Origin of the sequence: Archangium sp. Cb G35 (genome assembly GCF_001896145.1) — a bacterium.
Lineage (GTDB): Bacteria > Myxococcota > Myxococcia > Myxococcales > Myxococcaceae > Archangium > Archangium violaceum.
Genome location: NZ_MPOI01000001.1, coordinates 288,358 through 519,043, shown reverse-complemented (window position 1 = coordinate 519,043; position 230,686 = coordinate 288,358). Strand labels below are relative to the sequence as shown.

187 protein-coding genes (2 of these 187 running past the window's edge) are annotated in these 230,686 nt (G+C 69.5%); 90 read left to right on the top strand and 97 right to left on the bottom strand.

Translation table 11 applies throughout. The annotated features are described in order from the left end of the window. The 3 genes from BO221_RS02125 to BO221_RS02115 all read right to left on the bottom strand — a co-directional run. Nucleotides 1-181: the beginning of a TIGR02265 family protein gene (locus BO221_RS02125; RefSeq protein ID WP_158079774.1), read on the bottom strand. The gene continues 371 nt to the left of window position 1, outside the view; only the first 181 of its 552 coding nucleotides appear in the window; its start codon is at nucleotides 179-181; its stop codon lies beyond the left edge, outside the window. Nucleotides 182-569: 388 nt separating this feature from the next. Next, entirely contained in the window at nucleotides 570-1,196 is a 627-nt protein-coding gene (locus tag BO221_RS02120) for a TIGR02265 family protein (RefSeq protein WP_158079773.1), read from the bottom strand. 163 nt (nucleotides 1,197-1,359) lie between these two features. After that, complete coding sequence (locus BO221_RS02115) at nucleotides 1,360-3,414, bottom strand: response regulator (RefSeq protein ID WP_083680650.1); 2,055 nt, start codon at nucleotides 3,412-3,414, stop codon at nucleotides 1,360-1,362. An 81-nt stretch (nucleotides 3,415-3,495) separates the two neighbouring features. On the opposite strand from BO221_RS02115, the gene BO221_RS02110 reads away from it, so the two are divergent. Together BO221_RS02110 and BO221_RS02105 are read left to right on the top strand one after the other, a co-directional pair. Beyond that, the gene (locus BO221_RS02110; RefSeq protein ID WP_073559412.1) at nucleotides 3,496-4,305 is read left to right on the top strand and encodes a DUF2270 domain-containing protein; all 810 of its coding nucleotides are present in this window, start codon (nucleotides 3,496-3,498) and stop codon (nucleotides 4,303-4,305) included. A 65-nt stretch (nucleotides 4,306-4,370) separates the two neighbouring features. Then, on the top strand, nucleotides 4,371-5,375 hold the full coding sequence (locus tag BO221_RS02105; RefSeq protein WP_073558643.1) for an isocitrate dehydrogenase (NAD(+)): 1,005 nt from the start codon (nucleotides 4,371-4,373) through the stop codon (nucleotides 5,373-5,375). 108 nt (nucleotides 5,376-5,483) lie between these two features. On the opposite strand, the gene BO221_RS02100 is transcribed toward BO221_RS02105, so the two are convergent. The 3 genes from BO221_RS02100 to BO221_RS02090 are packed head-to-tail and all read right to left on the bottom strand — an operon-like array spanning nucleotide 5,484 to nucleotide 7,550. After that, nucleotides 5,484-5,870 carry a translation initiation factor gene (locus BO221_RS02100; protein ID WP_043406928.1) on the bottom strand — a complete coding sequence of 129 codons (387 nt, stop codon included), beginning with the start codon at nucleotides 5,868-5,870 and terminating at the stop codon, nucleotides 5,484-5,486. A 13-nt stretch (nucleotides 5,871-5,883) separates the two neighbouring features. Then, nucleotides 5,884-7,227 carry a thioredoxin domain-containing protein gene (locus tag BO221_RS02095; protein ID WP_073558642.1) on the bottom strand — a complete coding sequence of 448 codons (1,344 nt, stop codon included), beginning with the start codon at nucleotides 7,225-7,227 and terminating at the stop codon, nucleotides 5,884-5,886. Further along, nucleotides 7,224-7,550 (bottom strand): cupin domain-containing protein, encoded by a 327-nt coding sequence (locus BO221_RS02090; protein WP_073559411.1) that lies wholly within the window; start codon nucleotides 7,548-7,550, stop codon nucleotides 7,224-7,226. The genes BO221_RS02095 and BO221_RS02090 overlap by 4 nt, the downstream gene beginning before the upstream one ends. A gap of 38 nt (nucleotides 7,551-7,588) precedes the next feature. Here BO221_RS02090 and BO221_RS02085 point away from each other — a divergent pair, with 38 nt between their 5' ends. The 3 genes from BO221_RS02085 (at nucleotide 7,589) to BO221_RS02075 (ending at nucleotide 12,304) form a co-directional block, all read left to right on the top strand. Then, nucleotides 7,589-8,653, top strand: coding sequence for a folate-binding protein YgfZ (locus BO221_RS02085; RefSeq protein ID WP_073558641.1), 1,065 nt, complete (start codon nucleotides 7,589-7,591; stop codon nucleotides 8,651-8,653). A 187-nt stretch (nucleotides 8,654-8,840) separates the two neighbouring features. Next, the gene (locus tag BO221_RS02080; RefSeq protein ID WP_233165580.1) at nucleotides 8,841-10,106 is read left to right on the top strand and encodes a phospholipase D-like domain-containing protein; all 1,266 of its coding nucleotides are present in this window, start codon (nucleotides 8,841-8,843) and stop codon (nucleotides 10,104-10,106) included. 134 nt (nucleotides 10,107-10,240) lie between these two features. Next, a complete protein-coding gene (locus BO221_RS02075; RefSeq protein WP_073558640.1) occupies nucleotides 10,241-12,304 on the top strand; it encodes a sulfatase-like hydrolase/transferase in 2,064 nt (687 codons plus the stop codon). A 13-nt stretch (nucleotides 12,305-12,317) separates the two neighbouring features. Here BO221_RS02075 and hppD read toward each other — a convergent pair whose 3' ends face one another. Together hppD and maiA are read right to left on the bottom strand one after the other, a co-directional pair. Further along, a complete protein-coding gene (gene hppD, locus BO221_RS02070; protein ID WP_073558639.1) occupies nucleotides 12,318-13,481 on the bottom strand; it encodes a 4-hydroxyphenylpyruvate dioxygenase in 1,164 nt (387 codons plus the stop codon). 17 nt (nucleotides 13,482-13,498) lie between these two features. After that, entirely contained in the window at nucleotides 13,499-14,146 is a 648-nt protein-coding gene (gene maiA / locus BO221_RS02065; protein WP_073558638.1) for a maleylacetoacetate isomerase, read from the bottom strand. A gap of 149 nt (nucleotides 14,147-14,295) precedes the next feature. On the opposite strand from maiA, the gene BO221_RS02060 reads away from it, so the two are divergent. Then, on the top strand, nucleotides 14,296-14,877 hold the full coding sequence (locus BO221_RS02060) for a TIGR02265 family protein (protein WP_073558637.1): 582 nt from the start codon (nucleotides 14,296-14,298) through the stop codon (nucleotides 14,875-14,877). A gap of 3 nt (nucleotides 14,878-14,880) precedes the next feature. On the opposite strand, the gene BO221_RS02055 is transcribed toward BO221_RS02060, so the two are convergent. Together BO221_RS02055 and BO221_RS02050 are read right to left on the bottom strand one after the other, a co-directional pair. Next, nucleotides 14,881-15,933, bottom strand: a complete 1,053-nt coding sequence (locus BO221_RS02055) for a hypothetical protein (RefSeq protein WP_073558636.1) — start codon at nucleotides 15,931-15,933, stop codon at nucleotides 14,881-14,883. A gap of 175 nt (nucleotides 15,934-16,108) precedes the next feature. Continuing rightward, nucleotides 16,109-18,481, bottom strand: coding sequence for an FG-GAP-like repeat-containing protein (locus BO221_RS02050; protein WP_073558635.1), 2,373 nt, complete (start codon nucleotides 18,479-18,481; stop codon nucleotides 16,109-16,111). 224 nt (nucleotides 18,482-18,705) lie between these two features. Between BO221_RS02050 and BO221_RS02045 the strand changes: the two genes are divergently transcribed. From BO221_RS02045 to BO221_RS02020, 6 genes are read left to right on the top strand one after another with little or no spacing between them, the layout of a single operon-like run. Further along, a complete protein-coding gene (locus tag BO221_RS02045) occupies nucleotides 18,706-20,316 on the top strand; it encodes a CotH kinase family protein (RefSeq protein ID WP_073558634.1) in 1,611 nt (536 codons plus the stop codon). Nucleotides 20,317-20,345: 29 nt separating this feature from the next. Continuing rightward, entirely contained in the window at nucleotides 20,346-21,077 is a 732-nt protein-coding gene (locus tag BO221_RS02040) for a VTC domain-containing protein (RefSeq protein WP_233165579.1), read from the top strand. A gap of 20 nt (nucleotides 21,078-21,097) precedes the next feature. Further along, nucleotides 21,098-22,234 carry a porin gene (locus tag BO221_RS02035; protein WP_143195220.1) on the top strand — a complete coding sequence of 379 codons (1,137 nt, stop codon included), beginning with the start codon at nucleotides 21,098-21,100 and terminating at the stop codon, nucleotides 22,232-22,234. Next, nucleotides 22,234-23,919: a dTMP kinase gene (gene tmk, locus BO221_RS02030; RefSeq protein WP_073558631.1), complete on the top strand. Its 1,686-nt coding sequence runs from the start codon at nucleotides 22,234-22,236 to the stop codon at nucleotides 23,917-23,919. The genes BO221_RS02035 and tmk overlap by 1 nt, the downstream gene beginning before the upstream one ends. Beyond that, nucleotides 23,906-24,574, top strand: coding sequence for a DUF4956 domain-containing protein (locus BO221_RS02025; protein ID WP_073558630.1), 669 nt, complete (start codon nucleotides 23,906-23,908; stop codon nucleotides 24,572-24,574). Before tmk ends, BO221_RS02025 begins: the two co-directional genes overlap by 14 nt. A 36-nt stretch (nucleotides 24,575-24,610) precedes the next feature. Continuing rightward, on the top strand, nucleotides 24,611-25,237 hold the full coding sequence (locus BO221_RS02020; RefSeq protein WP_073558629.1) for a DUF47 domain-containing protein: 627 nt from the start codon (nucleotides 24,611-24,613) through the stop codon (nucleotides 25,235-25,237). 3 nt (nucleotides 25,238-25,240) lie between these two features. On the opposite strand, the gene BO221_RS02015 is transcribed toward BO221_RS02020, so the two are convergent. Next, entirely contained in the window at nucleotides 25,241-26,233 is a 993-nt protein-coding gene (locus BO221_RS02015; RefSeq protein ID WP_073559409.1) for a DUF3616 domain-containing protein, read from the bottom strand. Nucleotides 26,234-26,461: 228 nt separating this feature from the next. Between BO221_RS02015 and BO221_RS02010 the strand changes: the two genes are divergently transcribed. The 9 genes from BO221_RS02010 (at nucleotide 26,462) to BO221_RS01970 (ending at nucleotide 35,506) form a co-directional block, all read left to right on the top strand. Then, the gene (locus BO221_RS02010; RefSeq protein WP_073558628.1) at nucleotides 26,462-27,190 is read left to right on the top strand and encodes a response regulator transcription factor; all 729 of its coding nucleotides are present in this window, start codon (nucleotides 26,462-26,464) and stop codon (nucleotides 27,188-27,190) included. Then, nucleotides 27,187-28,578, top strand: coding sequence for a cell wall metabolism sensor histidine kinase WalK (locus tag BO221_RS02005; protein ID WP_073558627.1), 1,392 nt, complete (start codon nucleotides 27,187-27,189; stop codon nucleotides 28,576-28,578). Before BO221_RS02010 ends, BO221_RS02005 begins: the two co-directional genes overlap by 4 nt. An 82-nt stretch (nucleotides 28,579-28,660) precedes the next feature. Further along, a complete protein-coding gene (locus tag BO221_RS02000; RefSeq protein ID WP_143195219.1) occupies nucleotides 28,661-29,086 on the top strand; it encodes a hypothetical protein in 426 nt (141 codons plus the stop codon). 6 nt (nucleotides 29,087-29,092) lie between these two features. Continuing rightward, nucleotides 29,093-29,674: a hypothetical protein gene (locus BO221_RS01995; protein WP_073558625.1), complete on the top strand. Its 582-nt coding sequence runs from the start codon at nucleotides 29,093-29,095 to the stop codon at nucleotides 29,672-29,674. A 123-nt stretch (nucleotides 29,675-29,797) separates the two neighbouring features. After that, nucleotides 29,798-31,216: an efflux RND transporter periplasmic adaptor subunit gene (locus BO221_RS01990; RefSeq protein ID WP_073558624.1), complete on the top strand. Its 1,419-nt coding sequence runs from the start codon at nucleotides 29,798-29,800 to the stop codon at nucleotides 31,214-31,216. Between the two features lie 18 nt (nucleotides 31,217-31,234). Next, entirely contained in the window at nucleotides 31,235-31,981 is a 747-nt protein-coding gene (locus BO221_RS01985; protein WP_073558623.1) for an ABC transporter ATP-binding protein, read from the top strand. Then, nucleotides 31,978-33,210 (top strand): ABC transporter permease, encoded by a 1,233-nt coding sequence (locus tag BO221_RS01980; RefSeq protein WP_073558622.1) that lies wholly within the window; start codon nucleotides 31,978-31,980, stop codon nucleotides 33,208-33,210. Before BO221_RS01985 ends, BO221_RS01980 begins: the two co-directional genes overlap by 4 nt. Then, nucleotides 33,210-34,505: a TolC family protein gene (locus BO221_RS01975; protein WP_073558621.1), complete on the top strand. Its 1,296-nt coding sequence runs from the start codon at nucleotides 33,210-33,212 to the stop codon at nucleotides 34,503-34,505. Before BO221_RS01980 ends, BO221_RS01975 begins: the two co-directional genes overlap by 1 nt. 116 nt (nucleotides 34,506-34,621) lie before the next feature. Next, nucleotides 34,622-35,506: a hypothetical protein gene (locus BO221_RS01970; RefSeq protein ID WP_073558620.1), complete on the top strand. Its 885-nt coding sequence runs from the start codon at nucleotides 34,622-34,624 to the stop codon at nucleotides 35,504-35,506. Between the two features lie 13 nt (nucleotides 35,507-35,519). On the opposite strand, the gene BO221_RS01965 is transcribed toward BO221_RS01970, so the two are convergent. From BO221_RS01965 to BO221_RS01950, 4 genes are all read right to left on the bottom strand, one after another. After that, nucleotides 35,520-36,911 carry an MFS transporter gene (locus BO221_RS01965; protein WP_233165578.1) on the bottom strand — a complete coding sequence of 464 codons (1,392 nt, stop codon included), beginning with the start codon at nucleotides 36,909-36,911 and terminating at the stop codon, nucleotides 35,520-35,522. A 14-nt stretch (nucleotides 36,912-36,925) separates the two neighbouring features. Continuing rightward, nucleotides 36,926-37,696, bottom strand: coding sequence for a 3-hydroxybutyrate dehydrogenase (locus BO221_RS01960; protein ID WP_073559407.1), 771 nt, complete (start codon nucleotides 37,694-37,696; stop codon nucleotides 36,926-36,928). Nucleotides 37,697-37,707: 11 nt separating this feature from the next. Then, complete coding sequence (locus BO221_RS01955; RefSeq protein ID WP_073558619.1) at nucleotides 37,708-39,132, bottom strand: hypothetical protein; 1,425 nt, start codon at nucleotides 39,130-39,132, stop codon at nucleotides 37,708-37,710. 99 nt (nucleotides 39,133-39,231) lie between these two features. Next, nucleotides 39,232-40,674 (bottom strand): triacylglycerol lipase, encoded by a 1,443-nt coding sequence (locus BO221_RS01950; RefSeq protein ID WP_073558618.1) that lies wholly within the window; start codon nucleotides 40,672-40,674, stop codon nucleotides 39,232-39,234. 320 nt (nucleotides 40,675-40,994) lie between these two features. Between BO221_RS01950 and BO221_RS01945 the strand changes: the two genes are divergently transcribed. After that, nucleotides 40,995-43,907, top strand: coding sequence for a PHB depolymerase family esterase (locus BO221_RS01945; protein ID WP_233165577.1), 2,913 nt, complete (start codon nucleotides 40,995-40,997; stop codon nucleotides 43,905-43,907). A 12-nt stretch (nucleotides 43,908-43,919) separates the two neighbouring features. On the opposite strand, the gene BO221_RS01940 is transcribed toward BO221_RS01945, so the two are convergent. Further along, nucleotides 43,920-44,771 (bottom strand): hypothetical protein, encoded by an 852-nt coding sequence (locus BO221_RS01940; protein WP_073558617.1) that lies wholly within the window; start codon nucleotides 44,769-44,771, stop codon nucleotides 43,920-43,922. 122 nt (nucleotides 44,772-44,893) lie between these two features. Between BO221_RS01940 and BO221_RS01935 the strand changes: the two genes are divergently transcribed. Next, complete coding sequence (locus BO221_RS01935) at nucleotides 44,894-45,613, top strand: sterol desaturase family protein (protein WP_073558616.1); 720 nt, start codon at nucleotides 44,894-44,896, stop codon at nucleotides 45,611-45,613. 218 nt (nucleotides 45,614-45,831) lie between these two features. Then, nucleotides 45,832-50,805: an ATP-binding protein gene (locus BO221_RS01930; RefSeq protein WP_073558615.1), complete on the top strand. Its 4,974-nt coding sequence runs from the start codon at nucleotides 45,832-45,834 to the stop codon at nucleotides 50,803-50,805. 3 nt (nucleotides 50,806-50,808) lie between these two features. Here BO221_RS01930 and BO221_RS01925 read toward each other — a convergent pair whose 3' ends face one another. Next, complete coding sequence (locus tag BO221_RS01925; RefSeq protein ID WP_233165576.1) at nucleotides 50,809-51,654, bottom strand: class I SAM-dependent methyltransferase; 846 nt, start codon at nucleotides 51,652-51,654, stop codon at nucleotides 50,809-50,811. A 356-nt stretch (nucleotides 51,655-52,010) separates the two neighbouring features. Here BO221_RS01925 and BO221_RS01915 point away from each other — a divergent pair, with 356 nt between their 5' ends. Further along, entirely contained in the window at nucleotides 52,011-53,321 is a 1,311-nt protein-coding gene (locus BO221_RS01915) for a LysM peptidoglycan-binding domain-containing protein (protein WP_143195215.1), read from the top strand. 50 nt (nucleotides 53,322-53,371) lie between these two features. Here the strand turns inward: BO221_RS01915 and BO221_RS01910 are convergent, their stop codons facing one another. Continuing rightward, nucleotides 53,372-53,905: a pilus assembly protein PilB gene (locus BO221_RS01910; RefSeq protein ID WP_143195214.1), complete on the bottom strand. Its 534-nt coding sequence runs from the start codon at nucleotides 53,903-53,905 to the stop codon at nucleotides 53,372-53,374. A gap of 316 nt (nucleotides 53,906-54,221) precedes the next feature. Between BO221_RS01910 and BO221_RS01905 the strand changes: the two genes are divergently transcribed. Further along, a complete protein-coding gene (locus tag BO221_RS01905) occupies nucleotides 54,222-56,156 on the top strand; it encodes a S9 family peptidase (protein WP_073558613.1) in 1,935 nt (644 codons plus the stop codon). 22 nt (nucleotides 56,157-56,178) lie between these two features. Here the strand turns inward: BO221_RS01905 and BO221_RS01900 are convergent, their stop codons facing one another. The 3 genes from BO221_RS01900 to BO221_RS01890 all read right to left on the bottom strand — a co-directional run bounded on the left by BO221_RS01900 (nucleotide 56,179) and on the right by BO221_RS01890 (nucleotide 57,769). After that, nucleotides 56,179-56,787, bottom strand: coding sequence for a hypothetical protein (locus BO221_RS01900; protein WP_143195213.1), 609 nt, complete (start codon nucleotides 56,785-56,787; stop codon nucleotides 56,179-56,181). Nucleotides 56,788-56,840: 53 nt separating this feature from the next. Beyond that, the gene (locus BO221_RS01895; protein ID WP_073558611.1) at nucleotides 56,841-57,245 is read right to left on the bottom strand and encodes a hypothetical protein; all 405 of its coding nucleotides are present in this window, start codon (nucleotides 57,243-57,245) and stop codon (nucleotides 56,841-56,843) included. A 197-nt stretch (nucleotides 57,246-57,442) separates the two neighbouring features. Next, nucleotides 57,443-57,769 carry a hypothetical protein gene (locus tag BO221_RS01890; protein ID WP_073558610.1) on the bottom strand — a complete coding sequence of 109 codons (327 nt, stop codon included), beginning with the start codon at nucleotides 57,767-57,769 and terminating at the stop codon, nucleotides 57,443-57,445. A 109-nt stretch (nucleotides 57,770-57,878) separates the two neighbouring features. Between BO221_RS01890 and BO221_RS01885 the strand changes: the two genes are divergently transcribed. The 3 genes from BO221_RS01885 (at nucleotide 57,879) to serA (ending at nucleotide 61,435) form a co-directional block, all read left to right on the top strand. Next, entirely contained in the window at nucleotides 57,879-58,256 is a 378-nt protein-coding gene (locus BO221_RS01885; protein ID WP_073558609.1) for an STAS/SEC14 domain-containing protein, read from the top strand. A 144-nt stretch (nucleotides 58,257-58,400) separates the two neighbouring features. After that, nucleotides 58,401-60,077 carry a serine protease gene (locus tag BO221_RS01880; protein ID WP_073558608.1) on the top strand — a complete coding sequence of 559 codons (1,677 nt, stop codon included), beginning with the start codon at nucleotides 58,401-58,403 and terminating at the stop codon, nucleotides 60,075-60,077. Nucleotides 60,078-60,184: 107 nt separating this feature from the next. Next, the gene (gene serA, locus BO221_RS01875) at nucleotides 60,185-61,435 is read left to right on the top strand and encodes a phosphoglycerate dehydrogenase (protein ID WP_073558607.1); all 1,251 of its coding nucleotides are present in this window, start codon (nucleotides 60,185-60,187) and stop codon (nucleotides 61,433-61,435) included. A 300-nt stretch (nucleotides 61,436-61,735) separates the two neighbouring features. On the opposite strand, the gene BO221_RS01870 is transcribed toward serA, so the two are convergent. Next, nucleotides 61,736-62,119, bottom strand: coding sequence for a hypothetical protein (locus BO221_RS01870; protein ID WP_073558606.1), 384 nt, complete (start codon nucleotides 62,117-62,119; stop codon nucleotides 61,736-61,738). Between the two features lie 606 nt (nucleotides 62,120-62,725). Here BO221_RS01870 and BO221_RS01865 point away from each other — a divergent pair. The 3 genes from BO221_RS01865 (at nucleotide 62,726) to BO221_RS01855 (ending at nucleotide 65,896) form a co-directional block, all read left to right on the top strand. Further along, entirely contained in the window at nucleotides 62,726-63,691 is a 966-nt protein-coding gene (locus BO221_RS01865; protein ID WP_083680649.1) for a DUF2381 family protein, read from the top strand. 12 nt (nucleotides 63,692-63,703) lie between these two features. Next, nucleotides 63,704-65,515, top strand: coding sequence for a serine/threonine-protein kinase (locus BO221_RS01860; protein ID WP_073558605.1), 1,812 nt, complete (start codon nucleotides 63,704-63,706; stop codon nucleotides 65,513-65,515). 171 nt (nucleotides 65,516-65,686) lie between these two features. Continuing rightward, nucleotides 65,687-65,896 (top strand): hypothetical protein, encoded by a 210-nt coding sequence (locus BO221_RS01855; protein ID WP_073558604.1) that lies wholly within the window; start codon nucleotides 65,687-65,689, stop codon nucleotides 65,894-65,896. A gap of 870 nt (nucleotides 65,897-66,766) precedes the next feature. Here the strand turns inward: BO221_RS01855 and BO221_RS52205 are convergent. After that, nucleotides 66,767-67,297 carry a hypothetical protein gene (locus tag BO221_RS52205; RefSeq protein WP_083680647.1) on the bottom strand — a complete coding sequence of 177 codons (531 nt, stop codon included), beginning with the start codon at nucleotides 67,295-67,297 and terminating at the stop codon, nucleotides 66,767-66,769. 98 nt (nucleotides 67,298-67,395) lie between these two features. Between BO221_RS52205 and BO221_RS01845 the strand changes: the two genes are divergently transcribed. Beyond that, complete coding sequence (locus BO221_RS01845; RefSeq protein ID WP_073558602.1) at nucleotides 67,396-67,668, top strand: helix-turn-helix domain-containing protein; 273 nt, start codon at nucleotides 67,396-67,398, stop codon at nucleotides 67,666-67,668. A 3-nt stretch (nucleotides 67,669-67,671) separates the two neighbouring features. Here the strand turns inward: BO221_RS01845 and BO221_RS01840 are convergent, their stop codons facing one another. After that, nucleotides 67,672-68,916 (bottom strand): transposase, encoded by a 1,245-nt coding sequence (locus BO221_RS01840; RefSeq protein ID WP_073558601.1) that lies wholly within the window; start codon nucleotides 68,914-68,916, stop codon nucleotides 67,672-67,674. 769 nt (nucleotides 68,917-69,685) lie between these two features. On the opposite strand from BO221_RS01840, the gene BO221_RS01835 reads away from it, so the two are divergent. Then, nucleotides 69,686-70,477 (top strand): hypothetical protein, encoded by a 792-nt coding sequence (locus BO221_RS01835; RefSeq protein ID WP_073558600.1) that lies wholly within the window; start codon nucleotides 69,686-69,688, stop codon nucleotides 70,475-70,477. Between the two features lie 344 nt (nucleotides 70,478-70,821). Here BO221_RS01835 and BO221_RS01830 read toward each other — a convergent pair whose 3' ends face one another. Both BO221_RS01830 and BO221_RS01825 read right to left on the bottom strand, forming a co-directional pair. After that, on the bottom strand, nucleotides 70,822-71,427 hold the full coding sequence (locus BO221_RS01830) for a Uma2 family endonuclease (protein ID WP_073558599.1): 606 nt from the start codon (nucleotides 71,425-71,427) through the stop codon (nucleotides 70,822-70,824). A gap of 264 nt (nucleotides 71,428-71,691) precedes the next feature. Next, nucleotides 71,692-73,092: an FAD-binding oxidoreductase gene (locus BO221_RS01825; protein ID WP_073558598.1), complete on the bottom strand. Its 1,401-nt coding sequence runs from the start codon at nucleotides 73,090-73,092 to the stop codon at nucleotides 71,692-71,694. A gap of 184 nt (nucleotides 73,093-73,276) precedes the next feature. Here BO221_RS01825 and BO221_RS01820 point away from each other — a divergent pair, with 184 nt between their 5' ends. Further along, nucleotides 73,277-74,050 (top strand): hypothetical protein, encoded by a 774-nt coding sequence (locus BO221_RS01820; protein ID WP_073558597.1) that lies wholly within the window; start codon nucleotides 73,277-73,279, stop codon nucleotides 74,048-74,050. Between the two features lie 3 nt (nucleotides 74,051-74,053). On the opposite strand, the gene BO221_RS01815 is transcribed toward BO221_RS01820, so the two are convergent. The 13 genes from BO221_RS01815 to BO221_RS54735 all read right to left on the bottom strand — a co-directional run bounded on the left by BO221_RS01815 (nucleotide 74,054) and on the right by BO221_RS54735 (nucleotide 87,683). Next, on the bottom strand, nucleotides 74,054-74,539 hold the full coding sequence (locus BO221_RS01815; RefSeq protein ID WP_073558596.1) for a hypothetical protein: 486 nt from the start codon (nucleotides 74,537-74,539) through the stop codon (nucleotides 74,054-74,056). An 11-nt stretch (nucleotides 74,540-74,550) separates the two neighbouring features. After that, on the bottom strand, nucleotides 74,551-75,612 hold the full coding sequence (locus BO221_RS01810; RefSeq protein WP_073558595.1) for a hypothetical protein: 1,062 nt from the start codon (nucleotides 75,610-75,612) through the stop codon (nucleotides 74,551-74,553). Next, complete coding sequence (locus tag BO221_RS01805; RefSeq protein ID WP_073558594.1) at nucleotides 75,612-76,127, bottom strand: phage tail protein; 516 nt, start codon at nucleotides 76,125-76,127, stop codon at nucleotides 75,612-75,614. Before BO221_RS01805 ends, BO221_RS01810 begins: the two co-directional genes overlap by 1 nt. Continuing rightward, nucleotides 76,114-78,705 (bottom strand): putative baseplate assembly protein, encoded by a 2,592-nt coding sequence (locus tag BO221_RS01800; protein WP_073558593.1) that lies wholly within the window; start codon nucleotides 78,703-78,705, stop codon nucleotides 76,114-76,116. Before BO221_RS01800 ends, BO221_RS01805 begins: the two co-directional genes overlap by 14 nt. Next, a complete protein-coding gene (locus BO221_RS01795; RefSeq protein ID WP_073558592.1) occupies nucleotides 78,705-79,139 on the bottom strand; it encodes a GPW/gp25 family protein in 435 nt (144 codons plus the stop codon). The genes BO221_RS01800 and BO221_RS01795 overlap by 1 nt, the downstream gene beginning before the upstream one ends. Next, nucleotides 79,136-79,474 (bottom strand): hypothetical protein, encoded by a 339-nt coding sequence (locus tag BO221_RS01790; RefSeq protein ID WP_043406799.1) that lies wholly within the window; start codon nucleotides 79,472-79,474, stop codon nucleotides 79,136-79,138. Before BO221_RS01790 ends, BO221_RS01795 begins: the two co-directional genes overlap by 4 nt. Continuing rightward, nucleotides 79,475-80,995: a phage baseplate assembly protein V gene (locus BO221_RS01785; protein WP_073558591.1), complete on the bottom strand. Its 1,521-nt coding sequence runs from the start codon at nucleotides 80,993-80,995 to the stop codon at nucleotides 79,475-79,477. It abuts the gene before it with no gap. Further along, nucleotides 80,992-81,753, bottom strand: a complete 762-nt coding sequence (locus BO221_RS01780; protein ID WP_073558590.1) for a hypothetical protein — start codon at nucleotides 81,751-81,753, stop codon at nucleotides 80,992-80,994. The genes BO221_RS01785 and BO221_RS01780 overlap by 4 nt, the downstream gene beginning before the upstream one ends. A 1,143-nt stretch (nucleotides 81,754-82,896) precedes the next feature. Next, nucleotides 82,897-83,385 carry a phage tail protein gene (locus BO221_RS01775; RefSeq protein WP_073558589.1) on the bottom strand — a complete coding sequence of 163 codons (489 nt, stop codon included), beginning with the start codon at nucleotides 83,383-83,385 and terminating at the stop codon, nucleotides 82,897-82,899. After that, nucleotides 83,378-84,595: a phage tail sheath C-terminal domain-containing protein gene (locus BO221_RS01770; RefSeq protein WP_073558588.1), complete on the bottom strand. Its 1,218-nt coding sequence runs from the start codon at nucleotides 84,593-84,595 to the stop codon at nucleotides 83,378-83,380. The genes BO221_RS01775 and BO221_RS01770 overlap by 8 nt, the downstream gene beginning before the upstream one ends. Before the next feature lies 1 nt (nucleotide 84,596). Then, the gene (locus BO221_RS01765; RefSeq protein WP_143195212.1) at nucleotides 84,597-85,280 is read right to left on the bottom strand and encodes a carboxypeptidase-like regulatory domain-containing protein; all 684 of its coding nucleotides are present in this window, start codon (nucleotides 85,278-85,280) and stop codon (nucleotides 84,597-84,599) included. A gap of 135 nt (nucleotides 85,281-85,415) precedes the next feature. Continuing rightward, the gene (locus BO221_RS01760) at nucleotides 85,416-86,723 is read right to left on the bottom strand and encodes a hypothetical protein (protein ID WP_143195211.1); all 1,308 of its coding nucleotides are present in this window, start codon (nucleotides 86,721-86,723) and stop codon (nucleotides 85,416-85,418) included. A gap of 60 nt (nucleotides 86,724-86,783) precedes the next feature. Beyond that, nucleotides 86,784-87,683 (bottom strand): SRPBCC family protein, encoded by a 900-nt coding sequence (locus BO221_RS54735; protein ID WP_073558585.1) that lies wholly within the window; start codon nucleotides 87,681-87,683, stop codon nucleotides 86,784-86,786. A gap of 223 nt (nucleotides 87,684-87,906) precedes the next feature. Between BO221_RS54735 and BO221_RS54730 the strand changes: the two genes are divergently transcribed. The 4 genes from BO221_RS54730 (at nucleotide 87,907) to BO221_RS01735 (ending at nucleotide 91,242) form a co-directional block, all read left to right on the top strand. After that, complete coding sequence (locus BO221_RS54730; protein ID WP_158079772.1) at nucleotides 87,907-88,626, top strand: hypothetical protein; 720 nt, start codon at nucleotides 87,907-87,909, stop codon at nucleotides 88,624-88,626. An 11-nt stretch (nucleotides 88,627-88,637) separates the two neighbouring features. Next, the gene (locus BO221_RS01745) at nucleotides 88,638-89,204 is read left to right on the top strand and encodes a hypothetical protein (RefSeq protein ID WP_073558583.1); all 567 of its coding nucleotides are present in this window, start codon (nucleotides 88,638-88,640) and stop codon (nucleotides 89,202-89,204) included. 71 nt (nucleotides 89,205-89,275) lie between these two features. Continuing rightward, a complete protein-coding gene (locus tag BO221_RS01740; RefSeq protein ID WP_073558582.1) occupies nucleotides 89,276-90,640 on the top strand; it encodes an AHH domain-containing protein in 1,365 nt (454 codons plus the stop codon). Next, nucleotides 90,637-91,242 (top strand): imm11 family protein, encoded by a 606-nt coding sequence (locus tag BO221_RS01735; RefSeq protein WP_233165575.1) that lies wholly within the window; start codon nucleotides 90,637-90,639, stop codon nucleotides 91,240-91,242. Before BO221_RS01740 ends, BO221_RS01735 begins: the two co-directional genes overlap by 4 nt. On the opposite strand, the gene BO221_RS01730 is transcribed toward BO221_RS01735, so the two are convergent. Continuing rightward, nucleotides 91,239-91,892, bottom strand: coding sequence for a hypothetical protein (locus BO221_RS01730; RefSeq protein WP_073558581.1), 654 nt, complete (start codon nucleotides 91,890-91,892; stop codon nucleotides 91,239-91,241). The genes BO221_RS01735 and BO221_RS01730 overlap by 4 nt on opposite strands. A gap of 246 nt (nucleotides 91,893-92,138) precedes the next feature. Between BO221_RS01730 and BO221_RS01725 the strand changes: the two genes are divergently transcribed. Further along, nucleotides 92,139-92,672: a CBS domain-containing protein gene (locus BO221_RS01725; RefSeq protein WP_073558580.1), complete on the top strand. Its 534-nt coding sequence runs from the start codon at nucleotides 92,139-92,141 to the stop codon at nucleotides 92,670-92,672. Nucleotides 92,673-92,704: 32 nt separating this feature from the next. Here BO221_RS01725 and BO221_RS01720 read toward each other — a convergent pair whose 3' ends face one another. Beyond that, nucleotides 92,705-93,778, bottom strand: a complete 1,074-nt coding sequence (locus BO221_RS01720) for a 3-deoxy-7-phosphoheptulonate synthase (RefSeq protein WP_073558579.1) — start codon at nucleotides 93,776-93,778, stop codon at nucleotides 92,705-92,707. A gap of 193 nt (nucleotides 93,779-93,971) precedes the next feature. On the opposite strand from BO221_RS01720, the gene BO221_RS01715 reads away from it, so the two are divergent. The 4 genes from BO221_RS01715 to BO221_RS01700 all read left to right on the top strand — a co-directional run bounded on the left by BO221_RS01715 (nucleotide 93,972) and on the right by BO221_RS01700 (nucleotide 98,019). Further along, nucleotides 93,972-95,045, top strand: a complete 1,074-nt coding sequence (locus tag BO221_RS01715) for a ketopantoate reductase family protein (RefSeq protein WP_073558578.1) — start codon at nucleotides 93,972-93,974, stop codon at nucleotides 95,043-95,045. 11 nt (nucleotides 95,046-95,056) lie between these two features. After that, the gene (locus BO221_RS01710; RefSeq protein WP_073558577.1) at nucleotides 95,057-96,193 is read left to right on the top strand and encodes a hypothetical protein; all 1,137 of its coding nucleotides are present in this window, start codon (nucleotides 95,057-95,059) and stop codon (nucleotides 96,191-96,193) included. A gap of 103 nt (nucleotides 96,194-96,296) precedes the next feature. Beyond that, nucleotides 96,297-97,256, top strand: coding sequence for a CPBP family intramembrane glutamic endopeptidase (locus tag BO221_RS01705; protein ID WP_073558576.1), 960 nt, complete (start codon nucleotides 96,297-96,299; stop codon nucleotides 97,254-97,256). Nucleotides 97,257-97,356: 100 nt separating this feature from the next. Then, nucleotides 97,357-98,019, top strand: coding sequence for a VOC family protein (locus BO221_RS01700; protein ID WP_073558575.1), 663 nt, complete (start codon nucleotides 97,357-97,359; stop codon nucleotides 98,017-98,019). Between the two features lie 54 nt (nucleotides 98,020-98,073). On the opposite strand, the gene BO221_RS01695 is transcribed toward BO221_RS01700, so the two are convergent. Continuing rightward, nucleotides 98,074-98,571 carry a sterol desaturase family protein gene (locus BO221_RS01695; protein WP_073558574.1) on the bottom strand — a complete coding sequence of 166 codons (498 nt, stop codon included), beginning with the start codon at nucleotides 98,569-98,571 and terminating at the stop codon, nucleotides 98,074-98,076. A 237-nt stretch (nucleotides 98,572-98,808) separates the two neighbouring features. Here BO221_RS01695 and BO221_RS01690 point away from each other — a divergent pair, with 237 nt between their 5' ends. Both BO221_RS01690 and BO221_RS01685 read left to right on the top strand, forming a co-directional pair. Next, nucleotides 98,809-99,456 (top strand): lytic transglycosylase domain-containing protein, encoded by a 648-nt coding sequence (locus tag BO221_RS01690; protein WP_073558573.1) that lies wholly within the window; start codon nucleotides 98,809-98,811, stop codon nucleotides 99,454-99,456. 58 nt (nucleotides 99,457-99,514) lie between these two features. Beyond that, nucleotides 99,515-101,191, top strand: coding sequence for a von Willebrand factor type A domain-containing protein (locus tag BO221_RS01685; protein ID WP_073558572.1), 1,677 nt, complete (start codon nucleotides 99,515-99,517; stop codon nucleotides 101,189-101,191). Here the strand turns inward: BO221_RS01685 and nagB are convergent. After that, the gene (gene nagB / locus BO221_RS01680) at nucleotides 101,188-101,928 is read right to left on the bottom strand and encodes a glucosamine-6-phosphate deaminase (protein ID WP_073559402.1); all 741 of its coding nucleotides are present in this window, start codon (nucleotides 101,926-101,928) and stop codon (nucleotides 101,188-101,190) included. The genes BO221_RS01685 and nagB overlap by 4 nt on opposite strands. 236 nt (nucleotides 101,929-102,164) lie before the next feature. Here nagB and BO221_RS01675 point away from each other — a divergent pair, with 236 nt between their 5' ends. The 4 genes from BO221_RS01675 (at nucleotide 102,165) to BO221_RS01660 (ending at nucleotide 106,592) form a co-directional block, all read left to right on the top strand. Beyond that, entirely contained in the window at nucleotides 102,165-103,202 is a 1,038-nt protein-coding gene (locus BO221_RS01675) for a 6-phosphofructokinase (RefSeq protein WP_073558571.1), read from the top strand. A gap of 29 nt (nucleotides 103,203-103,231) precedes the next feature. Further along, nucleotides 103,232-103,996 (top strand): xanthine dehydrogenase accessory protein XdhC, encoded by a 765-nt coding sequence (xdhC, locus tag BO221_RS01670; protein ID WP_073558570.1) that lies wholly within the window; start codon nucleotides 103,232-103,234, stop codon nucleotides 103,994-103,996. A 114-nt stretch (nucleotides 103,997-104,110) separates the two neighbouring features. Beyond that, nucleotides 104,111-105,718 carry a S8 family peptidase gene (locus tag BO221_RS01665; RefSeq protein ID WP_073558569.1) on the top strand — a complete coding sequence of 536 codons (1,608 nt, stop codon included), beginning with the start codon at nucleotides 104,111-104,113 and terminating at the stop codon, nucleotides 105,716-105,718. Nucleotides 105,719-105,797: 79 nt separating this feature from the next. After that, nucleotides 105,798-106,592 carry an endonuclease/exonuclease/phosphatase family protein gene (locus tag BO221_RS01660; protein WP_073558568.1) on the top strand — a complete coding sequence of 265 codons (795 nt, stop codon included), beginning with the start codon at nucleotides 105,798-105,800 and terminating at the stop codon, nucleotides 106,590-106,592. A gap of 33 nt (nucleotides 106,593-106,625) precedes the next feature. Here BO221_RS01660 and BO221_RS01655 read toward each other — a convergent pair whose 3' ends face one another. Both BO221_RS01655 and BO221_RS01650 read right to left on the bottom strand, forming a co-directional pair. Further along, nucleotides 106,626-107,363 carry a hypothetical protein gene (locus BO221_RS01655; protein WP_143195210.1) on the bottom strand — a complete coding sequence of 246 codons (738 nt, stop codon included), beginning with the start codon at nucleotides 107,361-107,363 and terminating at the stop codon, nucleotides 106,626-106,628. Between the two features lie 176 nt (nucleotides 107,364-107,539). Beyond that, the gene (locus BO221_RS01650; RefSeq protein ID WP_143195209.1) at nucleotides 107,540-108,268 is read right to left on the bottom strand and encodes a hypothetical protein; all 729 of its coding nucleotides are present in this window, start codon (nucleotides 108,266-108,268) and stop codon (nucleotides 107,540-107,542) included. Between the two features lie 257 nt (nucleotides 108,269-108,525). Between BO221_RS01650 and BO221_RS01645 the strand changes: the two genes are divergently transcribed. Together BO221_RS01645 and BO221_RS01640 are read left to right on the top strand one after the other, a co-directional pair. Beyond that, on the top strand, nucleotides 108,526-109,362 hold the full coding sequence (locus tag BO221_RS01645; protein WP_073558565.1) for an aldose epimerase: 837 nt from the start codon (nucleotides 108,526-108,528) through the stop codon (nucleotides 109,360-109,362). A 9-nt stretch (nucleotides 109,363-109,371) separates the two neighbouring features. Continuing rightward, nucleotides 109,372-110,577, top strand: coding sequence for a threonine synthase (locus BO221_RS01640; RefSeq protein WP_073558564.1), 1,206 nt, complete (start codon nucleotides 109,372-109,374; stop codon nucleotides 110,575-110,577). Between the two features lie 97 nt (nucleotides 110,578-110,674). Here BO221_RS01640 and ddpX read toward each other — a convergent pair whose 3' ends face one another. The 4 genes from ddpX to BO221_RS01620 are packed head-to-tail and all read right to left on the bottom strand — an operon-like array spanning nucleotide 110,675 to nucleotide 122,207. Then, nucleotides 110,675-111,328 carry a D-alanyl-D-alanine dipeptidase gene (gene ddpX, locus BO221_RS01635; protein WP_073558563.1) on the bottom strand — a complete coding sequence of 218 codons (654 nt, stop codon included), beginning with the start codon at nucleotides 111,326-111,328 and terminating at the stop codon, nucleotides 110,675-110,677. A gap of 1 nt (nucleotide 111,329) precedes the next feature. Then, the gene (gene queC, locus BO221_RS01630) at nucleotides 111,330-112,034 is read right to left on the bottom strand and encodes a 7-cyano-7-deazaguanine synthase QueC (protein ID WP_073558562.1); all 705 of its coding nucleotides are present in this window, start codon (nucleotides 112,032-112,034) and stop codon (nucleotides 111,330-111,332) included. Next, nucleotides 112,021-112,641: a hypothetical protein gene (locus tag BO221_RS01625; RefSeq protein ID WP_073558561.1), complete on the bottom strand. Its 621-nt coding sequence runs from the start codon at nucleotides 112,639-112,641 to the stop codon at nucleotides 112,021-112,023. Before BO221_RS01625 ends, queC begins: the two co-directional genes overlap by 14 nt. Before the next feature lie 14 nt (nucleotides 112,642-112,655). Beyond that, nucleotides 112,656-122,207 (bottom strand): hypothetical protein, encoded by a 9,552-nt coding sequence (locus tag BO221_RS01620; RefSeq protein WP_073558560.1) that lies wholly within the window; start codon nucleotides 122,205-122,207, stop codon nucleotides 112,656-112,658. A 150-nt stretch (nucleotides 122,208-122,357) separates the two neighbouring features. Here BO221_RS01620 and BO221_RS01615 point away from each other — a divergent pair, with 150 nt between their 5' ends. Both BO221_RS01615 and BO221_RS01610 read left to right on the top strand, forming a co-directional pair. Next, nucleotides 122,358-123,182, top strand: a complete 825-nt coding sequence (locus BO221_RS01615) for a hypothetical protein (protein WP_083680641.1) — start codon at nucleotides 122,358-122,360, stop codon at nucleotides 123,180-123,182. Nucleotides 123,183-123,223: 41 nt separating this feature from the next. Continuing rightward, complete coding sequence (locus BO221_RS01610) at nucleotides 123,224-123,628, top strand: VOC family protein (protein WP_073558559.1); 405 nt, start codon at nucleotides 123,224-123,226, stop codon at nucleotides 123,626-123,628. A 78-nt stretch (nucleotides 123,629-123,706) separates the two neighbouring features. Here the strand turns inward: BO221_RS01610 and BO221_RS01605 are convergent, their stop codons facing one another. From BO221_RS01605 to BO221_RS01595, 3 genes are all read right to left on the bottom strand, one after another. Further along, nucleotides 123,707-124,339 carry a pentapeptide repeat-containing protein gene (locus BO221_RS01605; protein ID WP_073558558.1) on the bottom strand — a complete coding sequence of 211 codons (633 nt, stop codon included), beginning with the start codon at nucleotides 124,337-124,339 and terminating at the stop codon, nucleotides 123,707-123,709. A gap of 10 nt (nucleotides 124,340-124,349) precedes the next feature. Beyond that, the gene (locus tag BO221_RS55805) at nucleotides 124,350-126,008 is read right to left on the bottom strand and encodes a hypothetical protein (protein WP_073558557.1); all 1,659 of its coding nucleotides are present in this window, start codon (nucleotides 126,006-126,008) and stop codon (nucleotides 124,350-124,352) included. A gap of 207 nt (nucleotides 126,009-126,215) precedes the next feature. Next, the gene (locus BO221_RS01595; protein WP_073558556.1) at nucleotides 126,216-126,830 is read right to left on the bottom strand and encodes a PilZ domain-containing protein; all 615 of its coding nucleotides are present in this window, start codon (nucleotides 126,828-126,830) and stop codon (nucleotides 126,216-126,218) included. Nucleotides 126,831-127,141: 311 nt separating this feature from the next. On the opposite strand from BO221_RS01595, the gene BO221_RS01590 reads away from it, so the two are divergent. After that, nucleotides 127,142-129,793, top strand: coding sequence for a protein kinase (locus tag BO221_RS01590; RefSeq protein WP_233165574.1), 2,652 nt, complete (start codon nucleotides 127,142-127,144; stop codon nucleotides 129,791-129,793). Nucleotides 129,794-129,811: 18 nt separating this feature from the next. Here the strand turns inward: BO221_RS01590 and BO221_RS01585 are convergent, their stop codons facing one another. The 7 genes from BO221_RS01585 to BO221_RS01555 all read right to left on the bottom strand — a co-directional run bounded on the left by BO221_RS01585 (nucleotide 129,812) and on the right by BO221_RS01555 (nucleotide 141,428). Further along, nucleotides 129,812-130,612, bottom strand: a complete 801-nt coding sequence (locus BO221_RS01585) for an NlpC/P60 family protein (RefSeq protein WP_073558555.1) — start codon at nucleotides 130,610-130,612, stop codon at nucleotides 129,812-129,814. Between the two features lie 97 nt (nucleotides 130,613-130,709). After that, nucleotides 130,710-132,308 (bottom strand): PAS domain-containing protein, encoded by a 1,599-nt coding sequence (locus BO221_RS01580; protein WP_158079771.1) that lies wholly within the window; start codon nucleotides 132,306-132,308, stop codon nucleotides 130,710-130,712. 160 nt (nucleotides 132,309-132,468) lie between these two features. Next, nucleotides 132,469-133,728 carry an SGNH/GDSL hydrolase family protein gene (locus BO221_RS01575; RefSeq protein WP_073558553.1) on the bottom strand — a complete coding sequence of 420 codons (1,260 nt, stop codon included), beginning with the start codon at nucleotides 133,726-133,728 and terminating at the stop codon, nucleotides 132,469-132,471. Nucleotides 133,729-133,792: 64 nt separating this feature from the next. Continuing rightward, entirely contained in the window at nucleotides 133,793-136,453 is a 2,661-nt protein-coding gene (locus BO221_RS01570) for a N,N-dimethylformamidase beta subunit family domain-containing protein (protein WP_158079770.1), read from the bottom strand. Between the two features lie 389 nt (nucleotides 136,454-136,842). After that, the gene (locus BO221_RS01565) at nucleotides 136,843-138,456 is read right to left on the bottom strand and encodes a right-handed parallel beta-helix repeat-containing protein (protein WP_073559399.1); all 1,614 of its coding nucleotides are present in this window, start codon (nucleotides 138,454-138,456) and stop codon (nucleotides 136,843-136,845) included. 107 nt (nucleotides 138,457-138,563) lie between these two features. Continuing rightward, nucleotides 138,564-139,760 (bottom strand): glycosyltransferase family 4 protein, encoded by a 1,197-nt coding sequence (locus BO221_RS01560; protein ID WP_073558551.1) that lies wholly within the window; start codon nucleotides 139,758-139,760, stop codon nucleotides 138,564-138,566. 135 nt (nucleotides 139,761-139,895) lie between these two features. Beyond that, entirely contained in the window at nucleotides 139,896-141,428 is a 1,533-nt protein-coding gene (locus tag BO221_RS01555) for a nitrous oxide reductase family maturation protein NosD (RefSeq protein WP_073558550.1), read from the bottom strand. 259 nt (nucleotides 141,429-141,687) lie between these two features. On the opposite strand from BO221_RS01555, the gene BO221_RS01550 reads away from it, so the two are divergent. Together BO221_RS01550 and BO221_RS01545 are read left to right on the top strand one after the other, a co-directional pair. Then, complete coding sequence (locus BO221_RS01550) at nucleotides 141,688-143,010, top strand: O-antigen ligase (RefSeq protein WP_073558549.1); 1,323 nt, start codon at nucleotides 141,688-141,690, stop codon at nucleotides 143,008-143,010. Between the two features lie 45 nt (nucleotides 143,011-143,055). Continuing rightward, a complete protein-coding gene (locus BO221_RS01545; RefSeq protein ID WP_073558548.1) occupies nucleotides 143,056-144,471 on the top strand; it encodes a cytochrome P450 in 1,416 nt (471 codons plus the stop codon). Nucleotides 144,472-144,481: 10 nt separating this feature from the next. Here BO221_RS01545 and BO221_RS01540 read toward each other — a convergent pair whose 3' ends face one another. Then, nucleotides 144,482-149,419 carry a hypothetical protein gene (locus tag BO221_RS01540; protein ID WP_233165573.1) on the bottom strand — a complete coding sequence of 1,646 codons (4,938 nt, stop codon included), beginning with the start codon at nucleotides 149,417-149,419 and terminating at the stop codon, nucleotides 144,482-144,484. A 710-nt stretch (nucleotides 149,420-150,129) separates the two neighbouring features. Beyond that, complete coding sequence (locus BO221_RS01535; RefSeq protein WP_233165572.1) at nucleotides 150,130-150,882, bottom strand: methionyl-tRNA formyltransferase; 753 nt, start codon at nucleotides 150,880-150,882, stop codon at nucleotides 150,130-150,132. A gap of 368 nt (nucleotides 150,883-151,250) precedes the next feature. On the opposite strand from BO221_RS01535, the gene BO221_RS01530 reads away from it, so the two are divergent. The 4 genes from BO221_RS01530 (at nucleotide 151,251) to BO221_RS01515 (ending at nucleotide 155,746) form a co-directional block, all read left to right on the top strand. Then, nucleotides 151,251-151,853, top strand: coding sequence for a hypothetical protein (locus tag BO221_RS01530; RefSeq protein WP_083680634.1), 603 nt, complete (start codon nucleotides 151,251-151,253; stop codon nucleotides 151,851-151,853). 323 nt (nucleotides 151,854-152,176) lie between these two features. Further along, nucleotides 152,177-153,049: a DUF2381 family protein gene (locus tag BO221_RS01525; RefSeq protein WP_073558546.1), complete on the top strand. Its 873-nt coding sequence runs from the start codon at nucleotides 152,177-152,179 to the stop codon at nucleotides 153,047-153,049. Then, nucleotides 153,046-154,914 (top strand): serine/threonine-protein kinase, encoded by a 1,869-nt coding sequence (locus BO221_RS01520; RefSeq protein ID WP_073558545.1) that lies wholly within the window; start codon nucleotides 153,046-153,048, stop codon nucleotides 154,912-154,914. Before BO221_RS01525 ends, BO221_RS01520 begins: the two co-directional genes overlap by 4 nt. 223 nt (nucleotides 154,915-155,137) lie before the next feature. Next, complete coding sequence (locus BO221_RS01515) at nucleotides 155,138-155,746, top strand: EcsC family protein (RefSeq protein WP_073558544.1); 609 nt, start codon at nucleotides 155,138-155,140, stop codon at nucleotides 155,744-155,746. Nucleotides 155,747-155,947: 201 nt separating this feature from the next. On the opposite strand, the gene argB is transcribed toward BO221_RS01515, so the two are convergent. Beyond that, a complete protein-coding gene (gene argB, locus BO221_RS01510) occupies nucleotides 155,948-156,796 on the bottom strand; it encodes an acetylglutamate kinase (protein ID WP_073559398.1) in 849 nt (282 codons plus the stop codon). Next, nucleotides 156,793-157,857 (bottom strand): N-acetyl-gamma-glutamyl-phosphate reductase, encoded by a 1,065-nt coding sequence (gene argC / locus BO221_RS01505; protein ID WP_073558543.1) that lies wholly within the window; start codon nucleotides 157,855-157,857, stop codon nucleotides 156,793-156,795. The genes argB and argC overlap by 4 nt, the downstream gene beginning before the upstream one ends. Nucleotides 157,858-158,070: 213 nt before the next feature. Between argC and BO221_RS01500 the strand changes: the two genes are divergently transcribed. Next, nucleotides 158,071-158,565 (top strand): GNAT family N-acetyltransferase, encoded by a 495-nt coding sequence (locus BO221_RS01500; protein ID WP_073558542.1) that lies wholly within the window; start codon nucleotides 158,071-158,073, stop codon nucleotides 158,563-158,565. A gap of 6 nt (nucleotides 158,566-158,571) precedes the next feature. Here the strand turns inward: BO221_RS01500 and BO221_RS01495 are convergent, their stop codons facing one another. Then, complete coding sequence (locus tag BO221_RS01495) at nucleotides 158,572-159,135, bottom strand: hypothetical protein (RefSeq protein WP_073558541.1); 564 nt, start codon at nucleotides 159,133-159,135, stop codon at nucleotides 158,572-158,574. 107 nt (nucleotides 159,136-159,242) lie between these two features. Further along, a complete protein-coding gene (locus BO221_RS01490) occupies nucleotides 159,243-160,211 on the bottom strand; it encodes an aldo/keto reductase (RefSeq protein WP_073558540.1) in 969 nt (322 codons plus the stop codon). 173 nt (nucleotides 160,212-160,384) lie between these two features. Here BO221_RS01490 and BO221_RS01485 point away from each other — a divergent pair, with 173 nt between their 5' ends. From BO221_RS01485 to nth, 3 genes are all read left to right on the top strand, one after another. Further along, the gene (locus BO221_RS01485; RefSeq protein ID WP_073559397.1) at nucleotides 160,385-161,698 is read left to right on the top strand and encodes a porin; all 1,314 of its coding nucleotides are present in this window, start codon (nucleotides 160,385-160,387) and stop codon (nucleotides 161,696-161,698) included. 98 nt (nucleotides 161,699-161,796) lie between these two features. Next, entirely contained in the window at nucleotides 161,797-162,027 is a 231-nt protein-coding gene (locus tag BO221_RS01480) for a hypothetical protein (RefSeq protein ID WP_073558539.1), read from the top strand. Nucleotides 162,028-162,118: 91 nt separating this feature from the next. Next, complete coding sequence (gene nth / locus BO221_RS01475) at nucleotides 162,119-162,757, top strand: endonuclease III (protein ID WP_233165571.1); 639 nt, start codon at nucleotides 162,119-162,121, stop codon at nucleotides 162,755-162,757. Between the two features lie 18 nt (nucleotides 162,758-162,775). On the opposite strand, the gene BO221_RS01470 is transcribed toward nth, so the two are convergent. Together BO221_RS01470 and BO221_RS01465 are read right to left on the bottom strand one after the other, a co-directional pair. Next, nucleotides 162,776-163,957: a phosphatidylserine/phosphatidylglycerophosphate/cardiolipin synthase family protein gene (locus BO221_RS01470; protein WP_233165570.1), complete on the bottom strand. Its 1,182-nt coding sequence runs from the start codon at nucleotides 163,955-163,957 to the stop codon at nucleotides 162,776-162,778. 163 nt (nucleotides 163,958-164,120) lie between these two features. Further along, on the bottom strand, nucleotides 164,121-164,750 hold the full coding sequence (locus BO221_RS01465; protein ID WP_073558538.1) for a hypothetical protein: 630 nt from the start codon (nucleotides 164,748-164,750) through the stop codon (nucleotides 164,121-164,123). 317 nt (nucleotides 164,751-165,067) lie between these two features. Here BO221_RS01465 and BO221_RS01460 point away from each other — a divergent pair, with 317 nt between their 5' ends. Beyond that, nucleotides 165,068-165,655 (top strand): GAF domain-containing protein, encoded by a 588-nt coding sequence (locus BO221_RS01460; RefSeq protein WP_073558537.1) that lies wholly within the window; start codon nucleotides 165,068-165,070, stop codon nucleotides 165,653-165,655. Nucleotides 165,656-165,752: 97 nt separating this feature from the next. Here BO221_RS01460 and BO221_RS01455 read toward each other — a convergent pair whose 3' ends face one another. From BO221_RS01455 to BO221_RS01430, 6 genes are all read right to left on the bottom strand, one after another. After that, nucleotides 165,753-166,910, bottom strand: a complete 1,158-nt coding sequence (locus BO221_RS01455; RefSeq protein ID WP_083680629.1) for an ADP-ribosylglycohydrolase family protein — start codon at nucleotides 166,908-166,910, stop codon at nucleotides 165,753-165,755. Between the two features lie 61 nt (nucleotides 166,911-166,971). Continuing rightward, nucleotides 166,972-167,235 carry a hypothetical protein gene (locus BO221_RS01450; RefSeq protein WP_233165569.1) on the bottom strand — a complete coding sequence of 88 codons (264 nt, stop codon included), beginning with the start codon at nucleotides 167,233-167,235 and terminating at the stop codon, nucleotides 166,972-166,974. A 27-nt stretch (nucleotides 167,236-167,262) separates the two neighbouring features. Then, nucleotides 167,263-168,864: a reverse transcriptase family protein gene (locus BO221_RS01445; RefSeq protein WP_073558535.1), complete on the bottom strand. Its 1,602-nt coding sequence runs from the start codon at nucleotides 168,862-168,864 to the stop codon at nucleotides 167,263-167,265. Between the two features lie 279 nt (nucleotides 168,865-169,143). Beyond that, entirely contained in the window at nucleotides 169,144-170,787 is a 1,644-nt protein-coding gene (locus BO221_RS01440; protein WP_073558534.1) for an SWIM zinc finger family protein, read from the bottom strand. Then, nucleotides 170,777-173,854 carry a hypothetical protein gene (locus BO221_RS01435; RefSeq protein WP_073558533.1) on the bottom strand — a complete coding sequence of 1,026 codons (3,078 nt, stop codon included), beginning with the start codon at nucleotides 173,852-173,854 and terminating at the stop codon, nucleotides 170,777-170,779. The genes BO221_RS01440 and BO221_RS01435 overlap by 11 nt, the downstream gene beginning before the upstream one ends. A gap of 1 nt (nucleotide 173,855) precedes the next feature. Further along, nucleotides 173,856-175,280 carry a WGR domain-containing protein gene (locus BO221_RS01430; protein ID WP_073558532.1) on the bottom strand — a complete coding sequence of 475 codons (1,425 nt, stop codon included), beginning with the start codon at nucleotides 175,278-175,280 and terminating at the stop codon, nucleotides 173,856-173,858. Nucleotides 175,281-175,405: 125 nt separating this feature from the next. Here BO221_RS01430 and BO221_RS01425 point away from each other — a divergent pair, with 125 nt between their 5' ends. The 5 genes from BO221_RS01425 (at nucleotide 175,406) to BO221_RS01405 (ending at nucleotide 181,878) form a co-directional block, all read left to right on the top strand. Further along, on the top strand, nucleotides 175,406-177,868 hold the full coding sequence (locus BO221_RS01425; RefSeq protein WP_073558531.1) for an Hsp70 family protein: 2,463 nt from the start codon (nucleotides 175,406-175,408) through the stop codon (nucleotides 177,866-177,868). Beyond that, nucleotides 177,865-178,224 (top strand): hypothetical protein, encoded by a 360-nt coding sequence (locus BO221_RS01420; protein WP_073558530.1) that lies wholly within the window; start codon nucleotides 177,865-177,867, stop codon nucleotides 178,222-178,224. Before BO221_RS01425 ends, BO221_RS01420 begins: the two co-directional genes overlap by 4 nt. Next, nucleotides 178,221-179,705, top strand: coding sequence for a hypothetical protein (locus BO221_RS01415; RefSeq protein WP_073558529.1), 1,485 nt, complete (start codon nucleotides 178,221-178,223; stop codon nucleotides 179,703-179,705). Before BO221_RS01420 ends, BO221_RS01415 begins: the two co-directional genes overlap by 4 nt. A gap of 34 nt (nucleotides 179,706-179,739) precedes the next feature. Then, on the top strand, nucleotides 179,740-181,509 hold the full coding sequence (locus BO221_RS01410; protein ID WP_073558528.1) for a long-chain fatty acid--CoA ligase: 1,770 nt from the start codon (nucleotides 179,740-179,742) through the stop codon (nucleotides 181,507-181,509). Nucleotides 181,510-181,656: 147 nt separating this feature from the next. Next, nucleotides 181,657-181,878 carry a hypothetical protein gene (locus tag BO221_RS01405; protein ID WP_073558527.1) on the top strand — a complete coding sequence of 74 codons (222 nt, stop codon included), beginning with the start codon at nucleotides 181,657-181,659 and terminating at the stop codon, nucleotides 181,876-181,878. Between the two features lie 54 nt (nucleotides 181,879-181,932). Here BO221_RS01405 and lepB read toward each other — a convergent pair whose 3' ends face one another. After that, nucleotides 181,933-182,496: a signal peptidase I gene (gene lepB / locus BO221_RS01400; RefSeq protein ID WP_073558526.1), complete on the bottom strand. Its 564-nt coding sequence runs from the start codon at nucleotides 182,494-182,496 to the stop codon at nucleotides 181,933-181,935. A gap of 39 nt (nucleotides 182,497-182,535) precedes the next feature. Next, on the bottom strand, nucleotides 182,536-182,838 hold the full coding sequence (locus BO221_RS01395) for a hypothetical protein (RefSeq protein ID WP_073558525.1): 303 nt from the start codon (nucleotides 182,836-182,838) through the stop codon (nucleotides 182,536-182,538). A 166-nt stretch (nucleotides 182,839-183,004) separates the two neighbouring features. On the opposite strand from BO221_RS01395, the gene BO221_RS01390 reads away from it, so the two are divergent. The 3 genes from BO221_RS01390 to BO221_RS01380 all read left to right on the top strand — a co-directional run bounded on the left by BO221_RS01390 (nucleotide 183,005) and on the right by BO221_RS01380 (nucleotide 186,988). Next, on the top strand, nucleotides 183,005-184,192 hold the full coding sequence (locus tag BO221_RS01390) for an SRPBCC family protein (protein WP_233165568.1): 1,188 nt from the start codon (nucleotides 183,005-183,007) through the stop codon (nucleotides 184,190-184,192). A 41-nt stretch (nucleotides 184,193-184,233) separates the two neighbouring features. Further along, nucleotides 184,234-185,916, top strand: coding sequence for a bifunctional UDP-sugar hydrolase/5'-nucleotidase (locus BO221_RS01385; RefSeq protein ID WP_073558523.1), 1,683 nt, complete (start codon nucleotides 184,234-184,236; stop codon nucleotides 185,914-185,916). An 88-nt stretch (nucleotides 185,917-186,004) separates the two neighbouring features. Further along, nucleotides 186,005-186,988 (top strand): alpha/beta fold hydrolase, encoded by a 984-nt coding sequence (locus tag BO221_RS01380; protein WP_083680628.1) that lies wholly within the window; start codon nucleotides 186,005-186,007, stop codon nucleotides 186,986-186,988. Here BO221_RS01380 and BO221_RS01375 read toward each other — a convergent pair whose 3' ends face one another. Both BO221_RS01375 and clpP read right to left on the bottom strand, forming a co-directional pair. Then, complete coding sequence (locus tag BO221_RS01375; RefSeq protein ID WP_083680626.1) at nucleotides 186,989-187,261, bottom strand: hypothetical protein; 273 nt, start codon at nucleotides 187,259-187,261, stop codon at nucleotides 186,989-186,991. A gap of 227 nt (nucleotides 187,262-187,488) precedes the next feature. After that, complete coding sequence (clpP, locus tag BO221_RS01370; RefSeq protein WP_073558520.1) at nucleotides 187,489-188,106, bottom strand: ATP-dependent Clp endopeptidase proteolytic subunit ClpP; 618 nt, start codon at nucleotides 188,104-188,106, stop codon at nucleotides 187,489-187,491. Nucleotides 188,107-188,203: 97 nt separating this feature from the next. Here clpP and BO221_RS01365 point away from each other — a divergent pair, with 97 nt between their 5' ends. Further along, entirely contained in the window at nucleotides 188,204-188,890 is a 687-nt protein-coding gene (locus BO221_RS01365; protein WP_073558519.1) for a phospholipase D-like domain-containing protein, read from the top strand. Nucleotides 188,891-188,968: 78 nt separating this feature from the next. Then, nucleotides 188,969-189,754 carry a TVP38/TMEM64 family protein gene (locus tag BO221_RS01360; RefSeq protein WP_073558518.1) on the top strand — a complete coding sequence of 262 codons (786 nt, stop codon included), beginning with the start codon at nucleotides 188,969-188,971 and terminating at the stop codon, nucleotides 189,752-189,754. Here the strand turns inward: BO221_RS01360 and rnk (BO221_RS01355) are convergent. Further along, nucleotides 189,705-190,121, bottom strand: a complete 417-nt coding sequence (gene rnk / locus BO221_RS01355; protein WP_073558517.1) for a nucleoside diphosphate kinase regulator — start codon at nucleotides 190,119-190,121, stop codon at nucleotides 189,705-189,707. The two genes, BO221_RS01360 and rnk (BO221_RS01355), sit on opposite strands and share 50 nt — an antisense overlap. Before the next feature lie 137 nt (nucleotides 190,122-190,258). Further along, nucleotides 190,259-190,384, bottom strand: coding sequence for a hypothetical protein (locus BO221_RS57010; RefSeq protein ID WP_255408420.1), 126 nt, complete (start codon nucleotides 190,382-190,384; stop codon nucleotides 190,259-190,261). A gap of 469 nt (nucleotides 190,385-190,853) precedes the next feature. Between BO221_RS57010 and BO221_RS01350 the strand changes: the two genes are divergently transcribed. Beyond that, a complete protein-coding gene (locus BO221_RS01350; RefSeq protein WP_073558516.1) occupies nucleotides 190,854-191,285 on the top strand; it encodes a CBS domain-containing protein in 432 nt (143 codons plus the stop codon). Nucleotides 191,286-191,449: 164 nt separating this feature from the next. Here BO221_RS01350 and mnhG read toward each other — a convergent pair whose 3' ends face one another. From mnhG to mbhE, 7 genes are read right to left on the bottom strand one after another with little or no spacing between them, the layout of a single operon-like run. After that, the gene (gene mnhG / locus BO221_RS01345) at nucleotides 191,450-191,800 is read right to left on the bottom strand and encodes a monovalent cation/H(+) antiporter subunit G (protein WP_073558515.1); all 351 of its coding nucleotides are present in this window, start codon (nucleotides 191,798-191,800) and stop codon (nucleotides 191,450-191,452) included. Beyond that, a complete protein-coding gene (locus tag BO221_RS01340) occupies nucleotides 191,797-192,096 on the bottom strand; it encodes a monovalent cation/H+ antiporter complex subunit F (RefSeq protein WP_073558514.1) in 300 nt (99 codons plus the stop codon). The genes mnhG and BO221_RS01340 overlap by 4 nt, the downstream gene beginning before the upstream one ends. Beyond that, complete coding sequence (locus BO221_RS01335) at nucleotides 192,093-192,566, bottom strand: Na+/H+ antiporter subunit E (protein WP_073558513.1); 474 nt, start codon at nucleotides 192,564-192,566, stop codon at nucleotides 192,093-192,095. Before BO221_RS01335 ends, BO221_RS01340 begins: the two co-directional genes overlap by 4 nt. Beyond that, nucleotides 192,563-194,047, bottom strand: a complete 1,485-nt coding sequence (locus BO221_RS01330; protein WP_073558512.1) for a proton-conducting transporter membrane subunit — start codon at nucleotides 194,045-194,047, stop codon at nucleotides 192,563-192,565. Before BO221_RS01330 ends, BO221_RS01335 begins: the two co-directional genes overlap by 4 nt. Further along, on the bottom strand, nucleotides 194,044-194,412 hold the full coding sequence (locus BO221_RS01325; RefSeq protein ID WP_073558511.1) for an NADH-quinone oxidoreductase subunit K: 369 nt from the start codon (nucleotides 194,410-194,412) through the stop codon (nucleotides 194,044-194,046). The genes BO221_RS01330 and BO221_RS01325 overlap by 4 nt, the downstream gene beginning before the upstream one ends. Before the next feature lies 1 nt (nucleotide 194,413). Next, on the bottom strand, nucleotides 194,414-194,863 hold the full coding sequence (locus BO221_RS01320; protein ID WP_073558510.1) for an MnhB domain-containing protein: 450 nt from the start codon (nucleotides 194,861-194,863) through the stop codon (nucleotides 194,414-194,416). Next, nucleotides 194,860-197,151 (bottom strand): hydrogen gas-evolving membrane-bound hydrogenase subunit E, encoded by a 2,292-nt coding sequence (gene mbhE / locus BO221_RS01315; RefSeq protein WP_073558509.1) that lies wholly within the window; start codon nucleotides 197,149-197,151, stop codon nucleotides 194,860-194,862. The genes BO221_RS01320 and mbhE overlap by 4 nt, the downstream gene beginning before the upstream one ends. A gap of 169 nt (nucleotides 197,152-197,320) precedes the next feature. On the opposite strand from mbhE, the gene BO221_RS01310 reads away from it, so the two are divergent. From BO221_RS01310 to BO221_RS01295, 4 genes are all read left to right on the top strand, one after another. Then, nucleotides 197,321-199,087 (top strand): serine/threonine-protein kinase, encoded by a 1,767-nt coding sequence (locus tag BO221_RS01310; protein WP_143195205.1) that lies wholly within the window; start codon nucleotides 197,321-197,323, stop codon nucleotides 199,085-199,087. A gap of 90 nt (nucleotides 199,088-199,177) precedes the next feature. After that, nucleotides 199,178-200,119, top strand: a complete 942-nt coding sequence (locus BO221_RS01305; RefSeq protein WP_073558507.1) for a DUF2381 family protein — start codon at nucleotides 199,178-199,180, stop codon at nucleotides 200,117-200,119. A gap of 271 nt (nucleotides 200,120-200,390) precedes the next feature. Continuing rightward, complete coding sequence (locus BO221_RS01300; protein WP_143195204.1) at nucleotides 200,391-201,170, top strand: hypothetical protein; 780 nt, start codon at nucleotides 200,391-200,393, stop codon at nucleotides 201,168-201,170. Nucleotides 201,171-201,266: 96 nt separating this feature from the next. Then, nucleotides 201,267-202,010, top strand: coding sequence for a hypothetical protein (locus BO221_RS01295; RefSeq protein ID WP_073559393.1), 744 nt, complete (start codon nucleotides 201,267-201,269; stop codon nucleotides 202,008-202,010). 8 nt (nucleotides 202,011-202,018) lie between these two features. On the opposite strand, the gene BO221_RS01290 is transcribed toward BO221_RS01295, so the two are convergent. Continuing rightward, entirely contained in the window at nucleotides 202,019-202,411 is a 393-nt protein-coding gene (locus BO221_RS01290; RefSeq protein ID WP_073558505.1) for a hypothetical protein, read from the bottom strand. A 69-nt stretch (nucleotides 202,412-202,480) separates the two neighbouring features. Beyond that, nucleotides 202,481-203,596, bottom strand: a complete 1,116-nt coding sequence (locus BO221_RS01285) for a D-TA family PLP-dependent enzyme (protein WP_073558504.1) — start codon at nucleotides 203,594-203,596, stop codon at nucleotides 202,481-202,483. Nucleotides 203,597-203,759: 163 nt separating this feature from the next. Here BO221_RS01285 and eutB point away from each other — a divergent pair, with 163 nt between their 5' ends. Then, nucleotides 203,760-206,159, top strand: a complete 2,400-nt coding sequence (eutB, locus tag BO221_RS01280) for an ethanolamine ammonia-lyase subunit EutB (protein ID WP_233165567.1) — start codon at nucleotides 203,760-203,762, stop codon at nucleotides 206,157-206,159. A gap of 78 nt (nucleotides 206,160-206,237) precedes the next feature. Here eutB and rnk (BO221_RS01275) read toward each other — a convergent pair whose 3' ends face one another. The 3 genes from rnk (BO221_RS01275) to BO221_RS01265 all read right to left on the bottom strand — a co-directional run bounded on the left by rnk (BO221_RS01275) (nucleotide 206,238) and on the right by BO221_RS01265 (nucleotide 209,317). Continuing rightward, nucleotides 206,238-206,645, bottom strand: coding sequence for a nucleoside diphosphate kinase regulator (rnk, locus tag BO221_RS01275; protein WP_073558503.1), 408 nt, complete (start codon nucleotides 206,643-206,645; stop codon nucleotides 206,238-206,240). 52 nt (nucleotides 206,646-206,697) lie between these two features. Further along, a complete protein-coding gene (locus BO221_RS01270) occupies nucleotides 206,698-207,168 on the bottom strand; it encodes a CBS domain-containing protein (RefSeq protein WP_073558502.1) in 471 nt (156 codons plus the stop codon). Between the two features lie 343 nt (nucleotides 207,169-207,511). Beyond that, nucleotides 207,512-209,317 carry an SLC13 family permease gene (locus BO221_RS01265; protein ID WP_073558501.1) on the bottom strand — a complete coding sequence of 602 codons (1,806 nt, stop codon included), beginning with the start codon at nucleotides 209,315-209,317 and terminating at the stop codon, nucleotides 207,512-207,514. 475 nt (nucleotides 209,318-209,792) lie between these two features. Between BO221_RS01265 and BO221_RS01260 the strand changes: the two genes are divergently transcribed. From BO221_RS01260 to BO221_RS01250, 3 genes are all read left to right on the top strand, one after another. Then, a complete protein-coding gene (locus BO221_RS01260) occupies nucleotides 209,793-212,168 on the top strand; it encodes a glycoside hydrolase family 88 protein (RefSeq protein WP_073558500.1) in 2,376 nt (791 codons plus the stop codon). A 99-nt stretch (nucleotides 212,169-212,267) separates the two neighbouring features. After that, nucleotides 212,268-214,034 carry a family 43 glycosylhydrolase gene (locus BO221_RS01255; RefSeq protein ID WP_083680625.1) on the top strand — a complete coding sequence of 589 codons (1,767 nt, stop codon included), beginning with the start codon at nucleotides 212,268-212,270 and terminating at the stop codon, nucleotides 214,032-214,034. A 306-nt stretch (nucleotides 214,035-214,340) separates the two neighbouring features. Continuing rightward, nucleotides 214,341-214,970 (top strand): hemolysin III family protein, encoded by a 630-nt coding sequence (locus tag BO221_RS01250; protein WP_369864110.1) that lies wholly within the window; start codon nucleotides 214,341-214,343, stop codon nucleotides 214,968-214,970. A gap of 51 nt (nucleotides 214,971-215,021) precedes the next feature. Here BO221_RS01250 and fumC read toward each other — a convergent pair whose 3' ends face one another. Continuing rightward, nucleotides 215,022-216,419 (bottom strand): class II fumarate hydratase, encoded by a 1,398-nt coding sequence (gene fumC, locus BO221_RS01245; protein ID WP_073558499.1) that lies wholly within the window; start codon nucleotides 216,417-216,419, stop codon nucleotides 215,022-215,024. A gap of 396 nt (nucleotides 216,420-216,815) precedes the next feature. Here fumC and BO221_RS54725 point away from each other — a divergent pair, with 396 nt between their 5' ends. Both BO221_RS54725 and BO221_RS01235 read left to right on the top strand, forming a co-directional pair. Beyond that, on the top strand, nucleotides 216,816-217,523 hold the full coding sequence (locus tag BO221_RS54725; RefSeq protein WP_158079769.1) for a hypothetical protein: 708 nt from the start codon (nucleotides 216,816-216,818) through the stop codon (nucleotides 217,521-217,523). A gap of 74 nt (nucleotides 217,524-217,597) precedes the next feature. After that, a complete protein-coding gene (locus BO221_RS01235; RefSeq protein ID WP_073559390.1) occupies nucleotides 217,598-218,080 on the top strand; it encodes an MOSC domain-containing protein in 483 nt (160 codons plus the stop codon). On the opposite strand, the gene BO221_RS01230 is transcribed toward BO221_RS01235, so the two are convergent. From BO221_RS01230 to BO221_RS01220, 3 genes are all read right to left on the bottom strand, one after another. Beyond that, nucleotides 218,081-218,647, bottom strand: a complete 567-nt coding sequence (locus BO221_RS01230) for a Uma2 family endonuclease (RefSeq protein WP_073559389.1) — start codon at nucleotides 218,645-218,647, stop codon at nucleotides 218,081-218,083. Nucleotides 218,648-218,738: 91 nt separating this feature from the next. Then, the gene (locus BO221_RS01225; protein ID WP_073559388.1) at nucleotides 218,739-219,302 is read right to left on the bottom strand and encodes a Uma2 family endonuclease; all 564 of its coding nucleotides are present in this window, start codon (nucleotides 219,300-219,302) and stop codon (nucleotides 218,739-218,741) included. Nucleotides 219,303-219,483: 181 nt separating this feature from the next. Next, the gene (locus BO221_RS01220) at nucleotides 219,484-219,849 is read right to left on the bottom strand and encodes a PspC domain-containing protein (protein ID WP_073558497.1); all 366 of its coding nucleotides are present in this window, start codon (nucleotides 219,847-219,849) and stop codon (nucleotides 219,484-219,486) included. Between the two features lie 259 nt (nucleotides 219,850-220,108). On the opposite strand from BO221_RS01220, the gene aceB reads away from it, so the two are divergent. Beyond that, nucleotides 220,109-221,755 (top strand): malate synthase A, encoded by a 1,647-nt coding sequence (aceB, locus tag BO221_RS01215; protein WP_073558496.1) that lies wholly within the window; start codon nucleotides 220,109-220,111, stop codon nucleotides 221,753-221,755. A gap of 77 nt (nucleotides 221,756-221,832) precedes the next feature. Continuing rightward, nucleotides 221,833-223,119 (top strand): isocitrate lyase, encoded by a 1,287-nt coding sequence (gene aceA / locus BO221_RS01210; protein ID WP_073558495.1) that lies wholly within the window; start codon nucleotides 221,833-221,835, stop codon nucleotides 223,117-223,119. Between the two features lie 41 nt (nucleotides 223,120-223,160). Here the strand turns inward: aceA and BO221_RS01205 are convergent, their stop codons facing one another. Both BO221_RS01205 and BO221_RS01200 read right to left on the bottom strand, forming a co-directional pair. Continuing rightward, the gene (locus tag BO221_RS01205; RefSeq protein ID WP_143195203.1) at nucleotides 223,161-226,379 is read right to left on the bottom strand and encodes an AAA family ATPase; all 3,219 of its coding nucleotides are present in this window, start codon (nucleotides 226,377-226,379) and stop codon (nucleotides 223,161-223,163) included. Further along, nucleotides 226,376-227,632, bottom strand: coding sequence for a DNA repair exonuclease (locus tag BO221_RS01200; RefSeq protein ID WP_073558493.1), 1,257 nt, complete (start codon nucleotides 227,630-227,632; stop codon nucleotides 226,376-226,378). The genes BO221_RS01205 and BO221_RS01200 overlap by 4 nt, the downstream gene beginning before the upstream one ends. 212 nt (nucleotides 227,633-227,844) lie before the next feature. Here BO221_RS01200 and BO221_RS01195 point away from each other — a divergent pair, with 212 nt between their 5' ends. After that, a protein-coding gene (locus BO221_RS01195) for a chitobiase/beta-hexosaminidase C-terminal domain-containing protein (protein WP_073558492.1) crosses the window boundary here: on the top strand, nucleotides 227,845-230,686 show its 5' portion. The gene runs 935 nt beyond the window's last position; only the first 2,842 of its 3,777 coding nucleotides appear in the window; it begins with the start codon at nucleotides 227,845-227,847; its stop codon lies beyond the right edge, outside the window.

Below are 230,686 nucleotides of genomic sequence, written 5' to 3'. Positions count from 1 at the left end.
CCGTGCTCACCATCTGGCAGTGCATCCGCACGGGATAACTGAAGAAGTCCAGGAAGCTGGACTCCCCACACGCCTCCACACACCGCCGGGCCAGCGAGCCGTCACCCACCGTGCGCAGCACCTCCAACGTCCCGTTGAAGAGCATGCCGCGGATGGTGTCCTCCGAGGTCGCCAGACACATCCGCCGCTCCAATTCCTGCTCCCACGTGTCTGCCTTTTCCCACCTGGTGCGTGCGCTGCCGGTCACGGCCATGTGTGTCCCCCTTGGCAGGAATCAGCCCGGCTGAGGAATGTCTATCCTAATTGTTTCAGGACTTGCTGTCAGTAGGGGGTGTCACGAATGAGCCCGTCCTCCGAGGGAAAAACGGCCCGGACTCCTCGTTTCGTCCACTCTCGTTGTGGGATTGTACTCGCAGCGCACGCGCCCTCCCTGTCTATGAAAGCTTTCAGCGCTGCAATGCTATTCACGATTACGATGGGATGGGATTCAAACAGTCCCGCCGGAGAAAAGCCTCTGGCGCGGTCTGAAGTCCGTGGTGACCCGGTGGGTGGGGTCCCCCCGACTCAGCTCATGCCACCCAGGAGACGTCGTAGTCGCTCTCCAACGTGGAGAGCTGATGGCCGATCACCCGCGCGCCCCGCGCCTTGGCCTTCTGGAGCACACCGAGCAGCAGTCCTTCCTGGAAGGAGGCGGGCATGAACTCGCGCCGCATGGTGAGCCGGCAGCTCGTGGGCCCCATCCACACCACCGAGCGCACCCCGAAGCTCACCGAGGCCCGGTACATGGAAGGCATGTTGCCCACCATCCGGTTCGCGTCTCCCCCGGCCAGCAACTGGAGCGCCAGGCCGGCGGTGGAGGACAGGAAACACTCCGCGGCCCCACGGCCCAGTTGCCTCAGCGCCTCGGAGATGCCGCCGGAGCGGGCCTCCAGCAGCCGCGCCGCGGTGAAGACCATCCGCAGGTTCGCGCTGACGGGATAGGTGAAGAACTCCACCAGCTTCTCCTCCCCGCTCGCCCGCTGGCACCTGCGCACAGCCTCTTCGTCTCCCAGGGTGCGCACCGCGTCCAGCGTGGCCCGGAGGAACATGCCCCGCGCCGTGTCCGCGGGCGAGGCCATTGCCAGCCGCTGCTGCAGATCCTCGTCCGAGCCCGGGGGAGCAGGCACCCACCAGCCCCGCTCATCGACCATCTGCATGCATCCCCCCCCGCTCATCGAGGAATCGAGCATGTCCACACTGTAACCCTTCCGCCTCCCTTCGTCAGGCTTACCGCTTGTCTGTCATTGAGCTTGAAGAAATACATTCACGGTGTGGCCCACAACCCGGAAATGGCCCTTCTCCGTTCCTCCAGCGGCCTGCTCACCCGGGAGGTGGGGCCACTCCGGAGCCACCACCGCCCGCCGCGGGCGACTCGGACTGGCCGAGGAAGTCGTCCAGCGCGCCCACGTCGATGGGCTTGCGGAACACGGCGTCCACCAGCGCGAGGTTGGCGCGGTTCTGCCCACGCACGTCCATGCCCGTCACGATGGCCAGCAGGGCCTGGGGTGAGCGTTTGCGCAGCTCGCGCGCCACCTCCCAGCCCGACATGTCTGGCATCACCGCGTCCAGCAGGGCGGCGTCGTAACGGCGCTCGTCCCACATCTTCAGCGCCACGTCCCCGCTGTTGGCCACCTTGACGTCGTAGCCCTCCTCGCCGAGCACCTCCGCCATCATCCGCGCGTTGTCCGGATCGTCGTCCACCACCAGCACCCGGCGTGTCTGCTGGAAGCGCCGCGGGCCCGCCGCCGCCTCCCGGCCCTCCCGCGCCCGCTCCACATCCTCCTCGGACCGGGCCAGGGGCAGCCGCACCACGAAGGCGGCGCCACCCTCGGGCAGGTTCTCCACCGTCAGCTCACCGCCCCAGCGCTGCACCTGGTTGCGCGCCACCGCCAGCAGCAGCGAGAGCTGCGGCGCGCCCGCATCGCGGTTGAGCGGATCGAACATGCGCGTCATGTCCTCCGCCTCGTACTGCGTGCTGGAGTCCGCCACCCGCAGCGTCACCCAGCCGTCCGCCTGCCGGCGCGTCTCCACCAGCACCCGCCCGCCCTCGTTGCTCAGACGCTCGCGCTCGGCCAGCAGCAGGTTCACCACCAGCTCGCGGAAGAAGCCCGGGTCCGCCCTCACCGCCCCCGGCTCGCCCAGCCGCTGCTCCACCGTCACCGGCGGCTCGCGCCCCTCCAGCTCCGCCCGCGCCAGCTCCAGCGCCTCGCGCACCGTCGCGTCCACCTGCACGTCCGACAACTGCTCCTCGGTGCGCTGGACGTTGAACTCCTGCAGCCGCGCCACCAGCTCGCCCACCTGCCCCACCGTCTTGTCCAGCGCGTCCAGGTGCTCGGGCTTGAACTCACGCCGCAACAGGGTGATGCGCAGGCGCAGCACGTTGAGGAAGTTGTTGAGCGCGTGCGCCGCGCCACTGGCCAGCTGCCCCAGGGCCTGGGTGCGCGTGCGCTGCAACAGCCGGCCCTGCAGCCGCCGCACCGCGTCGTTGGCGTTCATCAGCGCCTTCGTCTTGGTGGCGGCCTCGGTGCGGTCGGTGAAGGTCTGGATGACACCGGCCAGCTCGCCCTCCTCCTCCCAGATGGGCGTGGCGCTCATCTCCAGGGTGGCCTCGCCCCCGCCGGGCCGCTCCACCACCATCATCACGCCGCGCACCGGCCCCCGCTCCTTCAGCGCCCGCATGAAGGGCATGTCCGCCAACTTGAAGGACTCGCCATTGGGCTGGCGCGCACTCACCTGCGAGAGCACCACCGCCAGCGGCGACTGCGAGCGCGAGCCCACCACGGCCCGCATGGGCACGCCGATGAGCCGGCTCACCGGCGGCGTGGCGAAGGACACCGTGCCGTCCACCTCGGCCAGCAGGATGCCCACCTCCACGTGGTGCAGCACCGACTCCATCACCGCCGCCTCGCGGAAGCGCACCTCCTCCGTCCTCAACACCCGCGCGAAGGAGGCCTGCGCCGAGGCGTGCGCCTCACCCACCAGCTCCACCATGAAGGTGGCCACCTCCGGCTCCAGCACCCCGTTGCGCCGGGCGTAGACGTAGAGGAGCACCTCCTCCAGCGACTTGAACTCGCGCGCCAGGTCCTCCACCTCGAAGCGCTGGTTGTACCGGCGTGCCCCGTGCGAGCGCACCACCTCCGGCCAGAGGAACAGGGCGTCCCTGCCCCGGTCCCTGAGCAGGCGGACGAGCTCGTCGATCAACCGGCGCAGGGGCGCCCGCAGGTTGCGCCCGGAGATGTCCAGTTCATACGTCTCGGCGCGGATCCGCTTGGACCACAGACGCACCACGCGCTCCGACTCATCTTCCAGGAGCTGGAGCACGGCGGCCACCGCATCCACGGGTGGCGGGGTGTCATGGAGGAAAGGGATGGCCATGGTTCCTCCGGGAGAGAGTGGGCACGGCGGCCCGCCACGGCCACCCGTGTGCCCGGGCCGCCCACCAGGGGAGAGCAGACGATGGCGAGTGACGGTAACGAGCGCGACAAGAACGAATACGAGGCCTTGCCGCTCTCGGACGCGTCCATGGCGCAGCTGTTCCGGGGCGAGCTCAGCCGCTCGGACACCTGGCGGTCGCGCCTGGACAACACCACCAACTGGTCCATGACGACCACCGCCGCCGTCGTCTCCTTCGGCTTCTCCGGCGGCGCCGAACCCGTCGTCTTCCTGGTGGGTATCGGCATGGTGCTCTCGTTCCTCTTCATCGAGGCGCGCCGCTACCGCTACTACGACCTGTGGATCCGCCGCGTGCGCCTGCTGGAGGACGGCTACTGGGTGCCCATGCTGCGCCGCGAGCCGGTGGACCCGGACGCCCTGCGCGAGCTGGCCGGCATCATGGAGCGGCCACAAATCCAGCTTTCGCTCTTCTCCGCCATCTCCACCCGCCTCAACCGCGCGTACGGCCCCATCCTGCTGGTGCTGACGCTCTCCTGGTTCGTCAAGGTGTACAGCCACCCGTGGCCGGCGAGGAACTTCGCCGAGTTCGTGGAGCGCGCGCACATCGGGCCCATCCACGGCGGCTTCGTGATGGGCTTCTTCTTCCTGATGGTGCTCGTCTTCGCCTACCTCTTCGTGGCCTCGTTCTTCACCAAGGCCCCACTGGGCGAGCTGCGCACCCGGCCGCGCGGACGGCGCGCCGCGTTGTGGGAGTCCTTCTACCGGCCCTACGCCACGCTCGCCCCGCGCCGCCGGGGCCGCCGGAGGAATCAGCCCCGGCCCCCGGAGCATCCCTCCGAACCGCCACCCATCCAGACTCCACCGACGCATTAGCCAGGCTGCGCCCGGCGCGTTTTCCCGCTTTCGGGGCCCTGCCTTTTGTGCTTGAAGCGCGAGACATGGCGAATACGCGTACGGTTACGGTCATCAATGGCGACGGAATCGGCCCCGAAGTGATGGCGGCCACCATCCGCGTCCTCGAGGCGCTCAAGGCTCCGCTCGAGTTCGAGTTCAAGGACGCGGGGGCGGAGGTCATCGCCAAGTACGGCACCAACCTGCCCCACGAGACGGTGGAGGCGGTGCTGCGCAGCGGCGTGGCGCTCAAGGGTCCCACGGGCACGGTGGTGGGCGGCGGCATGGCGTCGGCCAACGTGGGCCTGCGCAAGCGCCTGGACCTGTACTCCTCGCTGCGGCCCGTCAAGAGCGTGCCCGGCGTGAAGACGCGCTACGACAACGTGGACCTGGTGGTGGTGCGCGAGAACACCGAGTCGCTCTACGCCGGCCTCGAGCACATCATCGTCCCGGGCGTGGTGGAGTCGCTGAAGATCATCACCGAGAAGGCCTCCACGCGCATCGCCCGCTTCGCCTTCGAGTACGCCAAGAAGCACGGGCGCAAGAAGGTCACGAGCGTCCACAAGGCCAACATCATGAAGCTGTCGGATGGCCTCTTCCTCGACTGCACCCGCAAGGTGGGCCGGGAGTTCCCGGAGATCCACTACGAGGAGGTCATCGTCGACAACATGTGCATGCAGCTGGTGAAGGACCCGACGCGCTACGACGTGCTGGTGATGGAGAACCTGTACGGGGACATCATCAGCGACCTGTGCGCGGGCCTGGTGGGCGGCCTGGGCCTGGTGCCGGGCGCCAACATCGGTGAGCGCACGGCGATGTTCGAGGCGGTGCACGGCACGGCGCCGGACATCGCGGGCAAGGGCCTGGCCAACCCCACCGCGCTGATGATGTCGGCGGTGATGATGCTGGACTGGATGGACCTGCGGGACGAGGCGCGCAAGTTCGAGAACGCGCTGGCCAAGGTGCACGGCGAGGGCAAGGCGCGCACGGGCGACCTGGCCGGCAGCGCCACCACGCGCGAGTTCACCGACGCCGTCATCTCGGCGCTGTAGTCATTACCCCTCTCCAGCCGGGAGAGGAGCCCCCCCGTCGTTCAAAGGGGGGCAAGCCCCCCGGGGTGAGGGTGTCGAGCCTCCCGGGCTCCACCCTCCGCCCCCGCGTCACCCCACCGTGACGCGGCGCACGCCGCGGGCTTCCAGGAGCGCGGGGAGGCGCTCGCGCTGGTCGCCCTGCAGCACCAGGGTGTCCTCCTCCACGGTGCCGCCGCAGCCCAGGCCGCCCTTGAGGGCCTTGAGCCACTTCTCCAGCTCGGCGGCGGACAGCCCCAGCTGCTCCACCACCGTCACTTCCTTGCCACCCCGCCCCTTGCGCTCCATGCGCACCACGGCGCGCGCCGGGCCCTTGGGCCCTTCGGACACCTCGGCCTTCACGGGCGCGGGAGCCGGCCCCGCGGGCAGCTCCTCGCGCTTGAGGCTCAGCGCGGCGAAGGGGTTGTGGAAGGGCGCCGCCGGAGCGGGCGCCTCGGGCTTCTTGTCGCGCTTGCCCATGGCGTCCGTCCGCTCAGTGGGGGTGATCGTGCGCCTGCAGCGCCCGCTGCTGCGGCGCGGGCAGCACCTTGAAGGCCGCCGCGTCCGGGTTCCCGTCCGACATGATGAGGGCGTAGAGGAAGGACGGGATGGGCAGCGCCTCGCGGCCGTTGATGACCACCAGCGGCGTGCCGTGCAGGTCGTGCTGCTGGGCGTACGCGATGTCCTCCGCCAGCTTCTTCTGCGTCTCCGCGCTGGCGATGCACGCCTCGAGCTGCGAGCGCGTCACCGTGCCGGAGGACATGATGCTCAGCACGTTCTGCGGATTGAGCGAGGCCTGGGCGGCGAAGAGCTTCTCGCGCAGCTCCCAGTAGTCCGGAGCGTCCTCGGTGCAGATCTGCGCCTTGGCCGCCATGCAGCGGGTGCCGGAGCCATCGGTGGCCTGCGGCGGCATGGCGGTGTTGCACTGCGCGTCGAGCGGGTACTGGCGCGCCTCCAGCGACAACTTGCCCTCGGGGAGGCGCTTCTTCATGAGGGCGAGCACCTCCACCAGGCTCTTGCAGTGCGGGCAGCGGCTGTCCGTCCACTCCACCATCTTCACCGGCGCGTTCTCGGGGCCATAGCGGCGGCGCGTGGCGGACAGGGCCGGCAGCGGCGTGTCCATCTTGTAGCGGGCGAGCGCGTTGGAGACGGCCTGCTTCTCCTGCGGGGGCAGGCTGAGCAGGTACGCCTCCAGCGAGCCGGGAGCGGCGGTGGAGCTCATGGTGGCCACCTTGTCCACGGCGGCGCTGGACTTGGGCGTCTGCATGCCGGGAATCAGCAGCGCCACGTAGGCGGCGACGGCGAAGCCACCCGTCCACTGAAGGGCGCGGCCCCACTCACCCGTCTGCGGCACCACCGGGCCGGGCAGGCCCTTCCAGGCCACGGCGGCGAAGGCGAGCGTGAGGGCATAGGTGCCCAGACACGTGGGGCACAGCGCCCCGGCGCTCGCGCTCGCGATTCCGAAGACGAGGCTGGCCGCCACACCGGCCGCGGCCGTCAGACGCAGGCCGTTGGTGGCGGGACGCACGGTGTGCCCGCTGCTGCGCCACGCCAGGAAGAGCGCCGCGAGCGCCATGGCGACGATGCCCCACACCAGGCCGAGCACGGCCACGGGCATGCCCAGCCGCTCGTGCACGGCGCTGGCGAAGGCCGAGTTCCACACCGTCTCGCAGTTGACCTTCTCGGAGATGCCGCAGCTGGTGGTACCGCCGCCGCGCAGGGTGAGGAGTTCCTTCCACTGGTAGATGGAGAGCGCCGCCTCGGCGAGAGCCAGGCCCAGTAGCGCCGCGGCACCACGGACGGGGACAGGAGGGGGCGGATTGGCCTTCTTGCTCATGCGTGCTCCGGAGGGGGGGTCATCAGGACGAGGAGGCGGGCGTTGTCGGGGCCGTCATTGGTGACGCCGTGTTCGACGCCCGCGGGTGCGAAGAGGGAGGCGCCGGGGCCATGCGAGGCCTCGTCGGTGCCAATGCGGAAGCGGCACCGCCCCTCGAGGACGAGGTACACCTTGTCCGAGGTGGCGTGCCGGTGGGGCTTCTGGCTCTGGCCGGGCGTCAGGCAGTACACGTCCAGGAAGAAGCGCTCGGACTTGAAGAGGTTGTGCTTCTGGAGCTTCTCGGCCGAGAAGCCCAGGAAGTCGGACAGGTGTTTCACATCCATCGTGGCATTCACTCCCGGCCCTCTATATAGCGACGGTCATGGAACCGCTGTCTCTGCATTTTCTTCATGAGCAGGCAGGAGCCCATTTCCTGGAGATCAACGGCCGGGAGGCCGTGGCCGACTACGGGGATGTGGAAGCCGAGTACCGGGCGGCCCGGCAGGCGGTGGCCCTCCATGATGCCACCTACCGGGAAGCGCTGCGGATAACCGGCGAGGACCGCGTGTCCTTCCTGCACGGGATGGTGACGCAGGACGTGAAGGGGCTGGCGGCCGGGGCGGCCACCTACGCGGCGATGATCACCGTGAAGGGCGCCATGGTGGGAGACGCGCGCATCCTCCGGCGCGAGGCGGACCTGCTGCTGGACGTGGAGCCCGGGATGGGCGCCAAGGTCCAGGAATTCCTGGGGAAATTCCTCATCTCCGAGGACGCCGAGCTGCTCGAGGCCACGGGCGAGCTGGGGGTGCTGCGGCTGCTCGGCCCCCGGACGGCCGAGCTGCTGGGCGCGGTGGCGGGCGGGCCCTTCGCTCCCCTGCCCTCGGACGCGACCCGGACCCTGTCCCTGGCGGGCCAGGAGGTGCTGGCGGTGGGCCGCCCCGGACAGGAGCCGGGGGTGGACCTGCTGATGCCCCGGGGAGGGCTGGAGGCGGTGTGGAAGGCGCTGGTGGCGGCGGGAGGAGCCTTCGGGCTGAAGCCGCTGGGCTGGCGGGCGCACGAGATGCTGCGGGTGGAGGCGGGGGTGCCGCGCTACGGCCAGGACATGGTGGACACCACCATTCCGCTGGAGGCGAACCTCACGAACGCCATCTCGTACAACAAGGGGTGCTACATCGGGCAGGAGGTCATCGCCCGAGCCACCTTCCGGGGGCACATGAACCGGAAGCTGTCGGGTCTGCTGCTGGGGAGCACCGAGGCGGCGCCGGGCACCGAGCTGAAGAAGGACGGCAAGAAGGTGGGTTGGGTGACGAGCGTGGTGCGCTCGCCCCTGAAGGGCCAGACGGTGGCGCTGGGCTACGTGCACCGGGACCACCTGGAGCCGGGGACGGTGCTGGCGGTGGGCGACGGCCCCGCCGAGGCCACCGTGGCGGCCCTGCCCTTCACCTGAGCCGAGACATCACCGGTTCACAGTCCCCTGACCGTGCCCCTCTCCCCTCGCCCCCCGGGAGAGGGACGGGGTGAGGGTATTGGACTCACCCGGGTTGGCTCCCGGAGTGGACCTCATTTGACTTTCAGGTTTCGCCTCTCTATACGGCAAATCTAGTTTTCTCGATTTTCCAGAATCAGGAGAGGATATGCCGCGTTCGATGCCGGGTGTTCGCTTTCTGAGGGCGCTGACCGTGGGTCTCTGCACGTGGGTGGCCACGGGGTGCGAGGCCTTCGCGGAGCAGGACAGCGGTGAGGTGGACGTAGGCGCCATCCGGTCGGGGGTGAGCGTCGCGTCCGGGACGGTGGGCGGCAAGGCGGTCTGGGCGCACTTCAGCAACCCGCCCGCGTTCGCAGGCCGGGACTACACCATCATCACGGAGTTGAGGCGGCTCATCGACTCGACGCCCGCGGGCGCCACCATCCGGGGCACCATCCACTCCATCAGCATCGACGGGGTGGCGGATTCGCTCCTCGCGGCGCAGAACCGCGGCGTCTCGGTATCCGTCGTGCTCGACGGGAAGAACGCGACCTCCACGGACCCGGCGGTGGCCACCATCAAGAAGCTCACCAACCACCGGTTCTGTACCAACTCGAGTGGGGGTGGCGGCTGCATCGGCACGAGCGCGGCCGGCAACATGCACACGAAGATGTTCACGTTCAGCCAGACCAGGGACCCCAATGGGGTGGCCCGTCCGTACGTGGTGTGGTTCGGCTCGTCGAACCTGACCTACGCGAGCGGCCCGGACGCGTTCAACAACACCGTCACCATCTACGACGCCGTGACGCTGTATGACGGCTTCAACGCCAACTTCTCGGACATGTGGAACCGCCGGCACTTCTCCGGCAATGACTACTACGACTCCGCCAGCGGCCGCGGCTACTACCTGGCCAACCCCGCGGATGGCTACGCCTCGCCCGAGGGGCTGAACCAGACGGACACCATCGTCACCCGCCTCAACGACGTCACGCCCGACGCCAACTGCCGGCTGCGCATCGGCATGTCGTTCGTCACCACCGGGCGTCCGGAGATCCTCGCGCAGGTGAAGCGCTACCGGGCCGGCGGCTGCGCCGTGTGGATGGTGGTGGGCGGGGACTCCACGGATGGCATCAGCATGCCGCAGTCCGTCTACAACGAGCTGCTCGACGCGGGCGTCAACATCCGCCGCAAGGACAAGGTCCACGACAAGTTCTTCCTCGTCTACGGCAAGTACGGCACCAGCTACGGCTACCGGGTCTACTCCGGCTCGCAGAACTGGTCCCAGGACGCGCTCAACGAGAACGAGGAGATGTTCGTGAAGATGGCGCCCGAAACCGGCACCGTGCATCCGCTCTACAACGGGTTCTACAACCACTTCAACGACGCCTATAACAACGGCGTCACATGCTCCAAGGCCAACTACCCCTGCCGGTAGCCGCCCGTCCGTGCCGACAAGACCCGGGTGGATTCACGCGCCATTCATTGGCGCGGTCCACTCCTGTGGGGGCACACTGGCCCGTGCCGGGGCCGCTCCAGGCCTCGCGATGAGAAGCCTCTGGAGAAGGAACCATGCCCACACGCCCCAATATCTTGTTGATCACCTGCGATCAGTACCGCTTCCCGCGCTTCTCCTACGGCCCCGATGGCGGCTTCCCCGAGCCGCTCAAGCAGATCCTCGGCTTCCATGGTGAGGTGGACGAGAACAATCCCTACGCGAAGTTCTTCCCCGGCCTGCTGCGGCTGCGAAAGAACGCGGTCGTCCTGCGCAATCACACCATCGCCGCCAGCGCGTGCACGCCGAGCCGCGCCGTCATCTACACGGGCCAGTACGGCACACGCACGGGCGTCACGCAGACGGATGGCCTGTTCAAGAACGGTGATTCCTCGAACTTCCCCTGGCTGGACGCCGATGGCATTCCGACGCTCGGCACCTGGATGCGGGAGGCCGGCTACAGCACGCACTATTTCGGCAAGTGGCACGTGAGCAATCCGCCGGAGCACTCGCTCCAGCGCTACGGCTTCGATGACTGGGAGATGTCCTACCCCGAGCCCCACGGCTCGCAGCCCAACAACCTCGGCATCTACCGCGACGAGGGCTTCACGGACTCGGCCTGCGCCTTCATCCGGCGCAAGGGCCTGGCGCTCAACTACAACCGCGCCTATGCCTCGGACCAGGCCAGGGATCCCAACTCGACCGGTCCCGATACCCAGGACATCAAGCCCTGGTTCGCGGTCGCCTCCTTCACCAACCCGCATGACATCGCGACCTATCCCGGAGTGATTGCCCAGGCCCTGCCAGCCGACAAGCCGGCGGAGCCCATCACCCTGCCCAATGGGAAGACGCTTCCCGTCCCCACCACGCAGTCCCTGTTCGGACCGCTCACCGTGCCGGCCCAGGGAGACGTCACGCCGCCCCCCATCGCGGGCACCATGCGGATCCCCCTCAACCCCCTGGGCTTCCCCAAGGACCGTGCCCGGGCCTCTCCCACGCAGAACGAGTCGCTGGCCGACAAGCCGGCCTGCCAGCACGACTACGCCTACAAGATGGGCCTGGCGCTGTCCGCGAAGGCCGGCTTCAACGTCGCCAGCGCCGTGCCCACGGCCAATCCCGAGCAGGCCCTGGAGCTCGCCGTCTCCCTGGCCCTGCGCAACTGCATCCCCTTCCAGCTCACGGACAAGCCCGACGAGGGCTGCCTGCTCTTCCTCCAGCTCTATGCCTGGCTGCACTCGGTCGTGGATGCGCACATCGACGCGGTGCTCACCGCCCTGGAGGAGTCCGGCCAGGCCGACAACACCCTCGTCATCTTCCTCACCGACCACGGCGAGTACGGCGCCGCCCACGGCATGATGCTCGAGAAGTGGCACACCGCCTATCAGGAGGCGCTGCATGTCCCCGTGGTGGTGAACTACCGGCCCTGGGTGAGGAATCAGCTGGAGCAGCACGGCAAGGAGCCGGCCAACCCCGGCACGCCGCCTCCCGGGCAGGTGCTGCGCCAGGTGGACGCCCTCACCAGCCACATCGACATCCTGCCGACCATCCTCGGCCTGGCCGGCGTTGGCCCCGAGCAACGTGAGAAGATCAGCCGCACGCTCGCCGAGCGCCGGCCCGTGCCCCCGCTGCCGGGAATCGATCTGTCACCGCTCATCCGGGGCGAGTGGGCGCCACACGTCGTGAAGCATCCGGACGGCAGCCCGCGCGAGGGCGTCCTCTTCATCACCGACGATGAGATCACCGCGCCCCTGCCCCCCTCGCGCACGTTGCAGGAGGCCCACTCGTACAAGGAGTTCGAGGTCTACAAGGCCACCGTGGAGGCCGTGCGCACGGGCAAGCACGGCAAACAGCCGGTGGAGCTCGCTCCGGGCTCCGTCCGGCAACCCAATCACGTGCGGTGCGTCCGCACGATGGACTACAAGCTCGCGCGCTACTTCGATCCTTCTGGCAAGGCCGCACAGGAGTGGGAGCTGTACGACCTCTCGAAGGATCCCAACGAGACGACCAATCTGGTCCAGGTCGCCGTCACGCCCCCCACGGCCCGGACGGATCTGCCCTCCTGGACGAATCAGAACACCGTCCAGGCCACGGCCGATCAGTTGGCGAGCCTCCTGGCGAAGCTCGAGAAGCGGGACCTCTAGGAGGCGGGAAGGCTCAGGCGCGCCCTTCTGACTTCTGCTGACGCTCGATGCTCTCGAACAGGGCTCGGAAGTTGCCACCACCGAAGCCCTGGTCTCCCTTGCGCTGGATGATCTCGTAGAAGAACGGACCCGCGCCCGGATCCTTGTAGAGCGACGCCGCGTCCTTCATGAAGATCTGCAGCAGGTAGCTGTGCTCCCCCGCGCCGTCCACGAGCACCTCCAGGTCGCGCAGCACCTGGATGTCCTCGTCGATCTTCTTGATGCCCAGGTCCTGGATGCGCTGGGGCAGCGCGTCGTAGTACGTGCCCGGGGTGGGCATGAAGGAGATGCCCGCCTTCTCGCGCATCTGCTTCACCGAGGTGAGGATGTCCTTCACCACCAGCGCCAGGTGCTGCACGCCGTCACCCCGGTGGTCCTCGTTGAAGATGTTGATCTGCGAGGCCTTGAAGAAGGGCCGCAACGGCTCGTTGTTGGCGAACTTCACCCGGCTCACGGGATCCCACACCACCTCGGAGCGCAACCCCGAGCCGTGCGCGCGCTTCTGCTGCGCGGCCACGTCGTCGGTGTGGAACTGAATCTCCCAGAACTTCTCGAAGCCCATCACGTGCTCCATCCACAGGAGCATGGGCTTCATCGTCTGGAAGTTGGACGTGATGTGGTCGATGTGCGTGAAGCCGTAGCGGTTGTTGCCGCCGCGCGGCTTGTCGTGCTGCACGAAGCCCGGGTAGAGCGCCTTGTACCCATCCCGCTGGATGAAGCGGAACGTGGTGTCACCGAACGGCGTGGTGATGGAGAACTGCGCCAGCTTGCCGCCCTTGTCGTCCGTGTGGCGCTGGATGTCCGTGATGAAGGTGGCCCCGCGCTGCTCCAGCAGGCGGTACGTCTTGTCGATGTCCTCCACCTGGTAGTTGAGCGTGCCCACCCCATCCGGGTGCTTGCGCAGGAAGCGCCACGCACGGCCGCCCTCGCCCACCGGCTGGCTCACCACCAGCACCACGTTGCCCGCCTGGAAGACGGCCGACTTCTGCCGCCCCTCCTTCTCCAGCTGTGGCGAGGAAACGCCCTGCTCGGCGAAGTCCAGCCCGTCCACGTAGAAGCGTCGGCTGCGCTCCAGGTCGTGCACGTACCAGTGGACGCTCTCCAATCCCTTGATGCCCAGCGACTCGAGCTTCGCCATTCGTCGACTCCTTCAATTCAAGCCGGCACCGCGTCGGGCTGCCGGTCCGCATGTGCCGCCTGGAAGGCGGGAAGGCTGGCGCACGCCGCTTCGATACGGGTGAGCAGCGGGTACGGCTGCAGGTCTACTCCGAAACGCCGGGCTCCGTAGAGTTGGGGCACCAGCAAGACGTCCGCGAACGACACTGTGTCACCCAGGCAGTACGTCCCCGCCGTCTCCTGCGCGACCTCCTGGAAGGCCGCCAGGCCCCGGTCTATCCAATACGCGCACCACGCCTTGTCGTCCCCCTTCAGCTCACCCTTGATGCGCTGCAGCACGGACAGGTTCTGCAGCGGTTGGATTCCCGAGTTCACCATCTCCGACAACATCCGGCAGCGGGCCCGGAGAAAGGGCTCGGCCGGCAGCAGGGCGGGCGTGGGGTGGCGCTCCTCCAGGTACTCGAGGATGGCCATGGACTGGGCCAGGCGGTGCACCCTGCCGCCCTCGGTCACCTCCAGCGTGGGCACGGTGCGCATGGGGTTGATGGCACGGTAGGCGTCGGAGTTCTGCTGGCCTCCGTCCTTCACCAGGTGCACGGGCACGTACTCGTACGGCAGGCCCTTGAGGTTGAGCGCGATGCGCACGCGCCAGGAACAAGAGGAGCGCCAGTAGCTGTAGAGCTTCATGGTTTCACCACCTTCTGGAGGAAGTGCCTGGAAGACATGCGCGTCATGCCAAAGGCCCCTACTCCGAGTAAAGGTTGGCCAATTGTCCACTACCCGGAGTCGCGATTTCTCGACCCGGCGTGGACTCCCGGTAAGCTGTCACCCCAGCCATGCCCTCGAACAAGACCGAGCTCGCTGCCCGCATCGCCCTGACCAAGCCCCCGGACTCCGTGCGGGGCATCTTCTTCCGGGTGGTCTTCGAGCTCATCGAACGCAAGGGAGGCCCCCAGGCGCTGCGCCAGGTGCGCACCGGCGCCCTGGCCAAGGACATCGCGGACCTGCGGACCTATCCCGCCTCGGACTACCTCACCATGCTCTACAGCGCGGCGGACGCGCTCGAGTGGAAGCTGGGCAACGAGAACCAGGTCTTCAACGCCTGCGGCCGCGCCTGCGTGCAGAACTTCTCCACCGGCCCGGGCCAGGTCGTCTTCGGCATCCTCGGCAAGGGGGACCCGCAGCGGCTCTTCGCCCAGACGCGCGTGGCCTTCAGCACCGTGGTGACGTACGGCAAGCGCGAGCACCGCCCCGCCGGCTCCAAGGGCTGCATCCTCTCCTACTGCGGCGACATGCAGCCCGCCGCCTACCACGTGGGCATCTTCGAGGGCGCGCTGGAGGCCCTCGGCTTCAAGGGCACCGTGAGGGCCAACGTGCTCGGCCTGGACTCGGTGGACTTCGAAATCACCTGGGAGTGAGGCTCACTCCAGGCAGGTGAGCGTCAGCTCCATCACGCCCACCAGGCGCTCGCCCACCGAGGCCCAGCAGTAGAAGCGGTAGTCGCGGCCCTCCACCCCGTGGAGGTGGGAACCGAACGTCACCGACTCACCGGCGTAGGCCAGGCTGTCGGCGCGCACCTCGCCCTGCTTCACCAGGTAGCGCACGGCCGGGTTGCCCACCAGCTCGCGCAGCAGCGAGCCCGCCAGCCCGGACAGGCCGCTCATCACCACCGCCACCGGCAGCACCGGGTGCAGGGCGAAGTGGCCCTTGCACAGCTCCGCGCTCACCGGGCCCAGCGTGGCCTTCAGGCACTCCCCGTCCCGCACGTAGCCGTGGAGCGGCGGCGGCTGGCGGTGGGGGTTCGTCCTCATCGCGGCGAAGTCGCCGGACGAGCAGCGGGGCCCGCGCTCGGCCCGGGGCTCGCGGCGCATCTCCTGGCGCGCCCCCTGGAAGAGGCGCAGGAAGGCCGCCGCGGACAGCACGTTGTAGTCCACCTCCAGCGAGAAGAGCTCCTGGCCCCGCGCGTCCATCAGCCGCGTCTGGGCCGTGGCGGTGCGCTTCTCCCGGAACTCCGCCTTCGCCGTGCCCACCAGCAGCTCGGTGGCCCGGGGCAGCGGGTCCGCGTGCAGCCGCTCCAACCGCGCGCGCCGCGCCAGGTAGTAGTGCTGCCCCTCCTTGGGGTTCACCAGCGCCGACGCACACGAGCCGAGGATGGCCAGATGCCGCCCCACCTCCGCCGCGTTGATGGGCGAGGCCTCGCCCCCCGTCTCCTGCTCCACCGGCACCCGCGCCGTCAGCTCGCCCTTGCCCACCGCCCGCACCTCGCTCAGCGCGTAGTACGGATCCCTCACGCAGATGCGCGAGAACAGCTCCTGCCGGTTCAGCTCCTCGGGGAGCCGTGACGTCTCCGGCGCGAAGTGCATCGGCTCTTCCCACAGGGTGGCCAGCGCGGGCGTGGCCAGCGCGGCGATGGCGGGAGAGGACCGTGAGGGCCGTGGGGGGACGGCCAGAGATGAATGCAGTGCGTTACCCATGCTTCTTCCCTCGTGTTGGAGCCTCGGGGGGGTGGGTGCACTCTAACCCATGCCCCTGCACCCAGGTAGGGAAAAAATTTGCCGTGAGCCCAAACCTCGTCATGGCCCGGACAGGCGGGCCGGGAAAGCTGATGGGTAGTGAGAGCTTTCCCGGCCTGGTGTCAACTGCCGAACATCACGGCAGGGAGATGCCGAGGCTCACGCGGATGCCGAAGTTGCACGAGTCGGTGTTGCCGGACGTGTCCGTGGCGGTGCACGTGACGTTCGTCAGGCCCAGCAAGAAGAGCGAGCCGGGGGGCCGCGAGCAGGTGACGGTCACCGGGCCGCAGTTGTCCTGGGCCGAGACGGCGTAGCGCACGGCGACCCCGATGCTGCCGAGACTCAACCGGGCATCCACCGACAGGGGGCAGGAGATGGTGGGCTTCGCCGAGTCCACCACGGTGACGATGCCCACGCACTGCGCGCTCGCCTCGCCGTCCGAGGCCGTCAGGGTGACGGCGTGGCTGCCCGGACCGAAGGACGCATCCGGAGACTGGGAGATGGAGAGCGGCGCCGGCCCGTTGTCCGGATCATGGCTGCCGTTGTCCACGCTGGCGCTGCCCCGGCACGAGGCATTGGCGGGCACGGTGACGTCACGGCAGATGGCCACCGGCGGCAGGTTGCCCGGAGGCGGCGCCTCGCAGGTGAAGTCCACCGAGGCGGAGGCGGCGTTGTTGTCCTCGCGGCACTCGGTGTCGCGGCCCGTGCCCGTGCCGTCGTCATCCACGCGGACGAAGAGCTCGGAGGTGCCGGAGCTGGGGGAGATCACGGAGGTGGTGACGAGGACATCCGCGCCCGCGGGCACCGCCTCGGCGAGCCGGGCCACGGTGAGCAGCGTGCCACCGGAGGCCGGGTTCCCCGAGTAGAAGGCCACCTTCAGGCCCGCCGCCGCCACCGCCTGGCCCTGGTTGCGCACGCGAGCGGAGAGGCCGAGCGAGCCCTCGCCATCACACGTGGCGGACACATCGGACACGGAGAGGTCCGAGGCGGAGAAGGGGCCGGGGCCGTCGCCGAAGTAGCCGGCCACGTTGGCGTGGAAGGTGTTGAGCTTGGAGTTCAACCAGTTGCTCGCCGGGCGCGCCGGGATGGAGCCGTCGTCGTTGACGTTCGTCACCGAGTAGGCGTGCTGGTTCCAGATGCGCCGAGTGCCGGCCCAGTCCTCCTCCCGGTCGTGGAACACGCGCACGCCGTGGGTGCCGCCCGGAGACGCATGGTTGTTGGAGACCACCACCAGCTCCGCCGCATGGTCCCCATCCACGTCCGCGATGACGGGGTTCTCGTGCGTGGTGCTCGAGGTGTTGGGGATCTCCCAGCGCACCGCGCCGGTGGCACCGTCGTAGATGCGCAGCGTCAGCTCGTCGGCGAAGACGACCTCGAGCTTGCCGTCGCCCTCGAAGTCGAAGGAGGTGGAGCCGGTACGGCCGGAGCTGTAGTCCTGGATGGGGCTGGACCACTTCACGGTGCCGTCCGCCGCGAAGACGGAGTACGCCCACTCGCCGGGCAGGCCGATCTCCAGCTGGCCGTCCCCGTCGAAGTCCGCGATGTTGGGCGAGCCGCCATGGCCACCGGCGGGGACGTCCACGCTCCACAAGAGCGAGCAGTCGTCATCGAGCAGGCTCACCTTGCCGTGGCCCGCCACCACCACCTCACCCGCCGCGTCCTCGTCGAAGTTGGCCACGCCCGCGAAACCGTGGGGAATCTCCGTGTTGGCGCACTTGAGCGTGCCATCGGCGCGGTAGATGGCCCGGTCGTTGATGACCTCCTGCGTGCCGTCCTGGTCGATGTCCGCCGCGAAGGAGACAGGGCCCGTGTACTGCGCGCCGCCCATGCCATCCGAGCCCACCCACTTCAGGGCGCCGGTGTGGCTGTAGACGCGGTTGCCGTCGAGGATCTCCACGGTGCCGTCGCCGTCCAGGTCCGCCAGCGAGGGACCGCCCCACTCGTTGTAGTCGTACGCGTCCTCGGCCGAGCGGAACTTGAAGGTGCCATCGTTCTCGAAGCAGACGATGCCGCGGCCGTTCTCGGGGATGCCGCAGATCTCCACCAGGCCATCGCCATCGAGGTCACCGGCGGCGATGCTCGCGGCGGGCTTCACCCGGGCATACGGGTCCGTGACGGCCCACAGATCTCGCCCGTCATCTCCACTGACGGCCCGGAGCACCCCGTTCCCGCTGTAGTTGGCCCCCGAGAAGGTGCTGAAGACGATGTCCGGGATACGGTCCCCGTTCACGTCCACCACCACCGGCGTCATCATCACCTGATTGTGCTCGGGCAGCACCTCACTGCCCGTCCACGCCCACTGCAGCTCCGGCGCGAAGTCTCCCGTGGGAGGCGGCCGCACCTCGCAGCGCTCCGAGAGGTTGTCCTCGCTCCGCGTCTTCGGCTCGTCCTTCACGTCCGTGGTGCCGCACGCCCCCGCCCCGGACAGCACTCCCAGCGCGATGAACAGCCGTCCACACCACGGCCCCGTTCTACCCACACGGCCCTGCCTGCCGCCTCGCGTCTTCATATGGCGTCTTCCTCCACTCGAGACTCACAGCCCCCATGCCGTTGGGGGCTCCTGAGTTGGAATTGAGGGGAGGACCCGGAAATGGATCTTTTCCCAGGCGATGAGAGGGCCGTCACCGCGTATTCACATCCAAAATATTTCGTCACACCCGCGTAAAGAACAGGTCACGGACTCCCTTCAGGGTGCCCACTCGAAGCACCACGCCCCCCTTCGAGAGGACCCTTATGAAGAGAAGTCCGCGACTTGGAGCACTCGCCACGCTCGCCCTCACCTTCGCGGCCGCCTGTGGCGGCATCGAACGGCCCGAGGGCTGGAGCGAGGAGTCCCACGGGAAGGATGCCCCTCCCGCCTACGACATCGTTTTCGCCCAGGGAAAGGTGAACCGGATCGACGTCGTCATCACGCCGGAGGACTGGCAGACGATGCAGGACGACATGACCGGCATGCTGGGGGCGTTCGGCTCCGGTGGCGGCATGCCCGGAGGTGGAGGTGGAGGTGGCATGCCCGGTGGCGGCGGCCTTCCCCCCGAGCTCGTGCAGGCATGCCAGGACAAGGCGGAGGGAGACGCCTGCACGGCGACCCTCAACGGCAGCACCTTCACCAGCACCTGCGGCAAGTCTCCGGATGGCGCCCAACTGCTGTGCCGGCCCACGAGAGCACCCGGCGGTGGTGGCGATCCAGGGGGCGGCGGTGCCCCGGGCGGCGGTGGCGCGCCAGGTGGCGGCGGTGGCGGGGACATCATCCCCAACACGCCGGTGTACGTGCCCTCCACGGTGCACTTCAACGGGAAGACCTGGAACTACGTGGGCATTCGCATGAAGGGCAACTCGTCGCTGTCGCAGACGTGGCGCAGCGGCGTGGGCAAGCTGCCCTTCCGGCTCAACTTCGACGAGTTCGAGGACCAGCACCCGGAGATCGACGACCAGCGCTTCTACGGCTTCGACAAGCTGTCGTTCGGCAACGGCGCGGCCGACACGTCGCTGCTGCGCGACAAGGTGTCCACGGACATCTTCCGCGAGCTCGGCGTGCCGGCCGGACACACCGCCTTCGTCGCCCTGTACGTGGACCACGGCAACGGGCCCCAGTACTTCGGCCTCTACACCCTCAACGAGGACCCGGATGAGCCGCTGCTCGACCGGAGCTTCGGCGGCCACAAGGGAGCGCTCTACGAGGCGGATGGCGTGGGCGCCCGGTGGCAGGCCTTCGACCAGGAGTCCTTCGACATCCAGTCCAACGAGGAGCAGGGCTGGACGGCCGTGGAGGAGGCCATCGCCGCGCTCAACTCGGACCGCACGGACGCGGCGGCCTGGCGTGCGCGCCTGGAGGCGAAGCTGGACGTGGAGGGCTTCCTCCAGTGGCTCGCCGTCAACACGGCGCTGCAGAACTGGGACGCCTACGGCGCCATGGCGCACAACTACTACCTCTATTCCAACCCGGACGATGGCGGGCGTCTGCACTGGATTACCTGGGACCACGACCGGGCCATGGGTGACGGCATGGGGCGGCCGTCGTCGCTGACGCAGGACACGGTGGACGCGACCTGGCCGCTCATCCGCTTCCTGATGGATGACCCCACCTACGCGGAAATCTACAAGCGCTACGCGCTGGACGCGGCGCGGGGCCCGCTGTCCCCGGAATCGCTGCAGGCCCGGCTGCGCGAGGCGCATGAGCTCATCGCCCCATACGTGGTGGGCGAGAACGCGGAGCAGGCGGGCTACACCTTCATCAGTGGCCCCCAGGCCTTCGAGGACTCGCTCAGTGGCACCAACGGCCTGCTGAACTTCGCGGCGAAGCGTCAGGCCGAGGTCGAAGCCGCGTTCGGAACGGCCCCATGAACGCCCCGGCCCGGACGAGCCCTTCCCCCATGTCCACCCCCGCGCCAGAGCTGGACCACGAGCGGCGTTTCCAGCCCTCGCGCGAGGCCCTGGAGAACTTCCTCCGGGACACCCGGCAGTGGACCAACCCCTGCGTGTACGACGCCAGTCTTCCGTTCTCCTTCACGCGGACGACGTACTTCGACACCGAGGGGCTGGACTTCCTGGGCTCGTGCCGGGCCGGACGCCCCCAACGCCTGCGGCTGCGGGAGTACGCGGGGACGGTGAACCTCGCGTGCCCTCCCGTGCTGACGGGAACGCGCTACCTGGAGATGAAGACGAGCTCCGGGCAGCGGCGCACCAAGATTCGCGCCTCGCTCTCCGCGGACGAAGCGGCGGCGTTGCTCTCGGGCAGGCCCCTGCCCGGGGAGAGCGCGGCGGCCACCCTGCTGCGGCAGGCCGCGTCTTCGCCCGTGAGGCCGTGGGTGACAGCGTGGTACCGGCGCAACACGTACGCCAACCCGGATGCCAGCGTCCGCATCACCGTGGACGAGGAGCTGCTCTTCGCCCTCCCGCCGGAGCAGAGCGCTGCGGGCGAACCGGCCGCTCCGCCCCGGCTGCTCCACCGCGCCCCCGCCACGCTGCTGGAGGTGAAGTGGCAGGGGGACTTCCCGCCCTGGCTGGAGTGGCTGCTCTGGAAGCTGGAGCCCTTCGAGACCCGCGGCTCGAAGTTCGAACACGGCATGCGCGCGCGTCTCGCCGGCACGCCGTCCACGCAATGACTTTCAAGGACCCCCCCGCCGTGCACAGCCCCCGCATCCTGGCCCTCGCCGTGCTGCTCCTCGTGTCCTCCGCCCGGGCACAGGAGCAGGACACCGAACCTCCCGCCGCCCCGGAGGCCCCCAAGGCCCCGGACACCGTCCCCCAGACGCCCACGCCCCCCGCGGGGGAGAGCGAGGGGAGCCTGAAGCTGCCCTCCGCGTTCGGTACGGTGGCCGTGGGAGGCCGCTTCTCCATCCGCGAGGCTGTGGACGCCAAGGGGGCGGATGCCTGGGCCGGCAAGCTGTCCATTCCCGCCGCGCGCCTCGAGGTCACCTACGCCTGGAAGAAGACCCTGCGGGCCGTGGTCGAGTTCGACATCGCCGATGGGCTGAGCGGACTGAAGGACGCCTATGCCTGGCTGAACATCTCCGGCGGTTTCGCGATACGGGCCGGCCAGTTCAAGGTGCCGCTGTCGCTCGTGGAGCTGGAGTCCACGACGCGGCTCCCCCTGGTGCGCCGGGGCCTGCTGCGCGATGTGCTCAATGACGGGCTGGGGCAGACCGGCCGCAGCCTGGGCGCGCAGCTCGAGTGGAAGTGCACGGGCTGCACGCGGGCCCTCAAGCTGCGCGCCGGCGTGTGGCAGTTGGGCGAGGACGAGAAGGTCGCCGTGCAGAACGGGCTGGGCCTCACGCCTGGCTTCCGGGGAACGTGGGAGGTGTTGGACTCGCTGGAGCTGGGAGCGTCCGCCCTGGGCAGCTCCTCGTCCCAGTGGACGGCCGGCTTCGACGCGAGGCACGCACTGCCCCTCGGCCCGACCGAGCTGCGCACCTGGGCCGAGGTGCTCGTGGGGCGCACCACCCAGCTCGTGGGCAGCGACGGGCCGCTGCTCATGGGGCGGGCACTGACGGCCTGGCGCATCGGCGGGAGCAAGAAGGGCGGGCTCTACGTCGAACCCTTCGTGATGGTCTCCGCGCTCGACCCCCACCTCCAGCTCCAGGACGACCGGCTCTGGGAGCTGGGGGGTGGACTCAACTTCGGACAGAGGAACCGCTGGCGGTTTCAGGCCCAGGTGGAGAGCCGCCGGGCCGAGGCCTCCGTGCCGGCCGCGGTCAAGTCCCTCGACAACAGCCTCGCCGAGCGGCGCGCGGTGATGTTGCAGATGGAGGTCAGCTTCTGATGTTGATTGTCTTCGAAGGAATCGATGGCTCCGGCAAGACGACGCTGTCCAACCGCGTGGCGCGCGAGCTGCGCCGGGCGGGGCTGAGCGTGCGGCACGTGCGCGAGGACGGCAAGCTGGCCTCCCCCGTGTCCGAGGGCTTGCGGCTCTTCACCAAGAACCCGCGCAACCTCGCGCTCACCCCCATGGCGGAGCTGCTGCTGTACGCCGCCCGCGAGACGCAACTGCTGGAGGAGGTGACACGCCCCGCGCTCGCCGAGTACGAGATCGTCATCGCGGATCGCTTCCTCTACACCGCCGAGGTGCTCGCGCGGTGGGGACGCGGGCTGCCGGAGCACGAGGTGCGGCCCATCCTGGATGCCTGCGCGAGGGGCCTGCAACCGGACCGCGTCTTCCTCATCGACGTGGACCCGGCCATTGCCCGCGCCCGCCGCCGCATCTCCAAGCTGCTGGCACCGCCCCAGGGCACCTCGTCCCGGAAGGGACTGGCGGGAGTGGGCATGCAGGCGCGGCTGCGCGCGGGCTACCGGGCCCTCGCGGCGGAGGCGCCGGAGCGGTGGAGCCTCGTGGAGAACGCGGACGTGCCGCTCGACACGATGGTGGGCCTGCTGGTGCAGGAGGTGCTGCGGCTCGTGAAGGGCGACGTTCCCTCCTCCAACCCCGTGCGCGCCCGTCCGGCGCCGCCCCTCCGCTCGCTGGCCGAGGTCCGGGGACGCTTCCTCGCGCGTCTGGATGGCTGGATGCAGGAGGAGCCGCAACTGGCCGCGTGGTTCCTCGCGGGCCTGGAGGGTCCGGACATCGACGAGCGCCGGAGCCAGCTGGCTGGAAAGCACCCCGAAGTCATCGCCTATGGCCTGTCCGGGCTCACGGACGCGAACGCATGGGAGCTGCGGCGGCAACTGGAGGAGGCGGCACCGGTGCAGGTGCTCGGCTCGCTGAAGGAGCTGGCCGCGGATGTGCCCGAGGCCTGGGCGCTGCGCGAGCGCTGGGAGACGCGCAAGCAGGAGGCCGTGGCGGAATCGCTCGACGGGCTCGACTCGGAGCGGGCCTGGGCGATGCGCGAGCGCATCTACTTCTCCGCCGCGGAGCAGGTGGTGGGCTCGCTCGCGGGGCTCGGCGGTGAGCGGGCCTGGCGGGAGCGGAGCCGGTGGCTCTCGGACATGGGAGGCGAGGCGGCACTCGGACTGGAGCGGGTGGCGCGCATCGCCTGCCGCTCCATCCGGGGCGTGGATGACGAGCGGGCCTGGGAGTGGCGCGAGCGCGCCTTCGAGGTGGCTCCGGACGCGGTGCTCCGCACCCTGGACGGGCTCGACAGCGAACGGGCCTGGGAGATGCGCGAGCGGCACGTGGCGCGTGCCCCGCGGGCGGTGCTCGGCACCCTGGAGGGCCTGGATGTTCCTCGCGCCTGGGCCCTGCGCGAGTCCTTCGGCGTGCAGTGCGAGGAAGCGCTGGACTCCTTCGTGGGCATGGAAGGCGCCACGGCGTGGAAGCTGCGCACGGCGCTGGCGGACACCTGGCCCGCGGCCACGGTGAAGAACCTCGGACCGCTGGCCTTCACCTCCCGGGGGCGGGCGCTCATCGAGCGGCTGTTGGAGAGCCACCCCCATGACTTCGCCCTGCTGCGCCAGGCCGTCCGCGCCACGCGGGACACCACCACCCAGGAGCTTCGCGATGCCTCCGCCTGATGCCCTGACACAAGCCTCCTCCGTCAGCCCCCACATCCTGCCCACCCTCGAGGTCCTGCTACGCTTCAGCCTCGCCCTCGTGCTCGGCTCGCTCCTGGCCTACCGGCCCTGGCGCAGGTGGATGCCCAATGTCCCGGGCCCCATCCTCTCCACCGCCCACACCCAGTTGCTCATCGCCGTGGCTGGCGCGGTGATGACGACCGTCATCGGCGACAGCATGTCGCGCGCCTTCGGCCTGGTGGGCCTGGGTGGCTTCATCCGCTTCCGCTCGGGTATCAAGGACCCGCGCGACGCGGCCGTCATGTTCGTGCTGATTGGCGTGGGCATGGCGTGCGGACTGGGCGCCTTCCAGATCGCCCTGGTCGCGACGTTCTTCCTCGGCGCCGTGCTGATGATCCTGGACACGACGGCCAGGAACGACACGCAGTGGGTGAAGCTGTCCCTGGACCTGGAGGACGTGAGCGCGGCGCTGCCGCCCCTCCGGGCCCTGCATCCGGGCGCACGTGTCGTCACCCTGGAACAAGCGCCCTCGGCGTTGTCGGGCACGGCGGTCGTGGAGATCGCCATGCCCCAGCGGATGGACGGCTTCGAGCTGCTCCAGGCCGTGCGCGGCGCGCTGCCGGGAGTCCGGAGCGCGTCCATCGATCCGGGTTGAGCATCCACCCCGACACCCCACCCTCAGGAGATCCGTATGCTCGAGAAGCTGATGCCCAGGTCCGACGAGTTCTTCGACGACTTCGACGCCCAGTGCGCCGTGACCGTGGAGGGAGCCCGGATATTGCACACGCTGCTGAGCGATTACCGGGACGTGGCCAACCGGGTCCAGGCGCTCAAGGAGGTGGAGCACAAGGGCGACTCCGTGACGTCCGTGGCCTTCAAACGCCTGCACCAGCAGTTCATCACGCCCTTCGACAGGACGCAGATCCACTCCCTGCTGTCGCGCATCGACGACGTACTGGACTTCACCCACGCGGCGGCGGCCCGGCTGCACTCCTACGAAATCCAGAGCAGCCTGCCAGAAGCCACCGAGCTGGCGCGAGTGCTGGTGGTGTGCACGGAGAAGGTCCGCGAGGTGGTGGGGCTGCTGCGGCACATCAAGCAGCCGGATCGGATTCTCGCCGGCTGCAGGGCCATCAAGCAGTTGGAGACGCAGGCGGACGAACTGCTGCGCGCCGGCAAGGGCAAGCTCTTCAAGAGTGGCGTGGACCACCTCACCATCATCAAGTGGAAGGAGATCTACGACCTCATCGAGACCGCCACCGGCAAGTGCCTTGATGTCGCCAGCGTCATCGAGGGCGTGGTCCTGGAGCACTCCTGAACGTCACTTCTTCCCGGGCAACCGCAACCAGACGCCCCGGAAGCGCTTCTTCGCCGCCTCCGGGAGCCGCTTGCACTCGACGCCGTCGATCAGGCTGCTCCCGTCATCGCTGAGGACGAGGATCTCCTCCTTGTCCTCGAACGTGACGAAGGCCTCGGGGTTGAGGCCGGTGAAGTCGGCGCCCTCCACCGCCTTGGGCTCTCCGGCCCCGCCATCCCAGGTGAAGAGGCGCGAGCCTCCTTGCCCGGAGATGGGGCCTCCGATGAAGAGGTACTGTCCCCGCCACCAGGAGATGGCGCGAATCCCCAGCCCTCCGAGGTCCAGCAGCCGCGCGGGCCCCAGACGCGCCTTCTTTCCCTGGAGCAGCTCCGTGGGATTCAAGAGCACGACGGTGAGTGCCTTGCCCTGGGGAAGCGGATTGCGGAAGCCGATCAGGATGGACTTCCCATCCTCCATCGCCGTCATGCCCTCGATGTTGAGGCCGCCCTCCTCCTTCGGAGCACGCGTGGCGGCCGGGCCGAGGCCGAACGCTTCGAGCTGAGGCGCCGCGAGCAGATCATCGAGCAGCCGCGCGTAGGGCTTGCCCTCGAGCCGGGGCGTCCCATCCTCCAGGGTGCGCGTCGCGAAGAAGCGGAAGCGGTTGGGGTCCACCTTCCCGGAGCTCTTGCGCCCATGGGAGGTCAGCCAGAAGGAGAGTGGCGGTATCTCCGTCGCGGCCTCGATGTCCGTCTCGGGGGCCCGCTTCTTCCCGGAGGGGAGCTCCAGCGCCGGCGACAGGTCGAAGGTCTTGACCGGGCCGCCTCCGCTCTTGCCGTCATAGACGCGGATGACGTTGTCCTCGTCATCCGCGACGGTGAACATCCACTGGCCCTGAACCACGGCGCCCGACGCGTCGCACGCGCCCTCGAAGGTCACGGACTTCATGACCGGGGCCGGAGCCGGGGCCTGAGCCGAAGCGCCCAGGAGGGCGGTCATGACAAAGGCGGTCTTGAACATGCCGCGAATCATAAGCAACCGGGCCAGGGCCCGTGCCCGCCATGTCCGCTCGGAAATATTTCGTCATCCATCCGAAGCGCGCGGTTAATAAGCGTTGTGCATCTTCCAGGATGCGACCCGGGAGCAACCGTCCAGCCGTATCAGACCCCCTCCAAGTGCTCCCGGGTCGTATCTTCTATCGCTGAGCCCCTTGGGGGCGGACGGCGCAGCGGGAGGAGAGAGACGCGTATGGACTCGACGACACACTCCACCACGGACGAAGGAACCATCCAGGTATTGCTGGTGGAGGACGACGAGCGCCTGGCCCGGCTCACCAGCCGCTACCTCCAGGAGCACGGCATCATCGTCACCGTCGCCCGCACCGGGCCTGAGGGACTGACGGAGGCAGCCCGCCACAACTACGACGTCCTGCTGTTGGATCTGATGCTCCCGGGGCGGGATGGGATGGAGGTGTGCCGCGAGCTGCGCACGCGCAGTGATGTCCCCATCATCATGTTGACGGCGCGCGGCGAGGAGGCCGACCGGGTGCTCGGCCTGGAGTCGGGCGCGGACGACTACCTGGCCAAGCCCTACTCCTCGCGCGAGCTGCTCGCGCGCATCCGCGCCCAGGTGCGCCGGGCCCGCGGGCGTGCCGGACCCTCCTCCCAGCCCATCCAGGCGGGCAAGCTGTCGCTGGATCCCCGCAGCCTCAGCGCGACGCTGGATGGCAAGGTGCTGCCGCTGACCTCGTATGAGTTCACGCTGCTGCGCGCGCTGGCCGAGCGCGCCGGCCGGGTGCTCAGCCGCGAGCAGCTCCTGGACCTGGTGAAGGGCAACGCGGACGAGGTGTTCGACCGCTCCGTGGACGTGCACATCTTCCGCATCCGCCAGAAGATCGAAGAGGACCCGCGCAACCCGAAGTTGCTCAAGACGGTGCGAGGCGCGGGCTACCTGCTCGCCACCGGTGACGACACATGAAGGCCCGGCTTCCCGGCCGCCTGCTGCTGCGCATCTACCTGGTGGGGCTCGCGCAGCTGGTGCTCATCTCCTTCGCGTTCAACCTGGCCCGCCGGTACGCCGAGGAAGGAAACCGGCCACGGTTCTCCGAGCGGGCCGCGGCCTACGCCGTCTCCAGTTGGACCCTGTTCCTGGACGAGCCCGGGAAGTTGCGGGAGGTGGTGGACCAGGCAGGCCAGCAGCTCCGGATGCAGGTGACGATGCGCACCCCGGATGGCCAGCTCCTCGCCTCCAACCTCCCCTCCCCCCACCCGCCCCTGTCCGCCGAGGAGTTGCGCCGGCTCGAACAGGAGCGCATGCAGAGCAAACCCGAGCCGCCCCACCTCGTACGGGTGGCCATCCCGAAGACGGGCGCGATGCGGGCCTACGCGATCATCGACCTGCCCAAACCGCCCGGGCCTCCGCCCGACCTGGGGATCATGCTCGCCGTGGTGCTCGGGTGCACGGCCATCACGTCCATCGTCTTCGCCCGTTCCCTGGCCGTGCCCCTGCAGAGGCTGGCCGCGGCGGCGCGGGCCTTCGGCGCGGGCACGCTGAGCGCGCGCACGGGCGTGCGCAGGCGTGACGAGCTGGGACAGGTGGCCGAGGCCTTCGACGAGATGGCCGAGCGCATCACCCACCTGCTGCGTTCGCAGAAGGAGCTGCTCGCCAACGTCTCGCACGAGCTGCGCACTCCACTCTCCCGGATCCGCGTGGCGCTGGACCTGGCCAACGAGGGGGACGCCACCCTGGCGCGCGAGTCCCTGGCGGACATCGCCGAGGACCTCAACGAGCTGGAGCGGCTGGTGTCGGACGTGCTCACCGCGGCCCGGTTGGACCTCTCCACGGAGCAGAATCCGGACGGCGCGACTCCGCCGCTGCGCCGGGAGTTGGTGGAGGCCCAGACGTTGGTGGACAAGGCCGCCGCGCGCTTCCGCTCCACCCATCCATCGCACCGGCTGGAGGTGCACGTGGATGGGGGAACACTGCCCGTGCTGGAGGCGGACCCGGTGCTGTTGCGGCGCGCGCTCGACAACCTGCTCGACAACGCGGGCAAATACTCCGATCCCCAGAAGACCGTCCGGCTGCTCGCCCGTCCGCAAGAGCACAGCCTCCAGCTGGAGGTGCGCGACGAGGGCATTGGCATCGAAGCGAAGGACCTGCCCCATCTCTTCACGCCGTTCTTCCGCAGCGACCGCAGCCGGGCCCGGAAGACGGGTGGAGTCGGGCTGGGGCTCGCGCTGGCGCGGCGGATCATCGTCGCCCACGGGGGCACGCTCACGCTGGAGAGCCAGCCCGACCAGGGCACCACGGTCCGCATCACCCTCCCCGCCGCTCCGGACGCAGGGCAGCCGCTGACGGGCACGTAGGATTCGCGTCTAGCGGTGGGTGATAGCGTAGGCATTCATGCCAGCACGAATGCCTGTGCTCCTACCTCTCCGCTGGTCCCTCGTGATGCTGCTCATCCTCACGGGGTGCACCATCAACCACTATCTACCTCGTCACTTCGATTTCGTGACCGTGGTTGAAAAAACCAAGCCAGGAGCGGACGGCTGGCGCGCTGCCTGCCTCCATGTGCCCGTCATCAACACGCAGGACATGAGTACATTCGTTTGTAGATTTGGTGTCGACATGCCCATCGAAACCGAAGCGGATGGGTACTTATCCGTGACGCTGGCCCAGCGCATCGCCGCCGACTGCGCCAACGAGGCTGGGCGCATCGTGCTCAGCGCACCCGCATCTCCGAGTCCTGGCCTTCTCTGCGAGCAGTTCAAGAAGAAGTTCAACGAAATCCTGAACCGCGCTGTGCTGGGTTCACGAGTGAAGACACTGTGTCATGAAGCAACAACCCCCACCATCATCCCTGTAAACCAATAACGACTCATGCCCCTTTCAGCGGAAGAGCTGCTCTCCATAGTTCGGAACTATTTCCGTCCGGACAAGGACTTCAACTACAGGCCGGAAAACAGCCCCGAGGAAGACAGGTTCTCGGAACAATGGGCACGAGCCCTCGAGCGGATGGACCAATGGCGGGCGTTCCTGCGAGAGCTCAGAGGAGAGCTACCTGACTTCGATATCGGAAACGTCACGGCCCCATGTGACTCGTGTTTCCGCTGCGCTACATATCCGAAGGACAAAATCCGGCCGATAACGAGTAGCTGGTCCGTCGTCGGCTGTCTCAGCATTCTGGCGCCTGTCTACACTGTGTACGGAGCACGCTATACCTACTGGTACACCGACAAGGGCCGGGAGCGGAGCGACGAGGTCTTCCTCTATTCGCTTCCACCTGAGATGCAGGGGCCCGCATCCATCATCGCCAGGGGAATCGAGGCGACCTTCGGTGCCGAGGCCCTTCCTCGCGAGATCGCCGAGACTCGAATCCCGCTCATCGTGGAGCCGCAGGAGCCACCGGATACCACCCTGTTTCACGCTCTGTTCATCAGTGAGCCGGAGAAGGTACCCTGACGAGAGAGGTAGGGCTCGGCGGCCCTGACGCAGGGCAGGCGGCCACGGTGACGCACCCGGCCCGTCATATTTCGTAACAAAGGCGAGATTCACCGAAATGTCGTGGGGCCTAGATCTGGGTCCATGAGGTCAACGACCGAGCTACCGCGACGCGAAGAGCAGTCCCCTCCCCTCCAGCCCCGGCCCGTGCCGGTGGAAGACACCCGGCGCTGGCACCTGCCCGCCAAATGGCCCCTGTGGCTGGGCGTCATCGCCATGGTGGTGGCCGCGGGCGTGTGGCTGCTCAAGCCCAAGGCGAAGGATCCGGCCGCCAGCTACGAGACGGCGGCGGTGCAGCGGCGCGATGTCGAGTCGCGCGTGACGGCGACGGGCACGGTGTCCGCCCTGGTCACGGTGCAGGTCGGCAGCCAGGTGTCCGGCCGCATCCAGGAGATCCTCGTCGACTACAACTCTCCGGTGAAGAAGGGCCAGGTGATTGCCCGCATCGATCCGCAGCTGCTCCAGGCGGCGGTGGAACGGGCCCGGGCCAACCTCATCGCCGCGAGGGCCAACGTGCAGAAGGCGCGCGTGGAAGCCGACAACTCCCGCCGCCAGGCCGAGCGCTCCAAGACGCTGCGCGACCAGCAGTTCATCTCCCAGTCGGAGCTGGACACCGCCGAGTCCGCCGCCCAGGTGTCCCAGGCCCAGGTGACCTCGTCCGAGGCCGCGCTGGCCCAGGCGCAGGCGGCGCTCAACGAGGCGGAGGTGAACCTGCGCTACGCCACCATCGTGTCGCCCACCGATGGCATCGTCATCTCGCGCAGCGTGGACGTGGGCCAGACGGTGGCGGCCTCGCTCCAGGCGCCCACCTTGTTCACCATCGCCGAGGACCTGCGCAAGATGCAGGTGAACACCAGCGTCGCGGAGTCCGACGTGGGCCGGCTGCAGGACGGCATGCGCACCACCTTCACCGTGGATGCCTGGCCGGGAGAGACCTTCGAGGGCTCCATCCGGCAGATCCGCAACGCCTCGCAGACGGTGCAGAACGTCGTCACCTATGACGCCGTCATCGACGTGGCCAACCCGGAGCTGAAGCTCAAGCCGGGCATGACGGCCAACGTCACCTTCATCACCGCGCACCGGGAGAACGCGGTGACCGTGCCCAACGCGGCGCTGCGCTTCCGGCCCCCGGAGCCCCCCGCGGGAGCGGGAGCGGGAGCGGCGCGGCAGGGCCCCGGCGTGGGCGGCGCGGGCGCCCCGAATGGCGCGGGCGCCCCGGGTGGCTCGAGAACGTTCGAGAAGCCCGCGCCCGGCACCAAGACGGTGTTCGTGCTGCGCGATGGGCGGCCCCACCCCGTGCGCGTGAAGCCCGGCGTGACGGACGGCACGTACACGGAGGTGGAGGGTGAGCTGCGCGAGGGAGATCAGGTCATCACCGCCACGGCCGCGGGTACGCAGTCCACGCAGGGCGCGGGCCAGGGCTCCGGCCAGCGGACGGGTGGCATGGGCGGCATGGGTGGCGGCAGGTCCGGTGGCGGATTCCGCGCCCCGGGCCCCTTCTAGACGGACGTGAGGCGCGACATGAACGGTCAGCTACAGCAGATGCCGCTCATCGCACTGCGGGGCGTGAGCAAGATCTACCAGACGGGAGACGTGGAGGTGGCGGCCCTGCGAAGCGTGGACTTCCACGTGGAGCCGGGCGAGTTCGTGGCCATCATGGGTTCGAGCGGCTCGGGGAAGTCCACCCTGATGAACATCCTCGGCTGCCTGGACCGGCCCACCTCGGGCCAGTACTTCCTGGATGGCCAGGATGTGTCGCGCCTGGACCGCAACGGCCTGGCCATCGTGCGCAACCGCACCCTGGGCTTCGTCTTCCAGAGCTTCAACCTGCTGGCGCGCACCAGCGCCCTGGAAAACGTGGAGCTGCCCATGCTCTACGCCGGGGTGCCCGCGCGTGAGCGCAAGCGGCGGGCCCGCGAGGCGCTCGAGCGGGTGGGACTGGGCGCGCGCCTGGACCACCATCCGCGCCAGCTCTCCGGTGGCCAGCAGCAGCGCGTGGCCATCGCCCGGGCGTTGGTCAGTCAACCCCGCCTCATCCTCGCCGACGAGCCCACGGGCAACCTGGACTCTCGCACCAGCATCGAGGTGATGGCGCTCTTCCAGGAACTCCGGCAGGAGGGCATCACCCTCGTGCTGGTGACGCACGAGCCGGACATCGCCAGCCACGCCGGGCGCGTGGTGGTGGTGAGGGACGGACGCATCATCTCGGACAAGCGCCAGCAGCCGGTGCCCGCGGAAATACCGCCGCTCGAGGAGGCCGTGTCATGAACGTGCTCGAGACGATGTCGCTGGCGGTGCGCTCGCTGCTGCGCAGCAAGATGCGCTCCTTCCTCACCGCGCTGGGCATCATCATCGGCGTGGGGGCCGTCATCGCCATGGTGGCCATTGGCGATGGAGCCCGGGCCAGCGTCCAGAAGGTGTTCGACGCGATGGGCACCAACATGCTCATCGTCATGTCCGGCTCCACCAACTCGGGTGGCGCGCGGGGAGGCTTTGGCAGCCAGCCCACCCTCACCTGGGACGACCTGGAGGCCATCCGCACGCAGTTGCCGAGCGTGCGCGCCGCCGCCCCGGAGATGCGCACCAACACCCAGGTGTTCTCCGAGGACCAGAACTGGACCACGAGCGTCACGGGCACCACGCCCGACTACTTCGGCGTGCGCGGCTGGAGCATCGCCACGGGCCGGCGCTTCAACGAGGCGGACGTGGAGGCGGGCGCCAAGGTGGCCGTCATCGGCCAGACGGTGGTGGAGAAGCTCTATGGCGCGGGCTTCGACCCCGTGGGCCAGGTCATTCGCATCAAGAAGACGCCTTTCACCATCATCGGCATGACGGCGCGCAAGGGCCAATCGCCCATGGGGCAGGACTACGACGACAGCATCCTCGTGCCCGCCACCACCTTCCAGCGGCAGCTCCAGTCGCAGAGCCTGGGCAAGTACATCACCGGTGTCCTCAACGTGCAGGCGGATGCCACTGCCGGCACCGCGAAGGCCCAGCAGGACGTCACCGCGCTGCTGCGCGAGCGGCACCGGCTGGCGGAGGACGCCCCCAACGACTTCGACGTGAGGGACCTGTCCGAGCTGGCCAACAGCCGCCAGCAGAGCACCGAGACGCTCAGCCTGCTGCTGGCCTCCATCGCCGCCGTGTCCCTGGTGGTGGGCGGCATCGGCATCATGAACATCATGCTGGTGAGCGTCACCGAGCGCACCCGGGAGATCGGCGTGCGCGTGGCGGTGGGCGCGAGGCCCCGGGACATCCTCGCCCAGTTCCTCATCGAGGCGCTGACGCTCGCCTTGCTCGGAGGACTCATCGGCGCGGCGGTGGGCCTGGGCGTAGCCCGGTTCCTCGCCAGCCAGTTCCAGTGGCCCCTGTTGGTCCGCCCGGATGTCATCTTCATCGCGCTTGGCTTCAGCGCGCTCGTGGGCGTGGGCTTCGGCCTCTACCCCGCGCGCAAGGCGAGCCAGCTCGATCCCATCGACGCACTGAGGTACGAGTGATGAGAACCCTACTGCCCCTTGTCGCCCTGTTGCTCGCCGCCACTCCGGCGTGGGCCCAGCAGCGTGTGCTCACCCTGGACGAAGCCCTGCGCACCGCCACCGAGCGGCAGCCGCAACTGCGCCAGGCCCAGGCCAACACCACCGCGGCCAACGCCCGCGTGGACCAGAACTTCGCCCCGCTGCTGCCCCAGGTGAGCGCCAACCTCTCCTACCAGCGCTCGCTGTCCGAGGGCCAGAGCGTGAACACGGCGAACTCCTCCGGCTTCATCAGCCGCGAGGGCTTCAACGCCGGCGCGTCCGTCAACCAGCTCATCTGGGACTTCGGCCGCACCACGGGCCGGTGGCGCTCCGCCCAGCAGTCCGCCGAGGCCCAGCAGGAGACGGAGAACCAGACGCTGCTGGACGTGCTGGCCAACGTGCAGACCGCCTACTTCAACGTCCTCGCCCAGCAATCGCTGGTGCAGGTGGCCGAGGAGACGCTGGAGAACGAGAAGGCGCGCCTGGGGCAGGTCAACGCCCAGGTGCAGGTCGGCACGCGGCCGGAGATTGATTTGCTGCAGCAGCGCACGGCGGTGGCCAACGCCCAGGTGCAGCTCATCCAGGCGCGCAACAACGCCGCCACCAGCAGGGCCCAGCTCAACCAGGCCATGGGCCTGGAGGGCCCCACCGACTACGCCGTGCAGGACGCGGTCGTGGCGCCCGTGGAGGGCGAGGCCCTGACCGTGGACGCGCTGGTGGACACCGCCATCGAGGGCCGCCCCGAGCTGGCCGCGAGCGAGCACCAGCTGCGTGCCCAGGAGATGCAGATCTCCGCCACGCGCGGCGCCTACTGGCCGAGGATCTCCGCGTCCGTGTCGGGCTCGCAGGCGGGCGCGGACCCGACGAAACTCCAGTGGGGGGTGAGCGGGCAGGTGGGCCTGAGCTGGCCCCTCTTCGAGGGCGGCGTCACCCGCGCCCAGGTGCGTGAGCAGCAGGCCAACCTCACCAACCTCCAGGCCCAGCGTGACGCGCTGCGCCAGCTGGTGCGGTTGGAGGTGGAGCGCGCGCAGCTGGCGGTGAACGCCGCGCGCGAGAGCGTGTCCGCCACCGAGGAGGCGCTCACCAATGCCCGCGAGCGGCTGCGTCTGGCCGAGGGCCGCTACCGCGCTGGCGTGGGCAACATCATCGAGCTGTCCGACGCGCAGCTCTCCGCCACCAACGCCGCCGTCCAACGCGTCCAGGCCACGTACAACCTGGCCACCGCTCGCACCGAACTGGCGCGCGCCCTGGGGCGGCAGCCTGGCCTCACCGGGTGAACAATTTTCCCAGATTTTGAGAGGTGTTCCTATTGAACGGGAAATCTTGGTGGTAGGTTTTTCATACGCCCGGCTGGAAGGCAGGCGGGCGTGAACCCCCACACAGGAAGTTCCCCATGACGCTCCGTACGGCAGTCCTCGCGGCGACGGCCACCGCCGCCCTCCTCGTGGCCCCCGAGGCCTCGGCCACCAACTACACGCTGTGGATCCACGGCAAGAACGGCGGCGGTACCCAGCGCGGCAACTATGCCGACTTCTCCAACTGGGGCCCGACCTCCGTCGCGGCCGGCGTGAACAAGAAGGCCGTCAACTGGGATGGCCGGCAGAAGATCTCCGTGGAGAACTTCCGCATCCGTGACGCGCTGGACTGCTTCTGCACGGGCACCAACTGGTGCTACGTCGCCGTGCACAGCGCGGGCAACCTGCAGATCGGCTACGCGCTGTCGCTGTACGGTGGCTCGGCGCGCTACAAGAAGAACGCCGTCCCCAACTCCTCGGGCGTGTGCGGCAACACGGACGGCACCACGCAGGTGGGCTGGAACATCAAGTGGGTGGACGTGGCCTCGGGCGCTGGCGGTGGCAGCGAGCTGGCCGACTACGGCGAGTGGGCGACGGGTGACGCCATCGTGGGCGACCTGATGACCTCCACGGCGCGCTCCATGTACAACCACAACACCACGCGCTCGGTGTGGTTCTACATGTTCGCCGCCTCCAAGGGCACGGCCTACTCCGGCATCCTCTCCGGGCAGGACGACGAGGCCGTGGCGTACCACTCCACCGGTGGCGTCTCCGCCAAGGGCGGCTTCTGCAACCCCGGTGACTGGTTCTGCGACGGCACCCTGAACACGGGCACCGCCGCCACCAGCAACGGCAAGGCCAAGTGGAGCTACCACACCGTGGAGTTCCGCGATGACGGCGAGGACTACGACCACTACCAGAACGGCAACTGGGAGAACATCGTCGGCGTGGTCCGCGCCGACGTGGCCACCTACGCGAAGTAGGCCCCGCTGAAGCTCAAGCCACCTCGCGCCGTTCGCCGCTCCCCGCGGCTCCTTCAGGAGGGGCCGTGGGGGCCGGTTCGGAGAGGTGCCCGCGGAACGTCTCGGCGGAGAGGTACACGGAGACGAGGGTGACGAGCGCCAGGCCCACCATGTAGAGCGACACGGGCCAGGCCTTGCCCCCGGACCAGGACAGCAGGAACGTGGCGACCAGCGGCGACAGGCCTCCGGCGAACACGGAAGCGAGCTGGTAGCCCAGCGAGGCGCCGCTGTAGCGCACGCGCGTGCCGAAGAGCTCCGAGAAGAAGCTGGCCTGGGGCCCGTACATGGCGGCGTGGGCGATGATGCCCAGAGAGATGGCCACCACGATGAGGGCGGTGGAGCGCGTCTCGATGAGCCAGAAGAAGGGGAAGGCGAGCAGCGCGCAGCCCATGGCACCGCCCAGGTAGACGGGGCGGCGGCCCACCACGTCCGACAGGGCCCCGAAGGCGGGAATGGCCACCAGGTGCACGGCGGTGGCCGCGAGCACGCCATTGAGCATGGTGGCCTTCTCCAGCTTGAGCTGCTCGGTGCCGTAGGTGAGGACGAACGTGGTGACGATGTAGAAGAAGCCGTTCTCCGCGAAGCGCGCCCCCATGGCGAGGAGGATCTGCCGGGGGTAGGTGCGCAACACCTCGAGGATGGGGAGCTTCTGGGGGGCGCTCTCGGCCTTGGACGCGGCGTGAGCGGCCTGCTGCGCGCGGAAGGCGGGGGACTCGGCGACGCTGACGCGGATGAAGACGCCAATGCCGATGAGCACCACGCTGAAGAGGAAGGGCACGCGCCAGCCCCACGAGATGAACTGCTCCTCGGGCAGCCGGGAGAAGATGGAGAACACGGCGTTGGCCACCAGCAGGCCCGCAGGCGCTCCCATCTGCGGCCAGCTCCCGTAGAAGCCGCGCCGGTTCGCGGGCGCGTGCTCCACGGCCATCAGCACCGCGCCGCCCCACTCACCACCCAGCCCGAAGCCCTGGAGGATGCGCAGCAGCACCAGCAGGATGGGCGCCCCCACGCCGAGGGTCTCGTATGTGGGCAGCAGACCGATGGCGAACGTGGCCAGGCCCATGATCATCAACGTGGCGCTGAGCATGGACTTGCGCCCGAGCTTGTCGCCGAAGTGGCCGAAGATGATGCCGCCGAGCGGCCGCGCCACGAAGCCCACCGCGAAGGTGGCGAACGCGGCCAGCGTGCCCATCAATGGATCGAAGGACGGGAAGAAGAGGCGGTTGAAGATGAGCGCCGCCGCCGTCCCGTACAAGAAGAAGTCGTACCACTCCACGGCCGTGCCAATGAAGCTCGCGGCGGCCACCTTCCAGATGTTCGAGTGCTGCTCCTGCGCGGGCGCCTGGGAGTCGTTGGATACCGTCACGGTGTTTCCCTTTCTCAACGAGCCGTCCAGCCGCAGTCCATCACCTGAGCGGCCCCGGTGATACCCCCCGCGGCCTCCGAGCACAGGAAGGACACGTAAGCGGCCACCTCGCCCGGCTCCAGCAGGCGCTTCACCGCCGCGGGGGCCAGCATGACGCGCTCGATGACTTCCGTCTCCGTCATGCCGTGCACGCGGGCCTGGTCGGCGATCTGCTTCTCCACCAGCGGCGTGCGCACGTAGCTGGGGCAGATGGCATTGACCGTGACGCCCTTGTCGGCGGCCTCCAGCGCCACCGTCTTCGTCAGCCCCATGAGGCCGTGCTTGGCGGAGACGTAGGCGGACTTGTACGGCGAGGCCACCAGCCCGTGCAGCGAGGAGACGTTGATGATGCGTCCCCACTTGCGCGCGTACATCAGCGGCAGGGCGTACTTCGTCAGCAGGAAGGGCCCCACCAGCATGATGCGGATCATCTGCTCCCAGCGCTCCTCCGGGAACTCCTCCACCGGAGACACGTGCTGGAGCCCGGCGTTGTTCACCAGGATGTCGAGCCGGTCCCATTCCTTCTGGGCCCGGTCCACCAGGGACTGGCACTCCTGGCGCGAGGACACGTCGGCCCGCTGCGCGACGGCACCCGGAATTCCCGCGGCCACCGCGCGCGCGCCGGCCTCGTCCAGGTCCGACACCAGCACCCGGGCCCCACGAGCACCCAGGTCCTCGGCCACCGCCCGGCCGATTCCACTCGCCGCGCCCGTCACGAGCGCGGTCCTTCCCGTCAACTCACCCATGGACATCCCTCTCAGAGAATCATGCGCAGCGTGAGGAAGCCCGACAGGTCGCGCTCCTCCAGCTCCGGCTTGCCATCGATTTCACGCGTATAGGTGGCCACGCGCGCGCCCAGGGCCACCTGGTCGAACATCCACCAGGTCGCGCCCACGTTGAGGAAGGTGGTGGCCGTGCCGATGACGGGCTCGCTCGAGGGGGTGGAGCCGACGGGAGGAATGAAGGAAGGCGTCTGGTCCGCCACGCGAGTGATCTGGAAGCCCACGCCGGATCTCCCGAAGAGGAAGACGTCCAGGCCGCCGGTCATCGTGAGCGCGTTGAAGCGCGTATCCAGGAGCTCGTTGCTGTAGCCCGCGACCGAGTTGGTCACGTCGTTCTCCACGCGTGCCACGTTGAAGAAGGGCGTCACCTCGAAGGGCAGCGCCGGCACCATGCCCTTGAGCTTGAGCTTCACGTTGCCGCGCACGTTGTAACCCGTGAGCGCCGGATCCAGCTTCGAGTTGGCCTGGGTGTTGATGTTGAAGACCTGGGCCATCGCCTTCGCCTCGAACCAGACGTGGTCGTAGGTGAGCGAGGGGCTGATGACGCGGAAGTGGATGTCGTCATCCGGCTGGCCGTTGCTGAAGGTGCCCAGGGGCTTCTGCCAGAAGCGGCTGTTGCCACCGAAGGAGCCACCCACCATGTAGGAAGACGAGGAGCTCAGCGGGTTGGCCTCCGTGTAGCTCAGGCCCACGGTGAAGCCCCAGCGCGTGTAGCGCGCCTGCACGCCCTGGCCGCGGTTGAAGCCGCTGAAGAGCAGTGGATCTCGCGTGTATTTGTCCGCCAGGAGCACGTCACCCTGGTGCGCGGAGAAGAAGTCCACGCTCGCCGGGTCCAGGATGATGCCGGCCTCCACGGTGGCGCCCCACCGCTGCAGGCGCAGCACCTGATCTCTCACGGACATGGACGCCGTGCCCTCCCAGATGCCCGAGCCATGGTTGCGGATGTTGCGCTCGAACTCGCTGCGGAAGGTGACGTAGGGCCCCAACCGTCCCTCGGCGCCGAAGCGCGCGATGGCGATCGTCGTGATGCGGCCTTCCTTGTCGGGGTTGGGGTTGACCAGCAGGTTCTCCGAGTGGAGACCGCCCGCGATGGAGAGCACCGGGCTGATGAAGTACGTGTCGCTGCCCAGCGCGAAGAGGGGCCGCGTCGCGGGCGTGGGCGTGCCCAGCACCAACGCCTCCGGGTCCTGCTTCTCGGCCGGATCCGGCCGGGCGGGAGCAGCGGGCGCCGCGGGCGCGAGGACGGGAGCGGCCTGGGGCGCGGTCTGCGCGACAGGGGCATCAGCGGTGGCCGCGGCGGGGGCCTCGGAGTCCTGCGCCCGGGCCGGAGCGGACACCAGGGCGGACGCCAGCGTGCACACGAGCGCCACGCGGGAAGCGGTGGGGAAGGACGGGTTCATGGGGGGAAGACTTTCCTGGGCTGCTCTCCAGAAGGGAGACCGCCGCCCGCGCAGCAGCCACGGCCACGGGCGGCGGAGGAAGACGAACAGGGACGGCGGCTAGTTCGCCAGATAATCCATGACGAGCTTCAGGCCCGCATCGGAGCGCACGGAGCCGAAGTGGTTGGCGATGAAGCCCTTGCTGAAGTAACCGCTGGTGTCGTAGTCGTTGAGCGTCGTCAGCTTGTTCGTCACGCAGCCCGGCATCTCGATGCGCGAGGCCGACTCGGACACGTACAGGTCCTGGTAGTTGGCGCCCTGCTGGATGTCCGTCATGGTGATGGTGAAGTACTTCACCACGTTGCCGCCGCACTGGCCCGTCTTGCCGAAGGCGAAGTCACCGTCCGCGCACGGGGTGGCGAACAGGTCGCGAGGCCCGTTGAGCGGCGCGTGGAAGTACGTCTGCACGTAGTTGGCGCGGCTGCCCATCTCGCACACGATGGTGCCCCGCATGGTGGGGTTGGTGGAGCACAGCGTGCTGGGAGGGTCGAAGGTGGACACGCCGTGGTTGGCGCCCGAGCCGAGGATGACGTGGCTCACACGCGTGAAGGGGTTGACGGCGTCCGGCTTGCCATCCACGAAGTCCACGTACAGCCGGCGCAGCGCATCGCGCACCACCGTCACGCCCAGCGAGTGGCCCACGAGGGCGATCTTCCGGTTCGGGTTGTTGAGCATCACCGCCTTGACGAGGCCCTGGAGGATGGGCGTGGACCAGCCGTGGTCGATGTTGCCCGACGCGTTCTCCGAGGTGCTGTTGGACGAGGGGTCCACCGTGACGACCAGATCCGTGCGGAAGTCCACGGCGATGACCTGGTAGCGATCGGAGATCAGCTTCTCGGCGAGCTGCGTGCGCGCCTCGGTGTCCGGGCTGAACTGCACCTTCTCGAAGGTGGCGTTGATAACGGTGCCCGCCGGCAGGAGGAACTTCTCCCAGGAGTGCGGCCGGGTGGAGTTGCCGTGCACCAGGATGACGATGGGCTTGGTGGTGTCCTCGTTGGTCTGCGTGTACTGCTTGGCGGCGCAGGGATATCCCTCGATGCGGGCCAGGTCCCCATCGGCGTGGCCTGTGGCCTTGTTGGCGACACCGACGGTGCTATCCGCGTTCCACTTGCCGTCGTTGTTGCCATCGATGAAGGGCGTGCGGCCCTCCGCCGTCGAGGTGTTGGACTTGTCGTAGTAGAGGTTGTCGATGGAGCAGCCGGGGTGGTTGCTCAACGGGCGGTACTTGCCGTCATAGTCCTTGTAGGTGGCGGGCGTCTGCCGATCCGTGCGCGCGGGCTCCGCCATCTGGGCCGCATCCCGGAAGGACCAGCCCGCTACGTCCACGCCCTCCGCCTTCAGCGCCTCCTGCAGGTCGGCGATCTGCTCGCGACAGTTCTCGAGCGTCACCGGGACCGAGTACGGGTCCTTGTTACCGCCACCCGTCGTCGTGGGACATCCAAGCAGCGTGCAGGCGGCGAGTCCGGTCGCGTAGAAGCGGAGGGAGAACCTGGACATCCTCATGTGTGGCTCCTGTGGGAAGACGAGAGGCGTTGGGGGCACTGCGCGAGTCGGGGTGACGCCTGCTCGAAGCCGGCCATCGGGCGGCGGCGGCATACTACCGTAACATGAAGCCGGACTCATGTTTGTATGATGCCCGGTTCAGGTTCGCGCCTCCCGCATGCCCTTGACGTCGCGCGTCATACTCGGCGGTGCAAGCTGATGCCGGGTTCATGTCTTCATGATGCTAGCTTCATGTTCGCAAGGGTTTGACATTGCGCGTCAATAAGCAGCATTCAAGGGATTATGGTAAGGCATTACCTCCCCTTTCCCAGGGAGAACCCATGATGAAGCGTCGTTTCGGAGGAGCAGTGGGGGCACTTCTCACGCTGGCGGTGCTCGGGTGCGAGGGCCTGCCGCCGCCAGAGGAGGCCCCTTCCTTGGAGCAACTGGGAGTGGCCGAGAGCCCATTCACGCAGGTGACGAGCTTCGGCACCAACCCCGGCGCCCTGAAGATGTGGAAATACGTACCGGCCAACATGCCGGCCAACGCGCCGCTGGTGGTGGCGCTGCACGGCTGTACCCAGCAGGCCAGCGCGTACCCCAACACCGGCTGGAGTGCGCTGGCGGACCAGCTCAAGTTCTACGTGCTGTACCCGGAGCAGGTGAGCGGCAACAACCAGAACATCTGCTTCAACTGGTTCGAGCCGGGTGACATCGCGCGAGGCCAGGGCGAGGCGCTGTCCATCAAGCAGATGGTGGACAAGATGAAGGCGGACCACTCCATCGACGGGCGCCGCGTCTTCGTCACTGGCCTGTCCGCGGGAGCCGCGATGACGCTCGTCATGGCCGCGGCCTACCCGGATGTCTTCGCCGGAGCCGCGCCCATGGCGGGCGTCCCGTACAAGTGCGCGACCTCGATGACCGATGCGTTCTCCTGCATGAGCCCGGGCGCGGACAAGACGCCCGCGGCGTGGGGGGATCTCGTTCGCAACGCCTACCCCGGCTACACGGGCCCCTACCCGAAGATCTCCATCTGGCACGGCACGGGCGACTACGTGGTGAAGAACACCAACCAGAACGAGGCCGTGGAGCAGTGGACGGCGGTGCACGGCATCGACCTGACGGCGGACGTCAATGACACGGTCGCCGGCTACCCGCACAAGGGCTACAAGGACGCCGCGGGCAACGTGGTGGTGGAGACCTACGCCATCACCGGCATGGGACACGGCACGCCCATCGACCCGGCCACGAAGTTCCCCGGCGGCAGCGCGGCGTGCGGCACGGCGGGCGCGTACATCCTGGACACGGACATCTGCTCCACCTGGTACGTGGCGAAGTTCTTCGGGCTCGACAACTCCGACGCGGTCCCGCCCACGGTGAGCCTCTCCGCGCCGGCCAACGGCGCCACCGTGAGTGGCACGGTGCGGGTGACGGCCAACGCCACGGACAACGTTGGCATCGCCAAGGTGGAGTTCTCCATCGACAACACCCTGGTGGGCACCGACTCGGCGTCCCCCTTCGAGTACAGCTGGAACACCGCGGCGGCCACCAACGGCACCCACACCCTGGTGGCCCGGGCCTATGACACCGCCGGCAACACCACCACCTCCAGCACCGTCTCCGTCACCGTGACGGGCGGCATCTCCGACACCACGGCGCCCACCGTGGCCATCACCTTCCCCACCGCCAGCTCCACCGTGGCCGGCGCCGTGGACATCGCCGTCACCGCCTCGGACGACACCGGAGTCACCCGGGTGGAGTTCCTCATCGATGGAACCGTGGTGGGCCAGGGCGTCGCGTCACTGGCGGCCGGGCCGTACACGTACAACTGGAACACCACCTCGTACACCCCGGGCGTCCACAACCTCCAGGCGAGGGCCTACGACGCCGCGGGCAACACGGCGGCCTCGGCCACGGTGTCCGTGACGGTGGACCAGGACTCCGTGCGCTTCACCGAGCGCTTCTCCAAAGCCGGCCCCGACAACACGGGCTGGAGCATCTCCGAGTGGGCGCTCGACGCCAGTGACCAGACCGGCATCACCGGGAGCCAGTCCATCCTGGGCTCCGCCACGCCGGCCTTCAACACCGTCACCCGCACCGCGAGCGTCAGCGTGACGCTCACCGCCAACCCCCGGCTCACCTACTGGCGCAAGCTGGACCTCTCCGGCGCCAACACCATGGCCTCGGCCAGCTTCAGGGTCGTGGTCAACAACGGCACCGACAACGTCGTGGACTCCGTCACCCGGACGGGCATGGGCACCACCACCGAGGCCACCTGGACGCAGCGGGCCGACATCGACCTGTCCGCGTACGCCAACCGGACCGTCATCCTGAAGTTCATCGTCACGGCGACGGACACCGGCTCGAGCGTCAGCCGCGCCAGGGCCTGGGTGGACAGCATCTCCGTGGGCCCGCCGAGCGCCTCGTCCGACACCACGCCCCCCACGGTGAACATCACCGCCCCGGCCAACGCCGCCACCGTCAGCGGCACCGTGGACGTGACGGCGAGTGCCACGGATGCCGCCGGCGTGAGGAAGGTCGAGTTCTACATCGACGGCTCGCTGGCGGACACCGACACGGCGGCCCCGTACGTCTTCACCTGGAACACGGCGGGCGTGGCCAACGGCAGCCACTCGCTCATGGCCAAGGCCTATGACGCCGCCAACAACGTGAGCACGGACAACGACACCTCGGTGACCGTGAGCAACACCAGCGGAGGGACCACGGCCGTGTCCTTCTCCAGCATCGCGGCGGATGACGGATACGTGAAGGCGAACGCGGATGGGAGCTCGCCCGCGGTGGGCACCATCACCACGCCGGCCATCGGCAAGGGCACGGACGCGAAGATCAACCGGGCCTTCTTCTCGTTCGACACCTCCTCGCTGCCGGACACCGCCACCATCGTGCGCGCCTCGCTCAAGGTGACGCTGTCCTCCGCGGGAGGTGATCCGTGGGCCGACCCCGCCGCCGGCAACACGCTCGTCATCGATCTGAAGAACGGGGTGTTCGGCACCAGCGCGGCCACGGAGACCGCCGACTACGCCGCGGCCGCCACCGCCTCGGCCATTGCCGAAATCATCAAGTTCACCACCGGCACGCAGAGTTCGGCGGACTTCAACGCCTCGGGGCTGGCCTCCATCAACAAGACGGGCAAGACGCAGGCCCGGCTCCAGTTCAAGCAGAACCCCTCGGGCACCTCGTACCTCTTCCTCACCGAGGGCACCGGCGCCACGCTGACGGTGGAGTACAAGTAGCCTGTCTCCCGTTCACCCACGTCCATTCCCGCGCGGGGCCAGGTGCTGCTCCAGGCGTTCGAGCAGCGCCAGTTCCGCGCGGGAGCGCTCGGCCAGGGGAGCGAAGAGCAGGCGCGAGCGCATACCAATCCCCTCCGTGAGCTCGAAGCGCCGGAGGTCATCCGGCAGTCCGAGCAGGAGCTCCGCCAGCGGCCGCACCCGGTGAAGCTGGTAGGAGCCGAGCGACTCCAGCCGCCGCACCACCTGGGCCTCGGAAGCGCCCTCCGCCAGGGCCTCTCCCGCCGCCTCCTCGAGCGCGAGGCCGGAGCGCAACCGCTCCTCCAGGTCCGCGAGCACGGCCGCCGTGTTGCGCCGGGCGTTGCGCAGGATGCGGGCGGGGTCCAGCACCTGGGCCACACGGCGCCGGGCCGCCGTGCCGAGCACCGTCCGCCCCTGCACACGTGCGAGAATCGCCTTCAGGTAGCTGGCCGCGAAACACGCCACGAAGAGCGCCTCCTCCAGAGGGGCCCGGTCCAACTCCGCGAGCGACTCCGCGAGGGAGACCAGGCCCGCCTCCGTGAGCAGGTAGCGCTGGCCCCGCGGCGCCTTCCGGCTCCGCTCTCCCGCCATGGGCTCGGCCCACCCGCTCCGGCACAACCGCTCCAGGGTGCGGCGCACCTGCGTGAGGTCGAGGTCCTGCGAGGGCCTCGTGACGTCATGCTCCACCCAGTTGGTGAAGAGCAGGAAGAAGAAGCGCACGTCGGAGGCCCGAAAGCCTCCCGCGCGCGCTCCCGCTCCGTGCGCGGCCAGCAGTGCCGCCTGGATGAAGGTGGCCTGCGTCGTCACGTGTCCGAGGCGCTCGGCGAGCGGCGGAGTCCGGCCCATGGGCTGGTGATGCTACGCCATCCGGCGCCACCGGACGCGCCCCAGGTGACACTGTCTGTACGCCAGAAAGGCATCGGGAGGCCCTTGGCCCGTACACCTCGCATCACGCAAGCGAGGACCCCATGCTTCCCATGCTGTTTGGCATCGCCGTCGTCTGCTTCGCCCTCGAGCACCTCTTCCGCGGCTGGCGGCTGCCCCGCGTGCGCACCTGGCACCTGCGCGTGGTCCTCATCAACCTGGTGCAGGTGGGCGTCGTGGTGCTCGCCGGCTTCACCTGGGAGCGCTGGCTGGCGGCCGCCTCCCTCTTCCACCTCTCGCGCGTCCTGAACCCGCTGGCCGCTGGCGTCCTCGCCTACTTCATCGCCACCTTCGTCTTCTACTGGTGGCACCGGGCCCGGCACGAGAGCGACCTCCTCTGGCGGCTCTTCCATCAAATCCACCACAGCCCCCAGCGCCTGGAGGTCATCACCAGCTTCTACAAGCACCCGCTGGAGATGGTGGCCAACTCCATCATTGGCGGCCTGCTCATCTACACCGTGCTGGGCTTGAGCCCGGCGGCGGGCGCCGTCTACACCGCCTGCACCGCGCTGGGCGAATTCTTCTACCACACCAACGTGCGCACTCCCCGCTGGGTGGGCTTCATCTTCCAGCGCCCGGAGATGCACCGCATCCACCACGAATACGGCAAGCACCGCGACAACTACGGCGACATCGTCTGGTGGGACATGTTGTTCGGCACCTACTCCAACCCGCCCACCTGGGAGGCTACCTGTGGCTTCGACGACGCCCGGGAGCTGCGACTGGCGGAGATGCTCGCCTTCCGGGACGTCCACCGGGAGTAAGGCCCGCCCGCTCCCCTGCTCTCCAGACGACAGCACGAGCGGCCGTGCCCATACCCGAGGGGATGCGGAAGTGAGCCCGCCTGCTCATTTGAAGCACCCTACCCTCTGGCGCATGAGCCGCCTCGCCCCCCTTGGCACCGCACTCGGCGGTCCCAAGCTTGTCGATGACGCGCCGACCCCACCACCGTAGGTGGTGCGACCAGAGGGGGAGGGCATTGATGGCGGAGGGCTACGAACAGGCTGGACCCTCTCTGGAAGGGGCGCATCCCGGCAGGCGGCTGGGCAACCGCTTTGAGTTGACCCAACGCATCAAGCAGGGCCGTGGCATCACCACGTGGCTCGGGGTGGACCTGCATACCGGGGCCCGGCTCGTCATCAAGACGACATCCGCCATGTCCCTGGTCTCCACCGCCCGCCAGCGCCTGGAGCACGAGGCCGGCGTGCTGCGCTCCCTGCACAGCCCCTACCTCGTGCCCGTCCTGCACTTCGGCACCGGGGGAGACCTGCTCTTCCTGGTGACGCCCTTCGTGGCCGGGGTATCGCTCCAGGAGCGGCTCGCCAGTGGCACCCTGTCCGTCCCCGAGGCGCTCATCGTGGGCCAGTGTGTGCTGGCCGCCCTCGCCGAGACGCACGCCCACGGCATCCTCCACCGGGATGTGAAGCCCTCCAACATCATCGTCGAGGGCCGTCCCACCCTCACCCGCGCCACGCTGGTGGATTTCGGCCTGGCGCGCAGTGAACGGTTGGACCCGTCCCTGCGCGACCTGCCCGTGGGCACCGCGCGCTACCTCTCGCCCGAGCAGGCCGGGCTCCTCAACCGTCCGGTGGAGGCCACTTCGGACCTGTACGCGGTGGGGGCCGTCCTCTTCGAGGCGCTCGCCGGCCACCCGGCCTTCGACGGCGCCTCCGTGGGCGAGGTGTTGCGCCAGCACCTCACCACCCGGCCCCGGCTGCGCACCACCGGCGTGGAGGTGCCCCGCGCGCTGGAGGAGGTCGTCTCGCGTCTGCTGCAGACGGATCCCCAGGACCGCTACCAGTCCGCCGAGTCCGCGCGCGAGGACCTGCGCGCCATCGAGGCGGCGCTGGCCCGGGGCGAGCAGGATCCGGAGCTGGTGGCGGGCGCCCACGACATGCGCCACAGCCTCACCGAGCCCTCCTTCGTGGGCCGGCACGAGGAGCTGGCGCTGCTGGAGCGCGAGCTGGAGCGTGCCCGCACGGAGCCGGGGCGGCTGCTGGTGGTGGAGGCCGAGAGCGGTGGAGGCAAGAGCCGGCTGCTGGAGGAGTTCGCCACGCGCGCGCGCCAGCACCGGGCCTGGTTGCTACAAGGACAGGCCGTGGCCCAGTCCGCGCAACGGCCCTTCCAGCTCTTCGCGGACGTGGCCTCGGGCATCGCCTCGGCGGCCCTGGAGCGGCCCGCGCTGGCGGAGCTGCTGCGCGAGCGGTTGCAGGAACAGGCCGCCTCGGTGTGCACGGTGCTGCCGCAGTTGCAGCCGGTGCTGCGCCCCGCGCAGCAGGGCCTGGGCCCCGAGTCCCTGGGCGAGAGCCGCGGCACCTGGGCCCTCACCACGCTGCTGGGCGCGCTGGGCACGGAGGCGGAGCCCGCGGTGGTGCTGCTCGAGGATTGTCAGTGGGCGGATGAGCCGACGCTCCGGTCATTGGAGAGCTGGCAGCAGGCGCGCCGCAGCGTGGGCGGACACGTGATGATCATCGTGTCCTTCCGCAGCGAGGAGGTGGGTCCCGGCCATGTGCTGCGCCGGCTCAACCCGGCGGCGCACCTGCGGCTGACGGCCTTCGGGCCCGCGGACGTGGCGCGCATGCTGGAGTCCATGGCCGGCACGCTGCCGCGCGAGGCGATGGAGCTGGTGGTGCGGCTGTCCGAGGGCAACCCCTTCATGGCCTCGGCGGTGCTGCACGGGCTGGTGGAGGACGGCGCGCTGGTGCCGGGGCCACGGGGCTGGCAGGTGGAGCCCGAGGCCATGGCGCACGTGCGCTCCTCGCGACAGGCGGCCTCCTTCCTGGTGCGCCGGCTGAAGCTGCTGCCGCCGGAGTCCCTGCGCCTGCTGTCGGTGGGCGCGGTGCTGGGCAAGAACTTCGACCTGGAGCGGGTGGCGAGCCTGTCGGGCACGACACGCGAGCGGGTGGTGGCGGGACTGGTGGAGCCACGGCGCCGGCACATGCTGTGGGAAGGCACGAGCGGCCGCTACACCTTCGTCCACGACAAGCTGCGCGAGGCGCTGCTGGGCCTGCTCAAGCCCGAGGAGCGCCGGGAGTTGCACCGGCTGGCGGCGCGCGCCATCGCGGCCAACCCGCCGGCGGACCCCTTCGAGCTTGCCTACCACTTCGACGCCGCGGGCGAGTACACCCAGGCGCTGCCGTACGCGCTGGTGGCCGCCGAACGGGCCCGGCAGCAGTTCGCCCTGGAGACGGCGGAGCACAACTACCGCATCGCCGAGCGGGGCGCGTCCGGGGCCGACCCGGGCATCCGCTTCCGCATCAGCGCCGGCTTCGGGGACGTGCTCATGCTGCGCGGCGGCTATGACGCCGCCCAGCAACAGCTCACGCTCGCCCAGTCGCTCGCTCATAACCGGTTGGATCAAGCTCGCACGCTGGCCAAGCTGGGAGAGCTGGCCTTCCGGCGCGGCAACGTGGACGAGGGCAACGCGGCCATGGAGCAGGCCCTCCGGCTGCTCGGCCGCTTCGTGCCGCGCTCGTCCGCCGCGTTGAGCCTGGCGGCCCTCTGGGAGGTAGGCGTCCAGGCGGGCCATACCCTGCTGCCCAGGCTGTGGCTGGCCCGCCGTCCCCTCGAGGAGAGCGAGGAGGACCTGCTGGCCGTCCATATCTACAGCCGGCTGGCCTACAACTACTGGTACCTGCGCGGCCGCATGGCCGTCATCTGGGCCCACCTGAGAGACCTCAACATCGCCGAGCGCTACCCGCCCACACCCGAGCTGGCCCAGGCCTACTCGGAGCACTCGCCCGCGATGACTACCCTGCCCTGGTTCCGCCGGGCCAATGCCTACGCGGAGAAGTCCCTGGCCATGCGCCGGGAGATGGGCGACGTGTGGGGACAAGGACAGACGTTGCACTTCTACGCCCTGGCCCTCTACGCGGAGAGCCGCTTCGAGGAGAGCATCGACAAGTGCCGCGAGGCGGTGCGGCTGCTGGACCGGACGGGAGACCGCTGGGAGGTCAACAACGCCACCTTCAACACCATCATGTGCCTGTACCGGCAGGGGAAGTTGAAGGAGGCGCTGGAGGCCAGCCAGCGGCTGCACGGCGAGGCGCTGGCCATTGGAGACCGGTACGCGGTGCGGCTGGCGCTGGAGGCCTGGGGCAAGGCCTCGGGAGGCCGCATCCCCCGCGGGCTGCTCGAGGGGGAGATCTCCAACCCGGAGGCGGATCCCCAATCGCACTCGGGCGTGCTCCAGGCGGAGGCCATCCGCCAGTTGCGCGAGGGAGACGCCGAGGGCGCGGTGGCCACGCTGGAGGAAGCGCAGCGCATCGCCGAGGCGGCCCACCTGCATTCGGAGTACGTGTCGCCCATTCCGGGCTGGCTGGCCACCGCCCTGCGCCAGCGCGCCGAGCAGGTGTCGCCCCTGGCCCCGCATGAGCGCAAGGCGCTGCTGAAGCGGGCCGAGCACGTGGCCCGGCGCGCGCACGACGTGGCGAACACCTACCGCAACAACCTCCCGCACGCCCTGCGCGAGCGGGCCCTGCTGGCGGCCATGTCCGGACACGCGCGCCGCGCCCGCCGCTGGCTGGAGCAGGGCCTGAGCGTGGCCAACGAGCTGGGCATGCGCCACGAGCGCGCCCAGACGCTGCTGGCGCGTGGGCAGGTGGGCCGGGCACTCGGCTGGCCGGGCGCCGCCGCGGACCTGGAGACGGGTACCCGAGAGCTCCAGGAGCTGGAGCAGGGACTGGGCCAGGAGAGCGCCGGGAGCGCGGAGCGCTCGGACACCCTCTCCCTGGCGGACCGTTTCCCCCGGGTGCTGGACGCGGGCCGGCGCATCGCCTCCGCCCTCACCCGCGAGGCGGTGTTCGACGCCGCGCGCCGCTCCATGATGGAGCTGCTGCGCCCGGAGCACTGCGTGGTGTTCGACCCGGAGGCGTTGCTGCCCGAGGACGAGCTGGCGGCGGCGGGCGTGGGCCGGACGGCCATCGCCCGGACGATGGAGACGGGACGCCCGGCGGTGATGGGCCAGGGCATGCCCGGTGGCGTCAGCGAGAGCATGGAGTTGCTGGGTGTGCGCTCGCTGCTGTGCGCCCCCATCCAGGTTCGTGGCAAGACGGTGGCGTGCGTGTGCGTCAGCCACCGTCAGGTGGGCGAGCTCTTCGGCGAGGACGAGGAGCGGCTGGCGTCCTTCGTCTGCATCCTGGCGGGCGCCGCGCTGGAGAACGCCGAGGGCTTCGAGCGCATGGCCGCCCTCTCCGAGGAGCGGGGCCGGCTCTACCGCGAGGAGCAGGAGGCGGTGCGGCGCCGCGATGACTTCCTCTCCATCGCCGCGCACGAGCTGAAGACGCCCCTCACCTCGCTCCAGCTCCACATCCAGGGCCTCATGTCGCAGGTGCGCCAGGGACTGGAGCGGCTGCCCCCGGAGCGGCTCGGTGCCAAACTGGAGTCCGCCAACCTCCAGACCCAGCGCCTGGGCAAGCTGGTGAACGAGCTGCTGGACATCTCGCGCATCGCCCAGGGACAGATGCTGGGCAAGCTCGAGGACGTGGACCTGGTGCAGCTGGTCCGCGGCGTGGTGGATCGCTCACGCGAGGCGCTCTCCCGGGCCGAGTGCGAGCTGCGGCTGAACCTGCCCTCCACCATGGTGGGCCACTGGGACGCCATGCGGCTGGAGCAGGTGGTGGTCAACCTGCTCACCAACGCGACGAAGTATGGCGCGGGCCGTCCCATCGAAATCACCATCGAGGGAGACGCCACCCAGGCGCGGCTCCGGGTGCGCGACGAGGGCATCGGCATCGCCGAGGAGGACGCGGCGCGCATCTTCGAGCGCTTCGAGCGCGCCGTGTCCGTGCGCCACTACGGTGGCTTCGGCATCGGGCTGTGGATCGTCCGGGAAATCGTCCAGGCGCTCGGGGGCACCATCGAGGTGGAGAGTGCCCTGGGCAAGGGCGCCACCTTCACCATCACGCTGCCCCGCCGCGGCCCCGAGGAGCCGCGCGAGGCGCATGAGACGCACTGAGCTTCAGCGGCGGGTGAGCGACAGGTAGATGACGTTGTCCACGCTGTCGCGGAACAGCTTCACCTCGGCCAGCTCCGAGGGATCGATTTCCGCGGTGAGGGCCCTCATCTGGCTCTCGTCACGGTAGACGAGCCACCAGTCCATGAAGGCCTCCATGTACCCGGTCTCGGGGGGGATGACGGCGAAGTTGGCCACCAGCAGCTTTCCGCCCGAGCGCAGCATGTGGAAGAGCAGCCGGGTGAGCCGTGCGGCGGTGCCCTCGGCCAGGTAGTCGTACAGGCCCGCCGAATAGACGAAGTCCATGTCCCGGAAGGAGGTCTTCCCCAGGAGCAGGGAGCGCACCGAGCCGCACACCGTCCGCACCGGACCGGTGGGGAACTCCCGGGCGATCTCCGCCAGGCAGAGCGGATCCTGATCGAAGGCGATCAGCTCGCCGAGCCGGTGGTCTCGCACGGCCGTGGACAACTCCGCCTCGCGCAGGTAGCCACACGCCACGGAGAGGATGCGCGGCAGGTGCGCCCGCTCGGCGGTGGCGTCGAGCTCCGCGGCCAGCAATTCGCGCCGCTCGCGCACGCTGCGCGCGCTCGGCTGGTCATGCATGTAGCGGTAGATTTCCCGGCCCTGGTACTCCAGGCCGTCCACGTGCGCGTGGTCGTTGTAGAGGTAGTCGATGAGCTCGGCATCCCCCGCGTAGCCACGGGGACGCTCGAACGCATGACGGGTGAAGGGACACTGGTGGATGACCTCACGCAGGGGGTGGGTGCGCACGGCTTCCAGACAGAAGCGGCGCCACTCCTCCGGGTCCCACTTGCGGCGCAGGGTCCGCAGTCCCCGGTGCAGGGACTCCATGCCGGACTGAACGTCTCCGCCCTGGGTGATTTGCGCGTGAACATCATCCAGCCACGACGTGGCCCGAACGAACGCATCACTCCAATCGACCCACTCCATCACAGGCGAGGCCAATTTGTTCCGCGGGTTGGGGGCATGACCAGGAGAAACTGCATCGCTCGAAGAGGAGGGAGGTCCTTCCATCGCCACCAAAACGAAGAGACCTTCCACTCCCTTCCCCTGGAGAAGACCACCGGCCCCGCGCTGCCCTGGAGGGCAGGAGGGCGTGTGATCCAAAATGGAAGCAGGCACGCAACTCGAGAAGGGTTGCGTGCGACAATCAACCAGAACGCTCTACACCCACGGGGTCCTCCTCCATGGCCGTGCACACCATCCGGCCGGGCGACACGCTCAGCGGTCTGGCCCGGAAGTACAACACCTCTGTCGACGCACTGGCTCGGGCGAACAACATCCAGAATCCGGACCGCATCTACGCGGGGCAGCAGCTCACCATCCCCGATGGTTTCGATGGGCCGCGCCGTCCGGCCGGCCCCACCAGCCCCCCGGACTCCTTCAGCGGCCGGGGCGCCAGCTACACGGTGCAGCCGGGCGACACGCTCAGTGGTATCGCCTCCCGCTTCGGCTCCAGCGTGGGCGCCATCGCCCAGGCCAACGGCATCTCCAACCCGAATTTCATCCAGGTGGGCCAGCGGCTGACCATCCCGGGTGCCTCCGGACCCAGTGCTCCGGCTCCGGCGCCGTCCTCCGGCCAGCGCTACACGGTGCAGCCGGGTGACACGCTCAGTGGTATCGCCTCCCGCTTCGGCTCCAGCGTGGGCGCCATCGCCCAGGCCAACGGCATCTCCAACCCGAATTTCATCCGGGTGGGCCAGCAGCTCACCATCCCGGGTGCATCGGGGCCCAGCGCGCCCGCCCCTGCTCCTCCGGCGCCGTCCGGCCAGCGCTACACGGTGCAGCCGGGTGACACGCTCAGTGGCATCGCTTCCCGCTTCGGCTCCAGCGTGAGCGCCATCGCCCAGGCCAACGGAATCTCCAACCCCAACCTCATCCACGTGGGCCAGCAGCTCACCATCCCCGGCGCCTCGGGTCCCGTGAGCGGGCCCGGACCGGTGACGCGCCCGAACCCTCCCGGCACGGCGGGCGGCGTGAGCATCCAGCAGCTGCGCGCCATCATGCCCCACCTGTCCGAGGCCCGCGCCAACCAGATGATGCCGCACCTCAACGCGGCCATGGCCGAGGCGGGCATCAACACCCCGAGGCGGCAGGCCGCCTTCCTCGCGCAGCTCGCGCACGAGAGCGGTGAGTTCCGCTACATGGAGGAGATCGCCTCCGGCGCCGCCTACGAGGGCCGCGCGGACCTGGGCAACACGCAGCCCGGTGACGGCGTGCGCTACAAGGGCCGTGGTCCCATCCAGCTCACTGGCCGCTCCAACTACCGCGCCGCGGGCCGCGCCCTGGGGATCGACCTGGAGAACAACCCGACGCGCGCCGCGGACCCCGACGTGGGCTTCCGCACCGCCGCCTGGTACTGGAACAACCGCAACCTCAACAGCTACGCGGACGCGGGCAACTTCGACGCCATCACCTACCGGGTGAACGGCGGCTACAACGGCAAGGCCAGCCGCGACGCCTACTACGCCCGCGCCCTCCAGGTGCTCGGCGGGTAGCGGCGCTGTCCTCGGAGTCCTCGCGGTCTCCATCCGCCTGGCCCGAAGCGCTAGAGCGCGAAATAGTCCCGGGTGATGCGCAGACGCACGTGCGCGTCCTCGGGATTGAGTTCGATGGAGCGCTCGCGCGCGGCGAGGACGCCCACGCGCCCCAGCAGGTGCTCGATGTCCTCGGCGAGCGCGAGCACCGGGCGCACCGAGCAGCCGGTGGCGAAGGCCATGTCGTCGAGCTTCACCAGGTTGCCCGGCTCGCTGGTGGCCACGAAGACGGTGCCGCGCGCGTCGTCACGCCACTCCACCCGCAACGGGCACATCCGCAGGCGCTCGAGCACCCGCGGCGGCACGCACCGCACCATGCCTTCTGGAATGCGCTCCAGACCCTCGCGGCGGATGAAGGGCACCTGGAGCTGACGAGCCAACGAGATGAGCAACTGCTCCGGCCCGAGCAGTCCCATCCGCACCGCGGCCTCCCCCAACCTGCACCGCCACCGCGCCTGGAAGGCGAGCGCCGTCTCCACCTGCGCCGACGCCAACAGCCCGCTCGCCACCCACAGCTCGCCCAGCCGCATCCGCCGCACGCCCACGACCACCCCCCACGCCACACGCCCCCAACGAACTACACGCGCTCGGGCGCCCCCCGTCCCCCCACCACCCCGACCCGCCCGAGCGCTCCCGGCCCCAATCCCCTCAACCCACCCCCGACCCCCAACCCGTGCGCTCTTCATTGCGCGCCGCGTGCCACGCCCCACGTCATGGATTCCAATGGGTTGGCCACCCCGTCTCCCAGTGCGATGCCGGTAAGCGGGAAGAAATTCAGGGGTGGGATGGCGGGAAATCGGGAGGACTGATCCCCGTAGGTAGAGTGTCCGGCAGTCGATTCATCTTCCCGGCGGAGACTCCATGCAGCCCAGGTCCACCTTCCTCCGAGTGCTGGCGGCGGCCGCGCTCGTGCCCACCCTCGCGCTCGCGGCGCCCAAGACGGCACCGGCAGCGGCCGGCACGCGGCCCTCGAAGCAGTACACCATCGAGCAGTTCATGGCGACGACGAAGCTCGGCGGCGCCTCCTTCTCTCCGGACGAGAAGCGCGTCCTCTTCACCTCCAACGAGAGCGGCATCTTCAACGCCTACACCGTGCCGCTCACCGGCGGGAAGGCGAAGGCGCTCACGCAATCCAAGACGGACTCCACCTACTCCGAGAGCTTCTTCCCCAAGGACGAGCGCATCCTCATCTCGCGCGACCAGGGGGGCAACGAGCAGAACCACCTCTACGTGCGCACCCCGGACGGCAAGGAGCGAGACCTCACGCCCGGCGAGAAGCTCAAGGCCATCTTCATGGGCTGGAACAAGGACGACTCGGCCTTCTACGTCCTCACCAACGAGCGCGACGCGCGCTTCTTCGACCTCTACCGCTACGACGCGAAGACGTACGCGCGCACGCTCGTCTACCAGAACGAGCAGGGCTTCAACATCTCGGACGTCTCGCTCGACGGGAAGTGGGTGGCCTTCAACAAGCCGCGCACCAACCAGGACACGGACATCCACCTCTACAACGTGGAGACGAAGGAGCTGAAGCACATCACCCCTCACCAGGGGGACGTGTACTTCGTCGCGACCAGCTTCGACCCGGCCTCCACGGCCCTCTACTTCCTCACGGACCAGGACTCCGAGTTCAAGCACGTGGCCCGCTACGAGCTGGCCACCGGCAAGACGGAAGTCGTGGAGCGCGCGGACTGGGACGTGATGTACACCTACTTCTCGCGCAAGGGCGGCTACCGCGTCACCGCCATCAACGAGGACGGCCGCACCGTCATCCGCGTGCACGACGTCAAGGCCGGCAAGCCCCTGGCGCTGCCGAAACTGCCCGAGGGAGACATCACCTCGGTGACCATCTCCGACAGCGAGAAGCGGATGGCCTTCTACCACAACGGTGACCGCTCCCCGTCCAACCTCCACGTCTATGACTTCGGCACGAAGAAGGTCACCCGCCTCACCGACGCGTTGAACCGGGACATCGACCCGAAGGACCTCATCGACGCCGAGGTGGTGCGCTTCAAGTCCTTCGACGGGATGGAGATTCCCAACATCCTCTACAAGCCGCACCAGGCCACCGCCACCGCCAAGGCGCCCGCCATCGTCTGGGTGCACGGTGGCCCGGGTGGACAGACGCGCAAGGGCTACGCGGCGATCCAGCAGTACCTCGCCAACCATGGCTACGTGGTGCTGGGCATCAACAACCGCGGCAGCTCCGGCTACGGCAAGAGCTTCTACGGCGCGGATGACCAGAAGCACGGCCGCGAGCCGCTGCTCGACTGCATCGAGGCGAAGAAGTACCTGGCCAGCCTGCCCTACGTGGACGCCGAGCGCATCGGCATCGCCGGCGGCAGCTACGGCGGCTACATGACGCTGGCCGCGCTCGCCTTCCACCCGGATGCCTTCAAGGTGGGCGTGGACATCTTCGGCGTGTCCAACTGGCTGCGCACCCTCAAGAACATCCCGCCCTGGTGGGAGAGCCAGCGCGAGGCCCTCTACAAGGAGATGGGCGACCCGGAGAAGCAGGAGCAGATGCTGCGCGACATCTCGCCCCTCTTCCACGCGGAGAAGATTTCCAAGCCGCTGCTCGTCCTCCAGGGCGCCAATGATCCGCGCGTCATCCAGCCCGAGTCGGATGAGATCGTCCAGGCGGTGAAGAAGAACGGCGTCCCCGTGGAATACGTCATCTTCCCCGACGAGGGCCACGGCTTCAGCAAGCGCAAGAACGAGGTGGAGGCCTACTCGCGGATGCTCGGCTTCCTGGACAAGCACCTGAAGGGCGCGGGCCCCGCTCCGGTGAACTGAAGGAGGCCCACGGGCCGGGCCGTCACCACGTCACGCCGAGGTTGAGCGTGCCGGAGTAGCGGCCCGCCTTTCCGATGGTGAGCGCCGCGGGCTCGCCCACGTTGGTCACGGGCGCGCCGGTGACGTAGCGCTGATCGAAGAGGACGGTGTAGTTGAGGCGCGCGTCGGCGGTGATGCCCCGGAAGGACGTGCGCACGCCCAGTCCGAGCGGGACGTTGCCCACGAGGTCATCGCCGAAGCCCCGCACGGTGCCGCGGATGTTGTAGACGCTGAGGCCCAGGCCGCCCATCACGTAGGGCCGCACCCTCGAGCGGAAGAGGGCCACGGAGGCCGCCGCGTGGAAGCCATGGCGCACCAGTTCCACGCCGTCCGCCGAGGCCTGGGGATTCCGCGTGTCGAGCCCGTTCACCGCGCCCGAGAAGCCCGCCTCCAGGCCCACGTCCAGCACGCCCAGCAATGGAGGGGGCAGGACGTCCAGCATCACCCCGTACGTGACCCCAGGCTCGATGAGCGGCGCCAGGTTCAGGGTATAGCCCTCCACGCCTGCCCCCGCGATGACGGTCAGCTCGCGCAGCTTGGACCAGGGCGCCGCCCCCGCCACCTGGCTCCCCACGCCAAGCGCGAGGAGCACGCCCCACCCCGCCCGCGTCATTCCCGTTCCCACACGGACGCCCGCGCCGGGCCCTAGTGGCCGAGGAGCTCGGCCTTGTGCTTCACCTCTTCCGCCTTCTGGCCCGTGAGGAGCTCCACCTTGTACGTCTTCTCGGCGCCCGCGGCCGGCTCGAAGCTCACGCGCACCGGCGCGCCCTCGTCGAGGTCATCCCAGGTCACCAGCTGCCCGTCGCGCTCCAGCTTCGTGTCCGGGGTGAGGGCGAACCACACCTCCTGCCCGGTCGGCTCGCTCACGCTCTTCACGGCGATGCGGTGGGCGTCCTTGTCGACGTTCGTCACCACGCCCTCGTCCTTCTGCGAGAGGCCGGGCACCGCGGACTCCACATCCCGCGCCGCCTCCTTCGTCCCCGCGCACCCCGCGCCGCCCAGCACCGCCGCCAGCACGGCCGCTCCCAAGAGCTTCACTCGCGTCCCCATGCGGAACCTCCCGGGCCATGTCCCCTGGCCCCTGTCCCGGGCCGGCACGCGCCGGACCCAGGGCCTTTGCCAAGCTAGGAACCCGCGAAGAGGGGCGCCAAGGACGCCCGCGCCCCGGCGCCCCACGGCTCGGCCACCCGGGCGTAGGACAGGCAGGCCTCCGGGCCCGGGACGCTAGCCCCGGGCCGCGGGGCCCCCTACGCCCGGAGCGGCTCCACGCTCTCGGGGCACTGCCAATAGGTGTACTCGCACGTGGCCGAGGCGGGGTCACACGGCACCTGCATCACCGTGATGAGCTCGCACGGGTGCGCCGGGACGCCGGGCTCCAGGCCCGGAGCCTCCTGGAAGGACGGCGGAACCACGGCCTCGTTGCCGCCGATGAACCGCTCCGTCCGCCTCGACGCACCACCCCGCGACTCCTCCGCCCGCCTCTGCCCGGAAGACGCCCACGGGGAGCACGTCACCGGAAACAGGGCCGGCAGCGACCCCAACACCGCGCTCAGCACATACAGCTTCCTGTTCATGACCCTCCCCCTTTCCGGCCGTTCCGGCCCGGCTCCAGGGACGGCCGGAAAAAGGAGAGCTGACGGGGGTTTTCGACCTGGGCCCCTCTGAGGCTAGAGTGCGCCCCGCATGCCCTTTCAGATCACCGTCTACGAGGCAGACCGCATCATCGACGTCGTCTATCCCCCGCAGCCCACGGCGGAGGACGTGACGGACTACCTCAAGCGCATCCGCGAGGCGATCATCCGCATGGGCGGCCCCTGGAGCGCGCTGGTGGACCAGGGGCAACTGCGCGTGATGCCGCCGGAGATGGTGGCCACCATGGCCAGCCTCAACGCCTTCGCGCAGCTGCACGGGATGAAGCGCTCGGCGCGCGTGGTGAGTGATGCCGCCTCCGGCCTCCAGGCCTGGCGCATGACGAAGCAGGCCATGCTCACCATCCCCACGCGCACCTTCGAGACGCGCGACGCCGCCCTGGCCTGGCTGCGCAACCCCGACGACGAGTAGTCCGCCGCACCCGTGGGACGTCCTCCCACGCACGCTCTGTCCAAACCTACACCCTCGTAGGGTTTATTTGGGGCATCATGGGCTCGCCCGGCTTCCCAGTCTGGCGTGTTTTTCTCACCCCCAAAGAAACAGGAGCGAATCCCCATGCGAAATCCCCGGTTCGGGCGGACGGCCCGGCCCCTCGTGGGCGCGTTGATGTGCACCCTCACGCTCGCGGCGTGTGGTCCCGCCGAGGAGCTGGACGCGGCCCAGGGCGTACCGGCCCCGGAGCTCGGCGAGAAGAAGAGCGAAGTCATCTACGGCACGGACAACCGGCAGGACGTCTACGCGCACTCGAACGCCACGCTGCGCCTGCGGGCCCAGCAGGCCACGGTGGCGCTGATGAACCCGTCCGACTTCAACGCGTCCAACCCCAACAACGTCACCTTCACCGGCGCGGTGCTGGGCAGCGCCTACAACCTGTGCTCCACCGAGCGCTTCCGGGATGATCCGACGTCGGCCTTCTGCTCGGGCACGCTCATCGCCGACGACCTGGTGCTCACCGCGGGCCACTGCGTCACCAGCGCCTCGGCCTGCGCCGAAACGCGGCTCGTCTTCAACTACTACCGCACCGCGGCGGGCGCGATGCAGACGGTCACCACGGCGGACATCTACAGCTGCGCCGCCATCGTGGCGCGCCAGCAGGGCACGGTGAACGGGCAGAACCTGGACTACGCCGTGCTGCGGCTGGACCGGCCGGCCACGCCGCGCTTCACCCCGGCGCCGGTGCGCACGGGCAACAGCCCGATGACGGTGGGGCAGAACGTGGCCGTCATCGGCAGCGGCAGCGGCATTCCCTTCAAGATCGACTCGGGCGGCTCGGTGCGTGACACGCGCTCGGGCACGCTGGACTACTTCATCGCCTCCACGGACACCTTCGGTGGCAACTCGGGCTCGGGCGTGTACGAGACGGGCAGCTACACGGTGGCGGGCATCCTCGTGCGCGGCGAGACGGACTACGTCACCAGCGGCAGCTGCCGGGTGGCGAACGTGTGCACCGAGACGGGCTGCCGCGGCGAGGACATCACCTACGTCTACCCGGCCATCCGCGCCTTCTGCGCCGCGACGAACAACGGCAACACGCAGCTGTGCAGCGGCCTGCCGCCTCCGCCTCCGCCTCCGCCCAACTCGTACGCGTACACGGCGAGCAACACCAACAGCGCCCAGCAGAACACGGTGAACAAGACGCTCACGTTCGCCGCGGGCGACGTGGTGGAGCTGGGCACCTGCGGCGTGGACGGCGCCGTGGTGGACGGGGACTCCTTCCTGCGCCTCGCCAACGGCGCGGGCACCGAGGTGGCCAACAACGATGACTCGTGCGGCGGCCGTGGCTCCTACATCAAGTACACCGTGCCGGCGGCCGGCTCCTTCACCATCCGCGGCGGCTGCTACTCCAGCGGCAGCTGCGGCGGCACCGTGGTGTGGAAGGTGACGCCGGGCACGGGCGGCGGCAGCTCCAGCGGCTCGTTCAACTTCAGCGCCAGCAACACCAACAGCGCCCAGCAGAACACCGTCAACCAGAGCGTGACGCTGGCGGCCGGCCAGGTCATCCGGCTGGGCACCTGCACGGTGAGCGGCGGTTCCGGTACGGGTGACACCTACCTGCGGCTGTACAGCCCCGCGGGCGCGCAGGTGGCCGGCAACGACGACGGCAGCGGCTGCGGCACCCTGTCGTACCTCACGTACACCGTCCCCGCGAGCGCGGCGGGCGCGTATCAGATCCGCGCCGGCTGCTACTCCAGCAACAGCTGCAGCGGAACGGTGGCCTACACCATCCAGTAGGCCACACCCGGCCCCCCCGGGCCGCTCGCCCTCGTGACGGGCGGCCCCGGTGTGGGCGTAGCAGAGGCTTGACAGCCCGGGGGGCGGGATCTAACGCGATGCTTCATATGAGCACGCCCAAGTTCCCGTCGCCCTCCACTCCGGTGTCCATCGAAGGCCCCCTGAAGGTCCTGCTGCTGGAGAACATCCACGCGTCCGCCGAGGAGATGCTCGCGGCGGAGGGCTTCTCGGTGGAGCGGCTCAAGGGAGCGCTCAAGCCCGAGGAGCTGGAGGAGCGCATCCAGGGCGTGCACCTGCTGGGCATCCGCAGCAAGACGAACGTGTGGGAGCCGGCGCTGGCCAAGGCGCCCAACCTGCTGGCGGTGGGGGCCTTCTGCATCGGCACCAACCAGGTGGACCTGAAGTCGGCCAACGTCCACGGGGTGCCCGTCTTCAACGCGCCCTTCAGCAACACGCGCAGCGTGGCGGAGCTGGTCATCGCGGAGATCGTCATGCTCACGCGCCAGCTGGGGGACCGCAACCGCGAGGTGCACCTGGGCCAGTGGCGCAAGGTGGCCACGGGCAGCCACGAGGTGCGCGGCAAGACGCTGGGGATCGTCGGCTACGGGCACATCGGCACCCAGGTGGGCGTGCTGGCCGAGTCCATGGGCATGCGCGTGCTCTTCTACGACGTCATGACGAAGCTGCCGCTGGGCAACTCGAGGCCCACGGCCACGCTGGGCGAGCTGCTGGAGAACTCGGACTTCGTGACGCTGCACGTGCCGGCCACGCCGTCCACCGAGTGGATGATTGGCCCGCCCGAGCTGGCGCGGATGCGCAAGGGAAGCTGCCTCATCAACGCGAGCCGGGGCACGGTGGTGGATATTCCCGCACTGGCGAACGCGCTGCGCTCGGGGCACCTGAGTGGCGCGGCGGTGGACGTCTACCCGGCGGAGCCGGAGACGAACAGCGACGGCTTCGCCACAGAGCTGCAGGGGCTGCCCAACGTCATCCTCACGCCGCACATCGGCGGCTCCACGGAGGAAGCGCAGGCGGCGATTGGTAAGGAAGTGGCCACCTCGCTCATCAAGTTCGTGAAGAGCGGGGCCACGACGGGGGCGGTGAACTTCCCGCAGGTGGAGACGCCGCTGATCCCCAAGACGCACCGAATCCTCAACGTGCACCGCAACACGCCGGGCGTGCTCCGCGACATCAACAAGATCGTCTCGGACCTCAACGCCAACATCCACGCGCAGGTGCTGAGCACGGACTCGAACATCGGCTACCTGGTGATGGACCTGGACCAGGACGTGGCCAACCCGGTGTGCCAGGCCATCGCGGGCCTGCAGACGGACATCAAGACGCGCATCGTGTCCTGATTCGCTTCAACCCTGTCCGTGAAGGAGTGCCGCAGGGAACAAGCGCGGCCATTTCCCCTCGCCCTCCGGGAGAGGGACGGGGTGAGGGTGCCTCGAATCCCTTCGACCTTACCCGTTTTTCTGCGGCCCGACGGGGCGGGCTCAGTGCGCTGGTGAGAATCTCGCGAGTTCACGGCGAGGGCAGTACCCAACACCAGAAGTACGCGGACGGACGTGGTTCCGGTCGCCACCCGCAGAGAAAACGGCGCTCGCCCATGGTTGGAGGCGAGCGCCGCAGGGTGAATCAGAGCGACGCTGAACTCATCTGGGGCTGCTCAGCCTGACGTGGGAGTTCAGCCACTCAATCTCAGAGCCCATAGCACCTGTATCTGTACCTGCGTACGCGGTGTCCTGTCTCCCGTCCGGGTCCGGCATGGAGTTCGGGAAGATGCGGCAGACGAAGAGGCGATCGTTATGGTCGAGGATCTTCATCAACTTCGTGGTCCACCAGTTCGGCGTTTCCTCTGTCTCGACGAACCACTGGGACTTGAGCGGACGCCTCGCCCCGGGGGCGGTCTTCTCGATGAACTCCTCCAGGTCGTCGTACACCTTCTTGGGATCGCGCTCTTCGGGTGTGTAGTCGAGCATCAACCCGCCGTGGACGTACGTTTCCACGTCAGGCGCGATGATGTCGTAGCTGATCATCAAAACCACTGAAGTACCTCTTTCCGCCGGTAAGTACACATCGACCATCGCCCTGGCGGGGCGGACTCCATCGATGTGCGGGAGATGAGGGACGCTCAACCAGGATTCTTGTCCAGAGCCCTTAGTCGAAGGCGTCCCTCGCCTACCGCTACCGCAACTTGTACCCGTGCAGGAATGGAGCGGCAAGCCTCATGAGGTCGCCATAATAGTTCAGACTCGGCAGGTAAGGTCCCTCGCCCGGCGGGACCTCGTAGTTGCGGCTTTTTTGATGCGGTTAAGGGGCGGTCGAACCCAACAGGTAAGCGACCACGTGATTTCGGCGTCGCTTGCTGCAGAACAGATGTGCTACTACGTCCATGTCCAGAGCCCTTAGTTGGAGGCGTCCCTGCCCCCAAAGAAGGTTTCGGCCGGCGGGGATTTCTCCTCGCCGGCTTCTTCGTCCCTCCCCCCTCTCTCACGGGCCACCAAGCTCCGGCGAGCATCAACGCCGTTGAGCACCTGATTCGGAGGACCCCTCCCGTCGAGCGGTTCTCAGTCGAGACGGCGCAGGGCTCTCCTCCCCGAAACATGTCCCTCGCCGTCGTGGTGGAATGAGTCGGCCGCCACATGCCCCGGCCGTGTAACGATCGCCCTGGGGGCGGCATCTGCTACGGTGAACCGGAGAGGTTCTCCGCCCTGGCACTACCATCGTCCGCTCGTCTCCTGGTCCTACTCACCCTGGCCGTCCACGAGGTCGCGGCGGCCCAGCCGTCTAAACTCCCGGCCCGCGAGCGCCAGGAGCGGCAAGTCGTCGTCCCCGGCCCCGGTGAGCCCGTGCCGGAGGTACGGGTGGCGGCGAACGTCACCACCTACCTGCGCTTCAGTGCCCCCATCGACAGGGCCTCGGTGGAGGTGGAGGGGCGGGCGACGCGCTTCAAGCTGGTGGACCCGGGGGAGTTCACCCTCGCGCTCGAGCCCTCCGTCGAGCCGGGCCCGGGGGAGAAGCTGGGCGTGCGGGTGCGCTACAAGGACGGAGGCACCCCGGCGTATGCAGCCCTCGCGCTCGTCTCCCACCCCACGCTGGTGGACAAGGAGGTGGAGGTGGTGCGCCGCCCGCGCACCGTCGAGGCGCTGGAGGCCAGGCTGTCCCACGTGGAAGCCGAACTCGTCTCCCTGAAGGCCCAGTGCGCGCAGAGCGGACTTCCCAACCTCGCCTTCTCCGGGGTGCTCGACTCGAAGGGTGTCCGCGCCAAGCCCTTCTTCGGGAAGCCGGCTCCCGGGTACAAGGGCGGCCTTGAGCCGGGGCTTGGCACCGGCTACCGGGGCACTCTCTGGGCCATGGTGGTTGTCCAGGTGCGCAACCGCCCGGGACAGCCCGCCTGGGTGCCCGGCGCGGCACGGCTCACCAGCGTGAAGGGGACGCCGGTGAAGGTGCTCTCGGTGCACATGGAGAAGCCCCAGCTCCAGCCGGGGGAGTTCGCTCTCGTGGCCGTCATGGTGGAGCCCCCTGCCTCCAACGAGGTCCTCTTCCAGCTCGAGTTGGTGGACACCGAGGGCGGGCGGCTCCTGCCCATCACCGAGGTTGCACTCTAGGAGGGCCGGCCCATGACGACTGAAGCCCAACACCCGGACCACCTTCAACCCGGCCATGTGGTGGGGCCCTGGCACATCGTCGAGGTGCTGGGCCGCGGCGGCTCCTCCCGGGTTTTCAAGGTGGAGCGCGACGGCCAGCCCTACTCCATGAAGATGGCGCTGCTCCCCCTCACCCAGTCCACGGAGGAGCTCACGGAAGAGCAGTACGTGGAGGAGACGAGCGTCTACCGGCGCCTGGCGCGCGAGGCTGCGACCCTCTTCACCTACTCCTCCCACCCCAACCTGCTACGCGTGTACGCGGTGGACTTCTGGCCCCACCCCACCAAGGGCTACCCGTTCATCATCACTGATTTCATCGACGGGGAAACCTGGCACCAGAGGCGCTGGCGCAAGCCCCCTCACGCCATTGAGCTGGTGGACACCTTCTCCAGTGTGGTGCGCACCGTGGGGGTGCTGCACGCACGCGGCGTGCTCCACCGGGACTTGAAGGCGGAGAACATCCTCATCCGAAGGAAGGACGGCCGACCGTTCCTCATCGATTTTGGCACCGCGCGCCTCCCCGGGGCCCTGACGAAGACGTTGGGCCTGCCCGAGGGCGTACTCCACCTGGTGCCGCCCGAACTCCTGGCCTACACGCGCACCGAGGCGTGGAAGCGGGGTGAGCCCTTCCAAGGCGGGGTGGCCGTGGACCTGTACGCACTGGGCGTGCTGCTCTACCAGGGGCTCACGGATTTGCATCCCTTCGACCCGGAGCTGCCAGATAAGGAACTGCTGGCGGCTATCGCTGCCGTCCCGCCGGCCGCGCCCCACCTGCTCAACCCCCTGGTGCCACGCTCCCTCAGCGACATCGCCATGAAGCTGCTGGAGAAGCGGCCCGAGGACCGCTACCCCAACACCCAGGCCCTGCTCGAGGCACTGGAGCAGGCCACCGAGAAGCAGAGACAGTCCCCCGCCTGGAGGGTGCCCCTCACCGCTCCGGAGAGCCCGGCAGAGGCGCCGCCCAAGCAGACGGAACCGGAGCAGGTGGCCCAGCCCGAGCAAGCAGCACCCGCGGGTGAAGCAGCTCCGCCTCCAGAGGATACGAGGCCGTCGGAGGACGCTCGCGAGGAGGCGCCCGCCAAGAAGCGCCGCACGTGGCACATGGGGCGCCTCGCCATGGTGGGCCTGCTTCTCCTCGCCGGCCTGTTCCTTGCCTCATGGCTGGTGCGATCCACACTCGCGCGGACCCACATGTCGGAGTCCATCGCATCCGGCCCCCCCGAGAAAGGAAGTGCGCCCGTGCCCCCTCTCACCACGCCCCAGGACTCGACTCCCTCCAGCCGCTCACGCTTCGGAGTCCTCGCCGTGTGGCTGTGCACCGCTGCTGGGCTGGGCTGTCCCGCTGCCCAGGTGCGGCCGGAGCCAGAGGACTGCCCCGCCGAGGCTAGGCACAACATGTTCGAGGAGTTGAAGCTCAACGAGGGCATGCGGCTCCAGGCCATCGTCGACATCAACCAGCCTGGGGACCCGACCGAGGAAGGCACTTACCGCGACGGCCCCATCGTCGGCCGCGTGGTGCAGCGCGAGGGGACTGCGCCGCAACTGCCCGGTGGCACCGTGCTGTACGGGAGGCTCTGGACGGGCTCTGGGATTCAAAACCTTGATGGCGAGGAGGCCGTGCTGGGGCGCTTCACCGAGGCGCTGCTGCCGGACGGTCGCAAGCTGTCGGTGTGCATCGCCCTGGGCGGGCCGGAGGGGCGCTGGCGCAAGCTGCCCGGCTCCGAGCATAGGGCCGTTCGACTGCCACGGGAGTTGCCGGTGGCAGCCGTCTGGCGCTGGCCCTGATCATCATAGAAGGCATCACGGTCCGCCGTCAGCATGCGGCTGAAGTCGCACTGAACAGGCCCAAAGGCGACTACCGGACAGCCGGCGCCGACTCTCAAGGGAGTCTTTGCCAACCGGAGCTTTCCGGCGCACTCCTCTGCTCCCGCCTTCGTGCGGGAGGAGGTTACACCGATGAGCAGCTACCACACGTTCAAGCACTTCTGCCGCTACTGCAAGACGCTCTCGATTCCCATCGAGCTTGGGGAGACCACCGGGCATCTGCGCAGCGACAGCACGGCTTGCACGAAGTGCGGCGCGAAGTACAGCGTCCGCGTCGAGGAGAAGGGTGACCACTTCTCGGTGACGACGACGTGCGTGGCGCCGCCCCCGTCGTCGAAGTGAGGTAGAGCTGACGATGGGGAGCAAGGACGGGCCGGCCCGTCTCCCCGTCCGAAGCTGTGGAGGGGTCCCGGTCTGTCAGATGACCTGGGCCGAGAGGCCGTCATCGGCCGCGACACGCGCGCTGTGTTGTCACGCGGCAAGGAGCACCTGGTGTGCATCACCCTGGGCGGGTCTCACGGGTGTATGTCCCGGCAGCATGGCCCCAATCCGGCACCGCCCAGTTCCCACGAACCGCTCCGGTGAACGCCGTCTGGCGGTGGCCGTAGTGCCCTAAACATCATAGGCGACTAGGTTTTTCCAAACCCTTACGCGTAAGGCCGGCTCTAAATACTTGCACTCAAGGCCGGCCCTACAGTTGGCAAGCTAGGTACAAGAAGAACATGTCACTTGCGGGGCCAGTTAGATTGGCGGCCAGTTGTGCTAGACATAAAAAAGGGGCCAGGTTTCCCTGGCCCCTGGGTCTCGGACAGCCATCCGGACCAACACAGCCCCCCGGTTGAGCGGAGGAGCCGCGCATAGCGCCACATCAATAATACAAGCGACTCGTCCCGTCAATGCGGGTGGCGCCAGAAAGGCCCACCATGAGTATCCGTGTGCGCATTGGTACCGGAACAGCAGTGCAGACTCGCACAATCGCAGAGTCCATATTGGTGCTGACGCCGTTGTCCCACGAGGACTGCGAACGACTGCGACAGGAGTTTGAGCAGCTCGATAAGCATCTCGAACGACTGCAACAGGAAGCCGTCAAACTGTTCAATGAACAGTTAGCGCTCTTCCGCTCCTGGTTGTCTGCGAATAGTTAGAAGCGGGCCGCTCCGGAGTTCACGCCGGGGCGGCCCTCTTCGTTCGTGCTTCGCTCGAGAACGTCGGCTACAACTCGACGAGCTCGCAGTCCTCCACGAGCACGTTCATCATCAGCCCCTTCACGCGCCCGCGGATGGTGACTCGGCGCCCCTTGGTGAGGGAGGCCACCGTGTTGGCGTTGTCCTCGTCGACGAAGCACTGCACCCTGCGGACCTCGTACTGCTTGCCGGTGCCGACCACCACATAGACGGTGTTGAGGACGTCTCGCTTCACGTCATCGACGACGCCCGTCGTCTGGATGAGCTTGCCCTTGAAGGCCGCGTCCGCCCGAACCTCGTTGTCCGTGTACTCCGCGAGCAGCGCGCGGATCTCCACCTGCTTCGCGTCCGGCATGCGCCTGGCGGCTGCGGGGGCAGCACCGTCTCCGTCTGGGGACTGTGCCATCACCCAAGCGACGAAGCAGAAGGTGACGATGCCCGCGATGCCGAACAGTCTGCCTAGACGAATGCCGCGAGGCGGCGGTGCTCCGCACTTCGGGCAGGCCGCCGCGTTGGACGCCACGTCACCACCACACTGCTTGCACCGAACCAGCGCCATGTGAGTTCTCCCGGAGTGCTATCCGCCCGCACGACACTAGCGCCACGTCTCTAGCGTCGTGGTCCGCCGTTGTAGGCGCTCCTACGGTCGGGCGCAAGATGGCGCGGCCCCGCACACGCCGGCCCGAGCGGGCGGAGCAGTACGAGAGCCCGGCTTACCGCGACCTGCAGTCGCGGCTGGCCGCGGGCGTGCGGCGCCTACGCGAGGCGAAGGGCTGGACGCAGGAGGAAGCCGCGCACCGTTGCGGCATGCCGACGCGCCTCCTCCAGCGAGTGGAGGGCGAGGACGTCAACGCCACCTTCACCACGCTGGCGCGCCTGTGCGAGGGCTTCGAGGTGGACGTGACGCAGCTCTTCCAGCCACGCCGGTGAGGCCTATGGGCCGCTGTCCATGGTGGCCCGGAGAAGTTCTCCAATGCCCTCGAGCAGCCGGTAGTACATGTATACAGGCACGGGGCCGAACGCCTTGAAGTGCGCGGCGATGCGTTCCACCTGCGCTCTCGGCCCGTGCACCAACAGCGCGAGGAAGCCGTAGGCGAGGTGGACGAGCTGCACCATGCGCTTGAGCCCCGTCCACGTCAGGGCGCGCACGTCCTCCAGGTCGAAACCCTGCTTCGTGAAGCGGTTGGCCTCCTCCACGCCCCACCTGTCCAGGTAGATGTTCGCCACGCGCCGTGCGTCGTCGGCCGTCTTCACCTCCAACGTGGTGAGGATGGCGAGCGGCTCCTGCCCCAACGCACCACCGCTGACGGTGACGAGGGAGTAGGACTTGGCACCTGGCTTGCCCGTTTGTTTGTTGGAGGAAGGGTGCTCCTGCTGCAAGTGCACGTTGCTCGCCCACCCCACCTGGAGGAGCCAGTTTTGCTTCTTCTTGGTGCCACGAGGCCGATGGACGTACAGGCGCGGCGTGCTCTCCACCAGCCCCTTCACATTCGTCTTCCCCTCGGAAGTGAAGAGGGTACGGCTGTTGCCCTCGAGGCGCAGACGCACGGCGAAGTCCACGCCCATCTCCTCCATCTTCCTGAAGAAGATGCCGCCGTCGAAGCCGCTGTCGAAGGCCCAGAAGGCGTCGTCCGGCACGTGCCGGCGCACCGTCGCGATGGCGTCGAACACCGTGGCATTCTGGCTCTTGTACTCGGGCGACTCCGTTGAGAAGAGCCGGGACAGCAGCGGCAGACGTCGTCCGCGCACGCCCACGGCCTCGAGGGAGATGATGTCGTACCCATTCCCTACCTCCTTCGTGGAGCCATCAAGGACTCGGGCCAGGTACGGCATCTTCCTCGCGCGTGGCTTGGTGATGTCGGTGATGTCCACGGCGATGGTGGGCCGCGGGTAGCGCTCGTCCCGGAGGATGGGGGCGACGAGCTGCAGGTAGTCCTGCTCCACCGCCGCGTCGTCGTAGCGCTCGTTGGCGAGGTTGCGCGAGAGGCGCTTCTCCGTGTGGATGAGGCGGCTCGGCTCCTTCAGGGCCCGGCCGATTTGGGAGAGGAGGACGCTCCTCTTCTCCACCAGGCCGAAGAGGGCTTCGCGTAGAAAGCGGCGGCACGGCTTGTACAGCCGCCCGCCCACCTTCTCCACGTAGGCGTCGAAGCGCTCGGGAATGGACTTCTCTCGAGGCACACCTCTCCCGACGCTGGACACGTGCGTCGGTGGTGCCTACGTTTCCTGTGTCCCCTAGCAAGGACAGGAGCGTGGCATTCCAGTGCCCGTTCCAGCTGTGAATGGGAGTCGGGCTGTTTCCAGCAGCTCTCCTCCCGGAATGAGGGTCGGACTTCCAGGTCCGGCCCTTTTTCTTTGGTGTCTCCTGTTGCTGCTTCCTCCTCGCTCCCAACTCACGCGGTTGGGTGGAACTACAAGTCCGCGAAGATGGGGACGCGGAGTGCGGGTCGTCAACGGCACGCCCCTCTCCATTGCCAGTGCGGGTGTCGTGTTGGCGATAGCACGCGGGTGTTGGAGTGGGCAGAGGCTTTGGGTCCCGTTCGTTCTGAGCCATTCGCGCGCGCAGATGGCCCCGCACGACTTGCCATAGCTCCACCGTTATCGGGCGGTTCGCAGCCTCTCGCCGCAGTCCGCACGACGCGAAAAAGCCTCCGCCAGAGTGGCTGGGCCAGTTCCAGGGAGGCTCATGCTGCGGCAGGCACGCGGGTGTGGAAGTGAAGGGTCGTCCTCTGGGACTGGACGTCTCCTTCAAATACTTGACCTGAACGTTAGCCCAGGACACACTTCTGGCCGCTGGCGCCCATCTGCGCCTAACCCGCTTGGCTCTCCGTGCGGAGCCATTCAAAAGGGGCAAAGTGACTCAGTCACAAGATGGTCTTGTTGTGCCTCCTAACGGGCGGCAAGCGCAGTGCACGGACAGCCTTGTCATGCTCGAAAGGGTAGGTACGACATGAGCAACAATGCGAACCAGAGGAAGCTGAAGCGCCTGATCCGAGAGCGGATGGAGCGCACCGGTGAGTCGTACACGGACGCGAGGATGCACGTCCTCCGAAAGCACTCCATCGGTGAGCAACCCCTCGCCAAGCCGCAGATCGATCTTGAGCGATTGGGCGTGATGACCAGGGGCTTGCATGAGTCGTTGAAGGCGCTGACGCACGGCCCAGCCCTCCAGGTCTCTGAGGCCATCTCGGGAATGAACCGGGCGTTGCACGAAGGCCTCCAGGCGGCGATGCAGGTGCCTGCCATCCAGTTCCCGGACCTGTCGAAGACCTTCGCGGCAATCGACCAAGCGGTGAAGCTGGATTTGCAGGAGACCTTCAAGGCGGCGATGCAGGTGCCTGCCATCCAGYTCCCGGACCTGTCGAAGACCTTCGCGGCAATCGACCAAGCGGTGAAGCTGGATTTGCAGGAGACCTTCAAGGCGGCGAYGCAGGTGCCTGCCATCCAGCTCCCGGACCTGTCGAAGACCTTCGCGGCAATCGACCAAGCGGTGAAGCTGGATTTGCAGGAGACCTTCAAGGCGGCGACGCAGGTGCCTGCCATCCAGCTCCCGGACCTGTCGAAGACCTTCGCGGCAATCGACCAAGCGGTGAAGCTGGATTTGCAGGAGACCTTCAAGGCGGCGACGCAGGTGCCTGCCATCCAGCTCCCGGACCTGTCGAAGACCTTCGCGGCAATCGACCAGGACATTGCTGCGGTGGGACTCAAGGCTGCGAAGGCGCTGCAGGCAGCGACACAGTAGCGTGCTGCGCTGGGCTCCAGCATTGAGAGCCCAACCAACTCGGTCTCTCGACGCTAGGTGGGCTGCGGCACACCATCCGCAGTGGAGCTGAGTTCGGAGAACGCCATGGCCACCAGCACTCTTGAGCCTGGTGGCCATGGCGGTGATGGCTGGTTCTCCCCACTACTGCTGAGATCTGTCCTCTGCGCACTGAGGGCCCGAGACTTCTCCGTCGAGCCTCAGAATTATGGGTAAGGTCGAAGAATCCCGGGTTGAACCCCTGTCCACACGGGGTTCCATGGGTTGAAGAACAGGTGCAGATACCCTCACCCTGACCCTCTCCCGAGGGGAGAGGGGATATTCGGTCACTTCCCTGAAAGGGATTCACCGGGCTCGGGCGACTCGGAGAACCAGAGAGCCTCGAGCTCCAGCTCGAGGGCCTCGAAGGGCTCGGCGCGGACACGGGCGTTGCCGCTCCAGGAGCCCTTCTCCAACCACCGTCCCTCGTGGCGCTGGAGGACTTCCAGGATGCGGAGCACCGGATCCACGAGCCAGACGTACTCCACCCCCTGCCGGGCGTAGATGCGCTTCTTCACGGTCCGGTCGAGGCGGGCCGTCGACGGGGAGAGTACTTCGCAGACCCAGTCCGGAGCGAGGGTGAAGTTGGGAGCATCGGAGCGCACGGGCATGCGCGAGCGCCGCCAGCCCGCCAGGTCCGGCACCAGCACGTTCTTGCCGAAGTGCAGCTCCGGCTCAGTGAAGAACCACCAGCCCCCCGGACCGCCCCGGCCACGTTGAAAAGGCTCGAAGAGCGAGCCACCCAGCGCGAAGCTGGCCGCCGAGTGAGGGCTCGCGGGCCGGGGTGATGCGACGAGTTCTCCTTCGAGAATCTCCCCCACCACGTGGGCAGGAAGGGCGATGAGATCCTCGTAGGTCGCCTCACGATGATGGGGTTGCTTCTCCTCCGCCATCTCAGCGCGTCCTCTCCAGTCCGTCGATCCAGTCCAATCCGTCGTTCCAGGACTCAGCATCTTCCCTCCGCGTCCGCGATGCCAGTCCCCGGGAGCCGCGATTCTCGGCAATGCGGGGCCGTGGACATGCATGGCGGCCTGCCCACCCGGTATTCGGGCAGCAGGCACGTCGTCTCACGATGAGATTACTTCCGAAGTCACCCGGAAGCAACCTACGTTAGACGTAACGTGAAGGGTCTTGTCGCCAGGAAGAGGAAGGGCCCTCTACACGTCGAGGATCTTCCCCGGGTTGAGGATGTTGTTCGGGTCCAGGGCGCGCTTGAGCGTGCGCAGCATCTCGAGCTCGGCGGGCGAGCGCGAGAAGGCCAGGTAGTCCTTCTTCAGCAAACCGATGCCGTGCTCGGCCGAGATGCTGCCGCCGTGCTTGCGCACCAGCTCGAACATCGTGGGGTCGGCCTTCTTCGTGTGCGCGAGGAACTCGGCCTTCTCCATGGCCTCGGGCTTCATGATGTTGATGTGGAGGTTGCCGTCCCCGATGTGGCCGAACAGGGCGATCTCCCAGCCCGGGTAGCGCTCGCCGAAGACCGCGTCCATCTCGGAGCAGAAGGCCTCCAGGTTCGCCACCGGCAGCGATACGTCGTTCTTGTGCGGCAGTCCCGTGGCCGACAGGCTCTCGCTGATGCTCTCGCGCAGGGCCCACAGCTCGCTGGCCTGCGAGGGACTCTGCGCCATGGTGCCATCCGTCACCAGCCCCCGCTCGAAGAGCGAGCCCAGCCAGCCCTCCACCTCGGCGGCGTCCTTGCCCTCGGCCTCCATCAACACGTAGCACCCGCTCGGGGCCTCGAAGGGCGAACGCAACTTGCGGTGGCGCTGCACCCGCGCCAGGCACTTGTCGGTGAAGAACTCGTAGGCGCTCAGCAGCAACGGGGCGCGGCGGGCCTCGCGGAACAGCCGCAGCACGGCGGCCACGTCCGGCACGGCGAAGAGGAACACGTCCTGCTTGCCCGGCAGCGGCGTCAGCTTGAGCGTGGCCTCGGTGATGATGCCCAGCGTGCCCTCGCTGCCGATGAAGAGCTGGCGCAGGTCCGCGCCGGTGTTGTTCTTCTCCAGCGCGCCGTTGAGCTCCAGCACCTGCCCCTGCGCCGTCACCACCTGCAGGCCCAGCACCCACTGGCGCGTGAGGCCGTAGCGGATGACCTTCACCCCACCCGCGTTGGTGGCGATGTTGCCGCCCACCTGGCTCGAGCCCTTGGAGGCGAAATCCACCGGCCACGTGAGGCCGTGCTCGGCGCAGTGGTGGTGCACGGCCTCGGTGACGGCTCCGGCCTGCACGCGCACCGTGTTGCCGAGCAGCTCCACCGGCTCCATCCGGTTCATCCGCTGGAGGGACAGCACCAGTTCGCCCCGCGCGGCCACCGCTCCAGCCGCCAGGCCCGTGCGCCCACCCGAGGGCACCACTGGCACGCGGTACTGGTTGCACAGGGCCAGCAACCGCGCCACCTCGTCCGTGGTGCGCGGAAAGGCCACCGCGCTGGGAGCGGGAGAATGAACGCGCGTCCAGTCGCGCCCGTACTCCTGGAGCTCGCTGGGCTCGCGGGTCAGGAAGTCCGCGGGGAAACCATCGGCAACAGCACGGAGGAACGCCTCGGGAAGCACGTCGGCCATGAGGGGAGCACTAGTGCAGGGACCCGCCCATGGCAAGCCAGCGAGCGAGGCATGGAGCGCTTTCATGCCCTGGTGCCAGTCAGCACCTGGACAGACGCGGCGCCCCTCCCAGCCGGACCATCCCCCCGTGCTTATCCTCCCGCGCGGCTCGTGGCGGCAGGGGAGAGCCGGGGGGAGTCCACACATGGAGCTGCGCAAGCCACTGTTCATCGCGGCACTGGTGTTGCTCGGCCTCTGTGTGCTCGTCGAGGTGGGTGCCTCCATCCTGCTGCCCCGCCCCGTCGCCAGCCGCGCCGACATCGAGGCCAACCTGCGCAGCGAGGGCGCCCAGGACGACGTCAGTGTCGACGAAGTGCTCGCCATGCAACGCGAGAATCCCCCGACTCCAGGCCTCGGCATTCCCTACCTCGCGCTCGTCGACGGGCTCCTGCTCCTCACCCTCGGGCTCATGGGCGCCAGCCTGCTCATCCCCGAGCGCGTCCACGGGCAGGTGCAGGGGGTGGTGTCGCTCGTGGGCGCCATCGTCGCCCTGCTGGCCGGTATCGCCATGCTCGTGGGCGCCATCGGTCTGCTGCTGCTCATGGTCTCCCTCTTCACCGCGGTGCCCTTCGGAACCATCGCCTACCTGGCCATCTGGGGCTTCTTCAACCGCGGCGGCGCCTCCGCCACACTCGGCCTGCTCATGGCCTTCAAGGTGGCCGCCGGTGTGTGCCTCGTGCTCGCCCAGCCGCGCTTCCTCCAGAACAAGGGCCTCGTGCTGCTCTTCCTCACCTCGCTGGTGGCCGGTGCCCTCCTCAGCATCCTGCACGGCTGGGTGCCCATCATCCTCGTGAGCATCACCGATGCCGTGGGCGCCATCATCGTCGCCATCCTCGGCCTCGTATGGGCCCTGGTGCTCTTCATCGGCGCGCTCGTCTCCATCCTCCGGGTGCTCAAACTCAAGCGCACCGCGGCCTGAGCCTCAGCGCAGCTTCACCGGGCATTCGGCGGTGTTCCCCACGCCCCGGGTGCACGTCAGCGACAGCGTGGCCCCCTCCTCCGGCACATCCAGCCCCCGGCGCTCGTCCAGGCCGTCAAGTGTGGCCGGGACCGCGGGCCCGCCCTTCGGCTCGAGCCGCACGTCCACCTGGCTCCCCGACAGCGGCTCCACGTTCACCGTGCGCACCCGCGCTCCCGACTTCGCGATGTCCACCCGGCACGCCAGCCCCCGCGCCACCCGCACGGTGCCCTCGGACAGCACGCAACCCGTGGTCTTCAGGTCCTCTTCCGCCACCGGCTTCGGCTTGACGAAACGCTCGCGCCACCGCTCCCGCTCCTGCTTCGACGCCGGGTTGGCTCCCCTGGCGGAACGGTCCTGCGCGCCCAGACCCGCCCCCAGCACGTACAGCGCGACACAGGCGAACACCGCCAGGATGAGCAGGATGGTGGAGGGCTTGGGCTGGGTCATGCGCGCGTTCCTCAGGGAGTGGGAACCGTGCGCCGCGGCTCGAGCTTCAGCTCATCGAGGGTGCGGTGGTCCCGGATGATGACCGACCTCACGCACTCACCATTGATGCAGATCGTCCCGATCGGGCACCTGGGGCACAGCACGACGCCCCGATTGCACGTCCCATCGCAGGAACCGGAGACACACTGCGAGGGGTGGGTGCACTTCTCCCCCAGGGGAATGAGGCAGAAGCCCTGGTGGCACGTCAGCGGCGAGCGGCAGTCGTCGTTGCTGTCACAGGTGTCTCCCAGGGTCACCTGCTCCTTGCATGCGCTCGCTTCACAGCGTCCCGTCACGCACTGCTCGGGCTTGTCGCAGCCCGTGAAACCCGCGAGCCCCCGGCACGCCGCCTCGTGACACGCCAGGGGCTCCGCGCAGTCATCCGCGCTGTCGCACGTCCCCGTCAGGGCCACGCGCTCCTCACAGGTGTCCCCCTCGCAACGGCCCGAGGCACACTGCCCTCCGCTCGCGCATCCCTTGAAGCCCGCCGTGCCCACACAGACGTTGCCCGTGCCGCACGTGAGGTCCTTCCCGCACCGCGGATCCTTCTTCGCGCAGGCCACCCCGAGCCCGGGCCCCTCGTCCCCGCCCCGCGAGGAGAGGATGGCCACCACCGCGCCCACGATGAGCAGCACCCCGGCGGCGAGCGCCACCAGCCACCAGGGAAAGGGCTTCTTCACGGGCACCGCCGCTTCCCGCACGATGAAGGCCACCGCGGGTCCCCGGTCATAGTGCTCGTCCGGGTTGGAGATGCTCGCCACATCCAGGGTGAAGCCGTACGAGCCCGGCGGCGTGCCCGCGGGAGCGGAGAGCCTCACCGGGATGACCGCCGTCCCATCCGGCGACAGGGTCCGCTCCATCCCGTCCGGGAATTGCATCCACTCGGCCCGGGTGTTGCCATCCGGAACCACCGTGGCCCGGACGGTCACTCCCGCGCCCAGCTTGTTGGAGATGGTGAAGGACACCTCGCCGTGGCCCGCGGCGTCCAGCTGCACGTTGCTCGTGGTGGCGGTGACGTCGAAGGCGCGCGGCATCAACTCGCTCCTGGTGTGGGCTGCCCGAAGTGCAGCTCGTAGGTGACGTAGGCGGGCTTCTCCCGCTCGATGATGGCCTCCACCATGGGCCGGTGCGCGGCCAGCTCCGCCGGAGCACGCACGCGCAGGTGGAAGGGCCGGGGACGTCCGTTGGGGCCCGGCACCTGCTCCTCGATGACGAAGTCCTCGCGGCCCGTGGCCGTTCGCAGGAAGAGCAGCAGCCCCCGCGCCGTGCCCCGCCAGCGAGACAGCTCCACCGCCGCGGCCACCAGCTCGCGCATCCGCCCCAGGCCCGTGGTGACGGGCACGCCCAGGTCCACCCAGTGCGCCAGGAAGGGCACGAAGCGCTCCGGCGCTCGCAGCGGGTGGAAGAGCGAGGGCAGCTCGGCCAGCATCGCCTCGGAGGGCGCGTGCAGCGCCTCCATCACGTCCATCAACGCCACCAGCGGACCGTTCTCGTGCAGGGTCCGCTGGAAGACGCCAGGCAGCAGCCGGGTGATTTCATTCCGCTTCATCGACCGTCACCACCTCGAGCTCATGCGGGCCCGACACCAGGAGCCAGGAGGGAGGCAGCGTCACCTTCTCCGTGAACTCCTGCGTCGAGCAGTTGCCGTACTGCCCACCGGGCTCGCGCTGGCGATGGACTCCAGCCGGGCCTCCCGCGAGCAGCAGCCCGCCTCCGGGCGCCGCCGCCAGGGCGAACACGGGTTGGAAGAGGCGCTCGCGCTCGCGCAGGGGCAGTCCGCTGTCCACCCCGGGGCGGTTCCACGAGGCCTCGCGCCGGCTCGCGTCCATCCACAACACGCCCGCCCGGTGCGTGGCCGCATAGGCCCGGGCCCCATCGAAGGCGAGCGCGAGGCAGCTTCCTCCATCCCAGTTCTTGTCCAGGGGGCGCCACCCGTCCGGCGGGTCCGCCGAGCCGAGCAGCTCCCAGCTCAAGCACCCCTTGCCCGGATCCGCGCCACTGGCCGCGGCCAGCCCCGCCCAGAGGAAGGAGCGCGGACCATCCCGCTGCACCTCCAGCACGCGCACGTCCTGGCTGCGCAGGCCGATGTGCCGGAAGCTGTTGCCGCGCCCACCGCTGCTGGAGAGGTACACGCCGCGCAGGCTCATCCCCGACACCGCGACGCTCACCCCACCTCGCGCATCCGTGGAGGCGGCCACGGAGAGGAAGCCCAGGTCGTGGTCCGAGGGGTCCACCAACACCTGCAACGGGGTGGCGCCCTCCTCCACCGCCAGCTCGAAGAGGCCCACGCGCGTGGCCATCAGCAGCACGGGCACGCCGTCGCGCACCATCCACGCCAGGTCCTCCACATGGTCCAGCGTGTGCGTGGTGCGCTCCCACGTCTCGCCGCTGTCCAGCGAGAGGTGGAGCCGGGAGCGCTGGGGCTCATCCGCCAGCCGCGCGGCCACGGCCACCAGTCCGGCGCGATGCGGGTGGGCCTCCACCACCTCCACCTGCTCTCCGGGGAAGCGGCCCACGCGCTCCCAGCCATCCGCGTCGGACACGGTCCGGAAGAGCGCATCCCCTCCCCCCGCGTAGTAGGTGCGCGGCTGGAAGGCGTCCTCGCAGAGCGTGCGCACGTCCTTCGGCACCTCGTCCACCAGCAGGCGCACCTGGTCCACGTAGCTGACCCCGGGCTCGGCGAGCAGGGTGTCGTAGACGTGCGAGACGCGCAGCGACTGGCCGAAGCGCCAGCCTCCCGGTTGCAGCTTCGTGGGCAGTGGGTTGAGGGCCTGGTGCAGCCGCTCCAGCGAGCGGCGCTTCAGCGCGGCCGCGTCCTCCGCCCGGTGCACCACCACACGGGCCCGTACGCGCACCGTTTTGTAACGCGCCCAGCCCACCTGGCACGTGGTGCCCAGGGGCCTCCGCTCGTTCAGCGCCGTCTCGATGCGGGCGCGGGCCTCCTCCGTCTCGTGCTGGCGCAGGGACTCCTGGGTGACGCCCTCGCCCGAGGCTCCCTGCACATTGGGCGGCAGGTAGGGCACCAGCAGCACTTCCACCGCGCCCGGCAGGGCATGCGCCCAGAGCTGGGCCTGGGTGAAGGCCTTGGCACGGGCCACCGCTCCCGAGCTGCGCAGTGCGAGCCGCTCGTAGTCCTGGGCGGTGATGGCGCGCCCCAGCGAGTGCAGCTCCTGCGGTCCCCGGACGAGCGCGTTCTCCAGCGTCTCCGCCGCACGGCCTCCCACGGCCGGCGAGGGGTTGGTCACCTTCACCCCGGGCAGCGCCGTCTTGAGGGTGTCCAGGGCTCCGGCGGCCACGTTGCCGGTGAGCCCTCCGCCGCGCAGGTACCACAGCATGATGGTCCGCCCCGCCTTCGGCACGGCCGCCAGGGCTCGGGGTTCAGTGGACAGCGCACCATCCTCTCCCGTCATCCGGGCCGCGGGCGCGAAGGTGAGAGTGCCCGTCATCCGGTCCACCACATATGCGGGCTCGTCCGGCGGCAGGTTGGCGAAGCTCTCCACCTCGCGCCAGATGCGATACGTCTTGTCCCCCAGCTTGCGCGCCGGCACACGCCCATCCAGCTCGCCCGGCAGGGCCTCCACGCCCACCATCAAGTCCCGGCCATCTCCCGTGGGTGCCACGATGGGCGGGCGGCGCGCCGTCACCGACAGGCCCGGCATTCCCGTGCCCACGCCCGCCAGCTCCGCCTCCACCTGCTCGCCATGGTGGGCGAGCACGTCCACTTCCGTGCCTCCCACGGGAATGCGCACGGGCTCGGCGGTGAGGAAGATGACGGGCTCGGCGCCGGCCTCGGCCCGCGAGGTGGTGACGCCCGTGCCCCGCGGAATCTCCACCACGCTGGTGGCGGGACGCGCGAGGCTGAAGCGCAACCGCACCGTGGCGGAGCTCGGGGGTTGCAGGCGCACGCCGAGCAGGCGGAGGAATTCGACGTAGGCCTTCTCCGGCAGCCGGTTGAGCCGGTAGAGCATCGTCTCCGTCAGGTGGGCGAAAACCTCCAGCAGCACCATGCCCGGGTCATGCGGGCTCAGGTCGGTCCACTCGGGGCTCGTCCGCGCGATGCGGTTGCGAGCCTCCTCGAGGAGTTGCTGGAAGCTGCGGTCATCCAGGTTGGGCGAAGGCAACGGCATCAGGCGGGCCCTCCCGCGAGGTCGAGGCCGAAGCGCAGCCGCTCCGTCCGCTGCGTGGTGCGCACGCGGTACTCGAGCGAGATGTCGAGCCGGAAGGGCTCCTCGGCGCTCCGGTTGGCGTCCACGTCGAGCAGGTCGATGCGCGGCTCCCAGCGCACCAGGGCGCGGCGCACATAGTGGATGGCGAGGCCGGCGGTGGTGTCGTCGTTGGGAGCGAAGACGAGCCGGTGCAGCTCGCAGCCGTAGTCCGGTCGCATGACACGCTCACCGGGCACGGTGGACAGCAGCAGGAGGATGGCCTGACGCACCGAGGACTCCTCCTGCACCATGGCGATGCCACCCGAGGGAGACAGGTGCAGGCCTCCGGGCCCGACACCCACGAGGTCCAGGTCCGGGTGGAGGAAGCGCCACGCACGGTAGCGGGGAACGTTCATCGGTCCTCCGACACGAAGGGCTGGCCGGGAGCGGTGCAGTGGTACTTCACCACGCCCGGCGGTGTGCCATCCGTGAGGCCGGTGACGATGTCGAGGACCACGGGTTTGCCGTCCACGCGGATCCACGAGGAGTAGCCCGCCCGCACCGCGAGCGTAGTGGTGCACGGCTTGATGGTGGGCCCGATGTTGGGACAGCCCGTGATGGGCCGGCCCTCGGGGTCCGCCTGCACGAGCACCGGGCGGCCCTCGATGGTCACCCACGACTGTGACGCGGTGAGGCCGATCCTGCCCAGGTGCGCGCACTGCATCAGTGCGTCCACGGTCACCCAACGCATTCAGTCCCTCCTCCGGAAATCGATGGTGGCGGCTTCGATCGTGACGGATTTGCCGGGGGCCTCGATCTCGAGCGCCGTCTCGGCATGCAGGCGGACGACATGGGGAGACAGCTGCAGGTAGCTGCCGAGCTGGTCCTCGACCCGGAGCGTCTGCGTCTCGTCGTTGAGGCGCAGCTTGAGCCCACCCGGGGTGAGCAGGTTGAAGCGGCGCACGGCCGCGCCGGAGACACCGGTGTCCGGGGGTCCGTTCGCCCCGTAGAGGCCGCCCACCACCACGCCGCGTGCCGGGTCTTCCCCCGAGAGGACGAGCAAGACGGTGTCGCCCACGTCCGGCAGCATCACCAGGCCCTTGCCCGCGCCAGCGCCCGCGCAGAGCACCTGCATCCAATCCGTCTCCACGTCACCGCAGGTGGGCAGCGAGACGCGCACCCGGCCCTTGTTGTCGGGGTCGTCCACCCGGCTCACCACGCCCGGCACCACCGAGGAGGCGCGCGGCCGGGTCCGCCGGGGCGGTGGCGCGGAGGACAACTCGGAGAGGAAGCCGTGTTGCGCATCCAGCGTGTGCGTGACGGAGGTGAGGACGTACTGGCCCGCCACCACCGGCACCACGCCGCGCACGTCCACGCGCGTGCCGGGGCGCAACCGGGGGTCTCCCTCCGCCACCCCGGTGAGCACCACCTCGCGCGCCAGCCGGTGGTCCAGTTCCGCCAGGGCCAGTGCCTCCGCGTGCGCGGTGTCCTCCGCGTTCTCGTTGACGAGCGCCCGCTCGCCACTGCCGCCCACGCGCTCCGGGGGAACGGAGGCCTCCACCCGCCGGCCCACGCGGCCTCCCGAGGGGCTCGCCGTGTAGACCTGGCCCTGCAGGGCGTTCCACCCCGCCGAGGACACCGAACGGCACGCCGGGTCCCCATTCACCTCCACGCACGCCTCCAACAGCGACTCACCCATCACCAGGGGAATGGGGTCTCCGTGTCCGTCCAGGGACAGCACCCGCAGCACGCCCTCCTCCAGCACCAGCCACAGGCCGCAGCGCTCCGTCTGCTCCACGAGGAACTCGAGGTCCGACTGTCCGTGCTGGATGAGGTGGTGCGAGAGCGGCCCGGATTCGGAGGCCTCGACGGACAGCCCGAGGTCCGACACCAGCTCGCGCGTCAGGTCCCTCGGCGTCACCTGCGCGTGCACCCGCACCGGCTGCCGCTTGCGCAGGCGGTGGAGCAGATCATAGCCCCGGACGCGCACCTGCCTCGTGCCCGAGCCACCGTGCACGTACTCCACCGCCGTCACCTCGCCAACGAAGAGCGGCTCGCGCCGGGCCGCCACCGAGACGCGCAACGCGGTCCCCGGAGGCAGGCCCCGCGTGGCCAGGGCGCCTCGCGGGTCCGTGAAGGTGAGCTCGCACAGCGCGGGCAGGGACAGGTGCTGTTGGACGCGCACCGACTCCAGGGCACGCAGCTCCTCGGGCGCCAGGGGCGTCCCGTCCACCTCCACGCGGAGCTCGGGCAGTCCCCGGACGGACCTCATGTCGTCCCCCGGATGGCCGAGGCCGGTGGCAGGCGCAGCACCGTGCCCGTGTTCAGGTGCATCGGGTCGTTGATGCCGTTGAGCGAGGCGATGAGCCTCCACAGCGACGGATCCCTGTAGCGCTCCCAGGCGATCTCATCCAGGCGCTGGCCCGAGCCTGGATCCGGTCCTCCGCTGAGGACGGATTGGGTGTCGAAGGCCTCGGGCGGGAGGCTCGCGGCCACCTGCCCGGCCAGTTGCTCGTTCTCGGCGCCGACGCCACCCGGGGGGACGCGCGGAGCCTCCACCTGCCGGGCCACTTCCTCTTCCACCCGCAGCAGGCGCAGCGAGAGCCAGGAACGGCGGGGTGCACCGGTGGGAGTGAAGTGCTCCAGGCGCTCGGCCACCGCGGCCACCACACACGGCATGTTCAGCACCTTGCCCCAGACGACACGCAGCAACGAGGGCCGGCCGTAACCGTCCTCGGCATGCGCGTTCTCCGCGAGCTGCCACAGGGGCCGCGTCAGGTCCCTCACGTCCTCGGACGTCACCGAGGAGCCCGCCAGCGTCACGTCGAAGAGGAGCTCCAGGTTGAGCTCGGTGGTGCCGCCGCCGGTGAAGAGGAGCGGGTCGTCCATGAGCCCCGAGCCGGTGAGCGGCACACCGAGCGCGCGCCGGGGCCGAACACCCGCCGTCCGGCGCACCACGAGCGTCTCCGGGTTGAGCAGCGCGCCCAGCCGGAGTCCGTCGGGCTCGATGAGGAAGGCCACGCGCTCCATCACTCACCTCGCTGCTCGCGCTCCAGCCGGCGCAGCCGCTCCCAATGACGGAGCACCACCAGCGGATCGCCGGGTTCAGGGGAAGGAAGTTCCGGAGGCTCCGGCCATGAGGGCAGAGAGTCGGAAGAAAACGCCATGCTGGGAATGAGGGATGACGCGGACCTGGGAGTGTCCCGTGGACGTGAAGTCTCCCGGACAGAGGGCTCCGGCATCGGGAACGAAGAAGACCGCGGCGGAGGCAATGAGGCCGCACCCACCGCGAACTCTGGAGCCATGACCGTGCCACTCTCCCCTCGCCCTTCGGGAGAGGGACGGGGTGAGGGTATCGAGGATCCCGGGTTCTCCCGCTGGACCGGACGTGTCTCGGGCAAGGGCATGAACCTCTGGCTCTCCGGAGACGAGGAGGTCTCGGGGAGCGGGCGGAAGGAGAGCCCTCGGGTCCGGGTGGAGCCCGCTTCTCGCTGTGGGCCCACGCGGAGAGCCGTGGGAATGGGACCACCGTCACGCGGCATCGCCCGGACATCCAGACGCGCAATGCCAGACACCGGAGCGGTAGCCTCTCGTTCCGGCGGTGGACGAGGCACGGACGCACCCGTACGCGGTCCGGAGCTCCGCACGGGCGCGGGAGCGGAGTGCACGACGGAGTGCACCATGGCAGGAGCCACGCTCACCGGAGTCTGGGGAACAGAAGGCCGCATCAGCGGGACGCGCCCGGGCGTCTCGCGGCCGGGGGGTGGAGGACTCGACAATGGGACACGGGGCCGCGACTGAGGAGCGGGCACCGGGCCCATGACAGACATGGGCTCCCGCCTCGGAGGCTCCACCGGAGCCCGGGGCGCTGGAGGAGGCACGGCCGCCTCCTCCAATTCCAGTCCCTCGAGCAGATGCGGCGCCCCACGGCGTACGCGCTCCACCCAGTCCGCGGGCGGGCCTCGCCGCGTGGACCGCACCAGTTGCCTCCAGTGCTCCGGTGGGCCCGCGTCCGGCGGCAGGACATCCCTCACCCCACCCCTCTCCCAGGGGGAGAGGGAGTCTTCCACGGGCAACTCCACGGCGGGCTCGTTCAGGACGGACTCCGCCCAGCCCTTCACCCACCGCGCCACCGTGCGCACCAGGGCCCTGCCCCGGCTCTTGTCCGCCCCTTCAGCCGCCACGGTTGATGGACTCGAAGACGAGCGTGACCGACTCGATGGCCACCATCTGCCCCAGCGCATCCAGCGCCGCGCCCTTCCACCCCGAGGGCCAGGCATCCACCAGGTTCCAGCGGAACACCTCCGTCAGTCCGTCCGGTCCCGTCATCAAGATAGAGACGTTCTTGCGGCTCGGCGTGCCGTTCACCGACTCCATGAACCAGTTCCACAGCTCGCGCGACGTCGTCAGCCCATAGCGCAGCGTGACGTCCCCATACGCCACTGGCCCGGCCAGCCTGCGTACCACCGCGCCCGCGCCGCCCTCGCGGTAGCGCAGCGCGTTCACCTGTACCTCCAGCCCATGGCACTCGGTGAAGTGCCCCTCGTTCACCCCGTTGATGTCCAGCTTGAAGTTGTACGCGCGCAGCGGGTCCACCAGCGTTCCCGGCTGGGCACCTGGCTGCTGCGGGGGTGGAGTCTCCGCCTGCTTCGGATCAGCCACGGGCCGCCTCCTCCGTCTGCTCCACACCGCCCGAGTGCTGGCCGATGCGGAAGATGATGAACTCCGCCGGCTTCACCGGCGCGATTCCGATGACGCAGATCAACTGCCCCGCGTCCACCACCTCGGGGGGGTTCGTCTCGTCGTCGCACTTCACGAAGAACGCCTCCTGCTCCGTCCGGCCCACCAGCGCCCCGTCCCGCCACAGCCGCCGCAGGAAGGCGCTCACGTCCCGGATGACAGCGCGCCGGAGCGACAAGTCATTGGGCTCGAACACCACCCAGCGCGTCCCCTGGCCAATGGTCTCCTCCACCATGCAGAAGAGCCGCCGCACGTTGAGGTAGCGCCACTCGGGGTCGCTCGAGAGCGTCCGCGCGCCCCACACCTTGATGCCATCCCGGGGGAAGAAGCGGATGCAGTTGACGCCGCACTGGTTGAGCACGCCCAGCTCCTCGCGCGTCAACGGCGTCGCCAGGCCCTCGGCCGCGTTCACCACCTCGTTGGCCGGCGGCTTGTGCACCCCGCGCGTCCCATCCACCCGCGCGTAGATGCCCGAGATGTGTCCGGACGGCGGCGCGTTCACCAGCCGCTTCCGATCGAACGGGTCGTACATGGAGACCCACGGGAAATAGAACGCGCCGTACTTCGAGTCCCGGGCCCGCTCGCCCTTGGAACGCCGAGGCCCCGCGCCTGCCTCCCCTTCCCTGCCCGCCACGGGCGCCGAGACCGTGCCCACCTCGCACAGCCGCTCCACGGTGGCGTCCTCGGGCGCATCCAGCACGGCCACCCGGTCCATCATCTGCTCGGCGTGGGTGAGCAGTGCGTTGTACGAGCCCGGGTCCGTGTAGCCGGGCGCCGCGACGATGGCCACCTCGTCCACCTCGCGCAGCACGTCCAGGCCCTCGCGCTTCGGCCCGCTGCCCAGCAGGCTGGGACTGTCGCCGATGTTGACGACGAAGCAGCGCCGCCCGCCGTTCTCGAAGAAGCCGTACACGGCCAGCGACAGCGGCGTGCTCTTCACCTCCTTGCCCTGGCAGAACTCCTTCACGAACTGGGACCAGTTGTTGATGGCCACCGGCTCGTGCAGGCGCGCGCCGGGATTGGGGGCCTTGCCCACGAAGCCCGCCGTGCTCGTCCCCGCGGCCTCCAGCGGCTTGGGTCCGGTGGACACCTCCTCGATGTAGACACCGGGTGTCAGATAGCTCGTCGCCACGTCATCCCTCCTTCAACGGCAGGCGCACCAACAGCGCTCCCTCCTCGGTGGGGAGCTCCTCGGCACGCACCGCGAGCACTGCTCCCTTCGCACGCACCTCCAGCCGTCCGAGCGGCGTGTCGGCGGGCACCGAGGCGATGCGGAAAAGGCCCTTCGCGTCGGTGCGCGCGTTCAGGCCCATGGACGGCAGCTCCACCTGGGCATCCGGAATGGGGATGTCTCCGGGCCCCACCACGCGGCCCAACAGCACCGTCCCCGGCACGGTCCGGGTGATGAGCGGCACCCGCACGCGCGGAATGGCCGGCAGCGGACGCTCGCGCTCCAGCGGCACGCGCAGGCGGAAGGCGGGCCTCGGAGCCACCCCCAGCGCCGCCCACAACGGCACCGGCACGGGCGACAGGTCCACCTCGAAGCCCGGCTCCTCCATGGCCGCGAAGACGAGCTCGCCCAGCAGGTGGTGGGCCCGCTCCGGAGATTCCCCACCCGCGGTGACGAGGTAGCAGAGCGACACCCGCAGCGGCGGCCGGCGCGACGTGCGAGGCGGCGGCGCTGGCGCGAGCTCCAGCAGATAGAGCCCCACGAGCCGGTCCACCGAGTCACGCTCCGGCACGGACAGGGACACGGGCGCATCCCCGAGCACCCGTCCCACCCAGCTCTTCAAGCGCTGATCGACTTCGTCGATCATAGGCCCTTTCGCCGAGCCTTCGGGGATTTCGAGAGTTGGCTCTCGCACCCTTTCTCGGAGTGCGGCGAGACTGGACACGTGCCAGGGTCCAAGGAACTGGTCCCCAGGGAGGTGGGCGCGTCCGCGCGCCGACACTCAGCGCTTGGGCCAATCCGCCAGCAGCCGCATGGCCTCCGCCTGCTGGCTCCAGTCCACCTTGCCGCGCAGGGAGCCCGGGCTCGAACCCGGCGCCTGGGTCTGGAGGCGGATCTCCTTCCACACCGGGGTGCTCGCGTCGTAGCGGGATTCCCACGCGCTCCAGCGCACGCCGCCCGCGGCGGCCACGGCGCGCTCCACGCACGCATCGAACCCGGCTTCCGAGGGCAGATACCGGAGCTGCTCGATGATGTGCGGTATCTCGCCCGCCCTCACGTTCGGGGAGGAGCGCGAACCCGTGATGGCCCGCAGCACCTGCGTGCCCCGGTTCTCCGGCAGGAAGGCGACGTAACCCGGACGGAGCACCGCGTAGCCCGTCCCGGACGCGCCGCCCGGGAGGACCGCCCCCTCGAGGGTCACCTTGTAGCAGAGCACATCCGCCAGACGCTCGGTGCGCGCGAAGTCCAGCGACGGGTGACGGCGCAGCTCCATCAGGACCGCGAGGAGATGGCCCTGCGCCACGTCCTGGATGAAGAGCTTCCGCTCTCCCAGGACGCGCACGCCGAGGAAGGAGGTCTGGAGGCCATCCTCGAGGAGGGAGCGCAGCGGAATCTGCACCGGCTCGCCCGAGTAGGGCCTCCACACGAGCCGCTGGCTGGTGAGCCAGTACCTGCCGGAGCGCACCACGCCATGGACGATGTTCGCGATGAGCAGCACCAGCAGCACGAACGCCACGAGCGCTCCGCCCCAACCGTGGGCGATCGGCCCCAGGACGAGCGCCCCGATGATCGACACGTAGAGCCGGAGCACCAACGCGGCATCGGCCGTGTCACCCTCGAGCAGGCGCACCTCGCCCGGGATGGGCTCCAGGGGAATGGCCTCGAAGACGAGCCTCTCGAGCCGGGAGAGGTCCTCCAACAGGGAAGTCGCACCGGACACGGGCGCCAGCGCATCGAGCCGTTTGCGGACGAGCGCCTCCAGCCGGCTCCGGAGCGTCCAGACGTCCCGGAGCATGACGAGCACCGGGGAGTGCACCGGCCAGCCGTCCATCTGGGCGCGGCGCTGGATGCGGTCCATGGCCTCGTGGAAGGCGGCCTCGTGGCGCAGCACCGCCGCGAGCGCACCGGGCTCCGCGCGCAGGCGCCGCTTCCACCTTCCACCCGAGAGGAGCGACTCCAGCGCGGCGTAGCGCTCGCGCGAGGCCTCCACCACCTCGGCCCGGCCCTCGAGCTGACGGCGCATGTCCTCGGAAGAGGGCACTTCCACCCGGGAGCCAGAGGAGACCTCTGTGCGCAAGCGCTCGGACATGGTGGCCGGGCAGCATAACGGGTGCGCGGGCCCGCGACGTCCGCGCGTGGCCCACCGGTGTCAGGTCGGCGACGCCGTCTGCCCCTCGGCCGGAGCCGGAGTGGGAGCGGGCGTCGGAACCGGAACAGTCGGCGAGGCCTCCGCGGGAACCGGCTCGCTGGAGGGAACCACCGTGCCCGGCGAGGCGGGAGCAGCCTCACCCTCGGGCGTTGGAGGCACGGCCACCGGGGCAGTGCCCTCGCCCGCGTCGGGCGCATGCGCGGCCTCCACCGGAGGAACGGCCACGGGGGCGGTCCCCTCGCCCGCGTCGGGCGCATGCGCGACCTCCACTGGAGGAGGCGCGGACGGCACGGGAGCGGCCGGCACCGGAGCCTCGGCCTGCTCCACCGGAACCGGAGCGGGCGCCGGCTCGGGCGGGGCACTGGCCGGGAGCGGGCTCGACTCCACCCGCTTCGCGAGTCCCGCCAGGCCCTCCTCGAGGTACCCGCCAAGCCTCGAGCGGATGAGGGGGACGAGGTAGTGCGCGAGGGGATTGCCGCCCACGCCGCCCTCGTCCACCCACGTCACGCGGGTGCCCTGGCCCTCGGGCGCGAAGGAGATACGGCCGTGCACCAGGTAGCGGCCGTGCTCCACGGACATGTCATAGGCCACGCCCGTCTTCGGATCCGCCTGGGTGAGGGACAGGGTGCCATTGCCCACGCTCCCGCCGCTCCAGCTGTGTACGGCGCCCACGCCCTCCTGGGGCCCGCCGAACGTCCACTGGCTGCCCGGGTACTTCTCCGCGCGCCACGGCCCCCACTCGCGCCAGCGCTCGAGGTTGGCCACGTAGGGGTAGACCGCCTCGGGCGGGGCCTGGATGGTCATCGAGCGCTCGACGCGGAACGTCGAGGGCAGCACGAGACCGATGGCGAGCAACAGCCCCACCAGCGTCGCGGAGGCGATCAGGATCTTCTTGAGCATCGAGAAATTCCACGGGCCAGCGGCACCCGGAGGGCATACCGTAGCAGACCCCGCCGATGGGTCGAGCCCTCCCCGGGGCAGGCGGATGTCTTCCACCCACGGCCCCCCGCCCGTCCGCCTGTCTGCCCTGCCAGGAAGTGAACCCTGTGTTCGCGGCTTCTCTCCGGGCCCCGGCTCGCGAATGATTCGCTCCGGGCCGGGATGGTCCTGAGGGGACGGAGCGATGCACACGACAGTCAATCCGAGGGGCGGCCTGGACACACCGGGCCTCGTCAGGGGGCATGCCCGGTGGGCCCGTGCGCTCACCTGTCTGTTGATGCTGGCGGTGTCACCCGGCGCCCGGGCGCAGCAGGATCCCGATGACGTGGACATCCCGGCCTCGGAGCAGGAGGAGACGGTGGCCACGCCCGCCCCCACGGATTCCGATGCCACGCCTCCGTGGAAGACCCGGTTCGGCATGAGGCTGGTGGCGGGCGCACCCGAGGGCCTGGGAATCGCGGCCATCATCCATCCCCGGCGCTGGGCGCGGGCCCACGTGGGCGCCACGCGGAACAACCTGGGTCTCGGGGTGCGCGGTGGGCTGAGCCTCATTCCGCTCGATCTGACCATCTCCCCCCTGCTGGAGCTGGAGTATGGGTATTACTTCAACGCGAACTACGAGAAGCTGCTGACGCAGCTGCACGGGCAGCCCACCACGCCGGCCACGGGCATCCGCAATGTGGGCTACCACCAGGTGAGCGGCAGCGTCGGGCTGGAGTTCTCGCCCGCGCGCTACGTGACGTTCTTCGGGGGCGTGGGCATCAGCTACTGGTTCATCGAGGTGCGCAACGCGAGGGACTTCATCCTCGAAGCCACGGACGATCCGGAGCTCACCGCCCGGCCGCTCAACATCGGTCTCTCCAGCCCGGTGGCGAAGCTGGGCCTCCTCATCTACTTCAACTGACAGGCTTCTCCATGCGTGCCCTTCCCCGCGTCCTCCTGTTGACCGCCACCACGCTGCTCGCTCCCGGCTGCCGGAAGATCGCCGACACCTTCTTCGTGGTGAACGCCGAGACGGAGGAGATCTGCAAGACCCAGCGGAGCATCGAGTTCCCCGGTGCTGGGCCGGACTCGAGGACGCTCGTGCACACCTTCGAGTTCCCGCTGGGGCAGATTGGCGCGGACCTGCCCGAGGGGCGGCTCGAGACGGACTTCCGGCTGAAGCTGTTCCAGCTGGACGTGACGAACGACAGCGCGGACCTGAGCGGGCTGGAGTACGCGAAGGTGTCGTTGAGGCGGGTGGGGTCGGAGGAGGTCATCCGGATCCTGGTCGAGTACCGGCAGCCCTCCCAGGCGTTCTCGCCCACACAACTGGCGCTGCGCGGAGTGGAAGCGGCGAGAGTGGCGGAACTGGCGCGAGAGGATCGGCTGGAGTTGGTGTTCGAGACGCAGGGAACACTGCCGGCCCGGCCCTGGACAGCGGACATCATGGCCTGCGCCGGACTCAGGACCGAGGTGCACTACTTCGACTTCATCTTCTGACGGCGGCGGCCCATCAACCGCGCCCCAGGTATGGGCCATCCCTGGCAGCCCCAGGGCCGGAGGAAGCGGACATGAAGTCGAGAGGCGCATATGCCCTCTATGTGTTCCTGATGGTGCCGTGGGCGCTCCTGGCGGCACCGGCAGGAGCCGAAGCGCGGCTACCGGTGTTGGAACCGGTGGCGGTGAGCGGGTACCAGGAAGAGGCGGGGCAAGGGCTGAGGCTGACCTTCAAGAGGTTGGAGCCGGATCCTGCGCTGGCGTTGTGGCGGGTGGAGGATGCGCGCGAGGTGGTGGCGGCACTGGAAGGCGAGTTCAAGGAGGCGAAGCCGAGGCCAGGGCTGAGTCTGCTGTCGGAGGCCCATACACGGACAATGGCGGGCCTGGTGCCACCGTCGGACACCCGACCCTCGGCGCTGGAGAGGATGGTGCGAGAGGAGTACGAGGCGCTGCTGGGCGCTCCCCTGATGGAGCTTCCGGGCTCGCTGGAGAGTGCCAGGTGGTTTCAGGCGCTGAAGCTCTCGCCGCGTTACATGGGAGCGGGCGTGAGGGAGGCGGCGCTGGAACTGTTCAGCTCACCTGCCGTGCTGCTGTCGGTGGGCACGTCCATGGTGCTGTACATGATGGCGTGGGCGGCGCCCGAGCCCCTCTTCTCCAAGGCCTTCGCGGCGGCGGTGACGATGGGACTGCTGCTGACGTACAGCGCGGCGGAACTCTACAACGTAGGGCTGGCGTGCCTGAGGCTGTACCGAGAGGCGGAAGGCGCGAGGACAAGGGAGGAGTTGGAGGCAGCGGCCGAGCGCTTCGGCAAGGCGCTGGGAGGAGTTGGGCTGAGAGTGCTGGTGACGGTGGCGGGGGCGAAGCTGGCGCGAGGGTTGCCGGAGGTGCCGAAGGGAGGGCTGTGGGCGAGTGTGTCACCGCCGCGCTTCGCCATGGCGGGAGGAGGCGTGAAGGGCGGCTTGAGGGTGGGGGCGGGAACGAAGGCGCAGGTGAGCGTGGCGAACGGGACGGTGGTCCTGATGGGGGTGACGGCGAGCACGACGGCCGCGGCGGTGACGTCGGCGGTGAGCGCAACGCGGACGACAGGGGCGTGTGCGGAGTCGGGGCGGGACGGTCACCAGCGCCACCACTTGTGCACCAACAAGAATGACATCTCCGAGAGCAACGGTGGCCCCTGGACGCCCCGGTTCGAGACACTCTTCGAAAAGGCGGGGATGAGCATGGAGGACCCGGCGAACATCATCTACCTGCGAGACCACAAGGGACCTCACCCCGAGGCGTATCACCGCGAGATTTTCAAGCGATTGAATGACGCGCTTCGGACTTGTAGATCCCAGGCCGAGTGCCGAACCAAACTCGTGAGAGCACTCGACAAGCTCGCAGGGGAGGTATGTACGCCGGGCTCCACGCTCAACAAACTCATCAAGAGAGAACCATGACTGCCCAGATGAAGTATTACGAAATATACGACGACGTATACATCCCGGGGCGTTGGCATTTGAGAATGCCACTCTTCAAGGATGGTGAGGACGCGGGCAGGCCTGATGACGACAGGCGCGAGTTGTTCGACACCTGGCGATTCAACGAGGGGCGCTTCCTGGAGATCGATGAGCCGATCCGTCTGTCCGTGAAGCCCACGGGCGTTGCACTCGAATACACGGAGTCCATGGGGATTCCCGTTGTCCACCGTCGGGTCGTCTCGCTCTTCGAGCGTCTGGGACTGCAGAAGGAGGTGCAGTTCATCCCCGTGGAGGTGGAGGGACAATCGGAGCCCTGGTTCATCCTCAATGCCCTGCAAGTCATTCGCTGCATCGACGATGCCCGGTGTGACGAGGTATTTTATTGGGGACCCGAGGATGGCGAGCCAGACAGGATAGGCGAATACAGTAACGTTCGAGGTCTGAAGGTAGACCCGGAGAAGACAGGGGGCGCCCACATCTTCCGCCCCTGGGGCTGGCTGGTGGTCCTCATCGTCTCAGAACGAATCAAACGGGCGATGGAAGAAGAAGGTATCACCGGCATCAAATTCCTCGAGGCCTAAGGCCTGCCCGCCCACGTCTCCACCCATTCGCGCGCCCAAGCGCTCTCCTTCATCAGGAAGTCGAAGTGCCCGGCCTGAACGCGACGCACCAGCTCCGTGTCCCGGGCAATGGCCTCGGAAGCGCTCCAGGGGAAGGTCCTCCGGCGTGGAGGAGCGTCCTCCTCGTCCGTGGAGGGCTCCGGAGCGGCCTCCAGGTAGCGGGCGTAGGTGGTGAAGAAGTGGTCCACACACGAGGCGATGGGAACGGCATACAACGCCTCGTAGACGTCGACCCACACCACCGGCTGCACACCTCGCGCATCCGCCAGCGACGGCACCGTGGCGTAGCAGTAGGCCAGACGGTCGTCCTTCGCGAAGACGAGCAGCGAACCGAACGGCTCCGCCCAATCCTTGCGCCAGTGCGCATTCACCCGGTGCAGATCGGGCCGACGCTCGTGGCGCACGGGGAAGAGGTAGAACTCGTCCCTGACCCAGAGGAGGCTCGCGCGCGCATACAGGGCCGCCAGTTGGGGGTCCATCGGCTGCCCCGCCACGGACGGCTCCACCGGGCCGCCGGACGGAAGCGGCGGCTCCAGCTTCAGGGGATGGGCCCGGCCCTGGCATACCTCCAACAGGCGCTCGAAGCCGGGGAGCGCGGTCGCGGACTGCATTCGGGGGACTCCTCTCGTGTGTCTTCTGCGGTCACCCCACTGTAGATGACCGCCGGAGTCATGTCACGAAACGCGAGGTCCTGGTGCCGCACACCACACAGGGACGGGGACGCAGCCCTTGCGCCCCGCTCGGGCCGGGACGCAGACGCTGCGCGCCGAACAGATGGGCCCGCCTCTGGAAGCTCCCGGCTTCAGGATGGCCAGCGGCTTGCTAGCTTGAAGCGGGAGAACCCACGAGGGACCGCCATGACCCATGTCGTCGATGACTTCATGACCCGAGTCGTGCACACCATCGGTGCGCAGAGCCCGCTGACCGAGGCGCACCGGCTGATGAACGAGCACGCCATCCGCCACCTGCCCGTGCTGGAGGGAGGGAAGCTGGTGGGAATGGTGTCCATGAGGGACCTGCACCTCATCGAGACCCTCAAGGGCGTGGACCCGAAGGAAGTCGCGGTGGAGGAGGCCATGGCCCAGGAGGCCTATACGGTGCCCCCGGGGACGCCGCTGCTCGAGGTGGCTCGCACCATGGCCCTGCACAAGTACGGCTCCGCCGTCGTCGCCCAGGAGGGCCGCGTGGAGGGCATCTTCACCACCGTGGACGCGATGAGGGCGCTGGAGACGCTCCTGACCACGCCCCGGCAGCCCGCCAAGAAGGCGGCACCCCGGAAGGCCGCTGCCCGGAAAGGCGCTGGCGGCGCGGCGAAGCGCCCGGCCAGCAAGAGCGCGGCGAAGCGCCCGGCGCGGAAGGTGGCTCCGGCGCGCAAGCGCGGCGGGCGCTGAGCCTCAGCACCCCATCCACGAGGGAAATGGGCTCACGCCGCGCGGCGCTTCGGCAGTGAGCCACGCAGCACATCGTGGGCGCCCAGCAGCATCTCCTCGGTGGTCTCCCAGCTCACGCACGCATCCGTCACCGAGCAGCCGTAGCGCAACTGCGTCAGGTCCGCGGGGATGGGCTGGGTGCCAGCCTCGATGAAGCTCTCGATCATCACGCCCACCACCGAGCGGTTGCCCTCGCGAATCTGGTGCATCACGTCGCGCATCACCAGCGGCTGCAGCTCCGGCTTCTTCCATGAGTTGGAGTGCGAGCAGTCCACCACGATGTTGCCCGGCAGCTTCGCCTTGGCGAGCGCCTGCTCGGCGAGCGAGACGGACACCGTGTCGTAGTTGGGCCGCCCGCCCCCGCCCCGGAGCACCAGGTGGCCGTAGCCGTTGCCCCGTGTCCGGATGATGGCCGACTCGCCCCGCTCGTTGAGCCCCAGGAAGCTGTGCGGCCGCGAGGCAGAGAGGACGCCGTTCACCCCCGCCTCCAGCGAGCCGTCGGTGCTGTTCTTGAACCCCACCGGGGTCGACAGCCCCGAGGCCATCTCGCGGTGCGTCTGAGACTCCGCAGTGCGCGCCCCGATCGCCGTCCAGGAGATCAAATCGCCGTAGTACTGCGGCGCGATCGGATCCAACGCCTCGGTGGCCGCCGGCAGGCCGAGTTCGGCCACGTCCAGCAGGAAGCGTCGGCCCCGCTCCATGCCCTCCTCGATGCGGAAGGAGTCATCCATCCGCGGATCGTTGATGAACCCCTTCCAGCCGGTGGAGGTGCGCGGCTTCTCGAAGTACACGCGCATCACCACGTGGAACGTGTCCCGCACCCTGTCGGCGAGCTGGCGCAACCGCCGCGCGTAGTCCACACCGGCCGCCGGGTCATGGATGGAGCACGGGCCCACGATGACGAACAGGCGCGGGTCCTTGCGGTCCAGGATGTCCATCAGCGCGCGGCGCCCGGCGAGCACGGCCTCGGCCGCACGCTCGGTCAGCGGCACGCGCGTCTTGATCTCGGCGGGAGAGGGCATCTGGTCGATGCCGACGACATTCAGGTTTTCGGTGCGAGCGGTCATGGGCGAGGGCGTGAAGGGGCCGGGGGGCACGAAAGGGGGGGAATATTATCGCGGGGGGGTGTCGGATATCTCGTTCATTAGAGCCCAAGCACCGGCGGCTTCGCGGGCGGGGAAACAACCGTCGATCCCGGCACGGACTTCCTGGCGAAGCATCCACGTGTCCGGGCACGGCTCGTGGTAGGCAACGGCGGCCATGGACCCAGCACAGACAGCTCCCCGAGTCCTCGTCGTCGGTTGTGGCGGAATCGGCGGTGTCATTCTCTCCCGCTTGATGGAGGCCGGCGGGAATGTGACCGCGGTGGCACGCCGCGAGGAGATCGCCCGCGTGCTCCGGACGCGCGGCCCGGTGCTGCGCGACGAGAAGGGCGAGCGCACCGTCCGCGGACACCTGGAGGTCTTCGTCGAGCCTCCCCCCGAGGGCGCCTACGACTTCATCCTGCTCGCCACGCCCCCGAACGGGGTGGAGGCGGCCGCCCGGGACACCGCCCACCTGCTGGCGCCCGAGGGGGCCATGGTGGTGCTGCAGAACGGGCTGTGCGAGGAGTTGGTGGCCCGGGTGGTGGGCGAGGACCGGGTGCTCGGCGCCATCGTGGCCTGGGGCGCGTCGTCCCCGGAGACCGGCGTCTACGAGCGGACCTCCTCGGGGGGCTTCGCGGTGGGCGCGCTCTCCGGCAAGCAGGACCCGAGGCTGGCCCGGCTGGCGGAGGTGCTGCGCGCGGTGAGCGAGGTGGCCTTCACGGAGAACCTGCGCGGCGCCCGGTGGAGCAAGCTGGCGATCAACTGCGCCATCTCCACCCTGGGCACCGTGGGAGGGAGCAGGGTGGGGCCGCTCCTCCTACACCGCTTCGTCCGGCGGCTCGCCATGGAGGTCTTCACCGAGGTCCTCCAGGTGGCCCGCGCCGAGAACGTGAAGCTGGAGAAGGTGGCCTCCACGGTGGACCTCGAGTGGCTCACCTTGAAGGAGTCCGAGCAGCATGCACGGGGCTCGCTCGGCCTCGTGGGCCGGCACGCGATGCTCCTGGCCATCGGCGCACGGTACCGGCGGCTGCGCTCGTCCATGCTGGCGGCCATCGAGCGGGGCCGTGAGCCCCCCGTGGACTTCCTCAACGGCGAGGTGGTCCAGCGAGGCAAGGCCCACGGCATCCCGGTGCCGGTGAACACTCGCCTGCTCGAGGCCGTCCACGCCATGGCCCGGCGCGAGCTGACCCCCGGCGTGGAGACACTCCGCCGCATCTACGAGCAGACGCGGCCCCGGAGTCAGCATTAACGTGGGGGGACATGGGGAAAGAGCGCCCGACCACGAAGCAGATCGCCGAGGCCATCGCGAAGCGCGCTGGCAACGAGGAGCTCACCCGGATTCTCGTGGATGAGCTGCCCGGCTCGGAGCTGGCCTCCCTGCTGCTGCACGTGATGCGTGAGCGCAGCCGCTCGGTGACATGGGCGGACGCGCTGCGCCTCGTCGAGCGCAACGGCCTGGTGCGGGCCGACACCGCGGACGCCCGCGTCCTGACGGAGCTGGACGCGCGGGCCTTCGCCGCGGCGGAGGGCTTCGATGCGGTGGAGCTCTCTCCGGTGGCCCCCTTCGGGGTGAACGCGCTGACGGGCATCGACCAGAACAACGTGCTGACGGCCACGCGCGGCACGGAAGTCCTGGCGGATCCCACCATCGCCATGGCGCTGGAGTGCGCGAGCCGGCGCAAGCGGGAGGGCCGAGCCGGGGTGGTGCGGCTGGCGGCCAGCCACCGGCTCATCCGCATGCAGCCATTCGATGACCCGGGCTTCTCGCGCCACTTCCGCCTCTTCGCGCTGGTGACGGCAGGCCGGGACACCGGGGACGAGCGCTTCGAGCAGGAAGCCCTGCGCGAACAGCTCGCCGTCTGGCTGACCCTGCTGGCGGACCTGCGTGCCGCGGGTTGGAACATCCCGGATGTGCGCATCGAACTGAGCGACACCCGCGTCATGCGCGCGCTGCTGACATCGGCGGGTGTGCCGCTGGAGTCCCTGCGCGGGCACGTCAGCCCCATGAAGTTCGACGAGGAGCTGAAGCGGCGCGGGCTGAAGCTCCCCGGGGCGGTGACCGAGCCCCTGAAGGTCCTGGACGGAGAGCTGCGGCGCCTGGGCGAGCGGATGGAGCGCCTGCGCACGGGAGTGCTGGAGCCACTGGCCACGCGCTTTCCCGGCACGGAGGGGCGCTTCGACTTCTCACGGCTCCACGGTGTGAACTACTACGAAGGCCCCACCGTCCACGTCGTGCTGCGCCACCCGGATGGCCGCGAGCTGCCCGTGGGAGATGGGGGCTTCACGACCTGGACACAGTCCCTGCTCAATGACCGCAAGGAGCGGCTGCTGACCGGCGCCCTGGGCACCGAGTTCCTCTACCGCGTGTTCCGCCCAACACTCCCGCCTCCCCGCTGAGCTCTCCCCCGCGCTTCCGGACTCGAGCGGCTCATGGCGTCCGTCCGAGCCCGCTTCCCGGTGCTGGCCCACTCGCCCCCAGGGCCGATACCCTCTCCTCACCGTGTCTTCCCCCACCACCCACGCGCTGCCCACCCTCACCCGAGCCGTGAAGCACCCCTTCTCGCGCCTCGTCCTGTCACTCCTGCTGTGCAACTACACGATTGATGCCCTCTGGAGGCTGGAGCGCCTCGTACTGCCTCGGCTGAGGGAGGAGACCGCCCTCGCCTTCCAGGTCTCCGTGCTCCGCGCGGTGGGCACGCTGCTCGCGCTCCTGGTGGTGGGCCGGTGGCTGGAGGGGCGCGGGCCCGCCCAGCTCGGCCTGGACACGCGAGGTGCGCTTCAGCAGTGGGGGCGCGGCATGCTGCTGGGCACCGGCCTCATCACCGCGGTGGTGGGGGTGCTCGCCGTCCCCGGCTGGTACCAGGTGGTGGACGTGGTGCCGCGCGGCGCGCTGGAGACGGCGACCGGAGCCTTCACCTGGGCGGCCATCTTCACCTTCGCGGCGCTGTGGGAAGAGGTCATCTATCGCGGCCTCCTCTTCCGGCTGCTGGAGGAGTGGATCGGCTCGGGCGTGGCGCTGCTGCTGAGCAGCCTTTTGTTCGGCCTCATGCACTTCGGCAACCCGAATGCCACGCGGCTCGCCACGCTGGCCATCGCCTTGGAGGGGGGCCTGCTGCTGGCTGGCTGCTACATGCTGACGCGCTCGCTGTGGTTCGTCACCGGCGTGCACTTCGCCTGGAACTGGGTCCAGGGGGCGGTGCTGGGCGTGGCCGTGTCGGGCAACCCGGTCCCGGGGCTGCTCCAGGCCCGGCTCGTGGGTCCGGAGACGTGGACGGGCGGTTCCTTCGGCGTGGAGGGCGGAGGCGTGGCCGTCCTGTTGGTCTCCGCGGCGGGCGTGGGTCTGGTGGTGCGGGCGGCCCGGCGCGGGCAGTGGCGTGCCTTCCTCGCGCGCCGCCGTGAGCTCAGGGCCCTGGCAGCGGCGGAGGCCCGGCCCTCCATCCAGGAAGCACCGGCGACGTAACACCCCCGTGGGTCCCGTGAGGATCTCCGTTGAAGGCGGCCCGGTTTCGTTTCATGGTTTCCGTCCGCAACCGCGATGTGAAGTCCCCAAGGGGTGAACCATGGCGATGAAGAAGGCCACGAAGAAGGCAGCGGAGAAGATTCGGACGGCGGCCAAGAAGGTGGCCAGCAAGGTGACCAGCAAGGTGGCGGCGGCCAAGAAGGCCGCGGCCAAGAAGGTGCCCGCGAAGAAGGGCAAGAAGGCCCAGCCGATTCCGAAGGGCTACCACATCATCACGCCGAGCCTCGTGGTGAAGGGCGCCAAGGAGGCCGTCGAGTTCTACAAGAAGGCCTTCGGCGCCAAGGAAGTGGGCAAGGCGATGACGACGCCGGACGGGAAGGTCCTCCACGGCGAGTTCCGCATCGGCGACTCCATCGTGATGTACTCGGACGAGTTCCCCGGCATGGGCTCCCGCTCGCCCCTGAGCGTCGGCGGCACCTCGTCGAGCCTGCTCATCTACACGCGTGACGCGGACGCGGTGTACAACCAGGCGCTGGCCACGGGCGCGAAGGTCGCGATGCCCATCGGCGACGCGTTCTGGGGCGATCGCTACGGCGTCGTCATCGATCCCTTCGGCCACCATTGGCAGATCGCCACCCACAAGGAGGACCTCACCCCGAAGGAGATGGCCCGCCGCGCCCAGGCCGCCATGAGCTCCCCGCCTCCGGCTCCTCCCTCGGAGCCGGCTCCGGCGTCCGAGAAGTCTCCGGCGCCGTCCGCCTGAAGCAGCACCCGGAGTCCACGAGGCCCTCTCCCCTTCCCTCGGGAGAGGGTTCTCTCAAGCAGCGGGGACCCGGGCCTCGGCCAGGGCGGGCGTCCCCAAGTGCTTGCGGCGCGTTCCCATCACGTAGTCGAAGAGCGGGTACGTCACGCACCAGTTGGCGTTCTGGTCCTTCCCCATGTGGTGGTCGTAGTGCCACGGCAGGTACTCGCGCGCCCAGTTCTCATCCAGGTGCGCCCGCCGATGCACCACGTAGTACAGCAGCGTGGAGGCCCACACCGTGGCCACGAACCACGGCGCCCACTTGAGCAGGGGAAGGTGGCCCACCACGATGGCCGCGAGCCCCAACACCTCCTTGCTCTGCGGCGTCCAGCTCCACAAGGGCCCCCGGTACTGCGCGTCCACCATCTCGTGGCGCCGCGAGCGCTGGTGGTGCTCGTGCCAGTGGAAGCTCCAGAAGCTCTTGTGTCTCTTGCCCAACCCGTGCAGCACGTACCGGTGCAGCAGCCACTCCCCGAAGTTGGAATACACCAGGCCCAGTGGAATGCCGATCATCTCGCCTGCTCCTCGCGAGACGCCCCGGGCCCCCGCGGCGCCCCGCCTGAAATGCTGACCACCCGTTCATCAGGAAGATAATGACCATCCCGCCGCAGTGCGTCGGGTGCACGCGGGAACGAGGTCGCTGGCCCGCCCAGGGCCCCGGCCCGCCCGCCGGAAGTTGGACGAGAGGCCCGGCCGCCCGTATGGAAGGAAGCTGTGCGGCGGAGACGGGACAGCGGCGGGTTTCCTTGGGTGAAGGTGGCGCTGTGCGCCGTGCTGCCGCTCGTGTTGCTCAACTTCGCGGTGGCCTTCTTCGGCGACACCTCCGTGTCCCCCTTCTCCCTGTCCTTCCTGAAGCAGAAGGCCCACGCCCTCGCCGCGTACGCGCGCCACCGGCCCTCGTGCATGCTCGAGGGGCACCCGGAGCTCACGCCCCTCATCCGCGACACCGAGCGCCGCCACCGCATCCCCACCGGCCTGCTGGAGGCGCTCGTCGAGGTGGAGTCCAACACCCGGCCCCACCGCATCTCCCCCGCGGGCGCCATGGGCCCCGGCCAGCTCATGCCCTCCACCGCGAGCCTGCTGCGCGTGGAGGATCCCTTCGAGCCGGCACCCGCCCTCGATGGCAGCGCGCGCTACCTCGCCGAGCAGCTGGAGCGCTACCGGGGCAACGTGCGGCTCGCCGTGGCCGCCTACAACGCCGGGCCCGGCAACGTGAATGGCCGTGTCCCTCGCAACGGGGAGACGGAGTTCTACGTGGACCGGGTGCTCACCCACTACGAGCGCCTCCGGCCCCGTCCTCCTCCCCGGCCCGCGAAGCCCGCTCCCGCCGCGAAGCGTCAGGCCCGGCCGGTGAGCACCCCCCGCCATCCGCCCGTTGACCGACCCTCCGCCGGATGACCGACCTCCGCCGGATGACGGACGCGCGAGCCCCGGAGGACATGCGATTCCCCCTCGCATGAAACGAATCGCCGGCCTCTCGAAGCTCGCCGTCATCACCCTGGGCGTCCTCGCCCTCGCGGTGGCCACCCTCTCCTTGTTCGGCAACAACATCCGCAAGCTCTTCGGATCGAGCGCGGCCTCGCTCTCCGGCGCGGAATACGCGAACGGCGGCGCCATGGCGAACCGGCACTTGCAGCGCAAGTCACTGAAGAGCTTCGGGGCGAACGACGAAGGGGGCTCGTCCGCGGCCCCTTCCCTCACGTTCGCGTCGGGAGCGCCTCCGCATGTGCCCCCTCCCCCGGCCCCCACCGAGCCCGTCTCCACCGGCAACACCCACGCCGAGCAGCGCCCCAACCCCTTCACCCTCACGAGCGAGGACCGCTTCTCCACCTTCGCCGTGGACGTGGACACGGCCTCGTACACCCTCTTCCGCCGCCAGGTGGCCGAAGGCGGCCTGCCCGCCCGTGACTCCATCCGCGTGGAGGAGTGGATGAACTACTTCCGCTACCGCTACCCCGCCCCCGAGGAGGGGGACTTCCGGGTGGACCTCGAGGGCGCGCCCTCGCCCTTCACCCCCGGCCGCCACCTCGTCAAGGTGGGCCTGCAGGGCCGCAACCTCGCCAAGAGCCAGCGCAAGCCCACCCACCTCGTGTTCCTCGTGGACACCAGTGGCTCCATGGGCCAGCCGGACAAGCTGCCGCTCGCGCAGACCGCCATGAAGCTGATGGTGGACGGCCTCAACGAGCAGGACACCGTGGCGCTCGTCACCTACGCCGGCGGCGTGCGCGACGTGCTGCCCCCCACCTCCGCCGTCGAGCGCGACACACTCTTCGCCGCCATCGACGCGCTCACCAGCGGCGGCGGCACCGCCATGGGCGACGGCCTGGAGATCGCCTACCGCCACGCCGCGAAGAAGGCCGGCTCCCAGCGCGTCTCGCGCGTCGTCGTCCTCACCGATGGCGACACCAACCTCGGCCGCAACCTCACCGCCGATGCCATGCTCGCCAGCGTCCAGGGCTACGTGCAGGAGGGCGTCACCCTGTCCACCATCGGCCTGGGCATGGGCAACTACCGCGATGACCTGATGGAGCGGCTGGCCAACAAGGGCAACGGCAACTGCTTCTACATCGACAGCGAGCGCGAGGCCCGCCGCGTCTTCCAGGAGCGGCTCGCCGGCACGCTGGAGGTCATCGCCCAGGACGTGAAGATTCAGGTGGAGTTCGACCCCGCCACCGTGCGCGGCTACCGGCTGCTGGGCTACGAGAACCGCGCCATCGCCGACCGCGACTTCCGCAACGACAAGGTGGACGCGGGAGAGATTGGCGCCGGCCACACCGTCACCGCCCTCTACGAGGTGGAGCTCGCCGGCGAGGGCGCGAACGTGGCCACCGTGCGTGTGCGCGCCAAGCGTCCCGGCGGCGTGGAGGCCGCCGAGCAGCGCTTCTCCCTGGAGCGCTCGGGGCTGCACGGCTCGCTGCGCGACGCCTCGGCCAACCTGCGCTTCGCCGCCGCCGTGGCCGGTACCGCGGACATCCTCCGGGGCGCGCCCCAGGCCGGGGACTGGAGCCTCTCCACCGCCGAGTCGCTCGCCGAGGGCGCCGTGGAGGGCATGAGCGATCGCGCCGAGTTCCTCGGGCTGCTGCGCCTGGTGCGCGAGCGCACCTCCCAGTCCGTGGCCAGCGGCCGCGACTAGCGCGAGCCGTCCACGCCCCGCCCGGCCTCGGCGTCCAGCCAGACCTCCACGTTGCCGTGGAGCTGGAGGAACGAGGCCGGACACATGGGGGTGACGGGGCCGCGCAGCATGGCCGTCACCGCCGCCGCCTTGCTCACCCCGAAGGCCAGGAGGATGATGCGGCGCGCCTGAAGCAGTCCCGCCATGCCCAGCGTGAGCGCCGCCAGGGGGACCTTCCAGACGTCGTCCCCGAAGAGCGAGGCCACCGCCAGGCGGGACTCCCGCGACAGGCGCGCCCGGTGGCTCCCCGCCTGGAGGCTGTCCCCCGGCTCGATGAAGGCCACGTGCCCGTTGGGCCCGATGCCCAGCAGCAACAGGTCCAGCCCTCCCGCCTCCGACAGCTTGATGTCGTAGCGGACGCATTCCCGCTCGGCCCGCTCCGCGCTCCCATCGAAGAAGTGGATGCGCTCGGGTGCCAGGTTGACGTGCTGGAAGAAGTGCCGCTCCATGTACGCCCGGTAGCTGCTGGGGTCGTCCGGCGCCAGCCCGAGGAACTCGTCCAGGTTGAAGGTGGTCACCCGCGAGAAGTCCACCTGCCCACGCTGGTGCAGCGCCACCAGCTCCCGGTAGACGTTGAGCGGAGTGCGGCCCGTGGGCAGCCCCAGCACCAGGGATGGTTTCTCCCTGATCGCGGCGGCGACGAGGGCCGCGCAGGCGGCGGCGGCTTCAAGCTCGGAGGCGAAGACGCGGACGTTCAAGGCACCCATCAGCATAGGCCAGGCCCTGGCGCCCGACCAAGCAAGACGTCACCCGTTGCATCGGCTTCTGTCCTGGAGGCCGCGCGGGTAGACCCCACAGGCCGGGGGGGCCCTGCCCGCCCGCCTCCGTTCCAACCTGGCCTTGCCCCACTGGCCGGATGCCACCGTGGCTGGCGGGCGGTTTGCCTCAACTTCGCGGATGATTCGGCTTCGAGGTGGGTTAGAAGGACTACCTCATGAAAGTCGCCGTCCTTACAGGCGGGGGTGATTGCCCCGGCCTCAACGCGGTCATCCGCGCCGTTGTCCGCCGGGCCAGCGCCCATGGCTTCGAGATGATGGGTCTGCGTGACGGGTGGAAGGGTCTCCTCGAGGACAACCACTTCCGCCTCACGCGCGAGACCACCTCCGGCATCCTTCACCGCGGTGGCACCATCCTGGGCACCTCCCGCGTCAACCCCTTCAAGGTCGAGAACGGCCTGGAGAAGGTCAAGCGCGCCATCGAGCGCCATGACATCCACGCCGTCATCGCCATTGGCGGTGAGGGCACGCTCTCGGCCGCCACGCGCATGGCCAAGGAGGGCCTGAAAATCGTGGGCGTGCCGAAGACGATCGACAACGATCTCAACGGCACGGACTTCACCTTCGGCTTCGACACCGCCGTGACCATCGCCACCGAGGCGATCGACCGGCTGCACTCCACCGCCGAGTCGCACAAGCGCGTCATCGTGTGCGAGGTGATGGGACGGCACGTGGGGTGGATCGCCACCTACGCGGGCATGGCCGGCGGCGCGGACGTGATTCTCGTCCCCGAGGTTCCCGCGGACCTGGTGCGGGTGGCCGAGCACATCAAGCACCGGCACGCCACCGGGCGCTCCTTCTCCATCGTGGTGGTGGCCGAGGGCACGCGCATCAAGGCGGGCGAGGACCAGCAGGAGCACCTGGTCACCTCGGGCGCGCTGGACGAGGCGGGCCGGCCCCGGCTCGGTGGCGTGGGTGCCATCGTGGCCAATGAAATCGAACGGCGCACGGGCTACGAGACGCGCGTGTCGGTGCTGGGCCACATCCAGCGCGGCGGCGCCCCCACGGCCCATGACCGGGTGCTGGCCACGCGCTTCGGCGTGCACGCGTGCGACATGGTGGCCCGGGGTGAGTTCGGCAAGATGGCCGCGCTCCGGGGCAATGAAATCATCAGCGTGGACCTGGCGGAGGCCACCCGGGAGCTCAAGAAGGTGCCCCAGGAGTTCTTCGAGGTCGCCCAGGTCTTCTTCGGTTAGCCCGGGGCGGGGGTAGAGTGTCCCCTGCCATGGACCTTTACGCGCAGATGGCGGCCCTGGTGGCCGAGGGCCGCCCGTTCGTACTGGCCACCGTCATCGAGAGCGCCGGCAGCACGCCGCAGAAGCCGGGCTCGAAGATGGTGGTGCTCGAGGATGGAAGCCTGCGGGGCACCGTGGGCGGTGGTGCCATCGAGCATCAAATCGTCCAGGCCGCGCGGGCCCTGCTGGAATCCCCGGAGAGCACGCGCGTCATCGAGACGCACCTCACGCACGAGCTGGGCATGTGCTGTGGGGGCCGGATGAAGGTGTTCCTGGAGAAGCACGGGGCGCCGCCGAGACTCACGGTGTTCGGCGCGGGGCACGTGGCGCGCGAGCTGGCCCTGCTGGCGCACCGGGTGGGCTTCCGGGTGACGGTGGTGGACGCCCGGCCCGAGTGGGCCACCGCCGAGCGGTTTCCCGGCATCGAGCTGGTGCTGAAGGACCCGGCGGATTACGCGCGGACGCTGAGCGGGGGCACCGGACACTGCTTCTGCATCACCACGCACGACCATCCGCTGGACCAGGCGGTGGTGGAGGCGCTGCTGGACAAGCCCTCGGCCTACCTGGGGGTGATTGGGAGTCGGCGCAAGGCCGAGCGCTTCCGGATGCGGCTGAAGGCCGCGGGCTTCTCCGACGAGGCCGTGGCCCGTCTGCGCTCACCCATGGGCGTGGAGATTGGCGCGCTGACCCCGGAGGAGATCGCCGTATCCATCGTGGGTGAACTCATCCAGGTGCGTAGAAAAAGAAAAGAATAGCATTAGAAACATGACAGACCGGCATGACAGGATGGGCATGTAAGGACTGGTTCTCCAGAAATCCCGGGGTGAACCAGGCCTCACCTGCCGTCCCCCCTTCCTGGAGAGAACCCCATGCCGAAGTCGAACCGTCTGTCCGGCCGTCCGGTGCTCCACGCCCTGCTGGGCCTGTCCCTGTTGTCCGTGGCTCCCGAGGCCGAGGCCGCATCCAAGCCGCTGGTGCCGCGCGCCCTCGCCGTCCGGCACACCGGCCGGGAGCTGCCCGCCGACACCTACGTGGAGCGCCTGGTGGTGAAGTTCCACGAGGGAAGCCGGGTTCGCCTGCGTGGCAAGTCACTGACGGCCCTGGCCTCGGAGCGCGGCCCGGCCGAGCGCGCGCTGCTGTCCACGCGCGGCCTGCGCGCCGAGCGCGTGGTGGCCGACGCCGCCACCGTGCAGTCCCTGCTGGAGCGCGCCCCGCGCATCGGCGCCCTCTCCCGCCTCTTCGATGCGGACGAGTCCACCCTGGAAGCGAGCAAGGCCTCCGGCGAGGAGCAGAGCGGCCAGCAGCTCGCGGACCTGAACCTCTACTATGAGGTGCCGCTGCTGCCGGGCACCACCGCCGGACGGGTGGCGGACCTGGTCGCCTCGCTCAACGCCCTGGAGGGCGTGGAGGTGGCCTACGCCGAGCCGCCCCCCGAGCCCGCCATGGTGGACTTCGCCATGAACGCGGCGCTGCGCTCGCTGCTGGCCGCCGCGGACATCGCCCCCACCACGCCCCTGTACGAGGCCAACCAGGGCTACCTCAACGCCGCGCCCGGCGGCATCGACGCGAAGTACGCGTGGACGCTGGCGGGCGGCAAGGGCCTCAACGTCAAGGTGGTGGACATCGAGGGCGGCTGGCGCACCACCCATGAGGACATGCCCACCCTCTTCACGCAGATTGGCACCCAGCTCAACGACCTGGGCTGGCGCAACCACGGGACGGCGGTGCTCGGGGAGATCGTCGGCGTGGCCAACGCCTACGGCGTGACGGGCATCGCCAACCAGGCGCGGGCGGGCGTGTCGGGCATTGGCAACCAGAGTACCGCGACCGCCATCACCAGCGCCGCCAACGCGGTGGGCCCGGGTGGCGTCATCCTCATCGAGTTGCATTCGAAGGGGCCGTCCGACGGCACGGCGTGCACCTGCAACACCACCCAGTGCGACTACATCGCCATGGAGTACTGGCAGGCCAACTACGATGCCATCGCCACGGCCACCGCCAACGGCGTCATCGTCGTGGAGGCGGCGGGCAACGGGAGCGCCAACCTGGACAGCAGCGCGTACGGCACCGCCTTCAACCGCAGCGTGCGGGACTCGGGCGCCATCGTCGTGGGCGCCAGCACCTCCACCACGCGCGCCCCCATGTGCTGGACCAACTACGGCAGCCGGGTGGACGTGCACGGCTGGGGTGAGAAGGTCTACTCCATGGGCTACGGCGCCCTGTTCGGCTCCAGCTACGGCGAGGACCAGTTCTACACGGCCACCTTCAGCGGCACCTCCAGCGCCTCGCCCATCATCACCGGCGCGGCGGCCAGTGCCCAGGGCGTGGCGCTCGCCAATGGCCGCCGGCTGACCTCCAAGCAGATGCGCGGTGTGCTGAGCACCAACGGCACGCCGCAGGCCGCGGACGCGCGGAAGATCGGCGTCCTGCCGGACCTGCGCAAGGTGCTCCCCAAGGTCATCTCCGGCAGCTACTGAGCGGCGGTGCGGGCCCTCGGGGAGACGTGCCCCGAGGGTTCCCGGAGAAGTCCTCGCGGCATTGGGGTAGAGAAGCACCATGGCGCTGAAGGTGATGACCCTCAATGTCCTCTTCGGAGGGCAGGACCGCTTCGAGGCCCTGCTCGCCCTGGTGAAGCAGGAGAGCCCGGACCTGCTGGTGCTGCAGGAGTGCCTGGGTTGGGACGATGGTGAGCGCCTGCGCCAGGTGGCCGCCACACTGGGTCCCGAGGGCGCCGTCCACGCCCACCTGGGCGCCGCCCGCCCGCGAGGCAGCGGCAACTGCTACCACGTGTCCGTCCTCAGCCGCATGGCCCCGCGCTCCATCCGGGTGCACAACAACCCGCACTTCATCGGCCACGCGCTGGTGCAGTGCGAGTTCGACACCGGCGAGGGCCCGCTGACGGTCTTCGGGACGCACTACGACGCGCACTACGAGACGCTCCGCTTCGTCGAGGCGCGCTACCTGCGCTCGCTGCTGGACCCCACCGCCTTCCGCGAGGGCCTCTACCTGCTGGCGGGGGACCTCAACTCGCTGTCACGCAAGGATCCCTACCCCGTGGACCTCGCCGACCAGCTGCGTCTGGCGGGCGTGGACAAGTACGGCCACCCGCCCCGCTTCGACGTCATCGATGACGTGGAGTCCTTCGGCTGGGTGGACACCCTGCGCCACCGGCCCGCCTCGCCCGCGTGGGTGACCGCGCGCCGCGTCCGCAACGGCGTGACGATCGACTACCGCACGGACTACATCTTCGCCTCGCCCCGGATGGCCGAGCGGCTCGTCAGCTCCGAGGTCATCGACGTGGGCGAGGCCACCGACCACAACGCGGTGGTGGCCACCTTCCGCACCCATTGAGCCCAGACGGACCCCGGGCGGGCCCTCCGTCCCTCACGGGGCGGCGAACACCACGGGCACCCGGGACGACCTGGTCCGCGTGAAGCTGCAATCGGAGAAGTCACAGCGCGTGACTCCCGGGTCGTAATCCCCCTCGAGCCCGATGAAGCCCTCACCCGCGGGGACCTCGGCGGGAACCGTGATCGAGAGGCGATTGCCGTCCCTCACGTAGCCGTGGTTGAAGTGGAAGTTCTGCTCTCCGCTGAAGAACGACAGGGCCTCGAAGCTCGGAGGGTTGTCGAGGAACGCGGCGGCTGTATCGGTGGCCGGCGAGCGCTCCACCACCAGGGTCTGCCCGGGGTGCAGAACGCCATCCTCGGGGGAGACGATGCGGATGGACATCGGCGCGAACACATTCTGGAACTCCACGACGCGCTCGAGGCCCAGGTCGAAGAGGCGGAAGGTGATCTTCTCGCTGTCGGCCGGGGCCACGCCCGTGAACCAGATGGATTCACAGCCCTGCTTGAACTTCTTGAACTTGCTCCCCCGGCCCCGGATGTCCGCCGGCTTCCCGTTCACGGTGGCCTGCGCCGTCATGGACAGCACCGCGCAGTCACCGTCAGGGTTGGACTCGAAGTCGGTCGCCTGGATGCTCACGCTGAAACGCACGAGGCCGTCACCGGCGTCCTCCGCGGAGTACACGTTGAAAAAGCTGGTCCTGCTCTCGTCCTGCAGGCCACCACAGCCCACCGCCATCGCGAGCACACCACCGAGCATCAGCTGTCGAATCATTCCGTTCACCATGGCCGAGGTGCGTAGCATCGGACATGCCAGGGGCTGACTCCGAGGGAGGAACGGCCTCTCGCCGCCGCCCTGTAGCGGGAGGTGCATGCGCACATGCAGCGGGATGCACACCTCTGCGCATCTCGACCCCAGGCGGGGGCGGGTCCGGGCGGGCCTTCCGTTCCTCACGGGGCGGTGAAGACCACAGGCACCTGGCCGGACGACTTGAGCCGAGTGAAGCGGCACTGGGTGAAGTCGCAGCGCGTGACTCCCGGGTCGTAATACCCCTCGATCGCGATGAAGCCCTCACCCGCTAAGACCTCGGTGGGAACCGTGAACGAGAGGCGATTGCCGTCCTTCGCGAAGTTGGGGACGAATTGGGTCAGCCGCGCTCCACTGAAGAACGACATCAGCTCAGGGCGCGGGGGACTGTCACGGCCCGCGGCGAACGTATCCGTGGCAGGCGAGCGCTCCACCACCAGGGTCTGCCCGGGATGCAGGACGCCATCCTCGGGGGAGACGATGCGTATGGACAGCGGCTCGAACACGTTCTGGAACTCCGCGACACGATCGAGTCCCAGGTCGAAGACGCGGAAGGTGATCGTCTCGCTGTCGGCCGGGGCCACGCCCGTGAACCAGATGGGTTCACAATACCCCATGCGCTCCTTGGACTCGCCCCCCCGGCTCCGGATGTCCGCCGGCTTCCCGTTCACGGTGGCCTGCGCCGTCATGGACAGCACCGAACAACCACCGAAGGGGACGAACGTGTGGAGACCCACGTTGAAGCGCACGAGGCCGTTACCGGCGTCCTGCGCGGAATTCACCGTCAAGGAGCTGTCCCGGCTCTCGTCCGCCAGGCCCCCACACCCCGCCGCCATCGCGAGCACACCGCAGAGCATCAGCCGTCGAACCATTCCGTTTTCCATGAGCCGAGGCGCGCAGCATCAAACATGCCAGGGGTCCGACCCGGGAGCGGAACGGCCTCTCGCCTCTGCCCTGTACCGGGATGCGCATGCACGCATGCATCGGGCTGCACCTCCCCCCGCGACACCCCGGTCATACCTGCATGGAAGATGACACGGTGCGTCTCTTCCCGGGGTGAACGCGGGCCTTCTCCTGGTACAAGCCCGGCACCCGCGCCACGTCCGGCGCGGCGCGCCTGGAGGAGAACATGGTGGTGCTCACGGATGAGGGCTCTCGCGCGGAGGTCGTCCCCGAGCGCGGGGCGCTCGTCAGCCGCTTCATCGTCGAGGGCGAGCCCATCCTCTTCCTCGACGAGAGCACCCTGGCCGACCCCACGAAGAACGTGCGCGGCGGCATCCCCGTGCTCTTCCCCGCTCCCGGCGTCCTCCCCGGCAACACGTACACGGCGGACGGCCGCGAGTACCCCATGCGCCGCCATGGCTTCGCCCGAGACCTGCCCTGGGAGGTGCGCAGCCAGGAGACGTCCCGCGTGGTGCTCGCGCTCGGGCACTCGGAGCAGACCCTGCGCGAGTTCCCCTGGCGCTTCGAGGCCCGCCTCACCGTGACGCTCCTCGGCGCGGGGCTCCACCTGTCCTTCAGCGCCGAGAACCGCGACTCGCGGCCCATGCCCCTGCACCTCGGCTACCACCCGTACTTCCACGTCCCCCAGGCCAACAAGGCCTCCGCCAGCGTCGAGACCGATGCCTCGCGCGCCTGGGATAACCGCAAGGGCGCCCATGTGTCCCTCACCGGATTGGACCTCACCGGGCCCGAGGTGGACATGCACCTGCTCGACCACTCGCTGCACGGGACCACGTTGGAGCGCGGGCCTGGATTGCGGCCGGTGGAGCTCGCCTGGAGCCCCTCCTTCACCACGCTCGTGGTGTGGACGCTCGAGGGCCGCGACTTCGTCTGCGTGGAGCCCTGGACCGCCCCCGGTGGCGCCCTCCAGACCCGCCAGGGCCTGCTCACCGTAGCGCCTGGAGAGACCTTCTCCTCCGAGTTCGAGATCAGCGTCGAGCCAATGGCCCGCTTCGTCCGCTAAAAGGCGGCCATGTCCTTCCTCTCCCACCTCGAGTGCTCGCGCTGCCGCAAGACGCATGACGCGGACCGGGTCCAGAACCTGTGCGACTGCGGCGGCCCGCTGCTCGTGCGCTATGACCTGAAGGCCGTTGCCCGCGCCGTGCGCCCCGCTGACCTCGCCGGCCGTGTGTCCTCTCTGTGGCGATACAGAGAGGTGCTCCCCGTCCGCGATGACAAGAACATCATCACCCTCGGCGAGGGCATGACGCCGCTGTTTCCGCTCCCACGGCTGGGTGCGGAGATTGGCCTGCCCGACCTGTGGTTGAAGGACGAGGGGTTGAATCCCACTGCCTCGTTCAAGGCCCGCGGTGCCGCCACCGGTGTCAGCCGCGCCCGGGAGTTGGGTATCCAGGCGCTCGCCATGCCCACCAACGGCAATGCGGGTGGTGCATGGGCCAGCTATGGCGCTCGCGCTGGCATGTCCGTCACGCTCGTCATGCCCACCGACGCCCCCGCCATGAGTGTGTTGGAGGCCACCGCCGTCGGCGCCAACGCGTACATGGTGCGGGGGCAGATTACCGATGCTGGCGCCATCGTTGGCCGCTCGGCCAAGGCCCATGGCTGGTTCGAGGCCGCCACGCTCAAGGAGCCGTACCGCATCGAGGGCAAGAAGACGATGGGGTATGAGATCGCCGAGCAGCTCGGCTGGACCCTGCCCGACGTCATCCTGTACCCCACCGGCGGAGGCGTGGGCATCATCGGCATCTACAAGGCCCTGCTGGAAATGCGCGAGCTGGGCTGGCTTCCCGAGAACGTCCGCTTCCCCAAGCTCGTCGCCGTCCAGGCCGAGGGCTGCCAACCCATCGTGAAGGCCTTCCGCGAGGGCAAGGACGTCTCCGAGAAGTGGGAGAACGCGTCCACCGTCGCTCAGGGGATTCGTGTTCCCAAGGCGCTCGGCGACTTCCTCGTGCTCCAGGCCGTGCGTGAGACCGGTGGTACGTGTGTCGCTGTTCCGGATGCGGACACGATGTGGGGGCTGGAACGCATCAGCCGCATGGAGGGCGCTTTCATCTGCCCCGAGGGCGCCGCACTCGTGGGGGCCGCGCGCATGCTGCTTCGCGATGGGTGGCTGGAGGCCGGTCAGCGCGTGCTGCTGCTCAATACCGGGGCGGGTATCAAGTATCCGGATGTCATGAGCCCGAAGCTGCCGGTGCTCGAATTGAACGCCACGCTTTGATTCGCGGCGTGGGCCACGGGCTCAACCCCGGGCCCTGATACCCTCACCCCGTCCCTCTCCCGAGGGGAGAGGGGTTGTGACGGGGTCTGGCACGGAGTTACTGGGGCTTGGGCTCCGCAGCGGGCTTGGGCTCCGCGGCCGGACTCGCGGCCTCGGGCTCCTTCGTGAACGGCACGTCCAGCACCGGCAGCTTCGTCGCTCCCGGCAGGTCGTAGTGCCACCACTCCATCGCGTTCCTCTTGAAGCCCGCTCCCTCCATCGCCTTCCGGAGGATCTCCCGGTGCTTCCTCGACGCCTCCGTCCCTCCCTGGTAGCTGTGGTGTGCCTTCGGCTCGAATGAGTCGAACTCCGTCGGCATCTCCACTTCCTGACCGTCCATCGTCGTCAGCGTCAGGTCCACCGCCGCCCCCCGGTTGTGGTTGCCCCCCTTCTTCGGGTTCGCCACGTAGCCGGGCTTCGGGAGGATCTTCCACATCTGCCATTGCACCGCGATCGGCCGGTAGCAGTCGTACACCTTCAGCCGGTACCCCTGCGCTCGCAGTGTCTCCGCGGCCTTCGCCAGCCGCTCGGCCGCCTCGTGCCGCAACATGCAGCGCGCCCCGTCCGGGTACACCTTCTGCTTCAGGAAGTTGTCCGGCGTGGCGTACTTCATGTCCACCACCAGGTCCTTCACCACCTCCGTGGCGTCCACCACCGGCGTGCTCCCCGCCGCCAGCCACAGCCCCATCGCCACGCTTGCCACTCCTGCCATCTCAGGCTCCCTTCACGTAGGGCGTCGGGTCCGCGACCCCCGCCTGCTCGAATCCCCGGCGCCTCAGCACGCAGCTGTCACACCGCCCACACGCCCTCCCCTCCCCGTCCGGGTCGTAGCACGAGTGCGTCATCGAATAGTCCACCCCCAGCTTCACCCCCGCCTGGATGATGTCCGCCTTCGTCATCCCCGACAGCGGCGCCCTCACCTCGAAGCGCGTCCCCTCCACCCCCGCCTTCGTCGCCAGCGTCGCCATCTGCTCGAACGCCCGGATGAACTCGGGCCGACAGTCCGGGTACCCGCTGTAGTCCACCGCGTTCACGCCAATGTAGATGACGCTCGCCTCCACCACCTCCGCCAGCCCCAGCGCCAACGACAGGAACAGCGCGTTGCGCGCCGGCACGTAGGTGATGGGAATCCCGTGCGACAGCTCGCTCTCGGGCCGGTCCTTCGGCACGTCGATGTCCGCCGTCAGGGCCGAACCGCCCACCTGCCGCAGATCCACCGTCACCACCCGGAAATCCTTCACGCCCATCGCCTGCGTCACCCGGCGCGCCCGATCCAGCTCCACCACGTGCCGCTGCCCGTAGGACACCGCCAGGCACACCGGCTCGAAGCCATCCGCCTTCGCCATCGCCAGCACCGTCGTCGAGTCCAACCCGCCCGACAGCAGCACCACTGCCTTCTTCTTGCTATTGCCCGCCATTGAAGCGCCGCTTCCCTTCCAAGCCATACACCGCCGTGCACGACACCGTGCACTTGCACTGCGCGCTCTTCCCCGGGAGGAAGGTCACCCTCAGCTCACCACAGGCCCTCTCCGCGTCGTAACCATTCGCCGTGGGGCCCGGCACCGAGCCATCCGGCATGCCCCCATCCGGCATGTTGCCGCACCGGCTCGCAATCGCCCGGTCCTGGCTGTCGCTCAGCACCACCACCGACATCGTCTCGTCCAGCTGCGCGCCCTCACAGCCCTCGCCACAGCTCACGAGCTGGGCCGCCGCCCGGTGGACCGTCGTGTAGCGCTGCGCCGGCGCATCGAACGTGGCCTTGCGCGAGAAGCCCTCGAGGGTGAACCACACCCCGGCATCCGTGCTGTCCCGCGAGAACGTGCCCGAGAAGTCGAAGCCACCGTCCACCAACCGGTTGAAGTCGCCTCCGTCCGCCTTGCAGTCCGTCCGCACCCAGTTGGCCTGGGCATGGAAGTCGAACGTGCCGATGGTCATGTCTCCCGGGTACACCGTCTCGGACACGCACGCGGCAACCAGGGCGGCAACGGGGAGCGACACCAGCAGCAGTCGTCTTGTGGCGAGCATAGGGTCTCGGAAGGTTACACGGTCTCCAGGGCCGCGAGGGCCACCGCGCGGAACGCCGTACTGGTCCGCAGCACCGTTCCCACGTCCACCTTGGACGGGTCGGAGCCCCGCACCTCCGGCGACAGGTGCGCCAGCACGCGCGACGCCGCGAGCGACGTGGGCACCGCGCGGAACGCCGCCACCGCCGCCTCGTCGAAGCCCTCCACCGTACCGGGCCGGCTCAGTTCCTCGCCCTTCTCACCCAGGCACAGCGCCAGCGCGCACAGGTAGCCCAGCTCCACCGGGCCGAAGCAGGCCAGCGTCCCCGCTCCCAGCACCAGCTCGTCCGGCGAGGTGAGGTACGCCTCCACTCCGCCCGCCGGGTTCAGGAAGACACGCATCTCCTCCGCTCCCAGTTCCTTGAGCGTGGGCCTCAGGGCCGCGTGCAGGCGGGGCATGCTCTCGCTCGTCACCGGCACCGCGTCCGGCGGCGGCATGTGGCGGAAGTCCTCGGGCGAGGTCACCGGAGAAATCGTCGCCGCCGAGGCACTCGCCGTGCTGGAGACGAGCGCCGCGCCGAAGCCGTCCACGCGCGCCACCTCCATGGGCACGTCGTCGCAGGCCGCCAGCGCCTCGGCGTACAGCGTCCACCCGTCCGCGTCCACCGGCTGCTGCCTCAGCAGCTCGGGCCAGAGGTGCATGGCCAGCGCCGAGCCCTCGTACGTGGGCGACAGCCGCTCCGCCACCAGGCGCTTCGCCGGCATCGACAACTGCCCGGCCTGGAAGAGCCGCTCGGCCAGGCGCACCGCGAACACCACCAGCTGCCCGTCCAGGTACTTGCGGAGGATGTCCTCCAGCTGCGCCGGATCCTCCGTGAGGCGCTCGCGCAACTGCAACGCCTCGCCCGTGAAGCCCTGCGCCTCGGCGATCCGCGCGCGCCGCTCCAGCCGCTCCGGCGTCTCCGGCAACAGCTTGAGCTGCTCGGCCGCCTCGGGCAGCCGGCCCAGCGCCTCGTACGCCTCCGCGAGCCGCTCGCGCCACAGGCCCATCGCCGCCGGGCCCGCGAGAATCGCCGCCAGCTGCTCCGCCACCACCACGAAGCGCGCGTGGTTCTTCGTCTCGTCGTAGATGGGGAGCAGGAACTCCAGCGCGCGCACCGTGCCCGGCGCGTCCTCGAGCGCCTTCTCGAAGGCCTCCAGCGCCCGTGGCTTGTCGCCCGCCCACATCAGCATGTCGCCATGCTCCACGTGGAGGCTGCCGCGCAACTTGGGGTCCGTCTCCAGCAGGATGAGCAGGCCCAGCGTGTCCGCCGCGTCCGCCATGAGTCCCGCGTCCCGCTGCAACCGGAAGCGCTCGCGCAGCAGCTTGCCCCGCCGCTCCGCCCAGTTGTCCGCCGCCTCCTCCAACGCCGCGATGCGCTCCTCCAGCGGCAGCGCCCGGATGTGGGTAAGCACCGCCTCGGACAACGCCTCCGGGTAGCTCCCCAGGCCCGAGAGCAGGCCCTTCAGCCGCTCGGTGAAGCCCGGCACCGCCGCGAGCCACTCCATCGCACGCAGCCGCGACTCGGCCGAAGCTCCATCCGCGCGCAGCACCTCTCCGCGCAGCTCCGTGGCCAGCGCCACGTCCCACTGCGTGAGCAGCTCCGCCAGCCGCAGCAGCCCGTCCCAATCCCCGCCGGCGCGCAGGCCGGTGGCCAGGTCCGTGACGTGCGAGGCATCCGCGTCCGGCTTCGACACCAGCGCCCAGAGTGCCTCGCGGATACGGGCCGCGTCTCCGGCGCCCTCGGCCAGCGCCAGGGCCCCCGTGAGATCCCCCGACTCGAGCGCGGGAGCGAAGCCCACCTCGGCGGCGCGCGCGGGCGCTCCCAACCGCTGGAAGCGCGCGGCCAGCTCCACCGGGCCCAGCGTGTCCGGGGCCTCCGAGGCCACCCGCTCGATGACCTCGAGGGCCTCGGCCTTCTCGTCCGCGGCCTCCCACAGGTCCGCCGCCTCCAGCAGCAACGCCGGACGCTGGGCCGAATACGCCAGACGGGCCGCCTGCAACAGCGCCTGCGCCGCGCGTCCAGGCTCCTCCGCCACCCCGTGCAGGGCCGCCACCCACTTCAGCGACTCCACGTCGGGCTCGATCGAGACGGCTTCCCGGGCCGCGCGCAGTGCATCCGTGACGCGGCCCGCGGACTCGAACTCGCGCGACGCGGCCAGCAGCATCTCCCGGCGCTCCACGTTGGAGAGCAGCTGCGCCCGGGCCAGACGCACCTCGGCCAGCCGGCCCGGCTCCGTGGTGAGCAGCGGCTCCAGCGCTTCCAACGCCTCGGCATAACCCGAGCCGGACGTGCCCCGGGCCACCACCGCCTCCAGCATCTCGCGGGCGAGCGGCTCGCGGCCGGCGGCACTCGCCAGGGACGCGAGCTCCAGCCTCAACAGGGCGGCCTCGTCCTCGTCCTCCGTGACGGGCAACAGCCGCTCCAGCGACTCCAACAGCCGAGCCTGGTCTCCCCGCTTGCGCAGGTCCACCACGCGAGCCTTGAGCGCGGCCACGTTGGCCGGGTCGGCTTCGGCGGCGCGCTCCCGGAGGGCCTCGGCGCGCTGCGGATCATCGAGCTGGCTCGCGGCGACGTCGGCGGCGGCCAGCAGCAGCTCCGCGGCGCGCGAGCCACCGGCGGCATGGGCACCCGCCTCGTAGACGGCGAGCAGATCCGCGGGACGGCGCAGGGCACGCAGGCCCACCACCGCCCGGTCGATGATGCTCGCATCCGCGGGACGCAGGCGCGCCAGGTGCAGCAACGCGTCGATGGAGTCCTTCGGGTCCTCGAAGAGGTCCGCCGCGCGGCGGTACAGCACCTCGGCCGTGGCCGCGTCCGCCTTGCGCGCGAGCTTCAGGGAGGCACGGTACAGGCCCTTGGAGTCCCCCGTCTTGCCGTACACCTCGGCGAGGAGCGACAGGGCCTCCTGGCCCCGGTCCCCCTCGGGCTCGAGCGCCACCACGGCCTCGAAGGACTCGGCGGCATCCCGGTACGCGCCGGAGGCCAGCGAGGCATGGCCGAGCCGCAGGTGCGTGCGCACGCGCACCGGCACGGGCAGCGAGTCGCCTCCCGCGGCGAGCAGGCGCCGGTCATAGGGCTGGGCCGCGCCGGGACCACCGCCCTCGGCGGCCAGCTCCGCGCGCGTGGCGAGCGCGTCCACGTCATCGCCCGCCTTGGACAGGTAGTCGTCGAAGGCCTGGGCGGCGAGCAGCACCTCACCCGCCTTCAGCAGGTTGTCCGCGCGCTCGCGCAGCAGCGGCAGGGCCTGCTCGGGCGGCACCGCGGCGGCCCGCAGGGAGAGCAGCTCCGCCAGCCGGCGCACGTCCCCGGCGGCACGGGCGCGCAGCACGTGGAAGGCCTCGGCGCTGGAGGGAGCCAGCTCGAAGGCCTGGTCCTCGCACAGCAGCGCGCGCTCCAGTGCACCGGCCTCGCGGAAGGCCTTCGCGGCGGCGAGGTAGCTCTCCGCGGCCTGCGCGGGCGGCTGCTTCTGGGCCCGGCGCAACATCAGCGCGGCGAGCGCCTGCGTGTCGGCCGTCTCTGTCAGCCATGCGCGGTGGCGCGAGTACAGCGGCTCCTGGAAGGGGTCCGACTCCAGCAGCAGGGCATCGAACTCCGCGGCGTCCGCCTCGCGCCCCATCTCATGGAGCAGATCCGCCGCCTGGCGCGTGATGCCCAGGTCATCCGGCACCGCGGCACGTGCGGCGAGCAGCGCGACGATGGCGGCCTCCGGACGGCCCGCGCGCTCCCGGTACAGGGTGGCGGCACGCAGCAGCAGCAGCGCACGGCGGTCGGCGTCCTGCTCGAAGGAGGCGGACTCCTCGAACCAGGCGGCCAGCTCGGCCACGCGGCCCTCGCGCTCCAGCAGCTCGCACAGGAGCGACTCGGCCTCCTGGAGGGAGCGGTCCAGGTGGAGCGCCTCGCGCAGGAAGCCCTCGGCCTTCTCGGAGTTACCCAGGACGCCGAGGTACACCTTCGCCAGCCGCAACAGCCACGGGGCCTTCTCACCCTGCGCACGCGTGCCGGACAGCAGCGGCAGGGCGCGCTCCAGCCATCGGGCCTCGGCGGCGGTGTCGTCCCGGCGCATGGCCAGCTCGATGCCCATGCGCGCCGTGTCCAGCTGCTCGGACAGCGTGAAGGCCCGCTCCAGCGCCACCTCGGCGGCGGGCAGGTCCAGCTTCGCGTCGCGCAGCATCTCCGCGCGGTGACGCTCGCAGTCGGCGGCCTCGTCCCTCCGGTCCTCCTTCTCCAGGAGGAAGCGCAGCGCCTCCAGCGAGCGCAGGGACTCGTCCACCCGGCTCGCCTCCTCGGCCAGGAGCGCGTGCTCCGAGCAGGCCGAGATGGCACCGTCCAGGTCTCCCTCTTCCTGACTGAGCGAGGCCACCACCTGGAGCTCGGCCATCAGCTCGGGGACGCGGCCCGCGTTGCGGTAGAGGGTGGCGAGCGACTGGTGCAGCGGCAGCGGCTCCTCCGCCATCTCCGCCGCGCGGACCAGCAGCGAGGCGGCGAGGGTAGAGTCGGCCAGCGAGTCCCGGGCGCGCTCGGACAGCGACACGAGGCGCTGCGCGGTCTCCTCGGAAGGAGGCAGGGCACGCGCGTGGGCGACGAGCACGTCGAAGGCGGCGCGGGGCTCGTCCTTCTCCAGCAGCGCGGCGAGCCGGTGCACCGCCACTGCATTCAGCGGAATCTCGGCGAGCAGGCGCTTGTACGCGGACGCCGCGCGCCGCGAATCACCGAGCTTCTCGGCGAGCGCTCCCAGGCGCAGCCAGGCCTTCTCGGCGCGCTCGGGCTCGGCGGAGAAGTCCGCGGCGGCGGCGAGCTGCTCCTGCATGGGCAGCGCTTCCTTCACGTCGCCTTGCAGGAAGAGGAGCTCGGCCAGCTCGGCGAGCTGCGCGTCGCGCGCGGGCACGAGCGCATGGGCACGGCGGGCGAAGTCCAGGGCCCGGGCCATGTCCCCCGCGGTGCGCGCATGCGCGGCGCCCTCGCGCAGGAGGGCGGCGGCCTCGGCCGCGGGCAGGTGGCTGGTGCCGACGTCGAGCAGCTTCGCGGCCTCGGCGGAGTCACCCCGGCCGGCGACGAGGGCCACCAGCCGGCGGCGCACGTCGATGTTCTCGGGAGCCAGGCGCACCGCCTGCCGCAGCGCGGCCTCTGCGGCCTCGGGCTGCTCCAGGCGCTCCAGGTGGAGGGAGCCCAGCTCGGCGTAGAGGGCGGCGGCATCCGCGGGAGGCGCGTGCGAGGCCTCGGCGGCGAGCAGGCCCGCGAGGCGCTCCCAGTCCTCCTGGTCCCGCAGCACGCGCCGGAGCGCGGCGGTGGCACCGGCATGGCGCGGGGCGAGGGAGAGCGCCGCCTCCAGGCTGTCCGCGGCCTCGGCCAGCTTGCCGGTCTTCTCCAGCAGGCTCGCGCGCGCCAGTTGCGCCTCCACCCGGCGAGGCAGGGGACCCTGGCGCGCGGCCTCGGCGAGCGCTTCCGCCTCGGCGTCCGGCATCCCATCGCGGCGCGCGAGCGTGGCGAGGGCGAAGAAGGCATCACTGCGCTCGGCCGGAGGCAGCGGCAGCGCCACGGCGGCGAGCAGGGCCTCGCGGGCCGGGGCGCGCGCGTCCTTCTCCACCAGCACGGAGGCGATGGAGAGCAGCCGCGAGCGGGCGCGCTCGGCGAGCTCCGGCTCGGAGGCCACCACCTGACGCCAGGCCTCCAGCTCGTCCACGTCGTCACCGGCCTCACGGGCGAGCGCGGCGATGGCGAGCCACAGGGGCGCGGGCCGGTGGGAGAGCTTCGTGGCGGCGAGGAAGTCGTCGCGCGCGGACTGGGAGCGGCCGGCGTTGCGGTGGAGGGCGGCGCGGCGGGCGAGCAGCTCGGCGCGGGCATCCCCCGAGGCGGAACCAATGAGGGTGCCCAGCAGGGCGAGGCGCTCGGCCTCCTCCTGGGCGGTGCCGGCACCCGGCGGGGGCAGCAGCTCCAGCAGGGACTGCGTGGCCCAGGTGTCGTGGGGCTCCTCGGCGAGGAGGCTGCGCAGGGCGTCGGCGGCCTCGGCGGGGCGGCCCAGGGCGAGGCACAGGTCGGCCAGCTCGCGGCGCGCGGAGCGGCGGGCGTCTCCGGAGAGGCGCGGCCACAACGTGGCGAGCAGGTCCGCGAGCGCCTCGCGCGCACCGGCCTTGCGGTGCAGGCCGGCGAGCTCCACCTGGGCCTCGAGGTCCTCCGGGGCCAGGGTGCAGTACTGCGCGAGCAGGCGGCGGGCGGAGTCCGGGCGGCCCGCGCGCACGGCGGCGGCGGAGGCACGGCGGGTGAGCTCCAGCAGCTCCTCCTCGCGGGGCGCGTCCGGGTCCACCGCGGGCAGGGCCAGCACCACCTCGAAGTCCTCCAGGGCGGCGCGGGGATCGGCCTGCATGCGCAGCTCGCCCCGGCGGATGCGCGCGGGAGCGAAGGAGGCCTCGCGCTCCAGGGCCTCGGCGAGGAAGGCCTCCTCGCGGCTGGTGCCCATGGCGAGCACGGAGGCGCGGTAGAGGAGCTTCGCGCCGGCACGGGCGTCCGTGACGAGCGCGGCCTTGCGAGCGAAGAGGCGGGCGGCCTCCAGCTTCTCGCCGCGCTCCAGCTCCAGCTCGGCGAGGGCGTCCAGGGCCTCCGCGGCCAGCGGGCCGGAGGGGCTCGCGTCGAGGGCGGCGGACAGGCGCAGGAGGGCGGGGCCCTTCTCTCCGCGCTCCAGGAGGACGCGGGCGCTCTGCAAGAAGAGCGGAGCGGCCTCGGCGGAGCGCTCGGCGGCGACGAGGGACTGGGCGCGCGTGGCCCACAGCTCGGCCAGCTCCCGCGTCTCCCCGGCCTCGGTGTAGAGGGCCTCCAGCCGCGAGGCGAGCGCGTCATCCAGGCGGCGCAGCGGGAAGGCCTGGGCGTAGGCGGCGATGGCGGCCTCGCGGTCTCCCATCAGCTCGCACGCACGGCCCAGGCGCGCACGGACGTCCGCGAGGCGCTCGGGAGCGGTGGTGCGCGGCAGCGTGGACAGCAGCGTCTCCAGCGCGCGCCGGGCGTGCTCGGGGCGCTCGCAGCGCAGCGAGAGGTCCGCCAGCTCCAGCAGCACGGACTGTTCCGGAGACAGGCGCGCGGCCTTCTCCAGGGCCACCAGCGCTTCGCCGAGCCGGCCCAGCCGGGCCTCCAGCACGTTGGCCAGCTCGCGCAACGCCGCCGCGGCGAGCCGCTTGTCACCCTGCGCCTCGGCCACGCGCGCCCGCTCATCCAGGGCGGTGGCCAGGCCCGCCATGTCCGAGCGCTTGCGCTGGAGGGCGCACAGCTCGCCCAGGGTGGGCAGGTCATCCGGCTCCGCCTTCAGCACCTCCTGGAGGGCGGTGGCGGCGAGGTCCAGATCGAAGGCCAGGTCGCGCGCGGCGACGGAGAGGCGGCGGTACTTCTGCGCGCGCTCCTTGGGCTCGGGGGTGAGGCGCGCGAGGGCGGAGAGGCAGCGGGTGAGCAGCCCACCATCACGGCGCGCCTCGGCGAGCGCCAGCATGGACTCCAGCGCGGGCTTGTGGTCGGGGTCGGCCTCCAGCGCGGAGGTGAGGAGACGCTCGGCCTTCTCGGGCTGCTGCAGGCGGCCGCGGTACAGCTCTCCGGCCTCGGCCCAGAGGGCGGCGCGGCGGCCGGGTTCCTCGTGGACGGCGGCGGCCTTCTCCAACGCCTCGGCGAGTTCCTGGGTGCGGCCGGTGGCGCGGAAGTAGGGAATCAGCTCGTCGAGCGCGGCGGTGTCGCGCGGGTCCAGCGTGAGCGCGGCCTCCAGGTGCTCGCGGGCACGGGCGGGGTCGCCGAGCTTCGTGCGGTACAGGCGCGCCAGGGCGTGGTGGCTCTGGTGCGCGGCCTGGCGGATGGACTCGGAGCGCGGCGCGGGGCCGGCCAGCTCCAGCGCCTGCTGGTAGCCGGCGAGCGCCTCCTGCAACTTGCCCAGCTTCTCGGCCACGCGGGCGGTGGAGAAGAGGGGCTCGGGCTCGCCGGGCAGCAGCGACGTGGCCTCGCGGAAGCGCAGCAGCGCGTTGTCCGGCTGCTGGAGGCCCTCTTCCCAGATGCGGCCGGCGAGGAGGTTGGCGCGGCCCACGCGGTCCAGCTCGTGGCGGGCCATGGCCACCTCGCGCAGGCGGTCCAGGGCCTTGAGGGCGCGCAGGTGCTCGCCGCCGCGGTGGCACAGCTCGCCGAGCAGCAGCAGGGCATCCGGCTGGTCCGGCGCGAGGCGCAGCGCGGCCTCGCAGTGCAACCGGGCGCCGGCGATGTCGTCCTCCGTCTGGGCGCACAGCCGCGCGAGGTGCACATGGGCATCCGCGGCCTCGGCCGGGTCTCTCGCGAGCGCGGCGATGCGGCGGTAGGCGCGCACGGCACCGGCGCGGTCACGGCTCTGGTCCGAGGCGCGCGCGAGGGCCTTGAGGGAAGGCAGGTGGTCCGGCTTGAGGCCGAGCACCTCGTGCAGGGCCTTCACCGCCACCTGGGGCGCGTGGTCCCGGGCGGCGCGGGCGGCGGCCTCGGCGGAGAAGAAGGCGGCGGCCTCCTCGGAGGCACGGCGCGAGAGGCTGCACAGGGCGAGGTAGCGCTCGGCGGCGCGGGCGTGCTCGTTGCGGCGCTCGCGCACCACGGCCTCGCCCCAGAGGGCGGCGGGGCTCTTCTCGCGGCGGCGCAGCAGCGTGGCGGCCACGTCCAGGGCCAGGTCGTGCGCCTGAGGATCCGCCACGAGGAGTGACAGCAACCGCTCGGCGGCGAAGGGGTGCGCGTCCTGGGCGTCACCGGCCTGCAGGTACGCGTCACGGGCCTCGGCGAGCTTGCCCTGGGCGAGCAGGGCCTCGGCGTCGGTGAAGGCGCGGGCCCCCTCGAGGGCCAGCAGCAGCTCTTCGTCGGGCGGGGCCGGAGGCGGCAGGCCCCCGGAGGAGAAGCGCAGACGCAGGCCCGCGCTGCTCACCTCGGCGGAGGACAGGCGCGCGGTGTCCAGCACGGGCATCTTGAAGCCCCGGCTGACGGCGGCCTTCTGGCAGAGCGCGGGCAGCACGCGGGTGGAGAAGCCGGTGGCGCCGCGCACCTCCACCTCGGGCAGCAGGCCCAGCTCGGCCACGGTGGCGGCGATGAGGCCGGGCACCTGCACCGACGGCGTGGAGGCGAAGCCGTACAGGCGCACGTCGTAGAGGTAGAGGGCGAGCCGCTCGCCGTCCGCGTCGAAGGCCACCTTGAAGGTGAGCGGGGTGCGCTCCGGGGCCTGGAGGAAGGCCTGGCCCTCGAGGTAGCCGGGGCGGAAGTGCAGCTTGAGGCCCTCGAGGCCGGCCACGCGTCCGGCCAGTTCCGTCACCTTGCGCGCCACCAGCTCCGCGTCGACGTGCAGCTCCAGGAAGCCGAAGAGGAGCTTCTTGCGCTGGTAGCGCGAGGGGCCCGCGCTGACGTTGAAGGGGAAGGTGACGTCGGGAATCTGCAGCGCGAAGTCCGCGATGGACAGGCCGGGCGCCAGCTCGAGGGGCGGGAACCCCACGAAGGCGCGCCTGTCCAACAGGCGCAGCTCGGGAGCGGCGGCTTGCGCTTCGGACGCGGGCTTGGGGGAGTCGCTGTCGGTGGCCATCGGGGGGCTGCTGTCGAGCCCGGGAAGGTACCACGTGGTCCAACCCCCCGGAATTTTTGCTGTTCCCCCGGCCGGAGGGCAGGCGGCGGGCCCCCTCACGGTCCGCTCGCAAGCTATGCCAGAGTCCCGCCTCCTCAGGAGGCCGTCCCCATGGAGTCGCTGTCCCCCGCCCAGCCGCCCGCCGCCAGTGAGGCCCGCTGCCCCGCCCACCCCCAGAAGGCCGTGCTCGGCGCCTGTACCCGCTGCGGCACCTTCTTCTGCGAGTACGACCGGGAGACCGTCGACGGCAAGGACTACTGCGATACCTGCGCCGAACACCCCGACGTGGACTACCTGGAGGCCTTCCGCCTCAAGTACTGGGGCAAGCGCGACGCGTGGACGTGGCTCGTCGGGCTCGGCGCCCTCTTCAATCTGGCCGTGGGCGCCATCCTCCTGGCGAATGAGCTGATGAACGAGGATCTGGGCAACACCGGGTTGCTGCTCGGGATGCTCTCCCTGGTGGGCGGCGTCGTGGGTGTGTGCTTCTGGGTGGGAATGCCGTTCGCCCGCCTGGCACTGTGCTTCGTGCCCATCGTCTCGCTGATCGTCTCGGGCTTCACCTCGGGGGCGGAGGCCGTGGGCCGTGGCATCTGGCCCATCATCATCACCCTCTCCATCTACAACAACACGCGCAACAAGCTCTTCTTCAAGGAAGAGGTGTCACGCGAGGCGCTCCAGAAGGCGTGGCACCTCTACCACAACAACACGGTGGCGCGTGCCGGCTTCATGCTCAGCTTCCTCGCGCTGCTCATCGGTGTGTTGGCGCCCATCTCGCTGCTGTGCTCCATCATCGGCCTGATGCGTGTGAACCCCACGGCGACCCCGCCCGTCGGGCGCAAGGGGCAGGCCATCGCCGGCATCGTGATCAGCTCGGTGAGCCTCGTGGGATGGGGCGCCTTCTTTGGGGCTACCCTGCTCAAGATACTCCTCCGCTGAACCCACCCGCCCCAACCCAGGCTCCAAGGAGTCTCCGCACGATGAGCTCGACGCTTGCGACGTTCCTGATGTTCGAAGGCAAGAAGGCCGAGGAGGCGATGACGTTCTACGTGTCGCTCTTCAGGGACGCGAGCGTCACCCACATCCAGCGCTATGGTCCGGGAGAGCCCGGCGCCGAGGGCTCGGTGGTGCAGGCGTCCTTCACCCTCAACGGCCAGCGCTTCATGTGCATCGACAGCAGCGTGAAGCACGGGTTCACCTTCACGCCCGCCACGTCCATCTTCGTCACGAGTGATTCGGAGGCGGAGATCGACATGCTGGCCGCGAAGCTGGGCGAGGGAGGACAGGTGATGATGCCGCTAGGCGAGTACCCGTTCAGCCGGAAGTTCACCTGGCTCGCCGACCGGTACGGCGTGTCGTGGCAGCTCAGCCTGAAGACGGCGTGAGCGGAAACCGCTCGATCACCGCCCTGAACTCTTCCGGGGTGGTTTCGAGCTTCTTCGCGACAGCGGGAGCCTACTGCGTCAGTAGACGATGCAGTCGAACTGCTCGATCACGGACTTGATCTCCTCTGGTGTAGTCCCGCTCCTCTTCGCGAAGTCCGGGGCGAACCACGTCAGTGCAGTTGTAGACGGCGGGTAGCTGGCAAGGTCCTCGATCACAACGGGACCGATATTCCCAGGCCACTGCACGGTGGAGAGTTCACGGCTGTTGCCGACGGGGTCCAGGAAGGTGAAACAAGGCCACCTGGGAAACCGAAGGGTCCGGGTATCACAACCATGGAATCGGCAGCCGTCCAGGCGGGCCTCGGAGAAGTCGCAGTCCTCGATGGAGCCCAGTTGGTACTCCAACTCCTTCCCGTACTCGGGCCAGTGCCCGAAGTCGCACCCCGACAGCCGCCCCTTGAACCGGCAGCCTTTCAGAGAGGTCGTTATCCAGTACGGGTAGTTCTTCAACTCCTGCTTCACCTCGAAGGTGCAGTTGATGAACCGGGCCCGCTTGAGGCTCAGACGCCGAGCAGACACCTTCAGCACGAGGGTGCAGTTCTTCAGCGTCAGGTTGGGGCCGAGGATGTAGTTGGCCTCCTTGTCCGTCAGTTCCAGCCGCTCGTTTTCGAGTTCCCGCTCTTCGAAGACGACATTGCCGAGCCAATCCATTGCCGCCCCTTCAGAAGGTGAGCATCCGGAAGAACTCGCCCGCCATGCGCTGCCCATGCCGCGCGAGGTTCGACGCCGTTCCGGAGAGAATCTCGTACTTGCGGCCCGTGGCCAGGTCAACGACGTCAACTCCCTGGTGCTTGAACCGATAGAGCCGCTCGAACTGTCGCTTGACCTGAGCGTGAACGAAGCGGCCCCGGGCCTCGCGCTCCAACAGGTGCACCAGCCAGTATTCACCCTTCTTGAGGGCATCATTGATGGCTTGACGTTCATTTGGGGAGAGCCTGTGTGGTCCCCACTGCTGGGCGGCCTCGGTCACCGCCCTCTGAAGCATGTCCCCCACCTCGTCCTGGGCAGGAATGTCGTGGAGGGAGGTTCCACGGGGCAGATGCCAGCGCTGCCCATTGGGGAGAATCACCTGCAGGTTTCCACCCCGGTGGCGGATGGCGACGATGCCCGAGGAGCCGCCTCCAGAGGTGGCCCCACCGCCCCGTCCCTTCTTGAGCATCACCACCGCCAGGGGGCCGTGCGGGGTGGCCGCCACCGTCTCCACCGCCGCCACTGCGCGGGCCAGTGCGCCCTCCTGGGCCGCCAGGGTTTCCATTCGCCCCAGCACCGCGGCGCCTCCCTGCGCACGCCACTGCGCGCTCGCCAGCCCGTAGCCCGGTAGCGCCCGCACCCGCGCCGCCACCTCCCCCACCGTGCGCCCCGTCAACGCCCCCACCGCCAGAAGCATCGCCCGCGCCGCGTCCGTGCCCAGCACCCGGGCGAAGCCCTCGCCGGCCTCGCGCAACTCCTCGAAGGTGGTGGCTTCGTGCGCCCGCGTAGCCATGAACGCCCAGCCGTCCATCAGCTCCCACAGCGTGTCCACGCCCAGCCACGCCACCAGCACCACGGACAGGCCCGCGGCCAGCAGCTTGGTGATTGGCTCGGGTACCAGCCAGAGGGCCAGGTAGGCCCCGAGCGTCCACATGCACGAGGCCACCAGTACCTGCGGGTCCAACTCCCGCCCCAGGGCCGCCTTCGTCTCCTCCAGCACCGAGCCGAAGGACAGGGCCAGGGCCAGTGTGCGCCGGTCATCCGTTTTGAGGTAGGGCCCGTCATCCAGCAGGCGCAAGCAGTCGCCCCCGCCCCGTCCCCGGATGCACCACAGCAGGTACCTGTCGCGCAGTGCCTCGTCCGCCACGGGCTTCAGCCTGCTGTTCTCATCCTCGGGCACCAGGGTGAGAACGCGGCCCTTGTCCACCTCGGCCACCCACGTCCCACTCATCTGCTCCCACTCCGGGTGCTGCTCCAGCTGTCCCTTCAGCCACTCGCGTGCGGCCTCGCGCGGGCTCTTGCCCTCGTGCTGCACCTGGTGGGCGATGTGCCGCATGGCGCGCTGGAAGTCCGCCCGGCTCACCGGCACAGCACGGGTCGTGCCACGACCCGGCTCCACCACCGCCACCTCGTACACCTCCGCGCTCTCGAGGCCGAAGTCCGGGGTCGAGGTGTCTTCCTCCTGGGGAGCCGGTGGCGATGTGAACGACAGCGTGGCTCCCCGGCCCGCGAACATGCCGCCCGAGGGATGGCCCGTGGCACATGCCAAGAAGAACAACGGGACGAGCAACACCCACCAGCGGCGCGGCGGCAGGGCCACCGGATGGGAACGCTTCAGATGGGGGGACATGCCGCACCGCTCCCTCCAGCCGGGCGGGCTGGTACCAGGGGTTTCCGTGAGTACACGGAAACGCGGGTGCGACCGTCAATGCAACGGTTAGGAAGCGCGGTAGAGGATGCAGCAGGTTGTCATCGGGCACGAGCACCCGGAGAAGGTCTTGGGCCTGTCGTGGAGGATATTGGCCGCGAAGGGAGGACCCTCCCTCCCGCCCCGGCCTCAGCCCTGGCCCAACCAGGGGCGCAACAGGGACTCGGCCCGCGTCCTGTCGGTGAACAGCAGCGCCAGCCCCACCACCGCCTCCGAGCCTTCCTGGGGCGGAAACACCTGGACCACCTGCGCCTCCAGCTCCACCACCTGCCCGGAGAACTCCAGCACCAGGCTCAGCACGGCCTGCGCGTCCCTGGGCAGCTGCTGGGTGGTGGAGACGAAGGCCGCGCCCATGCGGAACTCCCGCTCGTAGGCCTGCTGGAAGGCGGTGCGCGTGCGGTAGTTCAGCTCGAAATGCGGGACGCGCAGCTCCTGGTCCAGCGCCGAGCTCAGCACCTCCCGGGGCGAGAGCAGGCGCACCCCGAAGCCACCCCGCTCGATGGTGCGCAGCTCCGCGGGCACCAGCTTGTGCCGGCGCACCTCGCCCTCGAAGAACACGCAGCGCTCCGGCTCCACGAAGAGCTGGATGTGCAGCCGGGTGTCCAGCCGGGGCAGCGACGAGGAGATGATGAACAGCCCCGACGTCGACACATCGCCCGTGAATCCGGACTGGGTGAGCTCCCGCTCCCCGTACCTCACCATCAACCGGCGTTTGATCCGGCGTTGCTGGCGCTTGTCGGCCATGGCTGCACTTCACCCCCCAGGCCCACTCCCATGACGCTCGACCAGGAGAGGGCTCTTTCGTTCCGGCGACCCTACCACGGTCCCCGCCATGCCCCCGGCCCGTGGGGGAGACGCTCGCCCGCCTGGACCCCACCGCCCTCCCCCGCCGCACCGCGGCATGCGAGGCACACCGGGAGTCCTCCACAGGACCCTCCAGGACAGGTCCACGCGAGTTTTCCTGTTCCGCTGCTCGGAGGGCAGGTAGATGAGCGTGCCCGCTTCACGCGAAGCCACTGCCCGCGACACCCGTTTCCGGCGAAGATGCAGCGCCCGTGATCGATACCGGTACCCTTGTCCTCGATGGCCGCTTCCGTGTGCTCCAGCTCCTCGGCGCAGGCGGCATGGGCGAGGTGTATCTCGGTGAGCAGGTGTCGCTGGGGCGCAAGGTGGCCATCAAGATCCTGCACGCGGATCTGATGGTGCACCCGAGCATGATCGAGCGCTTCAAGCGCGAGGCGCGCCTGCTGTCCGCGGTGGAGCACCCGGCCGTGGTGCACGTCATCGACTACGGACAGGCGGAAGTGGGCGCATGCCTGGTGATGGAGTACGTGGAGGGCGAGAACCTCTATGACGTGCTGCAGCTGGGGGCCATGGCGCCGTCGCGCGCGCTGCCCTTGATGTACCAGCTCGCCGAGGGCCTGGCGGCCATCCACGACAAGGGCATCATCCACCGCGACCTCAAGCCGGAGAACGTGCTGCTCACCAAGGGGCTGCGCGGGGAGCAGGCGCGGTTGCTGGACTTCGGCATCGCCCGGCTGGTGGAGCCGGACGCCTCCAGCAGCAACCTCAGCCAGGTGGGGCTGGTGGTGGGCACGCCGGAGTACCTCTCGCCGGAACAGGCGGTGGGCGCGCCGGTGGACCCACGCAGTGACCTCTACTCCTTCGGGGTGCTCGCCTACCGGATGCTGTCGGGCCAGCTGCCCTTCCCCGGGCCCGGGCCCACGCAGTACGTGGCCCAGCACGCCGCCGCGACGCCCATGCCCCTCCTCGAGGCGGCGCCCACGCTCGCCGGGCACCCCGCGCTCGTCGCGCTGGTGATGCAGCTGCTGCAAAAGGCACCCGCCCACCGCATGCCGCACGCCAACGCGCTGGTGGACGCGCTGGGCGCCCTGGCCGCGGCTGGAGCCCAGATCGCGGCGGGCATGCCCCTGGCGATGGCGGCGGGCACGGCCTCGCCGAGCATCTCCGCCTTCCTCGTCCCCGACGCCTCCGCCGCGGGTGGCAGCGGAACGGCCCCCTTCGCCGCGCCCCCGCCCGTGTCCCCGTCCCCGGCCCCGGCTCCGGCGAAGCCCGCCGAGTCCCCGGCCTCGGGCACCGTCGCCTTCGGCCCTTCCGCACCGGTGGCCGCGCCCGTGAGCAGTGGCCGCTCCCCCTCCCAGGCGCCCACCCGCGCCGATCGGAGCATGCAGCTGCCCGAGGGGGCGTCCTCGCCCTCGCGCGCGCCCACCCGTCCCTCCCAGTCCGCCCTGGCGGCCGTGGTGTACGAGAAGCACGTGGTGCGTGCCGGCACCGTCGTCCCCGCCCCGAAGCCCGCGGGCATGGTGGCCCCCATTGGCAGCGGCACCCTCTCGGGGAGCAAGCCACAGAACCTCACGGTGATGCTCACCGACCTGGAGGGCTTCACCGAGCGCACCTCGCGGCAGACGCACGAGCAGAACGCGCGGATGCTGGAGACGCACGACGGGCTGTTGCTGCCGCTGATTCGCCAGTACGGCGGGCGCCTGGTGCAGAAGCGGGGAGACTCGCTGCTGGTCACCTTCTCCTCGCCCACCCACGCGGTGCTGTGCGGCATGGCCATGCAGGACCGGCTGTGGCGGCACAACCAGACGTGCGGCCCGGACGAGCACCTGCCCGTGCGCATCTGCCTCCACACGGGCGAGGTGCTCGTCATGCGCGACGCGGTGCTCGGCGAGCCGGTGGAAGTGGTGAAGGCCATGGAGCAGGTGGCCCAGGCCGGCGAGGTCATCTTCACCGAGTCGGTGAACCTGGCGCGCAACCGGGTGGAGGGAGACGCCGAGCCCTGTGGCAGCGTGCCCATGCCGGGCAATGGCGAGCCGCTGCGCACCCACCGCTGCCGCCGCGCTCCGGAGGGCCTGCCCTTCGGTGGCCAGGACGAGGTGTCCCTCTCCCCGCCCATCGAGGAGCAGCTCGGCCCGGTGATGAAGCCGGTGCGGGCGGTGGTGGAGCTGGCGCGCACGGCGGCCGAGCGCACGGTGGCGCTGGTGCGGGCCTGGCCGCTCCATGCTGCGGGCGTGGGCCTGGGGCTCGTGCTGGGACTGGGCCTGGGCGCGTACGAGGTGTCGCGCCGCAATGATCCGGTGTACCAGGCCCGCGAGCTGATGGAGGCGGGCCAGCTGGAAGACGCGCTCAAACGCCTGACGGACCTGCCGGCGGAGGCGAAGAAGGACGCGGGGGTGCTTCAAATGCGCGCGCGGGCGCTGCACGGCCTGGAGCGGCACGAGGAGGAGCACACGGTGCTCGCCGGGATGGACGCCCCGGCACGCGAGGCCCTCGAGACGGCGGTGCTGGACGGGCTGGCCGAGGACTTCGGCGCGGACGAGTCGGACAAGGAGCTGCGCAAGCTGATGCGCACGCTCTCCAAGGAGCAGGTGAAGAAGCACTTCGAGGAGCTGGCGGACGAGGAGCCCACCACGCCGAGGCAGTGGGGCGCGCTGCGCTACCTGGAGGCGGAGCAGTCCACCGACGCGCTGGACCTGGTGAAGCTGTACACGCGCTCGCTCGAGTCGAAGAACTGCGGCGTGCGCGCTCGCTCGGCGCGGCGGCTGGCGGGCCTGGGAGACCCGAAGGCCGTGCCCGCCCTGGAGCAGCTGAGCAAGCTGCCCAAGGAGAAGGCAGTGACCGGCTCGAAGAACTGCGGGCAGGAAGAGGCGAAGGACGCCCTCGTGACGCTGTCGAAGAAGTGAGCGTCCCCGCCCACGGGCCTACAACGTCGAGGGAGAGGCGAAGCCGACGAAGAGCTCTCCCGTGAGCCAGGCACGCTGTCCCTTGGCCGCGGCGCGCAGGAAGTCGTTGAGGACGAGCCCGCTCTGGCCAGCGCGGTGGGTGCGCGGGAAGAGGAGGTTCATGCGCGAGCGGGCGATGCCCTTGCTGCCCCGGTGGATGAAGGTGACGGTGCCGTCCAGCTCGACGGTCTCCACGACGGCGATGTGGGTCATCCCATCGTTGCGCTTGCCGTCGCGGTTGCGGTCGTAGGTCTCCTGGAAGAAGACGAGGTCTCCGGGACGGGGACGGCGCTGGTGGAGGGCACCCCGATCCTTCGCGCGGCGGTAGATGGCGGAGACGGCGTTCTCGCCGTTGAGGAAGCCATGGTTGACCAGGTCGATGCCGCCCTTCATGTAGGCGAGCCGCACCAGGCCGGAGCAGTCGTCCGGGACGCTGCGGTCCACGCGGCCGAGCTGCTTCACACCCACGAGCTGCACCGCGCGCTCGACGATGAGGGCCGCGGCACGCGAGGGCGCCCCGAGGAAACCCAGGTGCGAGGCGCGCAGGCTGGAACCCCCGGACACGAGCCGGGCGACCTCCACCGTGGTGCTCAGCGCCCGCGCCACCTCTTCCGTCGACGCGGCCCCGGAGGACTCCACCGCTTCGGCCCGGGGAGCCTGCTCGGAGACTCCCGCCGCGGATGAAGCCGGAGCCGGAGCCGGAGCGGCCGGACGGAGCGCGGGCGTGGAGCCGGCGCAGGCGACGAGGAAACACACCGGAACGAGGAGCACACAGCGCATACGGAGTTCCCTGGCTGACGAAGGGGGGGCGACATTATCCACCTCCGCCTCCGCCTGCACCCTCTCCGTCCAGGCGTGTGTGCCTCCCGGCCGGCCCTCAGCCAGCCTGGAGCCGCGAGGGCAGCCGGAAGGTGAAGGCACTTCCCTTCCCCCACTCACTCTCCACCGAGAGATCTCCTCCGGCCTCCTGGAGGATGTTGCGCACCACCGGCAGGCCCAGGCCCGTTCCCCGGCCCGGTGGCTTGGTGGTGAACCACGGCTCGAAGATGGCGGCGAGCTTCTCCTGGGGGATGCCCACCCCGGTGTCCTCCACGCGGCAACAGACGAAGCCCGCCTCGCGGTCCTCGAAGAGCCGCACCCGCACCTCCGAGGGCCGGTCACGCACCACCTCCACCGCGTCGGCGGCGTTGCTCACCAGGTTGAGCAGCACCTGCTCCACCCGTGTCCGGCTCGCATCGATCCACAGGGGGGCCTCGGGCACCGACGCCGACACCTTCACGTGCTTGGTGATGCCCGCCGTACGCAGCATGGCCAGCGTGCCCGCCACCAGCTCACGCAGATCCATCCGCTCCACCGTCGCGCGCCCCGGCCGGCCCAGGTCCATCAGGTGCCGGCCATGCGTGGCCACGTGCTCGCAAGCCCAGCCCAGCTCCTCGAGCTCCTCGGCATCGGGCGCCTGGCCCCGCTGTGCCAGGTCGTGAAAGGAACTCCTCAGGCTGTTGAGCACGGTGGAGATGTTCCGCAGTTCGTGCCCCACCCCGGCCGCCAGCGTGCCCAGCGTCGCCAGCCGCTCCACCTGCAGCAACTGCTTGCGCGTCCGCTCCAGCTCCGCTTCCAGCATCTCGTGGTAGCGCACGCGCTCGGTCACATCCAGCGCCAGGCCGGTGACGCCCGTGAGCGCGCCCGTCTCGTCGAACATCGGCGCGTAACGCGTCTCGTAGTGGATGCCCTCGAACGTGATGTAGCCGGTGAAGGACTCACCCGCCAGCGCCCGCCGGGCCTGCGAGAGGATTTCCCGGTGGCCGGCGTAGACGTCGAAGACGGAGTGCCCCACCAGCCACCCCGGCTCGAGGCCCAGCGTGACCAGCGCCCCACCATCCGAGAAGGTGAAGATGCCCTTCGCATCCCACCCCCAGATGGTCATCTGCGCGCCACGGACGGCCGTGCGCAGCCGCATCTCGCTGAGCTCCAGGGCGCGCTGCATGAACTCGCGCTCGGCCACCTGCGCCTTCAGCATGCGATTGGCCGCCTCGCCCGCGGTGAGCGCCACCTGGAGGCGATCCTGCGTCTCGCGCCGCTCGGTGACGTCGACGAGGATGCCGAGCACGCCGAAGACGAAACCCCGCTCGTCCCGCAGGGGCACCTTGCTCGTCTGCGTCCACCGCGCCACCCCATCACAGCCCCGCACCGTCTCCTCGCAATCGGACAGCGGCTGTCCCGACTCCATCACCTGCTGGTCGCAAGCGCGGTAGAAGTCCGCGTCCTCCTTTCGCCAGGGCAGCTCGTGGTCGGAGAGCCCCACCACCGCGCCGGGGTCCACACGCCCGGTGATCCTCGCGAACGCGGCGTTGCACCCGAGGTAGCGCAGGTCCCGCCCCTTCCAGAAAATGGGGTACGGCAGTGCGTCGAGGATGTTCCGGAACAGCTCGGCATCCTGCTGCACGGGTGCATGGATGATGGCTTCGAGCGCCCGCATGGGTCCTCCCCCCCCTGTCCCCACGAAGAGCAGGGTCTTCGCGAAGATACCGTTCCGCTGGAAATCGTCGGAGAGACGCGAGCGGAGGTGTTCGCCGCTGGACGTCCGGGAGCTGAACCATGCACGAACCCTGAACGGGTCCAGCGTCCCCGGGTGCGACTCACGGGGCCTGCTGCGGTTGCACGCCGTGGGCACGCAGCACGCGCACCACCTCGTCGGCCATGACGCCATGGCCGGCCGAGCTCGGGTGGATGCCGTCCACGTCCAGCCCATCGAGGAAGTGGTGCACGTTGTCCGGCGCGTGCGTCACCGCCTCGAAGTCGATGACGTCTGGCCGCCGGTGCTCGCGAATCCAGGCATTCATCACCAGACGGCTCGCCTTCACCTGCTCGTACTTGCCGTTGTTGGCGTGCTCCTTGGGCAGCAGGGTGCCCGTCCAGGTGCGGCAGAAGGGCTTCAGCCGCTCCGTGAGCCGCTCCATGTCCGCCAGCAGCTTGCTGTCCGGGACGCCACTCAGATCATTGGTGCCCAGCAGGACGATGCAGTCGGTGATGCCCGACAGGACGAGCGCCTCCCCATCCAGCATCCGCAACCCATCGTAGAAGCCCTGACCGGAGACACCGGCGTTGACGATGGGCACCCCCAGCTGGGCGCCGGCCCGGAAGGCCCAGGTGTGACGGATGTCGTCGTGGCCGCCGATGTAGCCCTCGGTGATGCTGTCCCCCAGGGCGACGATGGCCCGCGCGGGAGGGCCCTCGACCTCCACGGTGGCCAGCCCCACGGGAACGGCCCAGGCCGTGCCCCCCAGCGGACCTTCCACGTTGGCCCAGGCGCCCGAGCGCATGGCGCTGCCAGGGAGCAGTTCGATGGCACTCGCCGCCAACGAGCCCTCCACCTCGAAGGACACGGCCAGCTCGTCACCGAAGTGGATGGGCAGGGATACGGGGTCGGACACCACGCGCGTCCGCGTCGCCACGGAGAGGCCGGGAGCGCCGGAGAACGTCACGGGCACCGGCGCGGAGGCCAGGGAGTCCTCGGGGCCAGCATGGGCGACGGTGACCCGCCGCAACACGAGGGGCCCTTCTCCCGAGCGGAAGGCGAGCCGCAACCGCTGCCCCGCCCGATTCACCGGCACGCGCAGCCGGAACGTGGTGAGGCCGCCCACGGAGTGGGACCAGCGCAGGGCCAGGTGGAAGCCGGGTTGGAACATGGGAGGCAGCGGCCGGGGCTGGCCCGGGTCGTGCCCGCCGCGCACGGGAGCCACCTCGAGCCCACCGGACGGCAATGCCTCGCAGGAGGACGCCGGAGCGGAGTCCTCCGGTGGGAAGAAGGTTTCCTCCTCGTATCCGGAGGGTCCACACTGGAGCATCAGAAGTGCTCCCAGACCCACCCGCAGTGCCACGCCTCGCCCGCTTCCCATCACTCCTCCCCCTCTCGGGGGAGGTATTGCACCTCACGGACCAGCGCACCGCGCGGGCCGGGCGCTACGGGATGATGACGCGGATGGCGTGGTTGAACGAATCGCTCACATAGATGTTCCCATGAACATCGGTGGCGAGCCCCGTGGGCGCGACGATGTCCGCCACGTCTCCGGAGCCGAGGTTCGTCCCGAGCTTCCCCGAGCCCGCCACGGTGACGACCCGCGAGGACGAGGCATCGGCGCCGAGCTGCACCTTGCGGATGCGGAAGTTGCCCGTGTCGGCGATGACCAGCCTGCCATCCACCGCCACCGACATGCCCATCTGGCCGCGGAACCGCGCGACGGACCCATCTCCATCCGCGAAGCCGAACACATACCCGTCCCGCCGGCCGGCGACGGTCTCCACCTTGTACGGAGCCGAGAGCGAAACGCGGCGCACGAGCTGATTGCCCGCCTCGAACACGTACAAGGCCCCGTCCTGGCCCATCACGAGCGCGGTGGGGTTGTTGAAGCTGGCCTTGATGCCGTTCTCATCCACCCGGCCGCCCGCGCCACTGCCGGCGATCGTCACGACCTCCGACCGGCCGGAGCGCAGCATGCGGATGCGATTGCCCACCTGGTCGGCGATGTAGAGGTTGCCGGCGGAGTCCACGGCGAGCGACATGGGCCGGTTGAAACGCGCCTTGGCCGGCACACCATCGGCGAAGCCCGAGCGGGAGACGATCCCCGCCACCGTCCTCACCTTCCAGCCCTCCGCGTCCTTCTCGAGGACACGGATGACGTGGTTCTCGGAGTCCGCCACGTAGATTTCACCGGCCAGCCCCACCGCCACCGCCGTGGGATAGCGGAACATGGCCTGCGCGCCCGCGCCGTCCCGGTAGCCAAGCTCACCATTGCCCGCCAGGGTGATGACGGTGGGCGTGGCCCCCGGCTGGATGAGCCGGATGCGGTTGTTCCCGGTATCGGCCACCACCACCTCGCCATTGGGCGTGACAGCCAGACCGGTGGGCGCCTTGAACAGGGCCTCCGCCGCGGAACCATCCTGGAAGCCGGAGCGCCCGGCCCGCCCCGCGAAGGCCTCCACGCGCTGCACCCACTGCCCCTCCGGCGGGGACTGCACGGGCCCCGGAGCCGTCACGGGCTCGCGCGCCGACGGACGCACCCGGTGCGTCAACGCCCGGTCCAGCACGTTGAGCGTCATGCGCGCCACGCGCGGATCCCTCAGTTCCGGATCCGTGCCCAGCCCGAGCCCCCAGCAGATGGAGCCCGCGGAGAACACCAGCCGGCCCGAGGGCAGCGTCCGATCCACCGCGGTGGCATGGGACGGAATGCCCTCGCCGCTCACCACCGGGCTGATCATGCTGACGTGGAGTCCCTCGGGAGCGCCCGGCAGCTCCGGGAAGTTCTTGTCGTACTCATAGCCCAGCAGGCCCTGCAGCAGGGTGCCCTGGGTCAGCCCGGTGCCCTCGAAGAGCCAGTGCGAGGCATCGCTCACCACCATGGGGAACATGACGAGCTGCCAACCCTCGTACATCGCGCCGAAGAGGTTGCTCTCCGGACGGGGGTTGGGCAGGTCCCGGAAGCGCACCGTCGAGCCCCGCTGGGGATCCAGGTCCGACTCGTTCTTGTAGCAGACCATGTTGCGCAGGTTGCCCCTCGCGTCCTTCTCGAAGCGAACGCGCCAGTAGCCCCCGTTCCCGCCGAAGTAGACCAGGCTCGTCTTCCCATCGGGGCGCTGGAGCGCCGCCTCCAACTGGTCGCGCTCCTGCTCCGGCCAGTACTCGTCCTGCGCCGCGCCGACGAAGGCGCCAATTCCCTCGACGAAGTCCGGGAAGCGCACGAAGTCCAGCTGCGTGCCGTAGGTGACGTCGTAGCCGTGCTTCTCCATCAGCTGGATGAAGTTGATGTCGAGGAAGAACGTCTTCCCGGCGCCGTTGGAGTCCTTGTACGGACGGTTGAAGGACACCTCGCGCGCGCGGCCGAGCGGTGTCGCCCACGCGGCGTCGAAGTAGAGGCTCGTGCCGCCCCAGGTGTTGTAGGCCTGATAGGTGGTGAAGTTGGGCGTGTAGAGGATGTCCGCGGCGCGCCGGTCCCGGATGACGAAGGGAACGAAGCGCATCGTCCCATCGGCCCGGGTGAGCTTCACCACGTAGAGCCCCGATCGCCACGCGGGGTCGATGGTGATGGAGAAGGTGTCGGTCCAGTCGCACTCGATGCGCGCCGTCGTCACATGACGCTCGCACGAGGCCTGCTCGCGCGTCTGCCAGGGACCGCCGCTCCACAGCTTGCGAGCCCCCGCACCACCGTAATAGCCCATGCGGAACAGCTCGGCGGTGACGGTGGTCTCCGTGCGGGTGGAGACCTTCACCCCCACGCTCTCGCCCGCCTCGGCGGACTCGGTGGAGGTATAGGCCTCGAGCTGCCCTTCGGGAGCCGCCGCGCCACCGCGCCAGCGCGGATCTCCCGGCCGGCTGTTCTCCTCGGGAATGGGATTGGGCGCCGGCTCGCGCTGGATCAGCGGAGGGCCCGGGGGCTCGCAATCAGAGCCGCATCCACCGCCAGTGTCACCACCACCCGTGTCACCACCACCCGTGTCTCCGCCGCTGGTGTCTCCACCACCGGTGTCACCACCACCATTGTGGCCGGGCTTGGGCTCCTCGATCGAATCCAGGGGGGTCTCATGGCATCCGCCCCAGAGCACACCCGCCAGCACCAGGGTGCCCACCCACAAACCCCATCCACGCCCCGCGCGCATAACCCGCCCCCACGGCAGTCAACAGTCCACTCCGGCCCACGGGCAACCCATGCAAGGGAAGCACCGTGCCCCGGGAGAGCCCGTGCTGTCATGGAATGCGAAGACGGCGTGAGAAACGAAGACGCCCGCTACCCAGGAATGGGCAGCGGGCGTCTCACACTGGGAACGCGATTACCCTGGTTGGGAAGAAGCCAAGTCATCGGAACAAAGTCCATTCAGGGGTGGGTGAGTCCACCTTCCGGGCGCGCTCTTCACGAACTTGTCCAACTGTTGGACAAGTCTGGCGAGACCGTGCCCGGAGGGGTCCTACCTGCTTTCGAGCTGAGGACAGACCCCTGAACGGACTTACTTCGGCTGGCTTAGCACCCGGACTCGACGGCGCCGATGTCCGGAGCGGACCCGCAGAACGGGAGACCCACGTTCTCGCCCCGATCGATGGCGGCCGACGCGGGCGCCAGGGTGGTGCTGTTCAGCAGCGTGCTGGACTCGAAGGAGTTGGCGTCGAAGCCCCGGGCCTTCCACTGCGACAGGGTCGAGCCATTGAAGGTGGCTCCGGGCCGGTAGAGGTTGCTGCCCATCTTCAACCCCGGCGCCTGGCCGCCCATCTTCATGACGTAGGCGGCGTCGATGATGTTGTTCTTCACCACCAGGTTCTCGGTGGGCCCGCCGTCCCCCATGCCCACGGTGAGCGCCGGGCCCTGCAGCCGGGTGAAGGTGTTGTTGTACACCTTCGTCCCCGTGGAGACCGCCAGTTGCAGGCCTCCGCCCGTCATGCCGCCCAGGGTGAGCATGTCCCGGATGCGGTTGCGGCGGATGACGATGCCCGAGGGGTACGGGCCCACGCGGTTGCCGCCCACGCCGATGGCCAGGCCGGCGTCGTAGAAGTCATTGTCCTCGATGAGGACGTTCTTCGCCGACATGTGCACCACCATGGTGCCATTGCCACCCAGGGTCGGGTGGCGCCGGGCGAGGTGCATCTTGTTGCGGCGGACGGTGACGTTGTAGCAGGTCTTGATGTCCAACGACTGCTCGATGTTGCCGTACAGGTCGTTGCCCTCGATGAGGACGCCATCGGCGGGGGCGGCGGAGCTGGAGCCATCCTCGCTGTAGCACTGGATGGAGTCACCCGAGTTGTCGTGGATGACGTTGCCGCGCAGGGTGATGTTGCGCGCCGTGGGCTGGATGATCACCCCGTGCGCGTCCTTCCCAGTGATGAAGATGTGATGGATGTGATTGTTCTCGAGCGTGGCCCCGTTGGCGCTGAAGTGGAAGCTCACGCCGGCCCCGTACTGGCCGTGGTGGATCTCCGAGTTGGAGAGCTTCGTCCCCTGCAGGTTGCCGGTGAAGGCCACGCCCAGGGCCTTGCGGTTCTGGATGTCGAAGTTGAAGCCGCTGATGAGCCAGTACGGCTTCTCCACCACCATCAGCGCGCCCGTCACCGAGCCCAGGATGATGCGGGGATTGCCCTCGCCCTGGAGCGTGATGGGTGCGTCGGCGGTGCCGCTGCGCACGGCGCCGGAGATGAGCAGGCGCTCGGTATAGGTGCCGGAGCGCACGCGGATGAGCTCACCCGGACCGGCCAGGGTGATGGCGCGGCTGATGGTGCGCAGGGGTGCCGTCTCCGAGCCGCTGGCCGTGTCGCTGCCCGTGGTGCTCACCACCCACACCCGCTTGTACGTGGGTGCGGTGACTGGCGACTCCGCGGTGGTGGAGCCGCCCGGCTGCTGGGCCGGCGCGGGAGGCCCCGTGTCCTCGTCCGGGACGGGAGTGGCTGGCACCTCCGCGGCGGGCGTCTGCGTTCCACCCGGCTCGGGCTCGGTGGTTCCCGGAAGCTCGGTGGAAGGCGTCACCTCAATGGGAGTGGGGGGCTCGCTCTCCTGGGCTCCACCCCTGTGGCCAGGGGAACCACAGGCAGTCACCAGACAGGCCAACAGGGATGAAAAAAATGCGGAGCGCTTGTTGAATGTTCTCACCGTGAACACCCTCCTGTGTTTGGGGTGTTCTGGACAGTGATTGGCGCTCCACTATTCCTGGATGATGCCTGCCTGCTCCCTGTGTGCCCGCTCGCCCGGCTGCTGCTTCAGGAGGCGTGCGGCCCTGCCTGATAGGAAGCGCGAGGCTCGGATTCGGCCTCTACCTCGGGAAGAGGCGGAGCCGTGGTGAGCTGGACGGGAGCCTGCGAGACATACCCGGCGGCTTCCTCGCACCAGTCCACGTGGCGGCGCACGGTGTTGGAGAGCTCGAAGAACTCGCAGGCCCGCTGGCGTGCCGAATCACCGAGCTGGCGCCTCGATACCGGGTCGTCCAGCAGGCGTTCGAGCGCGGCGGCGAGACCGGACTCGTCTCCGGGCTCCACCAGCAGACCGGTTCGTCCGTGCTGGATGAGCTCGGGGATGCCGCCGACCCGGGAAGCCACCACCGCGCAGCCGCAGGCCATGGCTTCCGCCACGGTGAGCCCGAAGGCCTCCGCCAGCGCGGGCTGGATGCAGATGTCCGACGTGCCGAGCAGCTCCTCCACGTCATTGCGAAGCCCCAGGAACTCCGTCTGGTGCTCCAGGCCGAGCCGCGCCGCGAGCGCGCGCAGGGCCGGCTGGGCCGGACCATCTCCGACGACGCGCAGGCGCACCCGGGGCGAGCGCAGTCGCCCGAGTGCCCCCAGCAGGTAGTGCACGCCCTTGTTCTCCACGAGGTTGGCGACGGTGATGAGCTCCACCGGCCCCCCGGACTGCGCGCGCGGGCGGGGATGGAAGCGCCGGGTGTCCACACCATTGAAGATGGTGCGCGAGCGGTGGGGATGGAGTCCGAAGCGCCGGCCCTCCTTGACGCGCACGTGCTCGGAGACACCCGCGAGGCTGTGCACCCGGAGCATGGTGCTCTGGTTCACCGCCCAGCGCAGGCCCCGGCGCACCACGTCCTCCTCCTCGTCGATGTGATCCGAGTGGGCCGTGTACAGCACCTGGGTGGGCCACGCCGCGTAGGCCGCCATCGCGATGCGGCTGCGAGGGGCCAGGAAGTTGAGGTGGATGATGTCATGGCCGGCCAGCCGGCGCGTCATCGCGGCCAGCCCCGAGCGCTCGAACGCCAGGAGGTCTTCCACCCGCGCGCCACTCGCCTTCAGCTCCGTGACGAAGGACGGAAGCATGGGCTCGCGCAGCCAGGCATCCACCTGGTGACCGCGCCGCGCGGCCTCCCGGCAGAAGGCGAGAATCCAATCCTCCAACGAGCCTTGCTTGCGTGGAGCCAGGCTCATCAGCAGTGCGATGCGAAGCCCCTTCATCGACTCCCCCTGCGCCCACGCCCCTCGAACCTCACACCGCGTGCGCCCTCACCGGCAGCGGACAGCCCACTCCCCATTCCCTTGTGATGAGGTCAGGACCCGCGCTTCGCAAGGGCTACAGGCAAAAGGAGTGCATCAACAGCCGGACTCCACCGCGCCAATGTCCGGTCCCGCACCACAAGATGGGTCCAGTTCCAACCGCTCGCCACGGTCGACGGCGGCGGGCCCGGGCGCCAGGGTCTCCGGATCGACCGGGGCCGCGTCCTCATACGAGTTGCCGTCCTGGCCCCGCGCCTGCCATTGCGAGAAATCGAGAGCCGTACCCGCCTCGAGGAATGTGGCTCCGGGCCGGTAGAGATTGCTGCCCGCCGTCAGCCTGGGCGCATGGTTTCCCACCTCCATCGCCTGGTCCGCGTCGATGATGTTGTTCTTCAGCACCAGGCCCTGCGTGGGCCCGCCATCCCCACGGCCGAGGATGAGCGCCGGACCCTTCAGCCGCGTGAAGGTGTTGTTCACCACCTGTGTGCCCGTGGAGACCGCCAACTGCAGGCCTCCGCCCGTCATGCCACCCTCGGTGATCATGTCCCGGATGAGGTTGCGCCGGATGACGATGCCCGAGGGCATGGGGCCGAAGCGGTTTCCCCCGATGCCGATGGCCAGACCCGCGTCATAGATGTCGTTCTCCTCGATGAGGACATCGCGGGCCGACATGTGCACCACCAGGGCCCCATTGCCTCCGAGCGTCGGATGGCGGCGGGCCTTGTGCATCTTGTTGCGGCGGATGGTGACGCCGTAACAGGTCTTGATGTCGATGGACTGCTCGATGTTGCCGTAGAGGTCGTTGCCCTCGATGAGCAGCCCCTGGGCGGGAGCCTGGGGCATGGCGCCATCCGGGCTGTAGCACTGGATGGAGTCGCCCGAATTGTCATGAATGACATTGTCGCGCACGGTGATGTTGCGCACCGTGGGTTGGATGAGCACCCCATGACCATCCTTGTTCGGGACGGAGATGTGGTGGATGTGGTTGTTCTCGAGGGTGGCCCCGTGAGCTCCATCGTGGAAACTGATACCGGCACCGTACCGGGCGTGGTGGATCTCCGAGCCGGAGAGCACGGTGCCCTCGGTGTTCCCACTGAAGACCACGGCGAAGGCGGGGCGGTTGCGCGCGTCGATGTCGAAGCCGCGGATGCGCCAGTGGGGCCGCTCCACGACGACGAGCGCGCCCTGCCGCGAGCCCGGGATGATGCTCGGCATGTCCACGCCCTCGAGCGTGATGGGCGCCTCGGCCGTGCCGGCGCGGACGGAGCCGGTGATGAGGACCCGCTCGGCGTAGGAGCCGGCGAGCACGCGGATGCGATCCCCCGGCCCGGCGAGGGAGAGGGCCCGGGTGAGGGTCTTCACGGGGGCCGCCTCCGTGCCAGCCGCCGCATCGTTGCCCGTGGGGCTCACCACCCACTCATGCGCGTAGGCGGGCGGTTCTGGCGCCCGGGGCGTTCCCTGCTCGGGCGAAGAGGGGGCGGCCGGCCGCTCTTCCGGCGGAGTGACGTCCGGAGAGGCCGCGCCCACGGCAGTGGCGGGGTTTCGTGGTCCCGGCGAAGTCCCCCCACCACACGCGGAAGCCAACAGGACCGTGGTGAGCAGCACGAAGGTAGTCAATCGGACATGCATGCGGGCAACCCCGTGGGAAAACGGAAGCGGAGTGACTAGGGACACCAGGGCCGCGCGGATGATTCCGGCGGAGGACGGAGGCCCGGGGACGTGCCGGGAGGCCGTCAGCCGGCATGCCTCGCGTCGGGAATGAAATGCGCCGGAGGAGGAATCGCCTTTCGGACGGGAAATGTCCGGAGGTGATGGTGCTCGCCGCGCGGAGTGCACAACGTGGGCGCGGGTGCCAGCGAGCCGGCTCCACGAGGGGGAAGGTCCGGGGATGGGAATGGGAAGCAAGGCGGTGCAGAGCCAGGATCGCTGGGCCTTCGGCTTCCTGCTCGCGTTCCTGGCCGCCATCTACATCAGTCCTGGTGAGTGGATACCGGGGCTCGCCAGATTCCGCCCGGCCCTGCTGCTGTCGGCGCTGTCCACCGGACTGATGGTGCTCGGGCGCATGGGCCGGCGGGAGAAGCTGTGGGTGGACGGACAGCGCGGGGCGCTGCTCCTCACCTTCTGTGGCCTGGTGTTCGCCTCGCTGAGCTGGTCGCTGTACCCGGACGCCACGGAGTTCGCCGCGGTGGAGCTCCTCAAGTGGGTGCTCGTCTACCTGACGCTGGTGAACCTGGTGACGACGGAGCGGCGGCTGCTGTGGGCCTGCCTCGCGCTCATCGTGGGCTCGCTCTTCACCTCGCGCGGAGTCATCGCGTGGCACCAGGCGGGAGTGGACATGGTGGAGGGATACCGCGCGCGCTGGGTGGGCGTGTACGCGGACCCCAACCGCATGGCCATGAGCGTGGGCATCATCGTGCCCCTGGCGGTGGCCGTCCTCGTGCGCAAGCAGAGCCGCTGGCTGGTGCGGCTGACGTGCGGCCTCGCGGCGGCGCTGGCCATCACCGCCATGGTGTTGAGCTACTCGCGCGGAGGCTTCCTCGGGCTGGTGGCCGCCGCGGGCACGTGGGTGCTGCTGGAGCGGAACCTCACCCGCACGCTGGTGGTGGTGGCGGCGGCCGGGGCCATGCTGATGCTCTCTCCGCAGAGCTTCTGGAACCGCACGCGCACGGTGGGCACCTATGAGGCGGATGCCTCGGCGATGAGCCGCGTGGAGGCCTGGACGGTGGCCTCGCGGGTGAGCGCGGAGCACCCGCTGCTGGGCGTGGGCGCGGGCACCTTCCCCTATGCGTGGCGGCTGTATGGCCCCGTGGGCTCGACGCGGGTGTACGCCGCGCACAACGTCTTCCTCCAGGTCATCTCCGATCTGGGCTTCGTGGGGCTGGGGCTCTTCCTGGCCTTCATCGGGGCGGCGCTCGGACCGCTGTGGACGCTCGCGCGGGACAAGGAGCGGGGCTGGCTGGTACGGGCGCTCGCGGCGGCGGTGGTGGGACACCTGGTGTCCTGCCTCTTCGCGGGCTTCCTCGTGGCCGTGCACTTCTATGTGCTGTTCGGGCTCGCGGCCTGCGCGGACCGGCTGGCCCGCGCCGCCCGGCAGGTCCCCGAGGAGGGGACGTCCGGACTGGCCCCGATGCCGCCGTCCGCCGAGCAGCCTCCGGACTGGGCGCCCGGCGCGGAGACAGCGACTGGAAGAATCTCCGGCCGTCACCGATGAGGTGGTGCATCCTCCTTCTGTCGACCCATTGGAGGAGAGCGCCCGATGATCGCCACCCCACCCGGGACACACGCCGTGGAGCTGCCCGGCCCGCGCACGACGCCGCTGCTCGGAGTCACTGGCAACTACATCCGCTTCCTCGCGAACCAGCTGCGCTGGCTCGAGAAGCTGAGCAGCTACGGCCCGATGGTGGCGCTGTCACGGGACAGCATTCAACACGTCTTCATCTTCCACCCCGGCCACAACATGCAGGTGCTGAGCAACCCGGCGCTCTTCCGCTCCCTGGAGCTCTGGCGCACGGGGCCCGAGGACTCGTCGCTGCGCAGGTTGTGGACGGGACTGGTCTCCACCAACGGAGAGATGCACCGGCAGCACCGGCGGATGATGATGCCCTCCTTCCATCGGAAGAAGGTGGAGAACTACCGCGACGCCATGGTGGCGTGCATCGATCGGATGCTGAGCAGTTGGAAGCCGGGCGAGGTACGGGATGTCCTCCTGGAGATGCGGCAGGTGACGCTGCTCATCGTCACCCAGGTGCTCTTCGGGCTGGAGGATGATCAGGAGACGCTGCGGATGGGACTGCTGATGGCGGAGTGGCTGGATCGCTACACCTCGCCGGCCGTCCACCTCGTGCCCTGGAACAAGCCGGGGCTCCCCTTCCGCCGCCTGCTCGAGGTCTCCGAACGGGGCGAGGCCGCCATCCGGGGACTGATCGCCCGGAAGCGCGCGCAGGGAGCGGATGGGGACGACGTGCTCTCCATGCTGCTGCACGCGCGGGACGAGGAAGGGGGCTCGATGTCCGACGCGGAGCTGGTCGGCCAGACGAACATCCTCTTCGTCGCGGGCCACGAGACGACCACCAACAGCCTCACCTGGACACTCTTCCTGCTGGACCAGCACCCGGAGGTGCACGAGGCGCTGCTGGAGGAATTGGAGGGAGAGCTGAAGGGCGCGCCTCCCACCATCGAGCAGCTCGAGCGGCTTCCGCTGCTGGACCGGGTGGTGAAGGAGAGCCTGCGCCTCCTGCCGCCCGTGACGACGGCCTTCCGCACCAGCACCGCGCCCTTCGAGATGGGGGGCCTCCACTTCGAAGCGGAGACGCATCTGTATTACAGCCCGTACATCACCCACCGGCTGCCGGACCTCTATCCCGAGCCGAAGCGGTTCCTCCCGGAGCGTTGGTTGAAGGCCGAGCCGCCGGTGTACGGCTACATCCCCTTCAGCAACGGGCCGCGCCGGTGCATCGGCGCCACCCTGGCCCTGCTGGAGATCAAGCTGATGCTCTCCATGTTGCTGCCGCGCTTCCGGCTCTCCCTGCCACCGGGCGCACGCGTGGACCCGATGGTGCGGGCCACGCTGCGGCCGAAGGGCGGACTGCCCATGCGCGTCCATGCGCAAGACAAGCGCTTCGAGCGCCCGGAGGTACGCGGCCGGATTCGCGACGTCGTGGCCCTGGGTTGAGGCCCGTGCCTCACCCCTCCCAGGTGTCCATCATCGTGCGCACCCGCTCGTAGCGCTCCAGCAGCTCGGCGCGCTTGGCGGTGAAGAGCACCATGAAGCCCACCACGCCCACGCCGAGCAGCGAGAGGAAGGCGGCGCCCATGCGATGGTCCCGGATGCCGAAGCGCGCCAGGTTGGCGAGCACGCACGTCACCAGGAAGGCACTGCCCAGGTACACGTAGGAGCGGATGCGCAGCGCCATGCCGGCCGCCACGCCCACCAGGCACAGCAGGACACACAGCAACATGGCCCGGCCGTCCTGGAACATGAGCGGCTTCCACGCCCCGGCCACGTAGACGAGCGTGATGGCCATGGCGCGCAGCTTCGCCCGCGTGTCCGGCTCCATCGCCTCGTGGAAGACGCGCAGCAGCACCAGCAGCGAGAGGCCCGCGGGGATGACGTAGTACTGCGGCTCTCCGGCGCCGGTGCCCATCCAGACGAGGAAGAGCGCGGCGTTGAAGGCGCCCGCCGAGACGAGCGAGGACATCCCGCGCTGCGAGGGGTGCGCGGCGAGCGCGGCGAAATGGGCGGCGTAGCCCACCAGCAGGGCCGCCACGTACAGAGGTTGCTCCCACGGCGCGGTGAGCAGGCCCGCCATGGGGAAGAGGTAGGCCGCCCACAACGCCGGCCTGCGGAAGGCGGGCAGCCCCGAGCCCTCGCGCATGACGAAGACGTAGAGGCCGGAGAAGATGACACCACCCACCAGCGCCACGAGGCTGTCCGCCGTGCCCAGCCCCGAGGCCAGCGCGTGCAGGCGCACCGACAGGTAGCCGAGCACCACCGTCCACACGGCGAGGAAGGCGGACGTCTCGTCCTTCTCGCGCACGGCCCGGCGCACCAGCGCGAAGCAGAGCACAGCCAGGCACGCGCAGTCGACGATCGCCGCCACCACCACCCCGGCCGCCCCGGGCACCAGCACCAGGCCGCCGAGCACCTCCACCAGGGCCACCACCGCGAAGGAGTGCCCCACGCTCCGGCGGATGCGCTCGCTCGCGAGGAACAGGGCCGCCGTGGCCAGCAACGCGCTGACCGCCCCGAAGAACGGGAGGATGAACTCCGCGCCCCTCCCGGTGGAGAGCAGCGCCCCCACGTGTGCGAGCAACGCGTGCAGCCCCAGCAACGAGGCCACCCAGCCCACCACGGCGCGCTCGGGACGCCGGTACACCACCGCCCAGGCCGTGGTGATGCCGGAGAGGAGGCACACCGCCGTGCCCGGGTGCTTCAGGTCCCTGAGGCCGAAGATGGACAGCAGGGCCAACGCCCAGCCCGCGTGGTGCAACGCGGCGCCCACGGCCACGTCCCGCTCATCCAGCCAGGTGCCCGCCATGCACAGCAGGAGCCCCGTGACGCTCACCACCGCGGGCGACCAGAGCGGAGGCACCGCCGCGACGACCACGCCCGCCAGCAGCGCGGCGGCCACGTTGGCCATCTCCCGCTCGCGCGACACCATCAGCACCAACGAGGCGAGCCCCGCCAGCAGCGCCACCGGAAGCGGCAGCGCGCCCGGCCCGCGGTCCACCAGGTGCACCACCACGGGCACCGCCGTGGAGAGGGCTCCGGCCACCCACAGCGGCTCGCTCCACGTGCCCGGGAGCCCCGGCGACAGACGCCCGGCCAGCCGCGTCAGCGCGCGCTGGATGCCTCCCACCTGGCACAGGGCGGACAACAGGGCCGCGCCGAGCGCCACTGCGGCGAAGGACAGCGCCGCCTCCGGGCGCCACTCGAGGAAGACATGCTCCGCCGTCCTGCCCAGCGAAGCCCCGGCGAGCACGAGCACCGAGGCCGTCAGCATCCAGTTCCGCGAGAGGAGGAAGGCCCCCACCAGCAGCACCCCGGCCAGCAGGGCGATGGCTCCCGGCGAGGCCGCGTTCAGCACCAGCCGCCAGCCGCAGAGCGCGAGCGCCCCCAGCACGGTGACGGGCCGCAGCGAGGAGTCCGGCGGCGTGCGGAAGAAGGCCCACAGCGCGCCAGGGGTGTGGTGCGTGAGGAAGCCGAGCGCCAGCAACAGGACGATGACGCCCAGGTGGAGGGGGAAGCAGAAGAGCAGCAGGCCCACCCCGAGCCCCACGCGCACCGAGGGCCTCGGCCCGGGCAGCAGCACGAGGGAGGCCGCGAGCGGCGCGAGCACCCAGGGCTCGGCCCGTGTCTCGAACACCAGCACCACGCCCACCAGCGTCAGCGCGCCCTGCATCCACATGGACAGGTCGCGCGCCGGCTTCTCCTCGGACGTGCCGAGCAGGAGGTACCGGGTGGCCGGCAGGTGCTCCGCGGCACGCACCACCCCGAGCGCGAGCAGCGGCAGCGCGGCGGCCCAGGGCATGGACAGGTTCGTTTCGAGGACGAGGAAAAGCGAGAGCAGCGGCGCGAGGCCCGCGAAGAAGGGCTGGCGGTTGGCGCGCGTCCACACCAGGGGCAGCAGCACCGTGCCCGCGAGCACCGCCAGGGACGCACTCCTGCGAGCATCCACGCACGCGATGAGCAGGAAGCCCAGGGCGCAGAGCGTCGCCGCGAGCGAGAAGCGGCGCTCCCCGGCCAGGAGACGGTGGGCCACGCGATGCGACTCGAGCAGGGCCAGGAGGCTCAGCAGCGAGGCCAGTACCAGTGAATGCCAGGCCAGGGTGGATCGGAAGACGAAGACGGCGGCCCACAGGGAAGCGGCGACGACACTGACGGACGGGTGCAGTGCACGCGCGGTGAGGAGGGCCGCGAGCGCGGCACCGAGCGCGAGCGGGTACGGCTGCTCCCCGCGCGCCGCCGCCACCGCCACCACGGAATAGAGGAGCGAGACGAGGCCCGCGGTGAAGGTGCTGGCACTGCGCCCCCAGCGCGCGGCGGCCACGGAGGCCCCGAGGGACCAGGGGACGAAGAGGGCCACGGACAGGGCCGGCGTCATCCAAGGCCAGACGGAGAAGGCCCCCAGCTTCGGCAGCAGGGCGAAGCCAGCGAGGATGACTGCGAAGGGACGGACCTCGGGCAGGGTGCGAGAGGCCACGGCCACGGCGGCGGCGGCCAGGAGCACGGTGACGCCGAACCAGGGCACCTGGATGGAAATGCCCCAGAGGAAGGCCATGAAGGCATAGGCGACACCGGGCCAGCCCAACAGGCGCGCACGGCCGCCGAGGCCCCCCAGGGTGGCGAGCCCCAGCGCCGAGACGGCGAGGGCCAGGGGCACCCACGACGGACCGGCGAGGCTGGCGAGCTTCGGTACCACGGCGGCTGCGCCGAAGGCCGCGAAGGCCAGCAGGTAGGGGTTGGCGAGGTTCCACGCCACGAGGAGCGCGGCGGAGCCACAGAGCACCATGCCCGTCAGCGCGGAGGCACGGGCGTCCGCACCGAGGCTGAACACGAAACCGATGGCGGAGAGCCACGCCACGGCGGCGCTGAAGGCGTGGCACGTGCGGCGGGTGCAGACGAGCGACAGCGCGGCGAACACGAGCGCCACCCCACCGCACACGAGCGACCCACCCGCGGCGCCGAAGAGGGCGTAGGCGGAGAGCGGGAGGAAGAAGGTGAGCGCGGCGCCGGTGATGGACAGATAGAGGCGCTCGAGGAGCAGACCGGAGACCACGCAGACGCAGCTGAGCCCGAGCACGGTCCAGAGGGACGGACGCAGATCGGAGCCCATGTGGCCGAGGAGGACGAAGAGCGAGCTGGCGACGGCGGTGGCGCGCAGGAGGACCTCGGAGCACTCCGCGTCACGCGCCGAGGAGGTGCGCTCGGCACGGGAGCGCAACCACGCGGCGAGGACGACGCCCGCGAGGACGTATGGCACGGCCGAGAGCGCTCCGTAGTGGAACGGGAGCTTGCCGGCCACGGGGTAGCCGAGCGAGGCCTTGAGCGAGTCGATCAGCGCCTTCACGGCGCCGGGGACGAGCTGACCGGCGGAGGCATACGAGAAGTACGCACCGGCATAGGCGAGGTACACCCAGCGCACGCGGGGCAGCTCGCCGCGGGAGAGCCCGAACACGGTCCAGGTGAAGACGGCGGCGGTGAGGAAGAAGGCCGGGGGCGCGCCGGTGGCGGCGAGCGCGAGGCAGCCCACCTGGAGCGAGGCGATGCCCACGGAGAGCGAGTCCGCGGCCTCCTGGGGAGGCAGACGGCGGAAGCCGAGGCAGGTGGCGAACAGGAAGGCGAGGAACGGGGCGTAGCTGCCGAAGGAGGGGGCCACACCGGAGGCGGCGAGGGCCAGGTGCAGGCGGATGGCGTAGAGCAGCAGCAGGTAGAAGGGCGCGGCGAGGACGAAGGCGAGGGCCTTGTTGCTCCGGGGCTCGGGGACGGGCCTGCGCGAGAGGACGAAGAAGAAGGCGCAGGGCAACAAGTCCAACCAGAACGCGAGAGCGCTCCGGGCGAAGAGGGGTGCGAGCCCCATCATCAACGTGGTGCCGAGCAACGCGACCTGGATGAGGGGTCGCGAAGGAGCATCGAAGAACTCAGCGGGCTTGCGAACGAGGGCGGCGGCGCCGGCGGACCAACCGAGGAGCAACGGCAACAGCAGCACGAGCGGGACGCCATCGAGATGGAGACCGCCGAGAGGCCCAAGGGCGATACCGGCGAGAGGAGCGACAGCGGCGCCGATGAGGCCGAGGATGCGGCCGGCGTCGGCGAGGGCCTCACGGCGGGCGAGGAGGGAGCCGCAGATGGAGAAGGCGGCGGAGTAGCCCGCGGTCATGCCGAAGACGACGAGCGAGCGGGTGAAGGAGGTGAGGCCGGCCCAACTATCGAAGGCGAGGTAGAGAGAACCCGCGACGATGAGGAAGGCGCCGATGAACCAGCCGATGCTCTCGTAGAGGAAGGGGCGCCAGACGGTGTCCCAGGTCGAGGCCTCCTCGACGATGCGAGCGGTGACGGTGCGAACGGGAGGAGGATCGAAGAGAGGCTCGGTGACAACGGGAGGAAGCGGCGTCCCCACCTCCGCATCCCCCGCCTCTCCCTCACGCGCATCCTCTCCCTCGCCCTCCGGGAGAGGGTCGGGGTGAGGGTGCCGGGCCTCCCGGGTTGCGTCCGCGTCAACTCCCTCTCCCTCTGGGAGAGGGTTGGGGTGAGGGTCTACTCGAGGGCCAACCTGTGCCTGTTCACTGGCCACCTCGAGAACGGAGGAGGACGAAACCGGCTCCGCCGAAGACGCGGTGCCCACAACCTCTGGAGCACCCACGGCCTGAGGAGCCACAGGCTGAGCGGGAGCAACCTCCCCTGCGGAAGCAGCCTCCACGCGGGAAGCAGCGGGAGCATCGGCGAGGACGGAGAGGAGGATGCGAACCTGTCGCTCGTATCTCTGGGTGAGATAGCTCCGTGCGCCCTTGGGGACATAGGTGGAGTCCCAGAGCTGCAACTCCGCGAGGAGGAACTGGACGTGGGCGAGCTCCTGCTCCAGGGCCTCGCGAGGGCGCGGAGCCATGGAGTTGCCGCACGCGGCGCAGCGCAGGCCGCCGAGGCGTTCCTGGCGGCAGGACGAGCAGTACATGGTGGGTAGATCCCCCTACAACGACCATGCCGGGCACGAAGCCCAGGGAAATGAGGAACTTGAGGCATGGGGTGCCACCCGACTGACGCAGTGCGCCCGAGCCCATATGCAGCGTACTGCACAAAGGGACGGGAGCGCACGGGGGGCCGCAAGGGCCCTCAATCCCGCCAGGGCTCGGACTGAAGGACGCACAGTGGACCATCGCCGCACTGCACGAGCAGGGCACCACTCTCATGGCGCACCAACACGGAACCAGGGGAGCCCGGAGCCTGGGCACCGGGCTCCACGAGCCGGGTGCTCAGCACCCGCAGACGCTGCCCCTGGAGCGAGGTGAACGCGGCACCTTCCCTGCCACCCTGGAAGGGGGCCATGCGGCAAGCACGTACCTGGAGGTGCACCGCACGAGCGGGCTGGGTCCAGTCGATCTCCCGGTAGGCGTCCTCGAAGAAACCCGCGTAGCTGCCCTGCTCTGGGGACTGGGGCTCACCGGGCTCGCCCCGCGCCACGCGGCTGAGGACATCCGGCAACAGCGCACCAGCCAGGGCCATCACCTTCTGGAGGATGACCTCCACGGTGTCTTCATCGTGGAAGGGCCTGCGGCCCTGAGCGAGCACGGGCCCGGTGTCGAAGTCCGCCTCCATGCGGTGGAAGGAGAGGCCGACTTCCAGCTCATGACCGCGCAGCGTCCAACCGAGGGGGTTGGGGCCGCGGTGGCGAGGCAGGAGCGAGGGGTGGACGTTCACGGTGCCCAGAGGGGGCACGGAGAACGCCTCGGGAGGGATGCGCCAGGGGAAGAAGAAGCTGAAGACGAAATCCGGCCGCACCGCCGAGAGCAGGGGCGCGAGGTGGGCGCGCTGACTGGCGATGAGCACGTCGGTGCCGGGAGGAGCGGCGCGAACGAGCTGATGCATGACGGACCAACCCTGCTCGTCCTCGGGACGGGGCCGTCCTGCCCCGCGGGGAGCACCAGCGCCACCAGCTCATGTCCCCGGGCACGCAGCAGGTCTCCGAAGCACATCACCACATCCGCGGAGACGGTGAGCAGCGCAATGCGCCACCCGTGGTAGCTGACGGGGAAGCTGCCGGGCGAAGAGGAACTGAGCGGCATGGCATGAGCCTATCCGCTCATGAGCCAGCACGCCCGGGCGGGAACGCGGTGTCCCTGAACGGCTCCGCAATTGACGTGGGCAGGCAGGTGTCCCTAGTCAGGAGGAGTGCCACGCACCGTGAAACCGGCCCACAGACACCTTGGTAACCATGCACCATGGAGCTCAGTCAGATGACCACGCTCCAGCTGCCGTCCTTCCTTCATGGCTCCATGAGCACAATCAGACGCAAGGCGAAGGAGGAAGGGCGTCGGTACGGAAAGCAGTACCAACTCAACGGCCCCTACCCGCCTCCACATGAATTGCGCACGGTGGCCCCCGATGACGTCGTGTTCACACACGAGATCGTCGACTTTCAGCGGGAGCGCCCAGCCTGGCGGCTTCACGAGTACTGGGAGACGCTCAGCGGCCTGTCCGACACCTTGGGGAAGAGCTACCGCCACATCAACGCCTCGCATGAGCCGGTCGTCCGTGAAACGGCCTGGGGTGCGCTGTTCTTCGCGATTTGTGGACCCGCGCCCGATAGTGCGGAGCGCACCGCGCCACGCATCAAGGCAGTACTGCACTCCTGGGACTCACTCCAACACGGGCGTTACCTCCATAAGAAGCTGAATACGTTCCTGGACCTGGAGGAGCTCATGACCGCCGCCTGTGGTTGGGCCATGGATGCCTGGTGCCCCGAAGGAGGAGACTCCGTCCGTTCACGTCTCGAAGTCGCTTCGGAGCGCATGGCTCGGGCGACGAGAGAGAACTGTGTCGAGGCCATCCTCCGCTAATTGCCCCAGATTCTTCCGTTCGCGGACAGGAAGCTACTGAGCCACCCGGAAGTCGTGATGGATCTCGCCTTATGGCGCGAGCACCTCGACACGATGGATGCACCGACGTTCGAGCGCATCTCTGGAGTACGACCGGGATGGGTTCTTGAAGCGCTGTATCGTTGGGACAGACTGCTCAACTTGCATTAGGCATGCACGTCGGCAGGCTCCCGAAGCGGACCCTATTTCCCGAGTCACCCGCTACGACGTGACCGCAACCGTCGAGCAATCCTTGCCCGGGGCTGGGTGGGTCCTTTAGCGTGCCGCCTCCTTTTGGAGGCTTCGTGCGTCCTCGTTCCTGGCTCCTCCTTTTCTGGGTCCTCATCGTCTTCACGACAGCGACGAGGGCGCATGCCTCCCCGCGGGAGTTGCGGCGGGGCACCCTCCTCGTCGAGGGAGGACCGGAGGCACCCGCCCTGCTGTACGTAGCCGCGGGCACGGTGACGCGGGTGCGCTTCGTGGACTTCCTGGAACCGCATGCGCGCCCAGGGTCCGAGCTCCAGGGGCGCGTCGAGGTAGCCCCGCTGGGAGAAGGTTCCCTGGTCATCTCCCCCGTGAAGGACCTGACCCAGGGAGAACGACTCCTGCTGCCGGTGACAGGACGCTCGAAGGCCGGAGAACCTCTCACCCTGACACTGGCACTCGTCACCCGCGAGGACACGGTGGACGCTGAAGCGTGGGTATCCAGGGCGCGGATGCAGCCCCTGCGGACGGATGCGGCGGACACGGATGAGGCGGACGCGATCGCCAGGGGGCTGCTCGTGAGCCACGAGCCAGGAACGGTCCGTCCCAGGCTGGCCCTCGCGCTTCCGGACAGCGAGCAGGTCACCACGTACGCCAGGCGCATTCGAGCATCGGCGGGCTCCGTCCTCCGGATGGACGGGCTTCTCTTCGTGACGGTGCTCATCCAGGCAGTGCTCGACCCCGTGCCCTGGAGGCTCATCCGGGCACGGCTGGAGGTGGGGTGTCACCGGGATTCAGGAAAACAAATCGGGGACGAGAGCCTGCCCACGCGTGTGACCTCGGGTGAGTCCGGGCAATACCAGTTCCACACCTTCGCCATTCCCCTACAGGAGGGTATCGACTGTCTCTCGCTGACCCTGGAGGAAGACGGTCCCCGGACGCTGCTGCTTGAGGAGCTGAAGGTGTCACCATGACGAGCCCCTTGCATCCGGACCTGCTCCAGCCAGGAGACACCGTGAGGCACTACCGGGTGGTGCGCCGTCTGGGCGCTGGAGGCTTCTCCACCGTCCTGCTCGTGGAGCATGAGGGCCGTGAATACTCCATGAAGGTGGCCACGCGGCCAGCGAACAGGGAGGACGAGACGCGCACGGATGAGCGGGCCTTCCGGGAGGCCGTCGCGCTGGGACATTTCCGCCACTCCCACCTGCCCGAGGTGCGCGAACTGGGACGCTGGCCGGACCTGGAATCGGGCTTCTTCTTCGTCGTGACCGAACACATCCCCGGCTGCACCTTCAACACCTGGCGTTGGAAGACGCAGGCGTCGCTATCCTGCTTCGTGGGAGAGCTCGCCGAGGTGGCTCGGGTCCTGGCGGAGCTACACGAGCGAGGCCTGGTGCACCGGGACCTCAAGGCCGACAACATCCTCATCAGGGACGGCGACGAGAAGCCCTTCCTCATCGACTTCGGCTCGGCGTACCTGCCCGGGGCATACACACTGACGGAGGTGTTGCCCCCAAGCACGTTCCACAACCTGCCTCCCGAGTGTGCGGCATTCCTGCTCGGTGGCGAGTGGGAGACCGGGGCGCGCCTCACCGCCACTCCAGCCATGGACCTCTACGCCTTCGGAGCCCTGCTCTACGAGGCCCTCACGGACTGCCACCCCTTCGACCCCAGGCTGCCTCGGGCGGAGCTCGCGCTCGCCATTGAGCTGTTGCCCCCCGCTTCACCTCTCCGGCTCGACCAGCGAGTGCCTCCGGGCCTGAACGACCTGACGCTACGGCTGCTGGCGAAGAAACCGGAGCAGCGCCCTCCGAGCGCTCGGGCTGTTCACGAGGAGCTGATGCGGATGTTGGAGGCGGAGGGGGAAACGGAGCACTGGAGGATGCCATATGCCTTCGAGGTAGGGCGGCCTGAGACAGCCCTGGAGGCAAGAGGAGAACCAGCCCAGCAGTCAGAGAAACCCATACCTCGACCTGATGAAGACCCCGAGCCGCTTCGCGAGGAGACAGAGGCGCAGACACCTTCACCGGCCGAACAGACAACGAACGCGCGAAAGTCCCCAGGATGGTGGGCGTATGGCGGGCCGGTGCTCCTGGTGCTCGCCCTGGCCTGGGTGCTACTCGGAATAGGGGGAAAGGGTGTTCGCGCCGGGTGCGAATCCGCAGTGGAGATGGTGTGCTCCGGCGCGGTTGCTCCCGAGAAAGGACCCCACCCCATGTTTCCCTCCAGCCGTACCGATGACACCTCCGTCCAGCCCATGCCATCCCAGCCGCTCAGCGGCCTATGCGCGCTGCTCTGCACCTGCGCCGCCTCGGCACACCTCGCGGCCTGTGCGACCACGCCAATACGTCCCGATATGGGCATCATCCTCGAGCAGTGTCCTCCCGAGGCCCGTGCCACGGCCAAGCAACTGGGCCTCCATCCTGTCATGCAGGTCCAACTGGAGACCTTCACCTGTGCGGGGTCGGAGGATTCGGTGCAGGAGTGTGCCAATGCCATCAACGTCAGGACGGGGCCTGTGGTGGGCTTGATGATCCTGAACGATGAAAAGGTCTTGAAGGTGACCGGCGAGGCGAAGGTCTTCCCGGATCGGGTCTACATCTCCTTCGATCGGGTGTACCCGACGCCCGAGGGCGCGCCTGTCCCCTTCTGTGGTGTGGCCCTGAATGACAACAAGGAACGCTTCGGCGTGACGACGCACGCGGCCCTGCCACCGGCCCATGGCCTCGACATCGTTCCAGCCAAGGTGGACCGGAGCCCCGACGCCGCAGTCCTCCGCTTCCCCATCGTGTACACCTACGTCCAAGGCCCCGGGGGCACGTTCCACCCTCAACACTGAATCCACCGCGAGGTCCCTCGGGGTCACGGGCGAGCAAGCACAGAATGTACGGGCAGTTCAGCAACCGAGCAGGCTCAAGTGGACCACGGATTGGGCCGCCTCATTGGCTACCAGGGGCAGTTCTTCAACGCCCTCTCAGGCCATATGATCCAAATTTCCCCGCCTTGACCGTGCGATAATTGCGCTCGCTGGATCGCGAGTCAGCGGGTGAATAGGAGGCAGGATGAAAGCACTCGATCTTGTCAATGGTATTCTGGATGCGGGGCTCAACGGTCTCGGACCACTGAAGAGCGCATCGGAACTGGCGGATGAATACCTGTCCGATTCGCGCTACCCGGACAACGATGCGCGTATCAACTCCCTCATCAATTGGGAAACCAGCAAGAACTTCACCTCCGGGTTCCTGACGGGGCTCGGTGGCCTGCTCACGTTGCCTGTGGCTGTGCCCGCTAGCCTGGGGGCCTCATGGGCCGTGCAGGCACGAATGGTGGGCGCCATCGCGAACATACAGGGCCGCGACACCACGGAGGATCGGGTTCGCACGCTGGCACTGCTCGCGATCGTGGGAGATGCCGGCAAAGAGGTTGTGAAGCAGGCAGGAGTGCAAGTTGGAAACAAGCTCGGGATGAAGGCCCTCGAGGCGGTTCCCGGTCGGCTCCTCATCGAGATCAACAAACTCGTGGGATTCCGTCTGCTCACCAAAGCGGGCACGACGGGTGTTATCAACCTCATCAAGGTCGTGCCAGTGGCCGGTGGGCTCGTCGGCGGCACGGTAGATGCCTTCGCCTGCCGCAAGGTGGGCGCCCTCGCTCGCGAGATGTTTGCCCCGTAACCACAAGCGTGAGCCAGCTGCGGCGCAGCGCGCTGGCTTACGTGGCACTGCCAATATGCGCCAAGGCTGAGTTTCAGGGGCGGCGAGCAGGCGAGCCCCATTCATGCAGCCTCTTGCCTGCACCCAGGAAGTATTAGACGCACGGGCAGAGCCCGTGCCCCGGTGCAACCTCCGCACACGGGGCACGGGCGCGCCCATCCACTATCCGCGCAGGAACGCGGTGCCCTGACTGCCGGCCTTCTCGGCCTCGCGCAGCACGGCGTCGTTGGGCGAGATGCCCACGATGTGGATGGCCTCGATGCCCTCTTCCAGCATCTCCAGACTCTCCTCCACCTTGGGAATCATGCCGCCCTGGATGACACCGGAGGCAATCTTCGCGCGGGCCTCGGCGGGAGTCAGCGTGGGCAGCCGGGTGGACGGATCGTCCTTGTTGGCGAGCACGCCGGGCACGTTGGACACGAGGAACAACTTCGCCGCCCCGAGCTTCGCGGCCACGCGGGTGGCCACCGTGTCCGCGTTGACGTTGAACACGTTGCCCTCGGCATCACCCGACAACGAGCCGAGCACCGGAACGAAGCCCGCGTCCGAGATGCGCTGGAAGGCCTCGGTGTTCACGCCGGTGACATCCCCCACGAGTCCCAGGTCCACCGGCTCCGGGCCCGCGCCGCTCATCACCTTGGGAGGCCGGCGCTTCGCATCGATGAGCCCGGCGGACATGCCGGTGGTGCACAGGGCGGGCACGCCCGCGATGCGGAAGGCCGAGGCCACGTCCACCGACACCTGGCCCGCGAGCGTCATCTTCATCACCTCGAGGGTGGCCTCGTCGGTGTAGCGGCGGCCCGCCACCATCTTCGGCTGCAGGCCGAGCCGCTTCTGCATCTCCGTGGCCTGGGGCCCACCACCGTGGATGACGGCCACGCGGATGCCCGCGCCGAGGAAGGCGCGCACGGCGGCGCCCACGCTCGCGGCGAGCTTCGGCTTGTCCATGGCCAGCTCGCCGCCAATCTTCACGACGAACCAGCGCCCGCGGAAGTCGGAGAGCCCGCTCACGGCCACAACCCCGGCTCAGCGAGGGTGAGGCGCTCGTCCCAGCCCATCATGAGGTTGAAGCTCTGGATGGCCTGGCCCGCGCCGCCCTTCACCAGGTTGTCGAGCGCGGAGAAGCACACCACGCGCCGGGTGTTGCCCGTCACGGGGCCGAGCGTGAAGCCCACCTCCACGTAGTTGCTGCCGGACACGCCCACCACCTCGGGCTGCCGGCCGCCGCCGACAATCCGGATGAAGGGCTCGTTGCCATACGCCGTCTTCCACGCGGCGGTGAGCTGCTCCTGCGTGACGGAGGCGGGCACCTCGGCGAACGAGGTGGAGAAGATGCCGCGCGGCAGCGGCGCCGACACGGGCACGAACTCCAGCGACATGTCCTCCTTGCCGCCCGCGATGCGCAGCGTCTGGAGGATCTCCGGGATGTGCTGGTGCTCGAGCGGCTTGTATGTGCGCAGGTTGGCCGCGCGCAGCGGGTGGTGGGTCGTAATCTGCGGGTTGGCGCCGCTGCCCGAGGAGCCCGTGGCGGCCACGGTGTGGATGGGGCCGGTGAGCAGGCCCGCCTTCGCCAGCGGCATCAGGCCGAGCGCGATGGTGGTGGCGAAGCAACCGGGGCTGGCGATGTAGCGCGCCTTGCGGATGGCCTCGCGGTTGAGCTCGGGCATGCCGTAGGTGAAGGAGCCGTCGGTGAGCATCTGCGGCGCCGGGTGGTCCACGCCGTAATACTTCGCGTAGGCGGCCGCGTCGCGCAGGCGGAAGTCGCCGGACAGGTCCACGATGCGCACGCCCGTGTTGAGGATGTCCAGCACCACCTTGGCGGTGGTCTTGTGGGGCATGGCCAGGAAGGCCACGTCCGCGCCGGCCACGGCCTGGGCGGGGGGCATCTCCTGGAAGGTGAGGTCGGTGAGCCCGGCGAGGTTGAAGTGGACGTCGCCCACCTTCTTGCCGATGTTGTCCACCGCCGTGACGCGGACCACTTCCACGTTGGGGTTGAAGAGGAGCCGGCGGAGGATCTCGGCTCCGCCGTAACCGGTACCGCCGATGAGGACTGCCTTGACCTTGTTGGCCATGTGCACTGTCTCCGGGAGGGACTTCCCGGGCGGGTGTATAGGGGGGCCCAGGCCGGGAAATCCACCTCACCGAACCGCTGACGCGTCGGGCCATGCCCAGCTGTCATCTCCCCTACTCCTCCCCGGAGGCGCACATACCCGGGGTATGAGCCGTCTGGAGTGTGCCGCTCGGTGCTGGCCTCGGGGCGGAGGCTGTGGAACGTTGGGCCTCCCATGAGCACGGAACTGAATCTGCGCCCCATCGAGCCGCGAGACGACGCGGCGGTGGCGGCGGTCATCCGACAGGTCATGCCCGAGTTCGGCGCGAGCGGCCCGGGTTTCGCCATCCACGACCCCGAGGTGAACGGCATGAGCGCGGCCTACGCGCGCCCGGGTTGCGCCTACTGGGTGGTGGAGGACGAAACGGGCCGCGTGCTGGGTGGAGGCGGCATCGCCCCCCTGGACGGCGGCGATCCCAGCGTCTGCGAGCTGCGGAAGATGTACTTCCTGCCCGAGGTACGCGGGCGGGGCGTGGGCGAGCAACTGCTGGGCCAGTGCCTCGCGTTCGCCCGGGCTGCGGGCTACCGCACGTGCTACCTGGAGACGCTCGCGGCGATGACGCAGGCGCAGAAGCTCTACCAGCGCCTGGGCTTCCAGCCGCTCCGTGCCCCCATGGGAGCCACGGGCCACTTCGGCTGCGATCGCTGGTACGCGCTCGAGCTGCGCTGAGCCGTCTCAGCCTCGCGTCGCCGCGGCCCCACGCACGCGGCGGCAGAGCGCCGAGGCCACCAGGAAGCCTTGGCTGAAGCCCTTGCGGAAGACGTTCTTGTAGAGCCGGCCCACCCCGGGAACGGCGGCGATCATGTCGCCCAGGCTCCACATCTCCTCGTGCACGTGGACCACGGGCTTCAGCTCCTCCACCGTGGAGCCCACGAGGGAGAACTCGTAGACGAGGATCGTCCGGAGCGGGTACGTGTACAGCCAGCTGAACTGCTTCAGGTTCATGATGCCGTCGACAATCGCCCGGCCGCCCCGGAGGCCCTCCTCCAGTTGGACGTTCAACTGGAAGATGTCGAAGTCGAAGGAGAACATGCAGTGGAAGCCGGCCGCGCCACGCCGGTAGATCTCGCGGCCAGTCCCTTGCTGCCAGGGATCCTTGAAGGTGATGTCCTCCCCGATGAAGGGCATGACCTCATCATCCAGAACCAGAGGAGACACGCTGGTGTCGTAGAGCACCTCGGTCATCCGCCGGAAGCGCGCCTCCAGCCGCCGGATGAGCGCCTGCTCCGTGTTCCCCATGGGGTTGCCTGCCTGCTCCCTGTCATTCACGCCGTCAAGCACGCACACAGGGTAGGCATCGTGACAACCCCCGGGAAGCCGGACCCGGATTCCAGGCCCCTGCCCTCTCAGAGGAACTGCCGCGACAGCTCGTCGATGCGGCGCAGCTCGTCGGGCGAGAGGGTGAACTTCCCCGCCCCGACGTTCTCCTCGGCGTGGCGCCCCTTCGTCGCTCCCGGGATGACCACCACCGTGTCCCCGTGGAAGTGGATCAACCAGTTGAGGGCCACCTGCGAGGGCGTGACGCCGTGGGCGGTGGCGATCTTCCGCAGCTCCTCGATGAGCGGACGGCTGCGCTCGAGCCCCTTGGCGCGGAAGCTCGGCAGGAACTTGCGCGGGCCCACGCGGTTCTGGATGAGCGTCGGATCCTCGTGGAACTTGCCCGAGAGCAGGCCCTGTGCGAGCGGTGAGTACGCGATGATGGTGATGCCGAGCTCCTTCGCCGCGGCCATCACCCCATTCGACTCGATGCGCCGGTCCAGCAGGCTGTACTGCATCTGGTTGGACACGAGCGGGATGCCCCGGCTGGCCAGCACGTCATGGAACGCGCGCATCCGCTTCGCGGAGAAATTGCTCACACCCACCGTGCGGATCTTCCCCGCCTGGACCAGGTCCGCCATCGCGTTGGCCTGGGCCGCGACCGTGGTGAACGCGAAGGGCTGGTGGATCTGATGCAGGTCGATTCCAAAGGGATTCAGGTTCGTGAGCCGGTCGCCAATCGTGCTGACGATGCTGGAGGCGCCGCGGAACGGATACGGAAACCACTTCGTGGCGACGACGGCCTCACCGGGCTTCTTCCCCAGCCGCGTGAGGGCGCTGGCGAGGGCCCGCTCCGAGCGGCCATCGCCGTAGGCCTCGGCGGTGTCGAACCAGTTGATGCCCCCGCGCAGGGACGCGTCGACGATCTCCTCCACCGTCTGGGTGGGCAGGGCCTCCCAGAAACCACCCGCCAGGCCAGAGCCCTCGGAGAACTGCCAGCACCCCAATCCAATGGCGGAGATCTCGATGTCCGAGCGCCCCAGTCTTCGCTGTATCACCGCTGTCTTCCTCCTGACGTCCGTGAGCCTTGCAACACCAGGAAGGCACCCATGTGACGTCCCTGCAACAGTGATTCTCCAGATTGCGCTGTCCCGTCCGATTCGGTAGCGAGCACGTCACAACGTCCTGGGAGCGCTTCCGCTCTTGCAGGCGCGAAGCATTCATGCCCGCCATGTCTTCTTCCCACCGCCCCGTCTTCCAAGCGCTGCTGTCCGGTACCGCCCTGCTGCTGTCCCCCGTCTCGCTGGCCCAGCAGGAGCCGGCCTCCCCGCCTCCCGCCGCCGAGCCCGCCCAGCCGCCCGGGACGGCGGCCTCTCCCGCCACACCGGCACCCGCGGCCGCGCTGCCTCCCGAGGCCAAGGAGAAGGAGAAGGAGACGCCCTGGTACGAGCGCATCAAGTTCCGGGGCTACACGCAGTTCCGCTACAACCGCCTCCCGAGCTTCGAGAGGAACGACGACCTCGTCAACGACCAGGGCGACCGCTTCCTCGGGAAGAATCAAGGCTTCGGCATCCGGCGGGCGCGGCTCGTCATCTTCGGCGACGTCCACGAGCACGTCTCCATCTACCTGCAGCCCGACTTCGCCTCCGCCATCGGAGATCAGCTCAACGTGGCCATCATGCGGGACTGGTACGCCGACATCTTCTTCGATGCGAAGAAGGAGTTCCGGATGCGCGTGGGCCAGTCGAAGGTGCCCTACGGCTTCGAGAACCTCCAGTCGAGCCAGAACCGCGCCCCGCTCGACCGTAACGACGCCATCAACAGCGCGTTCCGGGACGAGCGCGATCTGGGTGCCTTCTTCTACTGGGAGCCTGCGGAGATCCGCCAGCGCTTCGCGGACCTGGCCAACAGCAAGCTCAAGGGCTCGGGCGACTACGGCGTGGTGGGCTTCGGCGTCTTCAACGGCCAGGGCGCCAACCGCTCCGATCGCAACGACACCCCGCACGCCGTGGCCCGCGTCACCTGGCCCTTCCTGTTCGGCAAGCAGTACGTCGAGGTCGGAGTGGCGGGCTACTACGGCCGCTACAACGTCTCCACCAGCACCGGGTACACCATCCAGGGCGACAGCAACATGGTCGATACCCGCGCCGTCGCCAGCCTGGTCATCTACCCGCAGCCCATCGGCTTCGTCGCCGAGTACAACGTGGGACGTGGCCCGTCCCTCGGCGAGGGAGACGAGAACACCGTCGTCGCCAGCCGCCCGCTGCACGGTGGCTATGCGCAGCTCATGTACCGGCTGGACAATGTGCTCGGCATCTCGTTCCTCCCCTATGTGAGAGGCACCCTCTACCAGGGCGGAAAGAAGGCCGAGACGAACGCCCCCCGCTACGACGTGCGCGAGCTGGAGCTGGGCGTGGAGTGGCAGATCCTCAAGGCCCTGGAGGTGACGGGCGCCTACGTCCTCTCGGATCGCACCTCCTCGCGTGCGCCCTACGAGCAGGAGCAGGGGCACCTGACGCGCATCCAGGTCCAGGTGAACTACTGACGGGCCGCTCGCCAGGCCGCCCGCCCGGCGAAGCGCCAGTACGCGGCGGCCAGCCCCCCAGGGCATCCCCATGTTCACCGGGAACAGGAGGTGCCCGGATGGCACAGGATCAGGACAAGGGAAAGCTGCAGGCCAGCGAGGACCAGGAGAAGCTGAATCCGAAGAAGGATGACGTCTCGGGTCAGGGCCGCGAGCGCCGGGACGACGAGGAGTTTCCCAAGCACCGCAACGCGGGCGAGTTCGGCACCCACGGCGGCCCCAACAAGCCGGGCAAGGAAGACACCCGGAAGATCCATGCCCCCGGTAGCTCGAAAGCGGGCTCCCAGTAGTCTCCGGGCCCCGGCGAGCCGCAGCGGACGGACGGCCCGGACAGCCCCGGAGGCGTCCCCCCGAGCGGACAAGGAGCCCTTCGACCTCGGCGTGGTGCTCGCGCGGGTGCGCGAGTCCATCCGGGGTTTCGCGGACGCCGCCATGTTCGAGCTGGCGGCGCGCGGCCATGCGAGCCTCTTCGAGCAACTCGTGGGCTGCATCCTGTCCATCCGCACGCGCGACGAGGTGACGCTGCCCGTGGCGCTGCGGCTGCTGTCCCAGGCCCGCACGCCCGAGGCCATGCGCCAACTGGGGCCGGAGCGCATTGGCGTCCTCATCCGCCCCGTGACGTTCTCCGAGCAGAAGGCGGGGACGCTGCACACCCTCGCCACGCGCACGGTGGAGGAATTCGGCGGCGAGCTGCCGTGCGACGCCCAGGTGCTGCAGACCTTCAAGGGCGTGGGGCCCAAGTGCGCTCACCTGGCGCTGGGCATCGCCTGCGGGCAGGAGCGCATCAGCGTGGACATCCACGTGCACCGGGTGACGAACCGCTGGGGCTACGTGCGGGCGAGCACCCCCGAGCAGACGCTGGCCGCGCTGGAGGCGGTGCTGCCCCGGGAGCACTGGGTGGAGCTCAACCGGCTGCTGGTGCCCTTCGGCAAGCACGTGTGCACGGGCACGCAGCCGAAGTGCTCCACGTGTCCGGTGCTGTCCATGTGCCGGCAGGTGGGCGTGCGCCATCCGCGCTGAGGCGGCGGCGCCGTTGCCTCAGCGGTCCAGGGCGAGCAGCTGCGTCACCCGCCGCGCGAACCGCCGCCATGGGTTGGTGCGCCCACCGTGCGAGAGCGTCACCTCCTTCGAGTGCGCCAGGTCCCGCGCCCAGCACTTCGCCAGCTTCGCGGCGAGCCTCTTGTCGGCCACCACCAGGGAGCCCTCGCGCATGCGGTGCAGCGACAGCGCGTCCAGGTTGGTGGAGCCCACCACGGTCAGCCAGTCGTCCACGAGCACCGTCTTGGAGTGCATCATGGAGGGCTGGTACTCCCACATGCGGACGCCGCCCTTCAGCATCCGCTCGTAGGTGGCGCGCTGCGAGGCGCGGACGATGCGCCAGTCGTGCACGGGCCCGGCCGCGAGCACCCGCACGTCCACGCCCTGCTTCCGCTTCTCCAGCAACTGCTCGAGGATGGCCTTGGGCGGGGTAAAGTAGGCGTTGGCGATCCACAGCCGCTCACGCGCCTCGGCGAACACCATGCGCAACATGCGCTCGGCCTCGGAGATGCCGGAAGCGCCAATGCTCTCCACGAAGCCCGCGCAGGTATCACCCTCGCCCTCGCTGGACGGCTCGGGGAAGCAGCTCTCCGGAAGCAGTGCGCCACCACACTCCTGCCACGAGCGCGCGAAGGCGATCTGCATGTCGCGCACCGCGGGGCCCTCCACGCGCACGTTGGTGTCGCGCCATTCCTCGGGACTGTCTCCCTGGCCCTGCCAGGACTTCCAGATGCCGAAGCCCCCGGTGAATCCCACCTTCCCGTCGATGAGGACGAGCTTGTGGTGCGTCCGCCCGAAGAGCCGGCCGAGCCAACGCCCCGAGAGCGGCCGGAAGTAGTGCACCTCGACGCCGCCCTCGCGCAGCCGCCACTCCACCATCGGGTCGAAGTCGTGCTCGCCGCGGACCTCCTCGCTGCCCACGGGGTCCACGATGACGCGGCAGGCGACTCCGGCGCGGGCGCGCTCACACAGCGCCTCCACGATGCGCGCGGATGGCTCGCTGGGCCGCCAGATGAAGACGAGGATGTGGACGGACTCGGTGGCCTGACGGATGGCCTCGACGATTTCATCGAAGATGGCGCCGTTCTCCACCAACTCCACCCGGTGACCCGGCTCGAGCCGTACACGGGTGGACTGATAGAGCGCATGATTGAAGGCTCCCAGCCCGGGCGGCAGCGTCATGGGGCCGCGCATCTCGTGCTGGCGATTGCGGTGGTCCGGCGCCTCCCAGTCCTGTGCTTCCGTTGGTGGCGATTCCATGGCCGTGGGAAGGTAGGGACGATGCCGGGCCGGGGAAACCCTCACACGGAGCGCCGGGCCCGCCTGCCTGCCTGCCCTCCCAGGACTACTGCACGGAGGACGGGGCGCGGAACACCTGGCCGTCCTGGCCCTCGAGCACGAGGCTCGCGTCATCCTTGGGAGACACGCGCAGCGAGGCGCGGGGCTGGCCCTTGCGGTCCACGAGCAGCAACCCGGGAGCGCCGTGCTCATCAGCGCCGAGGATGGCCCGCGGACGCCCATCTCCATCCGCGAGCTCCAGGCGCGAGGACCCATCGGGCATCAGCCCCACGGAGAAGAACTCGGAACCCCCGTTGTTGCCGAGCACGAGGCGCGGGGCCTCCTCCGAGTACACGGTGAGCTCGGCGAGCATGGAGCCCTCGGCGGTGGCGAAGCGCAGGCGGGGCGAGCCGCTGGCATCCACGCCGAGCAGGGCGCGAGGCCGGCCCTGGGTATCGTGCAGCACCAGCCCTCCCTCACCGCCCTCCTGGGCCGAGAGCGTGGCGCGGGTGCGGCCCTGGCCATCCATGAGGGTGAGGCGCGAGGCCACCAGCTCCCCGCCCGTCGAGGCCCCCACGGGGCGCAGCAGGGCCATGCCCACGCCAAGCGCTCCGAGTGCGAGTGCGGCCAGGGTGACGGCTTGCAGGCGGCGGCAACGGCGCTCCAGCAACTCCAGGCGAGACTCCAGGCTCTCCATCCGTCGGGACCTCCTGTCCGGGCCTGGCCAGCCGGCACCGGCTGACCGGAGGCTAACCGAGCCCGGCCCTCCGATGCGCGGCTCCATCAAACGGTGACAGGCGCTGAACCACACCCAGAGAGTCCTGCGCACGCGCTCACCGTGAAAGGTTCTCCGATGCGGGAAGACTGGAATTCCAAAAGAGCTGATAAAATCCAGACAGGCTTGACAGTCCGAATCCCCTTGGTGTTCAATGAACCCATGAGTCGCTGAGAAGTCGGCTCAATCAAGTTTTCCCCGATTCAAGTCCGGGTACTCCCTCGGAACGTGAGGATGCGATGTCGCTCGAAGCATTCACGAAGGTGACCGAGGCCTCGAAGCTGCTGGTGGAGCACGGATTCTCTGGCCAGGCGGTGATGTCGGCCATCGAGATGGTGGGCAAGGCACTCGGGGTGGACCGGGCGGTGGTGTACGAGAACAGCACGGCGACGATGCCGGGCAAGCGCCTGGCGCCGCTGCGGCACGCGTGGGGCACGGCGCCGATGACGCCGCTCATCCAGACGTTCCCGCTGAAGGATCAGATGGCGGGCTGGGTGGAGGTGCTCTCGCGCGGGCAGCCGGTCTGGGATCTGGTGCGCAACATCCAGGGGCCGCTGCAGGTGAACCTGGAGGCGCAGGGGGTGCAGTCGGTGCTGCTGAGCCCCATCAACGTGGGCAACATCAACGGCCAGTGGTGGGGCTTCCTGCGGCTGGACGACTGCAAGAAGGAGCGCCGGTGGTCGTCGGATGAGCTGACGGTGGTCCGGACGCTGTCGCGCTCGCTGTCGAACGCGCTGCGCCAGGACATGCGGCGCGAGCAGCTGGCGCAGACGCGGCTGGAGCTGGAGAACATGATGCAGCGCTGCGCGGCGACGGGCACGCGCTGAGCCACCTCGCCCCAGTCATCGCACCGTGAACCCCCTCCCTCGCCCTCCGGGAGAGGGTCGGGGTGAGGGTATCGAGGCCCCGGGTTCCCACCCGTCTTCAGTGCCTCACGAGTCCGGCCTGGAACCGCTCTTCCTCAGCGGTCCAGGCCGCTTCTTTTTGGACGAACACGTCGAGCGTCTCGGGAAGCGCGCTCCGGGTCACGAGGGCACGGGCATACAGCTCGAGCCGCTCCGCATCGAGCAACCGGGCACGAGGAACCCACCCGCTCCCGAACCGCGCCCCCAGAACACCTCCGGCGATGGCGGCGACGGTATCGGTGTCGTAGCCCTGCTGGATGATGTCCGCGAGCACGGAGCCAGGAGCCTCGGTGGCGGTGAGCGCCCGGACGAGTCCATGAGCCCCACCGAGCAGCGCGAAGCCCTGGTTGGGATGCGCGACGGTGAAGCCCTCTGCGAGGTGCGGACGGGCCAGCGCGGAGATGCGCTCGCGCAAGGCCTCGGGAGGAAGCAGGGGCCCCTCCAGTAGCGCGGCCAGCGTCTCCGAGACGAGGTGTCCCCCCGTCTGATCGAAGGTCCACTTCTCACCCATCTGGAGCCAGCGCGCCTCCTCTTCGCGAACAGCGGGAGCCACCCCCGCCCGTACCCGGTCCACCGCCTCTCCGCGCACCAGTGCGGCCACGGACCAGGCGACGGCGTAGGCCAGGGCGGAGGCGCGCAGATCGGCGTGGGTCATCATGGAGGACTCCATGACGACGCGGGCGAGCTCGCCGGGCGAGTCACGCAACAAGGCCCCCACGGGAGCCACGCGCATAGCGGCGCCCATGCCGGCCGAGGCGCTGCCTGAGTGCTCCGGCGCCCCGCCCTTCGCGAGCTGCTGCACGGCGGTCTTGAAGTTGCGTCCGTAGCCACGCCAGGCCTTGCGGCGCATGCCCTGGACGAGCCAGCGGGCCCAGGAGGCGCGCGACCACCCGCCGGGCTCGAGCGCACAGGCGACGAGTGCCAGGCCCTGCTGGGTGTCATCGGAGTGGAGCCCCAGCGGGCGGAGCCGCGAGAGACGCTTCGTATCTCCCGCGAGAGCCTGGAGGGGCTGCTCGGAGGGCAGGTCCACGTACTCCCCGAACACCTGACGGATGAAGGAGGCGCGCCAGGTCTCGACGGGGCAGCCGAGGGCATCACCCCAGGCGAGTCCCCACAGGGCGCCCTGGGCTCGATCCTCCATGGTGCCGCCGGGATTCTCGATGGAAATGGATCTCATGGTGTACTAATGACACCATCCCATCCCTGAACCTGACAAGCGCTGGATGACGAAGCGCGCGCTACCGCCGGTCGCGATGCAGGTCGGCGAGGACGCGGCGGAGGTACCAGGCCTCGGACTTGCCGGGGTGTTGCTCCTGGAGGCGGGCCAGGTGGCGCGCGAGCGACTCCTCGGCCTGGGCCCGGGGCAGCTGGACGCTGCGGAAGTACTGGTCCTTCAGGCGGCTGGCCTCGTTGCCGGTCAGGAGCCAGTAGAGGACCCCGAGCGCCAGCAGAGCGCCCACCACCAGGACGACGATGTCCGTATTGACGACTTCTTGATTCACGCGCCGGACCCTACCGCGAGTCCCGGCTCAGAACAGCTTCCACCACTTCTTCTTCGGCGGCTCGGCTGGCTTCTGCCCGCTGTCCGGAGTGGCTGCCGGGGCCGCTGGAGCCGCCGCCGGAGTCTCGGGAGCCTGGGCCGGAGGAGCCGCGGAGGACACGGGCGCGGAGCTCCCCGCCTGTGCGGCCCCCTTCGCCGCCTTCGCACGCGGCGGAGGCGAGGGGCGGCGTCCATAACGGGCCTCCAGCGCGCGAGCCTTCTGCTGCAGCGCCTTGCCCTTCACGGGGTCCACCATGGCCACGTAATTGGCGTAGCCCACGGCGGAGGCGATGACATCCCCGCTGTTCCCCCAGCGCTTGCCCTCGGGCCCGCTCTTCTCGAGCTGGTGCAGCAGGGCGCGGAAGCGCTTGAGCGTCTCGCGGTCCACGCCGGGCTTGTCGTTGACGACGACGCCCGTCACCTCCTGCTGCCGACCGCGGCGCAACACACGGGTCTTCTCGGGGTGCGGGGTGAAGTCCTCCTCGCCCACCAGCCAGCGCACGAAGCGCAGCAGCTCGCCGGCATCGTGCGGCCCCGGCCCGTGGGCGGAGAAGGTGAGGTCATCCGCGTAGCGCGTGTAGACGAAGCCCAGCTTGCGCGCCGCGCCCGCGAGCCTCCGGTCCAACCGCCGGCAGAGGATGTTCGTCAGCGCGGGCGACGTCGGCGCGCCCTGGGGCAGCCGCCGCCCGCCCTGGGCAACGAAGAAGCGCTGCCCGTCCAGCTCCACCTCTTCCACGTCCGGCTCGGTGCACAGCAGCGCGAGCACCGTGGCGGTGGCCTCGCTGTAGCCGAGCTTCACGAAAACGCCCTTCACCCGGGGGTACAGCACCGAGGGGAAGAAGTCCTTCAGGTCCAGGTTCACCACCACGCCCGCGCCCACGTGGGGCCGGGCATTGGTGACGATGGAGCGCCCCGCGCGGAAGCCGTGGGCGGCGTCGTGCACGGGCACCTTCTCGAGGATGTTCTCCAGCACCCAGGTCTGCGCCGCCTTCAGGCGCGGCAGGGGCGCGGAGATGAGCCGGGTGCCGCCCGTCTTCTTGGGCAGCTGGAAGCGCACGTAGTTGCTCGTGGTGGACGCGGTGCGCGTGAAGCACAGCGCCCGGAGCTTCCCCACGCTCAACCCCAGCGTCTGCGCCAACACCTCCGGAGTGGCCAGCACGGGCAGCCCCAGGCGCGTCAGCTTCGCCTCGTCCGGGGTGCGCTCGCTCAGGCCGCCGGACACGCCCCGGCCCAGGAAGAGCAGCTCCTTGCCCTTGCGCTCCTTCCAGGCCGCGGCCCGCGCCAGCCGCTCGCGCTCGCGCCGCTCCTTCGTCTCCTGCTGCTTGCGCCGGCTCTCCTCCAGCCGCCGCTTGCGCAGCTCGCGCTTCATCGCCTCCAGGTTGCCGAGCCGGCTCTGCTCGCTGGTGAGCGCGCGAATCTCTCCCTGCAACTCGTTGCGGCGGTGGACGACGTCCGCCGGGTCCCCGGGCAGGCCGCTGCGTGCCGGCCAGAAGCCCAGGCGCACCATCTCCTCCAGGACGACCTCGTCCTTGGAGCCGGCGCGGATGCGGTCGTACAGCTCCTGTCGGTTACGCGGAGGCTGGGAGGACATGGCGGGCCTTGAGAGAAGGGGAGAGTCCGTCCACGCGGCGGTCAGAGAGCTCCTTCGTACTGCTCTCGGGACTGGACCGTCTCAACTCAAGCGGTACCCCCTCCCTGTGGCGCGCAGGACCGACGAGGTCGACAGCGCTGCCGCCACAGGGAGGGAGGTACCGCACAGTAAAGAGCGGGCCAGTGATGCATGACAGGCCAGGAAGCATGGACGGCGAAACACCGTCCGGATTGCAAGGTACTGCCCCCTGACCGCCGCGTGCGCGAACCCTCCCCTTTCTCATGTGCGAGACACCCGTGAGTGCTGGAGCCGCAGCGCGAGCAGGTGCTCGCACGGCCCCCGGAACAACTTGTTCTGCTGGAAGAAGTTGCACGTGCACTCGCCGAAAACCATACGCTGGTCCGCGTCGAGCCGCAAAGAGGGACGAAGCACCTTCGCGCCTTCCTTCACCGTGCCGCTCAGCTCCAGCGAGCCATCCGCCCCGGGCCGGGCCTTCGCGTCCACCGCCCGGGCGTCCAGGAAGCGCGTGGCACGCTCCTCGCGCTCGTTGGAGAAGCGCAGCTTGTCCATGGGCAGGGGCTCGCGGCTCAGCTCGCGCGCCCGGTACACGCCCTTGTTCAAGTCCCAGATGGCCCGCCCCGCCTGCGTCCAGGCCGACAGCGCGCCCAGCACCGCCCCCCGCTCCAGCCCCAGCTTCGAGGCCAGCGCCTCGGGCTTCGCGGACCACGTCTCCTTGAGGGCCTCGAAGACACGGCGGCGGGTGAACTCGTCCACCTGGCCGCGCGGCGCCAGCAGGTCGAAGTTGCCCGCGGTGGACCAGTCATTGGCCGTCCACCCGGACAGGCCGAGGGTGAAGGACAGGTCCCCCAGGTCCGCCACGTAGAAGGACGGCAGCCCCGTGCCCAGCAGGTGCACGGTGAAGCGCTTCGCCACGGGGATGAGCCGCTCCAGCACGCCCATGCGCCGGCGGCCCCACACTCGGATGTCGTGCGTGCCCTCGCCCTCGTACACCGAGCGCCGGCACACCACCTCCGTGCCCCACGGCTCGAACACCACCTTCACCGGCTGCCCCGGCGCCAGCTTGTAGCGCATGGAGCGAGGCCCCGTCTTCTCCTTGTGCCGCTTGAGGATGAAGAGGAAGTTGTGCACGTCCATGGGGTGCAGCGTGAAGCGCACCGCCGGCAGCGCCATGGCCGAGTTCACCTGCAGGAAGCCACGCACCCACGAGTCCGGGAGGTCGATCTTCACCTCCTTGTAGGCCGTGTCCGTGCCCGTCTGCGTGGTGAAGCCGCTCGGGTCCACCTCGAAGCGCGTGCGCTTGTAGGAGCGGATTTTCTGGAACTCGTCATACAGCGGCGACGAGTAGTCGATGTTGGTGGTGCCGCAGGAGAACTCGCCGACGTTCTGGAACACCTCGTAGCTGGCGCCGAGCCGGCCGTAGCTGGACTCGTCCTGGCTGAAGCACTCGAAGAAGCACTCGTCCGGGTGGATGGTGATGACGGGGTCCAGCACGAACCAGAAGTCGCGGTTCTTCTCGTAGAGGTAGCGGTAGTAGCGCGCGCGGGCCTCGTAGAAGGGGCCCATGCGGCGCGAGCTCTCCTTCTCCAGCTCGGCGAGCTCCTCGCGCAGGGCCTTGAGGCGGATGGCCACCGACTGGCGCTGCGCGGCGATGGCCGCCAGGTCCACCTGCTCCTGCTGCGACGCCCACAGCTTGTAGGCCGTCTTGTCCTTGGGCTTGAAGCGCAGGTCCGACACCACCACGTCGTGGAGGGCGGAGATGGCCTCGCGGAAGGCCACGTTCTGGCGCAGCTCGCCGGAGAAGAAGGTGGGCGGCCGCTTGACGTCCGGCGAGAAGGACAGCGAGGTGCTGTCTCCGCTGTTCTGGACCGAGGTGCTGCCCGCGTAGGAGTACTCAAACTGCACGGCGGACCTCCACCGGGCGGATGACGAAGGGCATGGGGAGCGACGGCTGCGCCTTGGAGATGGAGAGCATCGCCTCCAGCGCCGAGGCACGATGCTCTATAGCGATGGTGGCTGACATCCGGTGCAACACCTCCAGGGCCACGCGGCCACTGGCCTCGCTACCACGGCCCTCGCGCATGAGGAAACCCAGCACGCGCTGGCGCGCGACGCGGCCCTTGTTCACCTGGCTCAGCACGCGGATGAAGTACGGCGCCAGTTGCTCCACCAGCGCGGGCTTCCCGCTGGCGAAGCGGTCCAGGTACGTGGTGGCGAAGAGCTGCACGGAGGGCGCGGGGTGCTCGGACAGGCGCAGGAGCAGCTCGGGCCCGTCCTCCTCGCGGAAGGAGCGCGTGAGCATCTCCCGGCCGAAGGCCTGCACGTCCTTGCGGATGCTGTCCGCCACGGAGACGAGCACCTCCAGCGAGAAGTCCTCCGGGGCGAAGCGCTCGCGGAAGTAGCGGAAGCCAAAGGCGCGGGCATCGTCCCAGCGCGAGTCCAGCAGGCCCACCGCCGTGGCCAGCTCCGCACGCACCTCGGGGACATGGGCCTCCAGCCAGCGCCAGGCCCATTCACGTACCGCCACCACGTCATGCCCGGCGAGCCGCACCGCGCGCGGCACGTCCACCGTCAGCACCGCGCCATGGCGGGCGAGCAGCGCCGCGCCCACCGTCTGTGCATCGGCGTCCTCGGAGTCGAGCAGCCGCCACGCCGTCTCCACCGGCAACGCGGCGAGCGCGGGCGAAAGCTCTCCGGAGAGGAGCGCGGCGATGTGGGCCGGAATGCCCTCCGGCAGGCGGCGTCGCAGCAGCGCGGCCAGCAGGGTCTCCACGGCCCGGGCCCCGGCGGCGGGACTCGCGGCCACGAGCCGTCCGAGCAGCGGGCGCACCGCGGCGCGCACGTCCGGCACGGGGCTGGTGGCCAGGCGGACGAGGAGCGCCTCCTGGGCGAGCAGCGAGGCCTCGGACTCGGCGAGGAGCGCGAGCAGCCGCAGGCCCAGGGCCCGGAGCGGCGCGTGCTCGGACTGCACCAGCAGGAGGAGCAGCTCATCCGGAATGGGCTCGGTGCGCAGGTCGCGGCGCAGGAGCAGCTCGCCGCCCAGCTCCTGCACCTCGGGCACGGGGTGGGCGAGCAGATCGCGCACCACCTCCAGTCCCACGGCGCCGCGAGACGAGGGCCCCAGCGCGGCGAGCACCACGCGGGCCACGTCCGAGGCGATGGGGCCATCCTCCTTCGTTTTCAGGGACAGCAGCGCGGCCACCAGCCGGCCCACGAGCGTGCGCACGGCCTGCTCGGAGAGCACGGAGGCGCGCACGAGGTTGGCGGCATAGGCGCGGGTGTCCGCATGCCGCGCGGTGGCCAGCCCGGCGATGAAGCCGGAGTCCTCGATGAGGACGTGGCGCAGCTCGTCCATCCAGCGGAAGGCCTGCTGGCGGGCGGGGGCATACGAGGAGCGCGCCACCGCGAGCAGCAGGGCCCGGGGCTCGCGCCGCGCATCCAGCCGCTGCAACGCCAGGTCGAAGCCGAGGCGCGCGGTGGACTCGTAGGGGCGCTCCAGCAGCATGGCCACCGCGTCCACGTCCAGCCGCGCGAGGAAGTCCGGGCAGGCGCGCAGCGCTCGGGAGGCGAAGTCGTGCACCGGGGCGCACTGGCTCTCGTCCAGCAGGTGCAGCAGTCCCTGCGGGGTGCGCTCCCACAACTTGGGGAAGGCCTCCTCGCGGACCTCGGGTACCCGCGCTCCGGGGTAGTAGGAGCCCTTGCAGCGGAAGAGGAGCGGGTTCTCCACCGGCTCGTAGCGCTGGCTGTGGCGGTGCAGCAGGTGGTTGAAGGCCCAGTAGGGCCACCAGGCGTCCCACTGCTGCACGTAGCGGCCATAACCGGTGGTGCGGGGGCTGGCGGCGTCCGCGTCGCTGAAGGCGAGCAGCACGCCCACCGCCATCTTCACGAACTCCGGGCTCTCCAGCTCACCCAGGCGGCGCAGCGTGCGCCACACCCGGCGCCGGAGATACTTGCGCGTCTCCATCGTGTAGGCGCGCGGCCGGCTGCCTCCGAGCGTGCGCTCCTTCTCGTAGCGCCAGGCGATGAGACCGAACACCTCCCCGTCCCGGCGGTACTCGGCGGCCTTGAAGAGATGGCGCAGAACCTTCACGGACTGCACGGTGAAGGTCACGGTGCGCAGCACGCGCAGCAAGGCGGGCCGCACCGCCTCGGAGTCCACGAGGTACAGGGACTCGAGGACCTGGAGCGCCTCGGCCGACCCGGAGGCGAGGTGCGCGTCGAGCGCCTTGCCGAAGGCCTCGCCGTCTCCGGCACGGGCCGGCTCGCGCAGCGCGGGGGGCAGCTTCGCCAGCACGTCCCCGCGGAAGTCTGCGCGGGTGGCCTCGTCGGAGAGCTGCAGCAAGGCCTCGGTGGCCATGCGGCGCACCATGTCCGGCGTGGAGACGTCCCCGTAGAGCTTCCCGAGCGCGGACACCGACGCCTCCGAGCCCAGGCGTCCCAGGGCGGCGGCGACGGTATAGGCCCGCAGGGGCGTGGCCCGCTCCAGCATGGGCAGAAGCAGGGGCTCGGCGGCGCGCAGCCGCAGCTCGCCCGCGCGCCAGATGACGCGCTCCAGGGGCCGTTGCTGGGCCCGCACGTTGGCGCGGCGGAACCACTGGCGGGCGCTGGACTCCTGCTGCAACTGCGCCAGCAGGGCGCTCTCCCGGGGCGACAGGCCAGCCGGAGCCTCCACCCTCGGAGGCGGGGCCGCGGGCGCCCGAGGCGTGGGCGGCGGCACGGGCGTACCGGGCGCTCCAGCGTGCACGTATCCCGAGTCCAGTTTGGACTGGACGAGCTTGTCGAAGACGCGTTTGGCCTCGGCCTGGGGCACGGGCACGGGCGTCTTGGAGCCGTCCTTGAGCGAGGTGCCCCGCCGTCCGTAGCGGAAGTTGACCACGCACTGGCCGGGGGAGACCTCCAGGAGGTCCACCTCGTACACCTTGTCGCTCTTCCCTTCCTGGAAGAGCAGCGCCACCTGCTCGAGCAGTTTCACGTCAGCTCACCAGCCTGCGGATGTCGCCATAGGCGCGATAGAAGCCGCCGCGCGCGGACTCGCGGACCCCCTCCACGACGTAGCGGCCGCCCGCCTCGCGGATGTCCTTGGGGAACTGCACGTGCCAGTCGGAGTGGTAGCCGGGGGACACCACGCGCACGCGCAGCTGGGGCCCGTCCTGGTAGCACTCCACGACGACGCCGGAGCCTGTCTCGCGCGTCGTCTCCACGGTACCGGTGGGAACGGCGGCCACGGGCTTGGGGGCCTGGATGCTGCGCGCCTGCGGCACCGAGCCGGACTGGGCGGCCTGGATGGCCTTCTCGCTCGCGTCGATGCAGGCGAGCACCCCGTCGGTGGTGACGAGGTAGAGCCGGTCCTGGAAGAGCTGCATGGAGAAGGCCGAGCCGCACCCGGTGGCCAGCTTCCAGAGCCGCTCGCCCTTGTCGTTGAAGCAGTAGACGCTGGACATGTTGTCGCCAGCGAAGACGTAGCGGCCGTCATCCACCGCGGCGCAGGAGAACACGGCCGCGTCGCACTGCATGACGGGGCCCACGTCACCCTTCTTGGAGAAGCGGTGCACGAATCCCTGGTTGGTGCAGGCGTAGAGCGAGGACTCCTCCTGCCAGCCGAACATGACGTTGCCCTGGGTGGGGCGGTGCCAGATTTCGCTGCCGTCCTCCCAGTCGTACATGGTCACGCCACGCGCGTGGCCGTGGTACATGCCCAGCTCGTCGCAGCGCACCATCCACCCGTGGGTGCCCACGCTCTGCTTCTCCCACTGGGACTCGTCATCGTGGTTGATGGCGGTGAGCTTGCCGCCCGCGTCGGACACGCCGAGGACACCGTCCTTGATGTCCAGCCAGTAGATGTCCATGGACTCGGAGATGTTGTACGCGACGCGCGGCACCTTGCCGCTGAGGTCATAGACGCGGCCGTCGTCGCACCCGGCATAGAGCCAGCGGTCATCCGCGACGATGCACTTCACGCCATCGGCGAGCCGGAACTGGGAGAGCGTCTGGCCCTCGTGGCTCACCGAGTAGATGGAGCCGCTCTCGTTGCCCACCCAGCAGCGCGCATCGTCCACGAAGATGCCGAAGGCCCGGTCGCCCGAGTTGAACTTCCACAGGATCGGAGCCTGGTTCGCGGTGGAGCGGCCACTGGTGATTTCGCGGCGGGTGACGGCGCGCTTCTGGCGCTGGCCCATGACGGCGGGGGCATAGCCCTTGCGAACCTTCTCGTTGATCTTCTTCTTGGCCTCGGCGAGTGCCTTGTCCGGAGTGGGGTACTCGGAGACCTGCGTCTGGCCCTTGTCGCCAATGCGGCCGTAGCGGACGGTGATGGAGTTGCCCTCCACCTTCAACTCGTAGAACTTGTGCGACCCGCCACCCGCCTCCGACAGCTCCAGGTACGTCCGTTCCTCGGCCATTCTCAGGTCCCCCTGCTGACGCAGTACGTGCAGAGTAGTCCGAGGAACTGACACGACGGAAGCCCTACCTCGCGGGGTTCCGCCCCTGCGCCCGAGCCGCCCGCCATGTATGCTCCGCCGCCATCATGGCCACACCGCTGTACGTCGGCATCGATCTCGGCACCACCAACTCCACCGCGGCGGCCTTCGATGGGGAGAAGCTCACCCTCATCCGCAACGCCCAGGGCGCCAACCTGACGCCCTCCGTGGTGCGTATCGACGCGCGTGGCGCCGTCACCGTCGGAGACCGCGCCCGCCGCCTCATCGACTCGGACCCCCAGAACACCCGCTCCGAGTTCAAGCGCCTCATGGGCACCTCCCAGGCCCTCGAGTTCGCCGCCGCGAAGCTCTCCAAGAAGCCCGAGGAGCTCGCCGCCGAGATCCTCAAGTCCCTCCGCAAGGACGTGGAGCAGCAGCTCGGCGTGGCCCCCACCTGCGCCGTCATCTCCGTCCCCGCCCTCTTCGAGCTCCCCCAGAGCGCCGCCACCTCCGAGGCCGCCCGCCTCGCCGGCTTCTCCCGCGTCGAGCTCATCCAGGAGCCCGTCGCCTCCGCGCTCGCCGCCGGATGGAGCGCCAACGACGAGGGCAGCTGGCTCGTCTATGACCTCGGCGGCGGCACCTTCGACGTGTCCCTCCTCGAGACCCGTGACGGTCTGCTCCGCGTCGTCGGCCACGATGGCGACAACTTCCTCGGCGGCCGAGACTTCGATCAGGCCATCGTCGACGAGGTGCTCGCCGAGCTGCTCCGCACCCAGGGCGTGGACATCCGCCGCGCGGACCCACGCCACGCCAACGCCCTGCGCAAGCTGAAGCGCGCCGTGGAGGAGGCGAAGATCGAGCTGTCCCGCACCGACGAGCTGCCCCTCCTCGTGCCCGGCGCCTTCGAGACCGACAACGGCCCGGTGGACGTGGACGTGATCCTCACCCGCGCCCGCGTGGAGGCCGCCTGCGCCCCCCTGGTCCAGCGCTCCATCAACGTCTGTCTGCGGCTGCTCGCCGCGCACGGCCTGGAGCCCTCGCAGCTCGGCAAGGTGGTGCTGGTGGGCGGCCCCACCGCCATGCCCTTCCTCCGCTCCCAGGTGCAGGCCGCGCTGGGCGCTCCCTTCGCCACGGATCTGGACCCGATGACGCTCGTGGCCCAGGGCGCCGCCCTCTACGCCGCCTCCTCCGGGCTCGATGGCCGTCCCGCCGCCTCCAGCGCCCAGCCCGCCCCCGCTGGCCGCAAGGTGTGGCTCCAGTACCCGGCCATGAGCTCGGACCTGTCGCCGCACGTGGTGGGCCGCCTCGTGGAGGGAGACTCCGGCCCCAAGCCCGCCCTGGTCCGGCTCGTCCGGGCGGATGGTGGCTGGAGCAGCCCTGACTCCCCGCTCTCCGCCGAGGGCGCCTTCGTCCTCTCCGTGGAGCTCGTCCCCCGCAAGCCCAACACCTTCCGGCTGGAGGGCATGGGCGCCGATGGCAAGCCGGTGCCGCTGTCTCCCGCCTCGTTCACCATCGTCCAGGGCCTCACCCTGAGCGATCCGCCCCTGTCGCGCAGCATCGGCGTGGCGCTCGCCAACAACGCCGTGCGCGTCTACTTCGAGCGCGGCGCTCCCCTCCCCGCCCGCCGCACCTTCCGCCAGCGCACCGTCGAGGCGGTGTCGAAGGGCTCCACCGGCAACGTGCTGCGCATCCCCATCGTCCAGGGCGAGCTCGAGTGGGCCCACCTGTGCCGGCTCGTGGGCGCACTGGAGATTCGGGGAGATCAAATCAAGGCCTCGCTGCCCGCCGACGCCGAGGTGGAGCTGACGCTGGAGTTGGACCGCGGAGGCCGGCTGTCGGCTCGCGCGCTGGTGCCCGCCCTGAGCCAGGTGTTCGAGCAGGTGGCCCAGCTCCAGGTGCCAGACGCCACGCCCGAGTCGCTCCAGGAGGGCCTCACCGCCGCCCGCGAGCGGCTGTCCATGCTGCGCTCCTCGGCCTTCCGCCGGGGCGCTCCCGGTGTGGTGGCCAGTCTGTCCCAGGCGGACCAGGCGCTCGCGGAGATCGAACGGGACGTGGAGGCGGCGCGCGGCGGCGACGCGGACGCGGGGCAGAAGGCCCGGCGCGGGCTGTTGGATCTGGACGCGCAGCTGGAGCAGGCGGAGTCGGGCCTGCGCTGGCCGGAGCTGGAGGAGACGGTGCGCGAGGAGCTCGCCCTCGCGTCCTCCTGGGTGGCGCAGTTCGGCAGCCCCGCGGAGCAGAAGCTGCTCGACGAGGCCATGAAGGCCTGTGAGCGGGCTCGCGCCGGACGCCAGCAGGTGGAGCTGCAACGGCACCTGCGCAGCGTCCGCAAGCTGGGCAACGCGGCCTTCTACCGTCACCCGTCCGCGTGGGAGTGGCAGTTCGACTCCGCCTCCAGCCGCGTGTCCGAGGCTTCCGACGTGGCCAAGGCGGAGGAGCTGGTGCAGCGGGGCCGGCGCGCCCTGGAGCAGCAGCGCCGCGAGGAGCTGCGTCACGTGGTGGAGCAGCTCTGGCGGCTGCTGCCGGAGGACGCGCAGGAGCGCCGGCTGGCACACGACTCGGGGGTCCGATGAGCCTGTCGGAAAAGGACGTCTTCGCCCGGCTGAAGGAGAACGCCTTCCATGTGCTGGGCCTGCGTCCCTCGTGCACCCGCATGGAGGTGGAGCGCGAGGGCCAGAAGCTGCTCGCCATGCTGGAGCTGGGGCTCTCCGAGGCCAGGCACTACGACACGCCCGTGGGCCGCATGCCGCGCACCGCCGAGCTCGTCCGCGCCTCCATGGCCACCCTGCGAGACCCCGCCACCCGGCTCCAGCACGCGCTCTGGGCCCAGCTGCCTCCGGGAACCCCGGCGGCCCAGACGCCCGCGAAGGAGGAACCCGCGCCCTGGCCCGAGGCACCAGTGCGGCTCGGGTGGCGGAGGCCGGAATGATTCCCTTCGGAGCCATCATCGGCGTCATCGTCGCGCTCCGGCTGTTGAGCAGGCACCAGGAGGGGCAGCCACAACAGGCGTCTCCCTACGCGACGAACTGGGGCTATCTCCTCCTCACCTTCTTCCTCATCTTCCCGGCCACGCTCTTCACCTTGTTCGGGTGGCTCGGGGGCATGTGGCTCTTCGCGCCGTTCATGCCGCTGGGGATCGCCCTGTGCTTTCCCTGGACCGCCGCCCGCCGCGTGTTCATCCCGCTCGGCTGGCCACGCTGGGCCTCCCGCTTCGGCTACATGGCCATGGCGAGCTGGGGCTCGGACGCGCGGGGTGGACAGGCGCTCGCCGCCGCCTGGGCGCTCCTGCGCTCCCGGAATCCTTCCGCCGAGAACCGGGCCTACGTGGAAGCGAAGCTGGAGAAGGCGGACAGTCCGCTGCGGGGCGCTGGCATCGCCGCCCACGGGCTGATGGCGGCCTCGCGCGGAGATCTGGAGACAGCGCGAGTCCTGTGCCGCAGCGTGAGCCTTCTCGACAAGCGCGTCGCGCCCCGGCTCGCCCGGAAGCTGGCGCTTGAGTGGTGCCTGTCCGACGCCGCCGCCCACGGACGGTGGCGCGAGGTGCTCGAGCTCTCCCTGAAAGGCAGCGGCTCCTATTCGCTCGCCGCCTTCTTCCGTGCCTCGGCCCGGCGCCTGCTCGCCGAGCCCCGCGCGAGCAGGTTCCTCCTCGTGGTGTGGTGGGTGCTCGCCCTGCGCTGGTGGGCCACCTGGCCCCTGCTGAAACGCGCATGGCGGACCCCTCCCCGCCGCTCCTCCCCGCTGGACCTGGAGGCCGGTGAAACCCAGGCGGCGGATCCCCTGGCGCGCGCGCTGGAGCTGCACGCCGCCCTCGCCCGGGTGCCCGTGGGACACGAGGCGGTGGCGCTCTCCGCCGCGGCGGTCGCCTGGGACGAGGCGCTGGAATCGCTGAAGGTGCGGGACCTCGTGGCGGAGCGGGCACAGGGCGTGGGCCCTCACGCGGGCGCCGAGGCCCTGGACGTGCTCGGAGACGAAGTGGCGGAGGAGCTGGCGGCCTGGGCCCTGGCCCGGGAGGTGAAGCTCGCGCAGCTCGAGCCCGGCAGCGACATGGTGGAGAACGTGGCGTACCGCGTCCGCGACGAGCTCCTCGAGCGCATCGAATCCGCCGCCCAGGACATGACGTACCGGCTGGCGGAGCGGCGGCCTCTGCCCAGCGAGGAGGAGTGGCGGCACTTCCTGGCGCTCCAGCACCAGTGCACCCTGGCCACGAACCTCGGCGGGCTCGAGGTGCGGCGGCTCGCCTTCGACGCGGTGAACGTTCCCCTCTGCAACCTGGGCGCGTGGCTGTTCAACGAGCGCCAGGAGAAGGCCATCGCGAACGGCATGTTCCTCTGGCTGCTCGCGGAGTCGCGCGACGTGGGCACCGAGGAGGATTGCCGTCGCTACCAGAACAACGTCGGCTGCGGAGCGTAGCAATCCCGGCGCCCGGCACTATGGTGGGCGCCCTATGAGTGACGCACACCTGCTCCAACCCCTCCTGGAGCACGCTCGCAAGACGCCCGGCAAGACACTGTTCTCGCGCCGCGTGGGAGACACCTTCGAGCCCCTCACCGCCGCGGACATCGTGCGCACGGTGCGCCGGCTCGCCCGGGGGTTGATCGCCCTGGGCATCGAGCCGGGCCAGCGCATCGCCCTGATGTCGAAGACGCGCGTCGAGTGGGTGCTGCTCGACTACGCCATCCTGGCCGCCGGTGCCACCACGGTGCCCATCTACGAGACCTCCTCCGCCGAGCAGGTGGAGTGGATCCTCTCGGACAGCGGGGCGGTGGTGGCCTTCTTCGAGACCGATGCCCTGCACGCCCACTACCGGCAGGCCGCGGACCGGCTCCCGGGCTGCCGCCACACCTTCGTCATCGACCAGGCGGCGCTCGAGCACCTCCAGCAGCGCGGAGACGAGGCCGACGAGGCCCGGCTCGACGAGCGGCTCTCAGGGCTGAAGACGAGCAACCTCGCCACCCTCATCTATACCTCGGGCACCACCGGGCGGCCCCGGGGCTGCGAGCTCACGCACGGAAACATCCGGATGAACGCCCAGCAGGTGCTGGACTACGCGGGCAACATCATCACGCCCGAGGACCGGACCATCCTGTTCCTCCCGCTGGCCCACGCGCTGGCGAAAATCCTCTTCCTGGCGTCCGTGGAGCGCGGCAACGCGGTGGCCTTCGCCACCAGCCCCGGCAGACTGACCGAGGAGCTGGCCCTGGTGCGCCCCACCTGGTTCGGCACGGTGCCCCGCGTCCTGGAGAAGGTCTTCCAGACAGCCCAGCAGAAGGCCGAGCAGGCGGGACGCGGACGGGTATTCACCCTCGCCGCGGACGCGGCCATCCGGTACTCGCGCGAGCAGTCCACGGGCGGCGTCTCGCTCGTGGCGCGGCTGCAACACGCGGTGTTCGAGCGGCTCGTGTACCGCACGCTGCGCTCGGTGCTCGGCGGCCAGTTGCGCTTCGTCGTGTCGGGCGGCGGGCCCCTGCCGGAGCGGCTCAACCACTTCTACAACGGCATGGGCGTGAAGGTGCTCGAGGGCTACGGCATGACCGAGACGAGCCCGGTGCTGACCATCAACTCCGACCAGGCCTCGCGCATCGGCACCGTGGGCCGTCCGCTGCCCGGCACCAACGTGCGCATCGCGGAGGACGGCGAGATCCTCGTGAAGGGCCCTCAAGTCTTCCAGGGCTACTGGCATAACGAGGAGGCCACCAGGCGAGCCTTCACCTCCGACGGGTGGCTGCAGACGGGAGACATCGGGAGCCTGGACGAGCAGGGCTTCCTGCGCATCACGGGCCGCAAGAAGGAGATCCTCGTCACCGCCGCCGGGAAGAACGTGGCGCCGGGGCCCCTGGAGGACCGCATCCGCGAGCACCCCCTGGTCAGCCAGGCCATGGTGGTGGGCGAGGGCAAGCCTTTCGTGGCGGCGCTCGTCACACTCGACCCTGGCGCCTTCAAGCTGTGGGCGCGGAAGAATGGCAAGGAGGGCCAGCCCCTGGAGTCGCTGCTGGAGGACCCGGCGCTGCGCACCGAGGTGGGCCAGGCCATCGAGGCCGCCAACCGCTCGGTGTCGCGCGCGGAGTCCATCCGCAAATTCGCCATCCTCCCCCAGGACTTCACCATCGAGCGCAATGAGCTGACGCCCTCGCTCAAGGTGCGGCGCCACGTCGTCGGTGAGCACTACGCCCAGGTCATCGCACAGCTCTTCGAGCGCGCGGGCGGAGGTGACTGACACGGCTCCCAGCTGGATCAATCCATCCCCATCAAATCCGTGTATACCGGATTTGAATGATTGTCATACCTCGCCTTTCTTGGTAGGTATTGGGCGCGCGATGGCAATGACTGCCGTTGCGTGTTCCTCGACAGGGGTGGAAACCACATGAAGGCTCTGAAGATCGCGCTGTTTGGCTTCGCGGTGGCGGTGGGTGGCGTGCTGGGTGCGACCACCGGTGTCGAGGAGACGGCGGCCATGCCGTGCTGCTCGTCCTGTATGCCCGCCTACAACCGGTGCATGACCAGCTGTGGCAGCGACACCCTCTGCCAGACGCGGTGTGAGGACCGGCTCTACTCCTGCGAGGGCTACTGCAGCGAGAGCTGCTAGCCGCCGATCCACCTCCCGCGGAGCCGGTGTCCATGCCGTCTCCGCGAGCCCGCGTCAGAGCCCCCCGGCACGTCCGGGCGGCCAGAATCTCAGCCCCACCCTTCCGAGCACGTTGCGCTGCGGCAGGAATCCCCAGACGTGGGAGTCCGCGCTGGCGTTGCGGTTGTCCCCCAACACGAAGAGCATGTCCTCGGGCACTCGCGCGGGTCCCCACTCGTACGCGGGCGGCTCGGCCACGTAGGGCTCGCGCAGCGGCTGCCCGTCGATGAGCACCTGGCCCTCGTGCACCTGCACCACCTGTCCCGGTAGAGCAATGACGCGCTTGATGTGGGCATCCACCCGGAGCGCGCCCCGCCTGTCCGCCTCGGCAACCGGCGCGAAGACGACGATGTCCCCGGCGCGCGGTGGGTGCAGCCGGTAGGACACCTTGTCCATGAGCAGCCGATCCCCATACGTCAGGGCCGGCTCCATGGAGTCCGAGATGATCAGCCGGGGCTCCGCCACGAAGCGGCGCACCAGCACCGCCAGCAGCAGGGCCACCGCGGCCAGGACGAGCCCACTCCACGGCCGGCTCCTGGCGCGGTGCTTTCCCTCTCTCTGGCCAGCGGCCTCGTCCACGCGCCGGAGTCTACCGCCAGCGCGCGGCGGCGGCGGCACTCACGCGATGACGTCGGGAGGCGAGCCCATCGGCTGCTGCCTGGGGTCCGGCGCTTCGTGGATGCCCGGCGGATTGAGCTCTGGCTCGGCCTGGCGTCCCGGCTCCTCCATGGGCGGCTCACGCCGGGAAGGCGGTTCGATCTCCGGCGGCTGACGCGTGGGCGGATCGATCTCCGGCTGGTGCCTCCGGGTGGGCGGCTCGATTTCCGGCTCCGGCGTGGGCCCCGGGTCCCTCCGCGGAGGCATCTGCGGCTCCGGCTCCTTCGTCGGTGCTCCAGGCGTCGTCGGCGTCTTCTCGGGCATGTGTCCCCCTCGGTTGTGACTGGACCAAGCGTCCAGCGTCACCAATCTGCTCATCCAGGTGGGTACAGGTATGAGACGGCCAGGGAGGGAACCCCTCGCCTGCTTGCTGTCGCGTATGCCCGGCAGCCCCACGTTGGAGCCACTGGAGTTCCAAGGAGGGCGGGAGATGAGAGTTCCGATGGGAGTTCTGGGGTCGCTCGTGGGCGGAATGGGGTTGGGCGCGGGGCTCATGTACCTGACGGACCCGCGCAGTGGCCGGCGCCGCCGGGCCGTGGTGCACGACAAGGCCCTTCACGCCATGCACGAGACCGAGGAGGCCGCCGGCGTGGTGGTGCGTGACATCGCCCACCGTGCGCGCGGCTTCGTCTTCGAGACGATGGGACGGATGCGCCGTGAGGAGGTGGACGATCGGACCATCGAGGCGCGCATCCGCTCGGCGCTCGGCCGCGTGTGCTCGCACACCCACGCCATCCAGGTGGACGTCCACCAGGGCCGGGTCCAGCTCGACGGCGTCGTGCTCGCGGCCGAGTACCCGAGGATCCTCTCGCGCATCGCGCACGTGCGCGGTGTCCTGGATGTGACGGACAACCTCCAGGTGTTCCAGCAACCGGGCAGCCATCCGGAGCTCCAGGGCGGCACCATCCGGCCCGGAGACCGGCCCGAGTTCCTCCAGTGCAACTGGTCCCCCGCGGCGCGCTTCATGGCGGGGCTCGGGGCCGCGAGCCTGCTGACGTGGGGCCTCCAGCGCGGCGGCATGGGCGGCCTGGGCTCCGCCCTCCTCGGCTCGCTCATCACCCTGCGCAGCATCACCAACATCGCGCTCACCCACCTCACCGGCATGGGCGGCCGGCGGCTGGCCATCGACGTGCACAAGAACATCATCGTCCACGCCCCGGTGAAGGAGGTGTTCGGCTTCTGGCGGGCCATGGAGAACTTCCCGCGCTTCATGAGCCACGTGGAGGAGGTGCGCACCAGCGGTGAGGACCGCTCGCACTGGCGGGTGAGGGGCCCGGCCGGCACCGTCTTCGAGTGGGATGCCATCATCACCCGGCTCATCCCCCACCAGGTGCTCGCCTGGAAGAGCGTGGACGGCTCCACGGTGGAGCACGCCGGCATCATCCACTTCGCGCCGTGCCACGAAGGACGCTCCACGCGGCTGGACATCCGCATGTCCTACCACCCGCCCGTGGGCGCGCTGGGCCACGTCTTCGCCCGGTTGCTGGGTGCCGACCCCAAGAAGCAGATGGATGACGACCTGACGCGGCTCAAGTCGCTCATCGAGACGGGCAAGACCCCGCGCGAGCAGATGTCCCCCTCGGCGCCGGAGCGGACCGGACCCCGGCCCATCCACTGAGGATGACCCCGAGGCATCGGGTTGTGTAGAGAGAGGCCCCCATGCGCTTCTCCCCCTCCCCCCGACGCCTCCCGCCCCTGCTGCTCACCGCCTCGCTGATGCTGTCCTGCGCCCACGGCGGCAGCACCCTCGCGGACACCCGCCCCCGCACGGTGTCCCTCCAGGTGCTGGCCATCAATGACTTCCACGGCCACCTCGCGCCCCCCGAGGGGGGCTCGGGAGAGCTGCGCACGGGCAGCAACCCCGATGGCAGCCCCCTCCGGGTGAAGGCCGGCGGCGCGAGCTACCTCGCCCGCCACCTCGCCCAGCTGCGCGCCCTCGCGCCGAAGAACACCCTCGTGGTGTCCGCGGGAGACCTCATCGGCGCCAGCCCGCTCACCTCCGCGCTCTTCCACGACGAGCCCACCATCGAGGCGATGAACCTGGCGGGCCTGGACATCAACGCCGTGGGCAACCACGAGTTCGACGAGGGCACCACCGAGCTGCGGCGCATGCAGACCGGCGGCTGCCACCCGGTGGACGGCTGCCAGGACGGCACGCCCTTCGAGGGCGCGAAGTTCCAGTTCCTCTCCGCCAACGTGGTGGACGGCCAGGGCACCACCCTCTTCCCGCCCTACGCCGTGCGCGAGTTCGAGGGCGTGAAGGTGGCCGTCATCGGCATGACGCTCGAGGGCACGCCGGAGATCGTCAACGCCGCCGGCATCCAGGGCTTCCAGTTCCGCGACGAGGCCGACACCGTCAACGCCCTGGTGCCCGAGCTGAGGAAGCAGGGCGTGAGAACCCTCCTGGTGGTGCTGCACGAGGGCGGCGTCCAGAAGGGCACCTATGATGGATGCGAGGGCGTCTCCGGGCCCATCGTGGACATCGTCCAGCGGCTGGACGCGGAGGTGGACGCCGTCATCACCGGCCACACCCACCAGGCCTACAACTGCGTCATCGCCGGCAAGCGCGTCACCAGCGCGGCCTCCTACGGGCGGCTCATCACGGCCATGAACCTGGTGCTGGATGCGGCCACCGGGGACGTGGTGGAGAGCACCGCGCGCAACATCCCCGTCACCCGCGACGCCGAGGGTGTCCCCGAGGTGCAGGCGCTCATCGAGCGCTATGACAGCCTGTCCGCGCCCCGGCGCGACCGCGTCCTCGGCCGGGTGACGGCACCGCTCCAGCAGCCGAACTCCAAGCGGTGGCCCTCGGGCGAGTCCACCCTGGGCAATGCCATCGCCGACTCGCACCTCGCCGCCACGCGGGACGCCGGGGCGCAGGTGGCCTTCATCAACCCGGGCGGCATCCGGGCGGAGATCGACGCGGGCGACATCACCTATGGCGAGGCCTTCAGCGTGCAGCCCTTCGGCAACGCCCTGGTGACGATGACGCTCACCGGCGCGCAGCTGCACACCCTGCTGGAGCAGCAGTGGGAGGGCAGCCTCGTGCGCCTCCTCCAGCCGTCCCAGGGCTTCAGCTACACGTGGAAGGCCTCGGCGCCGGTGGGCCAGAAGGTGGACCCGGCCAGCATCCGGCTCAATGGGGCACCCGTGGACCCCGCGGGCCCCTACCGCGTGACGGTGAACGGCTTCCTGGCCAACGGTGGAGACAGCTTCCGCGTGTTCACCGAGGGCACGGATCGGCGCGGCGGCCCGGTGGACGTGGACGCCATGGAAGCGTGGCTGAAGGACCGCTCGCCCCTGCCCCCGCCCGAGACGAACCGCATCCTCCGGGCGGAATAGCCTCCAGCCGACACTCGAGCCGGGCAACCGTGGACATTTCCCGCTCGGGGCAGAGGCAACCCCGGGCGGGAGACACCACATAGGAGGCATGCGTTCCTCGCGTCTTGGATTCCTTGTTTGTGCTGTCCTGTGCGCCCTGGTGACCGCCTGTGCGCACCACGCACCCCGCGCCGATTCCCACCCCGGGCCCGCCACGGCCTCGGGCGAACACCAGCGCATCATCAACGGGGTACGGCTGTACTACCGCATCGCCGGAGAGAGTCCGGCCGGGCGCGCCCCGGTGCTCTTCCTGCACGGAGGCCCCGGGCACAACAGCTACAGCTTCGCCCGGCTGATGGGGCCGCACCTGGAGAAGGACCGGCGCATGGTGTACCTGGACCAGCGCGGCTGTGGCCGCTCCGAGCGTCCGTGGGATGGGCGCTACTCGCTGGAGGTGATGGTGGCGGACCTGGAGGCGCTGCGCCAGGAGCTGGGCGTGGAGCGCTGGGTGCTGCTGAGCCACTCCTTCGGCGGGACGCTCGCGCTGGAGTACGCGGCGCGCCACCCCGAGCGCGTGGCGGGCCTGGTGGTGGTGAACGGCTTCTCCGACTCGGCGAGCACCTTCGCCAGCTGGAAGCGCGAGCTCGAGCGCCTCCACCCCGGGAAGATGACCACCCCGGCGAGCGCCTCGGGAGACACCTCGGACTACGCGCAGGTGATGCGGGTGCTGCGGAACGTGGACGCGCAGGCCTTCTTCCACCAGCTCCAGTTCCGCGCCCCCATGTACCAGCAGATGCAGGAGGCGGTGGACGCGGAGAGCGGCCTGCGCAACACGGGCGAGATGTCACGCGCCCTGTTCTCCACGGAGCTGCTGCGCTACCGCTTCTCGTCCGCCGCGCGCGTCACCGCGCCAGCGCTCGTCATCGGAGGCCGGTACGACCACTCCATCGGCCTGGAGAGCATGCAGGCGCTGGCGAAGTCACTGCCCCACGCCACGTTCCTCGAGTACGAGCAGAGCGCGCACTACCCCTACCTGGAGGAGTCGGAGCGCTTCGCCTACGACGTGAACCAGTTCCTGTCGTCCTTGCCGTAGTCACGGACCCAGGGGCCCGCGACCGGCGGCCCCCGCCACCTCGGTGGCGCCGATGACCTTGCGCTGGGCCTCGTCGAACTCGACATCCAGCACCCTGCCCGAGCCCCGGGGGGCCAGACCGAAGCGGATGCGCCAGTAGTTGGGGCGCGTCTCCACGGCCTCGGTGATCTCCAGGACGTCATAGCCGGAGGTGGCGGCGTACTCCTGGCCGTACCGGATGACGTCGGTGTAACCGAGCTCATTCTGCACGCTGTTGGGACTCTCCGGACGCATCCGGCCTTCCTGGGTCGGTCCGACGCAACCGATGCCGAGGAGGGCCGAGGAGAGAACGAGGGCAATGGCGGGGCGGAAAGGGACCATGACAGTCCAAAGGTGAGCACGGCCCGTGCCAAAGGGGGCTCCCTCGCGACGCGACGAGAGCTCCGGCGCCCGGCACGCAAGCGTTGCGGCCCGGGGAATACCGGGCCGCAGCCATTGCACCTGCCGTCCGCGGCGTCCGGCTAGAGCTTGTCCTTGTTGGTGTTGATCGCGGGCGAGAGCACCTGCTTGGTCACCACCTCGTCGAGGATGCCGTACTGCCGGGCCTCCTCGGCGCTCATGAAGTAGTCGCGCTCGGTGTCCTTCTCGATGCGCTCGACGGTGTGGCCCGTGTGCTTCACGATGAGGCCGTTGATGTAGGCACGCAGGCGGAGGATTTCCTTGGCCTGGATGTCGATGTCCGAGGCCTGACCCTGGGCGCCGCCGAGCGGCTGGTGGATCATGATGCGGGCGTTGGGCAGGGCGTAACGCTTGCCCGGTGCCCCGGCGAGCAGCAGCAGGGCGCCCATCGAGGCCGCCTGGCCGATGCAGATGGTGGACACCGGACACTTGACGTACTGCATCGTGTCATAGATGGCCAGGCCCGCCGTCACCGAGCCTCCGGGAGAGTTGATGTAGAGGTTGATTCCCTTGTCGGGGTCCTCGGACTCGAGGAAGAGGAGCTGGGCGACGATGATGTTCGCCACTTCATCGGTCACCGGCGTGCCGAGCATGACGATGCGGTCCTTGAGGAGCCGGCTGTACAGGTCGTATGCGCGCTCGCCCCGGTGGGTGGTCTCGATGACGAAGGGGATGTTCATGGCCCTCCAACACTAATCCGCCTTCCCGCCGGGCGCCCGTCCGTTCTTTCAGACCGTGCTCCAGGTTACGCTCGGGGCCCCTACCGAGCGTAACCCCATGAACGCCTCCGACATCGACGCCATCCTCGCCGCCACGCTGGAAGACCGGACCCTGACCCGCACGGAGAAGCAGGCGCTCCAGGCCGTCCTGGACGACCGGAAGGCCGGCGAGGCGGTCCTGGCCCTCTTCCGCTCGAGGGCCTTCGAGCTGGCGCGCGACTCGGTGAGCGACCCCCGGGCCCGCGAGGTGATTGGTTGGCTGGAAGACACGGTGAAGGCCCTGCAGCCCTCGCGCGAGCTGCGGGAGGCGAGCCGGATGGAGGCGCACTTCAGTCCCGGGGAGGCGCCCTTGAGGGCCATCGTGCGGCTCATCGGCGAGGCGCGGGGCAGCGCGGACGTGTGCGTCTTCACCATCACGGACGACCGCATCACCCGGGCGCTGCTGGAGGCACACCAGCGGGGTGTGCGGGTACGGGTGCTCTCGGATGGGGACAAGGCGATGGACCCGGGCTCGGACATCCACCGGTTGCGGCATGAGGGAGTGCCCGTGCGGGTGGACCGGACGGAGGCCCACATGCACCACAAGTTCGCCGTGTTCGACCGGGTGCGGTTGCTGACCGGCAGCTACAACTGGACGCGCTCGGCCGCGAACGAGAACCAGGAGAACGTGCTCGTGTCGGACGACCCCCGGCTGGTGCTCCCCTTCTGCCGGGCCTTCGACGACCTCTGGACGGCATTGGAGTGAAAGCCCCTGCCCGCCCCCCAGCCGAGGCCGCGTGGCGGGTTCGTTGCCCTCCCTCCGGGAGCGCCACAGCTTAGCGGCATGTCCGCGCTCCCCCGCTCCGGGAGGGGAGGGCTGAGCGCCGTGCTCAAGCTCTTCGTTCCCCTCTGCTTCTCCGTCGGGCTCCTGGTGACCCTTCGGCTGCTGGGGCCCCAGTACCTCGATCAGCGCCAACTTTCCGAGTGGCTGCGCCCCCTCGGGCACCTGGCGCCCCTCGTCTTCATCCTGCTGCTGGCGCTCCGGCCGGTGACGCTCCTGCCGGGGCAGTTCTTCACCGCGGTGGGAGGACTCCTCTTCGGGATGGCGCATGGGGCCGTCTACGCCCTCGTCGGCAGTGTGCTGGCCACCGGCCTCATCCACCTCCTGGCCAGCCGGCTCGGGCACAAGCCGATGAAGCGGCTCGTGGGCCACAAGCATACGGCCCTCCAGCACGTGGCGCGGAGGCACAGCTTCCAGCTCGGGTTCCTCGCCTGTATCAACTCGGTGATTCCGGCGGATGTGCTGCTCGCGACGGCTTCCGCCTCCGGCGCCCGCTTCTGGCCCCTGGCGCTCGGCGCGCTCCTGGGCACCACGCCGGGGACGGTGCTGACGGCACTCTTCGGAAGCGCGCTGGGACAGGGGAAGACGTGGACGACGGTGGTGTCCGCCTGCGGAATGCTGGTCAGCCTGCTGCTGGGACTCGCCCTGGGGCGCCGGCTGATGCGGGAGCTGCTCATCACCGATGCCCACGTCACCCCCGAGAGAGAGGCCCCGATGCGCTGGGGCCTCCCGCGAGGGGTCAGAGGTGCAGGTCTCCCGCCGCCTCCGGTTGATAGAGCACGGAGATGACACGAAGCGTCTTGGTGCGCCCGCCCGGGAGGGGCCATGCGATGGACTGGCCCACGGACAGGCCGATGAGGGCACTTCCGATGGGCGCGAGCACGGAGATGCGGCCCTCGTCGCTGCGAGCATCCCACGGGTAACAGAGGGTGACCTTCCGGTGCGCGCCCGTCTCCTCGTCCTCGTAGATGACGACGCTGTTCATCGTCACCACGCCGGGGGGGACATCCTGGCGGCTCGTCACGTGGGCCCGATCCAGCTCCTGCTCCAACATCTCGGCCAGCCCGGCGTTGTGCCCACCGGAGTGCTGCTCGACGAGGCGATGGAGCCGCTCGAGGTCGGCCTCCGTGAGAATGATGCGTCGCTCCTGGCTCATGGAAGGGGTCCTCCTTCGGAAGTGGCCGCGCTCGCGGCCGGGGTCAGTGGGGAATGGCGACGGCGCTCGAGACAGGGGCGTCCCCGGAGCGGATACAGGCCGTCTTCAGAGGGGAGCGGAACGCCGCGCGCCGGGGATTACAGCTGGGGGCGAGCGGCGTGGTGCCCCAGCCAGGCAGTGGCCCGGCCATGGGCGAGCAGGATTCGGCGCACCACGGCCCAGCGCGTACCGGCCTTCGTCGGAGCTGGGCAGAGGGGCTTCATGCGTGCGGTCACCCGGGGTTCCAATGCGACTATAACGACTCGTTTTCCTGGTGCAACGGCCGGTGGCTCCCCCTGGAGACGGAGGAACAATCCCGCCGGCGTAGGGGTTGGCCCATGGGACGATGCAGGTCGAGCATCGTCATGAACCTGGATGGACGAGATGCGCACGTTGCCACCGCCAGCCCCCGCCATGAATGAGACGTCCCGGGCAGGGCCGTGCCGGCGCTCGTGCGTGCTGCACAGGGCCGCGGCCTGGCTCCTCCTACGCACCGCGGCCCCTCTCTCATAGAGGCGCCAGCGGTGTTGAGCGAGGAAGAGTCCTCGTCCGGCACACCCTCCCCCCGCTCTTCCGTGCGCCCACGGGCCTGAGTCGTCCCGGCCCGTCCCGCGCGGAGCGCACACGCGAGCCATGAGGCCGTGCACCGCCGGATGAGCCCGAACCGGACTTCAACAAAGGAAGGAGGTTGTCATGTGGGTACGAGACGTGATGGCGCGAGGTGTAGCCGTCGTCAGGCCAGAGACGAGCTTCCGCGAGGCGGTGGCGCGGATGAGGCAGTCCCGGTGCCCACTCGTCGTCGTGTGGGACGGGCAGGACATTCACGGCCTCGTGACGATGCGGGCGCTGGTGCTGGGCGCCGAGGCGTGGGCTCAGGGGTACCCCATCCATGGAGTGGGGGACGTCGTGAGCCACGACTTCATCCTCACCCACGAGGGCGAGGCGGTGACGGAACTGGCGCGGCGGCTGATTCACGCGGGAGCGCGGCGGGCCATCGTCGTCGACGGGGACATGCGCGCGGTGGGCCTCGTCTCCCCTCTTGAACTGGCGAGGGTCGATACCACCGGGCGGGCCTCCGAGCTCGGTCCGCAACATCCGCCTCATCAGGACGCGGAGGCCCCCTAAGCCACCGGAACAAAGTCCGTTCAGGGGTGAGTGAGTCCGCCTTCCGGGCGCGCTCTTCACGAACTTGTCCAACAGTTGGACAAGTCTGGCGAGACCGGGCCCGGAGGGGACCCTCCTGCTTTCGAGCTGAGGACAGACCCCTGAACGGACTTACTTCGGCTGGCTCAGTCGATGAAGGGACGCGACCGGGAGGGCTTCTTGCGGATCAGATCGTTCTCCCGGGTCCGTTCCCACAGCGGGACGCCCATGCGGAACGCGGCCCGGGCGATGAGCTGTGCGGCGACGGGGATGATGGCGAAGGTGAAGATGAGGGTGAGCAGCACCAGCGCCACGACGTTGCGGCTCCACATCGCCACCATCGCCCCGCCGAGCAGCCCGCCCAGTCCAATGGTCGCGGCCTTGGCCGTCGCCTGCATGCGCATGAAGAGGTCCGGCAGCCGCACCATGCCCAAGCCCGCCAGCAACATCCCCAACGTGCCGAACACCAGGAAGAACGCGGTGATGTATTCCCTCATGACTCCTCCTCTTCTCCACCGTCCCCGGTGTCAGCCGTGAAGAGATAGCGGGCGATGGCGATGGTGCTCAGCGAGCTGATGATGGCCAGCACCATGGCCACGTTCAGCAGGCCCGGCACATCGATGAGCACCGCATACGCGGCGATGGCTCCCACGAATTGGAGGGAGATGAGGTCCATCGCCACGACCCGGTCCGGGAGCGACGGCCCGCGAACCAACCGGTAGAGCGAGAACACCGCCGACACCCCCAGGGTCACCAACACGCCTCGCAGGAGCATTTCGAACCAGGCGCTCATCGCAGCACCTTGAGCAGGGGGCGCTCGACGTGCTCCCGAATGTCCCGGGTGAACCGCTCCCGGGTGGTGGTGAACATCACGTGCACGTAGATCAGCCGCCCGTCCGGCGAGACCTCCAGCCCCAACGTGCCCGGCGCGAAGCTGACGATGAGCGCCAGCAACGTCACCTCCATGTCCGTGCGGGCTTCCATCTCGTAGGCGTAGATGGCCGGCTGGTTGTTCACGCCCGGGGTCACGATCTCGTGGGCGAGCCGCCAGTTGGCGGAGAGCACGTTCCAGAAGATGAGCGCCAGCAGGTGCCCCACGTACAGCAACTTCATGGCATACGGGGAGGCGCCGTGCTGCGAGGTGGAGAAGCCCAGCAGGAGCAATCCCACCCCGAAGCCGATGGCCAGGTTGGTGGGGGAGATGTCATCCAGCATGACGGCCCACAGGAAGGCCAGCACGAGATTCCACAGGAAGGTGCTCATGCGCCCCCCTCCAGCGAGGCCTGGATGTAGGCGCTCGGATTCAACAACTGCTCCGCCGCGGCATCCGCCAGCACGAACAGGGGACGGGCCCCCAGGCCCAACACCACCATCAACAGCGCCAGCGCCACACAGGGCCCCAGCAGCGCCGCCGGGCCCGCGCTTCCCCGCGCCTCCTCGAGCGGAGGTTTCCAGAAGGCCTCACGCCACACCTTCATCATCGAGTACAGCGTGAGCAGCCCCACGGCCGCCGAGATTCCCGCTACCCACCAGGCCTCGCCCAGCAGCGCCGCGCGGATGAGTGACATCTTCGCGAAGAAGCCCGAGAGCGGAGGAATCCCCGCCAGCGAGAGCGCGGGCACCAGGAAGAGCGCCGCCACCAGCGGATGGCTCCGCGCCAGGCCTCCCATCCGGGCCAGGTCATCCGTGCCCGTCACCCTCCAGGTCACTCCGGTGACGAAGAAGAGCGCGGACTTGGCGAAGACGTAGTGCACCCAATACGCGATGGCCGCCGCCAGGGCAGCCCGGGAGAACAGCCCCAGTCCCACCAGCAGGTAGCCAATCTGGCTGATGATGTGGAAGGAGAGCAGCCGGCGGAAGTCGTACTGGGCCACCGCGCCCAGCACGCCCGTCACCATGCTGAGCAACGCCATGACCAGCAGTACCCGGTGCGTGAAGGCCGTGTCCCCCGGATAGAGCAGGGAGAGAGTGCGGAAGAGGGCGTAGACGCCCACCTTCGTGAGCAACGCGGAGAAGAGCGTCGTCACCACCACCGGCGGCCTGTGGTACGAGGCCGGCAACCAGAAGAAGAGCGGAAAGGCGGCCGCCTTCAGCCCGAAGACGATGAGCAGCAACATGGCCGTCACCGTCACCAGCCCGGGGTACTCCGCCCTGGGCAGCCGCCGCGCGAGATCCGCCAGGTTCAGCGTCCCCGCCAGCCCGTAGAGCAGTGCCAGGGCGGTGAGGAAGAGCGCCGAGCCCAGCAGGCTGAGCGTCACGTACTTGAGGCAGGCCTCCAGCCGCTCCCTGCCCGCATCCAGCGCCATCAGCACGAACGAGGCGACGAGCATCACCTCGAACCAGACGAAGAGGTTGAAGAGATCTCCAGTGAGAAAGCCGCCGCACACCCCGGCCACCATGACCAGCACCAGCGGATAGTGCGCCCCGGCCTCCTGCCGCGGCTCCAGCGAGCCCGCCGAGTACACCACTCCCGCCACCGCCATCACGGCCGAGAGCAACACCATCAACGCGCCGAGCAGGTCCGCCACCAGGATGATGCCCAGGGGAGCCTCCCAGCTGCCCACCCGCAGGGCCTGGACGCCAGCGTGCCACACATCCCACAGCAACCACGCGGACGCTCCCATGAGACCGCACGTGGCGGCCAGTGCCAGGAGGCGGCGCGGCCCGGCCCGCCGTGGCAACAACAGACACAGCGCCGCGGCGCTCAGGGGCAGGAGGATGGGAAGGATGAGGAGTGCGCTCATTCGCCGTGCGGGGAGGAGGGAGGGACCTCGGTGCGCATCTCGTCCATGTCGTCGCTGCCCACGGCCTGGTCGGTGCGATGCACCAGCACCAGCAGCAGCGCCAGCATTCCGAAATTGATGACGATGGCGGTGAGGACGAAGGCCTGGGGCAGCGGGTCCGCCATCATGTGCAGGGGCGGCACGCCACTCGGCGGTAGCAGCGGGGCGTGAGCCCGCGTCACCCGGTTGGTGACGAACAGCGTCAGGTTGGTGGCACTGCCGAGCAGCACCAGACCCAGCGCCAGCCGCACCGCGCTGCGCCGCAGCAGGGAGTAGATGGCGGTCGAGTAGAGCACTCCGATGGCCAGCACCAACGCCGTCTCCATGTCAGGCTCCCCTCCTCTCGTTGTCTTCCTCTTCCTCGCTGCCCTTCTCCATGGAGAGCATGAAGGAGAGCGTCGTGCCGAAGACCACCAGGTACACCCCCAGGTCGAAGAGCAGCGGCGTCCCCAGGTCGATCTCACTCCCCCAGGGTCCCGACACCCGCGTCCACAGCCCGGTGAGGAAGGGCCGGCCGAACAGCATGGGAAGCGTGCCGCTGCCCAAGATGACCAGCAGCCCCACCGCCATGAGGATGACGGGATGGGCCCGCACCAACCGCTGCACCGTCCTCGCGTCGCTGGCGATGAAGTAGAGGAAGAAGGCGGAGGCCGCCAGCAGCCCGCCCACGAAGCCCCCACCCGGCGCGTTGTGCCCACGCACCGTCAGCACCAGGGACAGCAGCAGCAGCACGGGCGTCATCATCCGCGCCACCGTGCGCAGCACCACCGGGTTCATACATGTTTCCTTTGCCGGGGCCGCCGGAAGAGGAGGTACACCCCGAGTCCCGCGGTGGCCAGCACCGCGGTCTCCCCCATCGTGTCGAGCGCCCGGAAATCCACGAGGATGGTGTTGACGATGTTCAACCCATGGGCCTCTCCGGCACTGCGCGCGGCATAGGTCCGGGCCAGCTCGGTGTGGCGGGGCTGGGCGGTGATGTTCATCAGGGCCCAGGTGATGACGCCTCCCGCCGCCACCGACAGGGCCGCGTCCCACAGGCGGGAGTCCCGCTCCCGATGCGCTGGCACCGGGAAGCGCGAGAAGACGAGTGCGAAGAGGATGACGGTGAGCGTCTGCACCACCACCTGCGTCAGCGCCAGGTCCGGCGCCCCCAGCAGCACGTACACCAGGGCCTCGCTCAGGCCCACCACGCCCAGCGAGATGACGGCGGTGAGCACCGAGCGCGTCCGGACGGCCGCGAGGGCGGGGAGCACCAGCAGGACGAGCAGCACCGCCTCATAGAAGCGCAGCTCCTCCTCCGGGAACTGGAGCCCGCGGACCCGGGTGACGAGGGGCAGGGCGAGCAGCACCACCAACGTGCCCACCGTGACGAAGGTGTAGCGGTGCAGCGAGCCGTTCTGCAGCACCCGTGTCTGGGTATCCGCCAGCCGCACCATCCCCGAGACGGACAGGTGGTACAGGCGCTCGGCGCCCCAGCGCTCCAGGCGCAGCGCGCCGAGTGCCCGCCGCAACGGCTCACGCAGCGCGAAGGCCGCCCCTCCGAGTGCGAGGCTGGCGGCGCTCAGCCCCAGCGCGGGCGTCAACCCGTGCCACAACGAGAGCGCCAGGTGTCCTCCCTCGGGGCCAGCGATGTCGCTCGCGGCGCGGGCCAGCAATGGCTCCGCCAGACCTGGCATCAGTCCCAGCACCAGCCCGCCAGCCGCCAGCAGCAACGAGGGCACCCACAGGGCGGGACCGGCCTCGTGCACCGTCCCTTCCCCACCCGGGGGTCCCAGGAAGGGGCGCACACCGGTGCGCAGCGCCGTGCCCACCAGCAGCACGAATCCCAGCGCCACGCCCGCCCCCAGTCCCCAACCGCCCGGCGTGTGCAGCGAGGACTCGTAGACGAGTTCCTTGCCAATGAAGCCGAAGAGAGGAGGCAGCCCCATCATGGACAGCGCCGCCAGCCCCGCGGCGCTCCCGGTGAAGGGCATGGCCCGAGCCAGCCCTCCCAGCCGCGGCAGCTCGCGCGTGCCCGTCCCGTGGTCCACCATCCCCGTCACCAGGAAGAGGCTGCCTTTGTAGAAGGCGTGCGCCACCAGGTACACCACCATCGCCTGGGCCGCCTCGGCCGTTCCCAGCCCCAGCAGCAACACCAGCGTGCCCAGCACGCTCACCGTGGCGTAGGCCAGCACCCGCTTCATATCGGTCTGGCCGAAGGAGAGCAGCGCCCCGGCTACCATCGTCACCAGCCCCGCGGCCACCAGCGTCCCCTGCCACGTGGGTGTGCCGCCGAGCACCGGTGAGAGGCGCGCCAGCAGGTACACACCGGCCTTCACCATGGTGGCCGCGTGCAGGTAGGCACTGGCCGGGGTGGGGGCCGCCATCGCCCCGGGCAGCCAGAAGTGGAAGGGCACCTGGGCGGACTTGGTGAAGGCCCCGCCGAGCACCAGCAGGAGGATGGCGAGGGAGAGGGGGCCCTCACGCAGGGCGGGCGCGGCCGCGGGCAGCTCCGAGAGGGTGAGCGTCCCAGCCACCCATCCCATGAGCAGCAACCCCAGCAACAGTGCCTGGCCGCCGAGCACCGTCACCAGCAGGGCGCGCAGGGCCGCCTGGCGCGCCTCCTCCTTCTCGTTCTCGAAGCCGATGAGGAAGAAGGAGCTGACGGTGGTGAGCTCCCAGAAGACGTAGAGGAGCAGGCCATTGTCCGCGAGGACGAGGCCCAGCATGGAGGCCATGAAGAGCAGCAGCCATCCCTGGAAGCCACCCAACCGGGGGTGCTCCTTCAGGTACTCCCCCGCGTAGACGACGATGAGGGTGCCCAACCCGGAGATGAGCAGGGCCATGAGGAGGGCCAGTCCATCGGCGCGCAGGGTGAAGGCAATGCCCAGCTCGGGCACCCAGTCCATGTGGAAGGTGGGCGGCGTGTCCGAGAGGGCAGCGGGCACGAGCGTGGCCAGCCCCACGGTGAGACCCAGGGGAACCAGCCCGAGCACGAGCCCCGAGGCGCGCGGGCCCACCCGGACCACGGCCGGCGCCAGTGCGGCGGCGGCGAAGCCGAGGAGGAGAAGGACGGGCAGGGCCATGGCGGACGAGTGAAATAGGAATCACTCCCATACCGGGCAACCGTCCAGGCGAGCGTCTGGCCGAAGAGCGACAGTCTTCCCGAGGCGGGTACCAGAGGGGTGTCCGTTAATCGTCAGGCCTCATCTTCAGGCGACCTGATACGTTGAGGTCCTACGAGGTAGGCCCCGCGTGTCCACACACTCGCCATCCCCCAGCCCCGAGCACCCCATCCTTGCCGGCATGGCGGCCGCCCTGAATCCGCCCGACGACACGTCCCCACTGCCCGTGGGCACCCTCATCGGTGGAGACGTGGTGGAGGGGGTGCTGGGCAGCGGCGGCTTCGCCACGGTGTACCGGGTGCGCAGCCCCAGCGGCTACGTGTCCGCCCTCAAGCTGCTGCCGCTGGACCAGGGCCCCGAGCGTGCCGAGCGCGCCTGGCGCGAGATGTCGCTGGGCATGCGCCTGCGCCACCCCAACCTCGTGCGCCAGTTGGGAGCGGGGCACTGGCCCCTGGAGAACCCGCGCTACCTGTGGGTGAAGCTGGAGCTGGTGGAGGGCCCTACGCTGGACGAATGGGGAATGGCACCCGGGCGCACCCTGGGCGACGTCATGGACCGGGCACTGGAGGTGGCGCGCGCCCTGGCGGTGTCGCACGAAGCGGGCGTCATCCACCGGGACGTGAAGGAGGCCAACATCCTGGTGGGCCAGAGCACCGGGCAGGCGGTGCTGGTGGACTTCGGGGTGGGCTACCACCCGGCGTACCCCACGCTGACCAAGGGGATGTTTCCTCCGGGCACGCCGGCCTATCGCGCGCCCGAGGCCTGGGCCTTTGGCCGCGCGCACGCGGGCGAGCCAGGTGCGCACTACCGGGCCGGGCCGGGCGATGACCTGTACGCGGTGGGCGTGGTGCTCTACCGGCTGCTGACGGGCCGCTTCCCCTTCCGGCCCGCCGAGCACGGAGGCGAGAACGTGGAGGCCGTGCTGCACCGCGAGCCGTTGCCGCCACACCTCGTCAACCCTCGCGTGCCCCTGGCGGTGGAGGCGGTGTGCCTGCGACTGCTGGCCAAGACGCCCGAGGCGCGCTACCCGGACGCGGTGGCGCTGTACGAAGTGCTGGAGGAGCTGCGGGCCCGGACGGACGTTGACTGGAAGCAGGTGCTGCACCCGGAGCGGCGGCGTCCGGTGAAGCGCTGGAGCCGGGGGCTGGCGGCGGTGGGCGTGGGGTTGGCGGTGGCACTGGGGGCCTGGTGGCTCGGCTCTGGCCGGGAAGTGGCGCCAGGTGGGCACACGCCGGAACCTGTGCGAGCCGTGGCCGCGCCTCCTGTCGAGACGCCTCCTCCCCCGGCCGCCGCCCCGCCGCTGGCGCTCCGAAAGGACAGTGTCCCCGTGAAGCAGCAGCAAACGTCTGGCCCCCAGTCCGAAGCCACCTCCAAGCGCCGGGGAGCCACCGTGCGAACCGCGTGTCTTGGACTCACCGGCGCCGCCCTCCAGGCCTGCTTGGGCACGCAGCAGGTGCCGTCCGAGCGCTCCCCTCCGCCGCCCCAGGAGTGCCCCGCCGGAGCCGTGGAGACCATGACGAACACGCTCGGCCTGCGCATCCGGGAACGCAGGAGCATGGACTGGAGCGACGTGCGTGGCAGGTCCGTGCACGTGCACGAGGACACGCCTCTCCGCGTGGCGGGCGCCTGGGAGGCGGGAGCGGACTACTCGGGCAAGGGATACAAGATCGCGCTTCCAGACGAGACCTGGCTCTTCGGAAGGCTCTACGTCAAGGACGGGCGGGTGTACGGCCGCTTCACCGAGGCTCGCACGCCCCTCGGGGTGAGATACCCGATGTGCCTGGAGTTGCTGGATACGGATGGCAACGTCGGCCTCGAACTCCAGCCCGGCAGTGGACCGGGGAAGATGATGGTGGACCCCGTCGTGGAGGTGCGAGTGGTGGATCGCTTCAAGTAGGAGCGTCCAGAAGACGGGACGGACATGACCGAGCAGGAAGTGTGATACAGCCCCACTCCTCCGGTCTTGTCCATGTGAGGTACCTTCCTCATGCCCGTACTCTCCTCGGCTGCCCTGTTGCGATTCGTATTGCTTGCCGCTCCCGTGGAGGATTTCGCGCCCTCCGCGTCGCCTGCCTGTGAAATGGGCACGCGCCTCCTGGAGTTGACAGCGGACATGCCCGATGAGGCGCTCGCGGTGTGCATCCACCCGGGGCTCTCCACCAGCATCCTCTTCGACGCGAAGCTGGGGCGCGTGGAACTGCCCGGACGCGAGAGGTTCCGGGTGATGGAGAATGAGACGGGGCTCGCCATCGTGCCCACGTGGGCTCTCTCGCAAGGGGAGCGCGTGCTGATGACGGTTACCTTCGAGGATGGCGCGGCCCCGGCGAGCGTCCGCTTCCTTCTGGTGGTGCACGCATCCGAGGCCGCGCGGCAGGTGGTGGTAACACGCCAGCCGCGCTCGCTCGAGTCCTTGCGGGAAGGCGAGCAGCGGGCGAGGGCGGAAGCGCGGCAGTGCCGAGAGGATAAGGCACGCCTGGAGACGGAGTGCAGCGGGCCGCGGGGGGTTCTGGGACTCCTCGCCCAGGGACTCCTGGACGAGGGCGGCATCGCCGACAAGAACATCACGAAGAATGTCATCTCTCGTCCGGACAACACCCTCAAGTCAGTGAAGGGGCGCAGCTACCGCCTGGACACCGGGCGAGTGGAGGGCGAGCGCGAGGTGGTGCGGCTGGCCGTGGCGCAGCAGTTACGAAACCACGGCAGCACGCCATGGACACCCGGCGGGGCGGTGCTGATAGGCCCGAAAGGAGAGGAGTGGAAGGTGCTGAGGGTGTGGTCGCAGGAACCCATTGCTCCAGGCAATCAGCGCAACGTCGGGGTGGAGGTGGAGATGCCGGAGGATGCCGCGCGCGGCACCTTCACCCTCAAGTGGTGGGGCCAGGAGGCAGGCAGCGGAAGCGAGCACTTCGACGGTGTGACCTTCCCGTAGTTCGGCCAAGACGCTTCCCTGGAATGGCTTTGCAGCAGGCGCCTGGCCCCTTGATTCTTGTCACGGATTGACTCGATGCAGCTCTCTGGCTGGAGATGAGCATGACATCCAACCCCTCGGAAGGATTTGTCATTCTGGCCGCACCATCCCGCAAAGACTTACACGGAAAGCAATTGCTCAGGGGCATCTGTTATCAAGAGCGAGACACGGCAAGGTGCCTCGAGCCGGGGTACCGCATCACGGAAAGGACAGGGGCGCCATGGAGTGGGGGATGAGCTGGAACCTAGGACGTGCAGCACGTTGGGGCAGCCGGGCTCTCGCCGTCTTCACCGGACTCACCCTCCTCATGGCCAGCGGTCAGCCTGCCATGGCGGCGGAGAAGAAGCCGGCGGTGGACGAAGCATCGATCCAGCGGGTTCTCGAGGACTCCGCGCAGATCGCCGACAAGGTTGTCGAACCCAAATCGGCTGAGGCCGTGGCCGCCCGCGAACTGGCCGAGGCGACGCACCGGTCCGGAAAGGTCACCCTGCACCTGCCCGATGGTGCCACCGCGGACGTGTCCAAGGCCCAGGTCTACCGAGTGGACGATGGTGGCACCCTGGTCCGTGTGCCGATCACCGACATGACGGCCGGAAGCGTGGTCGGCTACGTGTTCGACGCGAACCGCCAGCTCACCCAGACCATCGAGATCCATCTCATCGAGCACACCGCTACCACGGGGCAGATCCGGATCTGGCTCGACGGACGGCAGGTCCTCGACCGGAAGATCACCGAGAACGATACCAAGGCCGCCGCGAACGCCATGGCGACCGTGGCCATGAAACAAAAGCCCGGCTCCACCGAGGCCCAACCTCTGGGCTTCAGCTTCGGCAAGTTCAACAGTTGCCTCAGCAGCGCCGGTGTCTCTTCCTGGGTCGTCGCATCGATCGGCATCGCGTGTGGAGCCATCTGCGCCGGCACCGCGGGCGCCGGCTGCATCCCGTGCCTGACCGCGGCTGGCGGTGTTTCCGCGGGGACCATCTGGTTCTGTATCGGGAAGGCCACCCGCTAGGTTCGAGCTCACCCGCCCGCCCTCCGTCCAAGCATGAGGCGGAGATTGGCCGAGCGCTCCACCCCACCCCACCGTGTGCTGCTGGGGGAGGTGTACATGGGACTGTTGGGTGAAACCGTGGGGCAGACGGTGGGGGCCCTGTTGTCTCCACAATTCCGTGCCATCTCGGGGCTGCGCCACGCGCGTGCCGTGCATGCCGAGGGCATCTGCCTCCAGGCCGAGGTCGTTCCCGTGAGGACCGACCCGCCCTTCCTGTCCGTGGCCAGCCGTCTCGCGGGCCCGGCACTCGTGCGGCTCTCCACCGCCAGCTGGCGGGGTGGACGCGAGTGGCCGGACATCCTCGGGGCCTCGGTGCGCTTCCGGCGCGACACACGCCTCACCGAGGAGGCCTCACCCGGCGACCAGGACATCCTCTGCGCCACCCTGCGCCACCTCTGGACGCTGGGCCCCGCCTTCCTCACCACCCGCGTCCACGACTGGCTCCAGAACGACTACTACGGCATCGCGCCCTTCACGGTGCTGGGACTCGGGAAGACGAAGCTGCGGCTCACCTCGGCGCGGGGCCCCCGGCGGTACGGCTCGCGGGTGGCGCGGCTGCGCGACGCCATGCACGACGGCAATGCCCTCCTCACCTTCGAGGTGCTCCCCCTGGAGCATGGGCTGCCCCGCACCTGGACCCCGCTCGCCGACATCGTCCTGCGCGAGGAGGTGGTGTTGGACCCGGCGCGCCTGCGCTTCAACCCCTTCCGCGATGGGCTCGGCATCCGTCCTCGCGGCTTCCTGCACGCCATGCGGCTCCCCATCTACCGGCAGAGCCAGAAGGGCCGCGTCGAGCACTGAGCGGCGTGCTACTTCACTTCCATGATCATGAAGCGCTCGACGTGAACGAGCTTCTTTCCGCGCTTCACCTCGAGCCGGTACTGGCCAATCGGCCAGCCGCTGGTGGGCTTCCCGAGCGTGAAGGTCGCCGCCATCTTGTCCGCGGCCGTCACCGTGGCGGAGTCGATGACGAAGTTCTTCGGTGCGGCACTGCCCACGTCCTCGGCGATGAAGGAGCCCGTGAGTGTCGTGCCCGCCGGAGCCCGGAAGTAGAAAATGACCTTGGGCAGCGTGTTGGGCAGGACCATGCCCATGGGGTCGATGACCGCAGGCGCCTTCGCCTGTGACGGGGCTGGACCCAGGACCGCGATGACTACACCAAGGGCGAGAACGGCGAACACGGACAGCTTCTGCGTCTTCATGGGGGGACTCGCTTTCGTGGAGGGACGGAACACTATAGGCCACGGCGGTGCGCGTGCCGGGTCATGTCTTCACGGTCCGCTTGCGCACCTGGACGATGTTCCCCGTCCTCGCCCCGTCACGTCCCAGCGGCCCACCACCTGCCCACCGCGCACGGCCCACAGCTCGTCCTGAAGGTTCACCGAGACACAGACGTGGTTGGGCACCACCCGCACCCGCTCGCCCACACGCGGCCTCCACGCGGTCCGCGACAGGTCCAGCATCCCGTGCTCCTCGGACAACGCATGCACCACCACGTCGGGGCGCTCCAGCAACGCGCCGTAGCCACCCACCGGTAGTTCCTCCTTCGCCAGCGCCTTGGAGCCCGCGTCGATGACGGCCTGTCCCGGCACCGCCGTGCTCACCACCGTCGCCAGCACCGAGTAGGCCACCTCGTCCCAGCCACACGCGCCCATCCACGCGCTCGCCCGGTCGAAGAAGGGCGTGATGCCAGGACGGATCTCATTCATCCCCACCACCTCGTGCGAGCGCCAGAGCGTGGGCGTGGAGCCACCACTCACGATGCCCGGCTTCAACCCCGCGGCCTTGAGCGCCTCCAGGAACGTGCCCAGCCGCCGCGACACCTCCGCGAGCGCCGGGCCCTGCTCGGCCAGCGGCATGCGGATGTGTCCCGGATAGAACATCACGCCCAGGTACTCGAGCCCCTGCGTCCCGGCGGCCTCACGCGCCAGCGTCACCGCCTCCTCTGGCGTTGGCACGCCCACGCGGCGCATCCCCAGGTCCAGTTCCACCAACACACCCACGCGGCGCCCCGCCCCACGAGCGGCCTCGGCCAGTCCGGCCAACGCCTCCCGGGAGTCCACCGCCACCGAGAGCCGCACCCGTCCGGGCAGCGCCATCAATCGCGCCAGCTTGGAGGCACCCACGGGCGAGTAGGCCAGGAGCACATCGCCGGCCACTGCCCCCATCACCTCGGCCTCTCGCGGCGTGGCCACCGTGACGCCAGAGGCTCCGGCCTGGAGTTGCCTCGCCGCCAGCTCCGGCACCTTGTGCGTCTTCGTGTGGGGCCGCCACCGCAGCCCGTGCTCGCGCACGTACACCGCCGCCTTCTGGAGGTTCTTCTCCAGGCGGTCCTCGTCCACCAGTGCCGCGGGGGTCTCGATGCTGTCCAGGGAGGGATGGCTCATAAGTGCTCCGGACGGTACTCCTGGTTCACACCGTCAACGAATCGTTCTGCTTCGTCCCGGGTGGGGCGCAACGATCACCAGTGGGCAAAGTCAGACGGGTCCGCTTTGCCCGGGGCCTCGGGGCGCCTCCTAGAATCATCCCCATCCAACCAAGGGGACAGCCATGAAGACGATGCACCGGGTCCGGCCACGCCGTGGCGCGCAGCGCAATCCCACGCCTCCGAGTCCTCGCTGGGACCCCGTGGTGATGCGCCGCCGGACCTTCATGAAGTCGGTGATGCTCGGTGGCTCCGCGCTCGCCCTCGCCTCCTGCCGCGAGGACGTCAAGCCGCCCGCTCCACCTCCGCCCGGTGTCTACGTTCCCTCGGTGAAGGAGGGAGAGAGCCTCTTCCAATACCTGGATCGCACGCGGGGTGGCTTCGACCCGACGCTCTACAAACAGCTCATCGGCGCGGCCAACGAGTACAAGGAAGGTGACGAGGCCGCGCACCTGGCCGCCGCGGACGACACCTCCCGCGCCAACGCGCGCCTCCTCCTGTCCAACACACGCATCGGCGACCTGCGCGCCCATCCGCTCTTCGAGGACGGGCTCTTCACGCTCATCGAGCAGGGCGTGGACACCTCGGCGGCGGACTCCGTGAAGGACTGGACCATGGGCGAGCTCGAGCGCTTCCTCCTCGACCGGAGCGAGGCGGAGATCAAATCCATCATGTCCGGGCTGAGCAGCGACATCATTGGCTGCGTCGTGAAGCTGATGAGCAACGAGGAGCTCATCGCCGTGGGCAGCAAGGTCTTCAACCCGCTGCCCGGCAGCCGGATCGGCTCCAAGGGCTACCTGGGCGCGCGCATCCAGCCCAACTCGCCCACGGACCACCCCGAGGACATCCGCTGGCAGGTCTTCAACGGCTGGGCCTTCGCCGTGGGCGACGTGCTGCTCGGCACCAACCCCGTCTCCAGCGAGGTGGAGTCGGTGCGCACGGTGGAGAACACGCTCCGGGACGTCCTGGAGACGTTCGGCATCGCGAACGTGATGCCCCACTGCGTGCTGTCCCACATCGACATCCAGGCCGAGGTGGAGAAGCTCGAGCCCGGCTCCACCGCCCTCTGGTTCCAGAGCCTCGGCGGCACCGAGGGCGCCAACCAGACGTTCGACGTCACGCTCCCCAAGATGCTCGGGCACGCGGCCGCACGCACGGGCAAGTACGGCCTCTACTTCGAGACGGGCCAGGGCGCCGACGGCACCAACGGCCACGGCAACGGCTTCGACATGGTGGTGCACGAGTCGCGCAAGTACGGCTTCGCCCGCGTGCTCCAGCAGCGCGTGGCCCAGGCCCAGCTCGGCGCGGGCAGACCGGCCGCGCCCTGGGTGCACCTCAACGACGTGGCCGGCTTCATCGGCCCGGAGGTGTTCCGCACCCGCGAGCAGCTCGTGCGCTGCTGCCTCGAGGACATCGTCATGGGCAAGCTGCACGGGCTCACGCTCGGCCTGGACGTCTGCTCCACGCTGCACATGGAGGTCAACCTGGATGACCTCGACTGGTGCCTGGAGCAGATCATGCCGGCCAACCCCGCCTACCTCATGGCGCTGCCCACCAAGAATGATCCGATGCTCAGCTACCTGACCACGGCGTTCCAGGACCACGTCCGCATCCGCGAGCGCTTCGGCTACAAGGTGGATGACCGGATGTGGGCCTTCTTCCAGGAGCTCGGCATCCTCGACGCGGAGGGCCGCCCCACCGCGCACTTCGGCGACCCCACCTGGGTGTACCTGCGATACCAGCGGCGCAAGGGCGACACGCGCCCGGACGAGGAGCTGCTCACCGAGGCCCGGAGGCAGATGGCCCAGGTGCGCCAGCGCGGCGTATGGCTCGCCGAGGGCCACGGCACCCACCGGTGGGACCTGAACCCGGACCTGGACCGGGAGATCCGCTACCTCTACGACGACGCGAAGAAGAGCATCCACGCCGAGCTGCCCGACACCTTCGCGAGCACGCTGTCGTCCGGTGCCGTCTCCGTGGTCACCGGCTCCAAGGATCGCGAGGACTACATCCTCCACCCGCCCACGGGCGAGCAGCTCACCGACGAAGCCGTGGAGTCCCTGCGGCGCCTGCGGGACACGCATGCGGGCCAGTACGACGTGCAGCTCGTCATCTCCGACGGGCTCAACGCCTACGCGCTCACGGACGAGGGACACCTCGCGCCGTACCTGGAGCGGGTGCGCACGGAGCTGGCGGCCGCGGGCTACGAGGTGGCGCCTCAGCCCATCGTGGTCCGGTCCGGACGCGTGCGCGCCGGCTACCACATCGGCGAGGTGCTGTACGGCTCGCTCCCGGACACGGACTCGCACCGGGCCATCCTGCACATCATCGGTGAGCGGCCCGGCTCGGGGCACCACGCCTACTCCGTCTACATCACCACGCCCAAGGTGAGCACCTGGTCCCGCGAGGGCGAGGTGGACCACGACATCACCCGCGTGGTGTCCGGTATCGCCGACACGGCCCTCTCCCCCTCCACCGCCGCGGTGGACACGGTGAGGATCCTCGAGCGGCTCACCGCCGCATGACATTCGCCGAGGTGGCGTCCTCGGCAGCCTCATGGGGGCCCCCGCGGGCATGGCGCGAGGGGCTGCCTCCCCACCCCTTCATGCGGCAGGCCGTTCGGGGGCGCAGGGCTGCGCGAGCACCGCCACGACGCGCAGCCGCCGGCGGCCACCGGGGACCTCCCACTCGATGAGCTGCCCCTCGGAGAGTCCGAGCAGCGCGCTGCCGATGGGCGCGAGGACGGAGATGCAGCCCTCCTCGGCCCGAGCCTCCCGCGGGTAGCAGAGCTTGAGCTGGCGGCGCGTGCCCGTTTCCTCCTCCTCGAAGACCGCGGTGCTGTTCATCGCCACGACGCCGGGTGGCACCTGCTCCACTACCTCCGCGCGGGCGAGCTCCTGGTCGAGACGCTCGATGAGGAGCGCGTCTCGCCCATACCCATGCTGCTCGATGAGGCGCTGGAGGCTGTCGAAGTCCGAACGGCTGATGAGGATTCGCGGGTTCCGGGTCATGGTTCGTCCTCTCTTCTGATTCTGGAGAAGCGGTTGAAGGATCAGGGATGGCTCAGCCGGCCACGGCGCCAGTCCACGAGGGTGGGTCACTTGCCGGAAACGAGTCCTCGGACGAGAGCTCCACGGCACGCAGACGCCTCCACCGGCGCCGCTCCGCGCGTGCGAGCTCCAGGGCCGTGACGACGCCCGACACCTTCCCGTCCTCGCCGGCGACAACGGCGCGGCGGACACCGGCGCGCACCATGCGCGGGGCGAGCTGCTCGGGGTGCTCGTCCTCACGTGCGAGGACGAAACGGCTGCTGGCCAGGTCACCCACCCCATGAATGGGATACCCCTGGGCCGCGGCCTCCGCGCCCAAAATGAGACGGCGCATCGTCACCAGTCCGTGGACTCGCTCCGCGTCCGCGATGACGAGGAGATCCCGGCCCGAGCGAAACATTCGCGCTGAGGCCTCGCGCAGCGTGACCCTGGGGGCGAGCACGGGAACGTCGTTGAGCATGAGCTCGTGAACGAACATGGACATGGAAAGCTCCTGTGGGAAAGGTGTGGACGCGTGGCGCGGACAGGCCTCGGCCAGGCGCGGCGGGCCGCGTACGCGGGACGTGGGTCATCAGGCTCGTTTCGGCCGTCAGCGGTTCCCGGCTAGCGAGAAACGACGGCCGGAGCCCCAAGCCAGGCGGCTGCCCTGTGCATCACGGAGCGAGGCGCACGCAAACCCCGCCCGTCCGAGCGAATGCGGAACGAAGTGAGGGTTGGACACGTGCGCACGTCGAAGCTCCTGTGAGGTGGATGGAGCCGGTGGCTCCCAGGGGGGCCTCGCCGGCCCTCCCCTTACAACGCCTGAAAGCAGCGGGATGTTCCCAGTCTCACCCCACCCCGCCAGACAGGCCGTGCGCCTCCATCGGCCAGACCCAGGGGACGAGGACGAGAAGCGCGCCGAGCATCAGCGCGGTGAGGGGCCCGCCGAGCCGGAAGAAGTCGCTGAACCGATAGCGCCCGGGGCCGTACACCAGCATGCAACTCGGCTCGAGCGGGGTGATGAACGAGCACGAGGCAGCGAGTGCGATCCCCATGGCGAACGTGCGGGGGTTCACGCCCAGTCCCGCGGCGGCGCTCAGCCCCAGCGGCAACGTCACGAGCGCGGCGGCCTGGTTGCTCATCGGAATGGAGAGGATGACGGTCAGCAGCATGAGACAGAGCAGCACCAGCCGCGGGCCCCCGATGTCAGCGACGTTCGCCGCGAGGCCTCCGAGGAATCCTCCCGCCCCGCTCTTCTCCACGGCGAGGCCAAGCGCCATCATCGAGCCAATCAACAGCACCACCCGCCAGTCGATTCGGAATGTATGCTTCGGATCCAGACAGCCGGTGAGGACCATGAGGAGGACTCCCGCCACACCCGCGACGGACAGCGGGACGAGCCCTACCGAGCCGAGCACGAGTGCGGTGACGAAGATGGTGAGGGAGAGGAACGCCTTGGAGTGGCGTGGAGCCTCCAGTTCCTCGATGTCGGGCAACAGCAGGAGCGAAGGCTCGCGCGCGAGCTCCCGCAGGCACTCACGCGGCCCGACCAGCAGCAACCCGTCTCCCGGATACAGCTTCACGTCACGAGGGAACCGGGGGGTGGGTGGCTCCGAGTGCACCTGGATGGACGGGTGCCGATGCAGCGCGAGCAGGCACACGCCATGACGCTCCGCGAACCGGGCCTCCCTCACGGTGGTTCCGACGAGCTCGCTGTCAGGAGGAACGAGCGCCTCCGCGAGCACGGGCTCCCGCCCGCGCCGCGCCTCCTGAACCTCGAGCTCGTGGCGCAGCACCAGCCCACGCAAGTGCCGGATGCGCAGGATGTCCTGGCGCCGGCCAACGAGCAGCAGACGGTCCTCGCGCTCGAGGACGAGCCCGGGCTCGGGGTCCAACCGCTGGGCCTCCCGGATGACGGCCACGACCTCCAACCCAAGCCAACGCTCGAGCCAGGAGAGCTGCTTGCCGGGGAGACGCGAGCGTCGAGGCACGTACGCCTCGGTGATGAAGGCCCGTGCCTGCCCCTCCTCCTCGCGGACGCTCGTCCGGGTGGGGAGGACCACCGGCGCCAGCAGGAAGATGATGGCGACACCGAGGAGCGCCACGGGCAGACCGGCCGGAGTGAGCTCAACGAGGCCGATGGGGCCCAGCCCGAGTTCGTCGAGACGCGCGGAGATCACCAGATTCGTCGAGGTCCCATACAGGAAGCTCATTCCGCCCAGCATGGAGGCGAAGGCGAGCGGCATGAGCACCTTGCTCCTGCGCAAGCCAGCCGCCTTCGCGCCTCGGAGTGCCGCTGGGAGGAGCGCCGCCGTGGTGACCGTGTTGGGGACGAAGGCCGAGAACGCCGCCACCAGCAGCATCAGCCCCAGCATGAATCCCCGTGAGCCGAGCCGGCCGAGGTGGGCCAGCCAGTTGCCGGCCCGATGCATCACCCCGGTCGCCGACAAACCCTGCGTCATCGCCAGGAGCGCGAAGATGAAGATGACCGTCTCGTTGGAGAACCCGGCGAAGGCCTCCGACGGCGTCAGCACCCCCGTCAGCGCGAGCAGGCAGACGACGGCGAGGGCCGTCACCTCGAGGGGAATCGCCTCGATGGAGAAGAGGACGATGGCGATGAACACGACGGCCAGTACGAGTGCAATCCCAGTCATCTTGAATTGCTCCTGAGGGGACCCCACTGGCCGCGGGCCCACCTCACCTCGAGCTGGGGGCGCGTAGACTCCGGACCTATGAGGGGAGTTGGGAACGTGAGTGACGAGTGCTCTTCCTCGTTCAACGACCGCCCGCGCCTCTAGGCGAGAGGAACGGCGGTGCGGACGAGGAGCCAGGCCGCGGCCCCGTGGAGCACGCACGAGCGCCGGCACGGCCCAGCCCAAGGCATCTCGCTCTTGTTGTGGGCTGGGGGCGGCAACATGCGCATCTCGGCTTTCCTGGGTCCAAGACGATGCTCAGTCCACATCGTCTCCTCCTGGCCAACCGCCGCTGCGCCAGGTTTCTTCCTCCTCTCGGGGGCAATCCAGGGGGAGCGAACGTCGAGGCCTGGACGCATCCTTGCCCATGGGGGCATTGGCCATCTCCCACACACACACCATCTTCCCTGGACCACGGGGCACAGGGAGAGTGGGCATGGTGGGTGGAATCAGGGAAAAATCTTTCTCATGGTGGCTCGCGGGCTTCCTCTGCGTGTTCGCGGCGGCACCCGCCCGCGCCTTCGATGACGCCACGGCGGACCGTGTCCTGCTGCACGCCCAACAGAAGCTGCGAGCCACGGCCACGAACCCGGCGATTCCGACGAGCCAATATCCCAAGGCCACCACCGAGGGTCCGTGGAGGCTCGTCCCCAACACCGCCAACATCGACTGGGTCCAGGGCTTCTTCCCGGGCCAGCTCTGGCTCATGTACGAGCCGGGGAGGGATTCCTTCTGGCGCTCCCGGGCGGATGCGTGGACGCGCAGCCTGGAAATCCAGAAGAGCAACCCCGACATCCGTCAAATCACCCATGACCTGGGCTTCAAGTTCATGACCAGCTTCGGCCAGGGGTACCGGCTGACGGGAGATGACTACTACCGGCAGGTGATGTTGACGGCCGCGGCGTCCATGGCCCGGCGCTACAACCCGGCGGTGGGCGTCATCGACTGCTGCGATTGGAATGACAGCGTCTGGCAGGTCCCCATGGTCACGGACACGATGGTGGACCTGGAGCTGCTCTTCTGGGGCGCCCGGAATGGAGGCAATGCCGCCTGGAACGACATGGCGCTGAGCCATGCCCTGAAGACCCTGAATGACATGGTCCGTCCCGACGGCGGCACCTTCCACGTGGTGGACTACAACACCTCGGGCGGCATCCGCTCGCGAAGCACGTTCCAGGGCTACTCCGACAGCTCCACCTGGTCCCGGGGGCAGGCCTGGGCCATCTATGGCTTCACCATGGCGTACCGGTACACGCGGGACGCGCGCATGCTGCAGGGCGCCCAGCGGACCACCGACTACTACCTGGCCCGGCTACCCGCGGACTCCGTGCCCAACTGGGACTTCAACGCACCGGCGGACCAGCAGCAGAAGGACTCCTCGGCCGCCGCCATCGTCGCCTCGGCGCTCCTGGAGCTGAGCCAGTACGTCAGCGACCCGGCCGCGGCCCAGCGCTACCGCAACGCGGCCCTGGCCATGCTCGACAGCCTCAGTTCCCCGGCCTACCTCACGCCCACCACCAGCGACAGCCCGGGCATCCTCCTGCACGGCACCGCCTTCTACAAGACGGCCATCAAGCCGGCGGGCGAGGACATCGACGTGAGCCTCATCTACGGGGACTACTACTTCGTCGAGGCGGTGAGCCGCTTCAAGCTGTGGAACGCGGGCGGCTGGCTCTCGAAACTGAGCTTCCCCGCCAGCCTGCGCACCCTGGGGCCCGGCAACACCGGCGTGCGCGTGGTCGAGTTCGACGTGACCCCGCTCAGCAAGTTCATCGACGCCGTCATCGGCTACGCGGACACGTCCACCAACGTCACCAGCTACAGCAGCCTGGCCATGAGCATCCGCATGAACCCGAGCGGCTTCTTCGACGTGCGCCGGGGCGCGGAGTACACCGCGATCGCCAACGTGCCCTACGAGGCCCACAGCACCTACCACGTGCGCATGCGCGTGGACCTGGGCGCGAGGAACTACAGCGTCTGGGTGACACCTCCCGGAGGCAGCGAGGTGCTCATAGCCGACCGCTTCGCCTTCCGCTCCGACGCACCTCCCACGGATGACATCGGCAAGGTGGCGCTCAAGAGTGGCCACTTCGATGACGAGTTCCGGGTGCGCAACCACGGTGTGAGGGCCGAGGGCACGGTGACGGAATGGCTCTCGACGCTCAGCTGGCCCGGGAGCGTACATGACCTGGGGACGGGCAACACCGGCGTCCGGGTGACCGAGTTCGACGTGACGCCGCTCGCCCGGCCCATCGACGGTGTCATCGGCTACGCGGACACGTCCACCACCGTCACCGGCTACGCCAGTCTGGCCATGAGCATCCGCCTGAACCCGAGCGGCTTCTTCGATGTGCGCCGGGGCGAGGAGTACGCCGCGCTCGCCAACGTGCCCTACCAGGCCAATGCCACCTACCACGTGCGCATGCGGACGGACCTGGGGGCCAAGACGTACAGCGTCTGGGTGACACCGCCCGGAGGCAGCGAGGTGCTCGTGGCCGACCGCTTCGCATTCCGCGCAGGCGCGCCTCCCACCGATGACCTCGGCAAGGTGGCGCTCAAGAGTGGCGTGAACGAGACCGAGTTCCGGGTGCGGGGACACACCGTCCGGACCGGGACCGCCCCCGCGACGCCCGACACACCGGAGCCCCAGGAGCCGGAGTCGCCGGACCAGATTCCTCCCGTCGACGAGCCCAGAACCGACGATGACATCCTGGGCTGCACCACCGCGTCTGGCGCTCCGTTCGTGGCCGCCGCCCTGCTGCTCGGATTGCTGGGGGCGAGCCGCCGGCGCCGATCATCGTCCGCGCGATAACGCAGAGGCAAGCTGGCTTTCCAAGAAAAACTGGAAATCATGGAGAGGGGAGGTGTACGAGTCGGAGTACACCCCCGTCTGATGTCCCCCAGGAGAGCCATGCTTCCCCGCATCCCCCCAAGACTCGTTCCATTCATCGCCCTCGCGCTGACCGCTGGTTGTGGAGGCGTGGAGGACGCCAGCCTCTCGCCCGAGGCTGACGGCGCATCATCGACCCTCACCCAGGCGCTCGTCTGTGATGGCGTCACCTGCGGCGGACATGGCGTCTGTAGGGACAACGCCGGGAGCGCGGTCTGCGTTTGCGACGAGGGCTTCACGGGTTCCTCGTGCGCCACGCGCGGTTCCAACTTCTACGCGCGCACGCTGCTCGTCCCGGGGCTCGCGGACCCGGACGTCCACAAGGAGAACGATGACCTGTTCTTCCTCACGGGCACCGGCGACGCGCGGACCGTGCCCATCTACGAAACCAATGACCTGTCGAGCTTCCGCTTCAAGCGCGGCTACGACCCCTCGGTGGCGGACCCGGCCTACGACTACTGCATGATCTGGGCGCCGGACCTCGGCAAGGCCAACGGCGTCTACAACCTCTATTTCTCGGCCCAGCGGGTGCCCAACGGCATGGCCTGCCCGGCGTCCGGCCAGGACGTGACGACCTTCGTGGCCTCGGCGTCCGACCTGAACCTCAACTTCGGCGCCCCCCGGCCCATCAACCCGAACACCACCCTTCCGCGCACCACCATCGGCTCGGCGTGCACGGCGCAGGGCTGCAACCGGAACATCCGCATCGACGCGGCCACGTTCAATGACACGTCGGGCAGCTGGCTCTTCTATGTGTGGTTCCAGAACGGCAACAACATCTCCTCGTTCAACCTCGCGGCCCCGGCCACGGTCTACAACCACACCGGCCCGGCGATCTCCGCGACCCCCGCGCACGAGGAGGGCATCAACGAGGCTCCCGAGCTCCTCAAGCGCAACGGCCTCTACTACCTGTTCTTCAGCACCGGCTGGTACAACAGCCAGTACGCCATGAACTACATCATGGGGGACTCGCTGCCCGCGCTGAACCGGTCGCGCGCGGTGCGGCCGCTCTCCCAGGCGATGCGCAACGCCTCCGGAGCGCTCATCCAGAGCCATGGCCACAACGTGGTGGTGGACCGCCGCGGCGAGTACTTCAACATCTTCCACCAGGGTGTCTTCCAGCCCGCGGGCACCTTCACCTCGCGCAGCACCTACAAGCAGCGCATGGCCTTCAAGCCGGATGGCTCGCTGCACTCGCTCAACCAGGTCAACATCCGCTGGACGAGGCTGGCGGGGTACAGCTACTCGCTGGACGTGGTGCTGCGCGATGGGACCACGGTGGGCCCGTGCAGCGCCGTCGGCATCATCGGCACCGCCAACAAGACCGTCTTCAACGGAGTGTGCCCCAGCGCGAACAGCCGCATGGTGAACAAGGGCGACATCGCCGCCTTCCGCATCTTCTATTCGAACAACGGCGTGTGGGGGCCCTTCGTGGAGAAGGCCTATGACGGCGTCTCGGATGACGTCTTGCTGGAGCTGCCCGGTGGCACCACGCCCTTCGTGGACCTGACGTGGAGCGAGGAGGAGACGAACGCCCAGTACTCCATCGACGTGCAGCGGCGCGACACGGGCGCGTGGATCGGCCCCTGCATCGGCGTCACCTCCGTCAACCGGGCCCTCGCCTGGACCTACAGCGGCCGGTGTGACACCCCGGGCATCAACGTGGCCATCTCCAACATCAGCAACTTCCGCATCTGCACGGCGATGAACGGCGACTGGAGCCGCGCACGCTGCGGCGCCACGGCCTACGACGGCAAGAGCATGCACGTGCCCATCGTCATCCCCTGACGAGCCCCGAAGTCCTCGAGAAGGCGGACGGGAGCGGACCGCACCTCGCCCCCCCCTCCCGGGCGCGCTCTTCACGAACTTGTCCAACAGTTGGACAAGTTTTGAGAGACCGCGCCCGGAGTCTTCGGATGGCCCAGTTCACGCCCAGCACACGGACACCCCAGTGTGCACGGGGCGGCATTCCCAGGCGCCAGAAGTGCACGCTCGGACCGTGGGATGGCCTGCGCTGACACAACGATGACCTGCCATGCGTACGAAGAGGTCATGGCTTCCCAAGAGCGTGTCGGGTCCCTTTTGGAAGACGAAGTGAAGCCCAGGCTGCGCGGTGTGTCGCACGCGTTCGCGTTCGTGGCGGCGCTCGCCGGGTGCTTCTTCCTTGTCCTGGCTCCGGCGCAGGGCGTGCGGTACCTGGCCGGCCTGGTGTTCGGCGCCAGCCTCGTGCTGATGTTTGGCATCAGCGCGACGTACCACTGCCCCAACTGGAACCCCGCCACCTGCCGGCGCCTCCAGCGGTTCGACCATGCGGCCATCTATGGCCTCATCGCGGGGACCTTCACGCCCGTGGCCATGCTGGACGCGGAGGGAGGCTGGGGCCCGACGATGCTCTGGGTGATGTGGATCGCCGCCCTCACGGGGGCCGGGCTCGCGCTGCTGGGCAGGTCCGGGCCGCCCGGGCTCCGCTCCCTGCTCTATGTCGTGCTGGGCACGGTGTCATTCCCGGTGATGCTGCGGCTGCCAGCCGTCATTGGCGCGGCGCGTGCCGGGTGGCTCGTCTTCGGGGCTGTCATCTATGCCCTGGGCGCCGCAGTCTACGCGCGCAGATGGCCGAACCCCTCCCCCACCGTCTTCGGCTACCACGAGATCTTCCACCTCATGGTCATCACCGCGGCCTCCGTGCACTACGCCGTCATCCTCGACGTGTTGTGGGGCGGGTGACCCTCACCCCAACCCTCTCCCAGAGGGAGAGGGAGCATCCACGGCACCTCGCTAAAGGTTGCCGGTCATCTTCTCCGGGCGCACCCACTGGTCGAACTGCTCGGGGGTGAGCAGGCCCAGCTCCACCGCCACCTCCTTGAGCGTCTTGCCCTCCTTGTGCGCCTTCTTGGCGATCTTCGCCGCGTTGTCGTAGCCGATGTGCGGATTGAGCGCGGTGACGAGCATCAGCGAGCGCTCCAGGTTCTCCTTGAGGCGGGGCAGGTTCGGCTCGATGCCCACCGCGCAATGCAGCCGGAAGCTGCGCATGCCGTCCGCCAGCAGCCGGCAGCTCTGCAGGAAGTTGTGGGCGAGCAGCGGCTTGAAGACGTTCAGCTCGAAGTTGCCGGACGCGCCGCCCAGGGAGATGGCCACGTCGTTGCCCATCACCTGCGCGCACAGCATGGTGAGCGCTTCCGACTGGGTGGGGTTCACCTTGCCCGGCATGATGGAGCTGCCCGGCTCGTTCTCGGGGATGGTGATCTCCCCGATGCCCGAGCGAGGCCCCGATGCCAGCCAGCGCACGTCGTTGGCGATCTTGAAGAGCGCGGCGGCCAGGCCCTTGAGCGCGCCATGGGCGTGCACCAGCGCGTCATTGGCCGCGAGCGCCTCGAACTTGTTGGGCGCGGTGACGAAGGGGTGGCCCGTGAGGCGGGCGAGCTCCTGGGCCACGCGCTCGGCGAAGCCCCTGGGCGCGTTGAGGCCCGTGCCCACCGCGGTGCCGCCGAGCGCCAGTTCGGACAGGTGCGGCAGGGAGAGCTCGAGGTGCTTGCGCGCGTGCTCGAGCTGCGCCACGTAGCCGCTGAACTCCTGGCCCAACGTCAACGGCGTGGCGTCCTGCAGGTGCGTGCGGCCAATCTTCACGATGTCCCGGAACTTCTCCGACCGCTCGGCGAGCACGTCGCGCAGCGCCAGCAGCTCGGGCAGGACGTTGCGCACCACGGCCTCCGCCGCGGCCACGCTCATGGCGGTGGGGAAGACGTCGTTGGAGCTCTGCCCCTTGTTGACGTCGTCATTGGGGTGCACCTTGCGCGCCTCGCCGCGCTCGCCCCCGAGCAGCTCCGAGGCGCGGTTGGCCAGCACCTCGTTGACGTTCATGTTCGTCTGGGTGCCGCTGCCCGTCTGCCACACCAGCAGCGGGAACTCCTCGTCATGCTGGCCGTCGAGCACCTCGTTGGCGGCCTTCACGATGGCCTCGCCCTTGTCCCTGGGCAGGGTGCCGTTCTCCATGTTGACGATGGCCGCCGCCTTCTTCACCTGCACCAGGGCGCGGATGAGCGCGGGCGGCATGCGCTCGGTGGAGATGGCGAAGTTCTGCCGGCTGCGCTGCGTCTGCGCGCCCCACAGGCGATCGGCTGGGACCTCGATGGGACCGAACGTGTCCTTCTCGATGCGGACGTTCTGGTTGCTCATGTGGCTGCCTCCTCGGAGGAAGCCGGTGCGATAACACGAGCCCCCTCCCACCGCTCCGCATCCGTTTCCCGGTGCGACACGCCCCCGGGCCGCGTTCTGGAAGTGGACATTCCCGCGCCGTCCGTCCTCTCCACCGGCGCGGTGCTGGGCTTCGCGCCGCTGCTCTACCCCGGGGCGCCACGGCCCCGGCGGCGCGCTGAGTCGCCTTCAGTTACATCCCACCTGTCATGTTTCACTTGATTTAAACCTTTTACTGGTAAATCATGAAAGGGTTTCCATCTCAACCTCCTGGAGGAAGCCGCGATGCCACGTGAGTCCATTCGTTCACCCCTGGGGGCGCTACTGTCCGGGCTCCTGCTGACCGCCTGCGGAGGCGGACTCGAGGCCGGGGAGGCCATGAGCACGCAGGAAGCGGCCCTGGATTGCGCCGGAGCGAGCGCCTCCATCAACACCCAGGGTTACAGCTCGTACGGCGGCGTGTTCTCCGGCGGCGGCGCCTGGTCGGTGAACTATCCCTCCAACTCGGTGGTGCTGGAGTACTTCATCGACGGCGTCAAACGGGGCGGGCCCCAGGGCATCCTGGGTGACAGCAACCGCTCGGGCTCGTGGAACTTCAACGACGGCCCGGTGAGCTGCGGCTCGCACACCTTCATGGTGAAGGCCTACCCCGCCGTCTACGACAGCACCACCAACAACTTCGCCTGGTGCACGGCGACCGGCGTCTCGTCGACCAGCGGCACCTTCACCCAGGCCTGCCCCACCGCCTCGCTCACCTGCTCGCGCTCCGGCGCCTATGTCACCTGCACTGGAAGCGGGAGCGGCGGCAGTGGCTCCCCCACCCCGTTCTGGCAGGCGCGCATCCAGTACGCCGGGAGCAACACGATCGTGCCCCAGGGCTGGCTCCAGGGCACCTTCAGCAGGAGCTACTACTGCCCCCAGCCCACGTCCGGGCTCAAGAGCATGGGCCTGCCGTCCTCCGACGAGTCCGTCTCCGCGATGATCGTCTTCGAGGATGATCAGCTCATCGTCGACTTCAAGGTGCGTGACAGCTCCGGGATGGAGTCGCCCATCCGCAGCTCCTACCGGTACGCCTGCGGTTCCTGACGGAGGAGGAGCCGGTGCCCGCCCGGGAGGGCCCCGGCTTGCGGTGGGACGAGGCGCTGGACAGGATTCACGGTGTGGAGACTCCCGCAGGCACCATCCGCGCCCTGCTCCTCGCCCAGGAGCGGGGCACCCCCATGAAGCGCGTCCCCGAGGCCCAGGCCGTGGAGGGCCGGGGCTTCGTGGGCGACCGCCATGGGAAGAAGAAGCCCAACGGGAAGCGGCAACTCCTGCTGCTCGACGAGGCCTCCCATGTCGCGTTGCGGCTCGTGCCGGGCGAGTTGAAGGAGAACGTGGTCATCTCCGGACTGCCGCTGGAGGCCTTGCCGCCAGGGCAGCGCCTGGCACTTGGCGGCGAGGTGGTGGTGGAGCTGACCGAGCCCTGCGTGCCCTGCTCGAAGCTCGAGCGCATCCGCCCGGGCCTGCTCAAGGACTCCTGGGGGCAGCGGGGCCAGCTGGCCAGGGTGTTGCGCGGAGGCACGGTGCGCGAGGGAGACGGCGTGCGCCTGCTCGACGTCAACCCGGACGTGCCCCGCCCCATCCGCCCCAAGCTGCCCTGATCAACGCCTCCAGAGGCGGCCCAACTCCAGGGCCAACGCCTCGAAGGGCTCGGCCCGCACCGCCACCTCACCCACGTGAGTGCCCAGCATCGACCAACCGCCGCCCTCCCGCCGGAACACCTCCAGCGCTCGGGCCGAGGGATCCACGAGCCATAGGTGATTCACCCCCTCGCGAGCGTACGCGCCCATCTTCCAGTTCCTATCAAGCATGGCCGTGGAAGGAGAGAGCACCTCGCAGACCCAGTCCGGAGCGAGCTCGATTCCCACGTCATCGGGGAGAGCGGGCATGCGCTCGCGACGCCATCCGGCCAGGTCCGGAACCAAGACCTCGTCTCCCAGGTGCAATTCGGGCTCGATGAGGAGAACCCACCCTCCGGGCCCTTCCTCACCCGGATCCCGGTCGAATGGACCCAGGGCATTGCAAAGCCGGAAGGCCGCCCGGGCATGCCTGGGCCTCGGCCGGGGGCTCACGTACAGCTCCCCTCCGATGATTTCTCCCACGGCGTTGGGCGGGAGTTCCTCCAGGTCCGCGTAGGTCGCTTCACGCCGGGGCGGCTTGTCGGCCATGGAGGCAGCATGTGCCCCGGTGCCAGCCGCATCAAGCCGCGGTGGTGGCTGCTTGCCCTCCGGCAGATTCTCGGGAATCCGTCTGGCCATCTCACCGCTCCCAGAGCGCGCCCAACTCCAGGGCCAGCGCCTCGAACGGCTCCGCGTGCACCGTCACCACTCCGGCATGCGTGCCCAACAGTGACCAGCGGCCGCTCTCCAGACGGTAGACCTCCAGCGTCTGCAGCAGGGGGTCCACGAGCCAGAAGTGCCTCACGCCCTCGCGTGCGTACACGGCCATTTTTCGAGCTCTATCGAGCCTGGCCGTGGAAGGAGAGAGCACCTCGCAAGCCCAGTCCGGCGCCAGTGTGACGCCCACCGTGTGCGGCATCTCCGGCATCCGCTCCCGGCGCCAGCCCGCCAGGTCGGGCACCAGCACGTCCTCGCCCAGGTGCAGCTCCGGCTCGTGCAGGATGACCCAGCCCCCGGGGCCACCCCGCCCCCGGTCGAACGGTCCCAGCAGTTCCCCTCCGAGCCGCGAAGCCGCCCGCGTGTGCGGCGAAGCGGGCCGCGGGCTCGCGTACAGCTCGCCCCCGACAATCTCACCTACGACGTTGGGTGGGAGCTTCTCCAGCTCCGCGTACAGCGCATCCCGGCGCGACCGCTCGTCGCTCATATCCACAGGATGCAGTCCCACCTCGGCGGCCGCAAGCCGCTCTCCCCATTCCCCACCGGTCTCCGGATTCATGCGGCCAGGATGAACCTGACCTCTGACATCCTGTCGCCGGCCCTCACCCCCGCCCTCTCCCAGGGGGAGAGGGGGAGTACGCTTTTACAAAATTACCAGCGGTGGGCCTTCAGACCCGGCGCTCCACCCGCGGCTCCTCCACGGGCGCGCCCCCCGTCTTCCCCACCCACCCCATCACCCGCCGCACCGGCGCCTGCCCCATCACCGACGGCGGCGTGAGCGCCCACAGCAGCACGTAGAACCCCAGCGCCGCCCCGCCCGTCATCACCAGCGCCAGCACGAAGGCCACCCGCACCAGCGCCACGTCCAGGCTCAGCAGCCTCGCCAGCGCCAGGCACACCCCCGCCACCACCCGCCCGTGCCCCCCTCGGTGCATCGGCTCGCCCGACGTCTGCCGCTCCCGGCAGTGCGGGCACTTCGTGGCATCCCCCCGGATGTCCATCCTGCACGCCACGCACTGCTTCGTCTCTTCCATGATGGCTCCGCTCCTCTTGGAGGCCCCTGTGCCCTCTCCGGCCTCCTCCCTCCCTACGCACCGCCCCGCCCCCCATTGCATGGCACGGCGCCGCTCCGCCGTTTTTCAGGCCGGTGAATTTACAAATTTAATCCCAAGTGTGTTGACACCCTTACAAATCTGTCGACTTCTGGCCACGGGGACTTCACACTTCCTCGAAGCGGACACAGATTGGTGGCCGTCCACCGGTTTTACAACGCACCCCGTCAAGGAGCTTCGCATGGACGCGGCCGTTCCCTCTTCCCCCAATGCGCAACGTCCCGAAGGGCAAGGGACCGTGGGACAGGGCATCGCCCTCCAGGGGGCCTGGCATCCGGATTACGCCCCCATCCTCACGCGCGAGGCCCTGGAGTTCGTGGCGAAGCTGGCGCGTACCTTCGGGTCCCGGCGCGAGGCCCTCCTGGAGCGGCGCAAGGCGGTGCAGGCCGCCTATGACCAGGGCGAGCGGCCCCGCTTCCTCCCCGAGACGAAGGACATCCGGGAGTCGGAGTGGACCGTCGCTCCCCTGCCCCAGGACCTGATGGATCGGCGCGTGGAGATCACCGGCCCGGTGGACCGGAAGATGATCATCAACGCGCTCAACTCGGGGGCCAACGTCTTCATGGCGGACTTCGAGGACGCCAACAGCCCCACCTGGGACAACGTGGTGCGCGGGCAGCTCAACCTGCGCGACGCGGTGCGCGGCACCATCAGCTACACCGCCGACAACGGCAAGCACTACGCCCTCCACGAGAAGACGGCCGTGCTCCTGGCCCGCCCGCGTGGCTGGCACCTGCTGGAGCGCCACATGGTGGTGGACGGCAAGCCCGTGTCCGCCTCGCTCTTCGACTTCGGCCTCTACTTCTTCCACAACGCGCGCGCCCTGCTGGAGAAGGGCAGCGGCCCCTACTTCTACCTGCCCAAGATGGAGAGCCACCTGGAGGCCCGGCTGTGGAACGACGTGTTCCACCTGGCCCAGAGCGAGCTGGGCATCGCCCGCGGCTCCATCAAGGCCACCGTCCTCATCGAGACGCTGCCCGCCGCCTTCGAGATGGACGAAATCCTCTACGAGCTGCGCGAGCACTCGGCGGGCCTCAACTGCGGCCGCTGGGACTACATCTTCAGCTTCATCAAGAAGCTCCAGGCCGACCCGAAGTTCGTCCTGCCCGACCGCGGGCAGGTGACCATGGACAAGGCCTTCCTGCACAACTACTCGCTGCGCCTCATCCAGGTGTGCCACCGCCGCAACGTGCACGCCATGGGCGGCATGGCGGCCTTCATCCCCATCAAGGGAGACCCGGCCGCCAACGACGCGGTGATGGCCAAGGTGCGCGCGGACAAGGAGCGCGAGGTGCGCGACGGCCACGACGGCACCTGGGTGGCCCACCCCGGCCTCGTCCCGGTGGCCCGCGCCCTCTTCGACCAGCACATGCCCGGGCCCAACCAGCTCTCCAAGAAGCGCCCGGACGTGCGCATCTCCGAGGCGGACCTCATCGCCATGCCCGAGGGCTCGCGCACCGAGGAGGGCCTGCGCCACAACATCCGCGTGGGCGTGCAGTACCTGGCCGCGTGGCTCGGGGGCCTGGGCTGCGTGCCGCTCTACAACCTCATGGAGGACGCGGCCACCGCGGAGATCTCCCGCGCCCAGGTGTGGCAGTGGATCCACCACCGCGTGCCCCTCGCCGACGGCAAGCCCGTCACCCTGGAGCGCTTCCGCCAGGTGCTCGCCGAGGAGATGAAGCGCATCGAAGGAGAGGGCGCCACCGAGCGCTACGGCGCCGAGCGGATGAAGGAGGCGCGTGAGCTCTTCGAGAAGCTCTCCACCGCGCCCCGCTTCGAGGACTTCCTCACCCTGCCCGCCTACGAGGCGCTGATGACGCACGGCTAGCGGGCGTGCCCCAGCAGCAACCCACGGTCCTTCCACTTCCCAATCCTGGTTCATACCTATCGACTGAGGAGCTGACCATGTACGACGCCGTGACGACCACGAATGACGCCTCGCCCCACGCCAAGCTGCACACCCAGCGTTTCGAGGGCATCACCCGCAACTATTCGCAGGTAGACGTCGAGAAGCTGCGTGGCTCCATCCGCATCAGCTACACGCTGGCGGAGATGGGCTCCAAGCGGCTGTGGGAGCTGCTCCACACCAAGGACTATGTGCACGCACTCGGCGCCCTCACCGGCAACCAGGCCGTGCAGATGGTGCGCGCCGGCCTCGAGGCCATCTACCTGTCCGGCTGGCAGGTCGCCGCCGACGCCAACACCGCCGGGCAGATGTACCCGGACCAGAGCCTCTACCCGGTGGACAGCGTCCCCAACGTGGTGCGCCGCATCAACGCCTCCCTGCGCCGCGCGGATCAGATCGACTGCGCCGAGGGCAAGCGCGACCGCTACTGGTTCGCCCCCATCATGGCCGACGCGGAGGCCGGCTTCGGCGGGCCGCTCAACGCCTATGAGCTGATGAAGTCGATGATTGAAGCGGGCGCCGCGGGCGTGCACTTCGAGGACCAGCTCGCCAGCGAGAAGAAGTGCGGCCACATGGGCGGCAAGGTGCTCGTGCCCACCAACAACTTCATCCGTACCCTGACGGCCGCGCGCCTGGCCGCGGATGTGATGGGCGTGCCCACCATCCTCGTGGCCCGCACGGACGCCGACAGCGCCAAGCTGCTGATGAGCGACGCGGACGAGTACGACCACGCCTTCATCGACCGCAAGGCGGGCCGCTCGGCCGAGGGCTTCTACCGCCTCAAGGGCGGCCTGGAGTGCGCCATCGCCCGCGGCCTCGCCTACGCGCCCTACGCGGACCTCATCTGGTGCGAGACCAGCACCCCGGACCTCGACCAGGCCAAGAAGTTCGCCGAGGGCATCCGCAAGAAGTTCCCCAACAAGCTCCTGGCCTACAACTGCTCGCCCTCCTTCAACTGGAAGAAGAACCTGGACGACAAGACCATCGCGAAGTTCCAGCGTGAGCTCGGCGCCATGGGCTACAAGTTCCAGTTCGTCACGCTCGCCGGCTTCCACGCCCTCAACTACTCGATGTACGAGCTGGCCCGGAACTACCGCGACCGCGGCATGGCCGCCTACTCGGAGATGCAGCAGCAGGAGTTCGCCTCCGAGAAGGACGGCTACACCGCCACCCGCCACCAGCGTGAAGTGGGTACCGGCTACTTCGACAAGGTCGCCGAGGTCATCTCCGGCGGCTGCTCCAGCACCCTCGCGCTGAACGACTCCACCGAGGCCCACCAGTTCTGATTGGGGTCACGGGGCGGGGGCAACCCGGGTGACGGGCACCCTCACCCCGTCCCTCTCCCGAGGGGAGAGGGGAGATTGACCACGGTTCCCATCCGCGGGGCCGTGGTCTCTTCTTTCGTGGACCCCAGCTCCACCACCCTCGCCCCCTCCTCCTCGAAGCACTCGCGCATCCACGGGTGACAGGTGAAGGCGATGACCTGGTGGTGCTCCGAGAGGCGGGACAACAGCTTCAGCGTTCCTCGCGTCCGCTCCAGGTCGAAGTTCACCAGGATGTCGTCCACGATGAGCGGCAACGCGCCCCGCGTCTCCCCGAAGTCCTGGATGACCGCCAGCCGGAACGCCAGGTAGAGCTGCTCCCGCGTTCCTCTCGAGAGCTGCTCCGCGCTCCAGTCCCTCCGCGCATCACTCACCCGGAGCTCGCGTTTGCCTCCCGCCGGGAGGAAGACGCGCCGGTACCGGCCCGCCGTGAGCGCCGCGAAGTGCTCCGACGCCAGTTGGATGACCCTCGGCTGCTGCTCCTCCTCGAAGCGTCTCCTCGCCCGGGACAGCAGCGCCAGCGCCAGCCGATCCCTCGCGTACCGCGCCGCCAACTCCGCCGCCCGCGCCCTCAACCGCTCCTCCTGGATGCGCAGCGCCGCCACCTCCTCGTCCGTCTCCCAGCGCTCGAGCTGACTCCTCGTGGAGCCGTACTCGGTGTGCAGCACCTTGAGGTGCTCGGCACAGGCGGGCTCCTGCATCCGCAGTTGACTCAGCTTCTCCTTCAGCTCCTCCTCGCCTCCCGCCGCCAGGATGGCCTCCCGCACCGCGGGCTCCTCCAGGCCCGTGGCCGCCTCGATGCGCCAGGTCAGCTCGCGCACGCGCCGGGTGAGCGCCTCGAAGTGCTCCGCCTGCCGCGCACGCTCGCGGAACGTCTCCTCCGTGGTGCAGCCGCCCCGGGCCAGCAACGCCGCCAGGGTCTGTTCCTCGGCTTCCCGAAGCCGCGTGAGCCGCGCCCTGTCCCCGGCCCACTCGTCCACGCGCGCCCGTAGGGCCCTCGCCTCCGCGTCCCGGCTCTTCAACTCCTCCAGAGCGGAGGACACCCGGGCGGCCACGGCCTCCACGAGTCCGGGTGGAAGCCCCGCCGCCCGCGCCTCCTCCAACAGCCGCGAGACGACCGTGTCACAGGCGGCTTCGTCCGCCGCCAGGGCCCGCTCGTCCGCACCCAGGTCCGCCAGCCGCTGCCGCTGATCAGCCACGTCGCGCCACAGTGCCAGCGCCCGCTGCGGAGAGAGCTCCGGGGGAAAACCCCGCGCCTCCAGCAGCCCGGCCAGCTCCGCCCGGAGCGTCCGCACCCGCGCGTCCGCCCTCCGTCCCGCCAGCTCCGCCGCCTGCGCCTCGCGCACCACCCCGTCCCGCTCCGCCTCGCGCGCCTCACGCTCGCGCCCGAGGTGCTCCACCCGCTCGGCCTGCCGCAGTGCCTCCGCCAGTGCCGCCTCCGCCCCGGCCAGCCCGGCCGTGGAGGCATCCGCGGCCACGCCCGCCTCGCTCAGGGCCACCGACAGCTCCCGCTCCAGCCCCAGCAACCGTCCCGACAGGGTGTCCAGCGACGACTGCAGCCGCGTCAGTTCCTGCGCACGCTGCCGCTGGCGCGCGGTGTGGGCCTCCACGGTCTCCTGGTGGCTCCTCACCGAGCGCACGTAACCGAGCACCAGCGGAACGATGAGCAGCAGCGCGCCCAGCAGGGCCATGGCCCCTTCCTTCGCTCCGCCCTGGAGTGCCAGCACCCCCACCCACGCCACCGCCACACCCGCGCCCATCAGCACCAGCCAGGGCGCGGGTGCCGCTCCAGGCTCCGGCTCGGCCTGGGCTCGCAGGGACTGGAGCCGCTGTTGCAGCTCCGCCCGCTGTGCCGCCACCTGCTCGCGCTCCACCCGCAGCAACCGGGAGCGGCTCAGCGCGGCCTGCCTCTGGCGCAGTTCCGCCGCGGACACGTCCGGGAGCTTCGTGCGCTCCGCCTGCAACCGCGCCAGGGAGGCCTCGATGCGCTCGCACTCCACACGGGCCCGCCCGAGCGCCACCTCCGCCTCGCGCCGCTCCGCCTCCGCCTTCGTCAGCCGATCCGCCAGGGACTCCAGCGAGCCTCGCGCCGCCGCCCCCAGCTCCAACGCCAGGAGGCCCGCCGCGTCCACCTCCAGCCCCAGTCCGCCCAGCGCCTGCTCCACCTCGCGACGCCTCGCCTCGAGCGCCGCACGGCGGCCCGGCAATGCCCGCAACAGCTCGGCCCTCGCGGCGAAGGCCCCCAACGCCAGGCGCAGCGCCTCCTCCCGTTCCCGCACCGCCGAGGCCTCCGACAGCCGGGCCAGCTCGCTGCCCGCCTTGGACAACAGCGACTCCACACGGTCCTGGTCGGCCCGGGCCTTCGTCCACCGCTGGAGCAGTTCTTCCAGCCGCGCCTCCCCACCCGGTGGGAAGGCCGACAGCTCCGGCAGCACCCCCAGCTCCGCCTTCAGCCTCGCCAGTTCTCCCAGGTCTCCGAGCGCCGCCTCCAGCCGGGACAGCCGCCCCAACTCCCGAGAGATCCGCTCCTGGCGGGCCTCCGCCTCCTCCTGCTCCCGCCCCAGGGACGCCAGCCGCTCGCGCTCCTTGAAGTACTCCTCCGGCCTGTCCTTCAGCCCGTCCAGCTTCCCCCGCACCTCCTCCAACTGCCGGAGCACCTGATTGAGCTCGGGATTCTTCCCGCTCACCTTGAAGAGCTCACCGGCACGCTTCTCCAGGTGCTTCTCCACCTCCGGCAGCCGGCGCGCTCCCCGCAGCCCGGCGGCGAAGAGCGCCCGGGAGACTCCGTCCTCCTCCACCAGTTGCTCGAAGCTGGAGAGCTCGTCCAGGCTGAAGGCGAACACCTCGCAGAACAGCTCCCGCGACACGTGCGCCAGCGCCTCGTCCAGCCGCGAGGCGAGCAACTCGTGCCCCTCCGGACTCAACACCGTCACCGCCGCCTTGCCCTTCCTGTCCGCCACACGGCGCACCCCCAGTGGGCCCGCCGCCGAGCGCATCCACAGCTCTCCCCCGAAGGGCCCCGCCTCCGGCTCGTACCGGGACTCCGAGCGGCCCCGCTTCTCGAAGCCGAACAACATGCCGCGGATGAACGCGAGCAGCGTGCTCTTGCCCGCCTCGTTCGGCCCGTACAGCAGGTTGAGCCCCGGCCCCAACTCCAGCTCGTACCCGGAGAAGTGGCCGAAGCCGTGCACCTTCAACACGTCGATGCGCAGGGCCCCGCTCACGCCACATCCTCCTCGTGCAACTGCTCCACCACCTGCCATCCCGCCTGCTCCACCAGCTCCGGCCGGGGGCTCTCCAGGGCGTCCACGCCCAACCGCCGCAAGCGCTGCCCGAGCGCCCGCAGCTCCGCGTCCTCCGCCCACAGCGCCGCCAGCGCCTCCGGCTCCGTTACCAGCGCCTCGGCCTCGGCCAGCAGCGTCCCCGAGAAACCTCCCGCCAGGCGCACCGTCTCGAGGTCCAGCTCGGGCCGGCTCGCGTCGCGCAGGGACTCCAGCAGCACCGGCGGGTGGCGCAGAGCGAGCTGCTCGCGCAACTCCGCTTCCAACTGGCCGAGTGCCTCCGGCCGGGACAGCTCGCGGTGCAGCGGCCCCCGGCCCGTGAGCGTGAGGCGCACCGCGTGGCCCTCCAGCTCGTCCGGGCAGCTCGCGTCCACCTGCTCCGTCACCGCCGCCACCAGCCCATCCAGCGAACCGAGCCCCGTGAGCCCCACCTCCAGCCGGTGCCAGCGCACCCGGTCCACCGGGACGAAGCGGCGCCGCGTCCTCCCCTCCTCCACCTCCACCAGCATGCAACCGCGCTCGCCCGGCTCGTTCACGTGCCGCCCCTGCGGGTTGCCCGGGTACACGGCCACCGCGCCTCCCGCGAGCACGTACTCGGCGCGCGTGTGCACGTGGCCCAGCGCCCAGTAGTCCAGGCCCCGCGCGGCCAGGTCCTCCACGGTGCACGGCGCGTAGTTGGCGTGCCCCTCCACTCCGCCCAGGTTCGCGTGCAGCAGGCCCACCGTGAAGTCCGGCGCCGTCCGGCGGAAGCGCGCCGACAGGTTCTCTCGCAGCTCCGCCTCGGGATAGGAGATGCCCTGCACCCGGCACAGCACCCGCCCCTCGCGGCGCACCTCCACCTCTTCCCAGTCCGCGCCGAACACCTTCACCGAGTCCGGCAGCCCGAGCGCGCCCGTGTCCCCGCTCAGCGGATCATGGTTGCCGTGCACGATGAAGGTCTGGATGCCGGCCATGTGCAGCCGGTCCAGCTCGCGCCGCAGCGCCAGCCGCGCACGCACCGAGCGGTCCTTCGCATCGAAGAGGTCCCCCGCGAGCACCAGGAAGGCCACGTGCTCACGCAGGCACACGTCCACGATGCGCGAGAAGGCCCGGAAGGTGGCCTGCTGGAAGGTCCCCGTCAGTCCCGAGTCCGCGGGCACGCCACGGAAGGGAGTATCCAGGTGTAGATCGGCGGCATGGACGAACTTGAAGCGCATCTCGGCCACGCACAGTAGCCGCCCTGGAAGCGCGCACCAGAAACCCGAGTTCCCGGCCCGGCGGAGATTCCCGGGGAGGGTTTTCAGGAGTTCGCCCGGTTGTCACGCGCACGGGACGGTCAGGCCACGGACCCGTACGGGCGGTAACTTGCGACGCAATGTCAGCCAGTGAAAGGCTTCGCCCGCTTCCCTCATCCGCCACTGGAGTATCGATGCCTTCCACCGCTTCCTGGTCGAGCCGGCTCGTCCTGGCTCTGCTCGCGCTCCAGTTCGCGAGCGCGTGTGATCCGACCCCCACCCCACCGCCGCCAACCCCGGATACGGCGCCTCCGTCGACCCGGGCCACGCCCAACGGAGGAACCTTCAAGGAGAACGTCTCCGTGACGCTGCTGTGCGAGGACGGCACGGGCAGCGGCTGCGATGCCACGTACTACACCACCGATGGCTCCACGCCCTCCGCGAGCTCGACGCGCTACTCGGCTCCGGTGGCGCTCAGCCAGAACACCACGCTGAAGTTCTTCTCCGTGGACAAGTCGGGCAACGCGGAGACCGTCCAGACCCAGTCCTTCGTGGTGGATACCTTGGCGCCCACCACCACGGCCATCACGGCGGAGGGGACGTACAACACGGCCCAGAGCGTCACGCTGACCTGCGACGACGACACGGGCACCGGCTGCGCGGCCACGTACTACACCACCGATGGCTCCGAGCCCACCACGGGCTCGCCGCAGTACACCGCGGCCATCTCCATCGCCACCAACACCACGCTGAAGTTCTTCTCCGTGGACGCGGTGGGCAACGCGGAAGCCGTGCGGACGGAGGTCTACATCATCGACACCGTGGCCCCCACCACCACCGCCACCCCGGCGGCGGGGACGTACGACGAGGCCCAGAGCGTCACCCTGGCCTGCGACGACGGCGCGGGCAGCGGCTGCGCGGCCACGCACTACACCACCGACGGCTCCGAGCCCACCACGAGCTCGCCCCGTTACACCGCGGCCATTTCCATCGCCGCCACCACCACGCTGAAGTTCTTCTCCGTGGACGCGGTGGGCAACGCGGAAGCCGTGCAGGCGGCGGCCTACGTCATCAACACGTCGATCCCCACGGTGTCCGCCACGCCCGCGGGCGGCCTCTACCGCACCGAGCAGAGCGTCACGCTGAACTGCAACCCGGGCGCCACGGGCGGCACCTGCGTCGCCATCTACTACACCACCGATGGAAGCACGCCCACCACGAGCTCGGCCACGTACTCCTCGCCCATCTCCGTGGCCGTCACCACCACCCTCAAGTTCTTCGCGGAGAACTCGGTGGGTAACACGAGCACCCTCCACACCGAGACCTACCGCATCGACGAGGCGGCTCCCACGACGACGGCCATCCCCTCGGGCCGCGCCTACAAGGAGGCCCAGTCCGTCACGCTGACGTGCGAGGACGGCTCGGGCAGCGGTTGCACCGCCACGTACTACACCCTGGATGGCAGCACGCCCACGCGCTCCTCCAGCACGTACTCCACCCCCCTCTCCATCTCCGCCAACACCACGCTGAAGTTCTTCTCCGTGGACGCGGCGGGCAACGAGGAGAGCGTGCGGACCGAGTCGTACGTCATCGACGCGGTGAAGCCCACGGCCGCCGCGGCCCCCGCTGGCGGCGTCTACAACAGCGCGCGCGACGTCACCCTCACCTGCACCGACGACGCCTCGGGCAGCGGGTGCGGCTCCATCCACTACACCACCGACGGCAGCACTCCGGACACGGGCTCGGCCACCTATACCGCGCCCATCTCCGTCTCCGCCGACACCACGCTCAAGTTCGTGGCGGTGGACAATGCCGGCAACGTGAGCACCGTGCGGACGGAGGTGTACACCTTCGACACGGACGCGCCCACCACCACGGTCACTCCGGCGGGCGGCACGTACCGCACCCGGCAGAACATCACCCTGGCCTGCGCCGACACCGGCTCCAGCGGGTGCGAGGCCACGTACTACACGCTCGACGGCAGCACTCCGACCACGGGCTCCACGCGCTACACCAGCGCCATCGCCCTCTCCGCCGACACCACGCTGAAGTTCTTCTCCGTGGACACGGCGGGCAACGAGGAGACGGTGCGGACCGAGGCGTACGTCATCGATCTCGACACGACGGCGCCCACCACCACCGCCAGCCCGCCGGGCAGCATCTACTTCACCGCCGACCAGAGCGTCTCCCTGTCCTGCACCGATGACAGCAGCGGCATCGGGTGCGAGGACACCTACTACACGCTCGACGGCAGCACGCCCACCCGGAGCTCGACGCGTTACACCGGCCCCATCACCCTGTCCGGCTACGTCGTGCTGAGGTTCTTCTCCGTGGACAAGGCCGACAACGCGGAGGCTCCGAATACCGAGGTCTACACCATCTCCACTCCGGCCAATACCTCGGCGCAGATCGCCACCGTCCGCGCCCGGGGGAACGGGACCATCAACGATCCCATCGACGGGGCGCTCGTCACCTATACGAAGCCGGTCACCGGGAGCACCAGCTCCGATCCCGCGGGCTTCTTCCTCCAGTCGGAGAAGAACGGTCCGGCGATCTTCGTCGCGGTCGATCCCACGACCGTCGGCAGCGGCCTCACGGTCGGCGACCGCCTGAGACTCCGCGCCACCGAGACGAAGACCCTGTCGAGCGGGGTGAGCTACATCTCCAAGTTCGGAAGCTGGCTGATCTACAGGACGAGGGAGCCGGTGGAGCCCCTCGTCAACGAGGTGAGCAACGTCGATCTCGTGACCAACCTGGACGATTACGAGAGCGAGCTCATCTCTGTCACTGGCACCGTGGCCGGCCCCTTCGCCTCGGCGGGCTCGGGCAACATCTCGGCGAACTTCGTGACCCTGGGCAACCCCGCCAACGATGGCAACGTCAAGCTGCGCCTGACCACCGCGGTGGCGGACGCGTACGAGCTGACGCCGGACTGCGTCGTCACCACGCAGGCGCCGCTGTGGCGGTTCAGCGCCCAGGCCCAACCCTCCGCCTGGGCCACCAGCGATCTCACCGTGCTGTCGTGCCCCGGCCCCC

Coding starts and splice junctions, on each gene's coding strand:
- BO221_RS02120 (WP_158079773.1), bottom strand. CDS start 1,196: ATGCAGATGGTCGATGAGCGGGGCTGGTGGGTGCCTGCTCCCCCGGGC.
- BO221_RS02115 (WP_083680650.1), bottom strand. CDS start 3,414: ATGGCCATCCCTTTCCTCCATGACACCCCGCCACCCGTGGATGCGGTG.
- BO221_RS02110 (WP_073559412.1), top strand. CDS start 3,496: ATGGCGAGTGACGGTAACGAGCGCGACAAGAACGAATACGAGGCCTTG.
- BO221_RS02105 (WP_073558643.1), top strand. CDS start 4,371: ATGGCGAATACGCGTACGGTTACGGTCATCAATGGCGACGGAATCGGC.
- BO221_RS02100 (WP_043406928.1), bottom strand. CDS start 5,870: ATGGGCAAGCGCGACAAGAAGCCCGAGGCGCCCGCTCCGGCGGCGCCC.
- BO221_RS02095 (WP_073558642.1), bottom strand. CDS start 7,227: ATGAGCAAGAAGGCCAATCCGCCCCCTCCTGTCCCCGTCCGTGGTGCC.
- BO221_RS02090 (WP_073559411.1), bottom strand. CDS start 7,550: ATGGATGTGAAACACCTGTCCGACTTCCTGGGCTTCTCGGCCGAGAAG.
- BO221_RS02085 (WP_073558641.1), top strand. CDS start 7,589: ATGGAACCGCTGTCTCTGCATTTTCTTCATGAGCAGGCAGGAGCCCAT.
- BO221_RS02080 (WP_233165580.1), top strand. CDS start 8,841: ATGCCGCGTTCGATGCCGGGTGTTCGCTTTCTGAGGGCGCTGACCGTG.
- BO221_RS02075 (WP_073558640.1), top strand. CDS start 10,241: ATGCCCACACGCCCCAATATCTTGTTGATCACCTGCGATCAGTACCGC.
- hppD (WP_073558639.1), bottom strand. CDS start 13,481: ATGGCGAAGCTCGAGTCGCTGGGCATCAAGGGATTGGAGAGCGTCCAC.
- maiA (WP_073558638.1), bottom strand. CDS start 14,146: ATGAAGCTCTACAGCTACTGGCGCTCCTCTTGTTCCTGGCGCGTGCGC.
- BO221_RS02060 (WP_073558637.1), top strand. CDS start 14,296: ATGCCCTCGAACAAGACCGAGCTCGCTGCCCGCATCGCCCTGACCAAG.
- BO221_RS02055 (WP_073558636.1), bottom strand. CDS start 15,933: ATGGGTAACGCACTGCATTCATCTCTGGCCGTCCCCCCACGGCCCTCA.
- BO221_RS02050 (WP_073558635.1), bottom strand. CDS start 18,481: ATGAAGACGCGAGGCGGCAGGCAGGGCCGTGTGGGTAGAACGGGGCCG.
- BO221_RS02045 (WP_073558634.1), top strand. CDS start 18,706: ATGAAGAGAAGTCCGCGACTTGGAGCACTCGCCACGCTCGCCCTCACC.
- BO221_RS02040 (WP_233165579.1), top strand. CDS start 20,346: ATGTCCACCCCCGCGCCAGAGCTGGACCACGAGCGGCGTTTCCAGCCC.
- tmk (WP_073558631.1), top strand. CDS start 22,234: ATGTTGATTGTCTTCGAAGGAATCGATGGCTCCGGCAAGACGACGCTG.
- BO221_RS02025 (WP_073558630.1), top strand. CDS start 23,906: ATGCCTCCGCCTGATGCCCTGACACAAGCCTCCTCCGTCAGCCCCCAC.
- BO221_RS02020 (WP_073558629.1), top strand. CDS start 24,611: ATGCTCGAGAAGCTGATGCCCAGGTCCGACGAGTTCTTCGACGACTTC.
- BO221_RS02015 (WP_073559409.1), bottom strand. CDS start 26,233: ATGTTCAAGACCGCCTTTGTCATGACCGCCCTCCTGGGCGCTTCGGCT.
- BO221_RS02010 (WP_073558628.1), top strand. CDS start 26,462: ATGGACTCGACGACACACTCCACCACGGACGAAGGAACCATCCAGGTA.
- BO221_RS02005 (WP_073558627.1), top strand. CDS start 27,187: ATGAAGGCCCGGCTTCCCGGCCGCCTGCTGCTGCGCATCTACCTGGTG.
- BO221_RS01995 (WP_073558625.1), top strand. CDS start 29,093: ATGCCCCTTTCAGCGGAAGAGCTGCTCTCCATAGTTCGGAACTATTTC.
- BO221_RS01990 (WP_073558624.1), top strand. CDS start 29,798: ATGAGGTCAACGACCGAGCTACCGCGACGCGAAGAGCAGTCCCCTCCC.
- BO221_RS01985 (WP_073558623.1), top strand. CDS start 31,235: ATGAACGGTCAGCTACAGCAGATGCCGCTCATCGCACTGCGGGGCGTG.
- BO221_RS01980 (WP_073558622.1), top strand. CDS start 31,978: ATGAACGTGCTCGAGACGATGTCGCTGGCGGTGCGCTCGCTGCTGCGC.
- BO221_RS01975 (WP_073558621.1), top strand. CDS start 33,210: ATGAGAACCCTACTGCCCCTTGTCGCCCTGTTGCTCGCCGCCACTCCG.
- BO221_RS01970 (WP_073558620.1), top strand. CDS start 34,622: ATGACGCTCCGTACGGCAGTCCTCGCGGCGACGGCCACCGCCGCCCTC.
- BO221_RS01960 (WP_073559407.1), bottom strand. CDS start 37,696: ATGGGTGAGTTGACGGGAAGGACCGCGCTCGTGACGGGCGCGGCGAGT.
- BO221_RS01955 (WP_073558619.1), bottom strand. CDS start 39,132: ATGAACCCGTCCTTCCCCACCGCTTCCCGCGTGGCGCTCGTGTGCACG.
- BO221_RS01950 (WP_073558618.1), bottom strand. CDS start 40,674: ATGAGGATGTCCAGGTTCTCCCTCCGCTTCTACGCGACCGGACTCGCC.
- BO221_RS01945 (WP_233165577.1), top strand. CDS start 40,995: ATGATGAAGCGTCGTTTCGGAGGAGCAGTGGGGGCACTTCTCACGCTG.
- BO221_RS01940 (WP_073558617.1), bottom strand. CDS start 44,771: ATGGGCCGGACTCCGCCGCTCGCCGAGCGCCTCGGACACGTGACGACG.
- BO221_RS01935 (WP_073558616.1), top strand. CDS start 44,894: ATGCTTCCCATGCTGTTTGGCATCGCCGTCGTCTGCTTCGCCCTCGAG.
- BO221_RS01930 (WP_073558615.1), top strand. CDS start 45,832: ATGGCGGAGGGCTACGAACAGGCTGGACCCTCTCTGGAAGGGGCGCAT.
- BO221_RS01925 (WP_233165576.1), bottom strand. CDS start 51,654: ATGGAGTCCCTGCACCGGGGACTGCGGACCCTGCGCCGCAAGTGGGAC.
- BO221_RS01915 (WP_143195215.1), top strand. CDS start 52,011: ATGGCCGTGCACACCATCCGGCCGGGCGACACGCTCAGCGGTCTGGCC.
- BO221_RS01905 (WP_073558613.1), top strand. CDS start 54,222: ATGCAGCCCAGGTCCACCTTCCTCCGAGTGCTGGCGGCGGCCGCGCTC.
- BO221_RS01895 (WP_073558611.1), bottom strand. CDS start 57,245: ATGGGGACGCGAGTGAAGCTCTTGGGAGCGGCCGTGCTGGCGGCGGTG.
- BO221_RS01890 (WP_073558610.1), bottom strand. CDS start 57,769: ATGAACAGGAAGCTGTATGTGCTGAGCGCGGTGTTGGGGTCGCTGCCG.
- BO221_RS01885 (WP_073558609.1), top strand. CDS start 57,879: ATGCCCTTTCAGATCACCGTCTACGAGGCAGACCGCATCATCGACGTC.
- BO221_RS01880 (WP_073558608.1), top strand. CDS start 58,401: ATGCGAAATCCCCGGTTCGGGCGGACGGCCCGGCCCCTCGTGGGCGCG.
- serA (WP_073558607.1), top strand. CDS start 60,185: ATGAGCACGCCCAAGTTCCCGTCGCCCTCCACTCCGGTGTCCATCGAA.
- BO221_RS01870 (WP_073558606.1), bottom strand. CDS start 62,119: ATGATCAGCTACGACATCATCGCGCCTGACGTGGAAACGTACGTCCAC.
- BO221_RS01865 (WP_083680649.1), top strand. CDS start 62,726: ATGCCCCGGCCGTGTAACGATCGCCCTGGGGGCGGCATCTGCTACGGT.
- BO221_RS01860 (WP_073558605.1), top strand. CDS start 63,704: ATGACGACTGAAGCCCAACACCCGGACCACCTTCAACCCGGCCATGTG.
- BO221_RS01855 (WP_073558604.1), top strand. CDS start 65,687: ATGAGCAGCTACCACACGTTCAAGCACTTCTGCCGCTACTGCAAGACG.
- BO221_RS52205 (WP_083680647.1), bottom strand. CDS start 67,297: ATGGCGCTGGTTCGGTGCAAGCAGTGTGGTGGTGACGTGGCGTCCAAC.
- BO221_RS01845 (WP_073558602.1), top strand. CDS start 67,396: ATGGCGCGGCCCCGCACACGCCGGCCCGAGCGGGCGGAGCAGTACGAG.
- BO221_RS01830 (WP_073558599.1), bottom strand. CDS start 71,427: ATGGCGGAGGAGAAGCAACCCCATCATCGTGAGGCGACCTACGAGGAT.
- BO221_RS01825 (WP_073558598.1), bottom strand. CDS start 73,092: ATGGCCGACGTGCTTCCCGAGGCGTTCCTCCGTGCTGTTGCCGATGGT.
- BO221_RS01820 (WP_073558597.1), top strand. CDS start 73,277: ATGGAGCTGCGCAAGCCACTGTTCATCGCGGCACTGGTGTTGCTCGGC.
- BO221_RS01815 (WP_073558596.1), bottom strand. CDS start 74,539: ATGACCCAGCCCAAGCCCTCCACCATCCTGCTCATCCTGGCGGTGTTC.
- BO221_RS01810 (WP_073558595.1), bottom strand. CDS start 75,612: ATGCCGCGCGCCTTCGACGTCACCGCCACCACGAGCAACGTGCAGCTG.
- BO221_RS01805 (WP_073558594.1), bottom strand. CDS start 76,127: ATGAAGCGGAATGAAATCACCCGGCTGCTGCCTGGCGTCTTCCAGCGG.
- BO221_RS01800 (WP_073558593.1), bottom strand. CDS start 78,705: ATGCCGTTGCCTTCGCCCAACCTGGATGACCGCAGCTTCCAGCAACTC.
- BO221_RS01795 (WP_073558592.1), bottom strand. CDS start 79,139: ATGAACGTTCCCCGCTACCGTGCGTGGCGCTTCCTCCACCCGGACCTG.
- BO221_RS01790 (WP_043406799.1), bottom strand. CDS start 79,474: ATGCGTTGGGTGACCGTGGACGCACTGATGCAGTGCGCGCACCTGGGC.
- BO221_RS01785 (WP_073558591.1), bottom strand. CDS start 80,995: ATGAGGTCCGTCCGGGGACTGCCCGAGCTCCGCGTGGAGGTGGACGGG.
- BO221_RS01780 (WP_073558590.1), bottom strand. CDS start 81,753: ATGGAGCGCGTGGCCTTCCTCATCGAGCCCGACGGACTCCGGCTGGGC.
- BO221_RS01765 (WP_143195212.1), bottom strand. CDS start 85,280: ATGATCGACGAAGTCGATCAGCGCTTGAAGAGCTGGGTGGGACGGGTG.
- BO221_RS01760 (WP_143195211.1), bottom strand. CDS start 86,723: ATGTCCGAGCGCTTGCGCACAGAGGTCTCCTCTGGCTCCCGGGTGGAA.
- BO221_RS54735 (WP_073558585.1), bottom strand. CDS start 87,683: ATGCTCAAGAAGATCCTGATCGCCTCCGCGACGCTGGTGGGGCTGTTG.
- BO221_RS54730 (WP_158079772.1), top strand. CDS start 87,907: ATGCACACGACAGTCAATCCGAGGGGCGGCCTGGACACACCGGGCCTC.
- BO221_RS01745 (WP_073558583.1), top strand. CDS start 88,638: ATGCGTGCCCTTCCCCGCGTCCTCCTGTTGACCGCCACCACGCTGCTC.
- BO221_RS01740 (WP_073558582.1), top strand. CDS start 89,276: ATGAAGTCGAGAGGCGCATATGCCCTCTATGTGTTCCTGATGGTGCCG.
- BO221_RS01735 (WP_233165575.1), top strand. CDS start 90,637: ATGACTGCCCAGATGAAGTATTACGAAATATACGACGACGTATACATC.
- BO221_RS01730 (WP_073558581.1), bottom strand. CDS start 91,892: ATGCAGTCCGCGACCGCGCTCCCCGGCTTCGAGCGCCTGTTGGAGGTA.
- BO221_RS01725 (WP_073558580.1), top strand. CDS start 92,139: ATGACCCATGTCGTCGATGACTTCATGACCCGAGTCGTGCACACCATC.
- BO221_RS01720 (WP_073558579.1), bottom strand. CDS start 93,778: ATGACCGCTCGCACCGAAAACCTGAATGTCGTCGGCATCGACCAGATG.
- BO221_RS01715 (WP_073558578.1), top strand. CDS start 93,972: ATGGACCCAGCACAGACAGCTCCCCGAGTCCTCGTCGTCGGTTGTGGC.
- BO221_RS01710 (WP_073558577.1), top strand. CDS start 95,057: ATGGGGAAAGAGCGCCCGACCACGAAGCAGATCGCCGAGGCCATCGCG.
- BO221_RS01700 (WP_073558575.1), top strand. CDS start 97,357: ATGGCGATGAAGAAGGCCACGAAGAAGGCAGCGGAGAAGATTCGGACG.
- BO221_RS01695 (WP_073558574.1), bottom strand. CDS start 98,571: ATGATCGGCATTCCACTGGGCCTGGTGTATTCCAACTTCGGGGAGTGG.
- BO221_RS01685 (WP_073558572.1), top strand. CDS start 99,515: ATGAAACGAATCGCCGGCCTCTCGAAGCTCGCCGTCATCACCCTGGGC.
- BO221_RS01675 (WP_073558571.1), top strand. CDS start 102,165: ATGAAAGTCGCCGTCCTTACAGGCGGGGGTGATTGCCCCGGCCTCAAC.
- xdhC (WP_073558570.1), top strand. CDS start 103,232: ATGGACCTTTACGCGCAGATGGCGGCCCTGGTGGCCGAGGGCCGCCCG.
- BO221_RS01665 (WP_073558569.1), top strand. CDS start 104,111: ATGCCGAAGTCGAACCGTCTGTCCGGCCGTCCGGTGCTCCACGCCCTG.
- BO221_RS01660 (WP_073558568.1), top strand. CDS start 105,798: ATGGCGCTGAAGGTGATGACCCTCAATGTCCTCTTCGGAGGGCAGGAC.
- BO221_RS01655 (WP_143195210.1), bottom strand. CDS start 107,363: ATGATTCGACAGCTGATGCTCGGTGGTGTGCTCGCGATGGCGGTGGGC.
- BO221_RS01650 (WP_143195209.1), bottom strand. CDS start 108,268: ATGGTTCGACGGCTGATGCTCTGCGGTGTGCTCGCGATGGCGGCGGGG.
- BO221_RS01645 (WP_073558565.1), top strand. CDS start 108,526: ATGGTGGTGCTCACGGATGAGGGCTCTCGCGCGGAGGTCGTCCCCGAG.
- BO221_RS01640 (WP_073558564.1), top strand. CDS start 109,372: ATGTCCTTCCTCTCCCACCTCGAGTGCTCGCGCTGCCGCAAGACGCAT.
- ddpX (WP_073558563.1), bottom strand. CDS start 111,328: ATGGCAGGAGTGGCAAGCGTGGCGATGGGGCTGTGGCTGGCGGCGGGG.
- queC (WP_073558562.1), bottom strand. CDS start 112,034: ATGGCGGGCAATAGCAAGAAGAAGGCAGTGGTGCTGCTGTCGGGCGGG.
- BO221_RS01625 (WP_073558561.1), bottom strand. CDS start 112,641: ATGCTCGCCACAAGACGACTGCTGCTGGTGTCGCTCCCCGTTGCCGCC.
- BO221_RS01620 (WP_073558560.1), bottom strand. CDS start 122,207: ATGGCCACCGACAGCGACTCCCCCAAGCCCGCGTCCGAAGCGCAAGCC.
- BO221_RS01615 (WP_083680641.1), top strand. CDS start 122,358: ATGGAGTCGCTGTCCCCCGCCCAGCCGCCCGCCGCCAGTGAGGCCCGC.
- BO221_RS01610 (WP_073558559.1), top strand. CDS start 123,224: ATGAGCTCGACGCTTGCGACGTTCCTGATGTTCGAAGGCAAGAAGGCC.
- BO221_RS01605 (WP_073558558.1), bottom strand. CDS start 124,339: ATGGATTGGCTCGGCAATGTCGTCTTCGAAGAGCGGGAACTCGAAAAC.
- BO221_RS55805 (WP_073558557.1), bottom strand. CDS start 126,008: ATGTCCCCCCATCTGAAGCGTTCCCATCCGGTGGCCCTGCCGCCGCGC.
- BO221_RS01595 (WP_073558556.1), bottom strand. CDS start 126,830: ATGGCCGACAAGCGCCAGCAACGCCGGATCAAACGCCGGTTGATGGTG.
- BO221_RS01585 (WP_073558555.1), bottom strand. CDS start 130,612: ATGCGCTGTGTGCTCCTCGTTCCGGTGTGTTTCCTCGTCGCCTGCGCC.
- BO221_RS01580 (WP_158079771.1), bottom strand. CDS start 132,308: ATGCGGGCGCTCGAAGCCATCATCCATGCACCCGTGCAGCAGGATGCC.
- BO221_RS01575 (WP_073558553.1), bottom strand. CDS start 133,728: ATGGGAAGCGGGCGAGGCGTGGCACTGCGGGTGGGTCTGGGAGCACTT.
- BO221_RS01560 (WP_073558551.1), bottom strand. CDS start 139,760: ATGAAGGGGCTTCGCATCGCACTGCTGATGAGCCTGGCTCCACGCAAG.
- BO221_RS01555 (WP_073558550.1), bottom strand. CDS start 141,428: ATGCATGTCCGATTGACTACCTTCGTGCTGCTCACCACGGTCCTGTTG.
- BO221_RS01550 (WP_073558549.1), top strand. CDS start 141,688: ATGGGAATGGGAAGCAAGGCGGTGCAGAGCCAGGATCGCTGGGCCTTC.
- BO221_RS01545 (WP_073558548.1), top strand. CDS start 143,056: ATGATCGCCACCCCACCCGGGACACACGCCGTGGAGCTGCCCGGCCCG.
- BO221_RS01535 (WP_233165572.1), bottom strand. CDS start 150,882: ATGCATCAGCTCGTTCGCGCCGCTCCTCCCGGCACCGACGTGCTCATC.
- BO221_RS01530 (WP_083680634.1), top strand. CDS start 151,251: ATGACCACGCTCCAGCTGCCGTCCTTCCTTCATGGCTCCATGAGCACA.
- BO221_RS01520 (WP_073558545.1), top strand. CDS start 153,046: ATGACGAGCCCCTTGCATCCGGACCTGCTCCAGCCAGGAGACACCGTG.
- BO221_RS01515 (WP_073558544.1), top strand. CDS start 155,138: ATGAAAGCACTCGATCTTGTCAATGGTATTCTGGATGCGGGGCTCAAC.
- argC (WP_073558543.1), bottom strand. CDS start 157,857: ATGGCCAACAAGGTCAAGGCAGTCCTCATCGGCGGTACCGGTTACGGC.
- BO221_RS01500 (WP_073558542.1), top strand. CDS start 158,071: ATGAGCACGGAACTGAATCTGCGCCCCATCGAGCCGCGAGACGACGCG.
- BO221_RS01495 (WP_073558541.1), bottom strand. CDS start 159,135: ATGGGGAACACGGAGCAGGCGCTCATCCGGCGGCTGGAGGCGCGCTTC.
- BO221_RS01485 (WP_073559397.1), top strand. CDS start 160,385: ATGTCTTCTTCCCACCGCCCCGTCTTCCAAGCGCTGCTGTCCGGTACC.
- BO221_RS01480 (WP_073558539.1), top strand. CDS start 161,797: ATGGCACAGGATCAGGACAAGGGAAAGCTGCAGGCCAGCGAGGACCAG.
- BO221_RS01470 (WP_233165570.1), bottom strand. CDS start 163,957: ATGACGCTGCCGCCCGGGCTGGGAGCCTTCAATCATGCGCTCTATCAG.
- BO221_RS01465 (WP_073558538.1), bottom strand. CDS start 164,750: ATGGAGAGCCTGGAGTCTCGCCTGGAGTTGCTGGAGCGCCGTTGCCGC.
- BO221_RS01460 (WP_073558537.1), top strand. CDS start 165,068: ATGTCGCTCGAAGCATTCACGAAGGTGACCGAGGCCTCGAAGCTGCTG.
- BO221_RS01455 (WP_083680629.1), bottom strand. CDS start 166,910: ATGAGATCCATTTCCATCGAGAATCCCGGCGGCACCATGGAGGATCGA.
- BO221_RS01445 (WP_073558535.1), bottom strand. CDS start 168,864: ATGTCCTCCCAGCCTCCGCGTAACCGACAGGAGCTGTACGACCGCATC.
- BO221_RS01430 (WP_073558532.1), bottom strand. CDS start 175,280: ATGGCCGAGGAACGGACGTACCTGGAGCTGTCGGAGGCGGGTGGCGGG.
- BO221_RS01425 (WP_073558531.1), top strand. CDS start 175,406: ATGGCCACACCGCTGTACGTCGGCATCGATCTCGGCACCACCAACTCC.
- BO221_RS01420 (WP_073558530.1), top strand. CDS start 177,865: ATGAGCCTGTCGGAAAAGGACGTCTTCGCCCGGCTGAAGGAGAACGCC.
- BO221_RS01415 (WP_073558529.1), top strand. CDS start 178,221: ATGATTCCCTTCGGAGCCATCATCGGCGTCATCGTCGCGCTCCGGCTG.
- BO221_RS01410 (WP_073558528.1), top strand. CDS start 179,740: ATGAGTGACGCACACCTGCTCCAACCCCTCCTGGAGCACGCTCGCAAG.
- BO221_RS01405 (WP_073558527.1), top strand. CDS start 181,657: ATGAAGGCTCTGAAGATCGCGCTGTTTGGCTTCGCGGTGGCGGTGGGT.
- BO221_RS01395 (WP_073558525.1), bottom strand. CDS start 182,838: ATGCCCGAGAAGACGCCGACGACGCCTGGAGCACCGACGAAGGAGCCG.
- BO221_RS01390 (WP_233165568.1), top strand. CDS start 183,005: ATGAGAGTTCCGATGGGAGTTCTGGGGTCGCTCGTGGGCGGAATGGGG.
- BO221_RS01385 (WP_073558523.1), top strand. CDS start 184,234: ATGCGCTTCTCCCCCTCCCCCCGACGCCTCCCGCCCCTGCTGCTCACC.
- BO221_RS01380 (WP_083680628.1), top strand. CDS start 186,005: ATGCGTTCCTCGCGTCTTGGATTCCTTGTTTGTGCTGTCCTGTGCGCC.
- BO221_RS01375 (WP_083680626.1), bottom strand. CDS start 187,261: ATGCGTCCGGAGAGTCCCAACAGCGTGCAGAATGAGCTCGGTTACACC.
- clpP (WP_073558520.1), bottom strand. CDS start 188,106: ATGAACATCCCCTTCGTCATCGAGACCACCCACCGGGGCGAGCGCGCA.
- BO221_RS01365 (WP_073558519.1), top strand. CDS start 188,204: ATGAACGCCTCCGACATCGACGCCATCCTCGCCGCCACGCTGGAAGAC.
- BO221_RS01360 (WP_073558518.1), top strand. CDS start 188,969: ATGTCCGCGCTCCCCCGCTCCGGGAGGGGAGGGCTGAGCGCCGTGCTC.
- rnk (WP_073558517.1), bottom strand. CDS start 190,121: ATGAGCCAGGAGCGACGCATCATTCTCACGGAGGCCGACCTCGAGCGG.
- BO221_RS57010 (WP_255408420.1), bottom strand. CDS start 190,384: ATGAAGCCCCTCTGCCCAGCTCCGACGAAGGCCGGTACGCGCTGGGCC.
- BO221_RS01350 (WP_073558516.1), top strand. CDS start 190,854: ATGTGGGTACGAGACGTGATGGCGCGAGGTGTAGCCGTCGTCAGGCCA.
- mnhG (WP_073558515.1), bottom strand. CDS start 191,800: ATGAGGGAATACATCACCGCGTTCTTCCTGGTGTTCGGCACGTTGGGG.
- BO221_RS01340 (WP_073558514.1), bottom strand. CDS start 192,096: ATGAGCGCCTGGTTCGAAATGCTCCTGCGAGGCGTGTTGGTGACCCTG.
- BO221_RS01335 (WP_073558513.1), bottom strand. CDS start 192,566: ATGAGCACCTTCCTGTGGAATCTCGTGCTGGCCTTCCTGTGGGCCGTC.
- BO221_RS01330 (WP_073558512.1), bottom strand. CDS start 194,047: ATGAGCGCACTCCTCATCCTTCCCATCCTCCTGCCCCTGAGCGCCGCG.
- BO221_RS01325 (WP_073558511.1), bottom strand. CDS start 194,412: ATGGAGACGGCGTTGGTGCTGGCCATCGGAGTGCTCTACTCGACCGCC.
- BO221_RS01320 (WP_073558510.1), bottom strand. CDS start 194,863: ATGAACCCGGTGGTGCTGCGCACGGTGGCGCGGATGATGACGCCCGTG.
- mbhE (WP_073558509.1), bottom strand. CDS start 197,151: ATGGCCCTGCCCGTCCTTCTCCTCCTCGGCTTCGCCGCCGCCGCACTG.
- BO221_RS01305 (WP_073558507.1), top strand. CDS start 199,178: ATGCCCGTACTCTCCTCGGCTGCCCTGTTGCGATTCGTATTGCTTGCC.
- BO221_RS01300 (WP_143195204.1), top strand. CDS start 200,391: ATGAGCTGGAACCTAGGACGTGCAGCACGTTGGGGCAGCCGGGCTCTC.
- BO221_RS01295 (WP_073559393.1), top strand. CDS start 201,267: ATGGGACTGTTGGGTGAAACCGTGGGGCAGACGGTGGGGGCCCTGTTG.
- BO221_RS01290 (WP_073558505.1), bottom strand. CDS start 202,411: ATGAAGACGCAGAAGCTGTCCGTGTTCGCCGTTCTCGCCCTTGGTGTA.
- BO221_RS01285 (WP_073558504.1), bottom strand. CDS start 203,596: ATGAGCCATCCCTCCCTGGACAGCATCGAGACCCCCGCGGCACTGGTG.
- eutB (WP_233165567.1), top strand. CDS start 203,760: ATGAAGACGATGCACCGGGTCCGGCCACGCCGTGGCGCGCAGCGCAAT.
- rnk (WP_073558503.1), bottom strand. CDS start 206,645: ATGACCCGGAACCCGCGAATCCTCATCAGCCGTTCGGACTTCGACAGC.
- BO221_RS01270 (WP_073558502.1), bottom strand. CDS start 207,168: ATGTCCATGTTCGTTCACGAGCTCATGCTCAACGACGTTCCCGTGCTC.
- BO221_RS01265 (WP_073558501.1), bottom strand. CDS start 209,317: ATGACTGGGATTGCACTCGTACTGGCCGTCGTGTTCATCGCCATCGTC.
- BO221_RS01260 (WP_073558500.1), top strand. CDS start 209,793: ATGGTGGGTGGAATCAGGGAAAAATCTTTCTCATGGTGGCTCGCGGGC.
- BO221_RS01255 (WP_083680625.1), top strand. CDS start 212,268: ATGCTTCCCCGCATCCCCCCAAGACTCGTTCCATTCATCGCCCTCGCG.
- fumC (WP_073558499.1), bottom strand. CDS start 216,419: ATGAGCAACCAGAACGTCCGCATCGAGAAGGACACGTTCGGTCCCATC.
- BO221_RS54725 (WP_158079769.1), top strand. CDS start 216,816: ATGAGCACGCAGGAAGCGGCCCTGGATTGCGCCGGAGCGAGCGCCTCC.
- BO221_RS01230 (WP_073559389.1), bottom strand. CDS start 218,647: ATGGCCGACAAGCCGCCCCGGCGTGAAGCGACCTACGCGGACCTGGAG.
- BO221_RS01225 (WP_073559388.1), bottom strand. CDS start 219,302: ATGAGCGACGAGCGGTCGCGCCGGGATGCGCTGTACGCGGAGCTGGAG.
- BO221_RS01220 (WP_073558497.1), bottom strand. CDS start 219,849: ATGGAAGAGACGAAGCAGTGCGTGGCGTGCAGGATGGACATCCGGGGG.
- aceB (WP_073558496.1), top strand. CDS start 220,109: ATGGACGCGGCCGTTCCCTCTTCCCCCAATGCGCAACGTCCCGAAGGG.
- aceA (WP_073558495.1), top strand. CDS start 221,833: ATGTACGACGCCGTGACGACCACGAATGACGCCTCGCCCCACGCCAAG.
- BO221_RS01200 (WP_073558493.1), bottom strand. CDS start 227,632: ATGCGCTTCAAGTTCGTCCATGCCGCCGATCTACACCTGGATACTCCC.